Origin of the sequence: Vibrio sp. 03-59-1, from assembly GCF_013114135.1 — a bacterium.
Classification (GTDB): Bacteria; Pseudomonadota; Gammaproteobacteria; order Enterobacterales; family Vibrionaceae; genus Vibrio; species Vibrio cortegadensis.
Map to the genome: position 1 here is coordinate 1 of NZ_VTYA01000007.1, position 230686 is coordinate 230686.

The window sequence follows — 230686 nt, forward strand, 5'->3', positions numbered from 1 at the left end:
GCTAGTCTCCAAATTTAGCTGTTTGACACACTAATTATGGCTCTGGCTTTAAGCTAACCCACGAAATTGGAGGCTAGCACCTCGTGGGGGTCATTATGTCTATGCTGACGGTAACAATGTTGGCGCAGGTGAAATCCGAGACTTCTTTGGAGCACTTAATCTGAAGAAAGCACAAAAAGGTATTTTCATCACCACATCAGAGTTTACCTCATCAGCAACTCAGACAGCGAAAGACCTAGGTATGCGCATAGTGCTAATCAACGGTAAAGAGTTAGCAAAATTGATGCTTCGCTACAACATTGGTAGCCGGGACGAGCAAGTGTTTTATATCAAACGAATCGATGAAGAGTTTTTTGAAGGTTAAATAAGTACTGACTTGATGTCAGTTTCAAATTAGTATCTATCATTAACAGTTTTCTTTGTAGTTGTTTGATAGTTATCAATAAATGCACGTGGAGCAGTGATGTCTAAGTCTAAAGTTGGTGAGAATGGAATTCAAAGTAATTTTTATTTTTTAGAGTTACATGACCCCATCTTCCTGCAACTAGCACAAAGTGCTGAACGCGCTTTCTCTAGCGATCCCAATACCACATTGGTTAAGCTGCGCCAGTTTGCCGAAGCAATCGCACAAGACCTAGCGATGCGCTGTAGCATTGAATTTGACGAAAAAACTAATCAAGCAGATCTCCTCTTTCGAATTAACCGTGAACTACGTCTTGAGCCACAAATTATCAGCCTGTTCCATGGGCTGCGTAAAGCGGGTAACCAAGCAGTACATCAGTTTAAAACCGAGCATAAACCGGCATTGTCTGGTCTTCGTGTCGCTCGTGATATTGCTATCTGGTACCACCGAGCCTTTGGCAGGCAAGGCGTCAATTTCAAAGTGGGTGAGTTTGTTATCCCTCAAGACCCTAGTAAGCAATTAACTGAGCTACAAACTCAAATACAACAGCTTAAAAGCCAATTGCTCGAAAATAATGAACAACTAGAATCTAATCAGCAGCTCACTTCTCTGCTTGAACAAGAAAAAGAAGAATTCGCGGTACTTGCTGAACAGATGGATGTAGAGGCGAGAGAGCTGGCTGTTCAGGCAAAATCGCATGAGCAGGCACTAGCGAAACAAAAAGCTGAATTTGACAACAAGCTTACAAAGCTTCAAAAGCAGTTAGCCGAGCAAACAGAGGAAACACTCAAAGCGATTAAAGCGCAGCGTAAAGATGTAAATAAGCGCACTAATACTGCCAGTAGTCGCTTTACTCTTAATGAAGAGCTTACTCGCATCCTCATCGATCAACAGCTTATCGATGCTGGCTGGGAAGCTGATTCAGAAGTTTTAGATTATCGAAAAGGGGTAAGACCAGAAAAAGGTAAAAACCTCGCAATAGCTGAATGGCCAACTAAACATCAAGGAAAAAGTGGCCGTGCTGATTATGTACTGTTTTGTGGTTTAACTCCTATCGCCGTGGTTGAAGCTAAGCAAGAAAACATCAATGTTGCAGGCAAAGTCTCTCAAGCAGAGCGTTACTCCAAAGGTTATAAGCTCAACTCACCTCAAAAAGGTGCATGGGACTTAGAGAACCGAACCATAGCTTGGGCTGATGAGGAAGAGGGGCATTACCACATTCCTTTTGTCTACTCTTGCAATGGGCGATCTTTCAATAAACAGCTAGCTGAGCTTTCTGGAACTTGGTTCCGCGATACCCGTAAAGCAAGCAATGCTAAAAGACCGCTACAGCAATTTCACTCCCCTGACGGTCTTATCGATAAATTAAAGCGCAGTAGAGATGAAGCAGAAAAGTTGCTTCAGCAAGAGGGTTTCGATTACTTAGGCTTGCGTGATTATCAGCAAAAAGCGATTGTGGCGGTAGAATCTGCCCTCGAGGAAGATAAAACTCAATGCCTATTGGCGATGGCAACTGGTACCGGTAAAACCCGAACCATTATCGGCTTGATGTACCGCTTTCTTAAGGCCGAACGCTTTAAACGTATTTTGTTTTTAGTCGATAGAACCGCGTTAGGCAATCAAGCCTGCGACTCCTTCGATGAAGCAAAGCTAGAACAGAACAAAACGTTATCCTCTATCTACAATATTGCCGAATTAGGTGATATGAGCAGCGAAGCAGAAACCCGCATCCAAGTTGCCACTGTACAAGCGATGGTGAAGCGGATCTTTATGTCTGATACGCCACCAGCACTTGATCAGTTTGATTGCATTATTGTCGATGAGGCGCATAGGGGCTATGCACTCGATCAGCAGATGACAGAAGGAGAACTTGCTCACCGTGATGCGAACCAGTACCTCTCAAGCTATCGCCGTGTACTCGATTACTTTGATGCAGTTCGTATAGGCCTTACGGCTACTCCTGCCAAACACACCAGCGAGATTTTCGGTAAGCCGGTCTATACCTATACTTACCGTGAAGCGGTAGCGGAAGATTGGCTTATCGATCATGAACCGCCGATTCGCTATGAAACGCTACTGAGCAAAAATGGCATTAAGTTTGAGAAAGGCGCAACCGTCTCCGCGATTAATACTCAAACCGGAGAGGTTGAATCAGCCGACTTAGCCGATGAGCTTAAATTTGATGTTGAATCTTTTAATCGCCGCGTTATAACCAAAGGGTTTAATGACGTTATCTGCGACCAGCTTGTTAATGAACTTGACCCGTTTGGCGATGAAAAAACACTCATATTCTGCACCACAGATCTGCATGCGGATATGGTTAAAACCGCGCTAGATAGTGCTTTTAACAAGATATATGGTTGCGATTATAATCAGGCTGCCGTTGCAAAAATTACCGGAAAAAGCGATAAGGTCGATCAGCTGATTCGCCAATATAAAAATGAGCGCTACCCCAATATTGCCGTGACAGTCGATCTACTTACTACTGGTATCGATGTTCCTAAAATCTGCCACCTAGTGTTCTTACGTCGTGTAAAGTCGCGCATTCTGTACGAGCAGATGATGGGCCGTGCGACACGTCGCTGTGACGAAATAGGTAAGACGGTCTTCAAAATCTATGATCCGGTTGATCTCTACATTGCACTTGAAGCTGTTAACACCATGAAACCGATTGTCAAAGATCCGAATATCACCTTAGAGCAGCTGGTGGATGAGATCAGCGATGATGCCTACTTAGAGCAAGCTGGTACAAGCCACGCTAATGATGTGTTGAATCAGTTGACGCAAAAAGTCATGCGAGTAATGCGCAAAGCCGTTAAAAAAGCGGAGAACAAACCAGCGCTAAGAACCAAGTTAGATCAACTTGAGGGAATATGGGGCGTTGCACCTGACAAACTCCATCAGCATCTTCATCAAATAGGGCCAAAACAAGCTGCGCAATTTTTCAAGCAACATCAAGGCCTAATTAGTCAGCTGGCGGAAGTACGTTTTCTCGCAGGAAGCGACAAAATGCCGGTGATCTATGAAGGTAAAGATGAATTTCTCGGTCGTGAGCAAACCTATGGCGTCCACGAAAAACCAGCGGATTACTTAGATAGCTTCAATCAGTTTATCAGACAAAATATCAACCAATCGGCGGCATTATCGGTTGTCGTCAATCGCCCTAAGGATCTCACTCGCGAGCAACTCAAAGAAGTGAAGCTATTGCTCGATGAAGCCGGTTACAACGAAGCCCATCTGAAAAGCGCATGGCGCAAAAATACCAACCAAGGTATCGCCGCTAGTATTATCGGTTATATCAGGCAAGCCGCCATCAATGAGGCATTAGTGCCGTTTGAGCAACGCGTTACTAATGCTATGCAACGCATCTACAGTGAACATAATTGGAACCCTAATCAGCGCAAATGGTTAGAACGTCTGGCTAAACAGTTGGTCCATGAGGCGGTGATCGATAAGTCTTTCGTTAACCACCGCTTTGCCGATCAGGGTGGCGCGAAACGCTTTAACAGTGTGCTTGATGACCAGCTCGATACAATACTTGATGAGCTGAATGAGTACCTTTGGCAAGCGGGTTAGTGAGTAATTATAGGGCTTTTTATCGCAGTTCTACTGCTATGCAGAGTGGTTGATGGTTTTCTAAGCAAAAACACCGTAATACGTTTAGAAAACCAAATTACAATACATCGGCCAATGCGTATAATCGAGCATCTACCTGAGCTAGAACGACGTTGAGATTCGAGCTGTTTAGCGGCATCTTTAGTTACCTATACGGCAAACATTAATTTGGTTGTGCAAGATTTCGGCATCAGCCGCATTACGGTAATCAAGTAACTAAGTAACCAACCTAGAAGTTAGAACGATGGTTACATATGGCTTTCTCACGAAAGTAAAAGTAGACCGTAGAATGACGACATTAACCAGTCACGGTTTGCATTATTTGCAGTAAATGAACGTTTACCCGCTTCGTTGTGAATGAATTCAGATAAGAGTTAAAACGACGAGCGGCTATCGAAACATAGTTAAGTAATTGAGAATATAAAATGAGCACTTCAAGTAAATTAAACAATAGCTACATCGTCCAAAAGCTGTGGAATCTCTGTGATGTATTGCGCGACGATGGCATTAACTATTCCGATTACGTTACCGAGCTCGTCTTGCTGCTGTTCATTAAGATGGTGCATGAGAACACCGAGGCAGGGCTACTCAACAAGCATACCTTGCCAGAAGGCTGCCGCTGGAGTGACTTAAGCGACAAAGATGGCATCAATTTATTGAATGACTATAAAAATATCTTGATGGCACTATCTACAGGTAAGCGTCGTGAAATAGACCCTGAAGACCCAGAAAAGACCATCGAGAAAATAATTGTTACAGATCCACTTATTTTGGCTATCTATGCTGATGCTCAAACGCGCCTGCGTGAGCCTCGCCACTTAAAGCAGCTGATAAAGTCACTCGATTCTATTGACTGGTTCAGTGCGCAAAAAGATGGCTTGGGTGACTTGTATGAAGGCTTGCTAGAGAAGAACGCCAACGAGACTAAATCAGGCGCAGGTCAGTACTTCACTCCTCGTGCGCTGATCGACTCGATGGTGCGAGTGATTAACCCACAGGCTGGTGAAGTGATTCAAGATCCCGCAGCAGGAACCGCAGGTTTCTTGATAGCGGCCGACCGTTATATTAAAGGCCAAACAGATGAGCTGTTTGATTTAACCGGGAAACAACAAGCATTCCAAAAAAATCACGCCTTTGTTGGTGTTGAGTTGGTACCATCTACTCGTCGTTTAGCGTTAATGAACTGTTTACTACACGGTATGGAAGGGGACGACGAAGGTGTCGTGCACCTAGGTAACTCTCTCGGTGAAGTGGGGACCGCTCTACCCAAGTCCGATATTATCCTCGCTAATCCACCTTTTGGTACTAGCAAAGGCGGCGATGCGTCAATCACGCGCAAAGACCTAACTTATCCCACGACTAATAAGCAGTTGGCATTCTTACAGCATATCTACCGAAACTTAAAAGCGGGTGGCCGCGCGGCGGTAGTGTTGCCTGACAACGTCTTATTTGAAACAGGTCGTGGTACCGAGATCCGTACGGATCTGATGAATAAGTGCAACCTGCACACTATTTTGCGTTTACCTACCGGTATCTTTTATGCCGCGGGCGTGAAGACCAACGTGCTGTTCTTCACTAAAGGCTCAGCCAAAGATAAGAACCAAGAAGAAAACTGCACCATCAACACTTGGGTCTATGACCTACGTACTAATATGCCCAACTTTGGCAAGCGCACCCCGTTTGGTGAGCAACATCTAAAGCCATTTGAAGCTGTTTATAACCTGCCACTTACAGAGCGTAAGGAAGGGGAGTGGTCATTCAATGCAGAAGAGGTTGAAGCAGAAAAGTCAGCGGTAAACCAAGGTGTTGACGATAACCTAACTTGTAGTCGTTGGCGCTGTTTCTCTCGTGAATATATCCGTGACAGCAAAGGTGACTCGCTAGATATTAGCTGGCTGAAAGATGCCAACAGCGTCGATGCCACAACATTAGGCACCCCTGAGGAACTCGCAGGTGAAGCCATGACGGAACTGAAGGGCGCATTAGCGGATCTTGAAGCTCTGGCTGCGTCATTAGCGGGTGGGGTGAAAGGATGAGTCAAGTGATTCCTGATGGGTGGGTAAAAACTTCTTTATCTGAAGTTGTTACCGTCAATCCAAAACACAAAGATTTAGAGGATCAAGTGGCGGGTTTTGTGCCTATGGCACTTGCACCTACGGATTTCAATGGCACTTTGAATTACGAAGAACGACAGTGGGATAAAATTAAAAAAGGCTACACTCACTTCGCAACTGGTGATGTGATTTTTGCCAAGGTAACCCCTTGCTTTGAAAACGGAAAAGCAGCAATCGTTAAAGAGCTGCCTAATGATATCGGTGCAGGTAGTACCGAATTTTATGTTTTGCGCCCTGCAATCAAAGATATCTCCGTTAATTATATTTTTGCTGTAATCAAGAGTTATGATTTTTTGCAAACTGGTGCTGAAAACATGACTGGTGCAGTAGGTCTACGAAGGGTTCCTAAGAAGTTCGTCGAAGATTATAAAATTAACCTCCCGCCACTAGCTGAGCAAAAAATCATTGCAGACAAGTTGGATGAGCTATTGGCGCAAGTAGAAAGCACTAAAGCTCGCCTTGATGCCATTCCTGCTATCTTAAAATCTTTCCGCCAATCCGTCCTATCCGCCGCAGTTAGTGGCAAATTGACAGAAGAGTTAACTTCACAATCTAAAAAGTTATCAGATGTAGCAAGCTTTCAAAATGGCTTTGCTTTTAAAAGTGGCTGGTTTACAAAACTTGATAAATGGCAAGTAATTAAATTGGGTAATATTAGAGATGGTCACTTATTTATAGAAAACTCGCCTGCTTATGTTTCGGATGATATTGCGAATGACTTTTTGAAATTCTCTCCTAAAAAAGGAGATACACTGATTAGCATGACAGGTACTAGGTTTAAAAAAGACTATGGTTTTGGCTGTTTAGTTGGCGATGAAGAAGATATTTTAATTAATCAGCGTGTAGGAAGATTGGTCCCTACACGTACAGAGATTGATCCTGCGTTTCTAAATATATTTATTAGGTCTAATTTATTTCGTGACCAGTTTTTTGAAGGTGAAACAGGTGGTGTAAATCAAGGTAATGTTGGTTCCAAACATATAATGTCAGTACGCATTGAAGTACCAAAGCTTTCACAACAAACCGAGATTGTCCGTCGAGTCGAAGAACTGTTCACCTTTGCCGATAAAGTCGGAGTACAGGTAAACCTTGCGCAAGACCGTGTTAATAACCTCACCCAGTCGATACTTGCCAAAGTCTTCAGAGGAGAACTGACTGCTGACTGGCGCGCCGCTAATCCTGAATTGATAACCGGTGAAAACAGCGCCGAAGCTCTGCTTAAGCGCATTAAAGCCGAACGTGAAGCCCTTGCGTTAGCAAGCAAAGCCGCAAAGAAAAAGCCTTCCAATAAGATCAGAGCTAAGAAAGTAGTAACTAAAGAAAGTCATAGCGCCACCATTAATAGAAACCTGAGTCCTGTTCAATCTCTCATTGCTGATGGCGTTGCACATAACCCTCAGGATATTTTCAACAAGCTAACACCTGATTTATCGCTGACTGAAGTTTTTAATGAGATAAGTGAACTAATTCGTGATAATAAGATTGAAGAAAAAACAGTTGATGGAATAACAGGGTTTTTCATTAAATAATGAAACTACAATACTTAAAAATAAATTCAGAGTTTAAAAACCTTAAAGGTGTTGGGATACGGTTTTCAGATGATGAGAACCGTACAGTCATCATAGGTCAAAATGGCACTGGGAAGTCAAATATCATTGAGGCTATTGTACAAATATTTAAGTATTTAGATACAGGCAATCTCCCACCATTTTCCTACGAGATGAAGTATAAAATTGGTGAAGCTAGTTTAGAAACCTGGCTGGATATCAATGTAGATACATCGAGAGAATCGGTCTATGAGATAAAGGTTCAAGAACATTCACCTGGGAATATCTCTGAGTGGCAAGATGTCGATATTGCCATAGTAAAGCGCGATAAAGCTGGCCTATCGCATTTTCTACCTCGAAATATCTTTGCTTATTATTCGGGGCCAAGTGATCGGTTAGAGTCACTATTTTTTGACTCAAGAAGAGACTTTTATCTTCAAGTCATTAAAGTGGGGGCTAATATTCGAGACAACATTAGGCCTTTCTTTTATGCCAAACCCTTCCACAGTCAGTTTTCGTTATTATCATTTTTTGTCGCGCGTGGTGTACCACACGCAACGAAATTTTTGAAACAAGAGTTATCAATAGCCAGCTTTGAATCAGCCACATTCTACTTAACAAAGCCTGCTAGTTGGGGGAGTCATGATGCTAGTGATTTCTGGGGAGCGACAGGGGCTATACGGGATTTTTTGGAGCTAGTAAAAAAGTACTCTATTGGGCCTATTGAAACACAGGAACCTCAACCGGATTTACTGTCAAAAAGGGTAAAAAAGAAGCAAGTAGTGAGCTTTTTCCTACCTAGCAAATCCAAGCTAGATGAGCTTTCCAAAAATATGCGTCCCGAGGATCTGTTCAAAATCCTCGAAGCGACCTACCTATCTGGAGTTCTGGACAGAGTCGAAATACAAGTAAAGCAAACCAAATCTAATCAAAATGTAGTTTTTAGCGAGCTAAGTGAAGGTGAGCAACAACTACTCACTATCTTTGGGCTACTTCAGTTTACGGCAAAACGAGATGCATTATTTTTACTCGATGAACCTGATACTCACTTGAACCCCTATTGGGCAGCAAAATACCATAGATTTTTAGAGTTATTCGTTCCAGAGGGGTTTGGTAGTCATATTATTATGACCACTCACCAACCTCTCGCTATTGCAGAGTTAAATAGAGAACAGATTCAGGTTGTATCAAGAAATGATGCCAGCCAAAAAATTTCCGTCGACACCCCTAAAAAAAGCCCCAAAGGCATGAGTGTAAATGGTATTTTAACCAGCGATATGTTCGGCCTTTTAACAACATTGGATAACGGTACTCAAGACCTCATTCGAGAAAGAAGGAACTTAGTTGCAGAAGATAGCAACCCTGAACGATTAGAGGAGCTCAACACTCAACTTGAGCAACTTGGATATGGTTATATTCATCCTGATGAAGACTATCGCCAGTTTTTAATTGCTCGAAGTAAATACCTAGAATACGGTAAAGAAGTAGCATCAGTTGAAGCTCGAAAGCAGATGATTAAGAACATTCTCAAAGACATGAGGATCTCTTCGAATGAGGCACATTGATAAATCTAAATTTGCAAAATGTAAAACGAAGACCTGGGACAAAAAATCAAAACAGTGGTCCGATAGAGTCAAAGGTGCAGCTGAACCGAGTGCAGAAATAAAGGCTATAGGTAATAAATGGAGCTCCTTAAAAAGAACCTTTGTAGCAGAATTTGGAGCAAAGTGCTGGTATACAGAATCACCTCAGATAGGGACTGACTTCGATATTGATCACTATTGGCCAAAAGGTAGGGTCAAAGATGCTGCTGGCGTAATTGTAAAACAAGGTGAGCAGCAACACCCTGGATATTGGTGGAAAGCATACGATATAAATAATTATCGCTATGCATGTATTTTTGCAAACCGAGCAAGAGATGAAGGAGGCAAAGTTGATTACTTCCCTATCAATGATGAATCAATGCGTTGCTGGGATATCGATGCTCCTTGTGATTACATTCATCACTTAATTCTTGACCCATGCTGTTTAGATGATGTGAAGCTTTTATCGTTTGAGGTTGAAACGGGGCAAACTTCATCGGCTGTAACCTATGAAGAAAACCCTATCGGTTTTGAAAAGGTTAGACTCTCTAAGACCTTATTGAACCTGGATCATGAAACAATCACACCTCACCGATTGCAAGCAATTAAAGATGTTCAATCTAGTATTATGCTTCTTAAATTAACATTCGGTCTTAATGATGCCGATTTAAATGATGAATACCGCCATGGTATAGCTGAGGCAAAGGAAAGGTTAAAAAACCTTTGTAACCGTAAAAGCTCTTTTAGTGCAGCTGCAATTCAACATCTTTTACCAAATAAAAATGCCCCATATTTAGCAGATTTAATCGGTGAGTTAGACCTTACGCCATAGATATTTTGTCATCCGTAATTTTCTCGAAATTAAAAGGACTTTAATGATGAACAAAGAGACTACATCAGCTCAACTGCAGAAAGCCTATGACCTAGGTTGTTTGTTTGCTTTACAAAAGGTGTCGCTAAATGAAGCCTTAGAGCAGCTGGTTGGCTCATTGGATATGAATCAAACTTCTGCGACTAATTACATGCGCATCTTTGAAGCACTCCGTGAAGGAAGAGTATACAAGCGTGCGATGAGTGCCTTGTCCTATGAAATCTTTTTATCTCGCTTTTATGAAGACCTTTCTTTATCTGAATTTGAACAGATCATACAGTCCGTTGAACTGCACCTTGAATACCGACTAACTGAATCAAATGTTAAGAATCATAATGTTAGAGCGTTGGTGGACTCATATAGAGCCAAACTAGCACAACAAGCAGTGAGTCATGTTTACCCTGATGAAGTCTCTGGCCCATCTTTAGAATTCACGGAAGGTGCGGTAAAGCAAGTTACCATCAATGCTTATGAACGTAACCCTAAAGCCAGAGCAGCTTGCATAGCAAAGTATGGTGCCACCTGCCAAGTCTGTGACCTTAACTTTGAAAATAAATACGGTGTGATAGGCAAGGGCTTTATCCATGTCCATCATAAAGTCGAGCTAGCGACGATTGGCGAAAGCTACCAAGTCGACCCGATCAACGACTTAATCCCAGTTTGTCCTAATTGTCATGCGATGCTTCATACAGACAAGCCAGCGATGGACATTGAAAAGTTAAAGCAAATTTTATCCACAGTTAATGTCATTTGAAAAAAGGTAGGTTAGTAGCCGTAAAGCATGTAGATACGGGATTGGTTTTTTCCTATCTGCTACGCTTTTATGCCATGTGAGTGATGGTTGTTTAAAAATAATATCAGGGCTATCGACATTGCCTATATATGGTATTGTATAAAAGTTAGCCACTATCTGTAGTAGTGCCTGGTGACGGAGAATCTCATACATGGCCAAATCACTTTCAGAGTTACTAGATGTATCTTCCGAACAGTTAGAGTGCTTCGGAGCTTTTGACCCAATTATTGATCTGGATACCAGGTTATTTATCGACCCACACTTGCTAAAACACTGTGATATACCAGAGTTTGTAGCAAGTTATGAGAAATTTTCTGAACACTTTAAAAAGATAGTCAAAATATTGCATGCAAGCGATTCTGAAGGTGATGTCTTTTGGAAAAAGGCAGATGAAATGCTCGCTGGGAATGAAGTAAAAGGTCTGTGTATAGGATACTCATCGAAAGGAACATCTGGATCTGGTATCGGCCCTCAGTTACGTAAGCGCCTGCTAACTACTGCCAAGAAGATTATTGCTAAAGGTAAAGACGATCCTGAACTATTTGAGTTGGTGGGAATGTTTGAAGGGGACTTTGGACCCGACCGAATCAGTGATATGACCGCAAATATCATTCGAGATGAACTTGTTTCATTTACCAAGCGGATAATTGGTGATCTTCCTGTTGGGCCTAATTGCGAAATTGAATACTGCAAACAGACTGGATTGCCATCTAACCCATACACAAGTGATGTCATCTTGCTTGTTCCTAAATCCATACTGCGTGATTTACCAGTTGCGCTAGATTGGGACAATCTGGATGTTGTAGCGAAACATAACCAAGAGCTTAGAAATAAAGTAAACGGAATTATTGGTAACTCTTGGCGAGAAGCAATGAAGACCGTTAGTAAAGAGAAGCTTAAGAAGATGATCATAGATTATCCAGAGTTACTGGATGACTTGATAGCTCAGTACATTGCTAAGCCTGCTTTGAAGTATGATTTTTCTGAAGATCCAGCAGGAGAATACGTTTGGTATCGAGCAACACGTGAACTGGTGAAGAAAAACCCACTGGAGTTGGTGATAAGTGATAGCCCAACAATTCACGAAGTTGAAGAGCTGGTTGTTGTAATATGCAATAGATTTAAGGCTCTCATCGAAGATAACGGACTGAGCAGACTCCTGTATAACAGTGATAGATCCCTGAAGCATGAAAGTGCAGCACAGCTAATCTTCTATGGTATAGCTGAATCATACTGTGTTGCTAACAACATAATGATTGCTCGTGAGTGCGATTCAGGAAGAGGCCCGATTGACTTCAAGTTCGGAACGAATCGAGAAAATAGCGTTTTAGTTGAGCTGAAGAAATCCACTAATACTTCTGGGCTGAAAAAAGGTCTACTAAAACAGTTACCAGAATATATAAAAGCAGAAAAAAGCAAGCGAGCAATTTATTTGGTTCTTGATGTTGGTTACACCAAAGCTGCTATCAGCAATCTTAAAGATATAAATAGACGTATTGATGGTTCCAATGTACAAATTATCCATGTGGATGGTTCGATAAAACCTAGTGCGAGTAAAATGTAATTGATATGAAATATTATTCGTATTTGCATTGAATTTTTGTGTGATATATCTCGCAAAAATGAAATGTATGACAGAGTGTATACTCCCGAAAGTCGACTTGATATAACTCTTTATTTTTCAATTATATAGGTTGAATGTACGACTCCCTCACTCACCGCCACATTTTTGAAGAAAGACGTCTTAGGGCGTCTTTTTTTATGCCGGTAAGGAAATGCAAACCTGTCTCCAGTAACACCTCTTATACTCATCCGCTTGGTATTATCATAGCGAGCTGCTGATAGCATGCTGTGTGAGATCTGATGAAAGCATACCTAAGTCAGAGTATTAGGCTTAAATACTGGCTGAGCAAACTGATATCAGATATTGTTACTACTGATTGGCAAGAGTCTATCTTCATAAAAATAAACAAGAATCTGGATACCAGGGCAAGGAATCACGGTATGAAAAGTGTCTTTAGTGCGGCTATTAAACGTTTTAAGTTGGCTCACCGTTCAATTCGAATCGGTACTTATATTGTGGCGGCCTATGCTTCTTATGCACTGTTAATAGGTTTAGCTTTACCTGCTGCCATAGAGTCTCAATTACCAAAACAGCTTCACCAATTTATCGGGCGTGATGTTAGCGTTCAAGACATTAAAGTGAATCCTTTTCTACTGAGGATTGAAGTTAATGACTTCATGATCGTAGAGAGTGATGGAATCAATCGCTTTGTTCATTTTAAGCAGTTAAAAACACAGTTTAATTTTTGGCAAAGTATTATCACCTTAACGCCGACATTAGAGTATTTTTCTCTAATAGAGCCTCAAGTTCAACTGACGAGATTAAGCCAAAGTAGCGCGTCGACAAGGTTTAACTTTACAGACATTATTGAGCATATTGCGGCTTTACCTCAAAAGACCCCCTCTGAAATCCAGCAGGAAGAATCAAATCAGACTGTTGAAAACGTGTTTCCCTTTAAAGCGCTGAGAATCAACTTATCGAATGCTGCCATCGACATTCACGATAGACAAACAGGCGTAACGCTTGGCTATCACGACATTAACTTTGAGCTAAACGAACTTGATACTCAGGCCCAAGTCTTTGATGCTTCGCAGAAGAGTGCAGCTGCAACGCCTCTATCGACAAACCAATTTGTTCTAGAACTGTCTGGAAGCGATAAGAGTCGTATTGAATTTAACGGGCAGTTTCAACTTCAGCCGCTACTCGCAAAAGGCGACATCGGGGTATCTTCGATCCAGTTACCACCCTTATGGCCGCTAAGTGAAAATATCATCAGCGCTAATTTGAGTCGTGGTGCCATTAACTTCAACTCACATTTCTCTGTGAGTGAATTGCAAGAACAAATCAATATTCAGCTTAATCAAGGGCGATTTTCTATCGATGATTTAGCGTTTGAGTATGATGGTAAGCCCAAAGTGAAATTGGATGAACTGGCACTTGATGGTATTAAAATAAGTACTGCCGATAAACAGGTAGATCTTCAAAAATTATCGGTTACAGGTTTATGGGGGGATGCAGCATTAAATAGTAAGGGGGTAGACTTACCTCGTTATTTCACTCCAACTAACCGAGAGCAAAAACAGGTGGATGTCATTACGTCTGAACCTTCAGAAAGTGATACTTCTCAAGATGCGGCATGGCGAGTGCATCTGGAAAAATTTGCACTTATACAAGCAGATTTGAACCTCGAAGATCGTTTTGTGAGTGACAATATGCACTGGCGAATCTTTCCATTAGATTTTGAAACGGGTGCGTTAAATAGTGATTTAACCGATCCTATTCATTATAAACTTGACTTAGCAATAGGCTCAGAGTTTAACAAAGCGCCGACCAAAGCTCGTGGTCAATACAGCGTGGAAGGCTTGGCAGACTTAATGAATGAAGACTTTGTGGCGCAAATGAAACTTGTATCGCTGGATCTGACACAGTTTCAACGTTACATCGCTCCGCATCTCAACCTTATTGTGGATAACGGTACGCTCAGTACACAAGGCTCCTTGAGTGCCAACAGTAAAGGTAAAGCTATTTTTCAAGGGCAAAGCTCAATAGATAACTTAGTCATAAAAGATGTGCTTGAAAAAGAACCTCTGCTTAAGTGGGAGAGTATGTCGCTGGAAGCGTTGCATTTTGACCAGCAGAAAAAACGGTTGAAAATCGATACTATTTTATTCAACAAACCGTATGCTAAAGTTCTTGTAACGAAAGATCGATTGACTAATATTGGTCAAATAACGAAAAAACAAGAGAGCGTAGAAGCAGAAAGTAAGAAAACAGAAGCTCAAAAAACAGAAGGAAAAAAAGCGTCCTCAGTAACGTCCTCAGTAACGTCCTCTCAATCGGATGAACCACAGGTTGTAGCCTCTACTTCTAAGGAAAAACAAGGTAGTGATAAAAATACCTTGTCGCTTGATATTGATAAAATTGCGTTTATAAATGGCTCTGCCTTTTTTGCTGATTACTCATTGGTTCCGAACTTCGCTTCAGGAATTGAAATGCTAGAAGGCAGTATTCAGCATATTTCATCCAATCCTCAAACTCGTGCGAAAGTGGATATCAAAGGCAAAATTGATAAATACGCACCGGTCACCATCCTTGGAGAAGTAAACCCTCTAGCACAGCCTCCTTATCTAGATTTGGATTTCAAATTAGAGAGTGCTGAATTGACATCGGTGAGTCCATATTCTGGGCTTTATGCGGGGTATTACATTGATAAAGGTCAGTTATCTATAGATATCAATTACCGTCTAGAAAACAATATCTTGGAAGGCGAAAATAACGTTGTTGTGGATCAATTGACGCTAGGTAAACGTAGTGAATCTGATCTTGCGACGAGTCTACCTGTCACGCTTGCGATTGGGTTGTTGAAAGATACGGATGGCGTTATTGATCTTGGTTTTGGAGTCTCTGGTGATGTCAATAGCCCTGACTTTAGCTTCGGCGGTGCAATTTTAACCGTCTTGGAAAACCTGATCACGAAAGCGGTTACCGCTCCATTTTCATTATTAGCGGATATGGTTGGCAGTGATGAAGAGCTCGATTATGTCGAATTTGAACCGGGAACTTCAGAGCTGAATGAGGCTGGTGAACAGAAAATTGTTTTACTCGCAAAAGCACTCAATGCAAGGCCGAATCTAAACCTTAGCGTTGAAGGCTCCGTCTCTATTAAAGACGATTCGGCTAAAATAGCAGAAGACGAGTTACAGCAGAAACTATTAAAGAAAAGTGGTCTTGCTAGGCTTCCTGAAGATTTAAGTGCGAGCCGTATTCCAGAGACTGGGCCGCTGAAAGAAGCACTAGAAGTGTTAGCCGTTGAAGAGTTAAAAATAGATCTTGCTCAAGAGCGTCTAACTTTACAGGAAAAAGTCGCAGAGCCAGAACAAATATCTAAAGCGCTTTCCATTAGTTTATACAACCAACTGCTTTCGGCACAAGACGTCTCGTACCAAGAGTTAGGTGAATTGGCTCAGGAGCGAGCGAAAGCAATCAAAACGTCGCTATTGGTTAATAAAGTGCAAGCAAACCGCGTATTCATCATGGATAGCAAAACAAAACTTAAAACTGAAGAGCATAAAGCGCTGCTCACGATTGACTCAAACTAATTAGGGTCAACATTAATAGAATGCTCCTTATCCAAATAGGGAGCATTAAAGTGAGCATGGTTACTTGTCAATAGAGCTTGCGAGTTGTGGATACTTTCTTTGATAGCGCGGCAACATCGTTTCATTACCGAGTAGCCCACCTTGATGAATATACAGTAGGGTTTTCTCTGGGTTTTCTGCGCACCATCGGTCTAAGCATTGCCACATGAGAGGGTCATAGAGCAGGTCGAATTCAATGTCGGTTTGTTGCTCTAAATTTAGCCACGTTTGGTAATCTTGTTGATAGAGCTTGCCAAAGTGGTGCTTTTTATCCAGAGACAAAATTTCTGGATGATCGCTTTCACCTAATTCATCAAACTGGCTTGTCAGATAATCATTCCCACCCACACAGGCACAGGTAATCACAGGAATGTTATGTGTTTTTAAATGCTTATGAAGATAGAGTGCCGTCGTCCCCGTCCCTGAAGGTAGGGCAACCACGAAATTATGATTCGGTTCAAATCGAACCCAACCCAGTATCTCTCTTGCGAGTTGCTTCACGCCATATTCAGCGAGAGGAGATCGGCCACCTTCTTCAACATACAAACATTCTTCGGCTGGCTGTCGAATCTCTTCAATATAAGATTTTGGATGCAGATCTGGTGCGACTTCGGAAAGATCAATAATATTGGCGCCAAGTTCGAGCGCCCCACGATAATTACCTCTTGGATATGCTTTAACCGATGCTGGAATATGATCAACATAAAACTCGAAAGACCAACCCTTTATTCGAGCCAGAGCCGCTAATGAATAGAATGAATTGGCCTGCGCAGATCCATAAGATATCAGAGTGGTGACTTTAGGGTAGTCACTCTCTAGTATGTTCATGAATTTACGAGCTTTGTTTCCTGAAAAATGGGAATGGAGTTGGTCATCACGCTTAAGAAAGAAAGTGCTTTTCTGAAATTGATGTTGGGTTATAGGGCTATTGTCTAATTTCATACAACAAAATGTTTAACTAAGTTGGGCACAGTATCTAGTAGTATGGTTAAAGAGTAAACCAACAATAATTATAGAATACAATTTACCGCTATCCGCTAATGTAGATAAGCGGATAGCGATAATCAGTTATGAGTCGGCTAGGGGGATTGATTTTTGAAGTGATGGAAACGTAACGACAGCTTCGCAGCCTCCGCTCTTATGGTTGCTTAGTGAGAAAGACCAGCCATATCGTGAACATAAATCATCAACAATGAGCAAGCCTAAGCCATGTCCATCTGCGGAAGGCTTCTCAGTTAGCCCTTCACCTTGATCTTTAATGTTTAGATATTCTGACGTCATCCTTACTTCAACAACTCCTTGGTTTGTTGCTGCAATGGCATTTCGTACTAAATTGCCAATGATCATGTTCATGACCGCTGTAGTCGCTTGAATTTGAGGTGAGGATTCAATGGTGCATTCCACATTTATTTGCTTTAAAACGGCCTGTTCCGAATTTTGGTCAAGAATCGATTTGAGTTCAGATTCACTAAATTCTCGCATTGGCTCTGAATCATGGTCACGTTCATAACGCACTAGACCGAGTAAGGCGTCGACCATGGTTGACATCTGATACGCCGCATCATCGATTCTTTTGATCTGTCTTGTCTGAAATTCATTATTATCACCACGGCTCAATAGTTTATTTGAGCCTCTAACGACAGTCAGTGGTGTTCTGAGTTCATGGCTTGCGTAGCGTGCAAATGCCTGCTCCCGCTTCAAAAGAGAGTTGATTTCATGCCGATAATGGTTCATTTGATCGGCTAACAATTTAAACTCAACAGCAGCGCCATTATTGATTGAAAACGCTTGATCCACTTTGCCTTTATTGGTTTCTAGTTGTTTGGATAATGAATTAATTGGTTCGATCAGACGTTTCGAAAGTCGGTATAGTAGCGCGCCGAATAGTAACATCAAGGTTGTGACAAGCCCCATGACCACAGAGACAGAAAAAATAATTTCATCTAGTTGAAGTTCAACTTTGTCGATTTCACTCAAGAGAATTATTGGAAACTGAGTGCCATTTTTTGAAAACTCACCTACATAGACCATTCTTGAATGTGGATCGTCACCCACTTCGCCTAGAAAAAAAGTCTTATCTTGAAAGAAAGGTAAGTACTCCTTCGGAATGAGATCCCAGTCATTATAGGCATCTGTTAATATATCAATGGTGATGACCCCATCTTCACCAGCTTGATAACGAGAAATAGCTTCGTTACGATCAAGTATGATCCGTCGTTCGCCAACTCTATCTTCTGACCAATGTATTGCACTGTAAAAAATGGTGTAACTCACTCCTCCGACAACGGTCGATAGCAGTGCGAAAAATAGAGCTAACCTGCCCGTTAAACTTTTCGTGCTGGAGCGAAAGGTATTAATCACTGGCTACCTCCAAACGAAACCCTACTTTTGGCACTGTAATTAACATTGGGGAAGAAAAAGGCTTATCAAGCTGATTTCTTAATTGATAGATATGACTTCTCAGAACGTCATTGTTGGGTTCGTTTTCTTGCCAAAGTTTGTTTGCTATCTGTTCGCGAGTGACAATTTCAGGTGCTTGTTGGCACAATAACTCAAGAATTGTATAGGTTGTTGGATTTAGTGAGAGTCGTTTGGAGTCTCGGTAAGCTTGATGTGTTTTTTGATCGATAACCAGCGAACCGTAACTCATTTTGGTGCTTGCCACACTGCCACGATAGCGATTGATTAAAGCATTCATTCGAGCTTCAAGGATGTCTAAATCAAAAGGTTTTGTTAGGTAGTCATCAGCACCATGTTCAAAGCCTTTAAGCATATCTTCGCGGTTATCTAGCGCGGTTAACATCAATATTGGAGTGCAGTTGCCTTTATCTCTCAGTTGATTACAAACGGTTAACCCATCCATACGCGGTAGCATTAAATCAAGAATGATGATGTCAAAGCTTTGTTCGAGAGCCAGTTGTAAGCCTAGCTCGCCATTGTCTGCGTAATCCAGTTCCATTCCAATGCATTCGAAGTAATCAAATAAAACGCCAGCGACTTCTCGGTTATCTTCAACTAACAGTACTTTCTTCATTTTTAAAATCTACGTTTAAAGGTGCTTTCCTATGATCATGATTTGATGTGAAAAAGATGTCAACGACATATCTTCCACATTGACTAGTAGACAATGCAAACAAATCCAATTTTATAGATTGTTGCATGAATGAATACACTACATAAAAACTACTTTGACAAGCCAGTAGTACTTTCGGTTATTGTGCCTTATTTCAATGAGCAAGAGGTGTTACCTGAATGCCATTCTAGGTTGACTGCCGTTCTTGATGCTTTAGATGACCGTTGTGAAATAATTTATATCGATGATGGAAGTTCTGATAATAGTAAGGCGTTAGTGGAGAGCTTTCCTGTTTCGGGTTGCGACGTGATTAGTTTAGGGCTGAGTCGAAACTTTGGTAAAGAAGCGGCGATGTCTGCTGGATTGGAGCACTGTCGAGGGCTTGCTGTCATTCTCATTGATGCCGATCTGCAAGATCCACCAGAGCTCATCCCTTCAATGCTGGAAGAGTGGCGCAAAGGCTTTGATGTGGTCAATATGCAGCGCAGTCATCGACATGGGGAATCTTGGTTTAAACGTTTTACCGCTGCGTCATTCTACCGAGTCTTAAACTCAATGGCTCAGCTGAAAGTGCCCGAAAATGTTGGGGATTTTCGCTTACTAAGCCGTGAAGTGGTTGATCATATCAATCGTTTACCAGAGCGCAATCGCTATATGAAAGGCATTTTTTCATGGCCTGGTTTTAAACAATCTACGCTGCAATTTGAACGTGATGCTCGCTTTTGTGGTGAAACAAAATGGAATTATTTAAAGCTGTTTGGGTTAGCGATGGATGGTATTACTTCGTTCTCAATCCGCCCATTACGCATAGCGACCGTCCTTGGTGCGCTGATTGCGTGCACTGCTTTTGTATACGGTTCAATTATTGTAACGAAAACAGTCATGTATGGTGAAGCCGTAAGTGGTTACCCATCCATGATGGTTGTGATGCTTGGCCTTGGTGGGATTCAACTATTGAGTATTGGGTTACTCGGTGAGTACATAGGTCGAATATTTATTGAAACGAAAGCAAGGCCGTTGTATCTCGTTCAATCAATTTCAGAACAGCCAGCGAAACAACACACCACTTTTTTAAAGGCGATGGCATGAAACTGAACGTTGACATCAAGCGTAATCACCTCTGGATTTTACTTGGCTTTGCACTTTTACTCAGATTACTTTCATTAGCCGCTTACCCATTAATGGATACGACCGAAGCTCGTTACGGTGAAATGGCAAGGTTGATGGTCGAAACTGGCAATTGGTTGACGCCACAATTTGATTACGGGATTCCTTTTTGGGGTAAACCACCGCTGTTTACATGGATGAGTGCTTACGGCATTCAAATTTTCGGGCTGAATGAATTTGCAGTAAGAGCACCGCATTGGTTGGCAGGAGTGGCCACCATTCTTCTGATTGCTTACATGGCGAGAAGAGTGGGTGTGAGTGGGTTAGTTTCCGGTATTGTGCTTGCTACTTGTGGTATCTTCTCGATTGCGGCTGGTGCCGTTATGACGGATATGGCACTAACCTTAGCGATGACGATTGCCATGGTCGGTTTTTACTTTTGCTGGCTCGACAACAAAGCAACAAAAGCGGGATTTGCATGGGGAATAATCGGGTTTTTAGGGCTGGCCATGGGACTACTGGCGAAAGGACCCGTAGCGATCGTTATTATGGGTATTGCAGTTTTACCTTGGCTTATACTTCAACATGGTTTTCTGAATGGATTTCGTGAGCTTTGGCGTCGTTTCCCAATTGTCTTTGGTTCAGTTGCTATGCTGTGTGTGGCTTTACCTTGGTACATTTTAGCGGAACTGAAAACACCCGGTTTTATTGATTACTTCATTGTCGGGGAGCATTTTAAACGTTTCGTCGTCAGTGGATGGGAGGGCGATCTATACGGCTCTGCTCATGATGAAGTGAAAGGGATGATTTGGGTCTTCTGGCTACAAGCAGCAGCTCCTTGGTCTATTGTTCTACCGTTTTTAGCTTGGCGAAGACGAGCTATGATTAAAGAAGTCGGTAACACTCACCATGGGCTGTTTAGTTTTTTATTATGTTGGTTGATCTCTCCATTAGTACTCTTTACTGCGGCTGGAAATATTCTTCCTGCATACGTGTTACCAGGAATACCCGCTCTTGGTCTCATGATTGCTATGCTGATAAAAGAGAAAGATTTGAAGTGGTTTTCAGGGGTCGCATGTATTTTACCTGTAGTACTTATGATTGCACTATTGATGCTTAATCTCGGTAAAGCTGAGCGCAGAAGTGATCGCGTTATCTTTGAACAAATCCAAGACAGTGCGCCTGCTTTTTATGTAGGTAAACGACCATTCTCTGGCCAGTTTTATAGTCAAGGGCAGGCTAAACGGTTTACCTCGAATCAGCAGATCTTTAACTTAGATCGCTTTTACCTTATTGGAAAGATGGAGCCAGTTGAAACGCTTATTAAGGATTTATCGCTGAATTGTAGAATGGAATTTACCGCGGTATCTAAGCGTTCACTTTTTACCTGCATGAAGATTGAAAATGATACAACGACTGATTAAGTTTTCTGTAGTGGGAGGCATCGGCTTCATAGTCGATGCCTCCATCTTTGCGACGTTGAATATATTCCTTCATTGGGATCTGATGCTGATTCGAACTATAGCTTTCATTGGTGCCGCTACAACGACTTGGCTAGGAAATCGAATCTATACATTTAGTGACGTTGAAGACGCTCCTCGTTTGCAGCAATGGAAAAAATTTATTCTAGCAGCATCTATTTCTGCGGTGCCTAACTTTGTGGTGTTTAAATTGAGCCTGGAGTGGATTGGACCCGATGGATGGTATGTCTATATCGCCTTAGTGTTAGGTGTACTGGCGGGAATGATAAGTAACTTTTTATTGAGTTCTCGATGGGTGTTCAAGGCTTCAAGTTCGTGTTAGCAATTTAACTTTAAGTTATTTAATGTTACGGATACAAAAAAGCGCAGATCTCTCTGCGCTTTTTATTATTTATAGACCTGAAGTGAGCCCGCTTGCAGCATTAACGATGTTTAGGCTTACGATTTCCTTTCGGTTTTGCATTTCCACCTTGTGGGTTTCCATTCGTTTTCGCTTGGTTAGCACCTTGAGGACGTTGCTTGCTTCGGCTTGGGTTTTCACCTTGTTGATTATTTGCCGAGTTACGCTGACCTGTCGGTTTACCGTTACCATTCTTACTTGGTGAATGGTTGTTTTTCGAATGACCATTTGGCGATTTACGCTCTTTTTCACCACCCAATCCTGGTTGACCTTTTGAGTGTTTAGTCGCAAAGCGGTTTGCACCATGTCGCCCTGTTTTACGGCGTTGTGCTGGAGTCTGTGTTTCTAAGTCTTCAGCAGGCACTAAACAGTGAGGCTTGTCACCAATTAAGTGTTTTTGCCCCATCTCAATCAGAGCTTCACGAATGATCGGCCAGTTTGCTGGATCATGGTAGCGCAATAGAGCCTTGTGTAATCGACGATGACGTTCCCCTTTAGGTACAGGGACGTCTTCGCGTTTTTTATATTTCACTCGTTTCAGTGGGTTGGTTTCTGAGTAGTACATTGACGTTGCGTTACACATCGGTGATGGGTAAAAGTTTTGTACTTGGTCACACTCAAAATTATTTTTCTTCAACCACTGAGCTAGATGAAGCATGTCTTCATCTTCTGTTCCTGGGTGAGCCGAAATAAAGTATGGAATCAGGTACTGCTTCTTACCTGCTTCTTTACTGTACTTCTCAAACATCTCTTTGAAACGGTCATAGCTTCCCATGCCCGGTTTCATCATCAGATCCAATGGCCCTTTCTCTGTATGCTCAGGGGCAATTTTCAGATAGCCACCAACGTGATGAGTCACCAGTTCACGCACGTATTCCGGCGATTGAATCGCAAGGTCATAGCGAACGCCAGATGCAATCATGATTCGTTTTATGCCTTTCACTTTACGAGCTTCACGATAAAGATCGATAGTGTGCTTATGATCGGTATTGAGCTTATTACAAATCACAGGGAAGACACATGAAGGACGGCGACAAGTCGCTTCTGCTTTAGGTATTGAACAGCCTAAACGGTACATGTTTGCGGTAGGGCCACCTAAATCCGAGATTGTGCCTGTGAAACCTGGAACTTTATCTCTGATCTCTTCCATCTCATTGATGATTGACTCTTGCGAGCGGTTTTGAATAATGCGTCCTTCATGCTCAGTAATTGAACAGAATGAACAGCCACCAAAACATCCACGCATGATATTGATCGATGTTTTGATCATCTCATAAGCTGGAATTTTAGCTCCGCGATACATAGGGTGCGGAACTCGAGCGAAGAATAGCCCAAACACATAATCCATCTCTTCAGTGGTCAGAGGAATAGGTGCTTGGTTAACCCACAATTCGCGATTGGCGTGGCGTTGGATCAGTGCTCGGCCAGAATGCGGATTCGTTTCTAAGTGCATAATACGGCTAGCGTGAGCATATAGAATTCGGTCATTGTTCAGCTTTTCGAAAGGAGGTAAACGTATTGCTGTATTTTTAGAATCGTGGCGCGAAGGGCTTATATAAATCGGTTTTGCTTCAACTTCAACAGGCTTATCTTGTGACGATTGAGCGTCTTTATTTGTTTCACACTGGGTTTCAACTTCGTATGGGTTAACCGGAACATAAGCGGTTTTCCCCGGCTTTTCTATACGAGAAGAGTCAATGATTTTAAAACCTTCCGGCTCCGCTGGTAAATTAACAGCCGTACCACGAATATTGGTCATATCCGCGATGGATTCGCCATTTGCTAAGCGGTGAGCAATATCGACAAGGGCACGTTCTGCGTTACCAAAAAGAAGTATGTCTGCTTTTGCATCAAACAGCACTGAGCGACGGACTTTATCAGACCAGTAATCGTAGTGTGCGATACGACGCAAACTCGCTTCAATACCACCGAGTACGATAGGCGCTTCTTTATAAGCTTCGCGACAACGCTGTGAATAGACCAAAGTGGCACGATCTGGACGTTTACCGCCTTCATTATTTGGCGTGTAGGCATCATCATGGCGAAGTTTACGATCAGATGTATAGCGGTTGATCATCGAGTCCATGTTACCCGCAGTAATACCAAAAAATAGATTTGGCTTACCTAGCTTCATGAACGCGTCTTTATTGTCCCATTTAGGTTGAGCAATAATACCAACACGGAACCCTTGCGCTTCTAAAAGGCGTCCGATGATAGCCATTCCGAAGCTTGGGTGGTCGACATAAGCATCACCTGTGACAATGATAATGTCGCAGCTATCCCAACCTAGAGCATCCATCTCCTTTCTACTGGTAGGCAAAAAGGGTGCGGTTCCGTAGCACTCGGCCCAGTATTTTTTGTATTGATGAATAGGAGTGATATCGCTGTACATATTTTGACCTCTGATCTTTGAGGCGGGAATTATAGCGATATGTGATGTGAGTAGCTAGTGGAACATCCCCCTTGATTTTCTGGGTGTTTTTTATCTTTGACTAATGCTAATAAGGTAGTGAATCTCATTCTTATTTGGAGGGTGGAATTCGCACACTTTAAAACAGCTTGTGACTATTAAATAACGGTAAATGTGTTGATATGGGTGAGATATTAGCCAATTGCTGGGCTTTTCGCTGTTATTGAACATGGATGAAATAGAACCATTAGGAACTCACCCTTTTACTCTGATATGATCCGCCCCCTATAAAATCAAATTACGAAGCAATTGAGATGGTTGAGTCTATTCTAATGTCATTCGCGCCTATGTTGTTAGGTGCACAGCTAGTGTTAACCCTAGTTTTGGTCAAAGGCGATATATGCCCAGGTCAACGAGGAAGAGTGCATAAAATGCTGCCTGCGATCGGTGTACTTTGGCTCGCAGTAGCTTCGATTAAGATTGAAGCTTTCTTAGTCGTGTTTGCGATATTCTATTTTTTCTCTAAGGTTCAGACCAATAAAACCCGCGATAAAGGGCCGTTATGGTTGCTCTATCTAGCGAACGGACTTGCACTCGCTTACGTTGGCATTGTTATCAGTGAGCAGCCATCAGTCGCAGCATCGATTGTGAATTTTGCCTATATTGGAACATTAGGGGCGATCTTCGGTCAGTTGTTACTGTTGATTGCTCGCTCTCGATTGGACGCATTTCATCGTATTTTACCTGTCGCTGGCGTATTGAGCGGTATGCTGGTAGTGCTGGCGACCTTGTTGCACGCATACAGTCTCAATGAAGAGTCACTGGCTTTGGCGACACAAGGCTTATTAATAAGCTTTGCTCTACTTATCATCGGTATTGTTATTTGGTGCTGGCATCTATTTTTGTCTCAGTCTCCGAATAAGTTACAACTGACTCTTGCAAACCTTACGTTGTTGGCTGCAACCATTGGTTTACAGGCCTTTTTTATCGTTTGAGATAATTGCGAAATTTTTCATCATATTTCGCAAAAAGTCACATTATGACCTTAAAATTCGGTCTACGCTTAAAGTATCTAAATCCACTAGGAGCGTGATCATGGAATTGAGCAGTGTGGGAAGCCTAGACAGCAGTATTCTATTAGGCATTGTGAATGAAAAACTGCGTTTAGAGTGTGATAGCTTTGAAGAGCTAGTGAGTATGTATGAAATGGATGAACAGAATGTCGTCGGCAAACTTGATGGTTTGGGCTATCAATATGATCCATTGACCAATCAGTTTAAGTCCTACTAGTGAATAGAACGTGATTCATTCGCTTCATTAACTGCTTGCTTTCAAAGTGCTTGCTTTTCAAATTGAAGCCAGTGATACCGATAGAGTCCTTTCTCTATTGGCAGACTATTTATTGGCAAGCTATCTATTTGTAAACGTTCTATTAGCAAACTTTCTAATGGCAAACGTTATGTAGGTAGCCTTGTTATTGACTAGGTTTGTGTTATGCCATCTTGATCCCATCAAGATGGCTTTTGCATTGCTGGCGAGCGGTATTAAAAAAAGCTTGAAGGTAATGTTTATCTTTTTCTGCATTTCTTGTTGCCGCGAATAAACGTCTCCATAACCCTTCCCCTAAAGGTTTGCTGGTAATTAAACCTTGTCGAGAAAATTCACTGATAGCCCAGTTGGGTAATGCTGCGACGCCAAGCCCAGCAGATACCATCTGTACTAGCATCAACGTATTATCTGCTTGCTTCCATTTTGCGGGTTCAACGCCTGCGGGGCTCAGAAAATGTTTAACGACATCTAAGCGCTGTTTTTGAACGGGATAAGATAGCATCGTTTCGTTGATGAGATCTTTGGGCTCGATGATCTCTTTATGGGCGAGCGGGGAGTGGGTAGAAGTAATCAAACGCATTTCGAAATCAAATAGTGGCTCATAGTGCACTTCAGATCGTGGTTGAATATCTGATGTGATCACCAAATCAAGCTCTCCCGCGAGCAGTGCTGGTAAAGGTTCAAAACCAAAGCCAGAAGAGAAGTCTAACGTGACACTTGGCCACGTAACCTGATACTCCTTAAGTGCTGGCATCAACCATTGAAAGCAAGAGTGACACTCAATCGCCATATGCAATCTACCATTTACATCTTCTTTTAAGCTTGCTAGCTCATTTTCTGCTTTTGCCATCCTAGGCATTATGTCGTCAGCCAGTTTAAGCAAAATATCACCTTCAGACGTGAATTTTACCGGACGAGTCTTACGTAAAAAAAGCTGTCCACCAAGCCTCGCTTCCAAATCTTTGAGTTGATGAGACAGCGCAGACTGTGTCAGATGCAATGACGTCGCGGTTGCCGTTAACGAGCCCGTATCCCTTAGCGTTACTAATGTCCGTAAATGTTTTAGCTCTATCATGAGTGTCCCTCATATTCCTTAAGCTTTCTGAACGTTATCAATACTTTTACGTGATTGAATTACTTACATCAGAGTTCTTTCTCGCTGTTTATAAGACTTAAACTACGACTCTTTTTGTGAGTTGTAAACATCTAGATGGCTAAATGGATTAATTAAATTTAATGGGGAGCTGAGAAACATGAATTTAATTCATAAACAAAATGAATATTTGGAGGTTGTTCAATGAGTCGTTTGACGCGATAGTTTAGCCATCCAGACATCTTGAATGCGTTAGGGTAGTCAAGTGAACTGAGCGAAATGACCTATTTAAGCGAATAATAAGGAATATTAAGATGGCTAGATTTGAAGCAGTAGAAAATAAAACAACCACTCACATTCTTGGCTACCCACGTATTGGCGAGAAGCGAGAACTGAAGTTTGCTTTAGAAAAATATTGGCGTGGCGAAATTGATCAAAACGGTTTGAAAGAACTAGGAAGCGAACTTAGGCTTCGTAACTGGAATACTCAGGCTGAGGCAAAACTCTCTTTTGCCACCGCGGGTGATTTTGCATGGTACGATCACGTTCTCACAACCACATTACTGCTTGGTCATGCGCCAAAACGACATGCTGGTGGAGAAGAGGGCGAAAAGGCATTTCCAGATCTGGATACTCTTTTCCGCGTTGGTCGTGGTCAGTCTCAAGTTGAGTGTGGTTGCTCCAATCATTCTGGTGAAGGCAATGCAGCATCTGATATGACAAAGTGGTTTAATACTAATTACCACTATATCGTGCCAGAATTCAGTAAAGATGACACCTTTGAAGTGAGTTGGCCCCAGTTATTTGAAGAGGTAAGCCAAGCCATTAATGCTGGCCACAAAGTGAAGCCAGTGCTGTTAGGTCCGCTGACTTATTTGTATCTTGGTAAAGAGGTTGAAGAGGGATTTGATCGACTTACCTTATTGCCGAGATTGCTTACGGCTTATCAAACTATTTTAGCAAAACTCGCAAAACTAGGGGTGGAGTGGATACAAATTGATGAGCCAATTTTGTCACTAGAGCTAGAAAAAGAGTGGCTGAACTCATTCAAACTTGCTTATCAAGTCCTACAAAGTGATGTGAAACTACTCTTAACTACCTACTTTGATTCGGTGTCAGATACCCTCGATAAAATCGTTGAACTGCCTGTCAATGGTCTGCATATTGATTTGTCTGCCGCACCAGAGCAACTTGATTATGTGGTTGAAAAATTACCGCAAGAGTGGGTACTTTCTGCGGGTGTGATTAATGGGCGGAATGTGTGGCGAGCAGATTTAGGTGCTGAATTAGCTCGTCTACAGCCAGTGAAAGATAAGCTGGGTGATAAGTTGTGGGTTGCGAGTTCTTGTTCATTACTTCATAGCCCGGTAGATCTTGAGCTAGAACAGAAACTGTCAGATGAAGTGAAGAGTTGGTTTGCATTTGCGAAGCAAAAAGTGACCGAAGTGAGCCTGTTAGGGGCGGCGCTTGATGGCGACCAAAACGCAATTCTAGCTTGTGAAACTTACAGTCAACCTATTGTTGCTCGTCGTACTGATGTGCATGTCAATAAACCCAAGGTGCAAGCTCGGTTGAATTCAATTACTAAGACTTTGGCTGAACGAAGCGCAGCATACCCTGAACGTGCAGCGCATCAAGCAGAGGTTCTTGGCCTTCCATTATTGCCGACCACAACCATAGGGTCATTTCCTCAAACCGGGGAAATTCGAATTCAGCGCAATGCGTATCGCACAGGGAAATTGACAGAAGCGGAGTACAACAGTGCGCTAAAAGGTCATATTGCTGATGCGGTTAAGCGCCAAGAAGCTTTGGATCTGGATGTTCTTGTTCATGGTGAAGCGGAACGTAACGATATGGTTGAGTACTTTGCTGAGAACCTTGAAGGCTTTCAAACGACTCAGTTTGGCTGGGTGCAAAGTTATGGTTCACGTTGCGTTAAACCGGCGATTGTCGTAGCAGACATCGAACGAGAAAAACCAATGACTGTCGAGTGGTCTACCTATGCGCAATCCTTAACATCAAAACAGATGAAAGGAATGCTAACCGGCCCTGTGACGATTTTGTGTTGGACTTTCCCTCGTGAAGATATTAGCCGAAAAGAGATTGCCCAACAATTGGCATTTGCGCTTCGTGATGAGGTTTCAGATCTTCAAGATGCAGGTATTAACATTATTCAAATTGACGAACCTGCAATCCGTGAAGGCTTGCCGTTGAAAAAGAGTGATCACGCAGAATACCTTGAGTGGGCTGTGGATGCGTTTAAGATTTCGGCGGCAAGTGCAAAACCAGAAACACAAATACATACTCATATGTGTTACAGCGAATTTAATGAGATCATTCAGTCAGTGGCCGATTTAGATGCCGATGTGATCACCATTGAAACATCACGATCGAATATGGAGTTGCTCAAAGCGTTTGAGGAATTTAACTATCCGAATGAAATTGGCCCTGGCGTCTATGACATTCATTCGCCAAACATTCCAACGCAAGAGTGGATTGAAGATCTGCTTCGTAAAGCGGCGGATAAAATCCCAGCAGAACGCTTATGGGCAAACCCTGACTGTGGTCTAAAAACCCGTAATTGGAAAGAGACAGAAGCAGCTCTCGCGAACCTTGTGTCAGCGGCGAAGAAATTGCGCGTAGAACTGGCTTAAAAGGTTCTGGGTTTAGTCAAAGGGGCGGTGGTAATTCTGTTTGTTCGTTAATTCGTTAGTGTGAATGCTTAGCGCGATTACTTAATTTGATACAAAAATGGAATGACCTAAAATAAAAAAGGTTGATACACATTCGCTATTTAAATAGAGAACCGGTATCAACCTTTTCGTTTCATTGCATCAAACAGCCTACGCGAAATAGGTTCTATAAACTTTCACAGCGCTGCTGAGAGATAAGCTCATCGACCATCAACTGACCGCGAGAGTTTCTCAGCATAATTCGGTAACTCACACCTATCTCTAGGTTTTGAAGCACTTCAACATTATTGCAGTAATAATCCATGCTACTTTTTATGACGCTGTCGATTGGTTTCGCACCTTTCGCGTCGGTGTTATAGAGCATCATTAATTCAACCACACCATTTTTAGCCGACGCTCGCATGATTGAAAGCGGGCCTTGCTCAATCGGTAAACCAGCAGAAAGAACACTGGCTCGGCTTTGAGCGGTAAGCTCTATCATTCGTTGCTTTTCCTGCTCCTCGGTTGATGCGCAACCTGATAAAACAAGTAAAGAACTCATGAGAGCAATGGCTATACGAATTGTGGTCATCTAAAACACTTTTTTGAATGGTTTCACAATAACATTTTCATACACACCAGCACCGATGTAAGGATCGGCATCAGCCCATGTCTGAGCTTCGGCAAGGGAGTTGAATTGTGCGATAACAGTAGATCCAGTAAAACCCGCTTCACCCGGATTATCTGAATCGATGGCTGGCATAGGACCCGCAGTCAGTAGGCGGCCTTCATCTTGCAGTAGCTGTAAGCGTTCTAAATGCTGCGCGCGCACGCTCATACGTTTTTCTAAAGAGTTTTCTACGTCTTGTGAAAAGATGACATACCACATATTCAATATCCTTACTTTATGTCTGACTTCTATAAATGCTTATACAGCTAAGTTAGTCCGTTCAATGTACTGGAAGTTCACACCTTTAACCTCGAATTGAGCGCTATTTTGTGAATCTATCCTTGATTTACTGGGCGAGGGCGGCCTTCACTGTCGATTGCAACATAATTAAATGTCGCTTCACAGACTTGGTATCGATCCCCGATGCCATCAATCTTCACAGGTTTAATCCAAACTTCAAGATTGACAGACATAGAAGTGCGGCCAATTCGAGTACATTCACCGTAACAACACACCACATCACCAACGCTCACTGGCTGTTTAAAAGTGATACTTGAAACTGATACGGTAACAACACGGCCGCAAGAAATTTCTTTTGCCAGAATAGCACCTGCGAGATCGAGCTGTGACATGATCCAGCCACCGAAAATATCACCGTTAGCATTAGTGTCTGCAGGCATAGCAAGTGTACGAAGAAGAAGTTGGCCTTTTGGCGAGTTGATTTCTTGAGTCATGTTTAGAGGGTTCCGAAACGACAAACGAATCAGCGACCAATACGGTCGCTGAAAATTTAATGGCGGGATTATATCAAAAATAATCTATTGATCATCTAATGATAAAGCTTAACCATCATTTTTATCATTAGATGCCTGGTCTTCCGGTAGCTGTTGATCTTTTGGCAGATGCTTATAGATATAAACACCAGTTAATAAGGTAAACGCGAAGGTTGCAGCAAGTAGGCCGAATACTTTGAAATTGACCCATACATCGAGTGGTAAGCTAAATGCAACATAAACGTTCAATGCTGCACAGAAGCTAAAGAAAACAACCCATGCCCAGTTAATTTTGTTCCAGACTGAATCAGGAAGCGTAATCTCTTTGCCTAGCATCCCTTTGATTGCCGATTTGCCTATCATATGGCTGATCAAAAGCCCAAGCGCAAAAAGAGTGTAAACAATCGTCACTTTCCACTTGATGAAGTTTTCATCATGCAGGAAGATCGTCATGCCACCAAATATGGCCACCATTAAAAAGGTGATGACTTGCATCTTTTCAACTTTTTTGTAGATGAAGTAAGTAATAGCAATCTGAATTGCTGATGCCACAATTAATGCGCCAGTTGCGGTATAGATGTCATACATCTTGTAAAGGGCGAAAAATATTATTAGTGGAATAAAATCAATTATTTGCTTCATGTTGCAAGATATATCCTATTTAAGTAATTGGGCACAGTCTAACGAAAAGTGCCCCAATGCAAAACAGATAGTGACAATTGGATACAAAAAATAAGCAAAGATCGTTATTTCATCATACTTGTAGATTGGAATTGTGGGATTAACCCTTTTATATCTTCCAAGTAACCTTCGCTTCGTAAGTTCTCAACAGTCGAGTGAAGCTCTTCACAACTCATCGCAAAGCATGAAGATTTTCCTGTCATTAAGTCTAAGTATTGATGGTATTCACTTTCAGTAAAGTGACCAATTCTGTCTAGTAGCAGGGCTTTGATTCCGTGATGGATGAGCCCGTAGTATGTGTGTCTTTGAACAGTCATAACTTGTACTCCATGTCTGAGTAGTTTGTCAGCAATTTCGATACTGGTCACTACTGTGTATGAAGAATAACTAGCAAAACAAATGCCAAAGTTTTAACGCTATTTTATCGCTTTTATGCCAAAAATATTCAATTTGAAAATCAATTTGAATATTTGGTATCCCTCACCATTTACTGTTCCTCTCATTGTCTAAGACGTCTGTTTTTCATCTGCTTTAATGGTATGAAATCCAGACCAAATTCGGGTGAAGGTTGTGATCCAGCAAAGCGCTGAAAACACATAAGCGATATTTGCAAATTGAGAAGGAAATAAACAGAACAACACAAAACAGCCAATAGTTTCTGTTCCTTCAGTTAATCCGCTCATGTAATAGAGGGACTTATTACTATAGACCGGATTATTAATGTTTCTCTTTCCTGCCATAACAGCAAAAGCGAGAAAACTACTGCCGGTGCCAATGAACGAAAAGATAAGCAGAGCGCCAGCAATAGCGTTTTGATCGGGGTTTGCCAGTACAAAGCCGAACGGAACAAGCGAATAAAATAAAAAATCTAAACTGATATCTAAGAAGCCACCAGAGTCTGTGATCCCTTGAATTCTCGCAAGAGCCCCGTCTAAACCATCGAATATTCGATTGATAACAATGAACAACAAGGCCCACTGATACTGCTGAAAAAGTAGAGCAGGAAAGGCTAAACAACCGAAAGCGAAGCCCGCAACCGTGATTTGATTGGCGGTAAGCCCTGCGGTATTCGCGTACTTAGCCGCGAAGGTGAGGGGTTGGCGAATGATTTGGATACTAAAGCGATCAAGCATGACTATCTCCCCATGGCCACGTTAAGCACTGGCTATTTGGTGGTACATCGTCACTGTCATGCGTCACCATTATTGTTGGTATATTGGCGTGTTTAAGCTGCGTAAATACCCAATCACGAAACTGAACTCTTAGCTCTTTATCTAATTTACTGAATGGTTCATCTAATAATGCCAGTTTGGGTTGAGCCAATAACATGCGTACTAAACTGACCCTTGCTCGCTGCCCACCAGAAATTTGGTCGGGGAGTGCATGGGCAAGTTCTAATAGACCCACTTTGTCTAAAGCCGCCATGGCAGCATCTTTACGCTCGTTTCCTTTGATTCTATTTGGCAGTGCAAACGCAAGATTTTCCCAAATGATAAGGTGCGGGAAAAGGAGGTCTTCTTGAAATAGAATCCCCACTTGGCGCTTGTGTGGTGGTAGATCGCCAATAGTGTTACCACAAAGCGCTATCGTTCCTTGTGCCGTGAAATCGGGAGATAGATGACCTGCAATAGCGCTTAATAACGTTGATTTCCCACAACCACTTGGGCCCATCAAGGTTAATACTTCTCCAGCTTTAACTTGGGTCGAGATGACAGGAAATAGCAGATCGCCTTTATGTTTAGATATGGCGAGGTTTTTTATGCATAGAGTCATGTTTTAATGGCTTCCGAACAATTTGAGGTTGCTGATGGTGAGAACGAGTTTTTGCGAGATGAAGGCGACTCACAAGCACCGCAAAAGAGAAGAAAATAAACGGCAGAAGAGCTTGCCACATGGCATAAATAGCAGTGACACGTCGATCATAGCCGCTAGCTAAGGCAACCGCTTCCGTTGTTAAGGTTGAAATTCTGCCTGCTCCCAGCATGAGAGTAGGTAAATATTGCGCTAGGCTGACACTCATGCCGACTGCCCAAGCAAACATGATGGCAGGAAAAAGAATAGGCGCTTTGATTTTTAGCCACACATGCAGTGGCGTTTTTCCTAAACTTAGAGCCGCTTGTGAGATACGCGGATCGTAACTGCGCCATGGGCCGTCTAGTGCTAAAAAAACGAAAGGAAACGCAAAGAAGATATGTGACCATGTCACCCAGAAGAAATAGGCATCGCCAGAAAAATAGAGTGTGGTGATCTGAATGCCGAATAAAATGGATAGTTGAGGCACCAGCATAGGGATAGCAATCACAATGCCCGGCACATGCCAGCGATTTTTTTCTCGGTATTCATGACAAATAATGGCGAAAAATAGGGCGATGGTTGCGGCGAGTATGGCAATGAGAGTGCTATCAACGATGGTAGGCACCACGTTTTGCCACTCAGTCATCCAAAATCGAGTGCTTAGTTGCGTTGGGAATAGGTCAGGGAATCGCCAGCGTTGAGCAAAACTCCATAGCAGCATGAGAGGAAGCGTCATGATACTGATGCTAGCTAAACCTATGAATAGGCTAAGGCCCGGAAAGCTTACGCCAGAACGGCCTGATACTTGCCAATGTCTGCTGTAACTGGTCACGAGATGCTCGACTAATCGAGCAAACCCAATCAGCACTAGTGTAAGTGCGAATAGCAACATTGCCCCTGCCCCCGCTCTGGGTAGCAAACTTAAGTCTGGATCACTAAACCACTGCCACACTAATACCGCAAATGTTGGCGGGTTGGTTGGGCCCACAATCAAACCCACATCAACGACGGACGCACTGTAAGCAATAATCGCCATCATCGGGAAGCGAATTTTGGTGAGCCATTGTGGTAATACACACTTCCACCACATCTGGGCTGGTGTGTAACCTAAACTACTGGCCACTTTGTGTGTTTGGTCGATATGAAGTTGCTGAATGATGGGAATGCTCATAAGCAACAGAAAAGGAACCTCTTTGATGACCAGAACTAAGGTTAGTCCCAGAGCGTAAGCGTTTTTAATGAGCCAACTCTGAGAAGAAGGGTCACTGATGAAAGGTAGCCACTGAGCTAAAGGCTCAATCAAGCGAGCAAGCATTCCCGTAGGTGAGAACAGGAAAGCAAAACCGATGGCAAACGCAACATGTGGCATTGCCAGTAGTGGCGACAGGAGGTTCTCTATCTTTTTCCAGACAGTACTTTGCCAGCTATTTTGTAGAATGGCGAAAGTGATCAAGCAAGTGAGAAGACTGCTCGTAAGAGTGCTGAAAACGGTCAAACCTAAAGATTGCGCGCTGCCACTCCATTGAAAAACCGCTAGATAGCCGTTAAGCGAAACTTGGCTTAGACCTATCGCAGGAATATAGCCAAGTGACGATAAAATAACCCCGACAATACCTGGCGCGATAGGCACAATGCATACCGTCATAATCAGTAGGTAAAGCCCCCTTAACATTGAGGGCCTAACTGAATTTTTAGTGGTGCGTTAATCGTTTTAATTAAGATGATAGTGATGACCTATTTTATTTTCCGTAGCGTTTAAGCCACTCTTTTTCCAGTGCAACTTGCCAACTTGGATGCGGCTCAGCAACTGATTTGAATAGTTTGGTATTTTTCGCACTGCCTGTTAAATATTGCGACTGTAGGATAGATGGATCGCCCCAAATATTCAGGTCGCCTTTGCGTGATTGTGCTTCTGGGCTTAAAAGGAAGTTAATAGCAACTTGAGCCCCTTCTTTTGCTGAGGCATTCCATGGAATAGCCAAAAAGTGAATATTGCTCAGTGCGCCTGTCTCAAAAGCGTATGCTTGAGTTGTCTCTGCTAATTTGCCACTCGCTTGAGCAGAGAAAACACCATTTGGATTAAACGTGATCGCGAGATCGATCTGATCATCATCAAGTAGTTGAAGCATTTCTGATGATCCAGCAGGAAACTGCTTACCTTGACGCCAAGCGGTTTTGTGTAATTCGTCTAGGTATTTCCATAGCGAAGCGGTAACAAGCGAGAAGTCGGCGTCATTAACCGGTTTTTGAAGTGTCGCATCGTTACGAGTCAGTTCAATAAGCAGCGCTTTCAGAAAGCTTGTCCCATGAAACTCAGGTGGTTTTGGGTAGGCGATTCGGTTAGGAAAGGCTTTGCTGTAGCTGAGTAATTCACTAAAAGAAGAAGGAGGATTATTCAATGTCGCTTGGTCGTGAATAAATACCAGTTGACCGATTCCCCACGGCGCTTCTAGTCCATCGGTTGGTTCAGAAAAGTCAAAATCAACAGGGAAATCTTGGTTTACATATTCCCAACTCGGTAAAGTGTCAACGAAAGGACCAAAGAGTAGATTGCTGTTTTTCATCGACTTAAAGTTTTCGCCGTTGATCCATACCATGTCGACACTGCCGCCATCACTCTTTCCGGCTGTTTTTTCAGCTAATAAACGAGCCGTCGTTTCTGATATGTCTGCCACTTTCACATGTTTAAAAGTGATGCCATAGCGACTGTTTAGCTCTTGTCCAGCCCAACGTAAATACTGGTTGATTTCTTGGCTTCCACCCCAAGCATGAAAATAGACCACTTGGCCTTCCGCTTTTGCTTCAATTTCTTGCCATGATGCGGCATGGGACGACAGAGAGAGTAGGGATGTACAAAGGAGCAAAAAAAATCGTTTCATAATGTCAAAAATCCATTTTGGTTAAACGGCAACAGTGCGTTTAAGTATTGTTGTGATTTATTGTATGGCAAGTTAATGATTTTGTAATGTTATCTCTGTTTAAGACCTGTTACCAAGGAAAAAACTTTCATAGTTTGAATGTTTTTAATTAGTTAGCCTGTTTCGGTCGGATAAAAGGGGACAATTAGAGTGGGAGTGTTTTAATTCGTGACATTATTTTCGGTTAATTGCGAATAAAAAAAGCTGCTCAAAATAGAGCAGCTTTCTATGACAATTAAGCTTTTGAGCTTAGGTTTAAGCTTGTTGTTTCTCTAGTTCTGCTTTCACAACGTCATCTTCAATTAATGAATCAACGATAACAGCACAAGCAGCATCGCCCGTGATGTTTAGTGCAGTACGGATCATATCGAAAATACGGTCAAGAGCGAACAATAGCGGTAGACCTTCGATTGGGATGCCAGCAGCAAGTAGTACAGCTACAACTAGGAACGAAGGTCCAGGAACGCCCGCTTGACCAACAGCACCCAGTGTTGAAGTGATGATGATTGCGATGTATGCGCCCATCGAAAGGTCGATGTTGAATAGCTGTGCAAAGAAAATCGCAACAAGGCCGTAGTAGATTGCGTTGCCCGACATATTAATGGTGGCACCAAGAGGAAGAACAAAAGATGCTGTTGAGTTACGCACGCCTAGCTCTTTTTCGCAGGTTTCCATTGTTACTGGAAGTGTCGCCATTGAAGATGCAGTTGACAGAGCAACGGCTTGAGGTTTCTTCATTGCGGTTAAGAATTTCTTAGCAGACGTCTTAGTGAATATTTGGATCATTAGCGGGTAAGCAACAAAACCAAAGATTAAGATAGCAGCAACATAAACGACGAACAGTTTGAATACGACCATCAGTGCGCCGAAACCAAATGTGCCGACAGCTTCAGCCATAAGACCAAACACACCCAGTGGAGCGATGATCATCACTTTGTTGATCATCCATACCATTGCATCAACGATTGCGTTCACGCCATTGATAATTGGCTCACGTTTCTCTTTTGCTTGTTTCGAGATAGCGATACCAAAAAATAGGCAGAAAACAAGAATTTGAAGAATGTTAGCTTCGTTCAGTGATTGGAAAACGTTGGTTGGGATCATACCAGTGATGGTAGCCCAAAAAGTAGGTAGTTCACCTTTAGAAGCGTATTCAGCAGAGAACATGCCTTCGACGCCAGATACGTCGATACCACGTCCTGGTTCGAAAACCTCACCCATAATTAGAGCAAGTGTCACCGCAAGAGCTGATGTCAAAGCGAAGTAACCAAGAGTAGTCACACCAACTTTACCAGCAGAAGAGCTATTACCTAGACCAGCAGCACCAGAAATAAGTGCAACTGCGACTAAAGGTATAACCAGCATTTTGATTAAATTAATAAAGATTGCGCCTAGTGGAGCAAAGATTGTCGCGCTTTCACCCATCATGGCACCAACGGCAGTACCAATGATCATAGCGATGACAACTTGGACACCGATGTTGCTTAATAAATTGTTTTGTTTTAACACTTCCATAACCTCTGTGCTATTTAATTGTAATTTCCCAGTATTAGTCTCTACTGTACGGCATAGATGTGGACTAATATCTCGCAGTAGTTTTACACTTAATTTTCATATTTAGCAATGAGAGAACAATTGCGCATGGTCTCAAAGTGCTGTTTTATGTACCGTTGGGTTAAATTGCACACGCTGGCAACCGATTGCTGAGGTTTGTGCCACATTGTTTATGTGTTTTATTTATAAAGTGAATGCTAGCTATATGAATTGTGAATTATGAAAACAAGTGGATTGTTAACACTTGTGAGGGGGTGATGGGAGTTGATTTTTAGATCTTAAATTTAACAACATTTTGTGTTGAATGTTATTTTTTGAGTCGGTGATTGTTATTGTGTTATGGGCGAGGAGAGCAAAAAAAGAGCACAAAATCGTACTCTTTTTGTTCAAGTCGTGTGTAAGTCAGATCCAGAGTTCAGATCATTATTTCACCTACTGTTTATCTTTGAGTTGCCGCTTTCATTGAGGAGACAAAGCTCGAAAGCTGGCTAAGCATCTTCTCTGGCTGTTCAAGGTGACTCTCAATAATTTTAACGACAGCTGACCCAGAGATTGCGCCTGCTGCTCCAGCTTGAATGGCCTCTTGAACCTGTTCAGGCTGCGATATACCAAAGCCAAGTAGGGCTGGTGGTGCGTCAAATGTATTGAGGCGCTCTAATAAAGCCGTAACAGGCATATTCGCTTTGGTTTCTGCTCCTGTTACCCCTGAACGTGAAAGTAGGTAAGTGTAGCCACCCCCAAGGTCAGATACCGATTTCAGAGTTTCATTACTTGCTGTCGGTGGGGCGATAAAAATCGGATGCACACCATGTTTTTCAGCAGCGGCGACGAACTCGGCACTCTCATTGGTAGGAACATCTGCGATTAATACAGAATCAACTCCCGCCTCAGCGCATCGTTGATAGAAATTCTCGATTCCACCCGCAAATACAAGGTTAGCGTACATCAATAAGCCGATTGGAAGATCTGGATGTTGAGATCTGATTTTTGCGATCAGGTCAAAACAGATACTTGGAGTGGTTTTTGACTCTAAAGCTCGGATGTTCGCCCCTTGAATGGTTGGCCCGTCTGCAAGAGGATCTGAGAATGGAATGCCAAGCTCCAGCGCATCTGCACCCGATTCAACCAGTGTTTGCATGATCTGCAAAGAGAGCTCTGGGCTTGGATCGCCAATAGTGACGAAAGGAACAAAAGCGCCTTGTTGTTTGCCAGCTAAGCGCTGAAATAGTGTTTGATAGCGATCCATTATAGCGCTCCTTCTTTGTTGTCTGCTTTATTTGCAGCTTGTTGTTCAAGAATGTCATGTACAGTGAAAATGTCTTTATCTCCACGTCCTGAAAGGTTGACGACAAGCAATTGCTCTTTTTCTGGTTCGTCTTGAGCCATCTTGATTGCGTAAGCCAAAGCATGTGCTGATTCTAGTGCTGGAATAATTCCCTCTTTACGAGCTAATAGCTGAAACGTCTCTAGTGCTTCATCATCGGTAATGGATTCATACTGCGCTCGACCAATCGAGTTTAAGTAGGCGTGCTGTGGGCCAACAGATGGAAAATCAAGCCCGGCAGATACTGAGTATGACTCTTCTACTTGACCGTTAGGATCTTGCATCAAAGGCGATTTCATACCGAAGAAAATACCTGTTTTACCGTGTTTTAGAGGCGCGCCATGTTGGTCGGTATCGATACCTTTACCTGCGGGTTCAACCCCAATTAAGCGTACATTTTCTTCTTCAATGAAATCCGCAAACATGCCAATAGCGTTAGAACCGCCACCGACACAAGCAATAACCGCATCAGGCAGACGACCTTCGCGAGCTAGGATTTGGTTCTTCGTCTCTTCGCCAATCATGTGTTGGAATTCACGTACAATGGTTGGGAAAGGGTGAGGGCCCGCAGCTGTACCTAATAAGTAGTGAGCCTCTTCATAGCTTGCAGACCAATCACGCAGTGCTTCGTTACACGCGTCTTTTAAGGTTGCAGAGCCTGAATGAACAGGAATGACTTCCGCTCCCATTAATTTCATACGGAACACGTTAGGACTCTGACGTTCCACATCTTTTGCACCCATGTAAACTCGACATTTTAGATCAAGCAGCGCACACGCTAGAGCAGTGGCAACACCGTGCTGACCAGCACCAGTCTCTGCAATGATCTCTTTTTTACCCATACGTTTCGCAAGTAACGCTTGGCCTAATACTTGGTTGGTTTTATGAGCGCCACCATGAAGCAAATCTTCACGTTTTAGATAAAGTTTTGTTTTTGTGCCCTTAGTCAAATTACGAGTTAGGGTGAGTGCGGTTGGGCGACCTGCATACTCTTGCAATAGCGTCATGAATTCAGATTGAAATTCAGGATCTTTTTGAGCATCAATAAAAGCTTGCTCCAGTTGGTCCAGTGCAGGTACTAAGATTTGTGGTACGTATTGTCCACCGTATTCGCCAAAATAAGCATCAAGTTTCGCCATGATTACATCCCTTTTTTATCTTTTTGTTGCTGACATATCGGTTGGTATTGTTAATACATCAGCATTTAATTTGGTTGATTTGCTATTTATTCGTTCTTTAGCACTCGTTTTACTGCTCAGTATTGCTACGGATTCAGCTGTGGTTAATACGCTCGAACTTCAGCAAACGCATGTTGTAGTTTTTGACTGTCTTTTGTTCCCGGCTGTGATTCTACGCCAGAGTTGAAATCCAAACCTAAACAGCCCAATGCTGCTGCTTGTCTTGCGTTTTGTGGCGATAATCCGCCCGCCAACATAATGTTGTTTGTGTCATTGATGAGTTCCCAATCGAAACTCACTCCTGTTCCACCAGATTGATTGCCGACTTTGGCATCCAATAAATGACGGTCAATGTGAGAGGCGAGTAAGCTAGGCATCGTTTCAGCAACGCCATAGGCTTTCCAAATCTCAGTTGAGGACGGTAGTAAGGCTTTCAATGCGTCGACATAGTGTTGATCTTCCTCACCATGCAGTTGCACCGCGCTTAACCCAAGCTCAGTGGCATAAGATGAGACTTGCTCAATAGATTGGTTTTGGAAAACACCCACATATTTAAGTGGTGCACCGCTCATTACGATTCGGGCTGATTCCGGATTCACAAAGCGTTTGGATGTTTCGACAAAAATAAGACCACCAAAGACGGAACCTGCTTGATAAGCTTTGGCTGCGTCGTCGGGATGAGTTAATCCACACACTTTATTTTCGCCTAGAGTGACACTTCTGACGGCTAATTCAATGTCATCTTCAGCCATAATAGAGCTGCCGATAAGGAAGCCAGACGCAAACTCGGAGAGTTCTCGAACTTGCTGGTGGGTATAAATACCCGATTCCGAAATGATGGTGGTGCCTTTAGGAAGTAATGGCGCTAACTCTTTGGTGCGATTCAAGTCTGTTGATAGGTCGCGTAAGTTACGGTTATTAATTCCAATCACTTTCGCTTTCAGTGCCACTGCGCGTTCAAGTTCTTCTTCATTGCTGACTTCTGTTAAAATGCCTAGCCCTAGTGAATGAGCCACTTCTGCAAGTTCACGGTATTGCTGATCATTAAGTACGGACAGCATCAGTAAAATGGCATCGGCACTATAATGGCGAGCTAGATAGACTTGGTAGATATCCACCATGAAGTCTTTACACAAAATCGGCTGTGTGACCTGATTACGAACTTGGGGTAAAAAATCGAAATTACCCTGGAAGTATTTCTCATCGGTCAAAATTGATATTGCACTGGCGTGGTTGTTATAAACCGAGGCAATGTAATCAAGGTCAAAGTTATCGCGAATTAACCCTTTAGAAGGCGATGCTTTTTTACATTCCAGTATAAAGGCCGCTTTATCACCAGAGAGCGCCGCGTAGAAATCTCGGTCGGATGGAACCAACGATGCTTTAAAGCTTTCTAGAGGTTGAGACTGTTTTCTCGCCTCAATCCATTTGTGTTTGTCGTTGACAATTTTTACCAGCACTTCAGCCATCTCGGTATTTTCAATAGAGATGTGCTCTGAAAGTTGTTCTGCTTTGGCTTCTGATCTCGATGTCATCTATTTATCCTCGTTGCGCGAGTTGTTGTACTAGCTCAAAGGCTTTGCCTGAATTCATTACCTCAATCGCATGTTGGGTATTTGCTTTGAGATCTTCTCGTCCAAATAGGCGCAGTAATAAAGCGACATTGGCAGCAACGGCACCTAATTGAGCATCGGTTCCTTTGCCTGTCAGCATGTCGGTAATGATTGCGCGATTCTCTTCTGGCTCTCCACCTTTAATGGCGTCAAGCGGGTAAGTTTCTAATCCAAAATCTTCGGGCTGAAGTGTGTACTCTGTGATTTTTCCATCTTTGATTTCAGCTACTAAGGTTTCGCCATGAATCGCGACTTCATCTAGGCCACTACCATGTACTACTGCCGCTCGTTTCATTCCCATTTGTAACATGGTTTCCGCGATAGGACGAACCAGTGACGCATCATAGACGCCCATTAACTCGATGTTAGGACGAGCAGGGTTGATCAATGGCCCTAAAATATTAAAGAGAGTGCGCGTTTTCATGGTTTGACGAACAGGCATCGCGTGACGGATGCCACCGTGGTATTGCGGTGCGAACAAGAAAGCGACACCAAGATCATCGACGGCTTTACGAGTGTTTTCTGCGCTCATCGCAAGGTTGATACCAAATGAGTCAAGTAGATCCGATGATCCAGATTTACTTGATACGCCACGGTTGCCATGTTTTGCGATTTTTACGCCACATGCCGCCGCAACAAACGCAGCAGTGGTTGAAATATTAATGGTGTTTGAACCGTCGCCACCTGTGCCAACGATGTCGGCGAAGTCATAATCAGGGCGAGGGAAAGGGCTCGCATTGGCAAGTAGCGCTTTTGCGGCACCTGCGATTTCATCTGGTGTCTCGCCTTTTATTTTTAGAGCCGTAAGAGCTGCCGCCATCAAAATCGGATCTAATTCACCTTGAATAATGACATCAAAAAGCTGGTGACTCTCTTGCTGAGTCAAAGATTGTTGGTCGTACAATTTGTTGATGATGCTTTCCATTGTTGATTCCATAATTTTTTCCTCTAAATCCGTTTAGGCGTGTGTTTCGTCTAAAGCCCATTCAATTGCGTTGGAAAGCAGTGTTGCTCCGTAAGTCGTCATAATTGATTCTGGGTGAAACTGAAAGCCGCAAATTTTGTCTTGTTCATGAACTACTGACATTACTAAACCATCCACTTCGGCGGTAATGGTTAATGTTGGTGGCACATGAGTTGCCACGAGTGAGTGATAACGCGCAATCGCAAGTGGAGAGGGTAAACCTTGATAGGTCGAGTGATTGCTGTGTTCCATCATCGAAACCTTACCATGAATGATTTCACCTGCGCCCGCAACTGTGCCGCCATAAGCTTCAACAATGGCTTGGTGTCCAAGGCAGATACCAATCATCGGTACTTTGCCTTTTAGTGCTGTGATCAGTTCAGGCATACAACCCGCTTCTGATGGTGCGCCAGGGCCCGGTGACAATAAAACCAGTGGGTTATCGAGTTGATTAACGGCTTCTGCTATCACCGTAGCGGCAATGTTGTTTCGATAAATAGTCACTTGATGACCTAGTGAGCGGAATTGATCAACTAGGTTATAAGTAAAGGAGTCGAAGTTATCGACAAAGACGATATTAGCCATGCTTATGACTCCTGCTGTTGGGCGTTTTTAGATGCGACTTCTGGTTTGCGGTGTGCATCTTGAATGGCAGAAATAACAGCTTGAGCTTTGCCGCGAGTTTCGTCTGCTTCTGCTTGTGGGTCGGAATCAAACACCACGCCAGCTCCCGCTTGAACTTGTGCCATTCCGTTTTCAACATAAGCCGAACGAATCACAATGCAGGTATCTAAATCGCCTTCACCGGTTAAGTAACCTACAGCACCACCGTAACTGCCTCGACGAGCTTGTTCGACATCACGAATCAATTGCATTGCTCTGATCTTAGGTGCGCCAGTCAGGGTTCCCATGTTCATGCACGCTTGATACGCATGAAGAGCGTCAAGATCTTCTCTTAGTTGCCCAACCACGCGAGAAACGAGATGCATGACGTGGCTATAGCGGTCTACCTTGAGTAAGTCAGCAACATGACGAGTGCCAGCGGCGCTGATTCTTGCTACATCATTACGAGCTAAATCGACCAACATCATGTGTTCAGCGTTCTCTTTTTTGTCTGTGCGAAGTTCAAGTTCAATTCGGCTGTCTAAGTCAAAATTGATACTGCCGTTTGCATGTTTTCCGCGTCGACGAGTTCCGGCTATTGGGTAGATCTCAACTTGGTTTGTGTCTGTTTCGTATTTCAATGCGCTTTCTGGTGATGCCCCGAAAAGGGTAAATAGCTCATCTTGCATATAGAACATGTAAGGGCTTGGATTACTCTCTTTCAATGCTTTGTATGCGGCAAGGGGAGAAGGGCAAGGGAGAGTAAAACGGCGTGAAGGCACAACTTGGAACACATCACCTTTCACAACAAACTCTTTTAAATCACGAACGGTTTGGCAAAAATCTTCATCACTGACGCTTGGAACCGCATCTGTGCACTCAACGGTTTGAGCAGCAGGTAGATTTGCTAGAGATTGGCATTGGTGATTAATCTGCTCTAGGCGCTGCTCAAGTTGACATTTTTCTACCTGAGTAGATTCAAATAGACTAGCTTGAAGTGAGCAGGATTCTGTTTGATGATCGACGATCATCAAGGTTTCAGCCACGTAGAAGACATAGTCTGGACACTGGTTCGTTGCTTTCGCATTGCCAAGAGGTTCAAAGCTTGCGACTAAATCATAAGCGAATAGACCACCAATGAAGATCGCATGTTTGTCTTGGTTCTCTAAGTTGAAACTGTGTTGCACTAAGCGCAGAGCATCAAATGAAGACGCTTCTCTTAGGCGACTGTCCTCATCTAGGCAGAGGTTATTCGTTGAATCATCAGAAGCGTTATCATCTTGGTAGATAATAGTAAGCGTATTCTCTTCAAGTTGGGATGAGATGTGTTGATGGATGTTACGCGCTAAGTGTTTAATTAGGTTACGCCCATTGTCTGTTAGGGCATTAAATACAACCTTGTGCCCATGACAGACAATTCGAACTGCTGCGTCAATCAGTAATAGGCTTTTAAGATTCTGTTTTGAATCAATCTCAGCAGACTCAAGTAAAAGACTGTCGGTTTTGTTTTCACATAATGTATGGAATAGACGAGTTGGATCTTGAGCATACGGAATAGAGGTATGCAAGACGTCGACTTTTCCTAGCTTCTTAATTTCAATGGCCTTGTTCACAAGACCTCCTTGAGTAATATTTATTAATTCTTCCTGCCTACATAGTCGCATAAAGCGAGAACGCACCCAATCTGCAATCTTCCGATATCGATGTTTTATTGTTCAGTTGAGTGTGAGATGTACAGCAAAATAAAAAGCCCGCTCATTGAGCGGGCTAAATGTATAGATTTTATTAATTAAAAGTATACGTTAGCCCACCAAGAACTTGTCCAAGTGCGCCACCAACTAAGATCAGTTGCATTAACTGAAAGTTTGTCTTTATGGTTTTGGTTAAATTCTTGTAACATAGTGAACCCAAAAAATGATTTAGTGTATTTGCGTACTAGTTAACTAGTGCGGAGGTAAAAAGTCAAGCCGAAAAGTAATGAATAATGAGAATAGATCTACACAGTCACACAACCGCTTCTGATGGTCGGTTTTCACCTAGCGAATTAATCGATCGCGCTTTGGGTTTTAATATCGAAGTGTTGGCGATCACAGATCACGATACTTTGGATGGTTTGCCGGTTGCGCATCGTTACATTGAAGACAACCAACTACCGATTCAATTGATTAATGGCATTGAAATTTCGACGGTTTGGCAAAATAAAGATATTCATATTGTTGGATTGAATGTTGACCCTAATTCCGCGGAACTTGCGGCGCTTATTGAGCGCCAAAAAGCGCATCGAGTTTCACGTGCTGCGTTAATTGCAGAGCGATTGAGTAAGGCAACACGTGAAGGTGTGCTTGAAGAGGTGCAAGCTATTGCGGGAGACGCTCCTGTTACGCGTGCTCATTTTGCTAAATGGTTAGTCGATAACGGCTACGCCAAAACAATGCAGCAAGTGTTCAAGAAATTTTTAACGCGGAATAATCCAGGTTATGTGCCACCGACATGGTGTTCAATGACGGATGCGGTAGAAGCGATTCATGCTGCTGGTGGGCAAGCTGTATTGGCTCACCCTGGGCGATATGGGTTGACTGCTAAGTGGGTTAAGCGTTTACTAAGCGCCTATGTTGAAGCGGGTGGGGATGCAATGGAAGTTGCTCAACCACAACAAGCTCAGCAAGAAAGGCGCAACTTGGCGGATTATGCTATACAATACAAACTATTAGCCTCCCAAGGCAGCGACTTTCACTATCCATCACCTTGGATGGAGTTAGGAAGAAACCTCTGGCTCCCTTCTGGGGTTGAGCCAGTATGGCAAGATTGGGCTCTTATTGAGAAAGAAAAACCTTTAGAACAATAAGTACGCCACACAGATAGAGTCGAGAGACTCGATAATGAGGAATTACAATGAGCCAGTTTTTTTACGTACACCCTGAAAACCCTCAGGCTCGCTTGATCAGTCAAGCCGTAGCAATCATTCGTAATGGCGGGATTGTGGTCTATCCAACCGATTCCGGTTACGCATTGGGTTGTCAGTTAGAAAACAAGCAAGCGTTAGAGCGTATTTGCCAAATTCGTCGTTTAGATAGCAAGCATAACTTCACGCTGTTATGTCGTGATCTTTCTGAAATTTCACTGTATGCACGAGTCGATAATACTGCGTTCCGCTTATTGAAAAGCAATACCCCGGGGCCATACACCTTTATTTTTAAAGGGACTAAAGAAGTGCCGCGTCGTTTGATGAATGCAAAAAGAAAGACGATCGGTATTCGTATCCCTGACAATCAAATTGCCTTAGATCTTCTTGAAGCTCTTGGTGAACCTTTAATGTCTACGTCATTGATTCTTCCTGGTAATAGCCATACTGAATCCGATCCAGAAGAGATTCGTGACAGTCTAGAGCATGCCGTTGATGTGATCTTAAATGGTGGCTATTTAGGTGAGCAACCAACTACGGTTGTTGATTTTAGTGAAGACGATGTCACGATTTCACGTATTGGTGCTGGTGATACGGTACCGTTTGAATAAAACTGATTTGATAACGAGCATCTGCATTTGTCGAAATAACAGATGCTTTTTTTCATTGAATTTGCGATAATACGCGACCGCGATTCGATCGCAAAAATATTCATTCGACGTCTGTGAAGACGACAATTAGGTAGATAGTAGATAAATGAGCGAAAAAATACAGAAGGTTCTAGCACGCGCAGGTCACGGTTCTCGTCGTGAACTTGAAGCTTTGATTAAAGCGGGTCGTGTTAGTATTAATGGTCAAGTTGCTAAACTAGGTGAGCGCCTAGAAGACGAAAGTGCGGTTATCCGTATTGATGGTCATACTGTTTCTGGTAAAGCTTCGGAAGAAGTTGTATGTCGTGTACTTGCGTATTACAAACCGGAAGGGGAGTTGTGTACACGTAACGATCCTGAAGGTCGTCGTACCGTATTTGATCGCTTGCCAAAAATCCGTGGTTCTCGTTGGATTTCAGTGGGTCGTCTTGATGCGAACACTTCTGGTTTACTACTTTTTACAACGGATGGTGAACTTGCTAACCGTTTGATGCACCCTAGCCGTCAAGTTGAGCGTGAATACTTGGTTCGTGTTTTTGGTGAAATCAACGAAGACAAAGTTAAGAATGTAGTTCGCGGCGTTAAGCTTGAAGATGGTATGGCTCGTTTCGAAGATGTTGTTTATGCTGGCGGTGAAGGTATGAACCACACTTTCTATGTAGCAATCAACGAAGGTCGTAACCGTGAAGTTCGTCGTTTGTGGGAATCGCAAGATACCACGGTAAGCCGTCTTAAGCGTGTTCGTTATGGTGATATCTACTTAGATAAGAAATTACCTCGTGGCGGTTGGAAAGAGCTTGATCTAACAGAAGTTAACTACTTAAGAACATTAGTAGAACTTCCTGCTGAGAAAGAGACAATGCTTGATCTTGATGCGAACAATACTTCGCGTCAGCGTGAACGTTCTCGTAGTCAAAAAATTCGTCGCGCAGTTAAGCGTCACGAAGAGCGTGCAAATGCACCGAAAGGCCGCAGTAATCAGCAGAAACGTCAAAAACCGAATACTCGTGGTACGACAACAAATGAAGCTGGAGCACCACCGACAGGTTCTGCAAACAAGGCTAAGCCGAAACCGGGTTCAAGAAAACCGAATAACGGCCGTCCAAGTAAGCCGAGTAAACCAAGAACTCGTATCTAGAGTTTCATGAGTTAAATAAAAAAACCTGCTTAATATGGCAGGTTTTTTTGTACCTCAATAATGAGATTGATGCTTTTCAATTTATCGCTAACTTATGATCACTTATGGTTTGAAAAGTTATCACCTTTCGCCATTCGATCGTAGAGGATTACGTTTACCGCAGCCGCAAGGTTCATGCAACCATTGGTCGGTACGTAGATCGTTTCGCGACAAAAATCAGTGATCTCTTTTTTCAGTGTTCCATCTTCAGGGCCAAAAATATAAAAGGCACGAGGTGGATGCTTGTAGTCAGGAAGAGGTTTCGCCCCTTCGATTAAATCGACCGCAACAGGAACACAGCCCAAAGGAATAATATCTTTTAAGCTTTCAACTCCGATAAGAGGAATATCTAAATGCTGTTCTTTTGTATCAGTACAAAATTGTCTCGCGAGATCGTAACGTGTTCCCGTGTAGAATACTGAATTTACGTCATAACAGCCTGCAGCGCGCATGACTGAACCGACGTTTTCCGGTGTTTTAGGATTAAACAGGCCAATGCAAGAGTAGCCTTTAGCTAAGGTGCCATTTGTTGCTTTTGTCATAATTGAAATCGAATGCTAAAGATAAGTAAAAGAGAATAAAAAAGCCTGAGTGCCGTAGTTAAAAGTAGGCTCAGACTTAATCTTTACGCTAATGAAAACGAAGCGAAAATGGTAAGAACTAGTCGCGTTTCCATAGGGCGTGGCAAGAACGGTTGTCTGGGTCTCGGCTGATAAGTAAACGAGCAAACACATCGTCTAGGACATCGTCAGCTTCATTGACTAGGCCAATTCTAATTTCAGCGTAAACTTCTTTATCAACTTCAAATCCAACTTCTTGTACCCAGTCGTCTCCAGTCTCTACCAGTTCAGCAGCGCCTCGGTCTTCAAATTGTGCAGTGAATAGAATGACATCCGCAGGTTCTAGGTTGTCTGGTGCCATTTCTAGGAAGATGTCGTATGCCACATCGATAGCGTCATCATAAGAAATTAGTTCTGTCATTGTGTAACCTTCATTGGGTAGGCTTAAAGTGCTTGGGACATAGTATATCAAGCCACGCACTATAAAAGGAATAACTTGATCGATTGATTCAGCTAGTAGATCATAACCTTGTGTATTCTTTTTCATTTTTAAAGACAAATAATCAAGATGGTATTACCTGTTATCAATCCAAGCTCGCCGTTTCAGGCCGAATTCCAACCGGCAATCACTGATCTTTTGAAATTCCTCAAGGGTGGGCTTGGAACCAACCTACACAGTGTTTATCTCTACGGTAGTGTTGCAAGAAAGTCGGCAAAGGTTGGTCGCTCCAACTTGGATGTCGTTGTGATCACTCATCGCGAATTTAACGATAACCGAACGACACTGCTTAATACTATTAAATGGCGTTTTCAGAAAAGCTTTCCGCAACTTACTGAGGTTTCCATTAAGACAGCGTTGGTGAGTGATATTGTCGATCTAGATAATATTTTTACTTGGGGTTTTATGCTTAAGCACTGCTGCGTATGCATCTATGGAGAAGATCTGTCAGATTGTTATGGTGAATTCGAACCTAGCTGGGAAATTGCAAAACACTGGAATATGGATGTAGATGATTGGTTGGAGATCTATCGCCATAGGATCGCAAAAGCGGCCACGGCACACGAGCAGATACACGCGCAAGTTACGATTGCTAAGAAGCTGCTGAGGGCAAGTTACTCGCTGATCATGTATCGCGATAAACGCTGGTTTGATGACCCAACGGAATGTGGGAAAGAGTTCTTACGTTACCATCCAGATAAAGAGGTCGAAATTCAACGATTAAATATACTGCTCACAGGAAAGTTGATCCCGAAACGCTCCGTGATTGGGATCTTAGACGGGTTTGGTGTTTGGTTGACGAAACAGTATAAAAAAACAGAGTTTAGAATTGGGTAGTGCTTCTTTATTAAAATAGTCCTAGTTGAGCGGCATTGAGTCGCTCAAAGTCGATATCAATAAATGGAAGAATAGCTTCGGCAACGGGTTTAATCTGCTTGTCTACATAGTGTTGATAATCGATTAAGCTCTGCTGGTACTCTTTTGGTTCAGGGCCGTTGATGGTGATGACATACTCGATTCGCCCCTTATTCTGATATTGAAGAGGACGACCGCGCTTCGCATTTATCTCATCTGCCATACGCGCTGCTCTGACTTGAGGTGGCACGTTTTTCTGATATTCGTGCAGTTTTCTGCGTAATCGTTTTTGATAGCTTAGCTCATCATCGAATTGACCTGCCTTGGTCTGTTCAACAAATTGACGGACGTATTCACTTGGATCTTCACCATGAAAAACCATTTGGTAGAGTTGCTGTTGAAATCTTTGTGCAAGCGGTGTCCAATCCGTTCTGGCACTTTCTAATCCTTTAAAAATGATTTTCTCATTGTCACCTTCTCCAATCAGCCCTGCATAACGTTTCTTTGAGCCCGTCTCTGAACCCCGAATGGTGGGCATGAGGAACTTACGGTAATGGGTTTCGTATTCAATCTCTAAAATCGACGTGAGGTTGTACTCCTCCCTTAGATGAGCAGTCCACCACTCGTTAATTTCTTCAACTAATTGATGACCAATCTTGTCAGCTTCTTGCTGTGATAATTGACCGTTTAGCGAGACAAAGGTGGAGTCGGTATCACCATAGATCACTTGATAACCCCGTTGCTCAATCAGCACTTTGGTCTGTTTCATTATTTCATGACCGCGCATCGTGATTGAAGAGGCGAGTCGAGTATCAAAAAAGCGACAACCAGAAGATCCTAAAACGCCATAGAAAGAGTTCATGATGATTTTTATCGCTTGTGAAAATGCTTTTTCATTATTCTTCTTTGCGATGTCGCGAGCGGCCCATAGATCTTCGATCATCTTAGGCAAGAAATGTTGTTTCCGATGAAATTGACCACCTCTAAAGCCAGGTACTGATCCCTTTTCGTCATTACCTATCTCTTGTTTCAGCCCTTCAATTAAACCGATAGGGTCAATCAGAAATGAACGAATAATTGAGGGATAAAGACTTTTGAAATCGAGTACCAGAACAGAGTCGTAGAGCTGTGGAATCGAGTCCATAACATAGCCGCCAGGGCTAGCAATCCAGTTTTCAGGCGCTAAATTGGGGGCGACATAACCTGAGCGATGGATCTGTGGGAGATACAAATTGGTGAAAGCCGCGACAGAACCGCCAATCCGGTCAAGTTCTACGCCAGTCAATCGTGTTCTTTCTATAGCAAAATCGAGTAAATGCGTATGTTGAAATATTCGATTTACGAGTACACAATCTTGCAAGTTATAACGAGCGAGTGAAGGTTTATCTTCACGGAACATTCGATTGATTTCATCCATTCTGTCATGAACATTATGGATGTCTTTGCCTTCACCAAGTAACTCTCTTGAGACAGATTCTAACGACCAAGAGCGAAAGTGATAAGTCGCGGTTTTTAAGGTATCAATACCATCTAGGACGACTCTACCTGGAATGGTGATAAAACCTTGCTGACTTTGGTTAGAGGTTCGAAAGAAACTGGATTGCTTTGCTCGACCAATTTTTAAAGCTAAGTGATGCCATTCAGCGCGCTTATGCAAAAGCCGGAAATCAAAATCAATAACATTCCACCCAATAATAATGTCGGGATCAAATTGTTGAAACCAATCAACCATTGCGATTAGCAGGGATCTCTCATCGGAGACCCATTGGATCTGTGTCTCACTGGGTTGCGAAGGTCCGATCATAATGACTCGGCTGTCCATCGGGCTATCTAACCCTATAGAGTAAAGAATCCCTTTTTCGGAACATTCGATATCAATTGATACGACAGAAAGTGACGGTATGTAATCGGTCGCTCTGCATTTTGCTTGCTCGATATGTCGATACGATTGCTTCTGTTTTTGTCGCCCTGTGAATTCAACACCGCCTTTAATGAATCGCTCCATTAAATACCTGTCGGCGAGTTTAATATCGGCCTCATATGTGGTGATGTCATTTAATGCCAACGTCGCTGAAAATTTATTGGCGTCTTTACTCGTATTGAAATAACAGCCAGTAAGTGAATGCTGCTCAAAAGAAGCTAAAGGTAAAGGTTTAAACTGGACATTAACCGACTCTTGCTGCGCGATGGTTTGACACTGAGAAAGAGTGGATTGTTGAATAAAGAAAATGGGTTTTTCTTGAGGTATCGTTAATAGCGTAGGCCCGTTAGGCGTGCTGAGCCATAAGTCAATTTGAGTTGCACCAGATGTATCTCTGGCTTGGCGGGTAAGAATAAACCCCTGTTCAGTATTCAAAATAGACACTCAAAAAAATAGTGATGAGATAATAACAAACCTCAGTAAGAATAAAAGAAGATTGGGAGTTGTAATGAGAGTATTAAATAAATGCGGTGGATAAATATACACAAAAGTTAATATTCAACAGAGTGATTTAAGTTGTTAGTTGCACATGTAACAAGTTGATTACAATCGTTTTGGTTGCTTAGGTAATACTTTAACTTAGTGATCTATAAGAACTTTAATGATGATTTATTGCTCTTATAAAATAAGTTCTTGCTAAAGTTTGAGTTTGGGCACATATTCTTGATAAGCATTTTTATACGAAATGCGTTACTATAAGCAACCATGCTGCTTCCCATATTTTGGGGATGCAGAACCAATAGACAAGTGTGGAGATACAAGTTTGATAAATGTTTTCCTTGTAGATGATCACGAGCTGGTTCGCACAGGGATACGACGTATTATAGAAGACGTCCGTGGAATGAACGTAGCAGGGGAAGCTGAAAGCGGTGAAGATGCAGTAAAATGGTGTCGGAGTAATAATACCGACGTTATTTTGATGGATATGAATATGCCGGGTATTGGTGGGCTTGAAGCGACCAAAAAAATCTTGCGATACAATCCAGATGTTAGAATCATTGTTTTGACGGTTCATACGGAGAATCCGTTTCCAACTAAAGTGATGCAAGCAGGAGCTGCCGGTTATCTAACCAAAGGAGCAGGTCCTGACGAAATGGTGAATGCTATTCGTGTAGTCCATACCGGACAGCGATATATTTCCCCAGAGATTGCGCAGCAAATGGCATTAAGTCAATTTTCGCCTGCGTCTGAGAATCCATTTAAAGATCTTTCTGAACGTGAACTTCAAATCATGATGATGATCACCAAAGGACAGAAAGTCACGGATATTTCAGAACAATTAAATTTAAGTCCAAAAACAGTCAATAGCTACCGTTACCGCTTGTTTAGCAAGTTAGATATAGGTGGTGATGTCGAGTTGACGCATTTGGCTATTCGACATGGAATTTTAGACACCGAGACCTTGTAGTGACATCATCGTTTGACTCGGTAGCTTTTCTAAAAACAGTCACACATCAGCCCGGCGTTTATCGTATGTATAACGCCGATGCTGTTGTGATATATGTTGGAAAAGCCAAAGACCTCCAAAAACGCCTTTCTAGTTATTTCCGCAAAAGAGTAGATAGTGAAAAAACGCGCGCTCTAGTAAGTAATATCGATAAAGTTGATGTCACAGTGACACATACTGAGACAGAAGCTCTGATCTTAGAACATAACTACATTAAGCAGTATTTGCCTAAGTACAATGTTTTATTGAGAGATGATAAGTCTTACCCATACATCTTTATCAGCGGACATAAGCATCCACGGTTATCAATGCACCGAGGAACGAAAAAGCGCAAAGGCGAATACTTTGGCCCTTATCCTGACTCTGGTGCGGTTCGAGAAACACTTCATTTAATTCAAAAAATATTCCCAGTTAGACAATGTGAAGATACGGTTTATGGTAATCGTACCCGTCCGTGCTTGATGTACCAAATTGGACGTTGTGCCGCACCATGTGTGAAAAGCATCATATCCGATGAAGATTATGCCGAGCTGGTGGGGTATGTTCGTCTGTTCTTGAAAGGCAAAGATAAGCAAGTACTTGAAACCTTGATCGACAAGATGGATAAGGCGAGCCAGCAACTCAAATTCGAAGAGGCCGCAGGGTTCAGAGATCAGATTCAGGCAATTCGACGAGTTCAAGAGCAGCAATTTGTCTCTGAAGACAGTATGGACGACATGGATGTACTCGGTTTTGCTCAAGAGAATGGCATTGCATGCATCCATATTTTGATGATCCGACAGGGTAAGATCCTGGGTAGTCGTAGCCATTTTCCAAAAATACCCAGCAAGACAACCTCGGAAGAGGTCTTTTATAGTTTCCTCAGTCAATATTATTTGGCACATAACGAATCGCGAACTATACCGACCCGAATAATATTAAGTGCGGGCTTAGTTGAAGAGACGAACGCTCTCCAAGATGCCTTAAGCGATGTTGCTGGGCGGAAAATTACTTTTCAGACGAACCCAACGAAAAGTCGAAGCCAGTACCTTAAACTTGCTAACACCAATGCATTAACCGCGATCACGACCAAAATAAATCATAAGATGACGGTCAACCAGCGCTTCAAAGAGCTTCAAGATGTGTTGGCGGTTGAATCAATTCGCAGAATGGAATGTTTCGACATTAGTCATACTATGGGTGAAAGTACGATTGCGTCATGTGTTGTCTTCAATCATGAAGGCCCCGTGAAGCAGGAGTATCGCCGCTATAATATTACCGGAATTACAGGTGGTGATGATTACGCGGCAATGGGTCAAGTTCTAGAGCGCCGTTACTCCAAACAACTGGATGTAGATAAAATACCTGATGTGATTTTCATCGATGGTGGCAAAGGGCAACTGAATCGGTCACTAGAGATAATTTCCAAACATTGGGAAGATTGGCCAAAACGCCCAATCATGATTGGTATTGCTAAAGGCGTTACTCGTAAACCCGGGCTTGAAACCTTGATTACTACCGATGGTGAAGAGTTTAATTTACCAAGTGATGCGCCTGCACTTCACCTCATCCAGCATATTCGAGATGAAAGCCATAATCATGCGATTGCTGGGCATAGAGCTAAACGTGGCAAAACGCGTCGCACGAGCCCTTTAGAGGGGATCGAAGGTGTCGGTCCGAAACGCAGACAAGCCTTACTAAAGAACATGGGCGGATTGCAAGAATTAAAACGTGCTACTGTTGAAGAAATAGCCAAAGTGCCCGGTATTAGTATTTCTTTGGCAGAAATTATTTATCAAGCATTGAAACAATAGCAAAAATCCCGCAACATGAAGGCGCAATTGATAAGAGCCTAATAATATGCGTTTTAATATACCTAACATTTTGTCGTTATTGAGATTATTTCTCATCCCTGTCTTTGTCGTAGTTTTCTATCTACCGTATTCATGGGCTCCATTTGCTGCGGCAATGGTGTTTTGGGTTGCGGGTTTTACCGATTGGTTAGATGGTATGCTAGCGCGAAAATTAGGCCAAACTTCTCGTTTCGGGGCATTCATTGACCCTGTGGCAGATAAGGTCTTAGTCGCAACGGCATTGATATTAGTGACTGAGCACTACCATTCAATATGGGTGACAATTCCAGCGGTAACTATGATTGGCCGTGAAATTATCATCTCTGCTTTAAGAGAATGGATGGCGGAAATCGGTAAACGAGCAAGTGTTGCCGTTTCGTGGGTAGGTAAAGTTAAAACCGTTTCTCAAATGTTTGCGCTTTGGGTGCTTATCTGGCGCTATGATGATTGGATGATTTGGGTAGGATATGGTGCACTTTACATTGCGACCATCTTAACCTACTGGTCAATGGTTCAATATTTGGCCGCTGCAAAAGATGATTTGCTTGATGAGCAGCATCATTAAGAATTAAAACAAAAAAAGCGAACCAATGGGGTTCGCTTTTTTTGTTTTAGTCTATTGGTTTTAAGGTGATGACTTCTGTGATTGAGTAGGAGAATGCACTTTCTTACTCTCATTTTCTAAGTTGCTAGCAGTTGTCTTCTCCAATATGGAGGTTTAGTTGCTACTAAACTGACCAATTTGGCACGTTTTGAATGTTTAGTAGCCAAACAGTCTGAAAATAGAAAAAATAGTGTTGACTCAACTGCTCTAATCCGTAAAATGCATCCCGTACCCAAGAGGAGCTCAACGAAATAAGTGAGCAACTTAACGGTGATAAAGGCGCCTTGGCAGAGTGGCTATGCAGCGGATTGCAAATCCGTGGACCTCGGTTCGACTCCGGGAGGCGCCTCCATTCTCTCTTTTAAAGAAGAATGAAATGCGATACTAGCTCAGTTGGTAGAGCGCAACCTTGCCAAGGTTGAGGTCATCGGTTCGAACCCGATGTATCGCTCCAAATTTGAATGTAGCGTTATGGCGACGATACATAAGATGGTGTCTAACCACTCTTCATTGAGTTACTGGTTAGGAGCATCGCAATAAAGAATTGCGTGCCCTGGTGGTGGAATTGGTAGACACAAGGGATTTAAAATCCCTCGGCGTTCGCGCTGTGCCGGTTCAAGTCCGGCCCGGGGCACCATCTATAAAAGTCTGCATTCTATGAATGCAGCAATGCGATACTAGCTCAGTTGGTAGAGCGCAACCTTGCCAAGGTTGAGGTCATCGGTTCGAACCCGATGTATCGCTCCAAATTGAAGAAGCCCGATCAGAAATGATTGGGCTTTTTTTCGTCTGAAATAAATAGATTGGGTGCGCAACCTTACCCAGGGTGAGGTCACGCCTAATGTTTTGAAGAGAGGGGTCTTGTGTGTCGCTCTCATTAATTAGACAGAAAGTAAATTGCCCTGATAGAAATCCCCGTTTTTTTCCGCTGTCGTAACAGGTTAAGAATTTATTCTAAAGATGATCTGCTCTTTATTTGTCCAAAGAATGTTGGTTTTAACAACCTTGTCATTAAAAAATTGCAATCGCATTATTGTTTATGTTACTTTTCCGCCCAATCTCGGAATGAATCTGGGGGAGACGCGTAGTGAGCATTCTGCTGATTGTGAAACTGCGTAGGGTAGGTATTAGTTAAGCCTTTTAACTAATAGACGGGATACTAATGGTGCGATGCATCATGTTAATGGGAAACCCAACATTGAACTCAATTAAACTGCTTTTAAAAATCAGCTTTATACTTCCAACCTGTAGCATCATTACAGAACCTTGATCGCCTGAAGTTTAAATTCGTCATCGTTGAATGACCGTTTTCCCGAATCCGCAATATGCAGATCCGGCGCTTTAGCTACCCTAAAATTATTATTACACACTAATATAAACGTAATTTAGGGCTTATATATTTAGGTATTTGTATGAGTACAGTTTTTGATATCAACGCATCGAGTGTTGATGCCTTAGTTTCTATTCAAGTCCCGGTGACTGACGGACTATATGATCTTACGCTTGACCAAGCGTTGCTGGACCAGGCTGAGCATGAATCAGAAGTCCGTTCTTATCCTCGTCGTCTGCCTATTGCAATCAAGCGTGCATTTGGTGCATTGGTTGAAGATACGCGCGGTCAAATTTATTTAGATTGTCTTGCCGGAGCTGGAACCTTGGCTCTTGGTTATAATCACCCGGAGATCAATCAAGCACTGAAATCTCAGCTTGACTCCGGATTACCGTATCAAACTTTAGATATTACTACTGAGGTTAAAAATCATTTCATCAAACAGGTGAAAGCATTTCTACCTCAAGATTTTTCACATAATTCATCGATTCAGTTTTGTGGTCCCTCAGGGGCCGATGCTGTGGAAGCTGCCATTAAACTCGCTAAGCAAACAACAGGTCGTAATACCATGTTTGCATTCCGTGGTGCCTATCATGGGATGACTAACGGAACCATGGGACTGATGGGGAACTTAGGCACCAAAGCGCGTAGAACAGGTTTAATGTCTGACGTTCACTTTATGCCATTCCCATATAATTTGCGCTGTCCTTTTGGTATTGGCGGCGATGAAGGTGCCAAGCAGAGCATTCGATACATTGAACGATTATTGAATGATGATGAAGCGGGTATCATGAAACCGGCGGCGATCATTGTTGAGCCAGTTCAAGGTGAAGGCGGTGTTATTCCTGCCCCTGCATTCTGGCTTAAAGAGTTACGTCGAATTACTCTTGAGCATGGAATTTTACTTATCTTAGATGAGATCCAATGTGGTGTAGGTAAAACTGGTCATCGCTTTGCATTTGAAGAGGCGGGAATTACGCCAGATATACTCTGCTTATCGAAAGCCATTGGTGGCGGTTTACCAATGTCTCTCTTAGTGTTTAGCAAAGAGATCGATACCTGGAAAGCGGGTGAACATACTGGAACATTCCGTGGTAATCAATTAGCTATGGTGTCTGGTGCTAAAGCACTAGAGATCATTGAGCGAGATAACCTTGTCGAACACGCTAACATTGCAGGGCAGTACTTACGCTCAGGGCTTGAAAAAATTCAGAGCAAGGTTAATTGCATCGGTGAAGTTCGCGGAAAAGGTTTAATGCTCGGGCTCGAAATTGTTCAGCCATCAGGCGAGCGTAATAAATTTGGTGAGCCTGCTTCAGATGGCGACTTAACGCTTGCGATTCAACGTGCGGCATTAGAGCGTGGGTTGATGATCGAAAAAGGCGGACGTGATGGATCGGTAATTCGTTTCTTGCCGCCGTTGATTATTTCGTTTGAGCAGATCGACTTTGCATTAAAAGTAATAGAAGAGGCGATCATTGCATCAGGCGGTGGGGTGACAAATACGCCTGAAAACCTAGCATGGAAAAAGCACTTCATTCACACCGGTGAATTTGGTAGCCAAGAATTTGCAACGGTAATGAATCATACCACTCAAGCGATGAAATCCGTGTTTGAGCAAGTAGAAACACCCTATTCGGCAATGGACCCTCTTGCTCTTGAAACTGCAATCAATAACGTCAATTTGGACAGCAAGAATGCAGTACTCGCAGACGTGATTGATGACACAGCCGAGCTTGTGGCAAAAAACTCAATATTCGTTCAGCACCCAGATTGCATCGCTCATCTACATACGCCGCCTTTACTTTCATCTGTTGCCGCTGAGTCGATCATCGCCGCATTGAATCAATCAATGGACTCTTGGGATCAAGCTTCTTCAGCAACATATGTTGAGCAACGCGTTGTAGATTGGGTGTGTGATAAATTCGATTTAGGTGAGAAAGCCGATGGGGTTTTCACCAGTGGTGGCACTCAGAGCAACCTTATGGGGCTTCTATTAGCCCGAGATTGGATTGCCGATAAGTTCGATCAGCACTCGATTCAAAAGTTGGGACTACCTGAATATGCGTCTAAGTTACGTATTTTGTGTTCCAACAAGTCGCATTTTACTGTTCAGAAATCCGCATCGTTATTAGGTCTCGGAGAAAAGTCAGTGGCGTGTGTGGATACGCATCCTAACGGCACGATTAAAACAGAAGCACTCATCGACACGATAGAAGAGCTTAAATCTGAAGGGCTGATCCCGTTTGCTTTAGTGGGAACAGCGGGAACCACCGACCACGGTGCGATTGATGATCTCAGCACTCTTGCAGATATCGCGCAGCAGCACTCAATTTGGTTTCATGTTGATAGTGCTTACGGCGGCGCACTGATCCTTAGCGGTTCAAAAACTCGTTTATCTGGCATTGAACGTGCTGATTCAGTCAGTGTTGATTTCCATAAACTGTTCTTCCAAACCATCAGTTGTGGAGCAGTGTTAATTAAAGATAAAGCGAATTTTAAATATCTGCTTCATCACGCTGATTACCTAAATCGTGAGCATGATGAATTACCTAATTTAGTCGATAAATCCATTGCGACAACGAAAAGATTCGATGCGCTAAAAGTCTTCATGACGATGCAAAACGTTGGGCCACAAGTTTTAGGTCAAATGTACGATCATCTATTAGCGCAAACGCTAGACGTTGCAGATTTAGTGCGAGGCAGCAGTGATTTTGAATTGCTCGCGGAGCCTTCTCTCTCCACGGTACTTTTCCGTAGTACACCGAAGAACTGCATAGATCTGAATCAGCTAAATAAAAATCTAAGACTTGAGGCTCTAACTAAAGGGGTTGCAGTGTTGGGCGAAACGGTGGTTGATGGGCATTCAGCGCTCAAATTTACCATTTTGAATCCGTGCCTTGCGCTATCAGATTTTGATTCACTTCTTACAAAAATTAAAACACTAGCCATTGAGTTAGTAGAAAAAGGAAATAAATAATGTCTATTTTACAAATTGGCGCAGGTGGCGTTGGTTGGGTTGTTGCACACAAAGCGGCACAAAATAATGAAGTACTTGGTGATATCACGATTGCATCACGCACCATTTCGAAGTGTGAGAAAATCATTGAATCAATCAAGGGTAAAAACAATCTCAAAGATCCATCGAAAAAATTAGAAGCTCGAGCAGTCGATGCGGATGATGTTGAAGCGTTAGTGGCATTAATTAAAGAAGTACAACCAGATTTGGTTATCAACGCTGGCCCTCCGTGGGTTAATATCACCATCATGGAAGCGTGTTTGCAGGCTAAGGTGTCATATTTAGATACTTCAGTGGCGGTGGATCTTTGTTCTGAAGGGCAACAAGTTCCTCAAGCTTATGATTGGCAGTGGGGCTTCCGTGAGAAGTTCGAAAAAGCGGGTATTACTGGCATTTTAGGTGCAGGCTTTGATCCTGGTGTTGTGAGTGTTTTTGCTGCTTATGCGGTTAAGCATTTGTTCGATGAAATTGACACCATCGATGTCATGGATGTTAACAATGGCGATCACGGTAAGAAGTTTGCGACAAACTTTGATCCTGAAACCAACATGTTAGAGATCCAGGGCGACTCTTTCTACTGGGAAAACGAAGAGTGGAAGCAAGTCCCTTGCCACACTCGTATGTTGGAATTTGATTTCCCTAATTGTGGTAGCCATAAAGTGTACTCAATGGCACATGATGAAGTCCGCTCGATGCAAGAGTTTATCCCAGCTAAACGTATTGAGTTTTGGATGGGATTCGGCGACAAATACCTGAACTACTTCAATTGCATGCGTGACATTGGCTTATTGAGCCCAGATCCACTGACTTTGCATGATGGTACGGTTGTTCAACCTCTGCATGTACTTAAAGCGCTACTGCCAGACCCAACCTCACTTGCTCCGGGATACACTGGCTTAACGTGTATCGGTACGTGGGTTCAAGGTAAGAAAGATGGCAAAGAGCGTAGTGTGTTCATCTACAATAATGCAGACCACGAAGTGGCTTATGAAGATGTAGAGCACCAAGCGATTTCATACACGACTGGTGTACCAGCGATCACGGCAGCACTGCAATTCTTCCGTGGCGAATGGGCTGACAAAGGCGTGTTCAACATGGAACAGCTAAACCCAGACCCGTTCCTAGCAACAATGCCTGAAATCGGTCTAGATTGGCATGTTCAAGAGCTAGAGCCCGGTCAGCCGCATATCAATATTCTTAAATAATCACTGAGAGATTATTTGCTTCCAAGCCGATGTTGAACATCGGCTTTGTTCGATTTAAATAGTGATATAAAGATGCAGAAGAGTGAATTGAAAACCCCTTACTTTATGATTGATGAGAGTAAGCTAGTTGCAAATTTGGAAAAAGCGAAGTACTTGAAAGATATTTCAGGCGTTAAGTTAGTATTGGCTTTGAAATGCTTTTCTACGTGGGGCGTGTTTGATCTTATCAAACCCTATCTTGATGGGACAACCAGTAGCGGTCCATATGAAGTGAAGCTTGGACATGAGACCTTTGGTGGAGAAACTCATGCTTATAGTGTGGGCTACAGTGAAGATGACGTGCGTGAAGTCGCTGATATTTGCGATAAAATGATCTTTAATTCCCAGAGCCAATTGGCTGCGTACCGTCATATTGTAGAAGACAAAGCATCAATTGGGCTGCGTTTAAATCCGGGAGTGAGCTATGCAGGACAAGATCTAGCCAATCCTGCGCGTCAGTTTTCACGTTTAGGCGTCCAGGCAGATCAAATCAATCCTGCCGTTTTTGACTCACTGAATGGTGTCATGTTCCATATGAACTGTGAGAATAAAAGTGTTACTGCATTCAAAGGGTTACTTGACTCTATCTCGCTTCAATTCGGAAAATACCTTGATGAGCTAGAGTGGGTGAGTTTAGGTGGTGGTGTTTTCTTCACGTGGCCAGACTACGATATAGATACGTTAGGCTTAGCATTAAAAGAGTTTGCAGAGCGTCATGGTGTACAACTGTATCTTGAGCCAGGTGAAGCGATTATCACCAAAACAACGGATCTCGTGGTTACCGTTGTGGATATTGTTGAGAATGGTAAAAAAACGGCGATTGTGGATTCAGCTACTGAGGCACACCGTCTTGATACGCTTATCTATAACGAGCCAGCATCAGTATTAGAAGCGTCTGAAAGTGGTAGCCATGATTATGTGATTGGTTCATGTTCGTGCCTTGCAGGCGACCAGTTCTGTGAAGCAAGCTTTGACGAGCCACTGAACATTGGTCAAAAGCTGCATCTGTTGGACAGTGCGGGTTACACCATGGTGAAACTGAACTGGTTCAATGGCCTTAAAATGCCATCAATCTATTGCGAGCGCAGCAATGGTGAGGTTCAGATGCTGAATGAATTTGGTTATGAAGACTTTAAACGTTCATTGTCGCAATGGTCGGTTAAGTAACAGAATTTATTATTCATAGAAATAAAAAGAGCAGCTAATGAGCTGCTCTTTTTGATTATTAAGTACCGTAAAAACCTAATTAAATGTTTTCACTAATCGAACAAGAGGGTGTGGGACATCATCTGGGTCGGTAATAACTTCTAAAGCTTCTTCAAAATCAATAATTAAACCGTCATAGTCACTGTTGATTTTATGAGCGTCAGGTGTATTGGTCCAATATGGTTCGTTGGTCGTTGTTGGGAAGTGTGTCAGGTTAATCGCTGGTCTAGTACAGCTATAGTCAACGATTGAACTTAACTCTTTGATATTAGGTAACCTGAAGCCTGTTTGATCTGCGATAGTGGTCAAATTCGCATCTTCAGTTGCCACGAGCGCATCCTGCCATTTTTGATACTTGATCGCCGTACCATCACAGGTGTCATTGGTTGGATTGTAGGTCTCGCCTAGGTTGCATTTTGACCAAAGTAAGTTAGTCGTGACGTCGAGCAACGTACCGTCTTTGCGGTCAATGAACTGCCCGTCTTGGTGAGAGGGCGTTTGAGTTTGCACACAGGTCTGCGCGATAGTATTTGCACTTAGCAGAGTAGCAATTGCACATAAGCATAGTTTTAGTTTCATTACTCAATCCCCCCACTTACAGCAACAATTCCTGTAGAGTGCGTGATGTTTTTATTACAAAGCTCAAGCTCACCATTTTTAGAGTCGATACATCGAGCGCTACCATCTTGTTTAACAGAGCTAGAGTGTGTGAAGAGTCGATCTCCAAGATTAGGAAAGAAATCAATGGCTTCAGTTGGCGCAGTGCCGACATTGAAGTTGATAAATGAGCGAGCTTCAACAGGGGAGGGTAAGCGCCAATCCGTAATGCCGCAAATAGAGCGACTGTTTAGGCTATCAATATAACTACTTGTATTACAGTAGTTGCTACCGGATCCATCATTAATATACGCACATTCAGAAGATATCGGGCCATCGCTGTACAATAGATCATTGACTGCTCCGGCATAGCCACCATTGGTTGTATTGTCAGAGTCGTGCCACGTATATGTGTATGAAGCGCTTCGCCATGAGTTTGACTGATTTCCCCACGGATAAGGATTGGTGTCAGGGTCGTCTCTGTGGCTCTGAATCCATGCATCGACTTCGGGTTGACTCGGCAGTGCTATTGGGTCTTGCTTTGCTTCAATATACAATCCGGAATGCTCATCTTTAACACAGCGCCAATTCGTTGCGCTAGGTAGTAAAGGGTTTCCGTGAGCATCTAGCTTTGTGTAGCGGAAGCCATACACCCCATCCGAATGTTCATTTCCATTCGTTACATCAAGCCCAAAATCAGCATCTTGATTTGGATGTGAAGCTGGAGGAGTGGCACTGTCGTAGTCTGTACCATCAAAATAAGTTACATATCCAGTATCATTGAAACTTTTTTGCCCGGGAATATAGAACGCGAGAGTGTTTTTACTCGAATCGATAGTAGCGTTTCCAACGGAAGCTATCGTGTAGATCACTGATTCGCCACCTTCATTAAAGGCATCATCATTGGCAGAAAAAGTGATATCTGTTGAGAGGGTCTCTGCTGGCAATTTAAGAGTTAAGCCTGATATATCGACAATGAAGTCTTCAGGCGCGGCAATACCGGTTCTCGTGAGAGTGAGTGTTACATCTTGAGACGTGTAATGACTCAAAACTGCTTGTTGTTTAATACTGTCGCCTTCTACAACGGTACTTAAATCATTACTAAAACTAACCGTTGGTTGAGTATCGCTATCATTAAGGGTTACGACAGTTCGGTCGTTTGAAAGAGTGTAATTTGTATCGTTCTCAGCACTGATAGAGTAATGAAGTGTTTTATTACCCTCATACAGATTGTTGTGCATAAGGTCTAGTGGTAGAGGTGCGCTGGTTACACCTGCCGCAATGTTGAAGTCTTGGCTAGAGATAGTATTGTAGTTCTTGAACGCGCCACTGGAACGTGTTGTCACGTCACTGGTTAAGAGTGTCAAGGTTAGATCTTGGCTTAAAGCCTCGGAAAGAGAAACAACAATCGATTCTGTTTTTGAGCCAGAGGTTGGTTCAGTGAAAGTCACTGTTGATGGAATTGAAATAGTCACGACGTCTGGTGATGGAGTCGGGTCGGGTGTTGGATCTGGAGTGCCGTTATCACCACCGTTGCTCTCATGCCCACTGTTACAGCCTGAAATTAAAATCGCCAACAAAATTGCTGAGATTTTTTTTAAGGGCCAACTTTTTTTTATGACTTTCATGCAATGCCTAAGTTGATAATTGATTATTTTGTTGCATATTAGCAAAAAATGGACATTATAAACACTGGCAGTACAATTTTGAATGTGACTTATCCGTTTTTTCTGTAGCTTAACTATATGATTTATGAGTTGTTATGAGATAAGGATATTTCTCATCTCTCCTCCAAACCTATATATTAGTTCTCTCTATCATTTCAATGTGTTTGCTCGCTTTATTTTCCAATTCGCTGCTCTGTTAGCTGTTTTTATTTTTGTACATCTCATGATCAGCCGCGCTCAGTAACATATCCGCCGACGTTTCTGCTTTGGTGTGTACAACATGACCAATTGAGGCTGAATATGAGATATCTAGCCCATTAAAATCTACTGTGGTGGTCATCGCTTTTGTTATTCTTGAAGCTAACTGCTCTGTTTCGTCATCGTGTATTATATTCGGGATCATGATGACAAACTCGTCACCGCCTATTCTTGCAAGTGTATATTCCGTTTTAATCATATTTTTTAACGTTTGAGCGCAACGGGTTAATACTCGATCTCCAGCAGCGTGCCCCCATGTATCATTGATGTATTTAAATTTATTGAGATCGATAAATAACAGTCCGATATTGTTACTTGTTGAGTCCTTTAGAGCCAAGTCCATCATCTTCGTGAGTTGGTTTAGATTCGATATCTTCGTCAACGGGTCATGGCAAGCTTGGAATTCTAACTCGGACATGAGGCTTTGAGACTGTTTCAAAGATACTTTAAGTTGTTTCACTAAAGGTAAAACTAAAAAAACACCACTGATAGATACAAGTAGGGCAACGATTACGCTTAAACAGGTGTAGTCACTCTCGAATATATTTTCGGTTGAAACTGGGAAGCTGATTTCTCGAACACCACGAAAGTCGCCATCTTTCCAAGTTATACCAGTGTAATCTGACTTGGCGTTATGGCAGTTAAGGCATGGTTTTGACATATAAATAGGTGTGATCAAGGTGATCATGTTTTTTTCGCCGCTATCCATTTTTTCATACTTGAAAATATCTTCGGTATTTCCTTGTTCGAAATAAGTAAGAGCAGATTTCTGAGAATCATAAAGTTGTCTGTCTTTTCTATTTTCGAATGGATATTGGCTATAAATTTCAACGGATACATCAGAAAGTTGCTTGTTTAATCGTTGACCAAAAGCATTGCTGAATGTGATAGGGAAAGGCAAATCATGATCATTATCTAAGTAATTTAAACTTGTTTTTGCTCCTGATGCTTTAGCTCTCGGAAGAATTTCATCAGAGTAATATTGATGTAAAAGTGAAAGTGTATTGCTGTATATGATAGCCGTATCTTGTGCGACACGGTTATAAGTGGAATCTTTATAATATTGGCTACCAATGAGGAATAGGCAAGATACAGAGAGAATATAAATAAATATTACAGACGTAATATTCTTAACCAATAAACACTTTAACGATTTCATTATAATTGGATACCTTTTTTACCGTTCGACATTCTATCGAATGGCGAACGGTATATCAAATAGTATCCATAATGGGGCGTAATTATTCAGACCCTGTATGGTTATGCTTCTAAAATTACACGTGTATCTTCGCTTAATGCTTCCAGTTCACTTGCCACATCTTCTATTTGTACATCCACAGGTAAGCGAATCGATAGAGTCGATGTGAATAAGCTCGAACTCACACCACCACCACCAGCGATGAATACCCGTTGGCAATCCATATCTAAAATACTGATTCCCTGTCCATCCAAAACGTGTGTAATTTCATTCACGATGCCAGCTCGATCATTTGAATCAAGTCGTAGTTGATAGATGGTATCAACTTCATGTGCGGTGCTTGCTGAATCAACGATATCGACCATTAAATTTTTTTGTGCTTTAAATGCGGCTTTGACGGTTTCGGCATTGGCTTCGGGAAGTTCAATTTTAATCACCGCGGCTACTTGGCTTTCTATGAAATTAACCTTGCTTATCAACCATTTACCACCATTTTCGTGAGTTGTGGCTGCAAGTTCTTTTATGGTTGCTGGTGAGGCTTTACCGACGAAATTTACAATAAATGTACTATTCATATTTTATTCCCTCTTCTAAATACCAGTCATACATCTAACCTACTGGTTGATAACTATTTTATTTATATCCTTGGTTTTAGTGTAGAAGGTCTGTGGTAGGAATAGTTGATGAATATCAATTTTTTGGCCTAAGCGAAGGTCGGAATCTCAAATATCAAAACTCAGACACAAAAAAGCGGCAACAGAGTGCCGCTTAAATTGAAGATGTTTATATTAAAAAGTGATTTTTAAATCAACGCCGTAATACTGATTGTCGTACGCGGCACCAGCATCAAGGGCAAACTTGGCGGCATCTTGATTATTACCCCAAGGCTTATTGTTAAAGCTGAATTCGGCTTCACCGCCCCATGCATCACTTACCCAGTAATGGATATGACCGACTGGGTTTAGGAAAAAGAGTGATACGTCACCAACGGTTTCAGACCCCACTACTTCACCACCATTCGCCACAATCTCTTGTTCTGTTTCGAACATGATTTCACCAGCAACAGCACCAAAGAAAGGAGTAATGAAAATATCTTGCCATGAAGGTACTTCTGCAAAGGCTTCTACACCATATTCCCAGAAAAATGTGGACATAGTGAACGAGTACATGAATGACTCAAACTCATTAAACCCAGCATGGCGAGCAGCAGTGTAATAAACGCCACCAAAATATGGGTGAGCAATGTAGTTAAGGAAGTGTTCATCGCGGTCCCATGTAGGGCCTGAAGTCACGTTATCTTTCCATTTGCTGCCAATATTGCTTAAGTCACGATCTTCAGCATCCCATTTGGTGATACTTTCAGGAAGTAAAGTCATCAAACCTACAGTCGCAACGCTAAGACCTAAAATTGTGTAAGTTTGACCTTTCAAGTAGTCCCAATCTTTCTCACTGCGAGGATTCATATACAAAGGCAGTTCAGGTTCTGAAAAATCTAAGCTTTGATCTGACGTTAGGGCATAAGAATTGCTTGTGTTGTAACGATAAGAGTTATTATCTAGGCAAAACTCTTGTTTGCAATCAACGGTATAGGAAAACTCAATATCTTGGCTAATATTGCTGTTTGCGTGGACTGTTACAGAAGATGACAGTGCTAGTCCTGCAATAGTTTTCATTAATACGGTTTGCTTTGACACGGATTGCTCCAAAGAGTGGGTTATTACGATCAAGATCGCAATTATCCATGAATAGAGCATGCTTGAAAACACTAAATAGGTAATTTTTCTGAAACTTATTGTGTAAAAGCGTTGTCTGATACTAGATCAGCGACATTTAAATACCCCCAGAGTATCAATGCCCGATTAAGTCATCGTGCACCAAAGGAATATATTATGTTGAAAATTGCAATGTTGAGTACTGGTGAGGAAGTTCTTCATGGTGACATTGTTGATACAAATGCTGCATGGTTATCGAGTGAATTCTATCAACACGGTTTTGGGCTATCTAAGCGATCAACCGTTGGTGATCAGCTTAGTGCTCTCACAGAAGAGTTTTTAATGCTGAGCTTTAATTACGATGTGATTATCGTAAATGGCGGTTTGGGGCCAACAACTGACGATATGAGTGCTGCCGCTGCTGCTAATGCTTCTGGCGAAAAATTGGTATTGTTTAGTGATTGGCTGAAAAAACTTGAAGCGATGTTTAGTGCTAGAGGTGTGGTAATGCCAGACAGCAACTTAAAACAAGCGATGTTGCCAAGCAATTCCGAGATTATTGATAATCCGATAGGCACTGCTTGTGGCTTCAAAATGAAAATTAACGATGCGATTTTCTATTTTACTCCTGGTGTACCTAGTGAATTCAAGCGCATGGTACAAGATCAAATATTGCCCGATTTGAAGATGTCTCAACCAGACGTTGAGCAGTCTGAATGCAGCCGTTTATTTACTTTTGGTTTGTCAGAGTCAGGGATTTCTGATTCATTAGATCAACTTAAGTTACCTGCTGGCTACGAACTTGGCTATCGTTCATATTTACCTTTTATTGAGGTCAAGTTATTTGGCCCTAAAGATGGGTTAGAAGTTCGGATAAAACTACTGCAGATGATCTATAAGCTGCTAGAAGCTCATGTTGTCAGTGTAGATGAACCTATGTTGACGCACTTAGGGCATTTATTGGTTGATCAAAAGAAGACATTGTCGATTTCAGAGCAATCCACAAGAGGCTCCTTATCTTCTTGGTTACAGAGTGATGAGCTTATTGAAAGCTGTTGTGGGCATTCATGGATAATGAGCTCGTTAAATGAATCCCCAGGTGATGGGGGAGACCCTTTAGCCGCGGCGTTTGCTTTAGCAGCGGCTACACGAGAAAAGTGTGCGACTGATATTGCGTTAGTTACTGGAAAAATAGAGGAAAATAAATTTTCAGTTGCACTAGCAACGCAAGCAGGTGAATGGGGGCAGGTTCTTGAGTTTAAAAGAGACTACAACCGCAATGATGCTCGAAAAGTCATCAGTACAGTGGCGTCAGATATGTTGAGGCGTCACCTTGAAGGTAAGCCGATGTTTGTTCAGTATGGTTCACTGAATAGGATAAAAGAGCTGTTTATACCCGTGAGTGTTATTCAAGCTTAACCGCATAGTCAGCTCGCTGTAATTTTGTGCGCCGAAAAAGGTAAGCCGATGATAAATCAGCTTATCTTTTTTTTATCTTTATCTTAATTATCTATAAGTAATCGATCTATCGCTTAACTCAATGATTTTATTAGGATGATTTTTATGTCTCACTTTTGATACGCGCGAATAAAAAATAAACGGTTAAACTGACTCTAGTACTCATCAATGGATAGTGAGATTGGAGGCAAGGATGCAGCAACAATCAAAAATAAAAGTTTTGTATCAAATCGCAAGTCAGGAAGTGGTATTAGGGGAGATTTTCAATAGCGCCAAGGGAGACATTGTCTCATTATGGCGTGGTTTTCCGAGTTCATTTCATCAACTTCCTAAGCAAGGTTATCGGTTGTCACTGTTTGATGATGATGGAAAACACATTGGGGATAAATCAGTTTCAGTCGATACGGCGGATATGATCTTGCTCGAAACTAAAGTGGGATAACGTTAAACGAGTAATATTTGGAATAAAAAAGAAGAGCCAGCGCGGTGAGGCGTTGGCTCTTTCGTTTTTGGAAGTTTTGAAGGGGAGAATACTTGGCCGAGGTGTAAAATATAGCAAATCAGATGGAATCTAAGCTCGCTGTTTTTTGACCGAATAGTTCACACTACTTAACGCAACATCCGTTTTTGCTCGACAGACACAAGGTAAGATCTCGTCATCGTTCGTATATGCCATTGCAAAACCAACATACTCGACCTCACCAGACTCTAGCTTGCAGCGACATGCGCCACAATGACCATCTCGGCAATTATACTCAGGGGTGAGCCCTGATTGCTCCATGGCCTCAAGTAGAGTGCTAGATGAGTTAGACTGGATAGAGGTCAAGCCGTTAATTTTGAGTGCTGGCATTACAGTTCAAAACCTTCGAAGTCATCCGCACTTACTTCGTTATCAATTTGACCTACGAGGTAAGAGCTAATTTCTGCTTCTTGAGGCGCAACTTGTACGTTGTCTGATGATAACCAAGCGTTGATCCATGGAATTGGATTCGAAGTTGCATGTGGGTAAGCGATGCCTAAACCGACAGCCTGCATACGAATATTGGTAATGTATTCAACATACTGACATAGAATGTCTTTGTTCAAACCAATCATTGAACCGTCTTTAAATAGATACTCTGCCCACTCTTTCTCTTGTTCGGCAGCGGCTTTAAACAAGTCAAAACAGTCCTGCTTACACTCTTCTGCAATCTGCATGAAAGAGAAATCATCTTGACCATTACGCAGAATATTAATCATATGCTGAGTACCTGTTAGATGAAGCGCTTCATCACGAGCAATCAGCTTGATGATTTTTGCGTTACCCTCCATCAACTCACGTTCTGCAAAGGCAAATGAGCAGGCAAAACTTACGTAGAAGCGGATTGCTTCAAGTGCATTCACGGACATTAGGCACAAGTAAAGTTTCTTCTTCAAGTTATGAAGGTTTACATCGACTGTTTCGCCATTAATATCGTGCTTGCCTACGCCATAACGGTGGTAGTCATTTGATGTCGCAATCAAATCGTCATAATAGTGAGCGATGTCTTTCGCGCGCTTTAAGATCTCTTCATTTTCTACGATATCGTCAAATACAACACTTGGATCATTGACGATGTTACGAATGATATGAGTGTAAGAGCGAGAGTGAATCGTTTCAGAGAAAGACCAAGTCTCGATCCAAGTTTCGACTTCAGGTAGTGACACTAAAGGAAGCAAAGCCACGTTTGGACTACGTCCTTGAATTGAATCCAATAAAGTTTGGTATTTCAAGTTAGAGATGAAAATATGCTTTTCATGATCTGGTAGTTTGTTGTAGTCAATACGGTCGCTTGATACATCAACTTCTTCTGGACGCCAGAAGAAAGAGAGTTGCTTCTCAATCAGTTTTTCGAAAATTTCAAACTTCTGTTGGTCGTAGCGTGCAACGTTTACTGATTGACCAAGGAACATTGGTTCTTTTAGTTGATCGTTTTTATTTTGAGAAAATGTACTGTAGGCCATGTGAACCTCTAAATCTTGTGAACTTATCAACCTAGTCGTTAGATTGAAGCAATAAAGCCTACCGTGGTTGGGTAGGCTACATTGGTGTTAAATTTTACAACCGCCGCCTTCGCAATCATCATCTTCCGGCTGAGCAGTGTCACCTTGGTCATCTTTAGCACCATCACGAGTGTTATGATAATAAAGCGTCTTCACACCGAACTTATAGGCTGTTAGTAAGTCTTGTAACAGCTTCTTCATTGGTACTTTACCGCTGTCATAAGCACTTGGATCATAGTTGGTGTTAGCAGAGATAGCTTGGTCAACAAACTTCTGCATGATGCCAACTAAGTGAAGGTAACCATTGTTTGAACCAATATTCCAAAGCAACTCATAGTTGTCTTTCAAATTCGCGAAATCAGGAACAACTTGCTTCAAAATACCATCTTTCGATGCTTTCACTGATACAAAACCGCGAGGTGGTTCGATACCATTGGTTGCATTCGATATTTGAGATGATGTTTCTGACGGCATTAAAGCTGTTAATGTTGAATTTCGTAGGCCGTGCGTCATGATCTCTTGGCGTAAAGTATCCCAATCATAATGAAGCTCTTCATCACAAATTAGATCGATATCTTTTTTGTACGTATCGATTGGCAGTAAACCTTTCGCATAATTTGTTTCGTCAAAAAGAGGGCATTTACCTTGCTCTTTCGCGAGTTCAACCGATGCTTTAAGCAAGTGATATTGAATAGCTTCGAATGTACGGTGAGTCAGAGCGTTTGCGCTGCCATCAGAGTACTTAACACCATTTTTCGCAAGGTAGTAAGCGTAGTTGATTACACCCACACCTAATGTTCGGCGATTCATTGTTGACTTGTAAGCCGCTGGCAAAGGGTAGTCTTGGTAGTCAAGTAGAGCATCAAGAGCACGAACCACAAGTTCAGACAGTTCAGCAAGATCATCTAAAGAATCGATGGCCCCAAGGTTAAATGCTGAAAGCGTACAAAGTGCAATTTCACCGCTGTCATCATCAACATTCGTTAATGGTTTAGTTGGCAGAGCGATCTCCAAACATAAGTTTGATTGACGAACGGGCGCAACTTTTGAGTCAAATGGACTATGAGTATTACAGTGATCGACGTTCTGAATATAAATACGACCCGTTGATGCTCGCTCTTGCATAAGGAGAGAGAATAGTTCTACTGCACGAACGGTTTCACGTTTTACAGAAGCATCGTTTTCGTATTTAACATACAGACGTTCAAATTCATCTTGATCTTCGAAAAACGCATCGTAAAGGCCGGGTACATCAGATGGTGAGAATAGGCTGATATTTCCGCCTTCAACCAAACGTGAGTACATCAGTTTGTTCAACTGAACACCGTAATCCATATGACGAACACGGTTCTCTTCAACACCACGGTTGTTTTTAAGCACTAATAGAGATTGAACTTCACCATGCCACAGTGGATAAAATACGGTTGCCGCACCACCACGAACGCCACCTTGAGAGCAACATTTTACCGCAGTTTGGAAATATTTATAGAAAGGTATACAACCAGTATGGAAAGCTTCACCATTACGGATTTCAGAGCCTAAAGCGCGGATGCGACCTGCATTAATACCGATACCAGCACGCTGAGATACGTAACGTACAATTGAGCTCGCCGTTGCATTGATTGAATCTAGGCTATCACCACATTCGATAAGTACACATGAGCTAAACTGGCGCGTAGGAGTACGAACACCAGACATAATTGGTGTTGGTAACGAGATCTTGAATGTTGAAGCCGCATCATAGAAGCGCTTAATGTAATCAAGGCGTGTCTCTTTTGGGTATTTCGCAAATAAACACGCAGCAACCAAGATATACAAGAATTGAGCACTCTCGTAAATTTCTTTAGTTACACGGTTTTGAACGAAGTATTTACCTTCAAGCTGCTTAACGGCGGCATAAGAGAAATCCAAATCACGGCGGTGATCAATGATGCCATCAAGTTGGTTAAGCTCTTCGCGAGTATAGTCTTGCATGATGTGTTGATCATACTTACCCATATCAATTAAACGCGAGACATGATCGTATAAAGTTGGTGGCTCGTATTGGCCATATGCTTTTTTACGAAGGTGAAATACTGCTAGACGCGCGGCTAAGTATTGATAATCAGGTGTCTCTTCAGAGATTAAATCTGCGGCTGACTTAATGATGGTCTCATGGATATCCGAAGTAGTAATACCGTCATAAAACTGAATGTGAGCTTTCAGTTCTACTTGAGATACGGATACGTTGTGAAGGCCTTCTGCTGCCCATGTGATAACACGGTGTAGCTTTTCAAGATCAATGCTTTCTTTACGTCCATCACGCTTGGTGACAGTGAGTTGTTGGTTCATTCTGCTTTAGTTCCCTAACAAAACTGATAAAAGCCGTATTTTGAGTGTTTTTGTTTGCAATTATTGTAAATCGCGCTGCGGCTTTGTGATCTGAATCTACCCATATATTGTAGACTAAACACAAGATATAGGGGTAAGTTGTTTCGTGGCTACAAGATAGTGCTATCTATGATTATTTTCAAGGAGCAGTTTTGGACAGGGCTGTGGATAAGTAGGGGAAAGAAAAAAAACAGTTAGTAACCACTAACTGATGGTAACAGGGTGCACTTGATTGAATGAAATTGATGGTTTGCCGATGCTTTTAATTTGACCATTAACAAAAATAAATTCCTTGATCTTTGAACCAAACTGAGCAACAGATTTGTGGTGGTTAAAATAAAAACGGGTTGGTCAAAATGGAATCTAGAGCACGAAAAATAGGCTGAACTGAGCATCAAAAATATGATAAATGCAACTCAGTTCAGAGATATTTTTGAGAAAAATAAATCACACTAATCGAGTATGGACAATGTAGTTCACATCGACATTTGGGCCTAAGCGATATGTGTCCATTAACGGATTGTAATGTAGACCTGTGATCCCTAATTCTTGCAATGGCGTTTGGTCTACCATTTTGATGAGCTCGGCTGGACGGATAAATTTGTCATGGTTGTGAGTTCCGTCCGGAACGATTTTTAATAGTTTCTCAGCACCGACAATGGCAAACAGATAAGATTTGATATTACGGTTGAGGGTAGAGAAGAAGACATGGCCACCAGGTTTCACTAATTTTGCGCATGACTGGATAATAGAGAGTGGGTCGGGCACATGTTCGAGCATTTCCATGCAAGTGACGACATCGTAATGATTGGGATGGCTTTGAGCGTGATCCTCAATGGTGCTTTGAATATACGAGAGCTTTGTTCCCGTTTCTAATGCATGTAATCGTGCGACTTCTAATGGTTCTTTGCCCATATCTAACCCAGTAACAATCGCGCCCTCTTTAGCCATACTTTCAGCAAGAATGCCACCTCCACAGCCAACATCAAGAATCGTCTTGCCAAAAACACCGTCGGCTTTTTCTAAAACATAATTTAGACGCAGCGGGTTGATTTGATGTAGAGGTTTGAACTCACCTTCGAGATCCCACCAACGAGAAGCCATATCTTCAAATTTCTTAATTTCTAACGGGTCGACATTTTGAGGTTTGCCAGAACTGATGTTTGATGCTTGATCTTTGATCATATTTTTCGTCATAGGTTGTTTCACAATAAGTGCTGAATGGGTGTAATAGTCTAACGTCAGATTGAAGAATGCAACCATGATGCTAGATTGCGTTATTGTCGTTTTTGCATGTGGTGGCTTAATGTCCAAAAATATGTATTTATATTGACTGCAAAACAACCTACTTTCAGTAAGATATGAATCGTCAGTGCAATTTTTCACCAATTGATTCGCCACCAAGCTCACAACATGATAAAAGGACGATGAAAGTGATGCCGAATCAGGTAAATTTGTGTTATATTTTTTGGTCTTGTACGTATTAAAAATACGATCAGACTATAGAGGGAAAATGGCTCTATGAGCGATCTAGCTAAAGAGATCACGCCCGTAAACATTGAAGATGAGCTTCGAGGTTCATACCTAGACTATGCGATGTCAGTTATCGTTGGTCGTGCTCTTCCAGATGTGCGTGATGGCCTAAAACCAGTACACCGCCGCGTATTGTTCGCGATGAATGTACTTGGTAATGATTGGAACAAAGCATATAAAAAATCTGCCCGTGTAGTGGGTGACGTAATCGGTAAGTATCACCCACATGGTGATAGTGCGGTATACGATACTATTGTACGTATGGCACAACCATTCTCACTTCGTTACATGTTGGTCGACGGTCAAGGTAACTTTGGCTCGATCGATGGTGATTCAGCGGCGGCGATGCGTTATACCGAAGTTCGAATGTCGAAAATTGCTCATGAGCTTTTGGCTGACTTAGAAAAAGAAACGGTAGATTACGTACCTAACTACGATGGTACTGAGCAAATCCCTGCGGTTTTACCAACAAAAATTCCGAACCTATTGGTTAACGGTGCTTCTGGTATCGCAGTAGGTATGGCAACGAATATTCCACCGCATAACTTAGGTGAAGTGGTAGATGGTTGCCTAGCGTTTATTGATGATGAAGACATTACTATCGATGAGCTAATGGGATTCATCCCAGGCCCAGATTTCCCGACGGCTGCTATGATCAGCGGACGTAAAGGCATCATTGATGCTTATAAAACGGGTCGTGGTAAAGTTTACATGCGTTCAAAAGCGGATATTGAAGTTGAGAAGAATGGTAAAGAGACCATTATTGTCACTGAAATCCCGTATCAAGTGAACAAGGCTCGCTTGATTGAAAAGATCGCAGAATTGGTAAAAGACAAAAAAGTTGAAGGCATTAGTGCACTACGTGACGAGTCTGATAAAGACGGTATGCGTATTGTTATCGAATGTAAGCGTGACGCTGTGGGCGAAGTTGTTCTAAACAATCTTTACTCTCAAACTCAGCTTCAAACGACTTTTGGTATCAATATGGTTGCGCTTGATAATGGCCAGCCGAAATTGTTTAACCTAAAAGAGATGATCAAGTGTTTCGTTGATCACCGTCGTGAAGTTGTAACTCGTCGTACTATCTTCGAACTTAAAAAAGCTCGTGATCGTGCTCATATCCTTGAAGCACTAGCACTAGCATTAGCCAATATCGATGAAATCATCGAACTTATTCGTAACGCAGCAACACCAGCTGAAGCAAAAGTTGGTCTGGTTTCTCGCGGATGGGATTTGGGTAATGTTGCTTCTATGCTTGAACGTGCAGGTACTGACGCGGCTCGTCCAGATTGGTTAGAAGATCAATTTGGTATTCGTGACGGTCAATACTTCTTAACTGAGCAACAAGCTCAGGCGATTCTAGAACTGCGTTTACACAGACTAACAGGCCTAGAACACGAGAAAATCTTAGATGAATATAAAGATTTGCTCGAAGTTATTGCTGAACTTATGCATATTCTTGCTAGCACTGAACGCTTGATGGAAGTTATTCGTGAAGAGCTAGAAGCAGTTCGCGACGGTTTTGGCGACCCTCGTCGTACAGAAATCACAGCGGCAATGCACGATATTGATATGGAAGATCTTATCACTCAAGAAGATGTGGTAGTGACGCTTTCTCACGAAGGTTACGTGAAATATCAAATCCTTAGCGACTACGAAGCTCAGCGCCGTGGTGGTAAAGGTAAGAGTGCAACTAAGATGAAAGATGAGGATTACATTGAGCGTTTGCTTGTTGCTAATACTCACGACAATATCTTATGTTTCTCTACTCGTGGTAAAACGTACCGCTTGAAAGTATATCAATTGCCTCAAGCGAGCCGAACCGCTCGTGGTAAGCCAATCGTCAACATTCTTCCACTTGAAGAAAATGAACGTATCACGGCTATCCTACCAGTTACTGAGTTTACTGAAGATAAGTTTATCTTTATGGCAACTGGTGACGGTACCGTTAAGAAGACATCATTAGCAAGCTTCTCTAACGTTCGTTCAAACGGCTTAATTGCGGTTAACTTACGCGACGAAGATTCACTGATTGGTGTTGACATTACTGACGGCGAAAGTGACATCATGCTGTTCTCTAAAGCGGGTAAAGTGGTACGCTTCAGTGAAGATAAGGTTCGTAGCATGGGACGTACTGCGTCTGGTGTACGTGGCATGAAGCTAGCGGAAGATGACCAAGTTGTGTCTCTGATTGTTCCTTCAAATGAAGGCGACATTCTAACTGTAACGCAAAATGGTTACGGTAAGCGAACGACGCTTGCTGAGTACCCAACGAAGGGTCGTGCAACACAAGGTGTAGTTTCTATCAAAGTATCAGATAGAAATGGCCCAGTTGTTGGCGCGGTACAAGTTGAGGAAGGTGATGAGATGATGATGATCACCGACGCTGGTACTCTAGTTCGTACACGTGTTTCTGAAGTTAGCCAAGTTGGTCGTAACACTCAAGGTGTGACGCTAATCCGCACGACTGAAGACGAAAATGTAGTTGGTTTACAACGCATTGATGAAGTCGAAGAGTCTGAAGTTTTGGACGGCGAAGATGTAGAAGGTCATATTGCTGAAGGTGAACAACCTGCTAGTGATATCGCTGAATCTTCTGACCAACCGGAAGCTCCGACTGAAGGTAGCGATAGCGAAGAGTAGTCTCAAGACTCACTGAGCATTCTCCCCAAAAACCGAGCCTTTGTGCTCGGTTTTTTTATCCATAAAATACATGACTTTTATTGATCAATCTTACAATTTACAAGCAAAAACAGATTGTAAGTGCCTAATTGATATACCATAAACTGATAATTAGAGTGAGAGGAAAGATGATGCAACAGTGGACATTCGTTTTTATCACTGTGACATGTGTATTTATCGTTGGTTTTATCTATGCAATGACGCCAAAAGGGGAGCAGAAGAAGTACTCCCTAGCGTTAGGCGTCGGGGTCGTAGGGTTAAGTGTACTCGCGTGGTTTGTCTTACGTCAGCCAGTAAAAACTGTCGCAGTGGATACCCCAGTTAAGCACTCTAGTCAGAAAATGATGACATTGAAGGAGGAGTTGCAAGCTCAACTCACACAAGATCCTAATCAAGGCGAGCTGTGGTTTCAACTTGGTCATGGTTACGTTCTTGAAAATGATTTTCAATCGGCGCTGACGTGTTTTGATTACGCAATTCGACTCAGTGAGAGCCCAACTGCAAGTCAATATGCGGCAAAAGCAACAGCACTTTATTACGTTAGCTCGCAACAAATGAGTTCGGATGTTGTTGCACTGTTAGATGCTGCTTTTGAATTAGATCCACAAAACCAAACGGGTTTAATGTTAGTCGCAAATGATCATTTTATCAGTTTCCGCTATCAACTCGCGATAGAGACTTGGACAAAAATTCTGGATTCGGAAAGACAAGAAGTGGATAGGGTAAGCTTGATTCAGTCGATTAATCGAGCCAAGGAGTTGGTAAATAATTGAAACCTTGATACAACTTCCAATCTAGAATCTGCTCCTAGATTGGAAGTTGAGTGCAATTTATCCACCTAAGCTATTCATTCACTTAAGATGTTCATTCTTCTATTCTGGTAACACCAACTTATCCACGATAAATGAGTTGATGTTTGTCGTGGAGTTCAGTCTAATTTGCTTCACTTTTGCGTATTCAGGGTCGTCGTGCCAAGCGAGTGCGGCTTCTTTATTTGGAAATTGAACCACAACCTTCATCTGAGCCATTTCCCCATCAACTACATGCCCTTCATTCGTGGCGACAAGAATTTCTCCGCCGTGTTTAGCAATCGTCGCTGCTGTTATGCCAATCGAACCTGGGTTGTAAAGCGAATACTGTTCTGGATCTGAAACATCATAATTTAAAATGAAAAATACCGTCATATGGATTCTCTTAATTTGGATTTTGGTTTAATTATAGAGTAGATAATTATCTATATTGCAGGAAATACTCGCTGTCCAAAAGGTGAATAAAGTCCAAGGATTATGGGTTGAAATTGCCATAATCGAATGCCTCATGATTCTGATGTGGATATTAATAGTGATGCGAATGGTTCTCAAACTAATTGCTGTTAGCTTTATGTTTGGTTAGATTTAATAGTATTAAGGATGGAAATGATTTTAAGCTTTATCAGCGAATTGAGTTCACTCTCTTCTAAATAGTAATAAAAAACCAGCCACGAGAGCTGGTTTTTGGAACAACATTGCTTATTGCTTATTGCTTATTGCTTATTGCTTATTGCTTATTGCTTAAAGGTTGTGAGTGGTTTATTTGTAGTCGTAACCCGCTTCACGTTTTTCTGCTTGCTCTTCCCACTGTGGAACGATGGTTTCTAAGAATTTCTTCTTATCAGCATTCATCTTATCCATATTCATACCAAGCGCTTTTTGAGCTTTTGCTTTGGTAGAGATATCAGGGATTTGAACAGGTTCAGTAATACCTTTCTTCGCAAGTAAGCGAATTAGCTTAGTACGCGCATCAGCGGCACGGTCAACTGCTGTACCTAGTACTTCAAGTGCAACTTCAGGAGCGTGCATATGAACACCGTGAGAAGCGATAGCGTAGTCCCAGCGCCATTGTGCATGACGAATATCTTGTAGGATAGGCTTCATTTCTGCTTCTGTTGCACCAGCATCCCATGCTGCGCCCGCTTCAAAGTGTGCTGCCACAATTTGTTTTTCAGCGGTTAGCTTCATGTTTGTCACTTGAGTTTTACGAGTCGCAACAATACTTTGCATTTGTTCTTTGCTTTGAGTATGACATTGTGCACACGTGTCATCAAAACGATCGAATGGGTTACCCACTTTATGATCAGTAAAGACTGTGCCATCTTCTTTGGTTACTTTCGGCATATGACAGTCAACACAAGCAACTTTATTTTTGCCGTGTATGCCTTCGCGCCATGTTTCAAAGCCTGGGTGTTGTGCTTTTAGCATTGGAGCTTTAGATACTTTGTGCGTCCAGTCTTTGAAGCCAATACCGTCGTAGTACTCTTCCATTTGCTCAACTTTAGTACCTTTGTCCCAAGGGAATTTCACACCTTTCGTTGGGCCAGTAAAGTAGTATTCAACGTGACATTGAGAACAAACTGAAGATTGTTGATCTAAGCGAGACTGGTGATCAAAGTTTTTTCCGATAGTGTCAAAAGCACGTTCAACATAGGGACGAGTGATTTTTAATGCTGGCTCGCCATTCTTGAACTCTTCACTTTTCGTATCGTGGCAATCTGAACAACCGATAGGATTAACGATTTCGTTACCTAGACGAGCCCATTTACCTTCAAAATAGCCATCTTCACCACGATCTTCAATTGAACGAGCTACATCAGGGCTTTTACAGCTCCAGCAGGCCATCGGCATAGGACCAGTCTTTTCATCTGTTGGTCCACCCGTTCTTAGGGTTTGACGTACATCATCAATCGCGTAAAAGTGACCACGAGCTTTGTTGTAATCTTTTGCAAAACCATATCCAGCCCACATGATAACCATATTTGGATCGCTTTTTAGTGCATCTTCCAGTTCTTCGCTTTCAGATGTCTGTTTCCAAGTTTGGTATTGGTCTGGGTGGTTTTGTTCAAATTGGGTATTTCGTGGGTCACCAATTTCTTTTTCTTCTGACGCTGCAAAACTGGCGAAACCAACTAAAGAGGTGGTTACCATCAGTAAGGTTGCAGCCGAATTACGTATCCAGTGCTTTTTCAAAATAATATCTCCGTATTCTAGATTTTTATAACAAGCGTTGTGAACTGGCTATATTCCAAATAAGAACTGGAGAGTTGTTGAAATAATAGTACATATCTTGAAACATTTATTAGCAACTATATCTAGAATTGTCTTAGATCAAATATCAATAGTGATCCATGTCTCATCTGGTTCCGTATAACCCTAAAGGGGTAGTTATTAAGCTTGTTTCTTCAAATAGTTCATATAGTTAGAGATATGACCATTATATTAATAAGGTGAAATAGGTCACTAATTTGAGAGGTGTATATATATATTCTACTACTATAGAGTTATTATATTTACTTATAGCGTTGTGGCTTATCCAGAATAAGAATTGATATCATTTAGATTTGGCAATATACCATTCTAAAGGTACATTTTATTTGACCGGAATAATTAAGTAGAGAGCTTAATTTCGCTGGTATAAGGAAAGGATATAATGGGCAATATAAAATTGACCATAGCCATAATGTTGAAGTCTCTTCTAGCATTCTGTCTCTATGGTTATTCCATCCATGCCGTTGCCGACTCTTCATCTGTTCAGGTTGAAAATGCCTCGACACGACATGAAGTCAGCCTCATTCGTGATAAAGATTATAAATGTGTGCAATGTCATAAAGATTCAAAAGAAACTCTTTTTGGTTCTCATGGCGAAGATGCGCATAAAATTCTTGGACGCGAAGTAAATTGTACGGAATGTCATAGCAATATTAGTCCTGATCACCGTGAAGGTGCTCCGAAGGTTATTAAGTACTCCAACGCTCAATCGCAACCTGGCTCTGAAAAGGTATTCCTTGAACCTGACGCTATTTTAAAAGCGAACAGTCAATGTACCGATTGTCATAAGCCAGAATATTTACGTGAGTCCAGTTGGACACACGATGTTCACGCGAAAAACTTAACTTGTTCTAATTGCCACGATGTTCACGCTAAGAAAGCGAAAGTATTGGCATTCGACAAGAAAGAAAAAATTAAGCTATGCGTGGATTGCCACTCAGACTTCAACCAGTTAAAAGAAGAGGAGTGATGTTATGAGTTGTTCTAGACGTAATTTCTTAGCAGGCGCTGGTGCCGTTATTGTTACTACTGGTGTTGCGGGTACCGCTGTTGTTACTAGCCGTAAAACATTGGCAAGCGTTCAAGAAGATGGCAATAAACGCTATGGTATGATCCACGATGAAACTGCTTGTATCGGTTGTACGGCATGTTCAGATGCTTGTCGTGAAGTAAATAATGTTCCTGAAGGTGTATCACGATTAGAGATCATTCGCAGTGAACCTCAAGGCGAATTCCCTGATGTTGAATACCGTTTCACTCGCCAATCTTGTCAACATTGTGAAAATGCTCCTTGTGTTATGGTTTGCCCTACAGGCGCAGCCTATAAAGATGAGAAAACAGGCATCGTCGATGTGCACCACGATAAGTGTGTCGGCTGTGGCTACTGTTTAGCGGCTTGTCCTTACCAAGTTCGTTTCTTCCATCCTGAAAACAAATCAGCAGATAAATGTAACTTCTGTCGTGACACAAATCTTGCTCAAGGTAAATTACCGGCATGTGTCGAGTCTTGCCCGACGAAGGCGCTGACATTTGGTGACTTGAACGATCCTGAAAGTGAGATCAATCAAGTATTGAAGAATGAAGTGGTTTATCGAGATAAGGTTCATTTGGGTACTAAGCCTAAGTTGTTCAAAGTACCGCATCAGAAAGGGGAGATTTCATCATGAGTGCATGGGACACCGCATTTCAATCTAGCACAGTCGTGTGGGATTGGATTATTGCTATCTACTTGTTCTTAGCTGGTATGTCAGCAGGTGCTGTAATGATCTCAATTTACCTTAAACGCAAGGTAATTGAAGGAAACCCAGCTGAAAATGGTATTTTGAAAGCGACGGCTTTCCTTGCACCATTCGGTATCATATCTGGCCTAACGATTCTTATTTTCCATCTAACAAAACCACTTTCGTTTTGGAAAATAATGATCTTCTTTAATCCAACATCTGTGATGTCTATGGGGGTTATTCTCTTCCAAGTCTACATGGCGGTATTGTTTGTTTGGATTGGTATCATCTTTAAAAAACAAATTGTCGATTTCCTACAAGGTCGCTTTGCATTTGTTGATGGTTTACTGGAGAAATTCACTAAGTTTGAGAATTCAATTGAGCTATTCCTTGGGTTCCTTGCGCTACTACTAGCGGCTTATACTGGTTTCCTATTGTCAGCACTTCAAACGTACCCAATGCTGAATAATCCAGTACTTCCAATACTGTTCTTGTTTTCAAGCCTATCCTCTGGTGCTGCGGCATGTATCTTATTCGGCGTTCTTGTATTTAAAGAGTCTCCGCATGGGCCAAGTGTTTCATGGATCCACGGGTTTGAACGTCCAGTCGTTATGTTTGAGTTGTTCGTTTTGGTCACCTTCTTCACTGGACTAATTTTCTCTGGTGGACAGGCTGAGATTTCGGCAATGAATGCGATTGGCGAAGGCTTTTGGGCATCTTGGTTCTGGTGGGGCGTAATTGGCGCAGGTATGTTGCTACCGCTTCTACTTAATGCAGTCACGCCTAAGTCAATTCGTCATAGTGGCGGTTTTATTTTAGTCGTAACAACGCTGAGTTTAGTGGGCGTATTGATGTTACGTACTTTCATTCTATACGCAGGTCAAATGACAGTTGTTTAAATCAGTTTTGATTGATAACACTAGTGTTTGAAAGTGTCATTGCTTGTAAACTATAAGCTCCACTGATTTTGGTGGGGCTTTTTTTTGAGGTTTTATGATTGGTGAGTTAGGTCTATTTTCTCTTGTTCTAGTCGCTTGTTTGAGTTCAATAATCTGTGTGGCTATTGGCTGGAAAAGACAGCAAAACTCGCCGATTGAACTCTCTACTGTGCGCTCTTGTACTCAGCTATCTGCGCTGTTTTCTATCGTGAGTATAGTCCTGCTTGGCTTCGCCTTCTATATTGATGATTTTTCAATATCATATGTTGCAGCGCACTCTAATACTGAATTACCGATATTTTTCAAATTGGCGGCCGTATGGGGTGGTCATGAAGGCTCCCTGCTTTTCTGGGTTTTAACTCTTGGGTGCTGGAGTGGTTTAATTACGTTGAACCGACGTTATCCGCGAGCATATTTGATCAATGTTCTCTGGGTGATGAATGGCTTAATTGCTGTGTTTGCGTGGTTTACGCTTATCGCATCCAATCCATTTGTGATGAGTTCTGTGATTCCTGTAGAGGGGCGAGATTTAAATCCTATGCTCCAAGATGTGGGGTTAATATTCCATCCGCCATTGCTCTACTTGGGCTATGTTGGCCTTTCGACGGTACTGGCATTTGCCGTTGCCGCCTTATTAACACCGGAAATAGAGTACAACTGGGTTAAGTATTGTCAGCCTTGGTGCCAGAGCGCTTGGGTGTTTCTAACTGGTGGCATTATTCTGGGCTCTTGGTGGGCTTATTACGAACTAGGCTGGGGTGGTTGGTGGTTTTGGGATCCGGTAGAAAATGCATCTTTATTGCCGTGGTTAACTTCAACAGCACTATTGCACTGTTTGCCTGTTGCTCGTTATAAGCGTCAGCTAATGAAATGGGCGTTTTCGCTGTCTTTTATCACTTTCAGTTTGAGCATTCTAGGCACGTTCATCGTTCGATCTGGAGTACTGACATCCGTTCATGCTTTTGCCGTTGATCCGGGAAAAGGATTGACACTCTTATTGATACTTTCACTTGTTTTATTCGGATCATTTTGTCTACTGCTGACTAGAGGTGACGAGATTAAATCCGAGCCTATCACTCACTTTCTGAGTAAGAGTTTTGTGTTACTGCTGGCCAATAGCCTGCTTATTGTTGCGATGATAGTTGTCCTCGTTGGGACCTTCTATCCCATGCTATTTAGCTTATTAGGATTAGGAAATATTTCGGTAGGAGCTCCTTACTTCAATACCGTTTTTTCTCCGCTAGCGCTCATTGCTCTATTTATGATGGGAGCCAGCCCTTTTATTTCTTACTACAAACAGCGTAAGAGCGTAAAACAAGTCGTTATCATTACCGCTATTACTTCTATCGTTGTTGGTGTATTGCTCTACCAGGTTCAAGTTGAATACAGTGATTGGCTAGTACAACTAACCTGGATAATTGCAGTTTGGGTGGTGTTATCTCATCTGTATTTGCTGAAATTTTCGCTGGCAACATCGGGCCGACTACGGAGCATTGCGGTTAATATGGCGCATATTGGTGTTGCTGTTGTTTGTATAGGTTCTGCGATGAATAGCGAACACTCTTATGAACTTAACCGCAGAATGGCACCAGGAACAGAAGTGGTATTCGCTGACTGGACGATCAAACATTTAGAGACTGAGTTATATATTGGGCCAAACTATACATCAGAGAAGATATGGTTAGAGATTAGCGGCAATAACCGGACAGATATCATTATACCTGAGAGACGCCATTATCAAGTCCGCGTAATGAATATGAGTGAACCGGCTATGAAATGGTTCTGGCATGGTGATATTTATGTCACGGTTGGAGAGAAGGTCGATCTCAAATCCTATGCTGTAAGGATTCAATACAAGGCGTATGTTCGCTGGATATGGCTAGGAGCGCTGCTTTCGATTTTAGGCGTGGTGTTGCTTTTAGTTCAACCAAAACGCAGTCGCGAAAATCAACAAAAAACCAATACAGGGGCTGGCTTTGCAAAATAAAACCAAACTAAAAATTGGCGTACTGTTCCTCGTGATGTGTGCTTTTATTGGCACTCTGACCATTGGGTTATCTGAGAGTCAGAGTAGTAAATCAGTTTCGGTTAATAAACCTTTACCTGAGTTCATGCAAGCGGACTTAAGAGATTCACAGCAAGTTCTCACCAAGGTTGATGTTCTTACAGAGAATGTTCAATTGCTCAATGTATGGGCCTCTTGGTGTGGCGTTTGTAAATCAGAGCATGAATTTCTCAAAGAATTGAAAGATGAGAATATTAATATCATTGGTTTGAATTATAGGGATGATCTTAAACTGGCAAATAATATGCTTTTGGAGGAGGGTGATCCTTACAGAAGGATCATATTTGATCCTCGTGGAGAGTTTGCGTTGGATCTTGGCGTTATTGGTACTCCTGAATCTTATTTAATTAACAGGGATGGAATTATAATTAAGAAATACAGTGGAGCATTAACCCGTGATATTTGGAATCAAGAATTTAAACGCTACTTTAATAATTACTGAATCGTTGAAGAAAAACTATGCGAATACTATATTTTTTTATGATGGTTGTATTAGCCTCTTGTCATGCTCAAGCCTCAACTGACGAGGTGTTTGTCGGAGCAAGTAAAGAAGTCAGCCAACAGGTTGAATTGTTTGAGTTTGATACGCCTTTACAGCAGAAACATGCCATTTTACTCGCAAAGTCATTGCGTTGCCCACAGTGTCAGAACCAAAATCTTGTCGAATCTAACTCTCCAATAGCTAAAGATTTGCGCTTAAAAGTCTTTACCATGGTAAAAGAGGGTAAGTCAGAAGAAGAAATAATAGAATTTATGACGGATCGTTTTGGTGATTTGGTTATGTATAAGCCCGCATTTAATGCGAAAAATCTATTACTTTGGATCTTTCCACTGCTGTTGTTGATCTTATTTCTACTCTTTGCGATCAAAAGTGTTAAAAAAAATAGTTTGTGACTATTATTCCATTTTCAATTAATGATTGTGTAATATATAAACGAAGTGATATTATTTAATCAAATAATATCACTTCGCACTATACCAAACGTTAATTGAATATAAGGCTTTGCACATGGACTCGATAACCTCGCAATTAAAAAATGACTTTTATGCGCATCTTCGTTCTATGCAAGCCAATAATTCCGGAATCTCGACCTCAAGTGTTTCTCTACTCACTCAAGAGGAGCTTTCTGAACTGGAAAGTGTTTGGATTCAATTAGCGGTGTGGAAAAAATCGCAGAAACAGCAACTGAATTGCTAATGTGTTCGTTATGTGTGGATAATATAACACATTGAAAATAAGAAACTTTAGTATAATGCCTCAATTTTATCATTATAAAATTGGGGCTTTTTATTGCCTGTGGATTGAAATGTTATAATATAACAATTATGATTTGGTCATTGAAAAATGAGGCGTGAGTCCCCATAGTTGAAGAATCGTAGTGCGAATACACTGCATTCCTTTTCTAAAATGCAGACAACAAATAGTCAAGTGAGTGAGAATATGGCGGAAGTACGTGCCAGAATAGAGTTGAAAGTCGGAGCAAAGAGTAACATCGATGCAGAGATGCTCTCTTTTAAAGGATTAGAAACGGATAAAGAACATGTAGCGGTTGTCTTCAAGTCTGTTGATCAGCTACCCACAATTCCGTTAGTTAGAATGCATTCAGAGTGCTTGACTGGCGATGTTTTTCATTCATCCCGTTGTGACTGTGGTGAGCAGTTAGAAGAAACGATCCAAAAGATGGGTGAGCAAGGCGGCATCATTCTTTATTTACGGCAAGAAGGTCGTGGTATTGGTCTATATAACAAGATTGATGCATACAAACTTCAAACTGAAGGGATGAATACCTATGAGGCGAACAATCATCTTGGATTTGGTGATGACCTTAGAGACTTCACTGAAGCCGCACAAATGTTAACAGCATTGGGTATTAATAAAATTCATTTAGTTACCAATAATCCTAAAAAAATCAATGATCTTAAGAACTTTGGTATTGAAATAGAATCAGTCGTTAACACGCTCGCTCATATTAAATCGGGCAACGAAAGCTATTTACAAGCGAAAGTCTCTCATGGGAAACACAACTTGAAGTTGTAGCCCTTCCTTAAAGTCTCTTCCCTAGATTTTCTGTTGAGTTTGAATAAAGCCTCACTATTGTGAGGTTTTTTTGTTTTTGTCTTGCAAAAAAATTGTAAATTTGTATTATCTCAAACCTAAGTGCAAATGATAATAAGTTGCACTATCAATATAATTAAAATTTAGAATACGATTAAGCTCAACAAGGACGCTTTCATGACTATTAAACATTTAGTGGCAACAACCATTGCATCGTCACTACTTCTAGCTTCAGGCTCTACATTTGCCGCAGTAACTAAAGATCAAGTAGTAGAGCATTACGCAGATATTGCTCACGCGGTATTTGAAGACTCTGTTATTACAGCGAAAACTCTGGAGACAGCAATTGATGGGTTTTTAGCCCAACCTTCAGCATCAAGTTTTGAGAAAGTAAAACAAACTTGGTTAGATTCACGCGTACCGTACCAACAATCTGAAGTATTCCGTTTTGGTAACGCCGTGGTCGATGACTGGGAAGGGCAACTGAATGCTTGGCCTCTTGATGAAGGTTTAATTGATTATGTTGGTAGTGATTATCAGTATGAGCTTGGTAATGAAGGTGCGAGTGCAAATATCGTAGCTAACAAAACTCTTAAAGTTGGTTCAAGTGTTATTGATGCAACAACCATCACTCCTGAGTTGATCGCAGATTTAAATGAAATTGGTGGCTCTGAAGCGAATGTAGCCTCTGGATACCATGCGATTGAATTCTTACTTTGGGGTCAAGATCTTAACGGTACAAATGCTGGTGCAGGCGCTCGTGCATACACTGATTTCGTTGTAGGCAGCGAATGTACTAATGGCAACTGTGATCGACGTGGTCAATATCTTAAAGCGGCTGCTGAACTTTTGATCCAAGATCTTGAGTGGATGGAAAAACAGTGGGAAGCCGGTGAAAAAGGTAACTATCGCCAAGAGCTATTAGCAGGTTCTGCTGATAACGGTTTGCGTAAAATGCTGTTCGGCATGGGGTCACTTTCATTAGGTGAGTTAGCCGGCGAGCGTATGAAAGTGGCATTAGAGGCAAACTCAACGGAAGATGAGCATGACTGTTTCTCTGATAACACTCATAACTCTCACTACTACAATGAGCAAGGGATCTATAACGTTTATACAGGTTTGTACAAACGTGAAAGTGGCAAGTTACTTTCAGGACCTAGCCTTTACGATTTAGTGGCTCAGAAAGACAAAAAAGCGGCTAAAGAGATCCAGAAACAGTTCGATCTAGCTCGCGCACAAGTTGGTCAATTGGTGACTTCAGCAGAGAAAAACAATCAGCATTTCGATCAACTGATTGCCGCTAACAACCCGGCAGGTAATGCTTTGGTTAATAAGACAATCATGGCGTTGGTTGCACAAACTGGTTCTATTGAAAGAGCGGCATCTGTCATTGGTATCAGCAGCTTAAACCCAGATACTGCCGATCACGAATTCTAAGCATAAAATAATAATATAGAAGGGCTCTCTTGAGCCCTTTCTGCTATCTCTAAAATAATAATCATATTTATGTCAATTACAGCGGAAACCGCCTGCAATATGACCACTCTTTGATGGCATTTTTGAAAGCTAAATTACACAATAAGAATACAGTTATGAAATCATATATTTTCTCAGCAGCTATTGCCTTGATCACATCGTTTTCAATACAGGCAAGTGATGTTAAATCTGGTGGGCAAACCAGTGTGAAAAAAGAAGGGAGCAATGCCTTTTCTTTACCTGCTGCAAATTTACCAATGAGCAAACGCCTTGATTTTAGCGTTGGTAACAGTTTTTTCCGTAATCCGTGGGTGCAAGCACCAGCTTCAACCGATGCTCGTGATGGGTTAGGTCCTCTATTCAATACGAATGGTTGTCAGAACTGCCACATTAAAGATGGGCGAGGGCACGCTCCTGAAAAAGGGGATACTCATGCCGTCTCTATGCTAGTTAGACTAAGCATTCCAGCCATGACGGCAGAGCAAAAAAAAGCGTATATCAAAGATGGTGTCATTCCAGAACCAACGTACGGTGGTCAACTACAAGACTTTGCCTTACCAAATATAAAACCTGAAGGTTCAATTCAAATTGATTACACCGATGTCCCTGTCACGTTTAAAGATGGTTACGTTGTCACCTTACGTAAACCCACATTAACCATTAATGATCTCGGCTTTGGTGAGATGCACCCAGACACTCAATTTTCTGCTCGCGTCGCCCCAGCTATGATTGGTCTTGGTCTGCTTGAAAGTATTCCTGAAAGTACTATTTTGGCGTTTGCTGAACAACAGAAGCTAGCGGGACAAGGCGTTTCAGGTAAAGCTAACCGTGTATGGGACGTTCAAGCGGAAGAATTTGCGCTTGGTCGTTTTGGTTGGAAAGCTGGACAGCCGAATTTGATGCAGCAAAACGCGGCCGCCTTTAATGGTGATGTTGGATTAACGAGTTCACTTTTCCCAAATGAAAACTGTACATCGAAACAGAGCTTATGCGATGAATTGCCAAATGGTGGCGATATTGAAGTAAGTGATAATATTCTAGACTTTGTAGAGTTCTACTCTCAGCACCTTGCTGTCCCTATTCGCCGTAACGTGAAAGACGAAACCGTAATGAAAGGGCAAGCTCTTTTTGCTCAATCTGGTTGCCAAAGCTGTCACCAAACCAATATCAAGACGGCAAATCGTGAGGGTCTACCCGCGATTTCAAACCAAGTAATTAACCCTTATACCGATATGTTACTGCATGATATGGGTGAAGGGCTTGCAGATAATCGTCCTGAGTATTTAGCAAATGGCCAAGAGTGGAGAACAGCGCCGCTATGGGGCATTGGCTATACAAAAGAAGTCAACGGGCACACGATGTTTTTGCATGATGGTCGAGCAAGAAACCTTCTGGAAGCTGTGCTTTGGCATGGTGGAGAAGCGGAATCAGCAAAACAGCAAGTCCTCGGTTTTGACAAAGCAGAGCGTGATGCGCTGATTGTTTTCTTAAACTCATTGTAAGGATAAGTATATGTGGTTAAAAACATCTCGGATAATGAGTTTAATTGTTCCGACTGTATTGGTTTTAGGATGTCAGAGTACTGACTCGAAACACTCATCAAACCAAGCAGTGGTGAGCAAAATGGACACGACTGAACATATCAGTTCCAGCTTGTACCAAGTACAGTTTCAATCGGCTGTGAAACTGAACGAACAAGCAATATCGTTAAATAAGTCGATGAAGTCATTCTGCTCTAATGGAGCCGACCTTTCTGATTTAAAAAGATATTGGCAAGCATCGATGGCGGCTTGGATGCATTTACAAGGACAGGAGAGAGGCCCGGTAAAAGCATTGGAGCAGAGTTGGAATGTTCAATTCTGGCCAGACAAAAAGAACACGACAGGTCGAAAAATGTCTCAGTTGGTGTCATATGATAAATCATGGACAGCTGAAGAGATCTCGAACCAGAGCGTGACGGTGCAAGGTCTTGGTGCTATTGAGTGGATGTTGTATGACGCTCAGTCACCTCTGCTTACCAATAAAGGTGAGACATGCTCATCAGCGACTGCAATTAGCCAGAATTTACAGAATCGTACTTCACAGATTCGACAGGCATGGCTCATTAACCCTTGGACCTCGATGAATGAAGCACAGTGGAATTCGGAATACGTGAGCCTACTTTCGAATCAGCTTGAATACAGTATGAAGAAGTTGAGTCGACCACTGGCAAAAATGGGCCATCCACGAGCCTACTTTTCTGAGTCGTGGCGTTCTGCTTCATCGTTATCCAATCTGAAGGAGAATCTGAAAGCGATGCAGGCTATTTATTTTGCCAATGGTTCTGGATTGGATGCGATCTTGCGTGCAAGAGATAAAGGCGAACTTGCTGATCGAATCACTTTACAGTTTGATATGGCCATCGACACTTGGCCAGAGCAAGACAGCTTATTCAATATGCTACAAACTAAGAGTGGGTACCAAAACGTACTTGCACAATACAATAAATTAGAACAGCTTAAGTATTTGATCCATGAAGAAGTGGCAATTGAACTTGGCGTAGTGATAGGATTTAACGCGACCGATGGTGACTGATTTAAATCGAAGAACGCTATTGAAAGCGGCTATGTATGGGGCGATGGTTCCTGTATTGCCCTATGGATGTGCAGCGCAATCAGCCAACGTCAATGCTTCTCCGGCATTGATAGGTTGCTCCTTGAGTGCAAAAAAGCAGTATCGTGCTGTTGTCGCTGATGAATCTGGCGCTGAAATTCACTCATTACCAATACCTGAGCGTGGTCATGGCGTTGCTATCAATAGCCAACATGGTGAGCATCAGTATAAATATCACGCTGCTGTTTTTGCTAGGCGTCCGGGCTCATATTTAATGGTGTTCGATTATTTATCTGGTGAGCAGATCTTGCTGCGGCCAGCGGATAAAAATCGCCATTATTATGGTCATGGTGTTTTCAGTAATGATGGTATGTACTTGTATGCAACCGAAGGTGAACGTGGTACTAGCCGTGGGAGCATTGGTGTATACCGTGTTCAAGATGGCTATAAGAAAGTGGAAGAGTTTTCCGGTTTTGGATTGGGGCCCCATGAAGTGATCGCAATGCCAGATGATACACTCGCGATTGGGGTAGGTGGCGTTCATACCGATGGACGAAAAGCATTGAATCTCGACGCTATGTCGCCTAGTTTGAGTTATGTATCCGCAGAAGGAAAGTTACTCGATCAAGTTTCTCTTGATGACCGCCACTTAAGCATTCGACACTTAGCACATGACGGAAGTGATACCGTGCTTTGCGGTCAGCAGTACCGTGGTGAACCTGATGAGTATCCCTCTTTACTGGCGATGCACCGTCGCGGTGGCGATATGGTTCAGCTACAAGCAGAACCAGAACAGTGGGCACGATTCAATCACTATATTGCAAGCATTGCAGCAAGTGATGAATTGATTCTGGCGACATCGCCTCGTGGCAACTGTTATGGGATATGGTCGAAAGAGAGTGGCGCATTGATCGAATTAGCGGCACTTCCTGATGCATCCGGTGTGATTGAAGCTAATGGCATATTTAAGGTGAGCTCTGGCTCGGGCTCGGTTGTTACTCGCAATAAGCAGCAATCCACTTCCAAATACTCTGGCGTGCAATGGGATAACCATTGGTCTGCCATTTGATCTATTGAATCACATTTTGACTTGAGCTTTTACGATGACGGCCCTTTGATTGTTAAGGGCTGTACACAAAAATGTTCGGAGTTGGATTTATATTTGAACTGAATGCCGGTATAACATCGTAGAGTCAAACACACTGCTTTATCTGAATTCGGGCACTTTTTTACTCTGATAATATCGCATTTACTCCCCGCTAAAATTTCGCGAGATTCTTACATCTTAAGTAAAGTGATGAGACGATATAAATACAATTTTCAATAATTTCAATATTTTAGTGTGACCGCAGTGAACTCATCTGCTTTTTAACTATCCACAATTCAAATATCGGAGTGTTTAACTTCTAATTGTCAACTTGTTGGTGTTTAGTGTTGTTTATGTCTATTTTATGGGATTATTGATGGCGATGCCTTGTGTTTGCCATATTTGTGCGTATTCTTTGTGTGAACTAAATGTTAAATTTATTGATTGTTAATGTTTCTTTATCAAGGAGTCGATGATGTTACATAACCACGAGAGTACCCTACATATCACTAGTTTATCCCGTCATGCTTTAGAACAGTTATCCCCTTCATTTAACCAACTACCATCAACAGAACATGCGGATGGTAAATATCGATTACGTCGTTATTCAGTTATATGTCTGCAAGATGGAACCGTGACAGAGTTGGATAACCCAGGGTTTGTACAAACTGATGATATTAACCATTTTCAAGGTGATATTGTCCGTCAATTTGAATCCATTGAGCAGGGCATTCTCGATAGTGATGGCATGAAGGAGATGTGCCAACTGTTTGTTGATAGCAACAAGTTACCTAACGGGCAAGAAATTGAAATTCATCAAATTCGAATCGCAGCAATATACGATGAGACACAAGTTGCGCCGGAAGGGGTTCACCAAGATGGTTTTGATCACCTTGCATTAATCGGTATTGATCGTAGTAACATCATTGGTGGTGAGATTATGCTGTACAACAATAGCAATGAAGCACCATTTTTCAGAAAAATTCTTGAGAATGGTGAAGTAGCAATGCTAGCCGATAGCAAGCTGTGGCATAACGCTCAACCGATATGTCCCGTCGAGAATGAAGAAAAAGGGCATATGGATGTTTTTGTTCTGACAGCAAAGGATGCGCGTAATGAGCTTCAATCTTAATTCTGTTCGTGAACAGTTTAGTGCGTTATCTCAGCAATATAATGGAAAGCCCGTAATATTCTTGGATGGCCCTGGAGGTTCTCAAGTGCCGCAATCTGTCTTGGATTCGATGACAAGCTATCTCGGTTTCTATAACTCCAATCTAGGCGGGCATTTTTTTTCGAGTCAACACACGACAAATCTGATGACACAGGTAAGAGAGTCAGTTCAAGCTCTAGTGAATGCAGAAACTCCCGATAATATGGTGTTTGGGGCGAACATGACGTCGTTGACCTTTCAATTGAGTCGAGCAATAAGCCGAGATTGGAAGGCTGGAGAGGAAATCATCGTCACAGCATTAGATCACTATTCAAATGTTTCAAGTTGGCAGCAAGCGGCTGAAGATAAAGGCGTTGTAGTACATCAGGTTAAAGTCGATGAAAGTAATTGCTCGTTGGATATGGATCACTTTGCCTCTCTGCTTAGTGAGAAAACTAAGCTGGTGGCGGTAACATTCGCATCGAATACCACAGGTTCAATTGTCGATGTAAAAACAGTGATCGAACAGGCTCACTCTGTTGGCGCGAAAGTGTATGTTGATGCTGTTCATTACGCGCCGCATCATCTGATTGATGTTCAAGATTTAGGCTGTGACTTTCTAGCCTGTTCGGCTTATAAGTTCTTCGGCCCACATGTTGGTATTGCATATATTGCACCTCAATGGCTGCAAACCATTCAACCTTACAAAGTTGAACCTGCAACGAATTTAGGCGCTGGTCGGTTCGAAACTGGCACTCAAAGCTTTGAAGGCTTAGCTGGCGTGATCCAAGCGGTGGAGTATTTGTCACAATGGGGCGAGAAAGGTAGCTCATTGAGGAAGAAGCTTGAACAGAGTTTCAGTCAATATAATCAGCATGAACAAGCGCTCAGTGAATACTTCTTAAAACGTTTGAGTACACTTGGTGATAAGGTCGCTCTACATGGGCGTGATGAAGCTGATTCGAACCTTCGTACTCCAACCTTTGCTCTTACATTCAAACATCATCATCCCGAATTTGTCGCTAAAAGTTTAGGTGAACACAACATCTGCGTCTGGAATGGCCACTTTTATGCGCTGGGGCTGATTAGGCAACTTGGCTTAGAGGAGAGTGGTGGTGTCGTAAGAATCGGCTTCATGCATTACAACACAATAGAAGAGGTCGAACAGCTGTTTGAGGCGCTTAACGGGCTGTAAATTTACTCGACTTATTGATGTATACTTGAAAGATATCAATACCAATCAGAGATACGCTGGTTGGTATTTTTTATGCTCTTATCAAAATATAATGATCCTGTTTATGACGCTATTTCCGTCTTTTTCATATTTTTGGGAACAAAAGTGGCCGGTAGTGCTCCAACCACTTACATTTTAAGGGTCTTTTTGAAGAAATTAGATGCCATTTGAGAGCGAAACTTTTATCCTACCAAGGATTTTTTAAGGAAGTTGAATATGATCATCAAACCTAGAATTCGTGGATTTATCTGTACTACAACGCACCCAGTGGGTTGTGAAGCGAACGTAAAAGAACAAATTGCTTATACTAAGGCGCAAGGCCCAATCAAAAATGCACCTAAGCGTGTACTTGTTGTGGGTTCATCAAGTGGCTACGGTCTATCTTCTCGTATTGCAGCGGCATTCGGTGGCGGGGCATCAACGATTGGTGTTTTCTTTGAAAAAGCGGGTACTGAGAAAAAACCTGGTACGGCGGGTTACTACAACTCAGCTGCTTTTGAAAAGTGTGCACATGAAGAAGGCTTGTACGCTAAAAGCTTAAATGGCGATGCATTCTCAAATGAAGCTAAACAAAAAACAATCGATTTAATCAAAGAAGACTTAGGTCAAATCGATATGGTGGTTTACTCATTAGCGTCTCCTGTTCGTAAGCTCCCTGATTCTGGTGAGTTGATTCGTTCATCTCTGAAGCCTATCGGTGAGACATATACGGCTACAGCGGTTGATACCAATAAAGATCAAATCATTGAAGCGAGCGTTGAGCCTGCAACTGAAGAAGAGATCAAAGACACTGTGACGGTAATGGGCGGTGAAGATTGGGAACTTTGGATGAATGCGCTTTCTGATGCAGGCGTGCTTGCTGAAGGCTGCAAAACGGTTGCTTACAGCTACATCGGAACAGAGCTAACATGGCCTATCTACTGGGATGGCGCGTTAGGTAAAGCGAAGATGGATTTAGATCGCGCTGCAACGGCATTAAATGAGAAGCTTAGCTCAACAGGTGGTACCGCGAATGTTGCAGTACTTAAATCTGTTGTGACTCAGGCAAGCTCTGCGATTCCTGTTATGCCGTTATACATTGCGATGGTATTCAAGAAGATGCGCGAAGAAGGCGTACATGAAGGCTGTATGGAACAGATCTTCCGTATGTTTAGCCAACGTCTGTATAAAGAAGATGGCAGCGTTGCAGAAGTGGACGATAAAAACCGTTTACGCCTAGATGACTGGGAACTGCGTGAAGACATCCAACAGCATTGTCGTAACCTTTGGCCACAAGTAACGTCTGAAAACCTAAAAGAACTAACGGATTACGTTGAGTATAAAGAAGAGTTCTTGAAACTGTTTGGTTTCGGTGTAGACGGTGTTGATTACGACGCTGACGTAGCTACAGCCATCGATTTTGATGTGATTGATATTTAAGTCGATTAATCAGAAATTACTGGTAATAGAAAAGGCGCTCATTGAGCGCCTTTTTGTTATCTTACCGTTTTGACTTTTAGCTAAGAATAATTAAGAACGTTCCTGCTAAAGTCATCAATATATTGGCGATAGCATAAGTGCCTGCGTAGCCCAATGCCGGAATGGTCGATTTTGCGTACTCATTAACGACATCCATTGCTGGCGCACACGTTCTTGCTCCAATAATGGCACCGAACAACATGGCTCTGTTCATTTTTAAAACATACGCCCCGACTAAATACGCGAGCATCACGGGAACCACACTCACGATGAGTGATAAGCCAATAACTTGAGGTCCAACTTGGGTTAAATGCTCGAACATATTCCCACCAGCACTTAAACCGATCCCCACCATAAAGAACATTAAGCCAAGGTCTTTAACCATGTTCAATGCACCTTGCGGGACATAACCAAAAGTAGGGTGATTGGCTCTTAAGAATCCAAGGGTAATACCGGCAAGTAATAACCCTACTGCGTTACCTAAGCTGAACGAGACCTGCCCAAAGGTCATTGTGACTAACCCGAAGAGTAGGCCTAAAATAAAGAAGCTACAGAATGCAAGTAAATCAGCCATTTGGCTATGTATAGAAATGAAACCAATTTTTTCCGCTAGACCGTGAACTCGGCTCTTTTCACCACTAATTTGCAGGACATCACCTTTAGCGAGAACGATGTCCAAATCCATCGGCATTTCGATTTGAGCTCGCGTTACAAGGTTTAGAAAACACCCATATTCTGACAGGTTGAGATCCGAAAGGCGCTTACCTGCGATACTGTCACTTTTAACTACGATCTCTTCTTCAACCACGCGCAAATCGAGTAAATTTCGATCGAAAACTTCCTTGCCGTTTCTGAAACTAGGATCTAGGCGAGCATGACTATCTGGAAAACCCACTAATGCTATTTCATCACCTTCTTGTAAAATAGCATCCCCATCAGGATGGGCAAGAATGCCATTACGACGAATTCGTTCAATGTAACAACCTGTTTGTCGGTAGATACCAAGCTCACGTAGGTTTTTGCCATCAGTCCAGTCAATCAGCTCTTGCCCAACGCGATAGGCTCGAATAATAGGTAAGTAGACCTTACGCTGACTTCCGCCTCCAAGACCGCGCTCTTTTGCGATCTGTTGAGCTGAATCGTGCAAATTCTCTTTTTGAAGCTTAGGCAGCAACTTAGCAAACATTATCATGCTGATTAAGCCAACCAAATACGCCATAGCGTAACCGACTGAAATACTCTCAAGTATCAGTCCGATATCCATATTTCGCGGAATATTCGCCAGTCCGGAATTTAATGCATCCTGAGCACCTACTAAAACGGGTGTTGCGGTCAGTGCACCTGCCATCATCCCGGCAGCTAAACCGAAATCAAGCCCCAAATAATGGCTACAGAAGTAGGTCAAAGAGACAGCGGAGACTAACACCACGAGGCTGAGAATAAGGTAATGCTTGCCATCGCGAAAAAAAATGCCGAAGAAGTTGGGGCCAGCTTCAATACCAACGCAATAGATGAAGAGCATGAAGCCGATAGTGAGAGCTTCCGAGTTAAATGAGAAACCGAGGTGGCCCATAACAAGTGAAGTGATTAGCACGCCAATCGAGTTTCCTAATTGCAAACTTCCAAAGCGGATTTTTCCAAAGGCAAGGCCAATAGCAAGGACAACAAAAATTAAAAGGATGGGGTTTTGCTCTAGTAGTAGTACTACGTCTATATTCACAGCGTTAGCTCAGTTTAACTTTATTTATAAAAGGTATTTAAGAGTGGGGGATTGTAGCGAATAATAAAAAAATGATAAGTGATATTTTTTATCTTTTGCTATTAGCTGACATAACATAACGAAAACAGTGGATATAAAAAACCCGCCTATCAATAGCGGGTTATTTTAGATACTGTGGTTGAGCGATTACTCGTCAAATAGACCAAGGTGCTCTTTAGCGTATGCTTCAAATTCTGTACAACCACCGATATGGTCTTGATCTACAAAGATTTGAGGAACAGTTTCAACTGGCTTACCAACTGTTTTTTCAAGATCAGCTTTGCTGATGCCTTCGGCATGGATATCAACATAGCGATAGTTGAAATCATCACGTTTCGCTTTTAACGTTTCAGCATGCTCTTTTGCACGAACACAGAATGGACAAGCAGGGCGACCAAAGATAACAACAAACATAACTCTCTCCTTTATTTTCTTGAAAGCAACTATGCCTCAATAGTCAAAGGAAATAAAGACAGATTTACCTGTTGTTTCAATAGGTAAAACCTATCAGGTGATTTCGTGAGCAAAACGGTGGTTACAGAAATCGTGAGCTTGACTTGAAACGTCTCATCTCAATTGTGATACGGTGCAAAAAACAGGCAATGCATCGGGATTCTTATCTGCAAATTGCACCAAATCAAATATTTATGCGTATTTAAAGCGCAATCTGTACTGAGTCCATCGAATCGAATTTGAGCCTAAATTGTCTATCAACGACGTAATTAGGTAAGCATAAGGATATCGCATGTTTCAATTTATGACGTCAACTCGGATAATTTTTGGTGAGGGGGCGTTACAGTCCTCGCTATCGATACTGAATCAATTTGGCTACAGTGTTTTACTCGTCACGGGTCAAGATCCTGAGCGGTCCTCCCCCATAATCCAATACCTTAAAAATCAATCAATGCGTTATCAACATGTCGCCATCAATGGTGAACCCAATATTACAATGGTTGAGGAAACGGCGGTATCGGGGCGAAAATTTCACCCCGATATGGTGGTCGCTATCGGAGGCGGTAGTGTGATTGATATGGGTAAGGCGTTGGCGGCTGTTATTCCAAATCAAGGGGATGTTTATGATTACGTAGAAGTCGTTGGGCGAAATGTACCATTAAAAACGAAGCCAATTCCGCTTATTGCCATCCCCACCACAGCAAGCTCAGGGTCTGAAGTGACAAAAAATGCAGTATTGAAGTCAGGTCAAGATCGAGTGAAAGTGAGTCTGCGCAGCCCTGATATGTTGGCTGATGTCGCTATTGTTGATCCTACGCTTACATATGGAACTGATGCGTACACCTCAGGAAGAGGCGCAATGGATGCATTTACTCATCTGATGGAGGCGTATGTATGCGGGGACCCAAACCCGCTCACCGACATGGTGTGTGAAGAGGGACTTCGTCGATTAAGCCCGTCGATTATTGCGGCCTGCAAACAAGATGATCATAAAGCTCGAGCTGACCTCTCTTTTGCAGCAATGCTAGGAGGTATGGCAATTACCAATGCAAAACTTGGCGCTGCTCATGGGTTAGCCTCCGCTCTTGGTGGAAAGCTTAATGCACCACATAGCGTGATCAGTGGGCGTTTGGCTCCATTTGTCATGAGTGAAAATATCAATGAGGCAAAAGCGGCAGGGCGTAGTGATATCTTAAATCGATATAAAAGGATCGCACAGATAGTCACTGGGCGAACCAACGCTCATATTGAGGACAGTGTGCTTTGGGTGCAAATGGTACTGGATAAATTAGCACTGCCTCACCTTTCCGAATTCGGTGTCTGCAGTACCTCTTTTGAACAAGTCGCGCAAGACGCATTACAGTCGGTTGCGATTAAAGGAAACCCATTACCTTTAAATGAAGAGAGGCTAATACACATTTTAAATCAAGTTTGTGGATCGGTGTGTGTTTGTGAAACGCAAGACTCAGCCACGCAAGCAAATGTGAAAGTGATTGATTCTATATTGCAGGCTGAGAAATAGTGCTATCAGGGAGGTGGAGGCTAACGGCTTGGAGATAGATAAATTGTAGGCGTACAGTGCAAAGATAAAAAAGTGAGTCTCGACATATTATTGAACATGCTAATATGTTGAGACTCGCTTGTGTTAGTCATTGGAATCTTAAAATTGCGACATCTTATCGTAGCGAGAATCTTTAAGAGAATCTTTAACTCGCTTTAAGTTGTCACGAAAACCAGAACCACGACGAAGAGTAAAACCTGTCGCTAGCACATCAATGACCGTCATCTGTACTACACGGCTTGCCATTGGCATATAAACGTCAGTATCTTCAGGTACATCAAGTGAAATAGACAGTGAGCTCGCTTTATCAAGAGGTGAATCTTTTGCTGTGATAGCAATGACAGTTGCACCGTTTTCACGAGCGAGATTCGCAACTTCAACTTGGCTTTTCGTACGACCAGTATGAGAGATAAGGACAATCACATCGTTATCACTGCAATTTATGCAGCTCATACGTTGCATGACAATATCTTCAAAACAAGTGATTGGGATATTGAAGCGAATGAACTTATTCTGTGCATCTTTTGCAACAGCAGAAGAAGCTCCAAGACCAAAGAATGAAATTCGTTTAGCTTGAGTGAGCAAATCCACAGCACGATTTATCTGCATAGAGTCGATGCTATTTTTCGCTACATCTAAACACGCCATTGTCGATTCAAAGATCTTATGCGTGTAAGCATCAGGACCGTCATCTTCTTCAACGTTACGGTTTACATAAGGCGTTCCATTCGCAAGGCTTTGTGCAAGGTGCAATTTAAAGTCTGGGAAACCTTTAGTATCAAGACGACGACAGAAGCGGTTAACTGTAGGTTCACTGACATCAGCCATTTTGGCTAGTGTCGCAATACTAGAGTGGATTGCTGTTTGGGGCGACGCCATGATAACTTCAGCTACTTTTCGCTCAGATTTGCTAAAATTTTCTAGATTTTTTTGTATTTTTTCTAATGTATTCATAGTGTTCACGAGGGCGTAGAGAACAACTTGCTGGTTTTTGCCATTACTTCTGAATCAGAAGTTATCACCACTAGCAGAGCTAGGTGAATATTTAATGACAAGAGCAAACCAGCACCATAAAAATAGTATAAACGTAACTGTGCTTAGCCTATAACAAAAGTCGAAACCAATTGGCTAGAATATGACAAGCCTCAAACAATATTTTGGGAAAACTACAGAATTGGAGGCTAAGTGGAAAAAAAACAGGCTTTTCTAGCACGAGGCTGATGTATTTGTTACACCAAAACGAAATAAATTTTCATTTTGGTGTAATTTCAAATTACTATTAAGCGAGGATTTCTTGCGTTAATTGCTGAATTTTAGCCATTAATTTAGGTGCTAAAGAGGCGATTTGTCTCTGTTCAACAAGAACCGATTGAAGAATGTCGTGGGTGGTTAATGGGTTTGCCAATACCACTCTAAATACGATGGTATTAAGCTCATCCCATTGCTCAGGATTGAGTTGAGTTCTGGACACAAATGATTTTCCAGTCTCACGCTGCTTCTTCTGAACGAACTTGGTTAGCTCATTGATCAAGTTGTTGAGCTTTTTCTTACTTCCTTTATCCGCAATGAACAAGGCTTGTTTTACGTCTTGAGGAAGATAGCGGTAGGTCAGTAAGCACAGCTCAGGCTGAGAAACTAACTCAAAATCTTGTTGCTGTTGAATTAGCTCTGCGAAATATTGAGCTTTTTCAATACTTTCATTAATTAAAAGTTCGTAACCCGGTCGCCCGATAATATGCATGCTGGCATAAACAAGCATTGCCATACCTGAACGTGAGCCTTCAAGAGTATGGCTGCCTAAATCTTTAGAGCCTTTTCTAAGAATATACTGAGCGTGATGTTCGATTGCCATCATTGCGTCAGGATCTTTAAACAGCACCATTCCTGCACCCATTGGAATATAAAGCTGTTTGTGAGCGTCAATGGTGACTGAGTCCGCCTCTTCGATGCCATCAAGCAGCGAACGATGAGAATTCGACATTAACGTTGCGCCACCCCAAGCGGCATCAACATGGAAATGGCAGTCATGTTTTCTACATATAGCAGCCATTTCTTTCAACGGATCAATATTCCCGGTTTCTGTTGTGCCTGCAACACCAATGGCAGCAAATGGCAATATCTTATTAGCCTTTAGCTCGCTCATTTTTTCATCCAGTGCTCGTGGACAAATTCGGTTGTGGTGGTCGGTCTTGATCGCAATAAGACTATCTTGGCCAATCCCAAGAACATCGGCCGCTTTTTTAAGCGAGTAGTGACCACGTTCTGAAACTAAGATGGCTAAACCTTCATAGCCATAGTGTTTCATTGCACGGAATAAGCCCTCTTTTTCGACACCTTTGAATGAACCTTCCGCTCGTAAAGCATTGTTACGTGCAACCCAAAGAGCGGTGATGTTCGCAATGGTGCCACCAGAGCAAAACGCACCTAATGAGTGATTCGAACTGTGCATCCATCGAGAATAAAACTTATCATCTTGCTGATAGATAAGACGATGAAGCATACCTAGAACTTGGCGTTCAAGAGGAGTGAAAGCTTTAGATGTCTCGATTTTTACCAAATTTTGGTTTAGCGCAATCATGATCTTAGATAGCGGCATTAAGAAATAGGGCAGAGCAGAGGTCATGTGCCCAATAAAACTTGGTGATGCAGTATGTACAGAATGCGCGACGAGAGAATCTAGCAAGTGTTCAGTATGTTCAGAGACAAACTCAGGTTGCTCTGGGATATGAGCATTAGAAAAATCTTTCTCGATTTCGAGTAATGGCTTCTCTTCCGCGACGATATGTTCACGTAAGAATTGATTAAGATTTTGGGAAAGTTTTTCTTCGATTTGAGTTAACGTTGAATCAGGTCCTTCTGGGACAGTGAAAATTCGAAGTAAGCTTTCGAAATTTACGTCAACAGTTTTTTGTTCCGATACCATAGCAGCTAGTTATTTTTCTATTATTTAAAAGCGCGAGCGAGATAATTTAAACGAAAACGGGAACAATGTCCCGTCTTAATTATGAAAACGAATTTTCCAGCAAATGATGTGGCAAAGAGGATGATAGCCTATTTACATACTGTATTTTCGACGGTTTTGATCGCTTGATTGTACTTGTTTAACGCACTATCAATGTTTTTTGGGTGGCTAAGAAGGTCAGCAAAAGCCGATCTTAACTCATAGTTTTTATCGTGCGGAGTTGATTGACGGTCATTGAAAGTTGAAGTCGCAATCTTGCCTAGCGCATTGTCTTTAGAAGCTAACTCTTTGATATCTTTCTGCTCTAATTGCAACCAAGCTTCAATTGGTTGTTCAGTCGCGACTTTACTCGAATCATTTTTAAGGTAGTAATGAACGGCTGCTCGATTAAGTTCAAAGTGATGTTTACGCCCCTCTAAAAACCATTCCCCAACTTCATTTAGGTCCGGATATTGAGCTGATGTTAAATCGACAAGGTCTTGATACCAAGTTAGTGAAGCATCAATATAAGCGTCATATTTTCCAGTTAAGCATTGAGTATCAGACGCTAGACTCATGGTTGAAGAGGTGGCGAGAAGCATTCCGATAATAAAGCGTTTCATAGTGATTCCTTTTGAATTATTTTGATTATTATTTTTTGCGTATTGTAATAGAGCTGAATACAAATTCATGCGATCTAGCTAGCAAGTGAAACAAAGAACAACATCATTATTGGGACTAAAATACTTAAAATAAAACCACTTACGATGGCTATCGGAACACACCTGACGCCGCCAGTTGTTTGGATCACGGGTAAGGTAAAGTCCATCGCTGTCGCCCCAGCATAGCCGATAGAGGTACATGGTGCGCTACGAATAAATAGAGGTATAAGTACTAAAGAGACAAGTTCTCTAAGTAGTTCAATCATAAAGGAGGCCCCACCATAAACCGGGCCAAAAGCATCACCCATTAAAATACCTGCGAGTGAATACCAACCAAAACCGGATGCCATTGCTAAACCACGAGCCATTGGAATGTCCAGAATGAATGAGGCGATGATACCTCCAATCATCGAAGTTCCGACAACCACAAGAGCAATGACCATTCCGTGTTTGTTGAGCAGAATTTGTCGTAAAGTTAAGCCACTGTTTCTTAATTGAATGCCAATAAAAAACAGTAAAATAAACAAGATCCACTCACTCGCGGTGTCTACCCAAGATAGATCGATTGGAAGCAATAACCCTATGATGAGACCGCTGCCGACAACAAGAATAAGTTTAAGTGATTCTAGTGCCATACTTGATAGTGGCAACTTAGTATTGGATTGGTCTGTTTGGATAGGCATTAATTTATCGATCAGAGGAAGCCCTGCCAAGTTACATACGCTTAAGCAGATAAAGAAAGTTCCTGTGAACTGTAAAATGACTTGTAAATTTTCACTGAGATTATCAAGTGCAGCAAGGCTTAATCCCATCAAAGCTAGAATGACATATATTAAATATGAAGTAGCTTTATTGATGACATTTAACACTGACTGTTTTGATATGGAAAATAGATACCCCACCACCAGTGGGGCAAAAATGAAAATCATCCCTGTAAACATTGTTGATTAACCATCCTTGTTGTTTATTTAGAAGCCGCTTGTGTTGATTACATCCTGAATCTTAGATCTGAAAACTTCTTCGCTTAAATTGCTTAATTCATAAAGTATTTCAGCCCCAACGAGATCGAATTCAACTTCATGTTCATCAATATTTTCATCTTCACTTCTAAACATCAATAAATGATTAGATATTCGAGCGATATCGAGGTAAGAGACATTGGAGTGCTCGGCAGAAGAAGGTTCATTTGATGCGACTTCAATAAAATCAACGTCGAAGCCCCAACGTTTTAGCACCTGTTTGCTAGTAATAGCACATCGACTTTGGAAGATCTGCATCGCAAGGTCTTGATCCAAATAATTGCCATTTTCTAAATAGTGATGGTACTCATTAACCAAGCAAAATAGGCCAATATCCGCAAGAAGCCCAACCAGTAGTGCTTTCTCGTGTTCTAAATTCGAATGTTGATCAGGAGCTCGGCGTTTGAATTCGTTGGTTACTAGTACCATCGTTGCCCCGAGTTCGCGAGAAACATGAGCACTTTGAGATAGAATCGCGCTGCATTCGTTGATGAGATTGACGCTATGTTTGAGCTGTTCAATCGCTTGGGCGGTAACGATATCTCTTACTCGTAAGATGCCTAGTCGAGATACCGCAGTCATCAAGTCATGGCAAGTGATATTACGACGGTTAAAAACAACAGAATTAGCGATACGAATTACAACCGCAGTTAACCCTGGATCTTCCAGCAAGCACTCTGCAATGTCTGAAATACCTGTCGCTTCAAAAGTACATAATTGTTGGATCTTTAAGACCACATCTGGGATTGGAGGAAGAGAAATCTTTCCTGAACTGATAGATTGCTCGACAAGCTGAGCAAATTCAGTTTCTAGTCCTTTAAGAAGCTGTGATTCATTGTGCGGTAACCAGTAAAAAGAGAGGTGTTCCATAGAGAAAAGTACCGAAGGCTTTATATGAATACAGTGTACCTTTAACGTTTGGTTTAACGCAATAGAATGAGAAGCAAATTAAGTATTGTGTCAATAAATGGGATGTTGTTTTTTTTGTATTATGTTAGAGAAATGCTGCATTGATTTGATTTGTAATGTGCATTTTGTCACATTTTTAGGCCGTTGAGATTTGTTTGATGTGAGCTGTGACCAGACTTAATTTGTTTTGTTAAGTATCATTGGTACCCATAATAGCATCTATGCTAAATAATAATTATTATACAACTAATTGATTTATAAAATTTTTCGCGAAAATTACAAGCTGCTATCTGGTGATCATAACTAATCGGGGTAATTCAGATTAAGGATCAATAGATATGACAGGGCACAATTTTTATAATTATGTAGAGCAGTTTGGTACTTCCCAAAAACGTTCTATGTTTGGTGGTATCGGCCTCTTTATGGATGAGGCGATGTATGCACTCATCAGTAATGACTCTATCTTTATCCGTGGTGGCCATGAACTAGACGAAAAACTGAAAGTGCTAGGTTGCGAGAAGTATCGCCATGTTAAAAAACAGACGACCGCAACAGTAAACTATTATGACATTACTGACTTATTTACAGCGGATCATCGTGAGCTACATTCAATCGTTGAAGAGTCTATTAATTACTCCGTTAGGCAAAGAAATTACCAAAAATCATCCGCGAGCCGTCGTCTTCGAGATCTCCCTAACATGCAATTAACCCTTGAAAGAATGGTGAAAAAGGCCGGTGTCGATGATGTTTCTACATTTATGGAATTGGGTGCTTCTGACGTCTTTCGTAAAGTTAAAAAAGCGTATGGGAATGATGTTGATATCAAATTGCTATGGAAATTTGCAGGGGCCATTGACGGAATTCATTGGAAGTTGATTCAAGAGCCAAGAAAACGCCAGTTATTAGAGTTTTGCGAATAAGATCAGTAGACAAAAAATCGACGAAAAAAAACCGAGGACACTGCCTCGGTTTTTTTATAACAATTGTATATAGCAAACACGCTGTTTAAATCAATAACGATGTAAAGCTTGTCGTTATTTAAAACCTTGTCGTTATTTAAAACTTAAAGCGTGTTGTGAACATCGCTTGGTCGCCGTAGAAATCATTAATTCGAGCTTCTGCGCCAACAGAGAACAATTCTGTTGAATGGAATCTAACGTAAGCTGAAGCAATCCAATCATCGTTATCATCAATAGATACGTAACCGCCACCGCCACCAACTTCAAGTTGTGGACCAAGCCATTGACGCACTCCTAGGTTTAACTCCATGCCAACATCTGCACTGCTTTTATCACTTGGCTGTGCAACGCGCATTAACATAGAGCCGGTCATATCAGCCCAATTGTTGATTGGAGCATGAAAGCCGAAGCCAACAGCGGAATCAAAGTCACCGTCAAATTCAGAGTCGATACGGCCAATAACGTGAGCATTTGGGTGCACAGATTTACTCATAGCGGCACCGAATGTAACAGGGCTTGCGCCAATACGAGCTTCTAAGTAATCATAGCTAAAGTTGCTCATTGATTGGTTTGGATCTTCTTGTGCAAGAGCGTGGTTTGATGCCAGCAACAATGCTGCTGCAAGTAATGTTTTGCGCATAATAACGGTAAACCTTTATCGAGTTAAATCTTTGATTTAAAGCTAATCTCTAAATCGTCAAATTATTACCTGACATTTTAATGCATAAAAAGAAAAGGTCATCATAAAAAATGTCATTGTTTTGTCGTTTACTCAAAAAACTAGCAAATAAAGTGCCACTTACCCTGATAATGTCACTATTCTCCAAAGTTAATGCGATTTTCAGCAATGGCATTAAATATCTTTTCAGTGTTTAAAGCCGATGCCCAAGACATTAAATTATCATCATGCTTGATCATGTAATCAGTTAACTGTTCGGTTAATGTTTCTCGAAGTTTATCTCCGTACCATGGTTTGGCGATATAGAAGTCTAAGCATGAGTGGTTAACCGCTTCAATCGTATCTTCGAGACCAGCTTGCCCAGTGAGTAAAATTTTACGTGCATTTTTGGTCTGCTTATTTTGGTTCAGCTCGATCAAGAAGCTGATGCCTGTCTGCTCTGGCATGATGTGGTCACACAAAATAAGGGCAAGCTTAATACCTTCATCGGACATTTCTTGGATAACATTACGAGCTTCAGAAACAGATTCAGCACCTTCCACAACAAAGCTATCTTCGAATGGAGCAAGATCTTGTAACACACTGTCTAGAACTTCTCTTTCATCATCGACACATAAAATAAGATATTTATTCATGGCTTACTCCTTGCTCTGATTTCGATGGATTATTACTGGCGATGAGCCGTTGATCGACTGGTAACCAAACTTTCATATGAGTGTACTGATTAGGAACGGAATCGACTTCGATCCACCCTTTGTGCGCCGTGAGAATTTGTTGGCAGACGGATAAACCAATACCGAGCCCAAAGTTTCCTTCTTTTTTTGTCGTGTAGTTTAATTCAAAAATTTTTCTCTTCTGCTCTTCAGGGATCCCACTGCCGTTATCTTTAAAGTTGACAGTAACGTAGTGGTTCCCATTTCTGACGCACTGCTCAGTTGATATCTCAAGTATGCCATTCTCGGGGAATGCATCGATCGCATTCGAGATTAAATTCGTCCATACCTGCTGTAAAGCGATGGGTTGGCAAAAAACCGGAGCGATATCTTGATACTCTTTTATAAGGGTATGCATTTTGAGGCGGTTTTCGAATATCACTAAAGTGTCTTCTATACCTTCATGGATATCAACGGTATGGTTGGTTTCATCATCAGGTCGTGCGTAGCCCTTCAAACTCTTGACCATATCCGCAATACGTTGAGCACAGACATGAACAGAGCGTAACGTTGAACCCGTAAGGTGGTACTTTTCTAGTTGGTTAAGGGAACTAATACTCTGGGCATTTTTGTTGCTCAAAGATTGCACGAAGTCTTCGTCTTGATCTAATTTCAGCTGGACTAATTTTTTGGCAATAAGACGATCGCCCACTCGTTCCTGTATCTGCTTAGCTTGTTCTCTGACTTGGGAAGTGGACATGGGGTGTGACAGCATCGCTTGATTGAGCACTTCGGCGCCTTTGATGTGTATATCTTGGCTTGATTCTAATTTAACTAACTCATCAATATTCTTCGCTAACGTCTCCGCTCCTCGCAAAATCGCTGCGACAGGGTTATTTAATTCGTGGGCAACCCCAGCAACAAGCTGACCAAGCATGGCCATTTTTTCACGTTCTATTAATTGTTGATGAGCGGACTCCAACGATTCCAGTGTTTTTTGCAACTCTAATTTGGTGTTGATGCTGCGTTGAAGCCTACGGTTGAAATGCCTAAGTAGTAGATTAGTAAATAATGGTAACAAACTACTGTCGGAGTGCATCACTTGAGCGAATACATCACGTTCGAGTTTAATCACTTGAGTTTTTGTCAGCGTAATAGCTGTAGAAAATGAGTTTTCGCCAGTAACAAAAGACATACCACCGACAAGGTTGCCTTTTGAGTGTCGAACTACCTCGCGCTGCACGCCTAAGTCATCTTTCTTATATAGTGCCACTTCGCCTTCAGTGATAAACCACAGGAATCGGTTCTCTTCACCTTCTTTTGTCAGCAGGTGATCGGGAGAATAAGTTCGGCATGCATGGTGTTCATCTTGTTGTTCGAAAAATAGACCTAATGCACCAATAACCTGTTCGGCTAACTCACTATCGGATAAATTATGAAAATCATGAATGAACCCCGCACGATAAGATTGCATTTTGTTTTCAATGTGAGCCCTTAATATCTTCTGCTGGTCTAAGACTTGGCTATAGTGAAGTAAATCCTCTTTTTCGTGTGACAAAATAAACGTTGTTAGCTCTTTTTGGGCGGTTTTGTAAAGCACCTTATCTTGTAGTGGTTTAGTGAGGCAGTGATCCAATCGTCCTTCATTGACCGCAGATAGAATCGCTTGAATGTCACTACTGCAACTGACTAGAACCTTACGAGCTTGCTGTGTATGAGTTGATCTATCCAGTTGAATGAGAAAATCAACGCCATTGAACTGAGTATGGTGGCTTGCAATGACCAGTGCGACCGATTGCTGTTGTTCTTTAAGGTAGGTGAGGGTCTGCTCTGCTTCTTCGATGGTATCTGCGGTGTGGATATCGAAGCGATGAGCAAATGAGGCCAGCTCCGAACGAATCTGTTCGATGCTGATAGGGTTATTGTCTAAACATAAAACAGCATAACGGTTCACTCTATACCCCACATAATTAACACAGCAATAATTTTACAAATATATACTGGCAATGTAGCAATAAACGAAATTATTGATTGAGAGCTAAGTATTAAAAATAGTCTCTGAAAACAGCAATAAAACAATACAGTGACGTAACTCAATGTTTTCTCATTTGAAAACATAGGATAGACTGGATTCATAAACTCAGAAGGTTAGAAGACAATCCATGAAAGAATTAAGAAAAATAGCCGCAGTTGGCGGTGCAATTTCGTTAGCGTTATGTTGGCCTTTAGCGGTTGGTCAAATTGGTAAAAATGTTATCACTGATGGGGTCAAGCACCTCAATTCAGCGTCGATTCAAGCGGAAGTGGTTGAGTATGATAGAAGTTACTTCTCTTCACGTGTATTAACTCGTTACCAAGTAACCGACCCTGTGCTTATTGAGCAATTGGAAGCTGATGGGTTACCGTCTGAATTTTTAGTTAAGAGTGAAGTTGAACATGGATTGGTGAGCTTAAATGCAGTATCAACAATCGATGGACTTGAAGAACTGCCTCTTACACTTTCCACCACTACACAGCTTAATGGTAATACAGAATTTTCATTGGATTTAGAATCATGGAATCACCAAACCGCTGGTGAAGGTGCCGTTTCTATCGCTGTTGCAAAGTCAGAAATTACAGGAAGTGCGAGTGTTCTGGGGCAGTTGACATATAAGTTGGATATCCCCTCTATACAGCTGAACTTTGCTAATGGCGAGCAAGTGGCACTCTCTGGCATATCAGGCGACGGAGATGGTAAGCAAGCTCAAGGATATTGGTTAGGGACTCAGCAGTATAATATTGATACTTTTGTTGTGAATGCTAACAACGCTCAGCCAATGTTCAGCATGGATGACTCGACGTATCAGTTTGAGTCATCTATTGATGATAAAACGCAACGCCTCAGCAGCAAAGTGCTTTTAGATATCTCGAAAATGATGACAGTTGATGGTGTGGTGAATGATTTAAGTGTTGATTTCGAATTGGCGAAATTGGACATTCATTCATTTGAGAAAATTTTTGAGCTAATTCAGACTAACCCCGAGTTGACTGAAGAAGACGTTCAAGCGTTGCTCCCTGCTGTTGATACGCTTTTTGCTAAAGGCTTTGATATTTCGATGAATAAAGTGTCACTGAAGCTTGGAGAAGGTGAATTTCAGTCTCAGTGGTTAATGACGGTACCTGAAGGTACTGAAAATGTATCACAAAATCCTGGCGCTTTAGTTCCTGCTTTAACTGGTAATCTAAATACGTATTTTTCGAATGAACTCGTGACTGAGTATCCATTTATACAAGAGGGTATTGATGAATTGATCGTGATGGAAATGATCACTCAAACGGATACTGGGTATGAAATTAAAGCGGAATTGAATGATGGTAATTTAGTTTTCGAAAATGGCCAGCAAGTGCCAGTTTTCGCTCTGCTAATGCCTGCATTAATGGGCCAAGCAGCGAAGTAAACTGATAAATCATGCAGTTAGTGAAGAAAAGAGGTCTGAAGACCTCTTTTCTTGCTTTTTAAGTGAAGCAAAACATGGTATTTGTTAACTAACCACTACAAAACAAGAATGAGCAGGAGCAATAAAATCATGGAGCCGATTACGGACAATATTTTTAACTTTAGTGCAGGCCCAGCGGCGTTACCTAAAGCAGTGATGCAGAAAGCGCAAGCAGAATTCATCAATTGGGGCGGCTTAGGTACGTCTGTGATGGAAATAAGCCACCGCAGCAAGCCCTTTATTAAAGTTGCTGAAGAGGCAGAACAAGATCTGCGTGACTTGTTGAATGTTCCAGACAATTACAAAGTTTTGTTTTGCCAAGGTGGTGCTCGAGCACAATTTGCTGCGGTTCCAATGAATCTACTAGGGCAATCGAAAACGGCGACTTATGTCGATGCAGGCTATTGGGCTGAAAGTGCGATAGCAGAAGCGAACAAGTATTGTGAGCCAGATGTCTTTGTTGCCAAAACAGAGAAAGAGGGCAAAGTAGCCGTTCTACCTGCAAGTGAATGGCCAGTCGCAACTGATGCGGCTTATGTGCATTTCTGCCCAAACGAAACCATCGATGGCATTGAAATTAATGATTTGCCTGTCACTGATAAACCGATCGTGGCTGATATGTCATCGACGATTTTATCGCGCGAAATCGATGTTTCAAAATATGGTGTTATTTACGCAGGCGCGCAGAAAAATATCGGCCCTGCTGGTCTGTGTATTGTGATTGTTCGTGATGATCTGTTAGATCTTGCTGCTCAAGCTCTGCCAAGTATTTTGAACTACAAAGTGTTGGCTGAAAAAGATTCCATGTACAACACGCCGCCGACCTTTGCTTGGTATTTATCAGGTCTGGTTTTCAAATGGCTGAAAGAGCAGGGCGGTGTGAAAGCGATTGAACAAGTAAACCGTGAGAAAGCGGCACTTCTTTATGCTTATATTGATCAATCACCGTTCTATAAGAATGATGTTCATGCAGACAATCGTTCATTGATGAATGTGCCCTTCCAACTGCTTAAACCTGAACTTGATAGCAAGTTTCTTGAGTTAGCAGAAGCTTCAGGGCTACAAGCTCTGAAAGGTCACCGAGCGGTTGGTGGTATGCGAGCTTCGATTTATAACGCAATGCCGCTTGAAGGCGTTAAAGCCTTAGTTGATTTCATGGCATCGTTTGAAAGTGAATATGCTGATTAAGTGATTAAGTGATTAAGTGATTAAGTGATTAAGTGATTAAGTGATTAAGTGATTAGGGAAAAGCTGTCTTCGTCAGTTGTTTTGTATGTCGCTTTCGAAATAACAGCTCTGCTTATACAAGAAACCCACTAAAAAGTTAACTTCTTAGTGGGTTTCTTTGTTTGTAACCAAGCTTTTTATGGAACCGATTTATTTATAAATCCAAGCCTATAGCGTCTGGCAAAGTTGGTAATAACGACCTTTTTGCTCAATTAATGACTGGTGATGTCCGTGTTCCACGATCTGACCATGCTCAATTAAACATATCGAATCCATGCTATCGAGTTCGACTAGGCGGTGGGTAATAAACAGTACGGTTTTGTTGGCAAAATGCTGCTTAAACAGCTGCATAATATTTTTCTCAGTTTGTTTATCTAGCCCTTCTGTTGGCTCATCCAAAAGAATGATCGGCGCATCATGTAACAGTGCTCGTGCAATACCAATACGGCGTTTTTCACCACCAGAAAGTTGTCTACCACCGTCACCTAACCAAGCCTCTAAACCTAGACCTTCATTAAGTGATTCTAGCCCCACGCTGTTAAGTACAGTTGCTAATTGCTCATCTGTTGCATCCGGTGATGCCATGATGAGGTTGTCTCTCAAGCTGCCGTTGAGTATGTCAACTCGCTGGCTTACAACGCTTATTGCTTCTCGCAGTTGACCTTCACTCCATTGAGTCAGCGCTTGGTCAGCAATACTGATTGCACCTTGCTGCGGGTCCCAGTAACGGGTAAGCAGTTGAAGCAGAGTCGATTTACCAGAACCTGTTTGTCCTACAATCGCGACCTTGTGACCTGCAGGTATGGAGAGCTCGACACTGTTTAGGACATTTTTGTCGCTGTCTGGGTACGCAAAAGTGACATGATTGAAATGAATACCGTAGTGTCCTGAGTGCTTAATTTCTTGTTCTGAAAATTGAACATCTGGCTTTGCAAGAATAACGTCATTTAAACGACGAGCAGAAGTGAGAGTTTGACCTAAATGCTGAAATGCACCTGCGATTGGCATTAACAGCTCGAAACTTGCCATAGTCGCAAATGCCATCAGTGCGATAAGAGGATCGGGTTGATTACCACCGACACCATCCGCTGCAAGCCAAAGCATAAGAACCAGAGCCCAACCATTAACTAGCATTAATAAAGCGGTCGCAAGGCCACTTAAATTCGCATTTACAAACTGATTTTTAATCAACTTCGTTTGAGCCAAAGTGATCGCCTGTCTGTAGCGCTCTTCGGCTCCAAATAGAGTCAACTCACTGTAGCCTTGTAACCAATCTAAGGCGGTAATACGTAAGTCAGCTTTATTTTGTGTCAGTTCCGCCCCATTCTGTTTGCCTAGTTTATAGAACAATATCGGCCATAAGATAAGAGCAATAGCTAAGATTGCACCTAAAGTAAGACCAAGAGTCATATCAAACCAGCACAAAAATGCTGTCAAACAAGCGATGCCCACAACACCAATAGTAACAGGGCTGATTAAGCGCAGATAAACATGATCCATCGCATCAACATCTGCAACCAATCGGTTTAGAAGGTCAGCGTCTCGTAGGTTGGAAACTCGGCCTGGAATTAATGGTGCGAGTTTTTGGAAAAAGAAAATGCGCAGATCAGTCAGTAGTTTGAAGGTCGCGTTATGACTAACGACACGCTCACCCCAACGTCCAGCAGTTCGACCCATGGCAAAACCACGAACGCCACCGCCGGGCAGCATATAGTTAAATGTTTCTCTGGCGATGGTTAACCCTGCAATAGCCGAGGCGGAGATATACCAACCAGAAAGGGTCAGCAGGCCAATAGAGGCGAACAGAGTTGCAAATCCAAGCAACATACCTAGCGAGAGACCAAACCAATGCTTTTTATACAGCTTTAGATATGGGAGTAAATCACGCATCTAAATTCCCCTTATCATTATGTTGAGCGAGGTTTGCACTTAGCATCTCGGCAAACAGTCCGTCTTGTTGTTGTAGTTCTTGATAGCTGCCAGATTGAACAACTTGACCTTTTTGCATCACTAGAATTTGATTAACGCTGCGCAAAGGTTCTAATTGGTGAGTAACCATGAGAGATGTGGTCGATTCCGTGTATTTCTCTATACCCTGCATCACTAACTGCTCACTACGAGCATCTAAACTCGCAGTAGGTTCATCTAGTAGCCAGAATGATCCATTTTGTAGCATTGCTCTTGCTAAGGCGATCCGCTGGGCTTGTCCTACCGATAACCCACCTGAACGATCGGATATTGGGTAATCTAAACCATGTTGATTGACAAATTCGGCAGCGAAGGCATTTTCAATCACGGCATGAACGTCTGAGTCAGAGATATTATGCTTACCTAGAGTTACGTTGTCACGAATTATCCCGTGGAGTAACAATGGGTTCTGTCCAATCCAACTAATCTGTTTGCGCCAATGGGTCAGGTCGAGTTCTTTCATTTCAACGCCATTCACTTTCAGGCTACCTTCATAAGGCATGAAACCGAGAATCGCATTGATCAAACTCGTTTTACCCGCACCACTTGGGCCGACCAGCGCGGTGGATTGGTTAGATGCAAGAGTGAAGGATATCGGGCCGACCAGTTGAATGCCTTCCGGGCTCACTACTTTTAGATCGTGAGCAACAATATCTATTTTTTTTGGTTGAGCGAGTAGGGTATTACCTGATTGGATCTTCGTAATATCTGTTTCTAGGAACTCAACAATACTTTCAGCCGCACCAACTGCTTGTGCTTTGGCGTGATAAAACGTGCCTAGGTCGCGTAGTGGTTGGTAAAATTCAGGCGCAAGGATCAGGATAAATAAGCCAGCGAATAGGGTAACGCCTGCACCATAATGGCCGAAATTCAATTCACCAATGTAGCTAAAGCCAAAGTAGACGGCAGTAATAGCAATCGAGATAGAAGTGAAAAACTCTAGAACGGCAGAAGATAAGAATGCAATCTTCAAAACGTCCATTGTACGAGTACGGAATACTTCAGATGCCCCTTTAAGAACTTCAGTTTCTGCATGAGTCCGGTTGAACAGACGAATCGTCGTCATCGATTGTAATCGGTCATAGAAATGACCAGACAGACGTTGCAAGGCTTTAAAATTCTTACGGTTTGCATCGGCTGCTTTCATTCCAACTAATGCCATGAAAAGAGGCACCAATGGGGCAGTAATCAGAAAAATTAATCCTGCAGCCCAGTTAACAGGGAACACGACAATTAAGATCACGAACGGGATGAGCACCGAGAGCGACATTTGCGGCAAATAACGGGCGAAGAAATCTTGCATATCTTCAACTTGTTCCAGCAGCAGTGTTGCCCACGTTCCCGCTGGCTTTCCTTTAATATAGGCTGGTCCAAGTTCCCTGAGTTTATCGAGTATGAGCTGCCTGATATAAACGCGGATCTCTTCTCCACATTTAAACCCGGCAATTTCTCGTCCCCAAGAACAAGCAGCACGCAGCGCAATCATCAGCGCTAACCCTGCAAAGTGAGGCAGTAACTCATATTTATCTGTGTGGTCGATAATCAGTTGTTGAAGTATGGAGGCGAGTAGAGCGGCTTGAGCCAATAAAAACACGCTTGATACTACGCCAAGGCCCACGGCAATCATAAGCCAGCGTTTGGCTAACTTACTCTGTTGCTTGAGCCACTTATTCAAGTCGCGTTGCTTTTTCTTATCCATTTAGAAGGCTTAATGATAATTATTATGAAGTTATAGCGAGGTAGTATACAAAGAAAAGCCCAGTGGATATACCACTGGGCTTTAGGGTTTTACGACAAAAATGAAAAATAAGTTATTTATCATTTAATCCGTCAAGGAATCGCTCTGCATCTAGTGCCGCCATGCAACCCGTTCCGGCTGAAGTGATCGCTTGGCGGTAGTTATGATCCATAACATCACCGGCAGCAAAAACACCTTCAATACTGGTTTGGGTCGCATTTCCATTCAGACCTGAGTTCACGATGATGTAGTCATCTTTCATCTCTAATTGGCCTTTGAAAATAGCGGTGTTTGGCTGGTGGCCTATGGCAATAAACGCGCCCATTACATCAATATCTTGAGTCGCGTCAGATTGAGTATCTTTCACGCGTACGCCAGTCACACCCATATCATCACCGAGAACTTCTTCAAGCACACGGTCGGTATGAAGAATGATGTTACCGCTTTCTACTTTATCCATTAAGCGCTTAATCAGGATTTTTTCAGCGCGGAAAGTATCGCGGCGGTGAATAAGGTGAACTTCAGACGCAATATTAGATAGGTAAAGTGCCTCTTCAACGGCCGTGTTACCACCACCGACAACCGCGACTTTTTGGTTGCGGTAGAAGAAACCATCACAAGTTGCACAAGCGGAAACGCCACGACCTTTGAATGCTTCTTCAGATTCTAAACCTAAATATTTAGCAGAAGCCCCAGTCGAAATAATTAGCGCATCACAGGTATATTCTGCTGAATCGCCTTTAAGACGGTAAGGGCGAGAACTCAGATCGACTTCGTTGATGTGATCAAACACAATTTCAGTTTCGAAACGCTCAGCGTGCTCTTTCATGCGCTCCATTAGTGCTGGGCCTGTGAGTCCTTCAGGATCACCTGGCCAGTTTTCAACTTCTGTTGTGGTTGTTAGTTGGCCACCTTGCTGCATGCCCGTGATCATCACTGGTTGCAGGTTTGCACGTGCCGCATAAACCGCTGCCGTATAGCCAGCAGGGCCTGAACCAAGAATTAATAAATTACAATGCTTTACGTCGCTCATTAGGACTCCGAAATCAGCAGATAGCTTGAATAAATATAGTGATAAGGATTGTATGGAAAATATGGGGGTAATAAAAGTGTAAACAAGGTGTAAAACGGAATTATTGGTTATAGGTTAGATTGTTATTTCACATCTCTTCGTCTTTTGGATGTTAAAGGTAAAATACTACGCTATTTTTGACTATTATTTTCTAAGGTAATCCTTCGAATACGATACAATTTATTTCATCAAAATAGCCTGATAGATAACCGATATCAAAACATTAAAAATAGAGAGTTTAAAAAGTGATTTGAGCTCTAATAGTACCTGACACAGCGCTGACAAAGTGGTGATTGCTGACTCTGAGGTTTAGTGATTTACTTGCACTTCCTAAGTAACAGAGGTACAAAAATTAATGGACGACCCCTTTAGTCGACTGAAAATTTCGCAATGCTTCCACTCCTCGGAGGCATCACTATGATTGAACTATTTCTACAGCCAGAGACATGGGCAATATTCGCAACCTTATTCGCACTTGAAGTCATTCTTGGTGTCGATAATGTCGTATTTATTTCGATACTCTGCGAACGATTACCCCAGCAGCAGCGCAAGTTAGCACGAAATTTGGGTATTGGTTTAGCCGTAATGGCTCGAATTGTACTCGTGTTTTCGATTTCTTGGTTAATGTCTCTCACCCAACCATTATTAAGTGTTTTAAGTATGTCGTTTACAGGCCGAGATCTAATTATGATTTTTGGTGGCGTATTCTTACTAGGTAAAAGCTTAAAAGAGTTATGGGGGTGGCTAATGCATACCGACGTCGGGCATTCGACCCGTGTCAGAACTGGGCTTGCTGTCGTTCTACTTCAAATCGTTGCGGTCGATGCTGTGTTTTCGATGGATTCAGTGATCACTGCGGTCGGTTTAACTAATGATATTCCCATCATGGTTGCCGCTATTATTTCATCGGCGATCGTAATGGTGTTAACGGCAGAGAAGATCAACAATATGGTGACAAGATACCCAGGCTTTAAAACCTTGGCACTATTGTTCTTAATCTTGCTGGGTGGATTGTTAATGGCAGAAGGCTTCGCAATTCATGTGAATAAAGGTTACATCTACTTTGCGATGGCATTTGGATTGGCTTTAGAACTTTGTCATATACAGCTGAAGAAAAAGCAGCGAATCAACATCGTTAGGATTCGTCCACTAGAATGTAATTCGTACTAAGAAAACAAAGAAGGAGACGCGTTCTCCTTCTTTGTTTGTTGTCTGGCATCCTATAGTTTGCCGCATAATTACTTTTTGAGTAAAAAGTAGTCAGTTGTATGCAATACTATTGTTAGTTGACTTAATTGCTGGCTGTTTTGTGATCGTCGGCGATAGTTGTATCAGCTATATTAGGTAAGGTGTCGGTAAGGAAGTACGCCGTTAGTCATGGTGTTTTTTTCATGTATATGGAGATATAAATGCATATTAAGAATTTGAGCGTCGTAAAAAAGATTTGGTTAAGCTATTTAGCGGTATTTTTAGTGTTCTCTGCGGTTGCGATTGTTATGATGTCGAGCCTTTCGTCACTTAATCGTAATACAGCAACGTTAACAGATAAGAGTTTGCCATCGGTTGCGATCCTTAAAGGGATTCAAGTCGATATAACGAAAGTACGTAAAGATGAATTCTCGCTGTTACCAAATGCTAACCACCCTAAGATTGCTGAGTGGCTAGAAGGACTTGAACAGTGGAGAAAAGATGTTCAGCAAGGGATAATATCCTATCAAGCATTGCCTCTTAGTGAACAAGAGAAACGCTCTTTCAATGTTTTCAAAGATACATGGAATAGTTATATCTTTGAGACTAAGCAATACAACGCCTTGTTGGCTCAAGGTGATGCTGAAAAAGCCAATGAGGTAGTTTTATCGAGTTTTGCTACTTATGCAAAAGCGCTTGCCAGCTTAGATGATACATTGAGTTTAAATGATGAGCTTATCAATCGAATAAAAGCAGACGTTCTGAGTGAATCGCAGGCGACTCAATTTAGTGCTGGTGTGGGTTCGTTGGTTATTATTGCGATGATCATTGTCTCATCTATGTTGTTATCTCGAGCGATCTGTAAACCTGTGAATCGAGCGCTATGGTTTGCTTCTCAGATAGCAAAAGGTCAGTTGAACAATACCATCAATGAGAATGAACTAACCAAAGATGAGCTCGGTACTTTACTCAAAGAATTGGTGTTAATGCAGAACAATTTGCACTCTCTAGTTTCGGAGGTCAGCGATTCAACCATCCAACTGACTGCGGCCGTTGAAGAGGTGAGTGCTATTTCATCTCAAACCGCATCCGGGATGCAAAATCAGCAACTAGAATTAAGTTCTGTTGCCTCCGCGATGACAGAAATGCAAGCGGCGGTGAACGAAGTCGCTCAAAATACTGAAAGTGGCGCAACATCAGCAAACTCTGCAACAGAAGTGGCAAAACACGGTACTGAGATTCTCAACAAGACTATTCAAGAGATTGAGAAAGTCTCGCTAACCATTCAGAACACAGACGAACTCGCGAGTGACTTAGAAAACAGTTCAAGCAGTATTAATGTCGTGGTTGATGTTATTCGTGCTATTGCTGAACAAACCAATCTATTGGCGCTGAATGCTGCAATTGAAGCGGCAAGAGCGGGTGAACAGGGACGAGGCTTTGCTGTGGTGGCTGATGAAGTGCGTTCTTTGGCGCAGCGCACGCAAGAGTCTACAACCCAGATCGTCGATATAGTTGAAGATTTGCAGGAAAAAACAATCAAAATGGGAGAGGCCAGTCGTGAGTGCCAAACTGGAATCGCGACATGTGTCAATCAGGTCAACGATGCGGGAGAGCAAATAGATATAATTGAGCACTCGGTGGATAATATTGCGCAGATGAGCACACAGATTGCGACGGCATGCAGTGAGCAAAACTCGGTGTCTGAAGAGCTAAATCGAAGTGTGGAGCACATCAATTCCGCATCGTCAGAAATGGCGGAAGGCACTTCTCAAACCGCGATAGCTTGTCAAGAAATAAGTAGTTTGGCTCATAACCTTCAAGCCAGAATGGGAGCGTTTAAGCTCTAGCCATCACCCTTAGCACTTAACTGTTATTTTGGTTTTATAAATACGCTAGTATTACCGATGATTTTTATGGGAGCAGTGAAATGAAGCAAGTATTTGTTAACGATAAAATGCAATCGAACTATTCCTATTTCTTGTCTGAAGGTATTGGTGAAAATTTTCAGTTTGATTTCTCTCCGGAACTCACCCCCAAAGAGATGCTCGAACTCGGAGTCTTTGGTGGCAAGTATATGACAGATTGCCAAGATGAGTTCCCCGAGGATTGGTTTACCAATGCCAAAATCAGTCCTGAATTTAAAGATATTTCATTGAACTATTTCTCTGTGGGTGCCTCTCAACCTTTAGCTGAGTGGAATCGAAAGGGGTGGATCTATTCTGAAGATCCAAGAGGTTGGTTTCAGTGGTATTGTCGCTACTTCATGGGACGTCGCATAGAGAATGAAGATGAGCGCCAAATTAAAAGGTGGCGTGCATTTAGACGACATATGGGGGCGATTAAGAAAAATTGCGAACCTTTTGATCATGGTTGCCGTCGTAAACAGAGGCAAGCTCTGCTGCACTGGGCATATGATTCAAGACGGTTTTAGCTTTAATGGTTTGTCGTAAAGTTTAAACATTGACGGATAAGAAGTGAAATGAGCGAATTAGAGAAGATGGTAGCGGGTGAAATGTATGACCCAAGTGATGAAACACTGTCACAGATGCGCGCTCATGCAAGAAAAGTGATTGGTGAATATAATGCGACCAATCAAGACCAAAAAGTAGAAAGAGAGGCACTGCTCAAAACGCTATTTGGAAATACGGGTAGTGAGATTAATATTGAACCACATTTCAATTGTGACTATGGAAAAAACATCCATGTCGGCGAAAACTTTTATGTGAACTTTGGCTGCGTGATCCTTGATTGTGCGGAAGTTAACATTGGTGACAACTGCATGATTGGTCCTCAGGTTGGTATTTATACGGCTTGCCATCCAATTGATCCGCTAGAGCGAATAAGCGGTAAAGAGTTTGCAAAGCCAATCACCATTGGACATAACTGCTGGATCGGTGGCCATGCGACGATTAACCCCGGTGTCACATTAGGGGATAATGTTGTCGTTGCTTCAGGTGCTGTAGTGACAAAAAGCTTTGAAAGTAATGTCGTTATTGGTGGGAACCCTGCGCGAGTATTGAAAGATATCAAATTGAAGAAATGATCCCACGTTGTTCACTTGTCATGTATCCATAAATAGAGGTTCGCAATGATAGTCGTTGCACGTTTTTCATTTCCCCATGAGGCTCAAATCGCAAGAGCCAGCCTCGAAGCTTCAGGTATTGAGAGCTACATAGCCGATGAGCACACTGTCAATACGCAGTGGTTGTATTCAAATGCTATTGGTGGTGTTCGATTGTTGGTGGATGAAAAGAGTGTTGATGAAGCGAGGAGCATTTTAAATACCGATTTCTCTGACGCCGTCGATAACTCATCTGAAGTCGAAAGAAGTGCGGACGCTTGTACACAGTGTGGCAGCCATGACTTAGTTCCATATACCAAAGGCAAAAGACCCGCTTTTTTGGTCTTTATTTTGTTAGGTTTCCCACTGTTCTTCTATAAGCATGGCTATCGATGCCAAAACTGTGGTGAGTTCATAGAAAAGTTATAACTAAAGGTTAAAATATGTGTTTGAGCCGTCTCAATAAAAAGGAATAGATATGACTCCAGCACCAATCAAAGAACTGATTACATTTGATGATTTCGCGAAATTGGATATTAGAGTAGGAACCATTACTCAAGTATCTGAGGTGGAAAAATCAGACAAACTAATGAAGCTTACCGTTGATTTCGGCGATCATACGCGTTCTATACTTTCTGGTATTAAACAGGAAAGAGAAAACCCTCAAGAGATTGAAGGTAAACAGGCTCTGTTCGTTGTTAACCTTCCTGAACGGAAAATGGCGGGAGAGCTATCACAGGGCATGCTATTTGATATCGGTTATGAAGATAAAATTAACCCTTGTTTGGCCATGCCTGAGCGTGAAGTGCCCAATGGTAGCCGTGCTGGTTAGGCATCGTTCGTTTAACGCTATAATTTAAAGCTTCTCAGTGTGAATTATTCACGTATCCAAACCGTGATTGACACTTATCTTAGCTCAAAAAGACATGACAGTTAATTACGTAAAATCAAGGATAAACTTATGAAACAAGCCATTGTACATATTGCTCTGGTGGTTAACGATTACGATGAAGCGATCGACTTTTACGTGAACAAACTCAAGTTCGAGCTGATTGAAGATACCTATCAACCTGAACAAGATAAGCGTTGGGTTGTTGTTTCTCCTCCTGGTTCAAATGGCGTTACATTATTGTTAGCAAAAGCGTCAAAGCCTGAACAGCACGATTTTATTGGTAATCAATCTGGCGGGCGAGTTTTCCTCTTTCTAAGCACAGATGATTTTTGGCGTGATTATAAAAGAATGGTGGAAGATGGCATTGAATTTGTTCGTCCGCCAGTTGAGCAAGATTACGGCACCGTTGCAGTTTTTAAAGATCTTTATGGAAACCAATGGGATCTACTGCAACTCAGTGATTCTCATCCAATGTCAAAAAGAATGGGTTAATGAATTCAATTGAAGTAACCATTTTTCCTGTATTTGTCCCTATCCAGTTTAGCTAACATTGGATAGGGATCTTATCTCCGTTTTAAAGCATGTTTATAGAGATTTAGATTGCCACAAAACGACTTTACCGCTGCTTAATTTTGCTCTAATTGAGAACGGTCGGACTCGCGTATCCTTATCTCCAAAAATGTCGCTTGAGAAGTTAGCGATTATTGTACTTCCATCATCGAACGTGGTTTGTTGGACTGTACCGCTCTTATTAAGCCAAGTGAAACCGATGAGTTTGTTATCCCAAAGGTGTTCATGAATCGGTTTAAACCCATCTTGATAATGCTTTAGCGCGACGATTCTAGGGCTTAAGCTTGAAACGGCTTCATCTCTAGTAAGATGCACCATAGCTGGCGTGTTATAAAGCATTGCAGTTAAGTCCCGGTACGCTTTTACATCCGTAAATTTTAAGCTATCTGAGTGCCAATGGTGGCTATTCACAACTTCATCATGAAAAACCGTTTGATACAGAGGAATCCTGAATTGAGGTGTAAACAGAAGCGACTTATATGGCTCTTTCACCTTGGCTGGTTTAAAGAAAAATTCGGGTTTATGATCCGGATACCAGCGTCCTAAAAAGTAGGGGGATTGGCGGTTTTTCTTCATATCATTATCCATCCACCCAAAACCGACAGATTCAAGTCCATGCGCAAAGGCAATGCCACTGGTTGTTAGGCTGTTGCCATCTTCGGAGCCGAGGACTATTTGCTCTTGATTTGATATCCAATCCATTCTTTTGTTGAACGCAGTAAGCATGTCCGATTCACTGCTATTATTGCTGTAATCTTCCCTTGCCATTGCGGTGGCATCTACATCAATAAATAGACTGTTAAAATGTCCGTATTTTACGATGTCGAGCACACGCTGCTTAACGTAGTTCAAGTGACAGTTTGGATTCAGGTAATAGCCATTGCCTCTAAATCCCTTTTTCTTTCTGCCGTCTGCTAATTCAATCGCGCATGCTTTTCTCATCGGCTCTGGTAATCTGGCCGTTAACCAACCGTCATTAACGCCGCTTGGTATTGCTGTGTTGTATGAATCATAAGTCGCGACCAAATAGCCGAGGCGTTTTGCAGCATCAATAACATTAGGCTGGTAAAAAGCGGGCATCCAATTATCAAACCCTAACCAGAGTTTTTCTAAACCGGCTTTCTTTAAGTTATTAAGCATAGTAGCCGAGAGAGCTTGTCCCCAAGTATTGGGTGGCGTTAGAAATTCAGAGGCGTTGTTCTTAATCCAATTCACTCTTTGCTGCGCAGCGTTGTATTGAGCTGCAATGGTGTTATCTGCAAGTGTTGGGTTCGGCACATTAAATTTATTGCGTAACGATGTGCTAATTGAATCAATCAGTAATTGTTTGTGGTATTGGCTAAACCAGTCCTTATTTTTGGATAGCGTGCTAAGTTCAGATTGAGCTTCACTGGTGACGTTAAGAGTAGAACGCTGAAAATACCAATCTTTTAACCCCCACCAGTCTGTGACATCCAAAGTGCTCAGCGGATGTATTCCAAACAGGTAAACCTGACTTGTTCCAATGAGTTTTTCGACATTAGCATTACGCTGGATTTTTTGAACCAGAGGATCCGCAAGATCATGACCAATTCGCCACTGACGATAACTTTTCGCACCATCAAGCCAGTTATCTCCAAGGGTAATACGCAAAGTAAAAGAACGCGATTGATTCAACGCAGTGAAACTGTGGGTCGCAGTCATATCAATGCGGTTTTTTGTACTTGAGAAATCGAGTTGATTATTGGTGGCTTCAACCAGTTGATAGCTTATGTAGGTATCTTTTTGCTGAACTGTCCAAAATGGCATTTTAAGTTCTTGGGTCGTATTAGAACCGGAGTAATTATTCTGTAAATAGGTTGCCCAAACTTTGCTGTTAATAGGAATGCGCATGCCTTCACTGAATGGTAGGAATAAAGTGTTGCTTTGTGATTCGGCAAGATCAAACCACTTAAGTATCAGAGGTGAATTCCGTTCAATTGTTGGATGAGAAGGGGCGATGAAATTAACGATGAGTGCATCATTCTTGAGTTGAGCTTTTACATGAATACGGCTTGGTTGCAGTGTCCAACTCGCGCTATTGGCGGACTTAGACTGGTTTTTGGTCACTTTTTGAGGCAGACCGTTAACTTTCAGTGCCGATGTATTAACGATGGAATCATTCCATTTAATCGAAAAACTTTGTGGGTCAATACTGATTTGATTGCTTTGAGACTGCAGTGTCACACCCGCTGCATTTGCCCCTACGGAAAATAAGAGCAAGGCTAAAGTGAGGATATGGTTTCTATTTTTGAATAACATATTTAGGCTCTGTTAAAAAAGGTAGAGCCTATTACAGCGAACTTCGATCAATGCTTTGTCACCTATTTGTCTCTATCAAGCAGTTGAATCTAGTTTGATGTCGGTTTCGCCAGATTACTCTTAAACGGAAGTGCAACTCTCTGGATATATGAGATTTGTAATCGACCTTGATATTCGGTGAGCTCCACTGCGGCACTTAAATGATGAGCTTGAGATGGAAAGGGGCTTATTGTTGGTAGTTCTGCATTATTACTGCCGATCGGGATTTTGTTTCCAAGCATGTTGTACTGCCCGTCAAACCATTGCCAATTTACGTTTGTTCTCGGGCAACCCGTTATATTCTCAGGAGAGGATACAGAGAGCGTCTGCTTTCCGAGTGCATTTTCGACTTTAAGCCAACGAATATTGCGACCAAGGGAAGCAACGATAGGATAAGTGTCTTGGTCTACCTTTAGGATATAGACACCAGAGGACGGTGTTACAAGCATCTCCTTTGTTTCGAACTCTTGATACTCTGCTAGCTCTGAAAAATGCCTGCTAATTAAGGTTTTTCCTGTCGGAGATAGTAAGGAGACGTCTTGTTTTACAATGTTTTTTTCTGTCGATATCTTGATCTGATAGCCTTGTGAAGCCAAACCAAAACGTCGAATGAAACTAATCTGGATATCAGACTCCGGGCTGGAGGAATCATCCAAACCTTTACCACACTCAGTTTGAGCGACAATCTCATTTTTCACTGGTAACCAATATTGGCTGCTGAGTGAATGTTGGCTAACGGCTATTTTTAACTCTTCCCATGCCAGTTTAGGCTGTCCATCAATCATCGCTTGGTAAGTATGCTGTAATGGGGTGTCACTGAACCACGCCGCTTGAGGCGAGAGGGGAAGTGTTAACCCGAAAATAAAACAGCTCAATGTTTTGATTCTCATTTTTCTACCTCAAGTAAGCGGTAACCCACACCACGATGAGTCTCAATGTTTAATGTCGGTAGTTTTTGGCGCAGTCGAAGAATATGGTTATCAACCGTTCGAGTACTTGGGAACGCTTGGTAGCCCCAAATTTTATTTAACAGTTCATCGCGGTGAAAAACACGTCCTTGATTTTGAATGAAGAGAACAAGTAATTGAAACTCTTTCGGTTTCAGTGTCACTGGTGTTTCATTATAGAGCGCAATACGCTCAGCGAGTTGCAGTTCGATATTCGAGTAATAAAGCTGACAAGTGCCAAGTGGGCGGAGTTGAGAAATGACTCTTGCCATTAACTCTTCGTTTGAGAAAGGTTTCGTCATGTAATCTTTCGCGCCTGCCATTAGCCCTTCTACTCGTTGTTCGACATCCACTTTTGCGGTCAAAATAATCACCGGTAACGCTTTAAGTAATAGCCAATTTGAGAGATGTTGCAGGCTATCACCATCACTTAATTGTCGATCAAGAATGATGAGATCGGCGCGAAACCATAAAGCCTCTACGCCACTCGATTGTTTAGCCCAGAGACAACCATACCCATTGGATTTGAATAAGTTGACCAGACCTTGCCCTAGGAGTTCATCATCTTCAATCAGTAGAATGGTATTCATACGGTATCTCCAATATACAGCGGGTAGGGTGACGTAGAATCGTGAGCTTACCGTCTACTTTTTTGATCAAGTGCTCCACAATATTGAGCCCAATTTTCATGTTTTTGTCATTGTGTTTTGGCTTCAAGCGAGACAAAAATAAGTGAATAGGTGAGGGGAACTCACCTTGGTCTTGTACTTCGATGATTAACGTATCGGCTATCTCTACTGAGACCAAAACTTTTCCTTTGCCGTGTTGTTTGGCATTTTTAATCAAGTTTTCTAGACAGATGGATAGCCAATAGTAGGGAAGAACTAATTCAATATCTTGGTTAAGCTCAAATGAAATATCATGTTTGTCGCATACATGGTGAAGCCATTCTTCAACGGATGCATTTTGCTTTAATAGCTGTTGTGACTTATCTCCACCTAGATAAACATTACTGTTCTCGGTGAGTTGAGATAGCCTCTGGTAGTCGGACATTAGCCGCCATACCGCACCTTGGCTCGATTCAGTAAGGTTATCGAAATCGTTACGAAACATCTCAACGGTTAACCCCAAGCTAGTAATGGGCGTTCGTAATTCATGAGTCAGCAGTTGTAAAATGAAACGTTTTTCTTTGCGCTGCCTGTGCTTTAAATAGCTGCTGCGGATAACGATGAGCACGATGAATATGATCAGTACTGATGATAAAATAACTAGCGATGATTGAGAGTACGAGCGTTCATTTATACATAAATTGCTATAGCGGATCGTACAGCTATCGCCTTTTAGGGTGATCTTCATTTTATCAGCGATAGACTGCCAATGATGGTATGTCACTTGCTTCCATCCTTGCTCCCCATTTAGCCATAAAGTGTCGCCTTCAAGCCATGCTCGATAACCGTTGAGTAGAGCTTCTCGTCCTTGTGGCGATAGCGCTTGTAAGGTTTCATGGCGAGGGTGTTGCGGATTGACAATACTGAGGTAATTTCTGATCGTTTTGTCTACGATCGGTTTGTGTTGATTCGTCGCTTTATTTTTATTTGTCGCTTTATTATTGCCGATATGCTGAAGATAACGATCGGCAAAGCTTTGTCCCGCAGGGTGTAAAATAGTGTGGGTGGAGAACCAATCAGAGTGTAGTGTTCGCCCTTCACACAGTGCTAATTCAAATTCAACCGCATCCGCTAAGCGTTTATTGGCATATTCCTTGGTTGAACAATCGGTTTTGATAGATGCCAGTAGCTCGATATCTTGCCAGCTGAAGGATTCAAAGTTGGGATAGCGTGATTGATCCACCAGCAGATCGGGAGAGTATTGGCTTAACTGCTGTTGAGATATGGCCAAAGGAGAAGATTGCCAGTTCTGCTGATAAAATTTTTGCCACTTTTCCTGCACAGTTTGAGCGTAAACCGTCATAGGGAATAAAAGTGTAAAACCAAGGGCGAAAATGCTCCAGCGCATGAGTCTCTCTTATTGACGGTTATCTAGAGGATTGATTACTTACTAAAAGTCATAACAGGCTTAAGGCAATTAGGGATTCAAGAATTACGAATTTTAAACGCTTTTTGACTAGGTTTGTAACCTCTTTGTCAACAAATCATAGATTCACGACTTGTGATGATCTACTGACTAGTCGATGAATTGAATTCGAAGATAACGTGTTACTTAAATGATTTATTCCAACCATACTTATTTGCTAATCGGTTAAGTCTGTTTAGCTCTTCTTCAGTTTCCGCTTTAATCCATTCCACCAGATCATCAACAATCGAAGATTGAGATCGGGAATAACAAAAGTATTGCCAAGCACTGTGTTGTACTTGAACGTGCTCAGGGCAAATTAAATATTCGCGCTCTAATTCAGGCAGGACGAGTAGCAAATCTGTAACGGTAACACCTTGCCCTGATAAACATGCACTCAACGCAAGATCAAGCGTAAAGAAAGTGGTATTTCGAACTTTACGAGTATCGTTATGCCCTGACTTTTTTAGCCATGATTTCCAATCTTGATGGTCCAGAGTCGGGTGCAGTCTAGGCATTGTTGTGATGGCATTAATGTCATTTTGCGTTGTGGTGAGGTTCTGAGCGCAAACGGGAGCCATATACTCTTCTCGCAGGTATTGAATATCGACACGGTTCTTATATCGATTTCCTACGCGAGTATTGAATATGAGGAGATCATAGTCGGTGGACTCAAGGCTCTCATCTTCTTCCATTGAAGGAATAATGACGATTTCATGGTCTGGGTACTTTTCATTGAGTCGCTGAATTTTAGGGATCAGTGAGCGAGTGGCATAACTTAAAGCCGCTTTAATGACGATTTTCTTCTGCTTGTTATGTTGCCATGAAGCAATCAAGGACTCTAAAGATTGGTAGTGCTTTTCAAGTAAAACCTGTAACTCACGCCCTTGTAGCGTCAACTCAATCGATCGATGACGACGAACAATCAGAGATGCTTTTGCTTCATCTTCTAACAATTTTATCTGCCGACTCACAGCACTTTGCGTGACATGAAGCTCTTTTGCCGCCAACGTGAAGCTGGTCAGCCTTGCAACCGCTTCAAAGACTTTGAGGCTTTTATGTGAATAGGGCAGGTTAGGATATGGCGTCATAATATCTCGCATGAGTTTAATGAATGCCAGAGTCGCATAAATGTAAATTGAACACCAGATGCTAACTCGATATTTTGGCAACAATTATCAGAGGCATTTATGAAAAAAATCTTATCTTTAGCTCTTCCTTTAATTTTCTCTCAGCTCATCGGTATGGCGTTAGTGTTAACCGACGTATGGATGATGTCTAGATTGAGTGTTGCAGACCTTGCTGCTGGTGGCTTGGGTGCTTCGGTGTACTCGTTTGTGTTTATCATTGCTGGCTGTATTGTTGGTTGTGTCGCAAACCTGATAGCTATCGCTTACGGTCAAAGTGTCGCTCGACCTGAATTTGGGTTTCAGCAGATACGCTACGCGATCAAAGGTGCGGTCATGTTATCGGTGCTGCTGACATTCGTTCTCAATGCCAGTTTCGCATTTGTACCAGATTTATTACGCCAAGCAAGCCAAACCCAAGATGTGATTAGTATTGCGATGGTCTATTTAGGAACGCTGAAGTGGGCAATGCTACCAACCCTATTACTTCTTGTGCTGAGGGGGTTAACCAGCACGTTTGGTGACGCTCGCTCAGTTCTGGTGATGTCCATTGTCACCGTATTGCTGAATGTGCCATTGAGCTATTTATTAGCTTTCGAATTGGATTGGGGGATTTCAGGGCTTGGCGCAGGCACTTCGTTATCGGCTCTGTTTGTGTTAATCGGTTACTCTTTCTGGGTATTTAGACGCTCAACTTACTATCGTTTTGCGCCTTGGCTCAATTTAGATGAGTACTCGCTTAAGCTGATGAATCCACTTTTGGTGATGGGGATGCCTATCGCTATTGCGGGCTTGCTAGAACACGGATTAATTTATGGTGGCACCTTAATGGCGGGCGTCATTAGTGTTGCATCGTTGGCATTACATCAAATCCTTTTACAATGCTTAAGTTTTACATGGAGCATTAACTTTGGTTTCTCGCAAGCGGCCTCCATTCTTGTTGGAAAGGACTTTGGTGCGGGGAATCATCAAGGTATAAAAGAAACGGTTAAAAAAAGTTTCGTGATTGTGTCGGTACTGAGCGCAATTATAGCGGCAGTGTTTATGGCATGGCCTGGCGTGATTGCTGGGTTCTTCCAATTGAATGATCCAGCGGCTAGTGGCGACTCTGATTTAACCTTGATGTTGTCGTCGCTTCTCTGGGTTGTCGCGTTATGTTTTGTTGCGGATGCATGGCAGTTATTAGCGATTAATTTATTGCGTGGGATGAAGATCGTATTGATGCCGACGGCGTTAACCGCTGTGGGTTATTGGGTGTTTGGTCTTCCTGCTGCATGGTTACTCATGCGCGATTATGGCTTGGCAGGCATTTGGGGTGGCATTGGAATTGGTCTTGCGGCAACAGGCGTGCTTTTACTGTTCCAGTTAATGATGATCTTAAAATCAAAAGGGGATGAGTCTGATCTAGGTATGGCCACAAGTTAAATGCACTTATTCATATAAATGTATATCTGAGGCGGTTGAGCGAAGGTTGAGAACTAGTTCTAAAGGATGAATTTGATCATTCAAATCTATTGATGAAATAAATCTCCTATCAGCTTGTCATTTCTTTGCCATACTAAAGAAATGGCGAGCAAGGTAGGGGCAAACATGAAATTCAAAATAGTACTGCTGATGTTTTGCGCCTTATTTTCAAATGTTAGTTCTGGTGTAAGTGTGACGCTTGAACGATTTGAAAATATGAGATGGATAGAGCCGAGTTCGAATATCTCTTCAGTATTGGAGTTTCCTGAACTCGTAGATGATATCTACCGACAAAATAATGATATGTTGGTTTGGTATAATGAAGAGACAGTCAGCCAATTTGAATTTCAATTGGACTTGATTGATCGCGCCAAAATCAGTTCTCTTTTTTCTCATCAATTGCGTTATTTACGATATTACAAAAGCCAAGGCCGTTGGTTTGAATATGATTTATTAGCCACAGATACCTTGATTCTCTATCTTAGCTATAGTCAAAATGCGCGAGAAAACGGAAAGCTATGGTTTTTTGATTCGAAAGTCTCCTCTTCTTTACTACCGCCCTCCACAGGTAGTATGTCTTCGCTGATTCATGCGGTAAATTCGGCGCAATTGCCTGAATTTATAGCGAATTTAGCGCCGCCTATTGAAGAATATTCGCTTTTTTTATCCTCTTATCAGCATTTAGAAAGCCAATTGGGCAATGATGTGCCGAGTTATTACCAAATAGGCTTGAAGCGAGAAGGTGATATTCTGGTTGATCGCAGCATTTTACTCGACCGCTTAGCCATTGTTGGACTCGACTTGACGATGGTGGATGAATCGACAAATCAATTTGATCGGTCCTTAGTTAAGGTGGTTAAGCTTTTCCAACACATGCATGGTTTAAAGGCGGATGGGATTATTGGCTCTAAAACTCTGAAATGGCTGAATTTAAGCCCCAAAGAGCGAATTCAGTTATTGGCCATTAATGCTGAGAGATCTCGGATGTGGCCTAAAAACCGAGAGTCGATCATTATGGTGAATGTCCCAGATTTTAATATGAGCTACTGGTATCAAGGGCAAGAAGTTTTTGAATCCAAAGTTGTGGTTGGAAGAAAGTCGCGTAAAACACCATTAATGGAAGCAAAGCTTGATTCCGTCATAATGAACCCCACTTGGAATGTGCCATGGAAAATCATGGTGAAAGACATTATTCCTAAAGTGAAAAGAGATCCAGAATATTTAGTGCGAAACAATTTTCAGATCATCGAAGGCTGGAATTCACACGTCGAGATTGACCCTGCTGAGATAGATTGGGCGACGGTTAACCCAAATGCATTTCCATACAGAATGAGGCAGCTATCGGGTGATCGTAATGCCTTAGGCTTATACAAGTTTAATACGCCAAATAAGCGAGCGATTTATCTTCACGATACCCCCAGTAAAAATCTGTTTAACAGTGAAGTAAGAGCATTCAGTTCAGGTTGTATCAGGGTGGAGCATGCCGATAAGTTTGCCTCCCTCTTATTAGAAACCCAAGGTGTGCCGAGTCAAGAATTATTGGTGAGCACTGAAGAACCTGCCAATACCTCCATTCGGTTAAAACGTCGCATTCCAGTGCATATCATCTATCAAACGGTGTGGTTCGAGGGCGGCCAGACTCATTACCGTGATGACATCTATCACTATGATGAGGTTGCAGCGACAAAAGGGTGATGATTGACTAAAAAATGACAATTGCAGTAAGCAATGAATTTTTCCATTCTGTTCAATAATTAAGCGTTAAAAACCGTTGAAACTTGGCTGAATCGGTCATTTTTTACGTTTGACGCTAAAAATTCCTTTCTGTAATGTCCGTGTTTCCATTAATACGCGGTACAAATTTCAGTATGTCTCAATCTTTATTTTCTCGTCGAGAGTTTATTCGCTTAGCGGGTAGCGGGCTCGTTGTTGCCTCTTTAGCACCACGATTAGCTCAGGCTTCTTATCCTGATAAACCACGAACTATAGCTATGAATAACCTACATACTGGTGAGTCATTAGAATCATGTTACTTCAATGGTCAAGATTATGTGGCGTCGGAGCTCGGTCGCTTGAATCATATTTGTCGTGATTTCCGTAGGAATGAAGTTTTCGCGATGGATAAGAATCTTTTCGAACAGATCAATCAAATTCAAACGTTACTGGGTACACAAGCTGAGGTGCAGATCATCTCTGGCTACCGTTCGCCAGCCACAAATGAAGCATTGCGTTCAAAATCAAGCGGAGTGGCTAAGAAAAGTTTCCATATGTTAGGTCAGGCGTTAGATTTCCGTTTGGATGGTGTGAAACTGAGCCACGTTAGAGAAGCGGCAATGACACTGAAAGCGGGTGGCGTTGGCTATTACCCAAAGAGTAATTTTGTTCATATTGATACAGGGCCTTCACGGGCGTGGTAACCCTTGTCAAAGTAAAATTCTAATGTCATAGTTCCCGCAGTATCGTGTATTGGAAAGGTTTTATATGTCGTTAAAGTACCAAGTTGTTCCTGTAACTTCGTTTTCTCAAAATTGCTCTATTGTTTGGTGTGATGAAACAATGGAAGGTATTGTTGTCGATCCCGGTGGTGATGTTAAGCAGCTCGCGGTTTTGATTGAAGAGTTAGGCGTTAAAGTCGTCAATATTGTACTTACGCACGGTCATCTAGATCATGTCGGCGGAACTGAGCCACTTGCGGATATTTTAAAAGTGGAGATCATCGGCCCACATAAAGCGGATAATTTTTGGCTGCAAGGCTTAGAAAATCAGAGTCAAATGTTTGGTTTCCCGTTAACAGAAGCGTTTGAACCACATCACTGGCTAAATGATGGTGATGTAGTGAAGTTTGGTAATGAAAGCATTGATATTTTGCACACACCGGGTCATACCCCAGGTCATGTCGTGCTATTCAGTGATTCTGCAAAAACGGCTTTTGTTGGAGACGTTCTATTTAATGGCAGTATTGGTCGTACCGATTTCCCACAAGGCGATCACGCAACCTTGATTAATTCGATCAAGACAAAATTGTGGCCGCTAGGTAATGAGGTGAAATTTGTTCCGGGACATGGACCGGAATCCACATTTGGTCGTGAACGAGTGTCAAATCCATATGTGGCAGATGAGATGCCTATTTATTAATCAGGGTAAATATTTAGAAAGGAGGCCATTGAGTCTCCTTTTTTATTCGGTTTCTAAATGGCTATTAAAAACGGTGGGATCTTCTTCAGCGCTTGCTGCAGCCAAATATCGACGAGCCAAGCCTACAAACTCATCTGCATCTCTATCTAAATCCGCAACCGCAATGAAAACATCGTAATCATAGTAGTTACGTTGGTATTTCATCCTATTCGCCAACATTCCGAGTAACCCCGAATAAACCTCACCGTGGCTATTTTTGTAGGGGCTGGAATCTAACACGATATCTTCAAATTCAATGAACTTACGTTTCGCCTCCTTTCTAGAGTTTGACTTTAATTGACTATTTTGACGTGCCATGCGGTTTTGTTGATCCCTTAGGTTTTGGCGAGCGCCCAAGTAGAGAAGCGCACGTTGAGTGAGCAGAATGTCACTTGCCACTCGAGGGCAGATACTATTGAGGTAGGGGGAGTAGTGTTTCAGTTTTATCCCAACCCAAGGAAGAGGTTGGTGCCAGCCATCAACATGATGAGTACATACACCGATTTTTTCGATATTAGTCCATTTTACCACCCAGCCCCCTTTGTAAAGGTGTTGCTGGAAGTGAGTGGAGGTAAGGGTATAGGCGACTCTGCTTTTCGCGATCACTAGGTAACTGAAGCCTAAAATACCCAACATAACGGCGAGGGTTAACAGTGTTTGTTGCCAGCCTGTCGATAATCCGATTAAAAAGAAAACGATGACAAAGATAATCCCTCCAATAAGTTTAGCCATGGAAGATTCAAGATTAAAATTATGATTACTTAATTGTAGAGTTTGCATCATTCACCCTATGTCATATTTATACGGCTTACAAATAAGGCATGTTTTTACATCCAGTATGCATTGCTGATAACGGTGGCCTTGTAGTATAAATAATAGACGCTTCTGCGCAAAGTACGCATTTTTCGTCGTCTTTCGTTGCTTGACCCTACAAATCGTTTCCAAATTTTGGTATAAATCGCGCTTCAAATTTTCACCACTGCGTTATGGCAGTGAACTGGAGAAACATTCAATGAGACTTGCTCATAAGCGTAAAGTGCAGGCTAAACTGCAAAAACGCATTAAAGCGTCAGTGGCAAACTTAGCAACTGCGCCTAAAACAGCAAAGCCTGTAGCGGTAAAGCCAGCAGTAGAGAAAAAAGTAGCAGCAGTAGTAACTAAAAAAGTTGACGTTGCACTAACTCCTAAGCAGCAACAAGTTCTAGATATTGTTGTAAGCAATGCTGATGGTATCAACCCTAAAAGTATCGGCCTAGCGGCTGGCCAAGAAGAAGCAAAAGCGGGTTCTTGGGCAACAGGTGCATTGAAAAAACTTCTAGAAGAAAACTTAGTCGCTAAAGAGCAACTTGCAGGTAACAAAGTTATCTACAAAGCAGTTTAATTTTACTCTCTGCTCTGCATAAGTTTTAAACCCCGTCTATCGGGGTTTTTTTATGCAACATATTTACCTCCCTTCCAAATTACGGCTATAAAATTACCTCTGTCACAACTTAGTAAAATAACCTCAACAATTGAATGTAAGTAAATACTTAAGTGCTATTTACATCGAGCTGTATATTTGGATTTTCTAACTCAATGATATTTTAGACTTATATTTCAGATTTTGATTTTGTCCTACGTATTTATACTTAATACTATTGTCTAATACCTAGATGTAAGCTGGTTTTACTGCGTGGTCTCGCTGATTTTTTATTTTGATTTTCTATTCCATTGTAAAGGTGCACGAAGACACTCTGAGGTATGAGTGTAAGAAACCTAACCAAGGACGTAAGAATGAGTTTGATAAAGAAATCTATTAAGCGAGCCATTACCAGTGGTGTTGTTATTGCTGCTACATGTGCTGCGTTAGTCTCAACGACAGCCTCTGCTGCTGATAAAGTTTATCGTTTGAAACTTGCAGAAACATGGGGACCGAACTTTCCAATTTTTGGCGATGCCACAAAAAACATGGCTAAAATGGCTGAAGAGATGTCGAATGGTCGTTTACAGATCCGCATCGATTCATCAAACAAACATAAAGCACCTCTTGGTGTGTTCGATATGGTGAAATCTGGTCAATACGACATGGGGCATTCAGCGTCTTACTACTGGAAAGGGAAGGTGCCTAATACGCTGTACTTTACTTCGATGCCTTTTGGTATGTTACCGACAGAGCAGTACGCATGGTTCTACTACGGTGGTGGCATGGAGTTGATGGAGAAAGTGTATTCAAAACATAAACTGCTTTCATTCCCAGGTGGTAATACAGATACCCAAATGGGCGGCTGGTTTCAAAAAGAGATCAACAGTGTTGATGATTTGAAAGGTCTTAAAATGCGCATCCCTGGGTTTGCTGGTGAAATCCTTGCCGAGTTAGGGGCTAAGCCTACGAATATTGCCCCTGGAGAGTTATATACCTCTCTAGAGCGTCGTACGATTGATGCATTAGAGTGGGTGGGGCCATCTCTGGATTTACGAATGGGCTTTCACAAAATTGCTCCTTACTACTACACAGGTTGGCATGAGCCGGGAACTGAGTTGCAGTTCTTAGTAAATGAACGCACATGGAAAAAGCTTCCGGATGATTTGAAAGCTATATTGAAAATAGCAATGAAGACCGCCGCTTACGATATGTACACTCAGTCTAAACACGAAAGTGGTAAAAACTGGGCGTCGATTCAATCTGAATATCCAAACGTTCAGGTTAAAAACTTCCCAGATGAGGTAATGGCAGCTTTACGTGAGGCGAATGGACGCTTATTGGCAGAGCACGCAGCAAAAGATGCTTTAGCGAAAGAGATTCAAGCGTCTCAGGCTGATTACATCAACCAAGTTCGACCATGGTCAAACATATCTCATCGCGCATATTTAAACAGCCAAGCTCAACAATAAGAGCCCGCTGAATCATTTCTAAATCGTCGGTGTAGGGGTTTCCTACACCGCAAAAGCCCAAGAACCCTTTTACATTGGCGAATGCCGCTTGAACCGTGATCGCTTTTATATTGGTTTATATAGTCTCACTGGCGCGATGAATTTTGGCCAGTTTGCTCTGAGTATCAGTACTTGAATATAAGCACATAAATATAAGTTAGAGCCTAGTCATGCAGTTCCATGGAGTCGGATATGAGAAACCTGATTTATATTGAGAGATTGTTTAACCGGATCGGAGATTTCCTCGGATGGTTATCCAGCATTCTATTCATTTTACTACTTGCGAATGTCGTGTACGACGTCGTAATGCGCTACGTATTCAATGACGTGTCGATTGGATTTCAAGAGATGGAGTGGCATCTGTTTTCGGCTGTCTTCTTACTTGGGGTGCCATACGCGATTAAATCTGGCGGCCATGTTCGCGTAGATGTCTTTTATGAGCGTTTGTCATTTAAAGCACAAGCGATCATCGATGTTTTAGGTACCATCGTCTTTCTATTTCCTTTTTGCTTGCTGGTGGCTTGGTACGGTGTTGATTTTGCAAAAGAAAGTTATTCACTTGGAGAAACATCAGGTGACCCCGGTGGGTTGCCATACCGCTGGATAATAAAAGCCATGATCCCATTGTCATTCTTCTTGATGGCGCTAAGTGGAATTGGACTGCTTCTGCATTCAATTAATAAGATCGTGAATCCGCACCTCATTCATGCTCAATCTGTTGACTCAAAGTAAAGGAATTACAAGATGATCGGTATCGTGATGTTTTTTGTAGCACTGTTCGCCTTGTTGTTGGGTTTTCCAGTAGCATTTACGTTTGGCGGCATTGCGCTTATTTTCGGTGTGTGGGCAGAAGGCATAGAAATGTTCGCTTTCATGCCATATCGAATTCAATCCATTATGGAAAACACCGTTCTAATGGCGGTTCCTCTGTTTGTTTTTATGGGCTTAGTCCTGCAAAAAACACGTTTAGCAGAGCAGTTGCTCGAATCAATGGGACGTTTATTTGGTGGCGTTCGCGGTGGTATTGCGATCTCCACAGTATTGGTTGGCGCGTTACTTGCCGCGTCTACAGGTGTCGTTGGGGCATCAGTGGTTGCGATGGGCTTGATATCATTACCTGTGATGCTTAAATATAATTACGACAAAGGCCTCGCTTGCGGCACCATCTGTGCGTCGGGCACGTTAGGACAAATCATTCCACCGTCGATTGTATTGATTCTGCTCGGTGATGTATTGGGCGTACCTGTTGGGGATCTTTTCCAAGCGGCAATTTGGCCGGGCGTGATGCTGGTTGGGGCGTACATCGTTTATATTCTTATCTATGCAAAGATGAACCCAGAAGCAGCACAGTGCATTGAGCGTGATGAGTCAATTAGTCGAAAAGAAGAGGTGTTCAAAGCGTTAAAAGCAGTGATTCCACCACTCGCGTTGATTATTGTCGTGTTGGGTTCGATCTTCGCTGGTGTGGCGACGCCAACAGAATCTGCGGCTCTAGGTGGCGCCGGGGCAATCGTACTTTCGTTACTGTATCGACAGTTCAGCCTTCAAATGGTGTATGACGCGGCAAAAGAGACCGTAAAAGTGACGGCAATGGTATTTGCTATTTTGCTCGGTGCAACGGCCTTTTCCATGGCGTTTACATACACTGGAGGGGATTACCTTGTAGAAGAGTGGATGCTTGCCATCCCTGGTGACAAATGGGGCTTCCTGATAATCACCATGATCGTTATTTTGATTCTGGGATTCTTTATCGATTTCGTTGAAATTTGTTTCATTATTGTTCCAATCTTAGCTCCGGTGGCAGAATTGATGGGCATTAACATGGTGTGGTTTGCGATTTTGGTGGCGATGAATTTACAGACCTCATTCTTAACCCCTCCATTTGGTTTCAGTCTGTTCTACCTTAAAGGTGTTGCTCCAAAAGGGATCACAACGCGAGATATCTACCGTGGCGTAATGCCCTTCATTGGTATTCAAATACTCGTATTAGCTTCATTACTTATTTTTCCTGGTTTCTATGGAATGTGATCGCAATAGAGGTTACATGAGTTTATTTTCATAGATTGAAAATAAATTGTTACATTAGAACTGCTTACTACTATCAAGGTAGTAAGCAGTTTTCTTTTATCTGACAAAGAAAATCACCAGTGAGGAAAGGAATGCCTCTAAAAGCTAAATTGATTTTACTAACATTACTTCCGTTGATATTGGTCACCGCCAGTATTAGTTGGATCACCCTGCATCAAGCTAAAACACTCGGTGAGAATGAGATCAAAATCTTCCGCGAGAGTTTGATCCAATCGCGAGAAACCGCACTGAAAGATAGTGTCGATATTGCCTCTGACGCCATTTCACACATCTACCATAATTCAGCACCTGATGATGCCGAAGCTAAGCAACGGGTTCGGGATATATTATCGCGCTTGCGTTATGGTTCGGATGGTTACTTTTTTGCCTACGATGAGTTTGGTACTAATTTAGTGCACCCAATTCAGCCAGAATTGGTGGGGCAAAACTTACTGCATATTCAAGATCTCAATGGTGACTTTCTGATTGCAGAATTGTTGCATCAAGCTAAGAATGGCGGCGGGTTTCATCAATATTTATGGCAGAAACCGTCAACGGGTGAAACCGTCCCCAAACTCAGTTATGCAGCATGGTTAAGTAAGTGGGATTGGATGATTGGTACGGGGCTCTATATTGAAGATATCAGCCTCGAAGTTGCGAATATGCAGGCTGCGATCAATAAAAATATCGAAACGACCTTCTTCTCTATTGTGTCGATTCTTGGGGTGACCGTCGCGGTGATCATTGTTTTAACCTTAGCGATCAATTTACATGAACATCGCTTAGCGGATAAGAATTTAAAAGAGTTGGCACATAAAACGGTCATGTTCCAAGAGGATGAAAAGAAGCACTTAGCCAGAGAGTTGCATGACGGCATAAACCAACTGCTTGTCTCCAGTAAATGTCATTTAGAGCTGTTAGCGCATAAATTGAATGATAAAAAGTTGGCACTGCATATTGAGAAGTCACAACACTCATTGATGACGGCAATTTCCGAAGTTCGACGTATTTCGCATAACTTAAGGCCAAGTGCACTAGACGATATTGGCTTAGAAGCGGCGTTGAATACTCTATTACAAGACTACAAAGCTCACTCAAATATTGAAACGGAAATTCACTTTGAAACTCAGACAGGAAAGCTCAAATCAGAAGTCGCGACTACACTTTATCGAGTGGTTCAGGAATCACTGAATAATATCGAGAAGCATGCTCATGCAAAGAAGGTGACGGTAATACTGCAGCAATTTGGAAACCAGTTGCAGTTGATTGTTAGAGATGATGGGCAAGGGTTTAACCTAAATGTAGCCACTCACCGAAAAGGAATCGGTCTTAGAAATATGCGTGAGCGGGTAGAGTTCATGGGCGGGGAATTTGAGCTTATGAGCGAACAAGGGTTTGGAACAGAAATAACGGTGCTATTTAACTTAGATGGATTGGTGTAATCAATGGATGATAAAAAAATATCAGTAGTGATCGTTGATGATCATCAGGTTGTACTTGATGGTTTTATGGCTCGGCTAGAGTTAGAAACGGGTATTGAAGTGATTGGAACGGCAAGTAATGGCTTAGAGGCCGTTGATGTTGTCCGACAGTGCAAGCCTGATGTGGTATTGATGGATATCAGCATGCCAATTATGAATGGAATTGACGCCACGAGATTAATTCACGAAGAATCGCCAGACGCAAAAATATTGATGCTAACGATGCATGATAATCGGGAATACATCATGAAAGTGATGCAGACTGGAGCGGTTGGCTACATGCTCAAAGAGATTTCAGCCGAAAAAATGGTTCAAGCGATCAAAACTGTGAATCAAGGTTCTACCTATTTTTGCGAGTCGGTCACTCAAACACTGTTTACTCAACAGATCGAAACCAGTGCTCAGAAACCCAACCCTTTGAGTCGGCGTGAAGAGGCCGTGCTGAAATTGGTCGCTCAAGGTGCGAGTAGTAAGAAAATTGCAACGCTTTTAGGTATCAGTTATCGAACCGTTGAGACTCACAGGCAAAACATCAAACACAAACTTGATATTCACTCCACCGCGGAACTAGCTAAGTATGCTTTGGAAAAAGGGTTATCCAATTAAATAAAAAGGTCAGTGAATACACTGACCTTGAAGATGTTTTTTTGAAATGGTTTATTCTGGCTTAGTAATGCTGCCAATTTCAAGAATAGGGGCGACGTTATAGCCTTCGGCATTCATCATTGATGAGATACGCTGAACAGAAGAAAGTAGCAAACTCTGTTCCCACTCTTCAAGCTGTTGAAAACGATTAATGAAATGTTCCTGTAATGGAAGAGGCGCACTTTGTAGTAAAGATGTACCTGATTCAGTTAATTTGGCATGAACTTTACGTTTATCTTCGAGGCTACGTACACGCTCGATATAACCATTTCTCTCTAGGCGATCTAAAATAGTAGTAGCTGTCGCTTGACTCATATTGGTGTGATTAGATAACTGCTTAATTGTCACATTACCTAGCTCTTTGATAGCTCGAAGTAAAACTAACTGCGGCCCTGTTAAACCTGATTCTTTGCTTAGTTTTTTGGAGTGGAGATCAATTGCTCGAATGATTTGGCGGATTGATACCAAGACTTCTTCATGCTTATCCAATGTCTGAATTCCAATGTATGAGTGAGTGACATCAGGGAAATTACATCAATTCGATTTACATGAAAAGAGGTGAAATGATCAGTTTTCATTAATGAGGTGTACGACATAAGTGTATTGAGTGAATAAAGTTTAGAGTTCGAATAATTAAAGTAACGAAATATCGATCAATACCGTAATTAAATTTCCGATTATTGGTCGATAATTGAGCGGAAAATGGCGATATCTGACTGTTTTGTGTTGTTTATTAGGTTTTTAATGGCAGTAATGGTAACCTAATGGACGTTTTTGAAATGTAAATATATTAGTGATCTAAGTAAATTTCAGTGTGTGCGAGTTATTTTATTAAATGCCTCGTTGTACTAAAAATTATTTGATTGCTGAAGTGAGGAAGAATGCAAAAAGGGATAGATAAGTACAGTATTGACAGTACTGACTATACAGTAGGTCAAGATAATGTGCAGAAATGGGGTTTTGATGTTCATAACCCTGTATTCGGTGTGAGTGCGGGTTTCATTGCGCTATTTTTGATTGCTGCACTAGTTTTAGATGCAGAAACAGCAAAAGCGGCACTTGATGGAATTAAGTGGCAAATCATTGGTTCTTTCGACTGGCTATTCATCTGGTCAGGTAATATCTTTGTTATTTTCTGCTTGGCTCTCATTGTTTCACCATTTGGTAAAATTCGTTTAGGTGGTACGGACGCGGTCGCTGATTATTCATGGCTTTCATGGCTAGCGATGTTATTCGCAGCAGGTATGGGTATCGGCCTGATGTTCTGGAGTGTTGCAGAGCCTGCAGCGTACTATACCGGTTGGTATGAAACGCCACTCGGGGTAGAAGCAAATACTCCGGAAGCAGCTAAACTGGCACTAGGTGCGACTATGTACCACTGGGGTCTTCACCCTTGGGCTATTTACGGTGTCGTTGCGCTTTCACTTGCTTTCTTTACTTATAATAAAGGCTTACCGCTCTCAATTCGCTCAATCTTCTATCCTATTTTAGGTGACCGAGCTTGGGGTTGGGCTGGACATATTGTTGATATTCTTGCGGTGCTAGCAACTCTATTTGGTTTAGCGACTTCGCTTGGCCTTGGTGCACAGCAAGCGGCAAGTGGTATTCACCATGTTTTCGGTATTGAAGCCGGCATGGGATTACAAATTGCAGTCATTACCGTTGTGACGCTTCTTGCGGTTGTCTCTGTTATCCGTGGTATTGATGGTGGTGTAAAAGTTATCAGTAATATCAACATGATTATCGCATTTGTATTACTGGCTCTTGTTGCTCTCATTGGCTACGCAGTGACACTCGGTTCAATCCCAACAACAGTGATGGCTTACGTGGAAAATATCATTCCATTAAGTAACCCACATGGTCGTAGTGATGAAGCTTGGTTCCAAGGTTGGACTGTATTCTACTGGGCTTGGTGGATTTCATGGTCCCCATTCGTAGGTATGTTCATTGCTCGTGTCTCTAAAGGTCGTACGGTTCGTGAATTCATCACGGCAGTGCTGATTGTTCCAACAACTGTAACCATTCTTTGGATGTCAGTGTTCGGTGGCATGGCGATTGATCAAATACAAAATGGTGTTGGTGATCTAGGTACGAAAGGTCTTACAGATGTTCCACTAGCTATGTTCCAAATGTTTGATGTTCTACCGTACGGTACTTTGTTATCTGTGGTTGCTGTTGTACTGGTATTGGTGTTCTTCATTACATCATCAGATTCTGGTTCATTAGTTATCGATAGTATTACTGCTGGTGGTAAAGTTGATGCACCAGTTCTTCAACGTGTGTTCTGGGCATTCATGGAAGGTGCAATTGCGGTTGCTCTACTGTGGGTTGGCGGAACAAAAGCAATTGAAGCTCTTCAAGCGGGTGCAATTTCAACAGCCTTGCCATTCACATTTATATTGTTATTAATGTGCGTGAGCTTGTTGATGGGTATGCGTACCGAAAAGCGATAAAAAGCACATAATTGTGTAATAAATAGATGAAGGGATGAACGATATGTTCATCCCTTTTTTTATTTTGATGGCTTTTTTGTAACGCTTTTTTTTGACAGTCGACGCAGAATTGACGTTATTTGATGGTTTTATCAAAGGATAAATAAAAGCTTAAAATTAAATGAGAATTCACTCGCAGAGCGTGAAAAAAATAGCTACTATCGCCAACTATTTTTGGCTACATGAGCTGATCTCGAATTATGAAAATTACTCTTAAACAGAAGTTGATAGGCGCAAGCTTATCGGCAGTTGTGTTGATGGCAACTGCATTGACTTGGATGTCCGCTGATAAATTATTTGAACAAACTCGAACTGGCATCTATTCAAGAGCACAAAGCCTTTCGTTTGCAGCTTCTGAAGGTATAGAAAGCTGGATTACTATTCGTAAAGATATCGCTTCAGCATTTAACGACTTTAGTGAAGAATCTGACGTTGTCCCATTTCTTCAACAAGCCCGTAAAGCGGGTAACTTTGACGATATTTTCCTAGGTACTCCAGAAGGTGGCATGTTCCGTTCACACCCTGAACGTAACCGTGCTGGTTATGATCCTCGTCAACGTCCGTGGTACAAAGATGCAAACTCTGCAGGTCAACAAATCATAACGACGGCTTACCAAGATGCGATCACCAATGCGTTACTTGTGACCATTGCTGAACCGGTAAATCAAAATGGCAAATTTGTTGGTGTTGTTGGGGCAGATGTACTGATTGACCAATTGATTAATGACGTCATCAGTTTAGAAGTTGGTGAAAATGCTTACGCAATGCTGATCGATACAAACGACGGCACCTTCCTAGCACACCCAGATAAAAGCTTACTGCTTAAACCGGTAAGCCAGCTTTCGAATGAGCTTAGCATGAACAGCATTGAGCAAGCCGTTCAAAGTAAGAGCATCGAAATCATCGAGAACAAGGGTAAGCAGAAGCTTCTATATTTTGTGAACGTTCCGAATACTAAGTGGATTTTTGGTATTGAGATGGACCGTGCAACAGAAGAAGCTGGGCACTCATCTCTACTGATGCAGCTGATTACAACGGCTGTAGTGATCACCATACTCGTTATTCTGTTAGTTTCTTGGTTAGTGAGCTTCTTATTCCGAGATCTTGGCCGTGTGTCTAAAGCACTTGAAGAAATCGCATCAGGCGAAGGTGATTTAACTCAGCGTTTAACACCACGTAGTGATGATGAAGTAGGCCAGCTTGCTACGAACTTCAATAAGTTTGTGGGTAACATGCACTTAATGGTTACCAAGTTAAGTGAAGTATCAGCATCTCTTTCAGAGCAAGCGAAGTTAACCGCTTCTCAAGCTGAAGAACGTAGTGCTCGTATTCAACTACAACAAGACGAGATCAATATGGTCGCGACTGCTGTAAATGAAATGGCAGCGGCGACTCAAGAAATTGCAGGAAATGCTGATAATACGGCTCAAAACTCTTCTGAAGCGGTAGGTGCGTGTGAACATGGTTCTAACCAAGTGACACAAACACAAGGCTCAATTCAAAACTTAGCTCAAGAAGTGCAAGTGGCGACGAATGTTATTCAAGAGCTTGAAGCGCACGGAAACAGCATCAATACGATTCTGTCTACCATTCAAGGTATTGCAGAGCAAACGAACTTGCTAGCACTGAATGCTGCGATTGAAGCAGCTCGTGCAGGCGAACAAGGTCGTGGTTTTGCTGTTGTTGCGGATGAGGTTCGTGTTTTAAGCCAGCGTACTCATGCGTCAACGCAAGAGATTCAGCAGACGATTGAGATGCTTCAAAGCACTACAACGAAAGCGGTTTCAATTATGGATGACAGCCGTATGCTTGCTGATACAAGTGTTGATGATGCAAACTCTGCCGCAGTTAGTTTGACTCAAATTCACACAGCAGTTGAGCGTATTAGTGATATGGCTACGCAGATCGCTTCTGCCGCTGAAGAGCAAGCCTCAGTGACATCTGAGATCACTCGTAATACTCAAGGTATTCGTGATGTATCAAATGAGCTAGCGACTGAAGCACAAGATGCAGCAACGCAAGCTGCTAAACTCTCTGATTTGTCATTTGAACTAGAGACAGAGATCAGCCAGTTTAAGCTATAAAGCTATAAAGCTATAAAGCTATAAAGTGAAAGTAAGAGTAAAAAGGAGCTTAAAATTAAGCTCCTTTTTTTGATCTTGATGTTAGCGAAAATGTTGTCTCAACTATTGGCAATCAAGCTAAACCGCAGCTGACCATTAAATTAAGGAAAGGGAGTTAAAGCCAAAAGTCTCGTATTGGTTGGTTAGGATCAAAATGATGGGCAATTTGAGCCTGTAGCAGCTCAGCGGTAGCGATAGCATCCGTCAGAGCATGGTGCGGCGTATAAACAGGTAGCCCATAGCGAGTTCGGCTTTTCCCCAGACGCACAGAGCCAGGTTTCTTACCTTTTAACTTATTCCATAAGCCGCCAGAAATTTTATTCTGTAGATCGGATTCTATTTGCAGAGTATCGAGCACAGGGAAAATGATACCTTCATTGATACGAGCCTTTAAAGCCTGATCTAAAAACTCACGCTCAATGCGTCGATAATGCACGACCATTATTTTTCCTGAAAGTGCATCAAGCACTTCGTCAATCACTTCAGAAAAATCAGGTGCACCCAAAATATCATTATGCGTGATGCCATGGATCACAACTGACTCTTCTTCTAGCTTCTGCTTAGGTCGAACCGTCCAATGCTTCGCTCGGCTTAAACAGATACGATTGAGAGTAAATGGCACGACTCCGATCGTTATAATGCCATCTTTTTTAGGATCTAATCCGGTTGTTTCAAAATCCACAGCCAAGAATTCAATTTCAGAGATTGGCGTATCCGGGCTTGGTAGTATCTTGCTATAAAAAGATTGAAGTCGGTGATCTCTGGCTTGTATCAGTTTCTTTGAAAACTTCATTTGCCAGTCGATGCTTGGTTGTTGTAGTGCTTTAATAATCATAACGACCTACTTGAAACTGTTGCTTGCTTGGTAGCGGAATTTCAAGAAATTCTGTGCATTACTCAAAATTTGGAAAGCATCCTTTAGATTACGGCGCTCAAAGTCAGATAGGTTTTCAGGTTCGATATTGTTATCTGGCTCAATTTTGTTCTCAACGTCCAACGCTTGGTGTCGAATCCTTACCATGTAGATGAACTCCATTGCATCTTTCAAATCTTGAGCTCGTCCTTTCGGAAGGATGCCAGCATCAATAATGTCATCCAATCGCTCGAATGAGTTTTGGGAACGGGAGCCAACCGCAAGAGCATGAACACGAACAAGATCGGCAAGTGGTGCAGTACCACGGCGCTTTAAGTTGATCGAGTTATTATGTCTGCCATCTTTTTCCATTACGAAGTCTTTGAAAAAGCCCAAAGGAGGCGTGCGGTTTAGAGCATTACGCGCAAGACATGCTAAGAAACGGTTGTTTTTTCTTGCTCTACGAACAATAAAACTATTGAGTTGTTCCGCCCACTTTAAGCGCCCATAGATACCATCTAGATCGAAAAAGATAGAGGCATTGAGCAGAGCTTTAGGGTTTGGATCATCAATCCAATCGGCAAAACATGCTTCCCACTCAGAACGAGTCATGCGCCACATTTTGTTGGTCGCCATGATATCGCCCGTGCAATAGCTATACCCACATTTATCTAGACCATCACAGATGAATTTAGAGAACGCCTCAAAGTAGGCATTATGTTTTTCATCGTCATAGCTTTCATCAAGGATAATCGCGTTATCTTGATCGGTAACGATAAGCTGTTCATCTCGGCCCATAGAGCCAAGAGCAAGAAAGCAATAGGGGATTGGGGCGCTGCCAAGTGTTTCTTCTGCCAGTTCGATAATGCGCTGTTTGAAGCTGCGGCCAATGACTGACATCGCCGTCCCAACCATGTGAGAGTTCGCATCCTCATTCACTAAACGGACAAAGCTGTCTTTCACTTGCTCTGAGAGTGATACTAACTCTTCAACACTTTGTTGCTGGAAAATACTGCTTACGAGTAACAGAGAGTTTTGGGATTCATAACGGACAATATCAGTCGCTTCTATGATACCAATAGGCTTCTTGTCTTTTAAAACCGGTAAGTGGTGCACGTTATAACGAAGCATGGTGAGCATTGCCTCGTATACATAGGCATTATGATCCAGAGATATAACTTCGGTGGTCATCACTGTGGACACATCATCACTTGGATCTAAACCTTCAGCAAGCACTCGAGTGCAGAGATCTCGGTCGGTGATAATACCAATAACCGGTGAGTTATCATCTTCGTCATCTTGAATGATGTCGGGGTCGATAATCAGTAGCGACGATATGTTCTCTTCTGCCATCATTATTGCGGCTTGTTGTATGGTTTGATGCTTTTGAATTGTTGGGGCTTCACGGCTTAACAAGGTTCGCACTTTAGACGTTGTCAGATCATTGGCATCGTTACTTTCTGAGTTAGCCTGTCTCAGACGCGCGTTATCTTCCACTTCGACAAAGTCTGCAAAGGAATCGTGGTTATCATACAGTTCTTGGAATATCTCTTCAGAGAGGCAGTATACTAGGGTGTCTTCAATCGCTTTTACTGGGAAACGGACTTTATTGTTGGTAAGTAGACCCATTTGCCCAAACAAGTCGCCTTGATCTAAGCGGTTATAAAGCTCTCCTTTACGTCGATATACTTCCACGACCCCGCTGCGAACGATATAGAGGTCATTAATATGATCGCCTAAATGTATGATAGGCGTATCTTGGCGATAATAGGATATTTCAACGTTTTGGGTAACTTTAGTGAGGACGTCTTCTGGGAGTTCGTTGAATGGGGGATATTGTGCCAGAAAATTTTGTATTTCGAGTAATTCAGCTTCCATATTTAAACACGTCCAAATAGATATACATAAGAAGAATAGACCATGTTACAGCATTTAAACTATTTGTCAGACAGTTTTCCAAATCGTGATTTGCTTCTTCTCATAATTTGATTTAATAGACTAGTATTCAATGAGATATCGAGTCAAACAATGTCAATTGGTGTTTAAAAGAGGGGTTTTATATGTTTAGAAGAGTGCTATTAATCGGCCTTGTCGTTTCCTCATTCTTTAGCCATGCACAAGAGCGTGATTCAATTTATGATACGCCGACAAGATACGATTACCTCTACGCAACAGTGAGTTCAGGTAGCTTTGATAGCGACATTGGGGGGAACTCTAATGTAACAACATGGAACTTAGGTGGGAACGGACTTGTGACAGAGCATTGGCTTGTCGCGATCGATTATTCGGCTCGATTTGTTAATCTTAAAAGTACGGATTTAAGAATTGATACTTTGCTTGCGGGCGGTGGTTATCGATTCAAATTGAGAGAAGATTTAGACCTTGTCACCGTGGCTCAGGTTGGGGCAATAAAAGCAAAAGAGACCTTGGAATCGATAGATAAGACGCTCTATTCTGAATCTGAATTTGTATATGCCGGCTCACTCTATTTGAACTATGCGTTTACTGAAAAAACAGAAGGTAGACTGGCTGCCGAATTCAACCGTAGCGATTGGATTGACGAAAATATCACTCGGTTAGAAGTGAATCACTATATAACATCAGCCGTTGCGCTTGGGGGATTTTATACATACCGCAAAGCGAATAGTCACTACAGCAATGAAGCGGGTGTTTCATTTAGAGTGCTGTATTAAACGCCACAAATTAAACGTCCAATTTTTATCTTAATCGCAATAAAAAAGACCAGATCGAGACCTGGTCTTTTAAAGATGTTAATCAAAACAATTAAAGTACGGCAGCAATACCTTTACATAGTGGACCCATGTTTGATTTTGTCATGCCTGCAACACTGATACGGCCAGAGCCAACAATGTAAATAGCGAACTCATCTTTTAAACGCGTTACTTGTGCTTTTGTCAGCCCTGAAAAAGAGAACATGCCGTTTTGACGTTCAATAAAACTGAAATCGGCATCGACACCTTCAGCTTTAAGTGTCGAAACAAAGAGCTCTCGCATCTCTTGAATACGATCACGCATCTCTGTTACTTCTGATTCCCATTCTGCGCGAAGATCTTGGTCACCAAGAATATGAGTCACGACAGCGCTACCGTGAGCGGGTGGGTTTGAGTAAATCGAGCGGATGATGCTTTTTACTTGAGAGAATGCAGTCGTAGCAACATCCGATGATTTTGCGACTAAAGTAAATGCACCAACGCGTTCATTGTATAAACCGAAGTTCTTTGAAAATGAGCTTGCTACCAGGATTTCGTCATTGTATTTTGCGAATGTACGTAAACCTGCAGCATCCTCTTCGACGCCTTTTGAAAAGCCTTGGTATGCGAAATCAAATAGTGGAAGTAGCTCTTTTTCAGCAACCAGTTTTGCAAGGACCTCCCACTCATCAGCGGTAGGGTCAATACCTGTAGGGTTATGACAGCAACCGTGAAGTAATACAATGTCGCCTTTTGATGCTTGCTCAAGGTCAGCAACCATCGCAGAAAAATCTTTGTTTTTGGATTCTGCATCATAGTACGAGTACTGCGCAGTTTGAATGCCTGCAGCGCTAAATACACCATTGTGGTTCGCCCATGTTGGGTTACTAATCCAGATTTTAACGTCGCTACCCAATTGGCGCTTAATGAACTCACCAGCAACGCGTAGAGCACCAGTACCACCAGGGGCTTGTGCAGTTTTTGCGCGTTTCTCGCTCACAATAGATGCATCATCGCCAAAAAGAAGTTTTTGTACAGCAAGTCCGTATTCTGCTGTCCCTTCAATGGTGAGGTATGACTTAGTCTTCTCTTTTTCTAGCAGTGCTGCTTCTGCTTTTTTTACCGTTTTTAAAACAGGCGTCTCACCACTTTCATTTTTGTAAATCCCAACGCCTAGGTTAATTTTTTCAGGGCGAGTATCCTTTTTAAACTCTTCAGTAAGCCCAAGAATAGGGTCTGCGGGAGCTGCTGCAACTTTTTCAAACATAATCGTCATCCATGTAATTGAAGGGAGAATATTAATCACTCCAGTATTTATACCTGTAAGGATTTTACCTGACAATAACAATAGAAAAGAAAAAGTAAAAAAAATCAGTTTTGACGTGAAAAATGGCAGGAGAGGGTGTTTTCATAAAAAAACACTCTAGTTTTTGTTCACTAGAGTGCTGATTAATTGTTGTTGTGTGTAACATTTAACCCGTGATGGTTAGCGAAGCTGCTAAGTTGTTATCAGGCTTGGCTTCTCTAGTTTAGTATCCGGCATTGGTTGTTCGTCGGTTGGGGTATCCGCTGAATCTGTGTACTGAGCAGCAATGCTGATAAACCGAGCCTCAATCGCTAGAAATGCTTCAACAACATCAGGATCAAAATGAGTATTAGAGCCCTCTAGAATAATGGCTTTGGCTTTATCGTGGCTAAATGCGGGCTTGTAGACTCGCTTGGAGATTAAAGCGTCATAAACATCAGCAAGCGCCATTAGACGGCCTGAAAGTGGGATATCTTCGCCACCTAACTGGTTTGGATAACCGCTTCCGTCCCATTTTTCGTGGTGAGTGAGCGAAATCTCTTTTGCCACTCGCAAAAATGAGCTGGTACCAAGTTGCTTCTCTGCAATAGAGAGTGCATCCGCCCCGATTTGTGGGTGTCCTTTCATTATCTCGAACTCGTCGAATGTTAATTTGCCCGGTTTGAGTAGAACATTATCTGGGATCCCCACTTTACCTACGTCATGCAGTGGCGCTGACTTGTACAGTAGCTCGATATAATTCGGCGTAAGTAGTGTCGCGTGCTGAGGAGAAAGACTCAGTTGTTCAGCCAGAGCTTTAACATACTCTTGTGTGCGGAGTATGTGCGCCCCTGTTTCATTATCTCGTGACTCTGCAAGTGCGGAAAGGCTGACGATTGCGACGTCTCTGGTTGTTTTTACTTCATTTTGGCTAAGTTGAAGTGTGTCTAACATGGTATTAGTTAGTGACGCCATTGAGCCTAGTTCATCATGAGCAAATACGGGTAAGCGCGTGTTTATTTTACCTTGGGTGACTTGCAGTAAAGAGCACTCTTGGCTTAAAAGTACTTTTTTCATCAACTTGGTCCACAGCATCATGATGGCAACGGCGTAACCACCAAGTATTGCCGAAATATAGATAAACTCTTTGATCACGCTGATCTGACCTGAACCATCCAAAACCCGTGCAGGGTTGTGTTCAAGCCAGAAAATATCCTTAACCGCAACCATAGTGAGCATAGCCGTTAGGGTGACTAACAGTAATACGACTAAAGTAATCATTTGGCGAATGATGGACTGACGCTCTCCCTGTAATTGGAACTGGTTCGGTTGGTGTTCATCAGTTATATCTAGCTGATCTATTTTTGCGACCAGTTGCAGTATTGTTCCGGTGAAGAATCCAAACAGTGTCATGCCAAATAGCACTTTTAAATTGCTGTCTAATGGGAAGTCATTATTGAGATTATAAAACGCAGCAAAGGGTAGGCTTGCGAAGAAAAATAGTGTGGTATCCAGTTGGCCAAACTTCATCTCTTTTACTAATGAATGATTGTTCAGTAGAAAGTGACGAATTAAAAAAGTAATCGTGAAAACGGTGCTTGTATGAATCATTACTTCTGTGGCGCTTAATGTTTCCAGCATAGGACAAACGCGTCCGCCATAGATCCCAAACAAAAAAGCGGCAACAACATATAGTTTTAATGTTAAAGACGCATTGTAGACAGATTGTTTCATGATAAGCCCTTTGAACATAACTGCTAAAATTTATTGTTCATTGCGTAATGTAATCAATGAGAAAAAAGTGATTACTATTGCGAAATGTCAACCGACAAATAATAAAGACCGTCTATTTTATCTATAGATTTCAATTAATGATACAAATTATAAATACACAATTTTAACATGTGTACTCGGGACATTATTTTTTAATGGTGTCTGATGGTGTTATGGACGACGTAATCAGTGTGTCGCTTGTTGGGGGAGTGTTCTCTGAGGAAATGCACATAAAATTAACCCCAACATCTGTGCTGTTGGGGCTTTATGGCTATTTTTTAAGGTTTAGCTGAGATTCAATCGCTTGAGCCTCTACATCAGGGTTCTTAGACAGTTTGTCTGCCGCCCATGTGTTCATATGTTTTAGAATCGCTGAAATAGCGTGCTTCTTAGTTGGTGTCTCTTCTTTCTCGCATTCAATTGGCTGTTTAGGGTGAGAGCCTGTTGCATCTTCAGCAATGTTTAACCAATCTGGGTGCCAGTAATATGGTTGACCTGTCGATGATAACCAGCTATGAACACCGTTTGTCTCACCTTTATATTCCAAATTTTCTGTGTCTAATTTTTTCATGTTCTTCTCGAATTATTGTTATGGATAGATCGGTATTCCCGATGATCAAAGAGTTACATTAGTAATGTAGCAAAGAGTTGAAGAATAAAAGTGAGATCGATCTCAGTATCTGCCTATTTCGTGCAAACGTCACTGATGATTTTAAAATAAATGTGAAGTCTAACGTTTCAGGTATGAAAGTGACTTTGGCTAACTTTATGCAAAGATAGATTTTAAATTAAATCAGTTGAATAAAGGTGAAGCTAAATTCAGGACAAAAATGGAAGGGGGGATATTATTTATGATCGTTAAATATATTAAAAAAAGGTAATAAAAAGCCCACTCCCTAAGTGAGAGTAGGCTTAAATTTTTATGCACCGATGTGTTGGTTACATACTTATACTTTGCTAAAAGCTAAAAGCTAAAAGCTAAAAGCTAAAAGCTTAGAAGTTCGCAGAACGTGGAGTACGTGGGAACGGAATAACGTCACGTACGTTACCCATACCTGTTACGTAAGACACTAGACGCTCAAAGCCAAGACCGAAGCCAGCATGAGGAACTGTGCCGTAACGACGTAAATCGCGGTACCAGCTCATGTGTTCAGGGTCGATACCCATTTCAATCATACGTGCATCAAGAACGTCTAAACGCTCTTCACGTTGAGAACCACCGATGATCTCACCAATACCTGGTGCAAGAACATCCATCGCAGCAACTGTTTTGCCATCGTCATTTTGACGCATGTAGAATGCTTTAATATCTTTCGGGTAGTTCTTAACGATAACTGGCGCTTTGAAGTGCTCTTCAGCTAGGTAACGTTCATGTTCAGAAGACATATCAATGCCCCACTCAACATCAAACTCAAACTTACGACCAGAATCTTTTAGGATTTGGATTGCGTCAGTGTAGTCTACTTGTGCGAAATCAGAACTTACAAACTGTTCTAGACGAGTGATCGCTTGCTTGTCGATGCGAGAAGCAAAGAACTCAAGATCATCACGACGCTCAGCAAGAACCGCTTCAAATACATACTTAAGCATGTCTTCTGCAAGTTTTGCTACATCATCAAGATCAGCAAAAGCAACTTCAGGTTCAACCATCCAGAATTCAGCTAGGTGGCGGCTTGTGTGAGAATTTTCAGCACGGAAAGTAGGCCCGAATGTGTAAACTTTGCTTAGTGCACAAGCGTAAGTTTCAGCATTTAGTTGGCCAGATACTGTCAGGAATGTCTCTTTACCAAAGAAATCTTTGTCGTAATCAACATTGCCTTTGTCATCAAGTGGCAGGTTCGCGTGGTCTAGAGTAGAAACGCGGAACATCTCACCAGCACCTTCTGCGTCAGAAGATGTAATTAGTGGAGCAGACATCCAGAAGTAGCCTTGCTCGTGGTAAAAGCGGTGAATTGCTTGAGATAGACAGTTACGAACACGTGCAACAGCACCGATCACGTTAGTACGTGGACGAAGGTGTGCAACTTCACGTAGGTACTCAATAGAATGGCGAGTTTTAGCCATTGGGTAAGTGTCAGCATCTTCAACCCAGCCTACAACTTTTACTTCAGTTGCTGCGAGTTCAAAATCTTGACCTTTTGCCGGAGACTCAACAATCTTACCTGTTACTTCAACAGAGCAGCCAGTAGTTAGCTTTAATACTTCGTCTTCGTAATTATTAAGATTATTTGGGACCACGGCCTGAATCGGGTCGAAACAAGAGCCGTCATAAATGGCGAGGAAAGAGATTCCAGCTTTGGAATCACGACGTGAGCGGATCCAGCCCTGAACAGTTACTTCACTGTCTACTGCTAGTTTTCCACCAAGTACGTCTGCTACAGGCGCGTTAGTCATGTTAGTTACATTCTCCATTGAGGTAAAAACTCAACCTAATGTTAAACTTATCTGTTTAAATACATTGATTTGTATAAAAAACAGACGAAACATTAGGTTGTAGATTACTTTTTTAATTCAATGGAACATATTACCTGTCAAATCTGTCTCTTCAACCTTTATTGTTATTTGAGCGACGAATTATTTGAAGAAAGCGTGAATTGGTTGAGCAATAGCTCAAGTCTATCCGATAGTTGCTCCAAACTAACGCTAATATCCCGAGTCTGAGTTGCTGATTGAGACGTTTCATCAGCGTGTCTGGTAATTATTTCTACTTTCGACTGAACATCATGATTCAGTTGAGTCGTTGTTTGAGTTTGTTGCTGAATATTTGTCGCATGCTGGAGAACTTGTTGCATTTCACCGACCACGTTAGTCATCGCAAGTGACAGTTCTTCAATATCAGAAGAGCGTTTGTGTGCATGATCACACACATCATCAACCGATTGTAGAGACTCTTCGCTCCCTTTTTTGAACTCAGCAATAATCGTTTTAATATTCCCCGTCGCTTCAGAGGTTCTTGAGGCAAGTTGTCTTACTTCATCGGCCACTACCGCAAACCCGCGTCCTTGCTCTCCTGCTCGGGCGGCTTCAATGGCAGCATTTAAAGCCAATAGGTTGGTCTGTTCGGCAATGCCATTAATCACTTCGAGAATGGATGATACTTGAGTCGTCCGCTGGTTTAATTCCGAAATCTTGTTCTTCACATTTTCAATATCACCGACTAGGTGTTTAATCTCTTCGCTGGCCGAGTGAGCTTGATCTGCACTCGCTTGAGCGACAGATGTGGTATGAGTAATAAGAGTGGATGCATCAATCGTCGCTTGCTCAACATTGACCTGTTGATCTTGCATTGTGTGGATATTACTTTGAACTTCTGCGGTTTCATCTTGCTGATTATTTGCCGCTCTATCTGTGACTTGAGCCACTCCAGTCAGTTTGGTCGCAGAATCGGAAAGGGTATGAGAAGTCTCTTGGACCTTCATTAAACTTTCAGAAACCGTATCCATGAATGAATTGATAGACTGAGCCAGAGAACCAACCTCATCAGTTTGTTTGCTAGGAATACGTTGAGATAGATCTTTATTCTGACTCACGATTGTCATGAAACGGGATGTTTTCTGGATAGGACTCACGACTATTTTTCGGATTAATCCCATAGTGATTATGAATCCGATAAAAGCGATACCTGCCATAATAGCGATAGCGATCATGGTTCGTTTGCTTATTAACGTATTGACGCTGCTGAGATTGTACTCAAGTCTAATCGCCCCTAACACTTCACCTTCTGGGGCCATATGACAGGCGACACAATTGGTGCCTCTGTAGTTTTCACTTGATTTCATTGGTAAGGCAACGACTAAACCTTTTCCCCAGCTGGCGTTAAAAGGTTCAATAACCATTTCACCTTCGAGCGCTCTACGGTCAATATCATCGATAGGTTGCTGGTTACTTTGCCCCGGCCCATAAAGCTTGCTGACATGCTCGGCTCTCAGTACTCGAACTACTTCAATACCATCTTGAGCGAGTGCCTTTTGGCGTAATGTCTCTTTTTGAGCCATTGTTCCTGTCAGCATCATCATATTAAGGCTATCGAAATAGTTACTCGCCTTATCGTGTAGCTGCTGACTTAATACCGAATTGATCAATTCTCTTTGTTGGAAGTACTGATAAGAGGTTGAAACCGCAAGGACACAAGTGAAGACGGTCACTAAAGTAACCAGTATTTTAGAGGTTATGGTCGAGAATATTGGATTAGAGAGCATTAGGTTCTTTAATTATTGGTATGAATAGACGATGTGAATATAAGGTTAAACATAAGTAACACCAAAGAGGTATCGCTAGTAATGTGACCACACACAAACTACGGTTAATGTAAATGTGATGTAGCTAACTTGTGATGTTAATTTGACGTGCAGATGTCATTTGTCTGGCGCATTATTGTGTAAAGAATCGCATTTAGAGCCCCGTTAAGATCTGCGTTCATAGCGATATGGAGAGCTTCGCAACATTCGATGGAAATTCAAAAGCTTGTCTATAGGCGTTGTTTTAAGTAGCATTGCGCGTCTTTTAAAATCCTGAGAATCGAAATGAAAACTGAACTGTACAAAGACTTTATGTTTGAAGCTGCACATCACTTACCACATGTTCCAGAAGGTCATAAATGTGGACGCTTACATGGACACTCTTTCATGGTTCGCTTATATGTTGAAGGTGAAGTCGATCCTCATACTGGCTGGATCATCGACTTCTCAGAAATTAAAGCTGCATTCAAACCGATTTATGATCGCTTAGACCATTACTACTTAAATGATATCGAAGGATTAGAGAATCCAACGAGCGAAGTTCTGTCTAAGTGGATTTGGCAGCAGTTAAAACCAGCACTTCCATTATTAAGCAAGGTTGAGATAAAAGAGACTTGCACGGCGGGTTGTACTTATATCGGTTAACTTGATTGAATAGAAGCTGTGAGTAAAAGTTGCAGCTTCTTAATGACTTAGTAACACCTATCCTCTTTAGTTTTAACTTCACACTTCCCTCTCTTCATTTAGCCCCTGAATGCCATTAATTTATTGATATAATTAGTGATACTTATTCATTTTCACTATTTTTTGATCCTTTATTTTTTAATTATGGGTTAGTATTCTGTTTGCGAAATTGTGTGCTGTGTAACCTGACGGTATATACTAATAGTATTATCAGTATTGATTTATGGAATGTTACCGATATGTTTAATAAAAATAAGAAAAAAGTTTTAGAGTTAACTGAGCAATTAAAAGCGATGCAAAGCCAACTGGATGCTATTCACCATTCCGTACCGACCATTGAATTTACACCGAGTGGAGACATATTGGCGGCTAATGAACTGTTTTTAGATATTGTTGGATATTCAATGGAAGAGGTTAAAGGCAAGAATCACTCTAATGTCTGTTTTCCGGAATATACCCGTACTCCAGAATATGCTCAGTTTTGGAGAGATCTTGCGAATGGTGTTATGCAAACAGGGCGTTTCCAACGAGTTCATAAATCTGGTCATGAAATTTGGCTTGAAGCGACATATTTTCCAATTATGCAGGATAATAAAGTTGTTAAAGTGATGAAAATTGCCAGTGATGTGACTGAGAAGCATCAAGAAAGTATTGCTCGTTCAAGTGTTTTACAGGCACTGAATCGCTCTTTGGCGACAATTGAGTTTACTCCTAGTGGGGAGATTATTACTGCAAATGAGAACTTCTTAAATGCTGTAGGCTATCGACTTAATGACGTTGTTGGTAAACACCACCGTATATTTTGCAGCGATAAATTTTACCTTGAAAATCCGAGCTTTTGGGATGAATTAGCAAAAGGGCAAATTAAAGCAGGTCAATTCCAACGTAGAGGCTATTCTGGTCAAAATATATGGTTAGAAGCAACCTACAACCCAATTTTCGACTCCAACGGCGTTGTGACGAAAGTTATTAAGTTTGCAACAGATATTACAGCACAGATTGAACGTAACGAAGCGGTGGCTCATGCCTCTGATGTGGCGCATAGTACGTCAGTAGAAACCGCTCAAATTGCCAAGCAGGGTTCTGAACTATTGGCTGATTGTGTGAACGTGTCACTTTCAATTGATTCTAAAGTTGAGGAAGCAGTAGAACAAACGAGAGAGTTAAATTCTCGCTCTCGCGATATTGGTGAAATTGTAAGTACCATTAAAGGGATTGCCGAGCAGACGAATCTTTTAGCATTGAACGCAGCTATAGAAGCCGCTCGTGCTGGTGAAACTGGTCGAGGTTTTGCGGTTGTGGCTGATGAAGTGAGGCAACTCGCGGCGAGAACCGCACAGTCAACCAACGAAATTGAAGCGGTGGTGTCAAACAACCAGACGCTTACTGCGGGAGTGATGCAATCTATGTCTGAAGTTTCTGAAATATCCAATGAAGGAACACAGAAGATTACCGAAGTTTCATCGGTGATGGATGAAATATACAACGGCGCAGAAAATGTGACACAAACAGTAGGGCAGTTGAATAACGATTTGTAGCCTAGCTCGCTGTTGTTCATAAATTTAAGATAATAAAAAAGGCGACATAGTCGCCTTTTTTGTTTTTAAATACTTTAGTTCTTAAATAATTTAGTTTTTAAACACTTTTACTTTTAAAAACTAATGAATATTAGCTATTAGTATTTGAGTATTAGCAGATAACTTTGATTGCCAAGCCACCTTGAGAAGTCTCACGGTATTTAGCATTCATGTCTTTACCTGTTTCCAGCATCGTTTCGATAACTTTATCAAGGGAAACACGTGGTGCAGAAGCACGACGTAGAGCCATACGAGAAGAGTTAATCGCTTTTACTGCTGCAATACCGTTACGTTCGATACAAGGAACTTGTACTTGGCCTGCTACTGGGTCACAGGTTAAACCAAGGTTATGTTCCATACCGATCTCTGCTGCCATACAAACTTGTTCAGCACTGCCACCCATTAGCTCAGCAAGACCTGCCGCAGCCATTGAACATGCAACGCCAACTTCACCCTGACAACCTACTTCAGCGCCAGAGATAGAAGCGTTTTGCTTGTAAAGACCGCCGATAGCGCCAGAAGCCGCGAAGTAACGAATGTAATCTTTTTCAGTTACGGTTTGGATAAATTTATCGTAGTAAGCAAGAACGGCAGGAATAATGCCACAAGCACCATTTGTAGGAGCCGTAACAACACGACCACCTGCTGCATTTTCTTCATTTACCGCAAACGCATACATGTTTACCCAATCGATAACTGTCATCGGATCGGTATTGGTTTTTTCTGAAGTTAATAGCTGTTGGCGTAATGCTGCTGCACGACGAGGTACACGTAGAGGCCCTGGAAGTAGACCTTCAGTATTCATACCACGCTCCATACATTCACGCATGGTTTTCCAGATGTTAGCGAAGTAGGTACGTACTTCTTCATCTGCGTAAAGGGCATGTTCGTTAGCCATTACCAACGTACTAATAGATAAACTGTGCTCTTGGCATAGGTTTACCAACTCTTCAGCTGTGTTGTATGCGTAAGGTACTTTAATAGCAGACTTTTGATCTTTACCAAAGTTCTCTTCGTCAACGATGAAACCGCCGCCAATAGAGTAATAAGTTTTAGAGTATGCTTTTTCGTCGTCGATCCATGCGTGAATCTGCATGCCGTTTTCATGTAAATCGAGATTGGTAGTGTGGAAGTTCATCCCACTATCTTTAGGGAACGAAACCGTATGGCAGTGCATGCCTACAGGTAAACGTTCAGTTTCTTCAACGCGAGCAATAAATCCTGGAATGGAGTCGATATCTACTTTTTCTGGGCTATTACCAGCAAGACCCATGATGATAGCGACATCTGTGTGGTGACCTTTCCCTGTCAGTGATAATGATCCATAAACGTCCACGGTAATTTTAGTGATGTCGCGCAATTTTCCCATTGAACGAAGGTCATCAATAAATTCTTTACCCGCTTTCATTGGTCCAACAGTATGTGAGCTCGAAGGACCAACACCAATTTTATAGATATCAAAAACACTAATCATAGTGATTACCTCTAAAGAAGCCTCCGGGGAAGGAGGCTTTTTATTATCATTATTATTTAATTCACCTGAAACGACTTATGTGCAATAAGCCGTTGCAGATTATAGAGCGCCGTAGATTACAGAAGTAATAGCTGCGATACCACAAACTGCTGTAAATAGTTGTACAGGAGCTGAAGTTTTAAGCTTAGCCATTGCTGGCACTTTGCGCATTGCATATACAGGCATTAGGAACAGGATTGCAGCGATCATCGGTGCACCCATTGTTTCAATCATACCTAGAATGCTTGGGTTGATGATAGCAACAGCCCAAGTAGTAACAACGATAAAGATTAGAGATACTTTCTCGATTGATTTAACTGGAGCTTTAGAGCGAGACTTACCAAGACCTACTAGACCTTCGTGAGCACCAAGGAAGTGACCGAAGTAGCTAGAAGTAATAGCAGCGAAAGCAACGAATGGACCAAGAACCGAGATTAGTGGAGATTCGTGAACGTTAGCTAGGTAAGAAAGAACACTGATGTTTTGCTCTTTTGCTGTTGCTAGTTGCTCTGGAGATAGAGAAAGCACTACAGAGAAAACGAAGAACATAACGAAGCCCATAAGCATCATTGCTGCACCGCCAGTGATCATGTCTGTTTTCTTAGACGCGTCTTCACCGTAAGTTTGGCGTTGTTCTTTAGCGAACTGGCTGATAATTGGGCTGTGGTTGAAAGAGAAAACAATGATTGGAATTGCAAGCCATACAACAGAAGGCATAGTTGACCATTCTGGAGTAACAGACAGCATTGAAGTGTTCCAATCAGGGATTAGGTAGAAAGATAGTGCTAATAGAACCGCTACTAATGGGTAAACCATAACAGAAGTCGCTTTAAGCATTAATTCTTTACCAAATACTACACCAGCAGTCATTGCAGCGATAAGGCAACCAGAAAGTAACCAGCGAGGAATAGATTCCATGCCAACTTGGTTAACTAGGAAAGAATCTACAGTGTTAGTGATACCAACGCCGTAAATTAGAACGATAGGGTAAATCGCGAAAAAGTAGGCAAAAGTAATAAGGTTCGCGCCAGTTTTACCAAAATGTTCTTCAACAGTATCTGTGATATCAGCGTTAGGATTTTTAGCTGATAAAACAAAACGTGCCAAACCTTTGTGTGCAAACCAAGTCATTGGTGCTGCGATTAGAGCTAGGATAACTAATGGCCAAAAACCACCAGCGCCCGCTTTAATTGGAAGGAAAAGAACACCAGCACCAACAGCAGTACCGAATAATGATAGAGCCCAAGTGAAATCTTTGTAAGTCCACTTAGTACTTGTTTTAGCGGCCGTAGCCGAAGAAGTTGTTGTATTCATGTTAAATTTGCTCATTTTTTGGGAACAGGAAATAAGTCGAGGCGTATTTTGCAGAATTTTCGTCTGCAAAAAATAGATCTAAATCATGTATTGAATGAGCTTATTGAATGTTTTATCAAAAATGCATTTTGGATCACGAAAATGCCGTGCTACAGGTGAGGTTTAGTAATGCTTGGTATTAGTTTTTATAATGCTTGAGTGCTAATTGCTCGTCCGTATTTGTCGCAACCGTTTGCTATATTTAAAGGCAAATCAGACATGGCTTTTGAACAACACGTTAAATTAACAATTAATAAACTAGTGTGTAATTTGTTGCTGTAAAGATTGGATGATTTGAGCCGTCATTCCCCATATAAAATGCTGCTCATATGGAATGGCGAAAACTCGGTGAGGCTCATTTCGAATTGTAAATAAATGGCTAAATAGTTTAGACGTATCGAGTAAATGAGATGCCGGAACCTCAAATAGTGACTCGACTTCGTTAGGATCAATGTTAGCGGTATAACCTGAGTGAATGAAAGCGAGTACTGGAGTCACAGAAAATTGGCTTACGGTCGTAATTTCGGGCAATTGACCTAAAATCTCAATATGCTCTGCTGGAATACCAATCTCTTCACTGGTTTCTCTAACGGCAGTATCGAGCAGGGAGTTGTCATATTGTTCGTGTTTTCCGCCTGGAAAGCTGATTTGTCCGGGGTGATGTTTTAAATGCTGAGCGCGCTTCGTTAACACTATATTCAGTTGATTCTCTCGTTCAACAAAGCCTATTAGTACAGCGGCTTTTCTCAGTGTACGGGTATTAAGGTGTTCGACACGCTTGGTTGAGTCAGCATCATAGTCGACCAGTTGATGAAACTGAAAGTACTGAATCAAGGTCTTTTTATTCATTGGTTCACCACTTGAAGATTTGTTTTTGAATTGGATTGAAAAAAATGGTTCTATGAATCATGCTTTTAATTGATATTAACAAGAGTAGTTCAAATTATGAAAGGAATCATATTTACCGAATTTCTTGAATTAGTAGAGGATAAGTTCGGTCTTGATACATTGGATCAAGTACTGCAACTCTCTGCCGATGAAGGCGTGTATACCTCTGTTGGAAGTTATAACCACAAAGATTTAGTGACGCTTATTATCAACCTAAGTAAAATTACAGGCGTATCGGCTGAGGAGTTACAACGCGTTTTTGGCCAATCGGTATTCACAGATCTGTTGAACACACTCCCGCCAGAGGCCAGTTTGCTTCAATGCAATACCACTTTTCAGTTCATCCATCATGTTGAAGACTATATACACGTTGAAGTAAAAAAACTGTATCCGGATGCTCAACCCCCTCAATTCAATTTTATCAGTGAGACAAGTTCTGAGATGGTTATGGATTACCGCAGCGCTCGTTGTATGTCCCATGTCTGCCTCGGTTTAATCGAAGGTTGTGCTGCTCATTTTTCTGAGACGATTATCAGCCAAATGGAACCGTTAGACCCGTCGCAAAGCGTTGTTCGGTTTCACTTACGTATTGATGAGTAGAGAACATGCCAGAAAATTCTCCAATAGAGCGTAAGCTTAAGCGTGAAATAGCATCACGAAAAGAGGCGGAAAAGCTTTTAGAAAATAAAAGCTTAGAACTTTATGAGTTGAATGAAAAATTAGAGATAGCATTAAAAAGATTAGAAGCCACATCTGAATCCAATATCAAAAAGTTAGAGTTTGAAGAGCAGATAGATGCCTTGTTGATCAGTTTTAGTCGGGTTTTTATCTCTAGTGATTTGGATGCCGTAGTTTTAGCTAACTTTTTACAGCGATTAACTAACAACGCGGTGATTGAATCAAGCTACCTGTCTTTGACCAATAACGCTATGAGCGGCTTAAGCGCTTTGGAGTACGGCGATAAATCGATTCGAGAAGTGACTCAAGAAGTCATCGCCCAAGATGTTCCTCGTCCTCAGTGGATCGATAGGCAGTTATGTATTCCACTGGTCATTGAACACAACATCGTTGGCGTGATTGGTTTTGCGGTGAATGCAGAAATCAGCGATCGTGATTTCGTCGAAAAACAACTCGTGCTTGCTGGGGATTTGCTCTGTAGTGCGATTAGTCGCTCGATGATCATGAATCGTCATATTGAATCTAGACAACGCGCAGAAGAATCGGAACGTTCTACGCGTGATTTTGTAGCAATGATCAATCATGAACTGAGAACGCCACTCAATGGTTTACTCGGTAGTGCTGAATTACTGAGAGACACTCAACTCGATCAAATACAAACCGACTATATTGATAACCTTAGTCAATCTGGTGAGTTGCTTCGGGCGATTATCAATGACTTGCTTGATTTCAGTAAAATTGACGCAGGCATGATGGAGTTAATTCCTAAGAAGTTTCACTGGCAGCAATTGGAATCGACATTACAAGGTATTTTTAAACCCAAAGCAGCCGAGAAAAGAATTGTACTCAATATTGGCAGTGAAGGAAGAATGCCAACATGCTTCATCGGTGACTTAGAAAGGATCACGCAAGTTCTTGTGAATTTAGTCGGTAACGCTATTAAGTTTACTCATCAAGGTGAAGTCAAACTCCTCGCGGTATGGAGTGACGACCGCATTAATATTGAAGTAAAAGACTCAGGCATTGGTATTGCTCTTCAGCAACAAGAGAAGTTATTTGAACCCTTTACTCAAGCTGATCGATCAAGCAGCCGTCACTATGAAGGAACGGGCCTTGGGTTGGCTATTTGTAAACGGCTGGTTGATTTGATGGGAGGAGACATCTCCTTTACCAGTGAAATAAAGCAGGGCACTCGCTTTCAACTATCACTTCCTTTAACGGTCGCTCAGGAAGAGGTAATTGATACGCGAAACCCAGTTAAAGAATTGTGTGAGAAAGAGTTAAGTCAGCTAAACGTTTTGGTTGTGGACGATATTCGTATCAATCAGGTCATCATCAATCAAATGTTGAAGAAAATGGGCATTAAACCAACCGCCTGTATGAATGGAGTTGAAGCATTAAAAACGGTCGCTTGCCAGTCGTTCGATGTCATTTTTATGGATTGTCGAATGCCAGAAATGGACGGCTTTGAAGCAACAAAAAGGCTGCGTGAATTGGGTTACAATCTACCAATCTTAGCCTTGACCGCAGGCACTACACTGGAAGAGCGTGAAGAGTGTATTCAGTGTGGGATGGATGACATCCTGACCAAGCCTTATACCGCTGACGATCTTAAAGCCATGTTAGAGAAGTGGGGCTAACTTAAATTGCCCCACCTTCGGAATTTGCTCTTTGAGCTTTACTGGTCGGCATTGAGCTCAGTTAAAATCGGCAGAATTCGACATAGTTTGTCTAACGTTTCTTGATATTCGGAATCGCATTGGCTGTCTGCAACCACGCCACCTCCCGCCCATGCGTAAATCATATTATCTTCAGCGACCAAAGTTCGAATAGTAATACTGGTGTCCATTCTTCCATGGCGGCTGATATAACCAATGCTGCCGCAATACACAGAGCGTCTATGAGGTTCGAGTTCTTCAATGATTTGCATGGCTCGAATTTTCGGTGCGCCAGTAATCGAACCACCAGGGAAGCAGGCTCGTAATAGGTCAGCCGCTTGGTATTGAGCATCCAAATCTGCGCGAATGGTGCTCACTAAATGGTGGACCGCCGGAAAGCTTTCAATATCAAATAAATTAGGTACGTGCACCGTGCCGGGTTTGGCTACGCGACCAATGTCATTACGCAACAAGTCCACAATCATAAGGTTTTCTGCTTGGTCTTTTTCCGCATGGGCAAGATCATTCGCGTATTCACGATCAAGCTTTTCATCCTTAGAGCGAGGGCGAGTTCCCTTAATTGGTTTCGTTTCTATTTTCGTTTGGTTTAATTCTAAAAATCGCTCTGGAGATACGCTGATAATCGCTGCTTCATCGGTGCGAATAAAGGCAGAAAACGGTGCTAAGTTAAACGCTTCTAAACTCTGATAAGCATTCCATTCAGAGCCTAGATAAGGGGCACAGAAACGTTGGGCTAAATTGATTTGGTAGCAATCACCCGCGAGCAAGTAATTTTGAACGTGATGGAATTTTTCACTGTAAGTCGCTTTGGTCATATTTGACTGCCACGGTGCAGTTAATTTGAACGGAGATCGGTCAGAGGAGTCAGGTACCTGTTGGTTCAACCACTGCCAATGTTGCTCGACATTCAGTCCAATAACGTAAGCTTTACTCTCTTTGTGATCGACGATAACCGCCCATTCATATAGACCTACAGCCATATCCGCACAATCAATATCTTGTACTGCTATGCTATCGACACTTTCGACTCGTCTGCCCAAGTCGTAACTAAAGTAACCCAGCGCACCACCCACAAATGGCACATCAAGCTCACAGCTTTGTGAAGGCAACAAAAGGTTTTGATAGTGGCTAAGGAGTGAAAATGGGTCATCCGTCGATTGAATGGTTTCGTTTGAAGAATAGCCTTGGTCTAATCGCTGAACCTCAGTGATCTCACCTTTGGTTTTCAGTGTCGCAATCGGCTGGGCGACTAAGATGTCAAACCGACTATCAATATGCTCAGTTGAGGCAGAACGTAGCAGCATTGCCCAAGGTTGAGCCTCAATGAGAGAAAACAACTGCTTAGCAAGATCGGGCTGATAGGTAATCGTCTTTATTTGGATTTGGTGCGTTTCGTTATTCATTTGTTTAATTTGTGACAAAGAGTTCAATCACTGCATGGCTTGTGAAGGAAAGCAAGAGTATCATAAAATCATATCAAAGGTGCTACTTCGTTGATTCCTCATACATAAGTCAACTGTATCTATCTGTTCAGATGTATTGACAATAAATAGCTCAACATAATGAGAATTTAACAAGTGGTATTATTAGGAAGCAGAACTATTAAAAGAGGCATGCAATGACGGTTATTCGCAAGCAAGATGTGATCAGCAGTGTCGCTGACGCACTTCAATATATTTCTTATTACCACCCTCTAGACTTTGTCCAAGCACTAGAAAAAGCCTATGAGAAAGAAGAGAGCCAAGCAGCAAAGGATGCGATTGCTCAAATCTTGATTAATTCCCGTATGTCAGCAGAAGGGCACCGCCCAATTTGCCAAGATACAGGTATTGTGACTTGTTTCGTCAATATCGGCATGGACGTAACATGGGAAACCACCGATCTTACTGTCCAACAAATGGTTGATGAAGGTGTTCGTCAAGCATACCTCAATCCAGATAACCCATTGAGAGCCTCTGTCTTAATGGATCCTGCGGGCAAGCGTATCAACACCAAAGACAATACTCCGGCGGTTGTTCATATCAATATGGTGCCGGGTGACAAAGTAGAAATTCAAATCGCGGCAAAAGGCGGCGGTAGCGAAAACAAAACCAAAATGGTGATGCTAAACCCATCGGATGACATTGCTGAGTGGGTGGAAAAAACCTTACCTACAATGGGAGCGGGTTGGTGTCCACCGGGCATGTTAGGCATAGGTATTGGCGGTACGGCTGAAAAAGCAGCAGTATTGGCAAAAGAATCTCTGATGGAACATATCGATATTCATGAACTCATTGAACGTGGACCTCAAAATGCAGAAGAAGAGCTGCGTTTAGATATCTTTGATCGCGTGAATAAACTGGGAATTGGTGCTCAAGGCTTGGGCGGTTTAACCACCGTAGTCGATGTTAAGATCAAAACTGCCCCGACTCACGCTGCTTCAAAACCTGTGTGTTTGATTCCGAACTGTGCTGCTACTCGTCACGTTCATTTCACTCTCGATGGTTCCGGCCCTGCCGAGTTAACGCCACCAAAACTTGAAGAGTGGCCAGACATCACTTGGGAAGCAGGCGCAAATACTCGACGTGTAAATCTTGATGAAGTAACAAAAGAGGACGTACAAGAGTGGAAAACGGGTGAAACCGTGCTCTTGTCAGGCAAAATCTTAACGGGTCGAGATGCTGCTCATAAGCGCATTCAAGGCATGCTAGAAAGTGGAGAAGGTTTACCTGAAGGTGTCGACTTCAAAGGTAAGTTTATCTACTACGTAGGTCCTGTAGATGCAGTCGGTGATGAAGCTGTGGGTCCTGCTGGTCCTACAACGTCAACACGAATGGATAAATTTACCGATATGATGCTTAATGAAACGGGTATCATGGGTATGATAGGCAAAGCAGAACGCGGGCCTGCAACCGTTGAGTCGATTAAAGATCATAAAGCGGTCTATTTAATGGCAGTCGGCGGTGCGGCTTATCTGGTTGCTAAAGCGATTAAGAAAGCGCGTGTGGTTGCTTTTGAAGATTTGGGTATGGAAGCGATTTACGAATTTGAAGTTGAAGATATGCCTGTGACCGTAGCCGTTGATTCAACGGGCGCGAATGCACACCAAATTGGCCCAGATACATGGAAAGTTAAAATCGCTGAAGCCAACGCATAACGTTTTAATTAGGAGTCGGTTTGATGTCTGAGTCTGGCTCCTAATTCGTTTTCCTCAAGGGCTATTGCTTTTTCAGCCTTTATTCACAACAAAAGTCAGGAGCTTTTATGACTCGTTTTATTCAATTCGTTCAGCTAGCGGTACTGATCATTATCAGTGCGTTTGTTGGATATGATTTGATTCTTCATGGTATTTCAATATTCAACGATAAATACATTACTATTGCTCTGGTATTGGCTGGGCTGCTTGAGATTGCACTTTTTGTGATTTATAAATTGATCGAAGAAGACTAGCGGATTTTTGCTGTAAACTGGTAGAAACGACTATAAAGCCTCTGATTTTTTCGGAGGCTTTTTCGTTCATCTAGCATTAATGTTTGATATTGCATACTCTTAGCGAATAATTACTGGAGTATGTTGAATGAAAAGATTAACCCAAGAGATGAATGATTTGATCCATCGCGGAATGGACTCCCATTTACGCATAGCGGTAACTGGCTTGTCTAGAGCGGGTAAAACGGCATTTATCACTTCAATGGTTAATCAGCTATTGCATACTTCTACGCATCAAAACTTACCATTACTGTCAGCTGCTCGTGACGGGCGTTTAATTGGTGCTAAGCGTGTACCACAAACCAATATGATGATCCCCCGTTTTGCTTATGATGACGCGATGGAATCACTACATGCAACGCCTCCTGCATGGCCATCACCAACCCGAGATGTCAGTGAAATCCGCTTAGCGTTGAAATATGCACCGGAGAAACGCAGTAAGAAATTACTGGGTAAATCCGCGACGTTACATTTAGATATTGTCGATTATCCGGGTGAATGGCTACTGGATTTACCTTTGCTCGATATGAACTTTGAAGAGTGGAGCCAAACGCAATATGAGGCTTTGAAAGGTCGTCGTAAAGATTTAGCCCAGAATTGGCTCACACAGCTTGAAGCATTTTCAGCACAAGATGAAGCCAACGAAAAACAGCTTGCTGAAATTTCAGAGAGTTACACCTCTTATTTGCATGCTTGTAAAGGTATCGGTTTGCATTGGGTACAACCTGGGCGGTTTGTCCTTCCAGGAGAATTAGAAGGTGCGCCAGTGCTGCAATTTTTTCCGTTGCAACTTAGCGAAGAAGAGCAGGGCAAGGTTAGCAAAACAAGTCAATATGCGATGCTTAAAGCGCGTTATGAAGAGTATCAACAGAAAGTCGTGAAAGCATTTTATAAACATCACTTTTCAACATTTGATCGTCAAATCGTTTTGGTGGATTGCTTACAACCACTAAATGCAGGGGCCGATTCATTTCATGATATGCGCCATGCGTTAGAGCAGTTAATGAAAAGCTTCCGATACGGGCGCAGTAACATGCTCAAGCGTCTCTTTTCGCCAAGGATTGATAAAATATTGTTTGCCGCTACCAAGGCCGATCACGTAACACCAGAACAGCACCCTAACTTAGTGTCGTTGTTACAACAGATGGTACACCCAGCGTGGCAAAATGCAGCGTTTGAACATATTGATATGAGCTGTATGAGCATTGCATCGGTGCAAGCGACCTCGACAGGTTTTATCTCATCAGGCCAAACCAACGTTCCAGCTTTACAAGGAACCACGGTAGACGGCGTTCCAATGACCATGTTCCCGGGTGATGTACCTAAAAAATTACCTAATAGCGCATTTTGGGACACGAATGGTTTTGAATTTACCAGCTTTAGACCAATGGAATCGAGCTCTGATGAACCCTGTAAGCATCTAAGACTGGATAAAGCTTTAGAGTATTTGATTGGAGATAAATTGAAATGATTGAGTTAAAAACGAAGCAAGTCTTTGATCAACCTTTGGGTTCAGTAGAAAAAGAGCAAGAGTCAGCGGACTCATCCTCTTCCCCAGAACTGAACGCTCAGTTGCAATTTGAATCAGCGGAAACCTTCATCCCAACAACGGTTGAGGATAATGAAAACGAGTCGCTAATAGAAAGCGAAGATCAATTAGAGCGTGTTATAAGACCAAGTAAAACACGCAGTTGGATTGCAACAACATTAGTTTCGGCATTTTCAGGGCTTGTCGCTTGGCAGGCCATTGATACGGTCATCGTCGCGATTCAAACCGCCGATTGGTTGGCATTAGGTTGGGCGTCATTCATTGCGGGTATTGCCTCTTTGGGTTTAGGAGCCATCGGCAAAGAGCTATGGAAGCTACGTAAACTTAAAGCTCATTTCAGTATTCAAGAACAGAGCGAAACTTTACTGGCCAGTGATAGCGTCGGCAAAGGAAAAAGTTTTTGTCAGTCGTTAGCGAAAGAGGGAGGCATTGCAACGGAGAGCCCAGCTTACGATAAATGGATAAACAGTATTAACCCCGCGCACAGTGATGCAGAAGTTCTCGACATGTACGATGCCATGGTAGTGGCTCAACAAGATAAGCAGGCGACCAAATTAGTGTCTCAGCTCTCAGGTGAGGCGGCGTTATTGGTGGCGATCAGCCCACTGGCGGTTGCTGATATGCTACTTGTAGCTTGGCGAAACTTTAAGATGATCGACAAATTAGCGGATATCTATGGTGTTGAGCTAGGTTATTGGTCGCGAGTGAAACTGTTCAAATTGGTTCTGATCAATATGGCGGCAGCGGGCGCGAGTGAGTTGGCTGTTGATGCAAGTATGGATCTGCTGTCTATGGATTTAGCGGGAAAAGTTTCGGCACGCGCGGGTCAAGGTATCGGTGTCGGAATCCTAACAGCAAGGCTAGGGATCAAAGCAATGTCACTGCTTCGACCAATCCCATGGAAAAAAGATCGAGCTGTACGTTTATCAACCATCCGCAAGCAAATCGTGAATAAGGTGCAAACTGTTGGTATAAAATAAGAGAAAAAGCCGCCTCTGTTATGAAAACAGGGGCTTGATGGCTTGACGACACACAGAGCTTAATTCACACTACTGTCAACATTTCCTGACACCTCTACTTAGGATTACTCTGTGCGTTTAGAAGTTTCTTGTGAAGATCGACTTGGTTTAACCCGTGAGCTACTTGATATTTTAGCGACGAAAAGCATTGATTTACGAGGAATCGAAATCGATGTGACGGGAATCATCTACCTAAATTGCCCAGACATTGATTTTGATACTTTTAGTGAATTGATGACAGAAATACGCAGAATTACAGGCGTAAAAGATGTCAAAAAGATTCAATTCATGCCAAGTGAACGACATAACACTGAGCTGATCGCCTTATTGGCAAACTTACCTGATCCTGTTTTAGCGATTGATCTGAAAGGGTCCGTTGATATGGCAAACCATGCGGCATTGAAGCTGTTTGCAAAAACAGAAACGGAAATGCTTGGCGAATTTATCTCAACTCTCATCCCAAGCTTCAACTTCTCTCGTTGGATTGAAGGTAATATTGCAAGACAGCGCCAAACAATCGTTCTAGGTGGCCTGGATTACAATCTCGAAATCATGCCTGTTTATCTCAGCAGCGATTCAAATGAGTCAATGCTAGCCAGTGCGGTAATGACGATTCGCTCTGGGTTGCAGAGTCAAACGATCAATGAAACCTTACCTGAACAGAATAACTTAGGCTTCGAGCATTTCGTTGGAATTTCAAACCGTCACAAAGCCTTGATGAGTCAATCGAAAAAACTGGCGATGCTTGATCAACCTCTGCTGATCGAAGGCGAAACCGGTACCGGAAAAGAGATGCTTGCCAAAGCGTGCCATAACCGCTCCAACCGTTCTTCATGCCCATTCTTGGTATTGAGCTGCGCTTCTATGCCTGATGATGTTGCTGAAACGGAACTGTTTGGGCATGCGCCGGGCTCGTTTAACCATGAACAAGGCCATAAAGGCATCTTTGAACAGGCGAATGGCGGCACCGTATTCCTCGATGAAATTGGGGAAATGAGCCCACATTTGCAAATCAAGTTACTGCGTTTCTTGCAAGATGGTACATTCCGCCGTGTCGGTGAAGAGCTTGAGGTGCATGTTGATGTCCGCATCATCGCTTCTACAAGGCATAAATTGGCCGATTTAGCCGAAGCGGGCACTTTCCGTGAAGATCTATTCTATCGCCTGAATGTGCTTACATTATCGATACCAGCGCTGCGTGAACGTTCGAATGATATTGCGCCTTTGCTGGAACTTTTTGCAGCAAAATACGCCCAGCAGTTAGGAATGGTTAAACCCGATATTGCCCATGAGCTGATTGAGCAGCTTGCTAATTATCAATGGCCTGGAAACATGCGCCAACTCGATAACATGGCACTTCGAGCGCTCACAGAGATGTCTGGGGATACATTAAGCATTGAGCACTTTAACCTTCCTCAAATGGATCCTGTAAGTTCCAATGTAGCGTCACTGAATATTGATGGTTCGCTTGATGACATTATGAAAGATTACGAATCACAAATTTTAGAGCGCCTGTATCAATCTTTTCCATCAAGTCGTAAGTTAGCGAAGCGTTTGAATGTATCGCATACGTCAATTGCCAATAAACTACGTGATTATGGCATTAGGAAGAGCTAATGGATGATCTCAGCTCTACGTTTCAGTTGCATAAAAATGATGGTGAGATTCTTTTAAGAACCGCTCTGCCGACCGATGCGACTTTAATCAGCAATTATTTTATCAAAAATCGAGAGCATCTTCGTGGCTGGGAACCCAAGCGAGAAGCGGCATTTTTTACTGTTCAAGGTTGGGCTCAAAAGCTCATTAAGTTGCATGAACTGCACAAAATGGGCTTAGGTTATTACTGCTTAATTACCGACGCCAAAACGGAAGAGATGTTAGGGACGATCTCCTTCAGTAACCTGTCTCGATTTCCGTTTCACGCATGCAATGTCGGTTACTCTCTCGATGCGAATAATCAAGGTCGTGGGATCATGAGAAAGTCCCTAAAAATGGCTTGTGACTATATGTTCGATGTTCAGAATATGCATCGAATAATGGCAGGTTACATGCCACGCAATCAACGCAGTGAAGCGGTTTTACAACAACTGGGATTCACACGCGAAGGGTTTGCAAAAGATTATTTGTTAATTAATGACAAGTGGGAAGACCATAACCTGATGTCATTAATTAACCCTAATTGGCGCGCTGAATAATTGCTATCGCACGCCAGTATTGAACCAATTTAAAGGCCTATCTATTGGATATGGCACATAGCACATTACTTAAAGATGCTATGAATATGGCACTATAAAGCCGAATAAATGAGGAATTTTGATGTCTTACACAACTTTGGATGAATACCAAAGAAAATGGATTTTTACTCATCAATCAATGCCCGTTCCTGAAGAGGATTTAGCGTTGATCAAGCCTATGACTCAATCTAGAGCAGCGCAGTTCTGGAAAGAGAATATTAGCCCACAGAGTCCCGATGCGGAAAGGTTCAGCTCACAAGACTGGCCAAGTAAAGACTCAAACTGGTCTGATAAAGTAGATTGGATGTTTGCATGGGAATCCGATGAGGCAGATTTACCAGAAGGCGTTGAAGCTCATATTGATTGGCAAGATGATGTGACCGTGTACTTCTGCTATGAAAAATACAATATCTTGGAAACCAAGTGGTCAATATTCAAGAAGCATTGGAAAAACTTTTTATTCTATGATGATGGCCCAATTCTCCTCGGTCGCCGAAGAAATGAAGCCTTGTGGTTCGATTCTAAAGGTAAAGTAAGATTAGGTGAACGTACGTAACTTTATGACTCAAATGACCAACAGTTGAATGATATTAATATGCCGAGCCCATTGTGGTTCGGTTTTTTTTGGATTCATTTTTAAGCGTTAACCCTCCCTTAACTCTCCCTTACCCCCCCCCAATTGGTAATCTTATCCCCATCAGATCTGGAACAAACAACAAATTGGAATACTGCTCAACACTCTAACCAAGAGATCGTCGGCGGTCGTGAGGTTTTCTTAAATTTCAATGTCAAAGACAAGAGTGATCAAAACTGCGATCAAAGTTGAAGATTTTCTCGTTTGACTGTAAATAGAACTATCATAGGTTGCCAATATGTTTCTCGTGAGTTGCTTTTGTGTAACTTGCTGTTTTTACTCAGAACATCGACGAGTTGCAACGTCACATACTGAATAAATAATGTTACCGAAACTTATATTATTTGATCTCACGCTAAACATCTTTCATATGGACTGCAACATAATAGAGATATTGGATGTCATGAGCCTCCCGTAATTGTGAGTGAGCTTGGCATCTGAATCTATTAATCTCAGGAAGAGCAGCCGTATTATGCGCCAATACACCAAGTATATAATCCCACTTTTAATTCCTTTTATTATTCTAGTGTTACCGCTTTCCGCTTTCCCTTTTGAGGGAATGACGATCATACAGCAACGAGTCATTGCAATATTTTTGCTTGCGGCTTTATGTTGGGTATTCGAACCAATCCCTATTTACGCCACGTCGGTGGTGATTATTGTGCTTGAGCTTTTGATGCTATCGAACAAAGGCATTTTCTTTTTCAGATTAGAAGAAGGGCAACCCCATTTCGGTGAATTGCTAAAGTACAACGAAATAATGGCAACCTTTGCCAGCCCCATCATCATGCTTTTCTTAGGTGGTTTCTTCTTGGCGATGGCGGCAACCAAATATCGTTTAGATGTGAATTTAGCAAGAGTACTATTGCGTCCGTTTGGTCACGACCCTAAATTTGTCATGCTTGGATTGATGCTGATCACAGGCATTTTCTCAATGTTTATGTCGAATACTGCTACGACGGCAATGATGCTCTCAATTTTAACACCAGTCATCGCGCTGTTCGGGCCAAAAGATCCAGGAAGAATTGCGTTTGCTCTCTGTATTCCTGTTGCTGCTAATATTGGTGGTATCGGAACGCCGATCGGAACGCCTCCAAATGCGATTGCCTTGAAATATCTAGTCGGCGATAACCTAATCACGTTCGGAGAGTGGATGGTGTTTGGGGTTCCATTCGTGGTGATTATGATGACTCTTGCATGGTTTCTGATTTGCCACTTGTTTAAAGCAGAGCAACAAAGCATTGAACTAAACATTAAGGGCAAGTTCCTTAAAACACCGAAAGCAATTTTGGTTTATATCACTTTCGCGACCACCATCATTCTCTGGTTAATGGGCTCGGCTCACGGAATGAACTCTTACACCGTAGCGCTTATCCCCGTCGCGATATTCTCGCTTACTGGCATTATCAATAAAGAAGATCTGAAGAAGATATCTTGGGATGTGTTGTGGCTCGTTTCTGGTGGTATTGCTCTTGGGTTAGCATTAGATCAAACAGGGCTCGCGAGGTTGATTGTGAATAGCATACCTTTCGATGAATATTCACCTTATGTTGTGCTATTTGGTGCGGCATTCCTCTGCTTAGCGATGGCGAATTTCATGTCGCACACCGCAACGGCCAACTTGTTGATGCCGATAATGGCTGCTTTAGGATCTTCTATGGCCTCTTTAACGCCACTTGGTGGTGAGATTACATTGATTCTTGTTGTGACCTTTGCTGCTTCACTTGGAATGTCGTTGCCAATTAGTACGCCACCGAATGCGTTGGCACATGCTACGGGTCATGTACAAAGCAATCACATGGCAAAAATAGGTGTAATTCTTGGTGTAACAGGGGTTCTACTAAGCTTCATTATGGTTTGGATCCTCCATGCTGTTGGTCATATTGGTTAATGTATCTCCTTACGTCTAAGTGCGTTTATACCAAAGCGCGTTTATGCCAAAGTGGGCTTATGCCTAAGAGTGTCTGACCAAGTAGTTGAGATAGGTTATGTACGAAATTAAATTAGATCGGTTAATCGATGCCTATTTTTGTAATTCTGAGCGTCGACTTATCGTCAATAGTGGAGACGTTATCATCCATCAAGATGGGCATAACGAGCGCCTCTATTATGTTTGCAAAGGTGAGTTAGAAGGTTTTTTCCAAGAAGAAGGTTCCAACAAACAAACCCATATTTTTACGGCCACAGAGAAAGCATTTATTGGTGTACATAGTTTCTTTTCTGGTAGTTGGGTGGCTTCATCCACAGTCCGAGCCAAAACCGATGTGGAATTGGCTTGGATAGACAGAGATACCGAAGAAGTTGAGCCTGAGACTTTTGGATCGCTTAGTGCTCAGTTTGCTCCTGTTATTGTGGACGAACTTTCTCGGCGACAGCGCAGAGCGACACAAGAAGCGGTAGAAAAAGAGAAGGCACTGCAGAAGCTAAATACTGCGGAGCAAATGACCACATTAGGTCAGTTAGCCGCAGGTATCGCTCATGAACTGAATAATGCGATTGGTGTGGTGAGCAGTAAATCAGAAAGGCTGGAAGATGTGGTGATCCAGTTACTCGAAGAGGTTCACCCAGAGGCGAGTGGCTTTTTTGATTATGGATTGGTGCATGGACAAAATAGTGCTTCGTCCGATGTAAGAAAACGAGGCAAACACTTTGAGCAACAATATGGTTTGAGCAAAAGCCTCGCAAAAGATCTCGCTCGCGCAGTGCCAGAAGATGTGTTGTCGTCACATTGGTTAAGTAACCCTGAGCAGGCGGTTAAATATTGGCAAATTGGACGAGATTTGCATGATATGCGGTTAGCTACGCGTCATACCGTTGGAATCGTTAAATCGGTGAAGCAACTTGGCCGTGCCGATGTGCAAACCGAAGAGCTGTTTGATGTGAACGATAGCATCAACAAAGCGGTGTCATTGCTACAAAGTGACCTACGGCGTGTCTCAGTACGAATGAGCCCAGCGGCTTTACCTCGTTTTAAAGGTTCATCGACGGAGTTAGTTCAAGTCTGGGCAAACTTAATGAAGAACGCCTGTGATGCAATGAACCATACTGATGAGCCTGAAATTGATATACAAACGCGAGTCAGTAACCAAAAAATATTAATCACGATTTCAAACAATGGGCCTGAAATCGATGAAGTTACACGTAGAAAAATTTTCCAACCAAATTTCACTACTAAAAAGGGTGGCTTGTCATTTGGTTTGGGGTTAGGGCTATCGATTGTTAAACGAATAGTCAGCGGATACGGTGGCACAATTGCAGTAAAAAGCGATTCGAGCCGAACAATTTTTAGAATTAAATTACCAATTGAGGGCGATTATGGAGAAGCTTAACCTAATTTGTGTGGACGACCAGCGTGAAGTCCTGAGTGCAGTTCTGCAAGATTTAGATTCCCTTTCAAATTGGATAAATATTGAAGATTGTGAATCGGCAGCAGAAGTACTTGAGTTGATGGATGATCTCGATGCATCTGGTGAGTTTATCGCATTGATCATTTCAGATCATGTTATGCCGGGTCAAACGGGCGTCGAATTACTGAGCGAAATTTCACAAGATAGTCGTTTCAAAGAGACGAAGAAGATACTGCTCACCGGGCAGGCGACGCATTCAGACACCATAACTGCCATTAATTCGGCAGGTATCAATCAATATTTTGAAAAACCTTGGAGCGGTAAAACGCTGGTGGATACCGCAAGAACCTTAATCACCGAATACATATTTGATAAAGGTTTTGATTACACTGATTACCAAGAAAATTTAGATCAGAATGTCGTGTTAGCTCGACTGCGTTAATACCATCAAAGCCAACCTTCCGATGAAGCGTTGGCTTTGCTTTATGGTGAATCCAAATTGTGCGCGGAGAACAAATCAATTGTGGACTGGCTAGCTCAGATCTGCCCCTTTGCGAGTTTCGAGTGTTGTCCATCAGTTGGTTTTGTTATGGCTCTTACTCATGACTACATAGTGCAATGATAGTATATGAGCGTGCAGATCGACATTTTCCGAAATAGTTCAAACTGATTTGCGCAACAAAGTCAATTGCATGCATGGTTTTATGATGCTATCCATATCAAATAAATTAAGTATCAAATAAAATGATTTTTTTGAATTCAACTTTTTAGACAGTGATGCAAGAAACTAACCTCAACGATAATGATTTTGTAGTACCTGAGCTTATCTGCGTACTTAATTCTTGGCTAAACCGCTGTAGAGAAGCTCGTGATGGCCACTACAAAAGAGCTGAAACCCTCTTTGATAGAGCGCAGTTTCTTGGTTATTTGCTCATATACTCAACTGTTTTTGTTACAGTGTTCTCGTTTTTTTCTCTCAATACACAAGAAGTGCTTTTTTGGGGAATCACTAAACAGCATATAGTGGTGCTAGTTGGTTGTATCGCGGCAGTTATTTCTGGACTAGTTACGCAAGCAAGATATGGAGAAAGAGCTGAGATTCATAGATCATCTGGTGCCCGTTACGCAAATCTAGCACGTACAATCGAAGCTCTTCAGATAAAAATTAATACAGGGCTTATCAATAAGTGTGATATCGAAATCCAGTTTAATTCGATCATTTTAGAGTGGAATAATTTGTCAGAGGACTCATTGTTAACTCCACACAATGAAAGTAAACCGAAGCTAATATTTCATGGTTTGTTTGCATTATTTTTTGCTGTAATATTTTTTATTATTGCTGTTTAATAAAATACATAAACTATTGACTTCGTATTAAAGGAAAATGATTTATGCACAGTAGAGCTTTAGATTTGTACGATGAAAGCCAAAAAACGCATGATAATAGATTGTCATCAAAACTACTTCCCCAGTCTTTATTGTACGATCCATTATCTATGAATACATTGATTGAAATGGCATCATTTTTCAAGAATATAGGGCTTCTTCACCCACATAAAGTGTATATGGAGCGTGCAGGTTTAATCACGGAAGGTAAAAAAAAGGCAATCTAGCAGAACTTCATGAGTTAGCTAATCATTATGTAAAGACAAATGAATTAATTTTTGCTGCTAGGACTTATTCGGATATATTACTTATAGATTCAAAATGTAGCTTTACATGGCACAATTTAGCATCAATATTTTATATGTTTGATATATATGAAGCAGCGTTATTTTATGCAAATAAATCTATTTTATTAGAACCAGAAAACCCTGATATATGGTCAGTTTATTGGAAAGCTGTAAATAAATCATGGGATTTTATTAAAGCATAACGAATATTTTATGAATGATTTTATCAATGATAGATTTGAAATTTTCCCTATCATTGATACAGATTTCCTTATTGGAGCTATGCCACAGTTGAAGTACATAAAAAGATTACAAAAACATGGGGGAATATATTTCCGACCAACAAAATATTTTAGAGATTTGGATGACAACGATTCAAGGAAAGATATTGATGAAAATAAACCTAACAAGTTTGACTTTATACCTGGGAATGAAAGTCTAACATTAGAAAATGAGTTAAAAGAATTCAAGTTAGGAAGTGAATCAATCGTTATTGATGCAACTAATGGTAGCCTTACACTTTCAAGTGTGGGTTGTGAAATGGGTGGAAATGATAGTATTTATTGTTTTTCATTTGTTTCAGAAAATAATTATTTAACTTTCATCAAAGATTATGATTATGGAGAGTTTGGTAATTATGCTCTAGTTATAACTGATGTTCTTGAATTAAAAAGAAGGGTGTTTAAGGTACTTATTGAAAAAGGTAAATCTGATGTTCATGGTGGAAAGATAACCTGCATGACGAAAAAATTTATGTTGGATCACTTGAAGATATTTCAGAAATTGTCGAAGTAAAAAAATTAAAAAACTGGATTGTTGAAAATTTCTCGAAATCAAAATATATTTATTTTAATGAACGTTTCTCTATTAAATAATGAAAGGTATATCAATTGGATATTAAAGAAAATAAAAAAATCACTTATCTATTTGGAGCTGGTGCGAGTGCTAATCGTGTTCCTTTAGTTTCTGGTATTCAAGGAGCCTTTGAAAACTTTTATGTACATCAAACAATTTCGTTTTTAATGTATGGATGCGCTACAGGAACAAGTGAACGATTCGAACGATTAATCCACGAAGTCTACCAAAATAGAAGTAGTGAGTTGCTTGGGCTAATCGAATGGTATTGTTTAAAAGCTGCTCCAGATCATCAACGAAATTCATTTGGTGGAGATAAGTTTCTTGCGGAACGACTTGAAAAAAAATTCGAAATCAAGATTAAAAATGGCTTTCAGAGTGTATTTCGAACTATAAGACAATCAAAAAAAGAAGGCAATACTATTAATGATTGGGATGTTATCCACGCTATTTTGTTTGAAAACTGGGTTACCCCAACAGTTGGTCGTGGCTATTTTTTGCATAAAATATTAACATTAGTCTTGAAATCGGCACATTTACCTTTTCATTCATTGGTTGTATTTATCAATCAAGAACTTGCTGATGAGCAACTGCACAAAAACACCCAATACATTGAGTATTTTAAGCAAGTTTTTCCTGATGTAAATTTTGTGGTTCAAACTCTTGATTCATCAAAAGATAAAACATTTGACGAAACTTGTAAGTATTTCTATCAAAAAAATGAAAAAGAAAATCTTGATCGCATGAAACGCAGTTTAGAACTGATGTTTTTGCATCTACAGAATATTACTTATTACAGAGACATTAATGACATTGGTAATCGTTTTAGTTTTGCAGACCCAAGATATGATGTTTTCTTTAAAAAAGTAGGTTTTGATCTATTAGATTCTGGTCAGTTATGTCTTTTGAGTTGGAATTATGACCATCAAATAGAGCTATCAGACATTAATGATATAAGATATAAATCCATTATTCCATCTAGTATCGAAGATGGTGATGGAGATATTACTTTTTTCAAATTGAATGGTTCATTGGCTTTAACTAAAGAAGATATATCTTCAATCGAGCATGACGGTATTGATACAATTGAGTTTATACTTGAACAAAAGCTATCTCAAATAAAAAAAGATCAACCCCATATCTCTTTTTCATTTGAACGACCTAAACAATTGGAAAATGTACTACCAAAATTACGAGATACTCAAACCTTAGTTGCAATCGGATACAGTTTTCCAAAAGATAATTTTGAAACAGATAAGACCATATTGGAAAGCATGAAAAATTTAACTGATATCTACATTCAATTGCCTAAAAATGATTGCGATAGAGTGATTGAAAAGTTAAAAAACGAATACCTTATCGACACGGATGTAAATTTTGAACCTGTCACAGATTTGAGTGAGTTTTATATAGTTAATAGAACTGAGTCAGCCAAAAGCTAGTTCTTCACGCGCGGTAATCATCAACATCAAATGAAGCGAATATTTGATGTTGAAAAGTTCTTTTGAGAAACGATTTATGGCTAAAAATTCACCTTATCTGCACCGCTTGGTGTCTTTTCTCGGTTGTGTGTATTGAAAAATTCAGCTTTATGATCATGATTATCGAAGGCGTTTGATAAAATGAGGATAATGCTAATTTGCTCTGCCCCCCCAAAGCCGAAAGCTGGATATCAAGTGAATCGCTGCCCCATACCTGTCCAGAGACGTTTCAGCGAGTGCCATAACTCGCCTTTGCCCCTTTTCGGGCTAGGGAGTGTGATTGTTTGGGCTGCATCGGTATATGTTCAAACTAATAAATCGTAATCCGAAGGTGGTAGCAGTTTGATGGAACTGCGCTTATTGTCATTAGTCTGAGTAGCTTTTAAATTCTCTTTTTGTTTACTATTGCATTTTTGATAAGATCTGGACTTTTCAAGTAAAATATTGCATTTAAACAATGTGTCACGAACATAAGGAAAACACATTCAAATGAAAACGGATTTATTTATTTCATACGCTTGGACGTCAAATGAGCATAAAGAGTGGGTTCACTTACTCGCAAGCCAACTTCATTTAATGGGTTACACGGTGAAAATTGACGAATCCGTCGACTATGGTTCAAGTTTAAGTGGCTTCATGCAAGAAGTAACCGATGCTTCTCATGTACTTTTAGTTGTTGATGAAAATTATGTCGAACGTGCAGACAATGCCCCAACATCAGGAGTAGGTATTGAGACTGAATGGATAAGCAGTGTTTTTGAAAGTAAACCAAACACATGGCTGTCCGTTCTTTTTGTTAAAAACCCTAACTGCAGATTGCCTAATTGGCTAGAAGCTAAAAGTCCTAAAGGTTTTGATTTTAATTCAAACCCCGATGCAAGGAGATATCCAGGATCAACCCAGATAGACGCAGTATGGCGGTGGATTGAAGGACTTCCCGCAGACAAACAACATGCGATGCCTCTCTCGGTCGTTCACAAACGAGCAGCACGACTTGAGCGGATTGATGTTATGAAAGACTCTGGTAATTATGCAAACCCAGCTCTAAATGGGCGTGTAACTTTTCGCTATCGAGAGCATTCAGGTTATACCGTTGGAAATGGTGAGTACCAGTTCAAGATTCATTTCAGTGGATGTTCCGAAAATAAAGTCTATGTATACACTGACGGTGGCCTTAAAGCTGTGGGGCTAATAACAACTTCAAACTTTACCCCATCAACAGTTGATTCTTTTCTAACGCCCGGTCGAACAATCACCCCTACTGTCGGACAAAAAGCCGTGATCTTGAATAGTGAGGGTGCTCTCTGTATTTTGACTATCGAAGAAGTCCAACATGAAATAAATACTGAACAGTATGTACCCGAGCATGTAACTTTCACTTATGACATTTTAGTTGATCAATAGCGGGATCATTTAGCTCATTTGTTCCTAGCTTGTGTAGTGGGTAAGTGAAATTGGCCACTACACTAGAGGTTTTGTTATACACCAAGTAATTCATTAAACGCTAATTTAGTAGTTTCTATAACTCAGTTATGTCCAAAATATTGCTAGAAAAAGAGCAAACCATATTGCCCTCGACAACAAAAACACCTTTAGTTCATTTAGTGGAACAAAAAATTGTGTGCTAAGTGCGCTTCATCTTCTCCGGTCATCTAACTCTGTTGCTCTACAGGCTTACTACCAGTAAGGTGTCAGCATCAATGACAAAAGGAACCTTGCCATGCCAACGGATAAAACAGATCTTGCCTCAAGTGGGGGTAACTCAAATACCGATTCTTCTGTACAGATCCACTTTGATAATAGCTACTTCAATGAGCTGTGTGGTTTTTATCAATCTCAAGATGCTGAACTTGCGCCATCTCCGTCACTGATTAAATTTAATTATGCGCTTGCCCGCTCGTTAAATATTGATGCTCAATCAGCGAATGATGAGCAATTAGCCAATATCTTTTCTGGTAATCAAAAGCTTGAGGGATCAAAGCCATTAGCTCAAGCCTATGCTGGCCACCAATTTGGTCATTATAACCCTCAGCTAGGTGATGGCCGTGCTTTGCTGCTTGGTGAGGTGATTGATCGTGAAGGTAAAAGACGCGATATACAGTTAAAAGGTTCAGGACGAACACCATTCTCGCGTTCTGGGGATGGCAAAGCGGCGCTTGGTCCTGTCTTACGCGAGTATCTTGTGTCTGAAGCGATGCATGCGTTGAATATTCCGACAACACGCGCTCTCGCTGCGGTGATCACTGGGGAACAGATATGGCGGAATCAGGCCGCAATTGGGGCGATTGTCACTCGTACGGCATCCAGTCATATTCGGGTTGGTACGTTTCAATATTTTGCTGCTAACGGAGAGCAAGACAAAGTTAAGCAGCTAGCCGATTACGTTATTGAACGCCACTACCCACAGGCAAAGCAGACGGATTCCCCGTATTTAACTTTACTCACGCTCATCTGTGAACAACAAGCAAAACTTGTTTCTAAATGGCAGTTGGTTGGCTTTATTCATGGCGTCATGAATACCGATAATACGACAATTTCGGGCGAAACTATTGATTATGGGCCGTGTGCATTTATGGACAGTTATGACCCCAATACGGTATTTAGCTCTATAGATTCGCAAGGTCGATATGCTTACGCTAATCAACCTCATATTGCGCAGTGGAATCTTGCTCGTCTCGCTGAAACTCTGCTTCCACTTATCTCTGACGATGAAGAAGAGTCGGTCGAACTCGCCACTAACGCATTGCAGCACTATATGGCCTGTTATCAGGAATTATGGCTGGTGGGAATGCGCGCTAAACTGGGGTTGAAAGATCAAGAAGAGGGCGATCTTGAGCTTGTTCAAGAGTTACTAAGTTTACTCAATGAGCAAGATGTCGATTTCACACAGTTTTTCCGTTCTTTGTCGCAAGTGGTAAGCGGTGAGAAAAACGAAACCGAGAAACTAATTAAGCAAACTGAAGAATGGACTGCTTGGAACAATAAATGGCACCAGCGGCTCGATAGAAATCCGATCTCACCTGCCGAGAGAGCTGAGCTGATGGACCGTCATAATCCTGTTTATATTCCAAGAAACCATAAGGTCGAAGAGGTGATTCTTGCGGCAGAACAAAATAATGATTTTCGGCCTTTTGAACGTCTACTCAAGGTACTAGAGAATCCATTTAAGGTTCAGCCAGGTTGTGAAGAGTTCGCACAACCCGCACCAAGTGATTTTGGGCCTTATAGAACCTTCTGCGGAACATAGAAGTTTCAGTCAGGGGTTTGTTTTCGTTTGAAATGAATTAGACATAAACAAAAAGCGCAAAGTGGTGGTTTACTTTGCGCTTTTATTTTGAAGAACAGTAAGTTTTAGCTTTAATCTTTAATCAAAGATAACCCACTTGGAAGCGCATCGCCAAAGACGCGTTTCGATTCACTTTCCGACAACTCTTTTACGGTATCAACCAGTTCAATCCAAGAATCAGGTACTTTACTCGATTTGAGTTTGGTTAAAACCTGCTCTCGATAGTCGTCCGAAATATCGAATAAGCGATCGCCTGTTTTGCGACAAATCATTACCGTTGCAAAAGCCACCATAGGCTCTTTGTTCCAGTTTTGATCGAGTAATTTCGGTAGCCATTGCTCAGCCTGTTCACGAGGAATAACGTTATGCTGACTGCCATAAAGTGGCGTTCGAGAAGCAAGACGACCTAATGCCCACCAATGCGCTTGAGGGTATTGTGGCTGATTGATCGCTTTACTTAAAAACCATGTCGAAAGTAGTACTTTATCTTCAACTTCCAGATGCTCAAGCGAGGCGGCTAAGCGCACCATCGCTTCATATCCTTTATCTTGAGCGGCTTTGGCTGATGCTGGGTTTTTCATTGCTCCGGGGTGAAGATATTTTGCAATATCAGCAAGGATAGTCTCTTGCTGCTCTTGGTTTAATCCACCCGCAATACGACGCCAAAATACCCACCAATCGCTCCAGCCTTGGTGATTTTCAAATTGAATGTTTTGCTGATAAAGCATCCAAACTTGCTCAATACGCCATGCATCGGTTGGATCACCAAAACCCGGACGCAGAGAGTAACCTGCGAGTCTTAACCAGTTTTTTTCATGCTGCTCTGAACGACGACGGCGCTTACGACCTTGCGAGAAAGTATCGAACAATTGACGTAAAGTGACAAAATCCCACTCTTCACGTTTACCTAAGCGTTTTTCTAACTCTTTAGCGAGCGTTTTGATCTCTTTCGAATCGGCACTTTTTTTGTTGCCACTGTATAAACGTGAGATTAGCTCTTTGCACTCTGGGAGGCGAGGGTGTAAATCTTGTTTCTGCTGTTCATCACTCTGTTTATTTCGAACTTCAAATTCAAGGTTCCAGCGTTTGCTCTCATCTTCGCAGCTTACGCATTCCATTTTCAAAGTGCCGACTTCGGTGAGTTGACACGCAAGTTGCACTTCCACTCGATCTTTTTGGTTGGCGTGAAGATCGACAGCATCGCCTTCAAGGGTCGAGATATAAGGTGGCAGCGGCGTAAACAGGTCAGCGTCGACTTTAACCACTGCTCCATTTTTCACTATACCTTGCTCCGCTGAAAGAACATCGTGCGTGGATGTGAGCAAATTAAATTTAACGGGTTCTCCAAGAGTCAGAGAGAAACGACGGCCTGAAAGTCGAATTTCATGTCCCTCTTCGGTTCCTTTTGCAAGAAGGCAAAGTGCATTGCCCATCTTGTTTTTCTCTTGAAGATGCAGGAAGTAAGAGCGCGCAGCGCCACCACCAATTTTAAGTTGAGCACCACGTCGAGCTTTACCAAACGCAACCGCGCCCAGTGCCACAGACCAGTCTGGATGTGGATTATCCAAAACCGTTACGGGTTCGCCTCGCCAATTTTCTAGTAACTGAGTAATCCGAGAGGTAACCAGTTCACTGTTGAACACACCACCATTAAGTAATAGGCCAACAGGTATCGCAGCCTTGTCTTGATTCTCAGAGATTGAATCGAGTGAGGCTAGTGCTGCTTGAGAGACTTGCTGGTGCTGAGTTAAGAATTCAGCCACATGTTTACTCACCGCAGGATCGGCCACATAAGGGAGGCCGAACTCTACAACGGCGCTGCGGCGTTTATCCGGCACTTGGTCAAAATCAGTGAGAGGGAAGAATCCATCTAGTGCTATTTGGTGCACTTCCTGCTTCGTTAGACTGACACTTTTTGTGCCACCTAATAGTTTCGAACCACTGCCGAGCATGGTGATTTTAACTTCGTCAGGTGCACCTGTAGAGAGTAAACCTTCTTTGGCTTTACGTGTCTGCTGAATCAGTTTTGTTAAGCTCGATGCATTGAGTTTCTTGCTTTGATTGAAACGCTGTTCAGCAAGGTGAGCCAAGGCTAAATCAAGGTTGTCACCACCAAGCATTAAGTGTTCGCCAACACCAATTCGGTCAAGCCCTAGTTCATCGTCTGAGAATTTGGCTTCGATTAAACTCAAGTCGGTCGTACCGCCACCTACATCACAGACAAGAATCAATGGCAGTTGAGCGAGCTCTTGTGTCGCACTTGTTTGGTGTCTTGCATACCAGTCATAACAAACGGCTTGAGGCTCTTCAAGAAGCACGATTTTGCTTAAACCTGCGATGTTTGCCGCTTCTAACGTTAATTTACGAGCGGTTTCATCAAATGAAGCCGGAACAGTAACGACAACGTCTTGATCCTCAAGTTTGTTACTCGGATTGCGATAGTTCCACGCTTGGCGAATGTGGTTAAGGTAACTGGCACTCGCAATAACAGGGGAGACTTTATCGACGTCTGCCGCGCCTGCCCAGGGTAAAATTTCAGAACGACGATCAACCGCTTGATGAGAAAGCCAACTCTTGGCACTTGATACTTGGCGGCCTTCGACTTTTGCGCCCAGTTCTCTTGCCCATTCGCCAACAATAGCGTTACTGATATCACCTGAAACTGGACTATGTTCCCAAGGTAGAGTTAAGTCCGATGCTGAAATTTGACCTTGTGCGGGATGATAGCGAAACGAAGGTAATAATGGTTTTCTTACGACTTCTCCCGGGCCGACAAGTTGGTCGATGTCGAAAAGAGAAACAGGGGAGTGCTGTAGATCATCGGTGATTTCACAAAATGCGACAACGGTGTTGGTTGTACCTAAATCGATTCCGACAAGAAAACGAGGAGATGCCATGAAGAACCTCTCTGATAATGAGCGAGATATACGCTCATGAAACTTAGATGAATGTAAAGTATATCAATTTAAGAGCGAATTAAATGAGATACTTAGAAAAACGGCACCCATAAGGATGCCGAATTTTTATGAATAGTCGATGTTATTCGCTTTGGTTTTGGCTTTCGCTATTTTGCGTAAGCGCTTCGCCTGACGCTTCATCGCGTACATCAAATTCAACGTGCCATTTCTGGCCATTATCCGCTGCAATCGCTTCTAAGTACAAAGTGCCTAGCTCGGTTACACGAGACGCTAAGGTAACAGGAACCACTTCGCCAATGTTACGCCCTTCAGATACAGGTAGCGTCACTTGAATTTCAGGTAACTCTTCCAGCTCTTCTGGCTGCCAGAAATCAAGATGAGTGCCAGCTTCGTCTTCACGGCGAGTTGTTGAACCGAAGAATTGGAAGTGAACAGGCTCGCCAATAACGAGACCGAACTGCTGGCTAGGAACTTGAACGCTTGAGCCCTCTTCCATACCAAATGGAGCAACACAAAGTGCTTCCATTGGCGGTGCCATTCCCGGAATTGCAGGCATCGCGCTTTCAATACCAACATAGTAACTAGACGCGATACCGCCACGGATACGAACACCTTGGCCTCGGCGAACAGAACCATAGTAAGAGGCACCACTTGCAACGGCAAGATCCAGATCTAGACCAGAAAGCTGTTTAGCCATTTCTGTATCTGCATCAATTAACCATTCATTAATGGTGTCTGATAGGCGAGTTGCTAGCAGTTTTGATTTCAGAACACCGCCATTGAATAGCATAGCAGTTGGCTTGATGAAATCGACACTTGCAGGTTCTGCTTCCGGCATGCCTGGCATATTCGCAAATGGGTTGAACTCTTGAGCAGGAGCAGAGCCTGAACCTTGAGCATTCGCTTGCTTAGATAAGAACGCAGCGATGTGGCGTGTAATACCTGCATCTTGAGCGTAAGGTAGACCCATTTGAGTCAGTGCGCCGCGCGCTTTTTGTACTGGATGATCTGCAATACCGACTTGTGGGAAGAAACCATCGACGAGCGTTTGCTGTACTTCTTCTTGTGTCAGTTCTGTCTTCAGTGTTGCTCCTAATAATTTAGAGCCACGGCTTGGGACTACAATCGGCACCGCTTGAAGTTCTGAGTCATTTAACAGTGCTTCTTTTGCATCTCGGCATGCGTGCGTCATCGCTTGAACTTGCCAAGGTTGCAACTGCTTGCCATCTTGAGCCAGTTTCATTTTTAAGCGGTAAGCGAGAGCTAAATCCATATTATCGCCGCCAAGTAGGATGTGTTCACCTACAGCGATTCGATTCAGGTTTAAATTACCATCTTCTTCTGTCACAGCAACCAATGAAAGGTCAGTCGTACCACCACCTACATCGACGACTAATACGATGTCACCAACGTTGACTTCATCGCGCCATGTGTCATTGCTGTTGTCGATCCAGCTATAAAGAGCAGCTTGAGGCTCTTCTAATAGTGTTAAATGTTCAAAGCCTACGTTACGAGCCGCTTCAGCCGTTAAATCACGAGCGGCTGGATCAAATGATGCTGGAACCGTAATCGTTACATCTTGTTCAGAAAGCGGGGCATTTGGATTCGCGTGATCCCAAGCTTGCTTAAGATGATCGAGATATAATTCTGTTGTTTTTAGTGGTGATACTTTGCTGACTTCTTCAGGGCTACCTTGTGGTAGGAAGCTGTCGCGGCGATTGACACCGCTATGGCATAACCAAGATTTCGCACTTGCAACCAGACGAATTGGCGTTTTGCTGCCAAGATTACGCGCAATAGCACCGACTAATGCTTTCGGCTCATGAGTCCATGGTAGGGTACGAGAACCTTCGCCCATCTCATGCTCATGAGGTTGATACAAAAATGAACCAAGTTGGCTGCGATTTTCAACGGTGCCTGGTGCGGTCAGTTGTGGAATCTCCATCACTTGAACGCGAGCATCTTCATCGTTGATGTCAAGGTAAGACAGTACGCAGTGTGTCGTACCTAAATCGATACCAACACTAAACTTAGCTTGAGCCTCAGGTTGAGAGTGTTCCATTACAGTTCAACCTCCGCAGGAGCAATGATAGAAGCGTCGTAGTTTGCTGATAGTTTAGGTAAGTTAATTGCCTCAGCTTTCCAGCCTTTATGTACAAGAGTACCGTTGAATGGCGCATTACCTGTAACATTGCCTGTTAAACGAACTTCTTGAGGGTTAAAGCCTTCAGCGACAGTGATGCGAGTCTCTTCATCTTCAGTGCGAATGTGAGATAGCTCAACATACTCTTTCAATACTTTTTGACCGCCGGAGTGGATAACGCGCGCCGCTGCGCCAACTTCTTCATCTGCAAATGAAGTCAGGTCTTCGTTTAGGAAATCGATCAGACGCGCTTCTTGCTGCATAATTGACAGAAGTTGCAAAGCTGAGTCAGTTGAAGCCGTTGCCAGCTTTGATTCAACTTCGATCACTTTCTCTACTACTTTTTCAACTTCGATGATTTTTTCAATCTCGACAATTTTCTCAACAGGTTTTTCCACTTCGATAATTTTTTCGACTGGTTTCTCAACTATTTTTTCTATCTCTTTTGATTTGCGAGATACAGCAATGAGAAGCAGTAGTACGCTTGAAGCCAACAGGCCCGCATGTAGCATGTCAAACGTAGTTGGAATTAGGTTTAAATCGACAATCATGGTGAATTCTCTTTGGATTGATTCAATATCACGTTGGGTGTTGGTTATACTCAACGTTTGGCATAAAGGCATTTAAATCGACGGTAATATACCGAAGGCTCACTCAAAAATGGCTTATTTTTTGCCATGCATAGCCAAAAAATAGGGGCTGAGTCTAGCATATTCAAGGGCTAAGGTTAGAAGAAATGGCCATTTACACTTATTGATTAAGCTTGTTGGGTTAAAAAGACAACAAATGTGGGTCTTTGAAGCATTCCCATATATAATGACAGTTATATAAATAGAATAATTTTAAGAATAACAACTCAGTTTTTTACTATAAATAGTTTGTAGTTAATTTTTTGCCTATTTTGGGTGGTGAAATGAGCAGTCGGAACAACATATTTTCTTTATCTAAACTTTCATCTAGCACGATTGTTTTTATTCTCGCGATGAGTGTAACTTTGGTGTGTGTATTTGTAAGTTATAAAGCGCAGACATTTTACCGTCTAGCGTCGTTCAATGATGCAGCAGAAAGGCATGTGCAGTCTCTACAGTTCGTTGTAAAAAATGATATTCAACACATTGCCTCAAGTGCAATATTTTTCAGTGCTAATGATAGAAGTGATTGGGATAAATTTTCGATCTTTGCCAAACATACCATTGCAAACTCTGAAAGCCTTATTGGTTTGCAATGGATGGAAAAAGTGGAAGTTGACGATATTGAAAAGCATGTTGATCGTGTTGGGAAGACATTTCCTGGGTTTGGTATCTACACAATACCTAAGGATGGCGATGTCACTCATGGTTATATTTTGGAGGACAACGCTCCAATCTATGTTGCAACGGATATCTACCCAAGAACAAGAGAAAACGCACGTTTACTTGGTTTCTATCCTTCTCGTAAACGCTTTGAGCTGATTTTAGATGGAATCAGTCAAGCGGGTGAGCCAAACATCTCAGATAAAGTAAGATTAATACAAGATAGTTTTGATAAGTCAGCGCCTAAAAATGGCATGTTGGTCTATTTTCCTGTTTTCGAAATTGGGACATTTGATTTATTGGGCGTCGTGATTGGAGTCATTAGAACGACACCGTATTTTGAACACCTTGTCCATCGTATTGATTCTGACCACTGGTTGAAAATACGTGTCACTGATGTCGGTTTTGAGTCTGATGATGCGCCAATTATGTACGAAAGTAAGAGTTGGGACCCGGCTGAAGACAATGTGATCCGCAAATCAATTCCTCTTTATAACCGTGAATGGGTTGTTGAGTTCCAACTTCCAAGCAAAATTACCATTAGCGATGCCATTGTCCTAGTGGGTATATTTTTTGGTGGCTTAACGATTTCGTTGCTTTTAGCTCATATTGGTAGCCTACAATCGAGAGAAAGAGAGCGTCTCTCAATGATGTTAAAAGAGCGAACGAAAGAGCTTCAGTTCCTTGTTGAGCATGACAGTTTAACCGGCTTGCTCAATCGTCGTGCGTTCAATCGATACATTAAGAAAATGCTGAAACGTAAAGAGTCTTTCAGTTTGGTCAGTTTTGATATCGATCATTTCAAATCTATTAATGATCAACATGGGCATGTGTGTGGCGATGAGATGTTGATACATGTTTCAGATACGGTGACATCAGAACTGCATTCTGGGGATTGTTTCTATCGTGTTGGAGGTGATGAATTTAGCATTATTTGCCAGTTGACGGATGAGAAAGAACTCAAGAATTATCTAGATAGCATAAGGCGAGCGGTGGAGTCGAGTGTGTTGTATTTTCCTGGTATTGAGATTTCATGCACGATCAGCATTGGCGCTGCGCGATATGCCGGTGAAGGTTTAGAAGATATTTTACACAAAGCCGATCGTCAGCTTTACCATAGCAAAGAAAATGGCCGAAATTGTATCTCAGTTGCAGCCTAATTGAGCACTTAACTCGCATGAGGTCGAAGTTTACATTTGGCTCAGGTACAATCCGTCTTCGATGAAAGTAACGTAATTCCGAGACGCAGTAGAAAGGCCAATTATGAATCATAACCGACTTGTTTGTTTTGACTTAGAGATGTGTTGCTGGAGCAACGATGGTGTCGGAACGACGGGCGAAATTATCGAAATTGGCTTAGCTGAAATCGACATTGCGACAGGTAAAATAGTAAAACGCGCGCAGTATTACGTGAAACCTGAAAAGGATGAAATCTCACTGTTTTGTGCGGAGTTAACTGGAATTACACCACGTAAGATTGAGAAACAAGGACGCCCACTGGTTGACGTTTTAAAATCTATGTTGAAGAATTTCGGTGGCCCAAATAAAATTTACGCATCATGGGGAAGAGATGATCAAATCCTTTTCAATGAGTGCAAAGACAAAGGGTTAGATGCTCCATTTAGTGAGTTTATTAACCTTGCGACCTTGTATCGAATGCAAAATCGCTTGAAAGAGAAGCGAATTGGACATAGAGCCGCGCAAGAAGCGAAAGATATTGAATGGGAAGGTCGCCAACATTCAGGTTATGTTGATGCGTATAACTTGGCAAAATTAGCGTTAACGATGTTTTAGCCAAAATCCCTCTTTGACTATGTGAATGACGTTATCCAACCTACAATATGAACCTTTTCCGCTGTAGGTTGGTATGATTTTCTCTTGTGTTTAGTACCTATTAGTTATTACCAATCACGTCTAATTTCGCACGAATAAACTCGCTATGATCAACGTAAAGTAATTCTGCTGCTTTGCGAATAACCGAGTCTTCTATCGGGTCAATTTCCCCATCGGCATGCGCTACTTCCCACATTCCTTTGATTAATTCGAAACGTCTTTCTTGAGATAGCTCTCTTAAGTGTGATGTGAAATCGTATAAAGAGACCGATTCCTTCACTTTTTCGTTCGCTTCTACGAGCAGATCTGCGGCTTGCTGAGCATCAATGTTAACGAGACGCTGTAATAGTCCGAGTTTTGCTTGTTGTTCTGCTTCATTGATCTGATGATCCGCGCCTGCAACTTCACAAAGTAGTGATGCAATGGCTAAATTTGGTGAGACATTGGCATTCTTCCCAAGGTCTTGTCCTTCCAAAAGTTGTTTGAAAAGCGAGGTGAGAGAATTAAACATGGTAAATGCTCCAAAAAAATATAAATGTGAGCCGTTCATTCACGACTTCTGTTGTTTTAAGTCTTAATAAGGCTTCTGTTAATAAGGGCACTATTAATAAATAATGCCAATCTTGCTTAATCACAAGGGACTTTGCGAAACTTTACCTTTTTCTGACTTTAGAGTATCAGTCATATTCGGCGCGGTTAGCCATTATCTGTCGGAGGAAAAGAGATCCGATTCCCTTCACCAGTTAGTATGGATATGTCGCTCGGCTTTCCTTCGGCATCCAGCTTTAATTCACCGATAGCGCTCTGATTCACTAAACGATAATAACGTTGTGAGTCAGGTGAACGTTTGGTGATTTTTAAGCGCTTTCGCTTTGTAAACCAGTTGAGCACAGAGCGCGGGCTGTAGAGAAATCTATCCATGCCATCGCAAAATTTAAGCAGGGCTGATGGGAATTGGTTTTTAATTCCACTACAGGTTATCTGGTAAATATTCGGGCTCGATTTCCTAAAACGAAGCTTAATGTCATAGGCAAAAGAGTAGTGAACATCACCAGAGAGAATGACGAAATTGGTTGGTGTTTTTGTATGAGTAAATATACTCAGAAGGGTATTGGCGCTGCCGGGGTGTGCCATCCAGTTTTCAGCATCAATCACAAGTGGTTGCCCAATATTGGTCATGCCTTTTTGTAGCGCTTCGATGAATTTGACGCCAAACATAGGCGCAGCAGAGACTAATATCACGGCTGGCTGGTGCATGAGTTCATGTTGCATTTCAATGAGCGCTTCCCAATCCATTAAACCTGATGGCTTATTCATTCGAGATTCTGATCGCCAACGACGAGTTCTGGTATCTAACACGACCATCTTAGGCTGAGTGTCGATGGTATAATGCCATTGCTCAAAACGATCTAAATAGTAAATGAAGTCATCTTGAGATTGGTCATTTGGTTGATTGAAAAAATGGTGAGCGTGGGCCATAAAATCCGTCGAAAACTTTTCAGGAGCATTTCCCCAGCCTTGGCATAACCAATAACTGATAAGCCCATTTCCGATAATCCGTTTTGATAGAGGATTTGATTGAGCGGCATGTTCCCAACCGACGGTTAAATTCCAATCGTCAGTAATATCATGATCGTCAAAAATCATATAAGTGGGAATGTGTGCCAATAAACGCTGTACTTGGCCCAGTCCTAAAACGAAATTATCAATATGCTTTGTTTCGTCTCGCCACACTTGCTGCCACTTAGGGGATAATTGCTGACCACCTTGAGTGAAATTAACATTGAGAAAACGTTCTCTATCAATGTGTTGCCATAAGGTTGGAGACCAAACCAATAGATACATGGCGAAAAATTCAGAGAAAGTGATGAGATGGTTTTCACATTCAGTCGAGCTGAAAATTGGGATCCCTTGGTGAGGAAAAAACTTCGCAAGTAAGCCATCTTCTTTCGTGTAATGAGGAAGTATAGCGTCACGATGATAAAAATTTTCAGAACAGGAATAGAGTGATTGGCTGTCTGGCACTATGTCGCTTGCTAGGTTTTCGTCAGGCAATCCAAGTAAACTAATTACTTGCTGAATGGCATCTAGCATCGGCCCTGCAACATGATCCGCGTAGATCTGGTCACCGCTCATCATCAGTAGTGAAGGGCGATCTTCAATGCTTTGAGTGGCTACTTTTGAATCCGCTGCGACTAAACTGTCTCGACTAAAATGGTGAGGGTTACGGCAAGATCCATGTAATACATAATCGGCTTTGCTATTTATGCTGAAAGATACCCGAGATTCATATGGGTACAACAGTGTTGGACAGGTATGACTTAAAGATCCATTTTGAGTGATTAGGTCATACTCTAAAGCGGTATCCGTTGGGAAATGACCTTTGACGTGCGCGAGGACAACCCATGCTTTCGAACCAATTTGGATCTGGCTTTCAGTACTGACATCAGCAGAGTAAAAAGGAGTAGAGTTCTCTGGGTAATATAGATTGAATTTGCCAATCAGTGGCTGAGTGGTAACAAGCCATAAAGTGATCTCAGAGGATGTCGTTTTGCGTAAAATTGGCCCTGCAATAATGAAAGGTAGTGTCGATGTCTTGCTTGGCAAACAGAACTCCTAAATGAAAATGGTGGTGTCGAATACTCAAACCTAGGTACTAGCGATTGTCGTACTAACTACTGTCATACTAACCAGTGACGTTCTAGCTATTGACGTTCTAGCTATTAGCGTACTAGCCATTGTCATGCGTTAAGTTGTTATCGGGATCTTCAAGGATTTCGATTACATCGGAACTAGAAAGTTCATGTCCCATTAAAAATAAAGCGAGCATGGCGTCTGCTTTTGTTTTGGTGTCGCTTGATTCATCCAGTAATTGTTCGAATCGACTGCGTAGCATATTGATTTCATGTTCAACAAACCCACGACCTTCTTCATCTCCCTGCGTCTCTTCTGGAGCATTATCAAACTCTAAAAATAACAAACTCTCATTTAAGTGAGTATTAATGAGCCTTTCTGGTAGCCACTCTTCCCCCATAACGATATCAGGGTCGTGACCTTCAGGAAGTGATTCGATGATTTTTTTTAATTCAGAAGCTTTCACATTTCTTACATCTGATGGACAATATTCTTTATTGTAACGGTGAAACGTACTGAATCATAAGCAAACATTGTATAAATCGGTAATAATTGAAGGATCATTACGAATTCTGCTGTTTGTTCGAGGGTTTAAAAGAATAATGCATAAACAATATCAATGTAGAGCCCTAACCGCGCTCTTAGCGATGGTGGTTTCTTGCCCATCTTTGGGTACAGAAGAACAAGAGTGGGGAATTGCGGCGATGTATCGCACGACCAGTATCCCATTCGATACAGCGGGAGGCGACCAGACCGTCAGCACCTTTGTTCCTATGATGTTTTTCGAGAATGAGTACGTCTTTGTCGATGGTATTGAGGGCGGGGTATTTCTATATAATAGTGAAGAATCCGATTGGCGAGTAAGTGCGTTAACTCGTATGCGCTTTATCGATATCCCACAATCGGCACAAAATGCCAATGAGGGCGACACCGCTGACTTCGGTATGCAACTCCAATATAAAATTGATGACACTTGGTCTTTTGATAGCGAGTTGATGACCGATGATGACTTACATTTTCACAGCAATTTTCGCTTAAACGGACAGTACGAATTTGGCGATTGGGAGCTATCTCCTAGAGCGACAATTCGTTATAAAGATGCTGATTTCAACAGTCAGTACTATGCATTTAAGGATGTGACTGGTGAAAGTATCGGCGCTGGAATTGATGTTAATTTAGGCATTGATATCCGATACCATGTGATCTCAAATTTATATCTACTTGGTTCGACTAGTGTCACTCGCTTTGATGACAACGCTTTCAATTCATCGATTGTTGAAGACCGCTATCAAGGTGAGTTCTATCTAGGGTTTGGGTTATTTAACGACAAAACCGCACCGAAAAACCCGGAATTGAGCAATAAGCCTTATTTACGAGTCGCGCATGGTTGGGCAACGCCATCGAATATCGGCGACATAATGAAGCTGAATAGCGAGAAAGATAAATATAATAACCAACTGACTTCAGTCTTTTATGGTCACCCGTTGACCGATGAAGTGTTTGGCGTGCCAATTGATATCTATTTTACACCTGGTATCGCGCATCACTGGTCGTCGAAGGTTCAGTCTGGTAGTACGGAATACATCGCCGCAATAAAAGCGTTCTACACGTTTGATTGGCCTATTAAGTGGCGTTTTGGTGTTGCTGAGGGCTTATCTTACATCGACAGCATAACCTATATCGAACAGACCGAGATGGATGAGAAAGGGTATACCGCGAGTCATCTATTGAACTATTTAGACTTCTCATTTGATATTAATGTTGGAGACGCAGTGAACCAGTCCGATCTAGAAAATGTATGGTTTGGGTATTCTCTGCACCATCGTTCCGCCATCTTTGAAAATGCCTCTCAATTTGGGCGAATTAAAGGCGGAAGCAACTACAATACCATTTACATTCAATATGAATTCTAGCTATTTTTTTGACGTTTAATCTTATAAAAAAGCGTGAATGCTCAATACATTCGCGCTTTTTTGGGTTTGTAACGGGATTAATTTGGAGCTGAAGGGCTATCGTATGATTGTTTATAGTTTGGCTGTGATATAATTTTGCCAGTTTTTAGTTAGTAGATATAGGACACGCTTTGACCTCGTCACAGCCCAAAGCAGAAAAAAATCCTTCTGCATCAAATAGCCCGTCAGCATCCACCAATAACGCAACATCATTACGCAAAGCATTGAGCGAATGTATGATGCGCGATCGCTTCCGATTAGGTAAGCGAATCTCTGGCGCGAGTAGAATCAAGAACGAAAAATCCAAACATGCGGTATTTGATGAGATTGCATTAGATATCGCCAAATCAATGGTGGTGGCGCAAAGCCGTATTTCTCATCAGCCAACCATTGAATACCCAGAAATTCTTCCTGTTAGTCAAAAGCGTGATGATATTGCCAAAGCGATAGCTGAGAACCAAGTGGTGATCATTGCGGGTGAAACAGGTTCTGGTAAAACAACCCAAATTCCAAAGATATGTAGTGAGCTTGGTCGTGGTAAATATGGCTTGATTGGTCATACACAGCCGCGCCGTTTAGCGGCACGCTCGGTTGCCAACCGCATTGCTGAAGAGATGGAATGCCAACTGGGTGAGTTTGTTGGTTATAAAGTCCGATTTAACGACCAGATTTCAGATAATACTCAAATCAAATTGATGACTGACGGTATCTTACTGGCAGAGATCCAACATGACCGTTATTTAAATCAATACGACACCATTATTATTGATGAAGCGCACGAACGCAGCTTGAACATCGATTTCATCATGGGTTACTTGAAAGAGTTATTGCCTCGTCGTCCTGATCTAAAAATTATCATTACATCAGCGACCATTGATCCTGAACGCTTTTCCAATCATTTCAATAAAGCGCCGATCATTGAAGTATCAGGTCGAACTTACCCTGTAGACACGCGTTATCGTCCATTGGGTGGTGAAGAGAGCAGCGATCAAGATCGTGACCAAATGGAAGGTATCTTTGAAGCGGTTGATGAACTTTGTGATGAAGGTTTAGGTGATATCCTAATTTTCATGAACGGCGAACGTGAAATTCGTGATACGGCAGACGCATTAAACAAACGTAACTTACGTGATACGGAAATTGTGCCGTTGTATGCTCGTTTGTCTGCTGGTGAGCAGAATAAGATTTTCCAATCTCATGTTGGTCGTCGAATCGTACTCGCAACCAACGTGGCAGAAACGTCACTCACCGTTCCGGGCATTCGCTATGTAATTGACCCTGGTACTGCACGTATTAGTCGTTACAGTTATCGAACCAAAGTTCAGCGCCTACCAATCGAAGCGATTTCTCAAGCGAGTGCTAACCAGCGTAAAGGTCGTTGTGGTCGTGTGGCGGAAGGTATTTGTATTCGTCTCTATTCAGAAGATGATTTCTTATCACGCCCTGAGTTTACCGATCCCGAAATATTAAGAACGAACTTAGCGTCAGTTATCTTACAAATGACCGCGCTGGGTCTAGGTGATATTCAAGCCTTCCCATTTGTTGAAGCGCCCGATCAGCGAAATATTCAAGATGGTGTCAAACTTCTTGAAGAGCTAGGCGCTATCAAAGCAGCAGTCAAGAAAGGGACTTCAGATCCTAAGAAACAGTTAACACCAATAGGTCGTCAACTGGCTAAATTGCCAATCGATCCGCGTTTAGCACGAATGGTGATTGAAGCACCAAAGTATGGCTGCCTGAAAGAAGTGATGATTATTGTATCGGCATTATCGATTCAAGATCCTCGCGAACGTCCATCAGAGAAAAAACAAGCGTCAGATGAAAAACATAAACGCTTCTTTGATGAAGACTCGGATTTCATTACTTTTGTGAATCTTTGGGAACATATTAAAACCCAGCAAAAAGAGCTTTCAAGTAATCAATTCCGCAACCAATGTAAAAAAGATTACCTGAACTATTTACGTATTCGTGAGTGGCAAGATGTCTATTTTCAAATTCATCAAGCGATGCGTGAAATGGACACTAAGCTAAATAGTGAGCCGGGTAGTTATCAAAATATCCATACCGCTTTGTTGGTGGGTCTGCTTTCTCATATTGGCATGAAAGACCAAGAGAAAAACGAATACCAAGGTGCGCGCAATGCTCGCTTTCACATCTTCCCTGCGTCTGGTTTGTTTAAGAAACAGCCTAAATGGATTGTGTCTGCTGAATTAGTGGAAACGTCCAAGTTGTGGGGACGGATTATTGCCAAGATCCAACCTGAATGGCTGGAGTCGATTGCTCAACACTTGATAAAACGCAGTTACAGCGAACCGCATTGGTCTAAAAAGCAAGCTGCGGTTATGGCTCATGAAAAAGTGATGCTTTATGGGATCCCAATCGTTCCGAAGCGTCAGGTTAATTATGGCCCTATCGATCCGGTAGTCAGCCGCGAGATCTTTGTTCGAAGTGCGCTGGTGGAAGGAGAGTGGGAAACGAAACACGCTTTCTTTAAACAGAACCGTAAACTGCTGCTTGAAGTTGAAGAGTTAGAACATAAATCTCGTCGTCGCGATATTTTGATTGATGACGATGAGCTGTTTGATTTCTACGATCAGCGAGTCAGTACTGAAGTGGTGTCTGGACGTCATTTTGATAGTTGGTGGAAAAAAGCGAGTAAAGATAACCGCGAACTGCTTAATTTCGAAAAAGAGATGCTGTTCCGTGGCGATGCCAGTCATGTTACTGATTTGGATTATCCTAATTTTTGGCATCAAGATGGATTAAAGCTGAAATTAAGCTACCAATTTGAACCAGGCGACGATACCGATGGGGTAACCGTTCACGTACCACTGCCGATTTTGAACCAAGTGAGTCAAGCTGGGTTTGATTGGCAGATACCGGGTTTACGTCATGAATTGGTGGTGAGCTTAATTAAGTCACTACCTAAAACGCTACGCCGTAACTTTGTGCCTGCACCTAACTATGCGGATGCATTTCTTTCACGCGTGACGCCAATGGAAGCACCACTTCTTGATTCTATGGAAAAAGAACTTCGTCGCATGACGGGAGTAGAAGTACTACGGGAAGATTGGAAGTTAGAGCAGATCCCTGAACACTTGAAGGTGACATTCCGTGCAGTCGACCATCGCAAGCGTAAGCTAAAAGAGAATAAAGACCTGCATGAACTCAAAGAGAGCCTGAAAGATAAAGTTCAACAGACTCTTTCACAAGTTGCAGATGATGATATCGAGCAGCAAGGTTTACATACTTGGAGTTTTGGTGAACTGCCAAAAGTATACAAACAAAAACGTGGCGGCTTTGATGTTAAAGCTTTCCCGGCGTTGGTTGATACTAAAGACAGTGTTGAAATAAAACTGTTTGAGACAGAAGAAGAGCAGATCAGTGCAATGAGAGCGGGGCAACGTCGCCTTATTTTGCTGAATGTTCCATCGCCGATTAAGTATCTGCATTCGAATCTGCCTAACAAATCGAAACTTGGCTTGTACTTCAACCCGTATGGAAAAGTACTTGATCTGATTGATGACTGTATTGCTTGTGGTATTGATAAGTTAATTGAAGAGAAAGGTGGCATCGTTTGGGAGCCAACTCAGTTTGAACAACTAAAAGAACATGTTCGAGCGGAACTTGGCGATACCGTTGTTGCAGTCGCTGAACAGGTTGAGACGATTTTAACGACCGCGTTTAGTATTAATAAAAAGCTGAAAGGACGTGTTGATTTCACGATGGCATTTGCGCTTTCTGATGTAAAAGCTCAAGTAGAAAGCCTCATCTTTAAAGGTTTTGCTACCGAATGTGGTTGGAAGCGTCTCCCGGATATTCTTCGTTATATGAGAGCGATAGAGCGACGAATGGAAAAATTGCCAATCGATCCGAATAAAGATCGTTTGCATATGCTCAAAATTGAATCGATCACTAATGACTACAAAGAGTTGTTGAATAAGATTCCGAAAGGGATTGCTGTGCCAGATAATGTAAAAGAAGTGCGTTGGATGATCGAAGAACTTCGTGTAAGTTATTTTGCACAACAGTTGGGAACCCCATATCCGGTTTCAGATAAACGAATTAAAAATGCGATTGATGCCTGTTAGGTATAAATATTGCATACTATAAGTTAATAACAATTTATTGGCAGTTAGGTGGCAAAATGTCGCCATTTAAATTAACTGCCATGTTAAATGAGAAGGTTAAACATGAAAAAGACACTATTAGCTCTAGCTTTGATCGGTGCATCTACGTCAGTAATGGCTGATTCTTGGTTGTACGGTGGCGTTTCTGGTGGTCAATCTGACTTTGATGGTGAAAGCGATACTGCTTACGGTGTCCATGTTGGCACTGGTTTTCTTCCAATCATTGGTATTGAAGCTGGTTTGTGGAACTTAGGCTCTTTCGATAGCGTGTCATACGATGGAGCAGACCGTAAAAATGTCGATGCGACAACGGCTTACATTGCTGTTAAACCAAGTATTGATCTTGGTCCTTTGCATATCTACGCGAAAGGTGGTCTACATTCATACGAACTTAAAGGTGATTCAAGCTTTAGTGAAGATGATGTTGATATCATGTATGGAGTTGGTGCTGAGTACTTTGTATTTGGTCCTCTTTCAGTTGGCGCTAGCTACCAAAACTTTAAAATGAAGCATGACAATATTGGTTCATTCACTGTTAATGCAACACTGCACTTTTTATAAGTCCTGATTTGCTTCAAATTGAATTAAAACGCCAGCAAGTATGCTGGCGTTTTTTATAAGCATAACCAATGAACTAATGAACTAATGAACTAATGAACTAATGAACTAATGAACTAATTAGCTGACTAGTTAATGTATTGTTTTGCTCGTTGTTCGAGCTTTTGAAACTCTTTGCATTTTGAAACGGAACGGTGCTGATCGCAGATTGACAGTAAGTCTTCAATAAAGAAACCTAATGCTCTTAATTCAATGTTAAAAATACCCTGTTGCAGAGGTAGCGGTAAGTACCCATAAACAGATGCTGCGCCGAAATCCCCAAATATCATATCTGCTGAGTCATTGACCAAAACGTTATGGGCGTACAAATCACCATGACAAACTTTGTTGCGGTGTAGGTGGTGAAAAACATCCGTCATTTGAGTGACGATTTTAGAAATTTCCTCAATCGAAAGAGAAAACCCATCTTCAAACGTATCGCGAGTGCAAGATTGTAAGCTAGGCGGTAGACCTAAATTGAAGAAACTATTCGGAATCAACTCCATAACTAAAGCCAAGCCTGCTGGTTCAGATATTTGAGCCAGTGATTTGATGAGATTATCGTGTGTTCCTGCCTGTAGACACGCTTGCAATTCATCTTCTGGGTAGCCATCGCTGGTTATTTCCCCTTTAAATACTTTCACTGCAACTTCTTCGGGCAGATCAAGGGAGGTATTTTTCCAATCAGCATGAGAAATAACGCCAGACGCACCTTGCCCTAAGACTTGATTGAGTTGCAGATCCTCAAAGGAGACATGAGGAACGGTTTCGAACTCTTTTTCTCGTTGGCAAAAAGGGTTTCCAGAAAATGCAATCCAAGCGAGACGCGGAAGTTCGAGTAGTTGTTTAGGAAACTCGGCTAGTGCATTTGCGGATAAACGGATCAATTCTAATGCGTTCAATTGATTCACAGTTTTTGGCAACGAGGTCAGTTGATTTCCAGCCAAAGCGAGTTTTTGAAGTCTTGGTTTATTACCTAGGCTATCAGGCAATTCAGCGATCTTGTTATCCGTTAATATTAACCAACGAAGTGTTTCTGGTAGGGAGTTTGAAGGAACATGGCTGATTTGATTCGCTTTAAATCCGACCATTTCAAGTTTTGGGCATTGGCCTAATACTTCTGGAAGCTCAGTAAACAGGTTATTAGAAGCGAAGATAATTCGTAGATTTTTGAGTTGAGATAGCTCATTTGGCAACTGTCTCAGTTGATTATTGGAGAGATCTAATATTTCCAATGTTTCAGCTAATTCAAGGATCTCTATTGGGAACTCTTTTAACTCTTCCGATAATTGGAGGCGGGTAATCCCTTGTAGTTGTCCCTTTCTAAGCTGTTCTAACGTTTGCAAACCGTTTTCCTATATGACCTGTATAATGAAATCGTATTCTACTTGGTATGTAGGGTATTGGCTCTTTTTTTTCTTTATGCTAATTTAATTAATAGCAGTACCGCTGGATGGGTACTGTGTAAAGATACAGTGTTTATTATTGACTAACTAACCGTTACTTCTATACTGTTTATATAAACAGTTAGCTTGGAGGTGCAGTATGTTGTGGGATACATTAGACCGTGTAAATCGTTTACGCCAAGAAGCATTGGCTAATCCAGAGTTTGTTGATTCAGCTAAAGAGCATGAACTTGCACTTGAGGAAGAACAACAAAGTGTCGAAACTAAACCTAAGCGTCGGTATAGAGTGAGAAAACCTAAAGCTCTATCTGATATTTATGATCATGTTGAATTTGCCTCTAACCCAACAGGCATTCAACACTAAGTATGCTCAATACATACCATCGACATTGTTACTTCTAGAGCCACATCGTGTGGCTCTTATCATTTATCGAGTCAAATCCGCTTCACGATTTTTGGAAGCCGCTCTCTTATGAATTCTCACCAATCTCATTTTCCAAAAAAAAGCCCCAGTGATTCACCAGGGCTTGTTATTGTCATTTAAATTAAAGTGTTAGAAGGTAGTTAACTAACTGGTTGTACTCTTCGAAACTCTTAATATTGTCAGGCTTTACGATATATTTGTTGTTAACTAGTACCCCTGGAACTCCTGTTAGCGTACTTGCCTCAAATTGTTTGTCGAAACGCTTCTGCATTGAATTTACGGCAAAGCTATTGTAAGCAGCATCATATTTTTCAGCATCAATACCGTAGTCAATGAAGATCTGACGCAGAGCAACTTCATCTTTTGGTGCTTGGCGGAGTTCATGAATCTGTTTAAACATAGCCGCAACCATCTTGTCTTCGACACCCAGAGCAATCATTGTTGCGTAGGATTTCGCCATTGGAACCGCCATTTTGCTACCCATGAAAGCGACATGCACTTTTTCAAATTTGGCTTCGGTAGGCATTGAAGATTTTAGCTGTTCAATAACGCCTTCGAATTTGTAGCAATGCGGACAGTAAAATGAGAAAAACTCCGTTACTTTTGGATTCGTGGCTTTTTCGACATCAAGAACTTGGTAGTGCGTGCCTTCAGAAAATTGTGCAGCTTGGATAGAGATGCTCATAAATAGAGCGGCAACAAGAGTGAATATTTTATTCATGTGTATTATTTCCATACAAAATTAAATAGTTCTCAACCTGTAGTGTTGAGAGATGTTGTTTGTTTGACGTCAGAAATTACACAATTGGAGGGCGATAAACAGAGTTCGCTATGAGTACGGCTTTCTTACTTAACTCGTTGGGAATTAACGCCAAAGAGTGACTACGAGGCGATAAATCTGAATTGGTTCGATAACTTGGTATTTTAATAAGACATATTGAACCACAGCAGTGATGATCTAAGGTTGAATCACTGATTTTATCGTGTTCAGGACAGTTCGATGCTGAAATGAAACTTGAATATGATTTGTCTAATGAGTTTGAAAAATGGATGGTTTCAGAGTTCGCAAGTGCAGTGCTAAACATGCTTGAGGTCAACATTGCCACTAAGGCTAATGTTGTAATCCAAATTGTATGTATTAGCTTTGGCATGAGAGTTCTTTATATCCAGTGAAAGGTAATTATACATAATAAAACCACGACTCCATATCCTATATGAAAAACTGTTAACTTGAATGCTGACAGGGATAAGAGAGTACGCTAAATTCTATGTTATAAGTGTGGTCGCAATGAAATGAGGTGAATTTGAGGATGAATTCGAAACTCCAAATAAAACCTGAGGTAAATGCCATTAATAATTCGCTTGAGTATAAATACCCAATGTTTGATTGGTCACTCAACCTTGATACTCGAGAGTTTAGCTACGATTATAACGCATTGGCCTCGTTACTTGATTTAGAAGTGCCCATCGTAACCATCACTGACTTCATGCAGTATATAACTCAAGAGCAGAGAAAAGAGTTAGAACTCGTATTTCTTCAAGCAATCAAGTCTGGTGAAAGACAACATTTCAGCTGTTGTTTCGTTCCTAACCAATCGATATTGGCTTATGTTGAATTTTATTTTGAATTAACTCAGCCAAGGCAAATCGAGGGAACGGTTCGCCCGGTAATGCTTGTCTCCTCAAAACATCAGATCGCGAACGTATTTCGCAGCTTATTTGAAAATAGCCACCATGGGGTTTTGATCACCGACAGCGAAACTCGAATTATTGCGTGCAATCAACATTATGAAAACCAGATGGGGTTTGAGCATGGAACGCTAATTGGAGTTAAAACTAATATATTCAACGTTGGGAAGTATTCGGATCAGTTCTATGACGACATGTGGCATCAAATCCATACCAATGGTTTTTGGAGTGGGACCTTGCTCACTCGTGATGCTCATAATCAAGTATTCCCCCAAGAGTTAACAATACAGAAGATAGAAGCAACACCAGGAGAGATCTATTATTTAGGGCTCACAGCCGCTCTACCTAAACAGACAACTCAAATTGCGACAAATGAGCTAGGGGGACTCGCACTGTCGAGTAAGCTTCCTACTAAAGATAAATTTCTTAACCAGTTACGTCAATTGTGTGGAAAAGATCATCAAGCGAACAGTAAAATTGTACTGACTATTAAGCCGAAATTTGCCTGTGATTGTTACAATGATCATGTTGAATTTTCTGAAGTCATCTCTTTAGGTAATGTTAGCCAAGCGATTGGGTATTTAGGCGATCAAATATTTGTGGTTTGCATTGATTGTCAGGCAAGGTATGAAAGTATTGAATCAAGGTGTGTTCGTTCTGCGTTACGTGATTTTTTTCAAGAAATTAGGCTAAATAGTCGAAAAGAAATATATGATGGAGTGATGAATGGGCGTATTGGTGTCTCCATCTTAGGGTTAGATAGCCAGAGTGCCTCACAATTACTGTCTCATGCAACTCAAGCTATGTTGGAACGGCACTCTGGAGAAGATCGCAATATTAGCTTCTACCACAGTACCATCCATAATGAGATTAAAAGGAAGAAAAGATTAGAGGATGGAGTATTACAAGCCATTCAAGAGCGGCGTCTGGAAGTTCATTATCAGCCTATCGTGGATGCGAGGAGCGGTGAAATAACCAAGTTTGAAGCACTGTGTCGTTTTCCTAGTATTGACGAGGAATCAAATGTTCAAGAGCTGATTAATATCGCTGAAGATTTAGATTTAATTAATGAGCTAGATTCTCAAGTTAGTATGATCGCATTAGATCGTCTAGAGGATATTCATCAACAGTTTGGTGAACATGTGGGCCTTACCTTAAATTGCTCATTAAACACCCAAAGAGAGCCGGTTTCGGTTTTAAATAATTTAGCAGAGCTAATATGCACTCATGCCAAAAAACCTGAATGTGTCACTATCGAATTGACAGAGAGTGCTTATTTTGACAATGAGGCGAATCAGTCTGATGCGCTTAAAGAGCTGCGAAATTTAGGTGTTAGCATTGCTATTGATGATTTTGGTACAGGGTATTCCTCTTTTAGTTACTTGAGCAATAGCCAGTTTGATATTTTGAAAATAGACAAAGCATTTGTATCTGATATTCATCTGCATTCGAACAAATTCAATATTGTAAAAATGATAACTGAGTTGTCACATACTTTAGGCGTTGAAGTTGTGGCGGAAGGTGTCGAGAACTATCACGAGTTTAGAGTACTGCAAAACTTAAAGGTTGATAATGTACAAGGCTTTTTATTCTCAAAGCCTAAGCCATTTTTTGAGTTTAATTCTGGAAAGCCCTATGTGGATCAATTGAAAGAAGTAGGGTTGATTATGAGTGAACAGTCACACGGTACTATCTTAGGTCTATCACGAAACGGTCCACCAAGAATTCATCCATCAGAACCATTATCTTTGGCATTTCAGTACATTAATGAACAATCTATTCCTTATATTCCTGTCGTGATCGACAATCGATGCGTAGGCATTGTTGGCAAAGATTCCCTCAATCTACATTTAACCTTGACGATGGGAACCGATCTTGAAACTACGAAGGAGTCTCAAATTTGGAGAAAAACAATTAATCAAGTGATGCAAGTGAAGTTCACCCAGTTGCAAGATAGTCTGAATATAAATGAGTTGGCGGCATTACTTGATAGCGAAGTGGCTTTTCCATGGGTATTTGTAGACTCAGAAGGAGAGTATAGAGGTATTTTGTATGAATCTGACATCATAAGATATTTTACTTCTTGCTAATTATTATCGGTCGAATAAATAAAAAATGACTCATAGCTGGTTAGACGCCTCATATTAAATGAAAATAATTAACTTTCTTGTTAGTAAGGGGGTTTAGTGTGCAAAAGGAGACTATTATTGATGAACAGCATTATAAAGCTGTTCAAGTATGGTGAGGAGAGTTGTATGAGTTTGAGTGCTCATTGTTTTCAGTCTGCAAATGAAGAGAGGCAACATGTTAATTTGCCATTGGAATTTCTAAATGATTTAGCTCAGTCTCAATCTGTACAAGAGATACTAAATTGCACTTCTTACTGGGTCCGGAAAATCTTTAATGCTGATCGTGCAAGTATTGCATTAGCAAAAAATGAGACAACATTAGAAGTTTTTTCACTGACCGGAAATACTGTCATCCCATTAGGCCGAGTGATTCCAATCCAATCCACTTTGGTTGGTCGTGTGTACCTAAGCCGGGCCCTCGCTATTTGTGAGAATAACCATTCTGCAGAGTATATTGATTGCCAGTGGTTAGCCGAAGGTGGATTGCTATCGTGTATGGATGCGCCACTTCTCAGCCATGACGCCTGCTATGGGACACTCAATGTTGCACATAGCGAGCAGTGCCGTTATCAAGAGAGTGACGCACAGATCCTGACCAGCATTGCGCAATGGGTAGCCGCTCAAATTCGAGTACAAAAACAGATAGAAGACGCAAAAACTTTAGCGGGGATCGATTGGTTAACGGGCGCCTTGAATAGACGGGCGTTTATGGAGATCACCGACGAATTAAGCTTCAAGCCGAGTCTGAAATCTCACTGCCACGCACTGTTGATGATTGACATTGATAATTTCAAAAAAATAAATGATCAGTATGGCCATCTTGCGGGGGATGAAGTGTTGATTATGGTGTCACGAGCTATACGTAGTGCCAAACGAGAAGACGACATTTTTGCTCGTATTGGAGGTGAAGAATTTGCGCTGCTACTGAAAGATGTTCCTCATGAAGTTATTTTAAAGAGAGCAGAACTTCATCGGACTGAAATTGAAAAGCTATTCATCAACCTGGATGATAACAAAATAAGTTGCACAATCAGCGTAGGTGTCGCGACTCCGATAGAGAGCGACGTTTCATTCAGGTGCATATTAGCTCGGGCAGATTGTGCTCTTTATAAAGCGAAAGGTGATGGAAAGAATAGAGTAATAGTTGCTGATTAAGTGGATTAGCCGTAGCTTAAAGCTAGCCTTCGATGTCCAACAAGCACTATAATAAGCAGCTAGATAATAAATAGGTATTTACATGAAAATTTGTGGTGTTGAGATTAAAGGTAACGATGCGGTTATCTGTCTTCTTTCGTTGTCTGACGGTGTGTTCAATATACCTGATTGCCGCGCGTCTAAAGTGTCAATTGGTGACGCGAATGACACTCAACAGATGAAAGATTTCCAGTTTTCTTTTGCAAAGCTGATGGAAGATTACCAAGTTGATAAGATCGTAATCCGTCAACGTCAAACTAAGGGTAAATTTGCAGGTGGTGGCTTTGGTTTTAAATTAGAAGCAGCAATTCAACTTGTAGATGGCTTGGATGTGACCGTTGTCTCTCCTAATGAGATCAAAGAAAACCTAAAACGAAATCCATTAGCATTTAAGTTTAAAGAGACAGGGCTTAAACAGTTCCAAGAACAAGCCTTTACTACTGCTTATGCTTGCCTAATGAGCTAAATCAATCAAAAAGCCTGACTAATATCGATTCGTCAGGCTTTTTATTTTTAACAGGTATCGATAAAGTAAAATACTTTACACTTGAATCTATCTCTATCTCTATCTCTATCTCTATCTCAATGGCATAAATATTTTATAATTATTCCGATGTTCATTCTTGACTTGATACATCGCTTTATCCGCATTTTCAATTAAGGTAAGTTCATCATCCCCATGTTCAGGGAAGATTGAAATTCCAATGCTTACGGATATATCAATATATTCCTGCCCAACTAAAACTGGTTCTAGAAAACAATCCATAACTTTTTTAGCAAATAAAGTGGCATCGTGATCATTGGTAATGAGAGGGAGCATGATCACAAATTCATCGCCTCCCAAGCGAGCAACGGTGTCTGTCTCTCTTTGAATTAAGCATTGGAGCCGTTGAGAGACACTAATGAGTAGTTCATCTCCAGATTTGTGTCCAAGTGAATCATTCACAGGTTTAAAATTATCGATATCAAGTAAAAGTAGCGCTAACTTTTTTTGCTCTCGCTTGCAATGTGCCAAAGACTGGTGAAGATTGTTAAATAACAGGCGGCGATTGGGGAGGTTGGTTAGCGGATCATATAAAGCGTCATGTTCTAATTTTCTCTCATGGGCTTTTCGTTCACTGATATCTTCGATAATGCCGAGAACGATTTCTTTGCCGTCAATATCCGTTAATGCAACACCACTGATGGTGATTGGATACCTGGTGCCATCTTTACGAATATACTCTTTTTGGTTGGGACCAAAACGTCCAGTTCGTTTAAGATCTTCAATCTGTTGAAGCTCTTGTTTCTCATATTCTTTAGGCGTGATGTCCCAATAACTGAGCTGGATAAACTCATCTTTGGTATAACCTGCTGAGTTCAACACTGAGTCGTTTACTTCAAGAAAATCACCCGTTGTGGCATCAACAATTGCCATTCCAACAGGTGAAAGTTGGAACATAGTCAAAAACTTATTATTTGCTCGTAATAATTTATCTTTTAGTAACCTATCGGAGCATTCTTGTGTGTTTATCATATTTAACGATACTCCCATCGATTATATTAATTATGAATGTTTACATATGCACCCACATTAAATAAGTGTATTGGTAAAGACAAGATGAAGTATTGTAAATAGAGACCTAGGTAACGAGATTTCGTGCATGTTAAAGAGACTAAAGGTTTAAACAGTAAATGTATTTGTCACTTGCACTCAGCAGATCAATCGATTTAAATAGCTGGGAATATTTTTAAACCGAAGGCTTTCTATGTATTTAGTTCTGTATTGCCATAATATTGGGATGACCGACTTTTCTTTTTTCGAGACGGCGGATTTCGATGAAGAAGAAGGGTACATCGTTCGTGGCAAATGGCCAAACGAACAGGCATTTATGCTCTATTTAGCAAAAGAGTTTGGCGATCTATCTTACTATACGATCATTAATTTGATTAAAGAGGGAAAGAGCGCTGAAGATTACTCACAGCAAGACCTAATTCGTATTGCAAGGGATCTACATTAGATCAGTCAGCTAGAGATCTACTAGCATTGACGAAAGAAAACAGACAGAAAAGGCGTGGGTTAAAAATGCACTACATGAGTTTAAAGTTAGATAACGCAGCACTAGAATTAGTCGGAGACTTAGTTAAAGAGTTAGATAATGATGATGGATGGATAAAGATGACTGCGCGAATTGCTGCTCAAATAGATTCAACGTTATCGTCCAGTGATTATGTTGGTGTTGTTCTATGGTTTAGTGAATCAGATTATATTGAGCAAGAGATAGTGTATCGCTAAACAGCAATCTACAATTTAATCCAGCGACAGGCTGAACGAGTATATGTTCAGCCTGTGGTTTCATAATATTAAAGGTAGCGACTTCTCAAATGATTTTGGAAGTGTGTTGCATTCAAAACATCACCCGTTGCCTGTCTAACCAATTCATCGGTTGAAAATAGACTAGCTTTGCTCCAAATGTTTGCTTCCAGCCAGCTGAAGATTGGAGATAAATCACCTGAAGCGATCACGGTTTCCACATCTACTGTCTTCTTCATCGCTGCCATGAACTGAGCCGCATACATCGCACCGAGTGTGTAGCTTGGGAAATACCCAAAACTGCCGTCTGTCCAGTGGATATCTTGCATACAACCATTTTTGAAGTTGTTCTGAGTAGATAAGCCAAGGTAATCCTGCATTTTTTGGTTCCACAATTCCGGTACATCTGTATGTAAAATGTTGCCATTCATTAGATCACGTTCAATTTCATATCGTAAAATAACATGCGCAGGGTAGGTCAGTTCATCGGCATCAACGCGAATGAAATCTTTCTTCACACGTGTGTATATTTTCTGGAAGTTTTGTTGTTCGAATTCAGCCCCTGAAAATTGTTCTCTCGCAAGACGAGAAAGGTGGCCGATGAATGCATCATTACGACCAACTTGCATCTCAAAAAATAGCGATTGAGATTCATGAATGCCCATTGAACGAGCTTCACCAGAAGGCAGGCCTGCTAACGAAGTTGGTAGCCCTTGTTCATAACGAGCGTGTCCAGTTTCATGCACAATGCCCATTAATGATTGAACAAATTCATTCTCATCATAGCGAGTGGTAATACGAACGTCAGACTGAACACCACCGCAAAATGGGTGAACACTTTCATCGAGACGGCCGTGATTGAAATCGAACTGAAGCAACTTCATAACTTGAAGGCCAAGAGCTTTTTGTTTGTCTGTCGAGTAAGTGCCATTTGGAACAATAACACTTTCACTGGCTTGCTTATCGATCACTTGATCGATCATCGATGGTAGCCAAGTTTTTACATCGTTAAAAATCAAATCTAGAGAGGCAGAGTTTGTATCTGGTTCATACAGGTCAAGCATGGCATCGTAAGGCGTTAAACCAGTAGCATCAGATCGAAGTTGGGCTTCTTCTTTTGATAGCGCGACGACTTCTTTCCAATTTTTTTCAAAGCCAACCCAATCATTATTGCCACGTTGGGTTCGCCAAGCATGTTCGCATTTTGAACCCGCCAGTGATTGTGCTTGGACCAAAGAATCAGGAAGAATAGTGGTACGCTGCCATTGACGTTTAAGTTCACTAAGGCTGGCTTTCTCTTGAGTAGATAACACTTCATTCTCTGCATCATTGAACCAATCGCCTAACTGAGGTTGAGTCATTAAGCCGTGAATGTGTACAGATAATTCAGCCATCGCTTCGCTTCGAGCATCGTTACCACCAGAAGGCATCATGGAAGCTTGGTCCCAACTACAGATAGAGGAAAGATGTTGGAAGTGTGAAATTTTCTTTGAATGGTCGACCAGTTTTTTGAAGGCGCTCATTGGTTCTACTCAATTAGGGAAAAAGTTAGTTTACCAATCGTTAACAATCACTCCAAGTAGCAAGTCATGGTTTTGACTATCTATTTAATCGATTTCATAATTATTTTCTCGCTTTTTGCCTGTCTGAAAGATAAGTTGGCTTAACTATCTAGGGATAGAGGCTGAGCCTTCGAAGAGCAAGGCGTGAATAAGAGTGAAAGGAACAGGGATAGGCAATGTATATTTTGAATTTTGAAGCTTTTTTGATTGCGATTACAATTCTGACATTAACTCCAGGCTTAGATACGGCACTGGTGATTCGTAACACTTCCAGAGGGGGCTTAACCGATGGGTGTGCCACTAGCTTGGGTATTTGTAGCGGCTTGTTTATTCATGCGCTCTTTTCTGCTATCGGTATTTCAGCCATCCTGGCCCAGTCTGCGGATTTATTTAATGTGATTAAAATGGTCGGTGCTGCTTATTTGATTTGGCTTGGTATTAACAGTTTACGCGCAACATTTTCTCAGCCCAATGGTATGAATATTCAAAATGGAACAGAACATACTCTGGTGGTAAGTCGTTCATTAAGAGAAGGTTTTTTATCGAATGTGCTTAACCCAAAAACCGCAGTATTTTATTTGGCTTTTTTGCCTCAGTTTATTGATCCGCAAGGTTCCCCTTTACTTCAATCGATGCTTATGGCGGGTATTCATTTCATGATAGCAATGATATGGCAGTGCGGTTTAGCTGGGGCATTAACAAGAGCCAAAACATTATTGAAAGATGCCAAGTTCATGAAATGGATGGAAGGTACAACCGGAGTTGTGCTTGTCGCGCTTGGGCTTAAATTATTAATAGAAGAAAGAGTGTAATGTCTTTATCAACCCATCATATGCTTAAGTTACTGATTGCGGGAGTGGTCATATTGCTTTTGATTATTGGGCTAGTAGGGATAAACACTGTGCCTCAGTTAAATTATTTAAGTCGAAAAATGGACTGGGATTGGCACTGGGCTTATTTTGAACCATTGTCCAATGGTATACAGCAAACGAGAACTCAAGATACACGGCAACTGTTACTGCGACGGGTTTACATTGAAAAGTCGATCTCCGTTTTTGTTATGACAACATTAGATAATAAATTAGAGCTTGATATCGTTTATCAAAATGACTGCAAAGTTGGTGAATATAAGAATCTAAACTTGCTCATTAATGGTGAACATAAAGAAAATACCGTTATGGTTTGCGAAACGAATGGGCAAAGTTTTATATACCGATATGTTGATACGAAGCTTGAAACATTGTCGTTGGCTCTAGACTCGATTCACCTTGAAGAAGACTTTGCATTTTGGCCTGTTGATGAGTTGAAGCTAGATCAATTTAAACAACAGCACTCAAGTTTTTTTAGAAAGAGTGGTGAAAGCGTGGAACATGATTGGTTACGCGATTAAATCAGTAACCTTACCATCAATTAAATAGTAAAAAGCCCGCGAAGTTGTCGCGGGCTTTTTGTTGGTTTAACCGTTTTATATTTTTACTGTATCCAAACTCTCTGATTGGTTCGAAGAGGTAAAAAATTGCTTAGTTTCTTCAATCACAACTTGGCGCAATGCGATTAAGCCAATAAGGTTAGGAATCGCCATGAGTCCATTCACAATATCAGCAATTATCCATATCATGTCGAGCTTCATGAATGCACCAGAAGCAACAAGTACGACAAAAATGAATTTATATGGAAGTATGGCCTTAGTTCCGAAGAGGAAAACCACGCAACGCTCACCGTAATAGTTCCAACCGAGAATGGTCGTAAACGCGAAGAAGATTAAGCCAATAGAGACGAGCATTGGACCTAAAGCGTCAGCGTTTAGACCGACCGCAAAAGCGTGAGTTGTCATCGCGGCACCCGCTAAATCTGTTTGCCACGCGCCTGTTAGAATTAACGCTAACCCTGTCATGGTACAGATGATGATCGTATCGAAGAAGGTGCCAGTCATCGAGATCAGACCTTGTTTCACACATGAATCTGTCTTCGCCGCCGCCGCCGCCATAGGGGCGCTACCTAAACCAGATTCATTGGAGAATACGCCGCGTGCAATACCTGATTGAATTGCGAGCATGATACTTGCACCTAAGAAACCGCCTGTTGCCGCAGTAGAGCTGAAAGCAGAGGTGATCACCAACTCAATGGCGCTTCCTAACTGTTGGTAATTGGTAATGATTACGCTTAAACAGGCAACGATATAAAATAGCGCCATGGTTGGAACGACTTTACCCGCAACATTCGCGATAGACTTAATGCCACCTAGAGTGACGCAGGCAACCAATACAGTCAGTGTGACAGCTGAAATTTCGCGTGAAAGCCCAAACGATATCTCAGTGGCATCTAAAATCGCGTTCACTTGTGGGAAAGTACCTATACCAAAACAAGCAACCCCAAGCGCAAATACAGCAAACATAATCGCCAACGCTTTAGAGCCAACCCCGTATTGAAGGTAATACATTGGGCCGCCGACCATTTGGCCTTTGTCATCGATTTTGCGGTATTTCACAGCCAGTAAGCATTCGGCGTATTTTGTCGCCATTCCGAATACAGCAGCAAGCCACATCCAAAATAGCGCACCCGGCCCACCAACTTTAATCGCGGTAGCAACACCAACAATGTTACCCGTACCAATAGTGGCAGAAAGAGCAGTACAAAGTGCAGCGAAACTCGTTACATCACCTTGGCCTGATTTGTCTTTGCTAAAAACCATTTTTAGCGCGGTTGGGAGATGGCGAAACTGTAGTAAACCTAAACGAAAGGTAAAGTAGACACCTGTACCAACAAGTAAAATAAGAAGTGGTGGACCCCAAACGAAGTTATCGATGGTTTGCAGTAAAGATTGTAAGTTATTCATGGTTCCCCTTAATAAAACAAAAGTGCGTGGTGCACGATTTAAGGAGAAGAGGGAAAGGGCAGTGATCTGACAGATAGAACCATCAGCCACTACTTAATAGTGATACTTATACATAAAGCAAAGTTAATATTAAGGTTGTAGCTTTCCACTCCTCTGTCCTTTTGCCTGAGAGTTTCACTAAATCATCGAATAAGATGATAAAGCTTGCTCCTTCGGCGACCGATCTAACGGTTCTCTCCAGAGGTTCCTCCAACGACAGTCCTCACTTTTCTGGATTTCTCCAGCATAAAGCGCCTGAAAGATTTACTTCTTCGGCGGGTTTATCTAACCAAATGTTAATATTTAGTTAAAAACCACTCTCCTGCAGTCTTCATCGGAACAATTACCTATAATTTATAGATAATCTGTATGCGAATCCTAACTGAATAAAAGTGTGATGTCAGCAGCAAAAAAACTGTTTGCGCAAAAGTTAAACAAGTAATCGTTGAAACTACTTTTCTCTGACGTTTTCTTCTTACAAAATGAGTTAGAATAGAGAGACTAAGGAGGGGTTATGACTCGATTAATTGCTATCGTATTTCTGATTGCTTTGGCGTTTTTACTTTTTCGTTATCGCACCAATGAAAAGCTTCAGAAAGGAGTGGTATTGAGTGTTATTGTTGGATTTTTAGTTTATACCGCATCGCTTGTGGTTTCAGAATTGGCTCGATAGAACGAGCGCGTTACTTACGGAGTATATGCGAGTGAATCAGAATACTGATTTAGATGAACAAGATGAAGTTGTTGTTATAGAAGAGCGTGATAAACGCAGTCATATCTATATTGCCATCGCTGCCGTCATTGGTATTGCTCTAGGTGGCCTTGTTGGCTCAGCGGTTACGACCAGTAAGTGGGAAGCGAGTTATCAAACGTTAGAGAATCAATACCAAGCATTACAAGCCGATAAATCACAACTTGTAACTCAAGTTGAGCAACGATCTGCGAATGTCGACTCTGAAGTTGATGAAAAAATAGCGGCTGCGTTAAAAGAGCAAGATGTTGTTCACCAACAAGAACTCGTTGAGGCTCAGCAGATATCGACAGAACTAGAGAAGGCCAACCTAGCGCTAGAGTCGCAACTCGCTGTACAGAAAGCTAAGATTGAAGAGTCTCAAAAGATAAACTCGAAACTGAATCGTCAAGCGGACATGCAAGCCACAATGTTTGAAGGCTCGCGTGATCTTTTTCGTCGTGAACTGAAGGTTTCGCAAGAACTGGAAGCACTGCAAACGGAGAAGAGCCAGTTAGAGCCGAAGCTTAAAGTATTGAAGAAAGAGTGCGATATTTATTTGGATGGAACATCTTGGGATGCGAAATCGGACTCATGCGATAAGCAAGATGAAGTTAACTCGCGTTTAAGCCAGATAAATCAAATGATCGAAGTTCACAAAATGGACTTAAGGCAGATAGAAGCACTAACGGACGAAATGGGTTTGTAATTCCGAAATTTACTCATTATACGGTTGGGTCGAAGTGAAACGCGACAATAACAAAATTAAAGGCTCATTGAGCCTTTTTTTATACCTATCATTCAGAGTGTAAGGAACTGAAGTCGAATAAAATGCATAACTAAGCGGTTTGTCACGGTATGTAGGCGTAGCTTATCAATATATTTATCAACTTAAATTTATAGAATGGATAGATATTATGAGCATGGAGCTAAATCGACAGCAGGCACAACTGGCCTTTGTTGAGAGTGGAGAAAACATTGTAATTGGAACTTTGGATGGAGTTGGAGTCTCATTAGAAGCACTTAAAAAGATAGATGACGACTCCTCTTATGTTGTAGAGTCTTTTTCTTCTGGACTGACAGCCAAGGTTTATCACTTGCGGATAAGAGGACGAGATTGGACTCTAAAACGTAAACGGCCAGAGAGTTTAGTTAAAAATGTTGATGGACAAACGTCATTTCTAAATGAAGTTCAAAGGCGACGCGACCTAACCGCTTTAAAGCAAAAGAATCCTGAGAAGTATTCGCACATTGTCGAGACTCAATATGCATCGTTGAATGATGGGATTTTACTCTCACCTTGGATTGAAGGATCGCTCATTACCCATTTTGATGCTGATATTTTTAAGCAGATCTTTTCAACAATATCAGAACTAGAACTGGCAGGTCTGTTTGAGTGGGATTTCTGTCCCGGCAACATACTGATAGATAAGATGAATCAAATAAAGTTGTTCGACTTTGGCTATATGTATCAATTTAAACCCATGACACAATTCAATAGTAATGGGCAAGATACGCCGCTTTTCAATGGTGTGGAACGTTTCGAAACACGCTTTCTGTTTGATTACTTATTAAGAAATCCGCTTGATTTGACCCTTGAACAGATCCTTGATTTGTATCGAGTGGAAAAAAGCGCTGCACTTGCGGCTTATCAATTCAAAAGGGATAAGCTGATTGCTGGTGGAGCCGATAGCCCAGTCGTCGAGTGGGTCACTAACTCTATCGATCAGTGGCAACATGCTTTGGAAAGTCCTTCCGGATTAGAAGCCTTGTATCGTATCGAAAGTTTCCGCTCAAACTCTTTAGATCTAATGGATGATTTGCACGGAAAATCGTGTAGCCCGATCACTTTGAAAAAAGCAGATCAGGTACTGCAATACATTGAAAATGATTTTGATGTGCTAAAGCGAGCGAATGGGTTTTTCTTTGGGGATGAAAACATGAGCCAAGCTGAATTGCTTAGTAAATATCGCGGTCTTAAAACTGACGCTAAGAAATATCAGCTCTGAGAGTAATGATTCTCAAGGTAAAAGATAACCATCACCACAACTAAAACCGTTAGCGAGCTTGAGTTGTATGTGCTCGCTAACGGTATTTGATTATAAACTCAGCCGATTAAGGGTGAACACGTTGTTCAAATTGTAGGCTTCGCTTAAATGACCAAAAAGCTAATGCACCCCAGCCTAATGTTTGCAACCAAAGTTGTGTCCACTGACTCGCGATTTGGCTCCATTGGGCACCTAATTGGTTAACCGATACAAATGCTTGAATACCTGAAGTACTTGGGAATAGTGACGAAACCCAAACCATAGGGGCAGGAATCATTTCAATTGGCCAAATAAACCCGGCGGAAAAAATGAGAGGCATTGAGCTAATTAAAATAATAATGGTGACTAATTCACGGCGTGGAAGGATTGAGCCAAGCCAGATTCCGATAAAGCAAGATGACAACAAAAATGGCACTAAAATAGCCAAAAGTGTCGGAATTTCAGCGAGTCGGGTTATGCCATGCATATCAAAACTTGCGCCGAAGTAATACATACTCAGTAAGAAATAGACACCAACCAGCACTAGCGCTCTGATACTAAATACTGCACGTGGCGAGTACTGGTTCCAATACCCAGTCCCAAATTTTTGGCTACCAACCATTAGCCCAGACGCCATGGCTAAGGTTTGCTGTAAAATCAGAACAAAAACAGCAGGAACAACATAATCCACATAACCCATTCTTGGATTAAACGTTGGCTTCAAATTGAGCTTAATTGGTGAAAAGTGCTCTGAAGCTAAAGCGAGTGGTTCACCTTCCATCACAAGTCGAGAGACTTTGGCTTTTGCTGCTAAAGTGCCTCCTGCTTGGGCTAACCCCTCGACAACGGTTCCGTAAACTAAGAAAAACGAAGCATCACCTGCATATGCAAGCGTCGGGCTTTTACCAAGAAGAATGTCTTTATAGAAATGTTCAGGAATCACCAGTATTCCGCTAACAGAGCTGTCAAGAAATGCCGTTTTGGCCGATTCAATCGTGTGATCACGTTGCACTATTTGGACTTGCGGGGTGGCATCAACCATTCTTTCAAGTTGGTAGCTTGATTGACTTTTATCCAAATTAACGACAGTGATCGATTGCTCTCTTGGCGTTTGTTGTGCATATGGAAGAGGGTATAGGAAAGAGTAAAAAACCACTCCGCCAAATACCGTTAATACGACAACGGGATTGGTCATTAAAGCTTTGAATTCTTGCTTGAGTAGAGACAATAAACTCATCATACTTTCTCACTCTGCTTTAAGTGTTTATTGATCAGTAAAGCGGTCAATAACAGTGGGAATAAATATCCAATCATCGGAATCAAATGTACGAGCGATTCAATTTGCGTGACGCCGTAACTCGACTGGCTCACTTGTGTCTCAATATAATGGCTAATTGGCAATAAACTACGCCATGCTTGAGCAAAAGGGTTCATGTCCGTAACGGGAAATGTAATCCCCATGAAGGCAAAACTAGGCGCGGTGAATGCACCAGCAAAACTCATTGCTCTTGCTGGATCTAGGGTCAAAAAGAAGAATAGTGAGCCCATAATCATACAAGCGATAACCGTGGCTAATTGAGCAAAAATTAACACACTAAAACCGCCATTCATTGGCCATTCAAACCCTTTATAGAACCAAAGTAAAAAGCCAATGCCTTGAATCAAGAAAACCGGTATGTAAGCAGCTAATGTTTTGACTACCGTTGTCATCGGTGATGATTTGAGCCACTTTTGAGTGCCGTAAGTACGGTGGTTAGCGGCTAAGATCATAATCGTTCCGACCACAATGACAATCTGCCATAGCGCAGGGACAACGGCAGACACAAGAAACTGTGCGTAGTTGGTATTTTTATTAAACAGAGGCGTTATCTGAGTTCGAACCGCTACCGCTTTGCCTAATGCACTTTTGGCGGTTGTATTGCCTGATGTTAACGATTTAACCACATCAAGTTGGGCGTTGAATGTACCTTGGGCTTGAAGTATTGCTGAGTTCACTAACTTACCAATCAAGATGTATTGGCTGTTATAAAAAACAGAAACTTGTGGCGGTGTACCACGGTATATGTCTTTAGTGAAGTTGCTAGGGATAATCACATAGCCGTAAATATCCCCAGAAATTAAGGCAGTTTTAGCTTGGTTTATATCGGCGTAATTGTCGTGAATTGCAAGGCTTGAAGTCGCATCAAATTCACGAGACAAAGTTCGAGAAAGTTGACTGTGTTCCAGATCGACAATACCAATAGGTAGGTCGCGAGCGATACCCTGCGAGAAAATCCACCAGATAGAAAGTGCTAAGAGCAATGGCACCCATGTTAGGCAAGAAAGTAGCCACTTATCATGTCTAACTATCTGCCATTGGGTACTAACACGCGTCGTTGATGTCATATTTTTCACAAAACATTTTTTCCACAAAACATACTTTCCACAAACAGGTAGCATACAAAGATTACAGCTCAACAACTAAACTCATGCCCATGCGAAGCGACTGAGTTTGATCAATTGGGCGGGCTTCTACTTCGAACGTTCGTAGGTCGAAGCCTTGTGCTGAATCTGTCGAGCGCCAAGTGGCAAAATCACCCATAACAGCAACATGAGAAACTTCAAACTCTAACGTATCATCAAGGGCAGGGAGGTAAGCTTGAAAGTGAGTCCCTTTTTGGAATGATTTAAGTTGATCTTCACGTACATTTAAAACGGCCCAAGAGTCTTTGGTATCAATAACGGTCACAACAGGGAAGCCTTGTGGAGCAAGTTCACCACTGTTAAGCAGCACTTGTGACACTTCACCGTTGAACCAACTCTCGATTTTTGTATCCGCAGCATACGCTTCCACTTCCGCAACAGCGCCCGCTGCCATTACCGCTTTTTGTTCAGCAGCCAGTTTACTCTCATCACGCAAACCTTCTTTGGTCAGTTGGTACATCTGGAACGCTGCACTTTCGGTGTATTTAGCCGCTTGCCACTGGGTTTTGGCTTCATCACGTTTCTGTTCAGCAACCACGCCATCGTTATATAGGTTGTTCACACGTTGGTAGGTTTTTTCCATCAAGTTTGCCGCAGCTTTGGCTTTTTGCCATTGGTCTTTAGCGGCTTGAATTTGCTGTGTTCGAGCGCCTTTCTCCGCTTCTTTTGCCATTGCGCCAGCCGCTTTTTGTCCAGCAATAGCTTGCTCTAATTTAGCCGCAATTTCTGGGCTATGAAGAGTGAAGATAAGCTGACCTTTTTCAACCATGTCACCTTTTCGAACGAGAACCTGATCAATTCGCCCCGGTACTTTCGAGGATATACTGTATTGTTGCGCCTCGATTTGGCCTTGCAAGCGAATCGGTTGAGGTTGATAAGCGTGATAGAAACTACTTCCTACCCAACCAACGACACCAATTGCAAAAATAGAGATAAGTGCTGGCTTTAGTCGTTTCATGATGGATCCTTTTGTGTTGCATTGTCAGTCGTTGATGCAGAATATTGGTATTGAGGGAAAGCGTTCATTTCACTGCTTAAAGCCAACAGTTTATTGAGTGAGATTAAATATTGAAAACGTGCAACGGATTGTTGAGTTTTGATGCTGGCTAAGTAGAGTTGTGCGTCAACTACTTCTAATGAGTTAGCCAAACCTTGCGTAAAGGCTTTGCTGCGAAGGCGAAGGTTTTCATCGGCAAGTTTTAAACTTGAATTCAACCCACTGACTTCTTCAACGGATTGTTCTGCTTCTAAATAGGTTTTCTCTACTAGCACGCTTAAGTCTTGTTTGGCTTGTGCCTTTAAATACTTCACCTGAGATACAGCACTATGGGCCGCTTTAATATTTTCCGAACGCCCAGAAGTTTCAATAAGCGGGATATTAACCCCAACGCCAACTAACCAATCAGGTTTCATCTGGCTTGCGAGTGAATCGTCTTCATGCAGACTGTAATCACCAAATAGGAAAACTTCAGGGTAATATTTGCCTTTTTCAGCAGCGATAAGGCTACTGGCTTGCTTTTGTTTAGCGTCTAAAATAGCGAGGCCAGGGTAGGTATTCAGTGTTTGATCAATGAAAGCGCTGAGCGGCGGTAGATTGTCATTGGTAAACAGAACATCACTTGGTTCTACTTGTACATCTTGGCTAAGAATTTGAGTGAGAGCCGACTGAGCAATATCAAGGTTACGCTGGGCTTTCTTTCTATCTACGATCGCTTTATCAAGAGAAGCTTCTGCTTGAAGTCGTTCAACATGCGCGATTTGCCCTTGTTGCTCCATTTTTATTGCAAAATCTCGGTGCTGCGTTAGCCCCGTTTCTACATTTTTACGTGTCTCTAATACGTCTTGGGCCAGCAATACGGAGAAGTAATATTTGCTTAAGTCTTCGTAACGAGCTTGAATTTCCATCGCCAATTGACTTTTCGCTTCATCAGATTGACCTTCCGCTGCGTTTTGAGCCGCAGTAATTCGACCACCTGTAAAGATAGGCCAGATAGCTCGAATTGATGAACTGAAAATGTCACGTTCGGTAATGGTCGACGTTGTACTGAGTAGAGCATTTGCAATAGCATTTTCAAAGGGAGGAAGTGGTGGTAAAACCGCACCTGTACTATCGAGCAGTTGCTGTCCAGAAACGGTCACATCGGTATCAAGGCGAATGTATTTCGCACCAAGAGTTACTGAAGGTAAGTTCAGGTCATCCTTCGCGCTTTGTAAATGTTGGTAGCGTTCGACGTTAGCTCGTTGTGCAGCTAAAGAGTTGTTGCTTCGCTGCAAAATTTGCCAAGCATCTTGGAATGAGATTGGTGCCGCATAGGGTTGGAAAGAGAGGGCGCTAGAGAGCAAACCTAATAGCGCAGATGCGTATTTAACCTTCATGACAGCCTTGAAATTAAAATTAGAGTAATAGCTCTAATTGTATCATAAAACGATTGATTTGTCTCGAAGTGATGATCAAGTTGAATATATTAGAACTAATTGAAAGCAGAACTGTGAGCCAGAATTTATTGTTATGCAATAAAAAAGAGTACGAACAATATCGTACTCTTCCTTAAGGTTGAGTATAGATGAATCAGCCCGGCGTGCTGTTAAAACAAAGCTTAGTCAAATGCAGGGCAATGGTGATCGGCTCGCCATTCAAGTTGTCGTGAACCTTGCATGGTGTTTAGCAGATCTCGACCAGACATTTGAGGAAAAGCAAGTAGTACATGTAAATCACTTGGTGAGCTTGCGTTTTTTTCATACGCACGAACGTGTGTGAAAGTAGCTTGTACATTATTTAACAGCATCGCCTTAGTTAGGCAGATTCCAAAACAGTCTCGTTGCATTGTTTTATTCCTTTTAACAATGTTAGAACGTTATGATTATTGTACTATTTTGAATAGACATCCTGATTACGTAGGTAAGTATTCATGGTGGAGGCTTGGTTCCTCTCTGCTATATGCCTTACCACAGGGCAATTCCATTGCGTATTATTTATCCACTGAAATAAGTATATGCGTATTGATCTAAAAATAGATAAAAAAGAGCTAAAATCTACATGATCTAGATCAATTAAATGGCTTATTGATATGCATCTGATAGCGCCAGCTTACAGAAGGTTCGGAAAGAATAGTTAGGCATTATATAAAGCAGACTAAGTTTGAATTTATGTGCTACTGAAGAGGTAAAGATAAAAGCCCTCTGTTCACAGTTATTTATACCATCACAAGCCTTGTTGTTGCTTAAATGTTAAATTAGATCCGTTGTAGTGTTTGAATTTTTAATGGGGTGCATTCATGAAGTGGAAGCAAATCAGTTTTCGAAAACGAATGCTGATCATCATGACGTTATCGGGCTTAATTGAACTGCTGATTTTATCGGCGGCGGGCTTTGCTTATATTAAGCACTCTCAAGAGAAAGAGATAGGTTTAAAAGCGTTGGGTGTGGCCTCGTTTTTAGCAAAGTCGGATGCGGTCGTGAATCTGATCGAAACGCGAGATTTTCGTGCAATGAATAGTGCCGATGTACAAGACCGATACCGAAAACTAACGGAAATGATCGGGGCCGCGTTTATTGTGATTGGCGACGACGAAGGCGTTCGTCTGGTTCACCCTGTTGATCATCGACTAGGTAAGCCAATGAAAGGCGGGGATAACGCTCGGGCTTTAATTCACGGCGAAGCTTATGTTTCTATTGCTCAGGGATCTCTTGGGCGCTCGGTTCGTGGGAAAGCAGCGATATTCAATCGCGATGGTGATGTGATAGGGGTGGTTTCCGTTGGTTATCTACTCGACACATTACAAGATAAAATCGAACCTTACCTCGCTTTTCTGATCTTAATGGCACTTCTAGTCGTTGCCGCAAACGCACTGCTTTCAAGTTATGCTTCACGCCGGTTTCAAAAAGCCATTTTAGGTTTTGAGCCCGAAGAGATTGGCCGTTTATATGTGGAGCTGGACGTTACCATGAGTACAATCAAAGAGGGGATCATCAGTATTGATTCAAACGGCATACTTCGATCAATCAACAAAAGTGCCTGCCAGATTTTAGATATCGACAGGAAATCCTCGCTTAATCAGCCATTAACGAAAGTGTTGCCTGACAGTGACTTGAATAAACTACTCAAATCTGGTGAACACGATCATGATATTGAACTGTATCTAAAGCAGAAACGCTTAATTGCAAACCGTAGCCCGATAGTTGTGGAAGGGAAAGTGGTTGGTGCTGTGTCGAGTTTTCGTTTACGAGATGAGATAAATGAACTGACAGAGCAACTCTCCCAAACCAAAGAGTATGCGGATTTATTGCGTTCTCAGACCCATGAGCATCAAAATAAACTGAATACTATCAGTGGATTAGTTCAGATGGGGGAATTAGATGCCGTACAAAATTTAATTGGACAAGAAACAGAGCATTATCAAGCATTGATTGAGTTCTTGCGTGAAACAATTAAAGACCCATTGATTGCTGGGATGTTGCTGGGAAAAACAGAACGGGCACGAGAATTAGGCTTAGTGCTAAAAGTTGAAGAAGGCTCCAGGCTTGAAGTCATGCCAACTTGGCTAAACTCGGATGATGTCGTTACGGTATTAGGAAACCTCATTGATAATGCGTTCGATGCGACCATGAGTGTGATTAACAGTGATCAACATGTATCCCCTGATAGGAGGGTCATCGAGGTTTCTTTAAGTGATTTTGGAAATGAAATTATTCTAGAAGTGGATGACCAAGGCTGTGGTTTGCCCCACGATTTAGATACCACAACACTGACGAATAAAGGGGTTTCAAGCAAAGCTAAACACAACCGAGGTGTGGGCTTGTATTTAGTGAAGACGCTGGCAGACCGATATCACGGACAGCTAGAAATGACGAGTGACAAGGAGTACGGAACGAGAATGACGGTCTATCTACCGAAGGAGTCTCAGCTATGATCTCAGCCACTAAAGTGATGATTATTGAAGATGATGTTGCGATTGCTGAGCTTCATCACCGCTATTTACTTCAAATGGGCGGCTTTGATGTTGTAGGCATTGCGACGACTCAATCTGAAGCTGAAATGCAACTTGAAGTATTGAAGCCTGATTTAGTGATTTTGGATGTTTATCTTCCTGATGGAAATGGCCTCGATATTCTACAAAAAGTGCGCGGTAATAATCAGCACTGTGATGTTATTTTGATTACTGCTGCTCGTGATGTCGACACACTACAACAGGCGATGCGTGGTGGTGTGGTCGATTATTTGCTTAAGCCTGTGATCTTTTCTCGGTTGGAGGTGGCGCTTAAAAAGTACCAATCTCAACAAACAGAGCTGGATAATGTGGCCGATTTTAACCAAGGTTTGGTTGATAAAATGCTTCAAGCGAATGCCAATGTAGAATCGAGCCATCAACGCTTACCTAAGGGTATTGATAGTGTGACACTCGATAAAATTCGCAACTTATTTCAAGAACCTGTTAGCTTAACGGCGGATGAAGCTGGTGATCAAATAGGGGCAAGTCGAACCACCGCAAGACGCTATCTTGAGTACTTGATCAGTTCCGGAGAATTAGAAGCGGATTTGAATTACGGCAGCGTTGGCAGGCCTGAGCGGTGTTACTGTCGATTAGTACGTTAGCGGTATTTAAAACATGGGAATATACACATAAAGAAAAGGAGCAGTGAATGCTCCTTTTAGTGATTTGACCATATTGAGATGCAATATCAGTTTTTACTGCGCATTAAACGGCAATAAGAATAAGCCTGTTGGATTTATGGTTAAGTAAGCATGATCTGATAATGAGGCATCAAATTGCGATGAATTAAGCTGCAATAAAATCTCGTGATCGTGCCAAGTCACACCAACTTCATACATTGTGCCCATGTAAGCGACTTTATTCACTGTGCAACGTTGGCTCTCTTCACCTTGATTGGTAAGCAGTATCGCTTCAGGGCGAACCCCAATTTGATATTCGTTGATGGGAAACCCTTCAATCATCGTAGGATCTGCCGGTATTTTATATTCGTTAATGTTAATGCTTTCGCCATCAAAATAGCCAGGAAAAATGTTGGCTTCACCCATGAAGTTCGCCATAAACATTGATGCTGGTTTTTTGTAGAGGTCGGTTGGTGAACCTTTCTGCATGATGTCACCGTCTTTCATTACAATCACGGTATCAGATACGGCAAAGGCTTCAGTTTGATCATGAGTCACGTAAAGCGATGTAATATTAAAGCGCTGCTGTAACTCACGAATGGTTTCACGCATATTACGGCGCAAGTTAGCGTCTAAATTACTTAATGGCTCATCAAAAAGCAGCACTTTTGGTTTCAATACTAAGGCGCGAGCTAAGGCGACACGTTGTTGTTGACCACCTGATATTTGGTCGACAAAACGGTTCCCAAATCCCTCAAGATCAACTAACTTAAGCGCTTCATCCACTCGTTGTTTGATTTCGCTAGTGGGTAGTCTTAACATTTTTAAACCATAGCCGACATTTTCATGCAGAGACATATGAGGGAAAAGTGCGTAAGACTGAAACACCATACAAATGTCACGCTGTTGAATCGACGTATTGGTGACATCTTCCCCATCAATAAATATTTGACCGCTTGTTGGCTTTTCTAGCCCCGCAACTAAACGTAACACCGTGGTTTTTCCGCAACCAGAAGGGCCAAGTAGTGTCACTAAACTGCCTTTTTTGATCTCTAGGTCCAAGTCGCCAATAACTGTGTTATCACCAAACTTCTTGCAGACATTTTTTAGAACCACAAAGTTTTCATTTTCCATTATCAATATCTCCAATCGTTATTCTTGGTTGTTAGCTTTAGAGCGAGACACACGTGCTTCGCCTACAAGAGAGTCAAAAATTAAAATAATCGACAACATCACTACAATGAGGATTGAGCCGTATGCGATAGCGATACCATATTCGCCATCTTCAACGCGGTTCAAAATGTAGGAAGTTGCGACACGGGTTTCTGGCGTAACCAAGAAAATGATCGCGCTTACCGTCGTCATTGCACGGACGAAGCTGTAAATCAACGTTGAAAGAATTGCCGGCCTTAACAGGGGAAGTAGAATATGGGTAATCGTTTTGAGTGAATTAGCGCGCAGGCTTAGTGACGCTTCATCTAACGATTTATCTAATTGTCCTAAACCAGCAACCCCGGCACGAATGCCAACGGGTACATTTCGCATTACCATGGAAATAATCACGATTGCGGCAGTTCCCGTAAGATAAACTGGTGCGTCATTAAACGCGAGAATATAAGAGACACCTGCAACCGTTCCAGGTACCGCAAAGCAGAGCATAGTGGCAAATTCGATGACTTTCTTGCCATGGAATTGTTGCCTTACTACGATGTACGCAATCAATAAGCCGAAGAAAGCCGTAATTGGAGCAGCAATACCAGCGTAAGTCATGGTTGTGATTAACGATGGCCATGCACCTTCACTCATTCCCATGCCAAATAGATTGATGTAGTTGTCGAACGTTAAGCTGTAATCCACACCCCAGTTGACCGTAAAGCTACCGAAAATAATGCTGCCATAAAGCAGAACATTGAAGGCCATCCAGAAGTAGAGTAGGCCTGTGACGCCATGTTTCAGTGTCGGCGGTAGTGGTTGAACATCACCACGGTAAGATTTACCCGAAATCGTGACGTACGAACGTTTACCAATCCATAAATACTGGACCACGAAAATAGCCAGTGAGAACAATAGTAGAACAGCGCCTAATGTACTGGCTGAAGCATAATCGAGCTGCGCACCTGCAATATAGAAGTAGATTTGAGTTGCTAGAACATCAAAGCTGCCGCCCAGTACTAATGGGTTACTGAAATCAGCCAGAGATTGAACAAAGATGATTAAGAATGAGTTAGCCAGTGCAGGTTTAAGCAGCGGCATCACAATCTTGAAGAAAGTTTGGTAGCGATTCGCCCGCAAGGTGTAAGACGCTTCTTCCAGTGAAGGGTGTAGCGACTTCATTGCTCCATCCAAAATCATGAAAGACATTGGCGCGAAGGCAAGTACTTGAGCCATCCAAATACCAGTAAAACCATACAACCAGTTTGTCTGTTGTAAACCAAACCAATCGACCATGAGCTCAGTAATGTAACCTGAACGACCTAGCATTAATGTTACCCCAAGGCCGACAACGAATGGTGGTGTGACAATCGGAAGGATGGAGAAAATACGTGCGATAAAAGCTGAACGCTTGGCGATTCGAGTGGTGTAGATTGCAAAGATAAGACCAAAGAAGGTTGCGCCAATACCAACAGAGGTGCCAAGCATGATGGAATTAAGAATGATTTGAACAATTTGTGCTTTAGTGATGATTTCGACAAATTGCCACATCACGAAGTTGCCCATATCATCTTTAAACATAGGCACGAAAATCGCGACGCTTGGATAGATGATGAAAATAGAGATCAGCAATACTATTGAAATCAATGAACCGATAACAAACGTATCTCCACCTAAATATTCAAGTCGAGAGAAGGCAAGGGTGATGACCGCGCCCAGACCAACGAATAAAAAGATACTGGCGTAGCCTAGGCCTTGCTCCGTGTACCAAGAAGTGAGTAACGCCAAGAGCATACATGCACTTGAAAATCCAATAT

General features: G+C 41.9%; 191 protein-coding genes, 4 tRNA genes, 1 pseudogene, 1 riboswitch and 1 other annotated feature (1 of these 198 cut by a window edge). Of the genes and pseudogenes, 110 read left to right on the forward strand and 86 right to left on the reverse strand.

Annotated elements, in window-relative coordinates:
- Positions 1–100: 100 nt before the first annotated feature.
- The 9 genes and pseudogenes from F0249_RS08560 to F0249_RS08600 form a co-directional block, all read left to right on the forward strand.
- Positions 101–364 (forward strand): annotated as a pseudogene (locus tag F0249_RS08560) (restriction endonuclease); the annotation flags it as partial.
- Between the two features lie 99 nt (positions 365–463).
- The gene (gene hsdR, locus F0249_RS08565; RefSeq protein WP_171756403.1) at positions 464–3979 is read left to right on the forward strand and encodes a type I restriction-modification system endonuclease; all 3516 of its coding nucleotides are present in this window, start codon (positions 464–466) and stop codon (positions 3977–3979) included.
- 464 nt (positions 3980–4443) lie between these two features.
- A complete protein-coding gene (locus tag F0249_RS08570) occupies positions 4444–6054 on the forward strand; it encodes an N-6 DNA methylase (RefSeq protein WP_171756404.1) in 1611 nt (536 codons plus the stop codon).
- On the forward strand, positions 6051–7661 hold the full coding sequence (locus F0249_RS08575) for a restriction endonuclease subunit S (protein WP_171756405.1): 1611 nt from the start codon (positions 6051–6053) through the stop codon (positions 7659–7661). Before F0249_RS08570 ends, F0249_RS08575 begins: the two co-directional genes overlap by 4 nt.
- Positions 7661–9244 (forward strand): ATP-binding protein, encoded by a 1584-nt coding sequence (locus tag F0249_RS08580; RefSeq protein WP_171756406.1) that lies wholly within the window; start codon positions 7661–7663, stop codon positions 9242–9244. Before F0249_RS08575 ends, F0249_RS08580 begins: the two co-directional genes overlap by 1 nt.
- On the forward strand, positions 9231–10094 hold the full coding sequence (locus tag F0249_RS08585; protein ID WP_171756407.1) for a hypothetical protein: 864 nt from the start codon (positions 9231–9233) through the stop codon (positions 10092–10094). Before F0249_RS08580 ends, F0249_RS08585 begins: the two co-directional genes overlap by 14 nt.
- Before the next feature lie 43 nt (positions 10095–10137).
- Entirely contained in the window at positions 10138–10887 is a 750-nt protein-coding gene (locus F0249_RS08590) for an HNH endonuclease (protein WP_171756408.1), read from the forward strand.
- A 190-nt stretch (positions 10888–11077) separates the two neighbouring features.
- The gene (locus F0249_RS08595; protein WP_171756409.1) at positions 11078–12490 is read left to right on the forward strand and encodes a hypothetical protein; all 1413 of its coding nucleotides are present in this window, start codon (positions 11078–11080) and stop codon (positions 12488–12490) included.
- Between the two features lie 440 nt (positions 12491–12930).
- The gene (locus F0249_RS08600) at positions 12931–16089 is read left to right on the forward strand and encodes a DUF748 domain-containing protein (RefSeq protein WP_171756410.1); all 3159 of its coding nucleotides are present in this window, start codon (positions 12931–12933) and stop codon (positions 16087–16089) included.
- A 60-nt stretch (positions 16090–16149) separates the two neighbouring features.
- Here F0249_RS08600 and F0249_RS08605 read toward each other — a convergent pair whose 3' ends face one another.
- The 3 genes from F0249_RS08605 to F0249_RS08615 all read right to left on the reverse strand — a co-directional run bounded on the left by F0249_RS08605 (position 16150) and on the right by F0249_RS08615 (position 19162).
- On the reverse strand, positions 16150–17070 hold the full coding sequence (locus F0249_RS08605; protein WP_171756411.1) for a 1-aminocyclopropane-1-carboxylate deaminase/D-cysteine desulfhydrase: 921 nt from the start codon (positions 17068–17070) through the stop codon (positions 16150–16152).
- 126 nt (positions 17071–17196) lie between these two features.
- Positions 17197–18489 carry a histidine kinase dimerization/phospho-acceptor domain-containing protein gene (locus tag F0249_RS08610; RefSeq protein ID WP_171756412.1) on the reverse strand — a complete coding sequence of 431 codons (1293 nt, stop codon included), beginning with the start codon at positions 18487–18489 and terminating at the stop codon, positions 17197–17199.
- Entirely contained in the window at positions 18482–19162 is a 681-nt protein-coding gene (locus F0249_RS08615) for a response regulator transcription factor (RefSeq protein WP_171756413.1), read from the reverse strand. Before F0249_RS08615 ends, F0249_RS08610 begins: the two co-directional genes overlap by 8 nt.
- A gap of 129 nt (positions 19163–19291) precedes the next feature.
- Between F0249_RS08615 and F0249_RS08620 the strand changes: the two genes are divergently transcribed.
- Genes F0249_RS08620 through F0249_RS08630 form a run of 3 tightly spaced genes read left to right on the forward strand, consistent with a single transcriptional unit; the run spans position 19292 to position 22111 of the window.
- A complete protein-coding gene (locus F0249_RS08620) occupies positions 19292–20290 on the forward strand; it encodes a glycosyltransferase family 2 protein (RefSeq protein ID WP_171756414.1) in 999 nt (332 codons plus the stop codon).
- Positions 20287–21732 carry a glycosyltransferase family 39 protein gene (locus F0249_RS08625; protein ID WP_171756415.1) on the forward strand — a complete coding sequence of 482 codons (1446 nt, stop codon included), beginning with the start codon at positions 20287–20289 and terminating at the stop codon, positions 21730–21732. Before F0249_RS08620 ends, F0249_RS08625 begins: the two co-directional genes overlap by 4 nt.
- The gene (locus F0249_RS08630; protein ID WP_171756416.1) at positions 21713–22111 is read left to right on the forward strand and encodes a GtrA family protein; all 399 of its coding nucleotides are present in this window, start codon (positions 21713–21715) and stop codon (positions 22109–22111) included. The genes F0249_RS08625 and F0249_RS08630 overlap by 20 nt, the downstream gene beginning before the upstream one ends.
- 100 nt (positions 22112–22211) lie before the next feature.
- Here the strand turns inward: F0249_RS08630 and F0249_RS08635 are convergent, their stop codons facing one another.
- Positions 22212–24581 (reverse strand): YgiQ family radical SAM protein, encoded by a 2370-nt coding sequence (locus tag F0249_RS08635; protein ID WP_171756417.1) that lies wholly within the window; start codon positions 24579–24581, stop codon positions 22212–22214.
- Between the two features lie 332 nt (positions 24582–24913).
- Here F0249_RS08635 and F0249_RS08640 point away from each other — a divergent pair, with 332 nt between their 5' ends.
- Both F0249_RS08640 and F0249_RS08645 read left to right on the forward strand, forming a co-directional pair.
- Positions 24914–25594 carry a hypothetical protein gene (locus F0249_RS08640; protein WP_171756418.1) on the forward strand — a complete coding sequence of 227 codons (681 nt, stop codon included), beginning with the start codon at positions 24914–24916 and terminating at the stop codon, positions 25592–25594.
- Between the two features lie 100 nt (positions 25595–25694).
- Positions 25695–25889, forward strand: a complete 195-nt coding sequence (locus tag F0249_RS08645; RefSeq protein ID WP_017051996.1) for a DUF4250 domain-containing protein — start codon at positions 25695–25697, stop codon at positions 25887–25889.
- Positions 25890–26091: 202 nt separating this feature from the next.
- Here the strand turns inward: F0249_RS08645 and F0249_RS08650 are convergent, their stop codons facing one another.
- Positions 26092–27003: a LysR substrate-binding domain-containing protein gene (locus F0249_RS08650; RefSeq protein WP_017051997.1), complete on the reverse strand. Its 912-nt coding sequence runs from the start codon at positions 27001–27003 to the stop codon at positions 26092–26094.
- Between the two features lie 332 nt (positions 27004–27335).
- Here F0249_RS08650 and metE point away from each other — a divergent pair, with 332 nt between their 5' ends.
- Positions 27336–29675, forward strand: a complete 2340-nt coding sequence (metE, locus tag F0249_RS08655; protein ID WP_171756419.1) for a 5-methyltetrahydropteroyltriglutamate--homocysteine S-methyltransferase — start codon at positions 27336–27338, stop codon at positions 29673–29675.
- 205 nt (positions 29676–29880) lie between these two features.
- On the opposite strand, the gene gspS2 is transcribed toward metE, so the two are convergent.
- The 17 genes from gspS2 to F0249_RS08740 all read right to left on the reverse strand — a co-directional run bounded on the left by gspS2 (position 29881) and on the right by F0249_RS08740 (position 45665).
- The gene (gene gspS2 / locus F0249_RS08660) at positions 29881–30285 is read right to left on the reverse strand and encodes a GspS/AspS pilotin family protein (protein ID WP_113797391.1); all 405 of its coding nucleotides are present in this window, start codon (positions 30283–30285) and stop codon (positions 29881–29883) included.
- The gene (locus F0249_RS08665) at positions 30286–30582 is read right to left on the reverse strand and encodes a YciI family protein (RefSeq protein ID WP_017052000.1); all 297 of its coding nucleotides are present in this window, start codon (positions 30580–30582) and stop codon (positions 30286–30288) included.
- 116 nt (positions 30583–30698) lie between these two features.
- A complete protein-coding gene (yciA, locus tag F0249_RS08670) occupies positions 30699–31097 on the reverse strand; it encodes an acyl-CoA thioester hydrolase YciA (RefSeq protein ID WP_017052001.1) in 399 nt (132 codons plus the stop codon).
- Between the two features lie 108 nt (positions 31098–31205).
- A complete protein-coding gene (locus F0249_RS08675) occupies positions 31206–31778 on the reverse strand; it encodes a septation protein A (protein ID WP_017052002.1) in 573 nt (190 codons plus the stop codon).
- A 104-nt stretch (positions 31779–31882) separates the two neighbouring features.
- Positions 31883–32134, reverse strand: a complete 252-nt coding sequence (locus tag F0249_RS08680) for a hypothetical protein (protein WP_017052003.1) — start codon at positions 32132–32134, stop codon at positions 31883–31885.
- Positions 32135–32323: 189 nt separating this feature from the next.
- Positions 32324–32950 carry a CDP-alcohol phosphatidyltransferase family protein gene (locus F0249_RS08685; protein WP_136993773.1) on the reverse strand — a complete coding sequence of 209 codons (627 nt, stop codon included), beginning with the start codon at positions 32948–32950 and terminating at the stop codon, positions 32324–32326.
- Positions 32943–33590 (reverse strand): ATP-binding cassette domain-containing protein, encoded by a 648-nt coding sequence (locus F0249_RS08690; protein ID WP_171756420.1) that lies wholly within the window; start codon positions 33588–33590, stop codon positions 32943–32945. Before F0249_RS08690 ends, F0249_RS08685 begins: the two co-directional genes overlap by 8 nt.
- Entirely contained in the window at positions 33556–35283 is a 1728-nt protein-coding gene (locus F0249_RS08695) for an ABC transporter permease (RefSeq protein WP_171756421.1), read from the reverse strand. The genes F0249_RS08690 and F0249_RS08695 overlap by 35 nt, the downstream gene beginning before the upstream one ends.
- Before the next feature lie 67 nt (positions 35284–35350).
- Positions 35351–36490: an ABC transporter substrate-binding protein gene (locus F0249_RS08700; RefSeq protein ID WP_171756422.1), complete on the reverse strand. Its 1140-nt coding sequence runs from the start codon at positions 36488–36490 to the stop codon at positions 35351–35353.
- Positions 36491–36784: 294 nt separating this feature from the next.
- Entirely contained in the window at positions 36785–38044 is a 1260-nt protein-coding gene (locus F0249_RS08705) for a dicarboxylate/amino acid:cation symporter (protein ID WP_113797387.1), read from the reverse strand.
- A gap of 478 nt (positions 38045–38522) precedes the next feature.
- Positions 38523–39329 carry a tryptophan synthase subunit alpha gene (trpA, locus tag F0249_RS08710; RefSeq protein ID WP_171756423.1) on the reverse strand — a complete coding sequence of 269 codons (807 nt, stop codon included), beginning with the start codon at positions 39327–39329 and terminating at the stop codon, positions 38523–38525.
- The gene (gene trpB, locus F0249_RS08715) at positions 39329–40546 is read right to left on the reverse strand and encodes a tryptophan synthase subunit beta (protein ID WP_017052010.1); all 1218 of its coding nucleotides are present in this window, start codon (positions 40544–40546) and stop codon (positions 39329–39331) included. The genes trpA and trpB overlap by 1 nt, the downstream gene beginning before the upstream one ends.
- Positions 40547–40689: 143 nt before the next feature.
- Positions 40690–42120, reverse strand: a complete 1431-nt coding sequence (gene trpCF / locus F0249_RS08720; RefSeq protein WP_171756424.1) for a bifunctional indole-3-glycerol-phosphate synthase TrpC/phosphoribosylanthranilate isomerase TrpF — start codon at positions 42118–42120, stop codon at positions 40690–40692.
- 4 nt (positions 42121–42124) lie between these two features.
- Positions 42125–43135 (reverse strand): anthranilate phosphoribosyltransferase, encoded by a 1011-nt coding sequence (gene trpD, locus F0249_RS08725; RefSeq protein ID WP_171756425.1) that lies wholly within the window; start codon positions 43133–43135, stop codon positions 42125–42127.
- A 21-nt stretch (positions 43136–43156) separates the two neighbouring features.
- Positions 43157–43747 (reverse strand): aminodeoxychorismate/anthranilate synthase component II, encoded by a 591-nt coding sequence (locus F0249_RS08730; RefSeq protein WP_113797381.1) that lies wholly within the window; start codon positions 43745–43747, stop codon positions 43157–43159.
- Between the two features lie 2 nt (positions 43748–43749).
- On the reverse strand, positions 43750–45378 hold the full coding sequence (locus tag F0249_RS08735) for an anthranilate synthase component 1 (protein WP_171756426.1): 1629 nt from the start codon (positions 45376–45378) through the stop codon (positions 43750–43752).
- 128 nt (positions 45379–45506) lie between these two features.
- Positions 45507–45608, reverse strand: a sequence feature (Trp leader region).
- On the reverse strand, positions 45555–45665 hold the full coding sequence (locus F0249_RS08740; protein ID WP_084654809.1) for a Trp operon leader peptide: 111 nt from the start codon (positions 45663–45665) through the stop codon (positions 45555–45557). Its footprint overlaps the feature before it by 54 nt.
- Before the next feature lie 84 nt (positions 45666–45749).
- Here F0249_RS08740 and F0249_RS08745 point away from each other — a divergent pair, with 84 nt between their 5' ends.
- From F0249_RS08745 to rluB, 3 genes are all read left to right on the forward strand, one after another.
- On the forward strand, positions 45750–46610 hold the full coding sequence (locus F0249_RS08745; RefSeq protein WP_113797377.1) for a PHP domain-containing protein: 861 nt from the start codon (positions 45750–45752) through the stop codon (positions 46608–46610).
- 47 nt (positions 46611–46657) lie between these two features.
- The gene (locus tag F0249_RS08750) at positions 46658–47278 is read left to right on the forward strand and encodes an L-threonylcarbamoyladenylate synthase (protein ID WP_017052016.1); all 621 of its coding nucleotides are present in this window, start codon (positions 46658–46660) and stop codon (positions 47276–47278) included.
- Between the two features lie 145 nt (positions 47279–47423).
- Complete coding sequence (gene rluB / locus F0249_RS08755) at positions 47424–48455, forward strand: 23S rRNA pseudouridine(2605) synthase RluB (protein ID WP_113797375.1); 1032 nt, start codon at positions 47424–47426, stop codon at positions 48453–48455.
- A 98-nt stretch (positions 48456–48553) separates the two neighbouring features.
- On the opposite strand, the gene F0249_RS08760 is transcribed toward rluB, so the two are convergent.
- Both F0249_RS08760 and F0249_RS08765 read right to left on the reverse strand, forming a co-directional pair.
- Entirely contained in the window at positions 48554–49036 is a 483-nt protein-coding gene (locus F0249_RS08760; protein WP_017052018.1) for an RNA methyltransferase, read from the reverse strand.
- 118 nt (positions 49037–49154) lie between these two features.
- A complete protein-coding gene (locus F0249_RS08765; protein ID WP_029203296.1) occupies positions 49155–49475 on the reverse strand; it encodes an HI1450 family dsDNA-mimic protein in 321 nt (106 codons plus the stop codon).
- Positions 49476–49622: 147 nt separating this feature from the next.
- On the opposite strand from F0249_RS08765, the gene F0249_RS08770 reads away from it, so the two are divergent.
- Positions 49623–50390 carry a nucleotidyltransferase domain-containing protein gene (locus F0249_RS08770; protein ID WP_171756427.1) on the forward strand — a complete coding sequence of 256 codons (768 nt, stop codon included), beginning with the start codon at positions 49623–49625 and terminating at the stop codon, positions 50388–50390.
- A 10-nt stretch (positions 50391–50400) separates the two neighbouring features.
- Here the strand turns inward: F0249_RS08770 and F0249_RS08775 are convergent, their stop codons facing one another.
- Positions 50401–52764 (reverse strand): DNA polymerase II, encoded by a 2364-nt coding sequence (locus F0249_RS08775; RefSeq protein WP_171756428.1) that lies wholly within the window; start codon positions 52762–52764, stop codon positions 50401–50403.
- A gap of 388 nt (positions 52765–53152) precedes the next feature.
- Between F0249_RS08775 and uvrY the strand changes: the two genes are divergently transcribed.
- The 10 genes from uvrY (at position 53153) to nspC (ending at position 63032) form a co-directional block, all read left to right on the forward strand.
- Positions 53153–53797, forward strand: coding sequence for a UvrY/SirA/GacA family response regulator transcription factor (gene uvrY, locus F0249_RS08780; RefSeq protein ID WP_029203297.1), 645 nt, complete (start codon positions 53153–53155; stop codon positions 53795–53797).
- Positions 53797–55629: an excinuclease ABC subunit UvrC gene (uvrC, locus tag F0249_RS08785; RefSeq protein WP_171756429.1), complete on the forward strand. Its 1833-nt coding sequence runs from the start codon at positions 53797–53799 to the stop codon at positions 55627–55629. Before uvrY ends, uvrC begins: the two co-directional genes overlap by 1 nt.
- 46 nt (positions 55630–55675) lie before the next feature.
- On the forward strand, positions 55676–56233 hold the full coding sequence (pgsA, locus tag F0249_RS08790) for a CDP-diacylglycerol--glycerol-3-phosphate 3-phosphatidyltransferase (protein ID WP_017052024.1): 558 nt from the start codon (positions 55676–55678) through the stop codon (positions 56231–56233).
- A gap of 317 nt (positions 56234–56550) precedes the next feature.
- Positions 56551–56624: transfer RNA gene (locus tag F0249_RS08795), tRNA-Cys, on the forward strand.
- 26 nt (positions 56625–56650) lie between these two features.
- Positions 56651–56726 (forward strand) — tRNA-Gly (locus F0249_RS08800).
- Positions 56727–56822: 96 nt separating this feature from the next.
- A tRNA-Leu gene (locus F0249_RS08805) sits at positions 56823–56909 on the forward strand.
- 34 nt (positions 56910–56943) lie between these two features.
- A tRNA-Gly gene (locus F0249_RS08810) sits at positions 56944–57019 on the forward strand.
- A gap of 665 nt (positions 57020–57684) precedes the next feature.
- The gene (locus F0249_RS08815; protein WP_171756430.1) at positions 57685–60582 is read left to right on the forward strand and encodes a pyridoxal phosphate-dependent class III aminotransferase; all 2898 of its coding nucleotides are present in this window, start codon (positions 57685–57687) and stop codon (positions 60580–60582) included.
- Positions 60582–61826 (forward strand): carboxynorspermidine synthase, encoded by a 1245-nt coding sequence (locus tag F0249_RS08820; RefSeq protein WP_017054570.1) that lies wholly within the window; start codon positions 60582–60584, stop codon positions 61824–61826. Before F0249_RS08815 ends, F0249_RS08820 begins: the two co-directional genes overlap by 1 nt.
- 72 nt (positions 61827–61898) lie before the next feature.
- The gene (gene nspC, locus F0249_RS08825; RefSeq protein WP_171756431.1) at positions 61899–63032 is read left to right on the forward strand and encodes a carboxynorspermidine decarboxylase; all 1134 of its coding nucleotides are present in this window, start codon (positions 61899–61901) and stop codon (positions 63030–63032) included.
- 75 nt (positions 63033–63107) lie between these two features.
- Here the strand turns inward: nspC and F0249_RS08830 are convergent, their stop codons facing one another.
- The 5 genes from F0249_RS08830 to F0249_RS08850 form a co-directional block, all read right to left on the reverse strand.
- Positions 63108–63650 carry a DUF1566 domain-containing protein gene (locus tag F0249_RS08830; protein ID WP_171756432.1) on the reverse strand — a complete coding sequence of 181 codons (543 nt, stop codon included), beginning with the start codon at positions 63648–63650 and terminating at the stop codon, positions 63108–63110.
- Positions 63650–65296: a DUF1566 domain-containing protein gene (locus F0249_RS08835; RefSeq protein WP_171756433.1), complete on the reverse strand. Its 1647-nt coding sequence runs from the start codon at positions 65294–65296 to the stop codon at positions 63650–63652. Before F0249_RS08835 ends, F0249_RS08830 begins: the two co-directional genes overlap by 1 nt.
- 235 nt (positions 65297–65531) lie before the next feature.
- The gene (locus F0249_RS08840; RefSeq protein WP_171756434.1) at positions 65532–66752 is read right to left on the reverse strand and encodes a diguanylate cyclase; all 1221 of its coding nucleotides are present in this window, start codon (positions 66750–66752) and stop codon (positions 65532–65534) included.
- 101 nt (positions 66753–66853) lie between these two features.
- Positions 66854–67366 (reverse strand): glycine cleavage system protein R, encoded by a 513-nt coding sequence (locus F0249_RS08845; RefSeq protein WP_017054567.1) that lies wholly within the window; start codon positions 67364–67366, stop codon positions 66854–66856.
- Between the two features lie 213 nt (positions 67367–67579).
- A complete protein-coding gene (locus F0249_RS08850; protein ID WP_171756532.1) occupies positions 67580–68464 on the reverse strand; it encodes a DUF3943 domain-containing protein in 885 nt (294 codons plus the stop codon).
- Between the two features lie 216 nt (positions 68465–68680).
- Here F0249_RS08850 and F0249_RS08855 point away from each other — a divergent pair, with 216 nt between their 5' ends.
- A complete protein-coding gene (locus F0249_RS08855; RefSeq protein ID WP_171756435.1) occupies positions 68681–69922 on the forward strand; it encodes a CinA family nicotinamide mononucleotide deamidase-related protein in 1242 nt (413 codons plus the stop codon).
- Positions 69923–70154: 232 nt separating this feature from the next.
- Positions 70155–70403, forward strand: a complete 249-nt coding sequence (locus F0249_RS08860) for a hypothetical protein (RefSeq protein WP_017054564.1) — start codon at positions 70155–70157, stop codon at positions 70401–70403.
- Positions 70404–70532: 129 nt separating this feature from the next.
- Here the strand turns inward: F0249_RS08860 and yfaE are convergent, their stop codons facing one another.
- The 4 genes from yfaE to ubiG all read right to left on the reverse strand — a co-directional run bounded on the left by yfaE (position 70533) and on the right by ubiG (position 75538).
- A complete protein-coding gene (yfaE, locus tag F0249_RS08865; protein ID WP_171756436.1) occupies positions 70533–70811 on the reverse strand; it encodes a class I ribonucleotide reductase maintenance protein YfaE in 279 nt (92 codons plus the stop codon).
- Entirely contained in the window at positions 70811–71944 is a 1134-nt protein-coding gene (gene nrdB, locus F0249_RS08870; protein ID WP_017054562.1) for a class Ia ribonucleoside-diphosphate reductase subunit beta, read from the reverse strand. The genes yfaE and nrdB overlap by 1 nt, the downstream gene beginning before the upstream one ends.
- Positions 71945–72031: 87 nt before the next feature.
- The gene (gene nrdA / locus F0249_RS08875) at positions 72032–74314 is read right to left on the reverse strand and encodes a class 1a ribonucleoside-diphosphate reductase subunit alpha (RefSeq protein ID WP_171756437.1); all 2283 of its coding nucleotides are present in this window, start codon (positions 74312–74314) and stop codon (positions 72032–72034) included.
- Positions 74315–74800: 486 nt separating this feature from the next.
- Positions 74801–75538: a bifunctional 2-polyprenyl-6-hydroxyphenol methylase/3-demethylubiquinol 3-O-methyltransferase UbiG gene (gene ubiG, locus F0249_RS08880; RefSeq protein WP_171756533.1), complete on the reverse strand. Its 738-nt coding sequence runs from the start codon at positions 75536–75538 to the stop codon at positions 74801–74803.
- Between the two features lie 336 nt (positions 75539–75874).
- On the opposite strand from ubiG, the gene gyrA reads away from it, so the two are divergent.
- A complete protein-coding gene (gyrA, locus tag F0249_RS08885) occupies positions 75875–78529 on the forward strand; it encodes a DNA topoisomerase (ATP-hydrolyzing) subunit A (RefSeq protein ID WP_017054559.1) in 2655 nt (884 codons plus the stop codon).
- 170 nt (positions 78530–78699) lie between these two features.
- Complete coding sequence (locus tag F0249_RS08890; RefSeq protein ID WP_171756534.1) at positions 78700–79341, forward strand: cytochrome C heme lyase; 642 nt, start codon at positions 78700–78702, stop codon at positions 79339–79341.
- Between the two features lie 99 nt (positions 79342–79440).
- Here F0249_RS08890 and F0249_RS08895 read toward each other — a convergent pair whose 3' ends face one another.
- Together F0249_RS08895 and nrfA are read right to left on the reverse strand one after the other, a co-directional pair.
- Positions 79441–79752 (reverse strand): DUF1330 domain-containing protein, encoded by a 312-nt coding sequence (locus F0249_RS08895; protein ID WP_113797342.1) that lies wholly within the window; start codon positions 79750–79752, stop codon positions 79441–79443.
- Positions 79753–80136: 384 nt separating this feature from the next.
- Positions 80137–81570, reverse strand: coding sequence for an ammonia-forming nitrite reductase cytochrome c552 subunit (gene nrfA / locus F0249_RS08900; RefSeq protein WP_171756438.1), 1434 nt, complete (start codon positions 81568–81570; stop codon positions 80137–80139).
- Positions 81571–82030: 460 nt separating this feature from the next.
- Here nrfA and nrfB point away from each other — a divergent pair, with 460 nt between their 5' ends.
- The 15 genes from nrfB to fabV all read left to right on the forward strand — a co-directional run bounded on the left by nrfB (position 82031) and on the right by fabV (position 97386).
- Entirely contained in the window at positions 82031–82618 is a 588-nt protein-coding gene (gene nrfB / locus F0249_RS08905; protein ID WP_113797340.1) for a cytochrome c nitrite reductase pentaheme subunit, read from the forward strand.
- A gap of 4 nt (positions 82619–82622) precedes the next feature.
- Positions 82623–83315 carry a cytochrome c nitrite reductase Fe-S protein gene (nrfC, locus tag F0249_RS08910; protein WP_017054553.1) on the forward strand — a complete coding sequence of 231 codons (693 nt, stop codon included), beginning with the start codon at positions 82623–82625 and terminating at the stop codon, positions 83313–83315.
- Positions 83312–84268 (forward strand): cytochrome c nitrite reductase subunit NrfD, encoded by a 957-nt coding sequence (nrfD, locus tag F0249_RS08915; RefSeq protein ID WP_017054552.1) that lies wholly within the window; start codon positions 83312–83314, stop codon positions 84266–84268. The genes nrfC and nrfD overlap by 4 nt, the downstream gene beginning before the upstream one ends.
- Positions 84269–84362: 94 nt before the next feature.
- Positions 84363–86294 (forward strand): heme lyase CcmF/NrfE family subunit, encoded by a 1932-nt coding sequence (locus F0249_RS08920; protein ID WP_171756439.1) that lies wholly within the window; start codon positions 84363–84365, stop codon positions 86292–86294.
- Entirely contained in the window at positions 86284–86814 is a 531-nt protein-coding gene (locus tag F0249_RS08925; RefSeq protein ID WP_171756440.1) for a DsbE family thiol:disulfide interchange protein, read from the forward strand. Before F0249_RS08920 ends, F0249_RS08925 begins: the two co-directional genes overlap by 11 nt.
- A 41-nt stretch (positions 86815–86855) precedes the next feature.
- Positions 86856–87266: a heme lyase NrfEFG subunit NrfF gene (nrfF, locus tag F0249_RS08930; protein ID WP_253825296.1), complete on the forward strand. Its 411-nt coding sequence runs from the start codon at positions 86856–86858 to the stop codon at positions 87264–87266.
- 115 nt (positions 87267–87381) lie between these two features.
- Entirely contained in the window at positions 87382–87570 is a 189-nt protein-coding gene (locus tag F0249_RS08935) for a hypothetical protein (protein ID WP_017054548.1), read from the forward strand.
- Positions 87571–87780: 210 nt separating this feature from the next.
- Positions 87781–88410, forward strand: coding sequence for a GTP cyclohydrolase II (gene ribA, locus F0249_RS08940; RefSeq protein WP_113797334.1), 630 nt, complete (start codon positions 87781–87783; stop codon positions 88408–88410).
- 195 nt (positions 88411–88605) lie between these two features.
- Positions 88606–89865: an imelysin family protein gene (locus F0249_RS08945; RefSeq protein WP_171756442.1), complete on the forward strand. Its 1260-nt coding sequence runs from the start codon at positions 88606–88608 to the stop codon at positions 89863–89865.
- Between the two features lie 155 nt (positions 89866–90020).
- Positions 90021–91406, forward strand: coding sequence for a di-heme oxidoredictase family protein (locus F0249_RS08950; RefSeq protein WP_171756443.1), 1386 nt, complete (start codon positions 90021–90023; stop codon positions 91404–91406).
- Positions 91407–91416: 10 nt separating this feature from the next.
- Positions 91417–92478 (forward strand): imelysin family protein, encoded by a 1062-nt coding sequence (locus F0249_RS08955; RefSeq protein ID WP_171756444.1) that lies wholly within the window; start codon positions 91417–91419, stop codon positions 92476–92478.
- Positions 92468–93565: a DUF1513 domain-containing protein gene (locus F0249_RS08960; RefSeq protein WP_171756445.1), complete on the forward strand. Its 1098-nt coding sequence runs from the start codon at positions 92468–92470 to the stop codon at positions 93563–93565. The genes F0249_RS08955 and F0249_RS08960 overlap by 11 nt, the downstream gene beginning before the upstream one ends.
- A gap of 493 nt (positions 93566–94058) precedes the next feature.
- Positions 94059–94715, forward strand: a complete 657-nt coding sequence (locus F0249_RS08965) for a 2OG-Fe dioxygenase family protein (protein ID WP_017054542.1) — start codon at positions 94059–94061, stop codon at positions 94713–94715.
- Entirely contained in the window at positions 94699–95928 is a 1230-nt protein-coding gene (locus F0249_RS08970) for a cysteine desulfurase-like protein (RefSeq protein ID WP_171756446.1), read from the forward strand. The genes F0249_RS08965 and F0249_RS08970 overlap by 17 nt, the downstream gene beginning before the upstream one ends.
- 255 nt (positions 95929–96183) lie before the next feature.
- Positions 96184–97386, forward strand: a complete 1203-nt coding sequence (gene fabV / locus F0249_RS08975; protein ID WP_017054540.1) for an enoyl-ACP reductase FabV — start codon at positions 96184–96186, stop codon at positions 97384–97386.
- 76 nt (positions 97387–97462) lie between these two features.
- Here the strand turns inward: fabV and F0249_RS08980 are convergent, their stop codons facing one another.
- Together F0249_RS08980 and F0249_RS08985 are read right to left on the reverse strand one after the other, a co-directional pair.
- Positions 97463–99145 (reverse strand): aspartate:alanine antiporter, encoded by a 1683-nt coding sequence (locus tag F0249_RS08980; RefSeq protein WP_017054539.1) that lies wholly within the window; start codon positions 99143–99145, stop codon positions 97463–97465.
- A 186-nt stretch (positions 99146–99331) separates the two neighbouring features.
- On the reverse strand, positions 99332–99598 hold the full coding sequence (locus tag F0249_RS08985; RefSeq protein WP_017054538.1) for a GrxA family glutaredoxin: 267 nt from the start codon (positions 99596–99598) through the stop codon (positions 99332–99334).
- Between the two features lie 331 nt (positions 99599–99929).
- On the opposite strand from F0249_RS08985, the gene F0249_RS08990 reads away from it, so the two are divergent.
- Positions 99930–101159, forward strand: a complete 1230-nt coding sequence (locus F0249_RS08990; RefSeq protein ID WP_171756447.1) for an iron-containing alcohol dehydrogenase — start codon at positions 99930–99932, stop codon at positions 101157–101159.
- Between the two features lie 138 nt (positions 101160–101297).
- Here the strand turns inward: F0249_RS08990 and F0249_RS08995 are convergent, their stop codons facing one another.
- From F0249_RS08995 to F0249_RS09015, 5 genes are all read right to left on the reverse strand, one after another.
- Entirely contained in the window at positions 101298–102152 is an 855-nt protein-coding gene (locus F0249_RS08995; RefSeq protein ID WP_017054536.1) for a MurR/RpiR family transcriptional regulator, read from the reverse strand.
- Positions 102153–102477: 325 nt separating this feature from the next.
- A complete protein-coding gene (gene panP, locus F0249_RS09000; protein ID WP_017054535.1) occupies positions 102478–104121 on the reverse strand; it encodes a pyridoxal-dependent aspartate 1-decarboxylase PanP in 1644 nt (547 codons plus the stop codon).
- 128 nt (positions 104122–104249) lie between these two features.
- The gene (locus F0249_RS09005; RefSeq protein ID WP_113797318.1) at positions 104250–104762 is read right to left on the reverse strand and encodes a hypothetical protein; all 513 of its coding nucleotides are present in this window, start codon (positions 104760–104762) and stop codon (positions 104250–104252) included.
- 74 nt (positions 104763–104836) lie between these two features.
- Complete coding sequence (locus tag F0249_RS09010) at positions 104837–105742, reverse strand: lysine exporter LysO family protein (protein ID WP_017054533.1); 906 nt, start codon at positions 105740–105742, stop codon at positions 104837–104839.
- Between the two features lie 27 nt (positions 105743–105769).
- The gene (locus F0249_RS09015; RefSeq protein ID WP_171756448.1) at positions 105770–106690 is read right to left on the reverse strand and encodes an HDOD domain-containing protein; all 921 of its coding nucleotides are present in this window, start codon (positions 106688–106690) and stop codon (positions 105770–105772) included.
- A 377-nt stretch (positions 106691–107067) separates the two neighbouring features.
- On the opposite strand from F0249_RS09015, the gene F0249_RS09020 reads away from it, so the two are divergent.
- The gene (locus F0249_RS09020; protein WP_171756449.1) at positions 107068–107649 is read left to right on the forward strand and encodes a TfoX/Sxy family DNA transformation protein; all 582 of its coding nucleotides are present in this window, start codon (positions 107068–107070) and stop codon (positions 107647–107649) included.
- Between the two features lie 136 nt (positions 107650–107785).
- On the opposite strand, the gene F0249_RS09025 is transcribed toward F0249_RS09020, so the two are convergent.
- The 3 genes from F0249_RS09025 to F0249_RS09035 all read right to left on the reverse strand — a co-directional run bounded on the left by F0249_RS09025 (position 107786) and on the right by F0249_RS09035 (position 110974).
- The gene (locus F0249_RS09025) at positions 107786–108328 is read right to left on the reverse strand and encodes a hypothetical protein (RefSeq protein WP_017054530.1); all 543 of its coding nucleotides are present in this window, start codon (positions 108326–108328) and stop codon (positions 107786–107788) included.
- Positions 108329–108504: 176 nt separating this feature from the next.
- Complete coding sequence (locus F0249_RS09030) at positions 108505–109002, reverse strand: response regulator (protein ID WP_017054529.1); 498 nt, start codon at positions 109000–109002, stop codon at positions 108505–108507.
- A complete protein-coding gene (locus tag F0249_RS09035; RefSeq protein ID WP_171756450.1) occupies positions 108995–110974 on the reverse strand; it encodes an ATP-binding protein in 1980 nt (659 codons plus the stop codon). The genes F0249_RS09030 and F0249_RS09035 overlap by 8 nt, the downstream gene beginning before the upstream one ends.
- A gap of 208 nt (positions 110975–111182) precedes the next feature.
- Between F0249_RS09035 and F0249_RS09040 the strand changes: the two genes are divergently transcribed.
- Complete coding sequence (locus F0249_RS09040; protein ID WP_171756451.1) at positions 111183–112457, forward strand: DUF945 family protein; 1275 nt, start codon at positions 111183–111185, stop codon at positions 112455–112457.
- 129 nt (positions 112458–112586) lie between these two features.
- Positions 112587–113684, forward strand: a complete 1098-nt coding sequence (gene serC / locus F0249_RS09045; RefSeq protein ID WP_017054526.1) for a 3-phosphoserine/phosphohydroxythreonine transaminase — start codon at positions 112587–112589, stop codon at positions 113682–113684.
- Between the two features lie 207 nt (positions 113685–113891).
- Here the strand turns inward: serC and cydC are convergent, their stop codons facing one another.
- The 3 genes from cydC to trxB form a co-directional block, all read right to left on the reverse strand.
- The gene (gene cydC / locus F0249_RS09050) at positions 113892–115613 is read right to left on the reverse strand and encodes a cysteine/glutathione ABC transporter ATP-binding protein/permease CydC (RefSeq protein ID WP_171756452.1); all 1722 of its coding nucleotides are present in this window, start codon (positions 115611–115613) and stop codon (positions 113892–113894) included.
- Complete coding sequence (gene cydD, locus F0249_RS09055; RefSeq protein ID WP_171756453.1) at positions 115606–117390, reverse strand: cysteine/glutathione ABC transporter permease/ATP-binding protein CydD; 1785 nt, start codon at positions 117388–117390, stop codon at positions 115606–115608. Before cydD ends, cydC begins: the two co-directional genes overlap by 8 nt.
- 112 nt (positions 117391–117502) lie before the next feature.
- Positions 117503–118462, reverse strand: coding sequence for a thioredoxin-disulfide reductase (gene trxB / locus F0249_RS09060; protein ID WP_171756454.1), 960 nt, complete (start codon positions 118460–118462; stop codon positions 117503–117505).
- A gap of 456 nt (positions 118463–118918) precedes the next feature.
- Between trxB and F0249_RS09065 the strand changes: the two genes are divergently transcribed.
- From F0249_RS09065 to F0249_RS09095, 7 genes are all read left to right on the forward strand, one after another.
- The gene (locus tag F0249_RS09065; RefSeq protein WP_171756455.1) at positions 118919–119671 is read left to right on the forward strand and encodes a TerC family protein; all 753 of its coding nucleotides are present in this window, start codon (positions 118919–118921) and stop codon (positions 119669–119671) included.
- 239 nt (positions 119672–119910) lie between these two features.
- Entirely contained in the window at positions 119911–121539 is a 1629-nt protein-coding gene (locus tag F0249_RS09070; RefSeq protein ID WP_017051409.1) for a methyl-accepting chemotaxis protein, read from the forward strand.
- An 80-nt stretch (positions 121540–121619) separates the two neighbouring features.
- Positions 121620–122123, forward strand: a complete 504-nt coding sequence (locus F0249_RS09075; protein WP_171756456.1) for a hypothetical protein — start codon at positions 121620–121622, stop codon at positions 122121–122123.
- A 48-nt stretch (positions 122124–122171) separates the two neighbouring features.
- Positions 122172–122735, forward strand: coding sequence for a sugar O-acetyltransferase (locus tag F0249_RS09080; protein ID WP_171756457.1), 564 nt, complete (start codon positions 122172–122174; stop codon positions 122733–122735).
- 45 nt (positions 122736–122780) lie between these two features.
- Positions 122781–123182, forward strand: coding sequence for a DUF2007 domain-containing protein (locus F0249_RS09085; protein WP_113797294.1), 402 nt, complete (start codon positions 122781–122783; stop codon positions 123180–123182).
- A 49-nt stretch (positions 123183–123231) separates the two neighbouring features.
- Positions 123232–123585, forward strand: coding sequence for a tRNA-binding protein (locus tag F0249_RS09090; protein WP_017051413.1), 354 nt, complete (start codon positions 123232–123234; stop codon positions 123583–123585).
- 129 nt (positions 123586–123714) lie between these two features.
- Positions 123715–124137, forward strand: coding sequence for a VOC family protein (locus F0249_RS09095; protein ID WP_017051414.1), 423 nt, complete (start codon positions 123715–123717; stop codon positions 124135–124137).
- Positions 124138–124230: 93 nt separating this feature from the next.
- On the opposite strand, the gene F0249_RS09100 is transcribed toward F0249_RS09095, so the two are convergent.
- The 5 genes from F0249_RS09100 to F0249_RS09120 form a co-directional block, all read right to left on the reverse strand.
- Positions 124231–126495, reverse strand: a complete 2265-nt coding sequence (locus tag F0249_RS09100) for a glycoside hydrolase (protein ID WP_171756458.1) — start codon at positions 126493–126495, stop codon at positions 124231–124233.
- 89 nt (positions 126496–126584) lie between these two features.
- The gene (locus F0249_RS09105) at positions 126585–127424 is read right to left on the reverse strand and encodes a DUF2861 family protein (RefSeq protein ID WP_171756459.1); all 840 of its coding nucleotides are present in this window, start codon (positions 127422–127424) and stop codon (positions 126585–126587) included.
- Entirely contained in the window at positions 127421–128071 is a 651-nt protein-coding gene (locus F0249_RS09110; RefSeq protein ID WP_171756460.1) for a response regulator transcription factor, read from the reverse strand. The genes F0249_RS09105 and F0249_RS09110 overlap by 4 nt, the downstream gene beginning before the upstream one ends.
- A complete protein-coding gene (locus F0249_RS09115) occupies positions 128049–129497 on the reverse strand; it encodes a DUF3404 domain-containing protein (RefSeq protein WP_171756461.1) in 1449 nt (482 codons plus the stop codon). The genes F0249_RS09110 and F0249_RS09115 overlap by 23 nt, the downstream gene beginning before the upstream one ends.
- Before the next feature lie 200 nt (positions 129498–129697).
- A complete protein-coding gene (locus F0249_RS09120; protein WP_171756462.1) occupies positions 129698–130645 on the reverse strand; it encodes a LysR family transcriptional regulator in 948 nt (315 codons plus the stop codon).
- Positions 130646–130744: 99 nt separating this feature from the next.
- Between F0249_RS09120 and F0249_RS09125 the strand changes: the two genes are divergently transcribed.
- The 4 genes from F0249_RS09125 (at position 130745) to F0249_RS09140 (ending at position 135280) form a co-directional block, all read left to right on the forward strand.
- Entirely contained in the window at positions 130745–132106 is a 1362-nt protein-coding gene (locus tag F0249_RS09125; RefSeq protein ID WP_171756463.1) for an MATE family efflux transporter, read from the forward strand.
- A gap of 165 nt (positions 132107–132271) precedes the next feature.
- Positions 132272–133840, forward strand: coding sequence for a murein L,D-transpeptidase (locus F0249_RS09130; protein WP_171756464.1), 1569 nt, complete (start codon positions 132272–132274; stop codon positions 133838–133840).
- A 173-nt stretch (positions 133841–134013) separates the two neighbouring features.
- On the forward strand, positions 134014–134562 hold the full coding sequence (locus F0249_RS09135; protein ID WP_017053957.1) for a DUF882 domain-containing protein: 549 nt from the start codon (positions 134014–134016) through the stop codon (positions 134560–134562).
- A 64-nt stretch (positions 134563–134626) separates the two neighbouring features.
- Entirely contained in the window at positions 134627–135280 is a 654-nt protein-coding gene (locus F0249_RS09140) for an MBL fold metallo-hydrolase (protein ID WP_017053956.1), read from the forward strand.
- A 42-nt stretch (positions 135281–135322) separates the two neighbouring features.
- Here the strand turns inward: F0249_RS09140 and F0249_RS09145 are convergent, their stop codons facing one another.
- Positions 135323–136099 (reverse strand): DUF2982 domain-containing protein, encoded by a 777-nt coding sequence (locus F0249_RS09145; RefSeq protein ID WP_017053955.1) that lies wholly within the window; start codon positions 136097–136099, stop codon positions 135323–135325.
- 232 nt (positions 136100–136331) lie between these two features.
- Here F0249_RS09145 and F0249_RS09150 point away from each other — a divergent pair, with 232 nt between their 5' ends.
- The 6 genes from F0249_RS09150 (at position 136332) to F0249_RS09175 (ending at position 142383) form a co-directional block, all read left to right on the forward strand.
- The gene (locus tag F0249_RS09150; protein WP_171756465.1) at positions 136332–136700 is read left to right on the forward strand and encodes a MarR family transcriptional regulator; all 369 of its coding nucleotides are present in this window, start codon (positions 136332–136334) and stop codon (positions 136698–136700) included.
- A 392-nt stretch (positions 136701–137092) separates the two neighbouring features.
- On the forward strand, positions 137093–138190 hold the full coding sequence (locus F0249_RS09155) for a TRAP transporter substrate-binding protein (protein WP_017053953.1): 1098 nt from the start codon (positions 137093–137095) through the stop codon (positions 138188–138190).
- Positions 138191–138409: 219 nt separating this feature from the next.
- On the forward strand, positions 138410–138961 hold the full coding sequence (locus F0249_RS09160; RefSeq protein ID WP_171756466.1) for a TRAP transporter small permease subunit: 552 nt from the start codon (positions 138410–138412) through the stop codon (positions 138959–138961).
- A 12-nt stretch (positions 138962–138973) separates the two neighbouring features.
- Positions 138974–140257 carry a TRAP transporter large permease subunit gene (locus F0249_RS09165; RefSeq protein WP_113797275.1) on the forward strand — a complete coding sequence of 428 codons (1284 nt, stop codon included), beginning with the start codon at positions 138974–138976 and terminating at the stop codon, positions 140255–140257.
- A gap of 131 nt (positions 140258–140388) precedes the next feature.
- On the forward strand, positions 140389–141738 hold the full coding sequence (locus F0249_RS09170; protein WP_171756467.1) for a cache domain-containing protein: 1350 nt from the start codon (positions 140389–140391) through the stop codon (positions 141736–141738).
- A 3-nt stretch (positions 141739–141741) separates the two neighbouring features.
- A complete protein-coding gene (locus F0249_RS09175) occupies positions 141742–142383 on the forward strand; it encodes a response regulator transcription factor (RefSeq protein WP_136993825.1) in 642 nt (213 codons plus the stop codon).
- A 51-nt stretch (positions 142384–142434) separates the two neighbouring features.
- On the opposite strand, the gene F0249_RS09180 is transcribed toward F0249_RS09175, so the two are convergent.
- Positions 142435–142911, reverse strand: coding sequence for a MarR family winged helix-turn-helix transcriptional regulator (locus tag F0249_RS09180; RefSeq protein WP_017053948.1), 477 nt, complete (start codon positions 142909–142911; stop codon positions 142435–142437).
- A gap of 392 nt (positions 142912–143303) precedes the next feature.
- Here F0249_RS09180 and F0249_RS09185 point away from each other — a divergent pair, with 392 nt between their 5' ends.
- Entirely contained in the window at positions 143304–144875 is a 1572-nt protein-coding gene (locus F0249_RS09185; protein ID WP_017053947.1) for a BCCT family transporter, read from the forward strand.
- 239 nt (positions 144876–145114) lie between these two features.
- Positions 145115–146998 (forward strand): methyl-accepting chemotaxis protein, encoded by a 1884-nt coding sequence (locus F0249_RS09190; protein WP_171756468.1) that lies wholly within the window; start codon positions 145115–145117, stop codon positions 146996–146998.
- Between the two features lie 154 nt (positions 146999–147152).
- Here F0249_RS09190 and F0249_RS09195 read toward each other — a convergent pair whose 3' ends face one another.
- The gene (locus tag F0249_RS09195) at positions 147153–147869 is read right to left on the reverse strand and encodes a 3'-5' exonuclease (RefSeq protein WP_029203507.1); all 717 of its coding nucleotides are present in this window, start codon (positions 147867–147869) and stop codon (positions 147153–147155) included.
- 9 nt (positions 147870–147878) lie between these two features.
- Positions 147879–149768 carry a putative nucleotidyltransferase substrate binding domain-containing protein gene (locus tag F0249_RS09200; protein ID WP_171756469.1) on the reverse strand — a complete coding sequence of 630 codons (1890 nt, stop codon included), beginning with the start codon at positions 149766–149768 and terminating at the stop codon, positions 147879–147881.
- Between the two features lie 182 nt (positions 149769–149950).
- On the opposite strand from F0249_RS09200, the gene F0249_RS09205 reads away from it, so the two are divergent.
- The gene (locus F0249_RS09205) at positions 149951–150583 is read left to right on the forward strand and encodes a porin family protein (RefSeq protein ID WP_171756470.1); all 633 of its coding nucleotides are present in this window, start codon (positions 149951–149953) and stop codon (positions 150581–150583) included.
- Positions 150584–150674: 91 nt separating this feature from the next.
- On the opposite strand, the gene F0249_RS09210 is transcribed toward F0249_RS09205, so the two are convergent.
- The 5 genes from F0249_RS09210 to F0249_RS09230 form a co-directional block, all read right to left on the reverse strand.
- Positions 150675–151868, reverse strand: coding sequence for an amino acid aminotransferase (locus tag F0249_RS09210; protein ID WP_113797266.1), 1194 nt, complete (start codon positions 151866–151868; stop codon positions 150675–150677).
- Positions 151869–152099: 231 nt separating this feature from the next.
- The gene (locus F0249_RS09215; protein WP_171756471.1) at positions 152100–153620 is read right to left on the reverse strand and encodes an HD domain-containing phosphohydrolase; all 1521 of its coding nucleotides are present in this window, start codon (positions 153618–153620) and stop codon (positions 152100–152102) included.
- A gap of 310 nt (positions 153621–153930) precedes the next feature.
- A complete protein-coding gene (locus tag F0249_RS09220) occupies positions 153931–154230 on the reverse strand; it encodes a hypothetical protein (RefSeq protein ID WP_017053940.1) in 300 nt (99 codons plus the stop codon).
- A gap of 422 nt (positions 154231–154652) precedes the next feature.
- Positions 154653–156053: an asparagine--tRNA ligase gene (gene asnS / locus F0249_RS09225; RefSeq protein WP_171756472.1), complete on the reverse strand. Its 1401-nt coding sequence runs from the start codon at positions 156051–156053 to the stop codon at positions 154653–154655.
- A 164-nt stretch (positions 156054–156217) separates the two neighbouring features.
- Positions 156218–157843 (reverse strand): methyl-accepting chemotaxis protein, encoded by a 1626-nt coding sequence (locus tag F0249_RS09230; RefSeq protein WP_171756535.1) that lies wholly within the window; start codon positions 157841–157843, stop codon positions 156218–156220.
- A 339-nt stretch (positions 157844–158182) separates the two neighbouring features.
- Here F0249_RS09230 and queD point away from each other — a divergent pair, with 339 nt between their 5' ends.
- A complete protein-coding gene (queD, locus tag F0249_RS09235; RefSeq protein ID WP_170961582.1) occupies positions 158183–158542 on the forward strand; it encodes a 6-carboxytetrahydropterin synthase QueD in 360 nt (119 codons plus the stop codon).
- A 278-nt stretch (positions 158543–158820) separates the two neighbouring features.
- The gene (locus tag F0249_RS09240; protein ID WP_171756473.1) at positions 158821–160119 is read left to right on the forward strand and encodes a PAS domain-containing methyl-accepting chemotaxis protein; all 1299 of its coding nucleotides are present in this window, start codon (positions 158821–158823) and stop codon (positions 160117–160119) included.
- Between the two features lie 151 nt (positions 160120–160270).
- On the opposite strand, the gene F0249_RS09245 is transcribed toward F0249_RS09240, so the two are convergent.
- The 3 genes from F0249_RS09245 to F0249_RS09255 form a co-directional block, all read right to left on the reverse strand.
- On the reverse strand, positions 160271–161632 hold the full coding sequence (locus F0249_RS09245) for an L-serine ammonia-lyase (protein ID WP_017053936.1): 1362 nt from the start codon (positions 161630–161632) through the stop codon (positions 160271–160273).
- 99 nt (positions 161633–161731) lie between these two features.
- Positions 161732–162985, reverse strand: coding sequence for an aromatic amino acid transport family protein (locus tag F0249_RS09250; RefSeq protein WP_113797257.1), 1254 nt, complete (start codon positions 162983–162985; stop codon positions 161732–161734).
- Positions 162986–163282: 297 nt separating this feature from the next.
- Complete coding sequence (locus F0249_RS09255) at positions 163283–163873, reverse strand: CoA pyrophosphatase (protein ID WP_171756474.1); 591 nt, start codon at positions 163871–163873, stop codon at positions 163283–163285.
- A gap of 96 nt (positions 163874–163969) precedes the next feature.
- Here F0249_RS09255 and F0249_RS09260 point away from each other — a divergent pair, with 96 nt between their 5' ends.
- The gene (locus F0249_RS09260; protein ID WP_113797253.1) at positions 163970–164512 is read left to right on the forward strand and encodes a heme NO-binding domain-containing protein; all 543 of its coding nucleotides are present in this window, start codon (positions 163970–163972) and stop codon (positions 164510–164512) included.
- Positions 164513–164517: 5 nt separating this feature from the next.
- Positions 164518–166230, forward strand: a complete 1713-nt coding sequence (locus tag F0249_RS09265) for an ATP-binding protein (RefSeq protein ID WP_171756475.1) — start codon at positions 164518–164520, stop codon at positions 166228–166230.
- Between the two features lie 38 nt (positions 166231–166268).
- Here the strand turns inward: F0249_RS09265 and pabB are convergent, their stop codons facing one another.
- Positions 166269–167672 carry an aminodeoxychorismate synthase component I gene (gene pabB / locus F0249_RS09270; protein ID WP_171756476.1) on the reverse strand — a complete coding sequence of 468 codons (1404 nt, stop codon included), beginning with the start codon at positions 167670–167672 and terminating at the stop codon, positions 166269–166271.
- A gap of 215 nt (positions 167673–167887) precedes the next feature.
- Between pabB and F0249_RS09275 the strand changes: the two genes are divergently transcribed.
- The 16 genes from F0249_RS09275 (at position 167888) to F0249_RS09350 (ending at position 185776) form a co-directional block, all read left to right on the forward strand.
- A complete protein-coding gene (locus tag F0249_RS09275) occupies positions 167888–169405 on the forward strand; it encodes a fumarate hydratase (RefSeq protein ID WP_113797249.1) in 1518 nt (505 codons plus the stop codon).
- A gap of 107 nt (positions 169406–169512) precedes the next feature.
- Complete coding sequence (locus F0249_RS09280) at positions 169513–169698, forward strand: hypothetical protein (RefSeq protein ID WP_017053929.1); 186 nt, start codon at positions 169513–169515, stop codon at positions 169696–169698.
- A 127-nt stretch (positions 169699–169825) separates the two neighbouring features.
- On the forward strand, positions 169826–171208 hold the full coding sequence (locus F0249_RS09285; protein WP_171756477.1) for a YcjX family protein: 1383 nt from the start codon (positions 169826–169828) through the stop codon (positions 171206–171208).
- On the forward strand, positions 171205–172266 hold the full coding sequence (locus F0249_RS09290; protein ID WP_171756478.1) for a YcjF family protein: 1062 nt from the start codon (positions 171205–171207) through the stop codon (positions 172264–172266). The genes F0249_RS09285 and F0249_RS09290 overlap by 4 nt, the downstream gene beginning before the upstream one ends.
- Before the next feature lie 111 nt (positions 172267–172377).
- Positions 172378–173922, forward strand: coding sequence for a transcriptional regulator TyrR (tyrR, locus tag F0249_RS09295; protein WP_171756479.1), 1545 nt, complete (start codon positions 172378–172380; stop codon positions 173920–173922).
- Positions 173922–174500 (forward strand): GNAT family N-acetyltransferase, encoded by a 579-nt coding sequence (locus F0249_RS09300; RefSeq protein WP_171756480.1) that lies wholly within the window; start codon positions 173922–173924, stop codon positions 174498–174500. The genes tyrR and F0249_RS09300 overlap by 1 nt, the downstream gene beginning before the upstream one ends.
- A gap of 121 nt (positions 174501–174621) precedes the next feature.
- Positions 174622–175095, forward strand: coding sequence for a DUF2947 domain-containing protein (locus tag F0249_RS09305; protein ID WP_171756481.1), 474 nt, complete (start codon positions 174622–174624; stop codon positions 175093–175095).
- 550 nt (positions 175096–175645) lie between these two features.
- Positions 175646–177064, forward strand: a complete 1419-nt coding sequence (locus F0249_RS09310) for a DASS family sodium-coupled anion symporter (RefSeq protein WP_017054266.1) — start codon at positions 175646–175648, stop codon at positions 177062–177064.
- A 97-nt stretch (positions 177065–177161) separates the two neighbouring features.
- A complete protein-coding gene (locus F0249_RS09315; protein ID WP_017054265.1) occupies positions 177162–178502 on the forward strand; it encodes a sensor histidine kinase in 1341 nt (446 codons plus the stop codon).
- Positions 178489–178962, forward strand: coding sequence for a response regulator (locus F0249_RS09320; protein WP_113797234.1), 474 nt, complete (start codon positions 178489–178491; stop codon positions 178960–178962). The genes F0249_RS09315 and F0249_RS09320 overlap by 14 nt, the downstream gene beginning before the upstream one ends.
- A 335-nt stretch (positions 178963–179297) precedes the next feature.
- Entirely contained in the window at positions 179298–179867 is a 570-nt protein-coding gene (locus F0249_RS09325) for an SLATT domain-containing protein (protein WP_171756482.1), read from the forward strand.
- Between the two features lie 44 nt (positions 179868–179911).
- On the forward strand, positions 179912–180133 hold the full coding sequence (locus F0249_RS09330; protein ID WP_171756483.1) for a hypothetical protein: 222 nt from the start codon (positions 179912–179914) through the stop codon (positions 180131–180133).
- 273 nt (positions 180134–180406) lie between these two features.
- Complete coding sequence (locus F0249_RS09335; RefSeq protein ID WP_171756484.1) at positions 180407–180988, forward strand: hypothetical protein; 582 nt, start codon at positions 180407–180409, stop codon at positions 180986–180988.
- Positions 180989–181083: 95 nt separating this feature from the next.
- Positions 181084–182490, forward strand: coding sequence for a hypothetical protein (locus F0249_RS09340; protein WP_171756485.1), 1407 nt, complete (start codon positions 181084–181086; stop codon positions 182488–182490).
- A 528-nt stretch (positions 182491–183018) separates the two neighbouring features.
- Positions 183019–183933, forward strand: coding sequence for a toll/interleukin-1 receptor domain-containing protein (locus tag F0249_RS09345; protein ID WP_171756486.1), 915 nt, complete (start codon positions 183019–183021; stop codon positions 183931–183933).
- Positions 183934–184249: 316 nt separating this feature from the next.
- Positions 184250–185776, forward strand: a complete 1527-nt coding sequence (locus F0249_RS09350) for a YdiU family protein (protein ID WP_171756487.1) — start codon at positions 184250–184252, stop codon at positions 185774–185776.
- Between the two features lie 110 nt (positions 185777–185886).
- Here the strand turns inward: F0249_RS09350 and F0249_RS09355 are convergent, their stop codons facing one another.
- The 3 genes from F0249_RS09355 to F0249_RS09365 form a co-directional block, all read right to left on the reverse strand.
- Positions 185887–188712, reverse strand: coding sequence for an Hsp70 family protein (locus tag F0249_RS09355; RefSeq protein ID WP_171756488.1), 2826 nt, complete (start codon positions 188710–188712; stop codon positions 185887–185889).
- A 142-nt stretch (positions 188713–188854) separates the two neighbouring features.
- Positions 188855–190795, reverse strand: a complete 1941-nt coding sequence (locus F0249_RS09360; RefSeq protein ID WP_171756489.1) for an Hsp70 family protein — start codon at positions 190793–190795, stop codon at positions 188855–188857.
- Positions 190795–191427 (reverse strand): DUF2760 domain-containing protein, encoded by a 633-nt coding sequence (locus tag F0249_RS09365; protein ID WP_171756490.1) that lies wholly within the window; start codon positions 191425–191427, stop codon positions 190795–190797. The genes F0249_RS09360 and F0249_RS09365 overlap by 1 nt, the downstream gene beginning before the upstream one ends.
- Before the next feature lie 362 nt (positions 191428–191789).
- On the opposite strand from F0249_RS09365, the gene F0249_RS09370 reads away from it, so the two are divergent.
- Together F0249_RS09370 and F0249_RS09375 are read left to right on the forward strand one after the other, a co-directional pair.
- Positions 191790–193328 carry a sensor domain-containing diguanylate cyclase gene (locus tag F0249_RS09370; protein WP_171756491.1) on the forward strand — a complete coding sequence of 513 codons (1539 nt, stop codon included), beginning with the start codon at positions 191790–191792 and terminating at the stop codon, positions 193326–193328.
- Between the two features lie 103 nt (positions 193329–193431).
- A complete protein-coding gene (locus F0249_RS09375; protein WP_017052752.1) occupies positions 193432–193962 on the forward strand; it encodes a 3'-5' exonuclease in 531 nt (176 codons plus the stop codon).
- A gap of 100 nt (positions 193963–194062) precedes the next feature.
- On the opposite strand, the gene F0249_RS09380 is transcribed toward F0249_RS09375, so the two are convergent.
- The 3 genes from F0249_RS09380 to F0249_RS09390 form a co-directional block, all read right to left on the reverse strand.
- On the reverse strand, positions 194063–194512 hold the full coding sequence (locus tag F0249_RS09380) for a TerB family tellurite resistance protein (protein ID WP_017052751.1): 450 nt from the start codon (positions 194510–194512) through the stop codon (positions 194063–194065).
- Positions 194513–194697: 185 nt separating this feature from the next.
- Positions 194698–196608 (reverse strand): alkaline phosphatase D family protein, encoded by a 1911-nt coding sequence (locus F0249_RS09385; RefSeq protein ID WP_171756492.1) that lies wholly within the window; start codon positions 196606–196608, stop codon positions 194698–194700.
- 124 nt (positions 196609–196732) lie between these two features.
- The gene (locus tag F0249_RS09390) at positions 196733–197101 is read right to left on the reverse strand and encodes a hypothetical protein (RefSeq protein WP_171756493.1); all 369 of its coding nucleotides are present in this window, start codon (positions 197099–197101) and stop codon (positions 196733–196735) included.
- Positions 197102–197282: 181 nt separating this feature from the next.
- Here F0249_RS09390 and F0249_RS09395 point away from each other — a divergent pair, with 181 nt between their 5' ends.
- The 3 genes from F0249_RS09395 to F0249_RS09405 all read left to right on the forward strand — a co-directional run bounded on the left by F0249_RS09395 (position 197283) and on the right by F0249_RS09405 (position 203278).
- Positions 197283–198548 (forward strand): MipA/OmpV family protein, encoded by a 1266-nt coding sequence (locus F0249_RS09395; protein ID WP_253825297.1) that lies wholly within the window; start codon positions 197283–197285, stop codon positions 198546–198548.
- Positions 198549–198718: 170 nt separating this feature from the next.
- The gene (gene hrpA, locus F0249_RS09400; protein WP_171756495.1) at positions 198719–202678 is read left to right on the forward strand and encodes an ATP-dependent RNA helicase HrpA; all 3960 of its coding nucleotides are present in this window, start codon (positions 198719–198721) and stop codon (positions 202676–202678) included.
- A gap of 102 nt (positions 202679–202780) precedes the next feature.
- Entirely contained in the window at positions 202781–203278 is a 498-nt protein-coding gene (locus F0249_RS09405; protein ID WP_017052746.1) for a porin family protein, read from the forward strand.
- A 125-nt stretch (positions 203279–203403) separates the two neighbouring features.
- On the opposite strand, the gene F0249_RS09410 is transcribed toward F0249_RS09405, so the two are convergent.
- Positions 203404–204660, reverse strand: coding sequence for a leucine-rich repeat-containing protein kinase family protein (locus F0249_RS09410; RefSeq protein WP_171756496.1), 1257 nt, complete (start codon positions 204658–204660; stop codon positions 203404–203406).
- Between the two features lie 199 nt (positions 204661–204859).
- On the opposite strand from F0249_RS09410, the gene F0249_RS09415 reads away from it, so the two are divergent.
- The gene (locus tag F0249_RS09415) at positions 204860–205084 is read left to right on the forward strand and encodes a hypothetical protein (protein ID WP_017052744.1); all 225 of its coding nucleotides are present in this window, start codon (positions 204860–204862) and stop codon (positions 205082–205084) included.
- Positions 205085–205265: 181 nt separating this feature from the next.
- Here F0249_RS09415 and F0249_RS09420 read toward each other — a convergent pair whose 3' ends face one another.
- A complete protein-coding gene (locus F0249_RS09420; RefSeq protein ID WP_017052743.1) occupies positions 205266–205865 on the reverse strand; it encodes a thiol:disulfide interchange protein DsbA/DsbL in 600 nt (199 codons plus the stop codon).
- 76 nt (positions 205866–205941) lie between these two features.
- The gene (locus tag F0249_RS09425) at positions 205942–206295 is read right to left on the reverse strand and encodes a hypothetical protein (protein ID WP_171756497.1); all 354 of its coding nucleotides are present in this window, start codon (positions 206293–206295) and stop codon (positions 205942–205944) included.
- Positions 206296–206454: 159 nt separating this feature from the next.
- Between F0249_RS09425 and F0249_RS09430 the strand changes: the two genes are divergently transcribed.
- The 3 genes from F0249_RS09430 to F0249_RS09440 all read left to right on the forward strand — a co-directional run bounded on the left by F0249_RS09430 (position 206455) and on the right by F0249_RS09440 (position 210622).
- The gene (locus F0249_RS09430; protein ID WP_171756498.1) at positions 206455–208923 is read left to right on the forward strand and encodes an EAL domain-containing protein; all 2469 of its coding nucleotides are present in this window, start codon (positions 206455–206457) and stop codon (positions 208921–208923) included.
- A 165-nt stretch (positions 208924–209088) separates the two neighbouring features.
- Positions 209089–210117 (forward strand): sensor domain-containing diguanylate cyclase, encoded by a 1029-nt coding sequence (locus F0249_RS09435; RefSeq protein ID WP_171756499.1) that lies wholly within the window; start codon positions 209089–209091, stop codon positions 210115–210117.
- 82 nt (positions 210118–210199) lie between these two features.
- A complete protein-coding gene (locus F0249_RS09440; RefSeq protein ID WP_017052739.1) occupies positions 210200–210622 on the forward strand; it encodes a DUF3010 family protein in 423 nt (140 codons plus the stop codon).
- Between the two features lie 111 nt (positions 210623–210733).
- Here F0249_RS09440 and F0249_RS09445 read toward each other — a convergent pair whose 3' ends face one another.
- On the reverse strand, positions 210734–211690 hold the full coding sequence (locus tag F0249_RS09445; RefSeq protein WP_171756500.1) for a sensor domain-containing diguanylate cyclase: 957 nt from the start codon (positions 211688–211690) through the stop codon (positions 210734–210736).
- A 214-nt stretch (positions 211691–211904) separates the two neighbouring features.
- On the opposite strand from F0249_RS09445, the gene F0249_RS09450 reads away from it, so the two are divergent.
- Together F0249_RS09450 and F0249_RS09455 are read left to right on the forward strand one after the other, a co-directional pair.
- Positions 211905–212156 carry a hypothetical protein gene (locus F0249_RS09450; RefSeq protein ID WP_171756501.1) on the forward strand — a complete coding sequence of 84 codons (252 nt, stop codon included), beginning with the start codon at positions 211905–211907 and terminating at the stop codon, positions 212154–212156.
- 65 nt (positions 212157–212221) lie between these two features.
- Positions 212222–212431, forward strand: a complete 210-nt coding sequence (locus tag F0249_RS09455; RefSeq protein ID WP_113796917.1) for a hypothetical protein — start codon at positions 212222–212224, stop codon at positions 212429–212431.
- Positions 212432–212499: 68 nt separating this feature from the next.
- Here the strand turns inward: F0249_RS09455 and F0249_RS09460 are convergent, their stop codons facing one another.
- A complete protein-coding gene (locus F0249_RS09460) occupies positions 212500–213972 on the reverse strand; it encodes a carboxypeptidase M32 (RefSeq protein WP_171756502.1) in 1473 nt (490 codons plus the stop codon).
- A 215-nt stretch (positions 213973–214187) separates the two neighbouring features.
- Between F0249_RS09460 and F0249_RS09465 the strand changes: the two genes are divergently transcribed.
- Positions 214188–214823 (forward strand): LysE family translocator, encoded by a 636-nt coding sequence (locus F0249_RS09465; RefSeq protein ID WP_171756503.1) that lies wholly within the window; start codon positions 214188–214190, stop codon positions 214821–214823.
- On the forward strand, positions 214823–215401 hold the full coding sequence (locus F0249_RS09470; RefSeq protein ID WP_171756504.1) for a threonine transporter RhtB: 579 nt from the start codon (positions 214823–214825) through the stop codon (positions 215399–215401). The genes F0249_RS09465 and F0249_RS09470 overlap by 1 nt, the downstream gene beginning before the upstream one ends.
- A 75-nt stretch (positions 215402–215476) precedes the next feature.
- On the opposite strand, the gene F0249_RS09475 is transcribed toward F0249_RS09470, so the two are convergent.
- Positions 215477–216847 carry a sodium:alanine symporter family protein gene (locus F0249_RS09475; protein WP_171756505.1) on the reverse strand — a complete coding sequence of 457 codons (1371 nt, stop codon included), beginning with the start codon at positions 216845–216847 and terminating at the stop codon, positions 215477–215479.
- Between the two features lie 143 nt (positions 216848–216990).
- Positions 216991–217098: riboswitch (glycine riboswitch) on the reverse strand.
- A gap of 302 nt (positions 217099–217400) precedes the next feature.
- Here F0249_RS09475 and F0249_RS09480 point away from each other — a divergent pair.
- The 3 genes from F0249_RS09480 (at position 217401) to F0249_RS09490 (ending at position 219625) form a co-directional block, all read left to right on the forward strand.
- The gene (locus tag F0249_RS09480) at positions 217401–217559 is read left to right on the forward strand and encodes a hypothetical protein (RefSeq protein ID WP_017052717.1); all 159 of its coding nucleotides are present in this window, start codon (positions 217401–217403) and stop codon (positions 217557–217559) included.
- Between the two features lie 31 nt (positions 217560–217590).
- Positions 217591–218325 carry a hypothetical protein gene (locus tag F0249_RS09485; RefSeq protein ID WP_029203387.1) on the forward strand — a complete coding sequence of 245 codons (735 nt, stop codon included), beginning with the start codon at positions 217591–217593 and terminating at the stop codon, positions 218323–218325.
- Positions 218326–218533: 208 nt separating this feature from the next.
- A complete protein-coding gene (locus tag F0249_RS09490; protein ID WP_171756506.1) occupies positions 218534–219625 on the forward strand; it encodes a hypothetical protein in 1092 nt (363 codons plus the stop codon).
- 106 nt (positions 219626–219731) lie between these two features.
- Here the strand turns inward: F0249_RS09490 and F0249_RS09495 are convergent, their stop codons facing one another.
- From F0249_RS09495 to F0249_RS09515, 5 genes are all read right to left on the reverse strand, one after another.
- Entirely contained in the window at positions 219732–220880 is a 1149-nt protein-coding gene (locus F0249_RS09495) for an ABC transporter permease (RefSeq protein WP_171756536.1), read from the reverse strand.
- On the reverse strand, positions 220880–222028 hold the full coding sequence (locus F0249_RS09500) for an ABC transporter permease (RefSeq protein WP_171756507.1): 1149 nt from the start codon (positions 222026–222028) through the stop codon (positions 220880–220882). Before F0249_RS09500 ends, F0249_RS09495 begins: the two co-directional genes overlap by 1 nt.
- 61 nt (positions 222029–222089) lie before the next feature.
- The gene (locus tag F0249_RS09505; RefSeq protein WP_171756508.1) at positions 222090–223064 is read right to left on the reverse strand and encodes an HlyD family secretion protein; all 975 of its coding nucleotides are present in this window, start codon (positions 223062–223064) and stop codon (positions 222090–222092) included.
- A complete protein-coding gene (locus tag F0249_RS09510; protein WP_171756509.1) occupies positions 223061–224482 on the reverse strand; it encodes a TolC family protein in 1422 nt (473 codons plus the stop codon). The genes F0249_RS09505 and F0249_RS09510 overlap by 4 nt, the downstream gene beginning before the upstream one ends.
- A gap of 221 nt (positions 224483–224703) precedes the next feature.
- Positions 224704–224931 (reverse strand): hypothetical protein, encoded by a 228-nt coding sequence (locus F0249_RS09515; RefSeq protein ID WP_113796931.1) that lies wholly within the window; start codon positions 224929–224931, stop codon positions 224704–224706.
- A gap of 450 nt (positions 224932–225381) precedes the next feature.
- Between F0249_RS09515 and F0249_RS09520 the strand changes: the two genes are divergently transcribed.
- Both F0249_RS09520 and F0249_RS09525 read left to right on the forward strand, forming a co-directional pair.
- Positions 225382–227016 carry a sensor histidine kinase gene (locus F0249_RS09520; protein ID WP_171756510.1) on the forward strand — a complete coding sequence of 545 codons (1635 nt, stop codon included), beginning with the start codon at positions 225382–225384 and terminating at the stop codon, positions 227014–227016.
- Positions 227013–227699: a response regulator gene (locus F0249_RS09525; RefSeq protein WP_113796935.1), complete on the forward strand. Its 687-nt coding sequence runs from the start codon at positions 227013–227015 to the stop codon at positions 227697–227699. The genes F0249_RS09520 and F0249_RS09525 overlap by 4 nt, the downstream gene beginning before the upstream one ends.
- 93 nt (positions 227700–227792) lie before the next feature.
- On the opposite strand, the gene fbpC is transcribed toward F0249_RS09525, so the two are convergent.
- The gene (gene fbpC, locus F0249_RS09530) at positions 227793–228851 is read right to left on the reverse strand and encodes a ferric ABC transporter ATP-binding protein (protein ID WP_171756511.1); all 1059 of its coding nucleotides are present in this window, start codon (positions 228849–228851) and stop codon (positions 227793–227795) included.
- 18 nt (positions 228852–228869) lie between these two features.
- A protein-coding gene (locus F0249_RS09535; RefSeq protein ID WP_253825299.1) for an iron ABC transporter permease crosses the window boundary here: on the reverse strand, positions 228870–230686 show its 3' portion. The gene runs 199 nt beyond the window's last position; only the last 1817 of its 2016 coding nucleotides appear in the window; its start codon lies beyond the right edge, outside the window; the stop codon is at positions 228870–228872.

Excerpts from the sequence above, each read along its gene's own strand:
- hsdR (WP_171756403.1), top strand. The coding sequence starts at position 464 with ATGTCTAAGTCTAAAGTTGGTGAGAATGGAATTCAAAGTAATTTTTAT.
- F0249_RS08570 (WP_171756404.1), top strand. The coding sequence starts at position 4,444 with ATGAGCACTTCAAGTAAATTAAACAATAGCTACATCGTCCAAAAGCTG.
- F0249_RS08575 (WP_171756405.1), top strand. The coding sequence starts at position 6,051 with ATGAGTCAAGTGATTCCTGATGGGTGGGTAAAAACTTCTTTATCTGAA.
- F0249_RS08580 (WP_171756406.1), top strand. The coding sequence starts at position 7,661 with ATGAAACTACAATACTTAAAAATAAATTCAGAGTTTAAAAACCTTAAA.
- F0249_RS08585 (WP_171756407.1), top strand. The coding sequence starts at position 9,231 with ATGAGGCACATTGATAAATCTAAATTTGCAAAATGTAAAACGAAGACC.
- F0249_RS08590 (WP_171756408.1), top strand. The coding sequence starts at position 10,138 with ATGATGAACAAAGAGACTACATCAGCTCAACTGCAGAAAGCCTATGAC.
- F0249_RS08595 (WP_171756409.1), top strand. The coding sequence starts at position 11,078 with ATGGCCAAATCACTTTCAGAGTTACTAGATGTATCTTCCGAACAGTTA.
- F0249_RS08600 (WP_171756410.1), top strand. The coding sequence starts at position 12,931 with ATGAAAAGTGTCTTTAGTGCGGCTATTAAACGTTTTAAGTTGGCTCAC.
- F0249_RS08605 (WP_171756411.1), bottom strand. The coding sequence starts at position 17,070 with ATGAAATTAGACAATAGCCCTATAACCCAACATCAATTTCAGAAAAGC.
- F0249_RS08615 (WP_171756413.1), bottom strand. The coding sequence starts at position 19,162 with ATGAAGAAAGTACTGTTAGTTGAAGATAACCGAGAAGTCGCTGGCGTT.
- F0249_RS08620 (WP_171756414.1), top strand. The coding sequence starts at position 19,292 with ATGAATACACTACATAAAAACTACTTTGACAAGCCAGTAGTACTTTCG.
- F0249_RS08625 (WP_171756415.1), top strand. The coding sequence starts at position 20,287 with ATGAAACTGAACGTTGACATCAAGCGTAATCACCTCTGGATTTTACTT.
- F0249_RS08630 (WP_171756416.1), top strand. The coding sequence starts at position 21,713 with ATGATACAACGACTGATTAAGTTTTCTGTAGTGGGAGGCATCGGCTTC.
- F0249_RS08635 (WP_171756417.1), bottom strand. The coding sequence starts at position 24,581 with ATGTACAGCGATATCACTCCTATTCATCAATACAAAAAATACTGGGCC.
- F0249_RS08640 (WP_171756418.1), top strand. The coding sequence starts at position 24,914 with ATGGTTGAGTCTATTCTAATGTCATTCGCGCCTATGTTGTTAGGTGCA.
- F0249_RS08645 (WP_017051996.1), top strand. The coding sequence starts at position 25,695 with ATGGAATTGAGCAGTGTGGGAAGCCTAGACAGCAGTATTCTATTAGGC.
- F0249_RS08650 (WP_017051997.1), bottom strand. The coding sequence starts at position 27,003 with ATGATAGAGCTAAAACATTTACGGACATTAGTAACGCTAAGGGATACG.
- metE (WP_171756419.1), top strand. The coding sequence starts at position 27,336 with ATGGCTAGATTTGAAGCAGTAGAAAATAAAACAACCACTCACATTCTT.
- gspS2 (WP_113797391.1), bottom strand. The coding sequence starts at position 30,285 with ATGACCACAATTCGTATAGCCATTGCTCTCATGAGTTCTTTACTTGTT.
- F0249_RS08665 (WP_017052000.1), bottom strand. The coding sequence starts at position 30,582 with ATGTGGTATGTCATCTTTTCACAAGACGTAGAAAACTCTTTAGAAAAA.
- yciA (WP_017052001.1), bottom strand. The coding sequence starts at position 31,097 with ATGACTCAAGAAATCAACTCGCCAAAAGGCCAACTTCTTCTTCGTACA.
- F0249_RS08675 (WP_017052002.1), bottom strand. The coding sequence starts at position 31,778 with ATGAAGCAAATAATTGATTTTATTCCACTAATAATATTTTTCGCCCTT.
- F0249_RS08680 (WP_017052003.1), bottom strand. The coding sequence starts at position 32,134 with ATGACTGTTCAAAGACACACATACTACGGGCTCATCCATCACGGAATC.
- F0249_RS08685 (WP_136993773.1), bottom strand. The coding sequence starts at position 32,950 with ATGCTTGATCGCTTTAGTATCCAAATCATTCGCCAACCCCTCACCTTC.
- F0249_RS08690 (WP_171756420.1), bottom strand. The coding sequence starts at position 33,590 with ATGACTCTATGCATAAAAAACCTCGCCATATCTAAACATAAAGGCGAT.
- F0249_RS08695 (WP_171756421.1), bottom strand. The coding sequence starts at position 35,283 with ATGTTAAGGGGGCTTTACCTACTGATTATGACGGTATGCATTGTGCCT.
- F0249_RS08700 (WP_171756422.1), bottom strand. The coding sequence starts at position 36,490 with ATGAAACGATTTTTTTTGCTCCTTTGTACATCCCTACTCTCTCTGTCG.
- F0249_RS08705 (WP_113797387.1), bottom strand. The coding sequence starts at position 38,044 with ATGGAAGTGTTAAAACAAAACAATTTATTAAGCAACATCGGTGTCCAA.
- trpA (WP_171756423.1), bottom strand. The coding sequence starts at position 39,329 with ATGGATCGCTATCAAACACTATTTCAGCGCTTAGCTGGCAAACAACAA.
- trpB (WP_017052010.1), bottom strand. The coding sequence starts at position 40,546 with ATGGCGAAACTTGATGCTTATTTTGGCGAATACGGTGGACAATACGTA.
- trpCF (WP_171756424.1), bottom strand. The coding sequence starts at position 42,120 with ATGACATCGAGATCAGAAGCCAAAGCAGAACAACTTTCAGAGCACATC.
- trpD (WP_171756425.1), bottom strand. The coding sequence starts at position 43,135 with ATGGAATCAACAATGGAAAGCATCATCAACAAATTGTACGACCAACAA.
- F0249_RS08730 (WP_113797381.1), bottom strand. The coding sequence starts at position 43,747 with ATGGCTAATATCGTCTTTGTCGATAACTTCGACTCCTTTACTTATAAC.
- F0249_RS08740 (WP_084654809.1), bottom strand. The coding sequence starts at position 45,665 with ATGTTACAAGAATTTAACCAAAACCATAAAGACAAACTTTCAGTTAAT.
- F0249_RS08745 (WP_113797377.1), top strand. The coding sequence starts at position 45,750 with ATGAGAATAGATCTACACAGTCACACAACCGCTTCTGATGGTCGGTTT.
- F0249_RS08750 (WP_017052016.1), top strand. The coding sequence starts at position 46,658 with ATGAGCCAGTTTTTTTACGTACACCCTGAAAACCCTCAGGCTCGCTTG.
- rluB (WP_113797375.1), top strand. The coding sequence starts at position 47,424 with ATGAGCGAAAAAATACAGAAGGTTCTAGCACGCGCAGGTCACGGTTCT.
- F0249_RS08760 (WP_017052018.1), bottom strand. The coding sequence starts at position 49,036 with ATGACAAAAGCAACAAATGGCACCTTAGCTAAAGGCTACTCTTGCATT.
- F0249_RS08765 (WP_029203296.1), bottom strand. The coding sequence starts at position 49,475 with ATGACAGAACTAATTTCTTATGATGACGCTATCGATGTGGCATACGAC.
- F0249_RS08770 (WP_171756427.1), top strand. The coding sequence starts at position 49,623 with ATGGTATTACCTGTTATCAATCCAAGCTCGCCGTTTCAGGCCGAATTC.
- pgsA (WP_017052024.1), top strand. The coding sequence starts at position 55,676 with ATGCGTTTTAATATACCTAACATTTTGTCGTTATTGAGATTATTTCTC.
- F0249_RS08815 (WP_171756430.1), top strand. The coding sequence starts at position 57,685 with ATGAGTACAGTTTTTGATATCAACGCATCGAGTGTTGATGCCTTAGTT.
- F0249_RS08820 (WP_017054570.1), top strand. The coding sequence starts at position 60,582 with ATGTCTATTTTACAAATTGGCGCAGGTGGCGTTGGTTGGGTTGTTGCA.
- nspC (WP_171756431.1), top strand. The coding sequence starts at position 61,899 with ATGCAGAAGAGTGAATTGAAAACCCCTTACTTTATGATTGATGAGAGT.
- F0249_RS08830 (WP_171756432.1), bottom strand. The coding sequence starts at position 63,650 with ATGAAACTAAAACTATGCTTATGTGCAATTGCTACTCTGCTAAGTGCA.
- F0249_RS08835 (WP_171756433.1), bottom strand. The coding sequence starts at position 65,296 with ATGAAAGTCATAAAAAAAAGTTGGCCCTTAAAAAAAATCTCAGCAATT.
- F0249_RS08840 (WP_171756434.1), bottom strand. The coding sequence starts at position 66,752 with ATGAAATCGTTAAAGTGTTTATTGGTTAAGAATATTACGTCTGTAATA.
- F0249_RS08845 (WP_017054567.1), bottom strand. The coding sequence starts at position 67,366 with ATGAATAGTACATTTATTGTAAATTTCGTCGGTAAAGCCTCACCAGCA.
- F0249_RS08850 (WP_171756532.1), bottom strand. The coding sequence starts at position 68,464 with ATGAAAACTATTGCAGGACTAGCACTGTCATCTTCTGTAACAGTCCAC.
- F0249_RS08855 (WP_171756435.1), top strand. The coding sequence starts at position 68,681 with ATGTTGAAAATTGCAATGTTGAGTACTGGTGAGGAAGTTCTTCATGGT.
- F0249_RS08860 (WP_017054564.1), top strand. The coding sequence starts at position 70,155 with ATGCAGCAACAATCAAAAATAAAAGTTTTGTATCAAATCGCAAGTCAG.
- yfaE (WP_171756436.1), bottom strand. The coding sequence starts at position 70,811 with ATGCCAGCACTCAAAATTAACGGCTTGACCTCTATCCAGTCTAACTCA.
- nrdB (WP_017054562.1), bottom strand. The coding sequence starts at position 71,944 with ATGGCCTACAGTACATTTTCTCAAAATAAAAACGATCAACTAAAAGAA.
- nrdA (WP_171756437.1), bottom strand. The coding sequence starts at position 74,314 with ATGAACCAACAACTCACTGTCACCAAGCGTGATGGACGTAAAGAAAGC.
- ubiG (WP_171756533.1), bottom strand. The coding sequence starts at position 75,538 with ATGATCAAAGATCAAGCATCAAACATCAGTTCTGGCAAACCTCAAAAT.
- gyrA (WP_017054559.1), top strand. The coding sequence starts at position 75,875 with ATGAGCGATCTAGCTAAAGAGATCACGCCCGTAAACATTGAAGATGAG.
- F0249_RS08890 (WP_171756534.1), top strand. The coding sequence starts at position 78,700 with ATGCAACAGTGGACATTCGTTTTTATCACTGTGACATGTGTATTTATC.
- F0249_RS08895 (WP_113797342.1), bottom strand. The coding sequence starts at position 79,752 with ATGACGGTATTTTTCATTTTAAATTATGATGTTTCAGATCCAGAACAG.
- nrfB (WP_113797340.1), top strand. The coding sequence starts at position 82,031 with ATGGGCAATATAAAATTGACCATAGCCATAATGTTGAAGTCTCTTCTA.
- nrfC (WP_017054553.1), top strand. The coding sequence starts at position 82,623 with ATGAGTTGTTCTAGACGTAATTTCTTAGCAGGCGCTGGTGCCGTTATT.
- nrfD (WP_017054552.1), top strand. The coding sequence starts at position 83,312 with ATGAGTGCATGGGACACCGCATTTCAATCTAGCACAGTCGTGTGGGAT.
- F0249_RS08920 (WP_171756439.1), top strand. The coding sequence starts at position 84,363 with ATGATTGGTGAGTTAGGTCTATTTTCTCTTGTTCTAGTCGCTTGTTTG.
- nrfF (WP_253825296.1), top strand. The coding sequence starts at position 86,856 with ATGGTTGTATTAGCCTCTTGTCATGCTCAAGCCTCAACTGACGAGGTG.
- F0249_RS08935 (WP_017054548.1), top strand. The coding sequence starts at position 87,382 with ATGGACTCGATAACCTCGCAATTAAAAAATGACTTTTATGCGCATCTT.
- ribA (WP_113797334.1), top strand. The coding sequence starts at position 87,781 with ATGCAGACAACAAATAGTCAAGTGAGTGAGAATATGGCGGAAGTACGT.
- F0249_RS08945 (WP_171756442.1), top strand. The coding sequence starts at position 88,606 with ATGACTATTAAACATTTAGTGGCAACAACCATTGCATCGTCACTACTT.
- F0249_RS08950 (WP_171756443.1), top strand. The coding sequence starts at position 90,021 with ATGAAATCATATATTTTCTCAGCAGCTATTGCCTTGATCACATCGTTT.
- F0249_RS08955 (WP_171756444.1), top strand. The coding sequence starts at position 91,417 with ATGTGGTTAAAAACATCTCGGATAATGAGTTTAATTGTTCCGACTGTA.
- F0249_RS08960 (WP_171756445.1), top strand. The coding sequence starts at position 92,468 with ATGGTGACTGATTTAAATCGAAGAACGCTATTGAAAGCGGCTATGTAT.
- F0249_RS08965 (WP_017054542.1), top strand. The coding sequence starts at position 94,059 with ATGTTACATAACCACGAGAGTACCCTACATATCACTAGTTTATCCCGT.
- F0249_RS08970 (WP_171756446.1), top strand. The coding sequence starts at position 94,699 with ATGAGCTTCAATCTTAATTCTGTTCGTGAACAGTTTAGTGCGTTATCT.
- fabV (WP_017054540.1), top strand. The coding sequence starts at position 96,184 with ATGATCATCAAACCTAGAATTCGTGGATTTATCTGTACTACAACGCAC.
- F0249_RS08985 (WP_017054538.1), bottom strand. The coding sequence starts at position 99,598 with ATGTTTGTTGTTATCTTTGGTCGCCCTGCTTGTCCATTCTGTGTTCGT.
- F0249_RS08990 (WP_171756447.1), top strand. The coding sequence starts at position 99,930 with ATGTTTCAATTTATGACGTCAACTCGGATAATTTTTGGTGAGGGGGCG.
- F0249_RS08995 (WP_017054536.1), bottom strand. The coding sequence starts at position 102,152 with ATGAATACATTAGAAAAAATACAAAAAAATCTAGAAAATTTTAGCAAA.
- panP (WP_017054535.1), bottom strand. The coding sequence starts at position 104,121 with ATGGTATCGGAACAAAAAACTGTTGACGTAAATTTCGAAAGCTTACTT.
- F0249_RS09005 (WP_113797318.1), bottom strand. The coding sequence starts at position 104,762 with ATGAAACGCTTTATTATCGGAATGCTTCTCGCCACCTCTTCAACCATG.
- F0249_RS09010 (WP_017054533.1), bottom strand. The coding sequence starts at position 105,742 with ATGTTTACAGGGATGATTTTCATTTTTGCCCCACTGGTGGTGGGGTAT.
- F0249_RS09015 (WP_171756448.1), bottom strand. The coding sequence starts at position 106,690 with ATGGAACACCTCTCTTTTTACTGGTTACCGCACAATGAATCACAGCTT.
- F0249_RS09020 (WP_171756449.1), top strand. The coding sequence starts at position 107,068 with ATGACAGGGCACAATTTTTATAATTATGTAGAGCAGTTTGGTACTTCC.
- F0249_RS09025 (WP_017054530.1), bottom strand. The coding sequence starts at position 108,328 with ATGCGCAAAACATTACTTGCAGCAGCATTGTTGCTGGCATCAAACCAC.
- F0249_RS09030 (WP_017054529.1), bottom strand. The coding sequence starts at position 109,002 with ATGAATAAATATCTTATTTTATGTGTCGATGATGAAAGAGAAGTTCTA.
- F0249_RS09040 (WP_171756451.1), top strand. The coding sequence starts at position 111,183 with ATGAAAGAATTAAGAAAAATAGCCGCAGTTGGCGGTGCAATTTCGTTA.
- serC (WP_017054526.1), top strand. The coding sequence starts at position 112,587 with ATGGAGCCGATTACGGACAATATTTTTAACTTTAGTGCAGGCCCAGCG.
- cydC (WP_171756452.1), bottom strand. The coding sequence starts at position 115,613 with ATGCGTGATTTACTCCCATATCTAAAGCTGTATAAAAAGCATTGGTTT.
- cydD (WP_171756453.1), bottom strand. The coding sequence starts at position 117,390 with ATGGATAAGAAAAAGCAACGCGACTTGAATAAGTGGCTCAAGCAACAG.
- trxB (WP_171756454.1), bottom strand. The coding sequence starts at position 118,462 with ATGAGCGACGTAAAGCATTGTAATTTATTAATTCTTGGTTCAGGCCCT.
- F0249_RS09065 (WP_171756455.1), top strand. The coding sequence starts at position 118,919 with ATGATTGAACTATTTCTACAGCCAGAGACATGGGCAATATTCGCAACC.
- F0249_RS09070 (WP_017051409.1), top strand. The coding sequence starts at position 119,911 with ATGCATATTAAGAATTTGAGCGTCGTAAAAAAGATTTGGTTAAGCTAT.
- F0249_RS09075 (WP_171756456.1), top strand. The coding sequence starts at position 121,620 with ATGAAGCAAGTATTTGTTAACGATAAAATGCAATCGAACTATTCCTAT.
- F0249_RS09080 (WP_171756457.1), top strand. The coding sequence starts at position 122,172 with ATGAGCGAATTAGAGAAGATGGTAGCGGGTGAAATGTATGACCCAAGT.
- F0249_RS09085 (WP_113797294.1), top strand. The coding sequence starts at position 122,781 with ATGATAGTCGTTGCACGTTTTTCATTTCCCCATGAGGCTCAAATCGCA.
- F0249_RS09090 (WP_017051413.1), top strand. The coding sequence starts at position 123,232 with ATGACTCCAGCACCAATCAAAGAACTGATTACATTTGATGATTTCGCG.
- F0249_RS09095 (WP_017051414.1), top strand. The coding sequence starts at position 123,715 with ATGAAACAAGCCATTGTACATATTGCTCTGGTGGTTAACGATTACGAT.
- F0249_RS09100 (WP_171756458.1), bottom strand. The coding sequence starts at position 126,495 with ATGTTATTCAAAAATAGAAACCATATCCTCACTTTAGCCTTGCTCTTA.
- F0249_RS09105 (WP_171756459.1), bottom strand. The coding sequence starts at position 127,424 with ATGAGAATCAAAACATTGAGCTGTTTTATTTTCGGGTTAACACTTCCC.
- F0249_RS09110 (WP_171756460.1), bottom strand. The coding sequence starts at position 128,071 with ATGAATACCATTCTACTGATTGAAGATGATGAACTCCTAGGGCAAGGT.
- F0249_RS09115 (WP_171756461.1), bottom strand. The coding sequence starts at position 129,497 with ATGCGCTGGAGCATTTTCGCCCTTGGTTTTACACTTTTATTCCCTATG.
- F0249_RS09120 (WP_171756462.1), bottom strand. The coding sequence starts at position 130,645 with ATGACGCCATATCCTAACCTGCCCTATTCACATAAAAGCCTCAAAGTC.
- F0249_RS09125 (WP_171756463.1), top strand. The coding sequence starts at position 130,745 with ATGAAAAAAATCTTATCTTTAGCTCTTCCTTTAATTTTCTCTCAGCTC.
- F0249_RS09130 (WP_171756464.1), top strand. The coding sequence starts at position 132,272 with ATGAAATTCAAAATAGTACTGCTGATGTTTTGCGCCTTATTTTCAAAT.
- F0249_RS09135 (WP_017053957.1), top strand. The coding sequence starts at position 134,014 with ATGTCTCAATCTTTATTTTCTCGTCGAGAGTTTATTCGCTTAGCGGGT.
- F0249_RS09140 (WP_017053956.1), top strand. The coding sequence starts at position 134,627 with ATGTCGTTAAAGTACCAAGTTGTTCCTGTAACTTCGTTTTCTCAAAAT.
- F0249_RS09145 (WP_017053955.1), bottom strand. The coding sequence starts at position 136,099 with ATGCAAACTCTACAATTAAGTAATCATAATTTTAATCTTGAATCTTCC.
- F0249_RS09150 (WP_171756465.1), top strand. The coding sequence starts at position 136,332 with ATGAGACTTGCTCATAAGCGTAAAGTGCAGGCTAAACTGCAAAAACGC.
- F0249_RS09155 (WP_017053953.1), top strand. The coding sequence starts at position 137,093 with ATGAGTTTGATAAAGAAATCTATTAAGCGAGCCATTACCAGTGGTGTT.
- F0249_RS09160 (WP_171756466.1), top strand. The coding sequence starts at position 138,410 with ATGGAGTCGGATATGAGAAACCTGATTTATATTGAGAGATTGTTTAAC.
- F0249_RS09165 (WP_113797275.1), top strand. The coding sequence starts at position 138,974 with ATGATCGGTATCGTGATGTTTTTTGTAGCACTGTTCGCCTTGTTGTTG.
- F0249_RS09170 (WP_171756467.1), top strand. The coding sequence starts at position 140,389 with ATGCCTCTAAAAGCTAAATTGATTTTACTAACATTACTTCCGTTGATA.
- F0249_RS09175 (WP_136993825.1), top strand. The coding sequence starts at position 141,742 with ATGGATGATAAAAAAATATCAGTAGTGATCGTTGATGATCATCAGGTT.
- F0249_RS09185 (WP_017053947.1), top strand. The coding sequence starts at position 143,304 with ATGCAAAAAGGGATAGATAAGTACAGTATTGACAGTACTGACTATACA.
- F0249_RS09190 (WP_171756468.1), top strand. The coding sequence starts at position 145,115 with ATGAAAATTACTCTTAAACAGAAGTTGATAGGCGCAAGCTTATCGGCA.
- F0249_RS09200 (WP_171756469.1), bottom strand. The coding sequence starts at position 149,768 with ATGGAAGCTGAATTACTCGAAATACAAAATTTTCTGGCACAATATCCC.
- F0249_RS09205 (WP_171756470.1), top strand. The coding sequence starts at position 149,951 with ATGTTTAGAAGAGTGCTATTAATCGGCCTTGTCGTTTCCTCATTCTTT.
- F0249_RS09210 (WP_113797266.1), bottom strand. The coding sequence starts at position 151,868 with ATGTTTGAAAAAGTTGCAGCAGCTCCCGCAGACCCTATTCTTGGGCTT.
- F0249_RS09215 (WP_171756471.1), bottom strand. The coding sequence starts at position 153,620 with ATGAAACAATCTGTCTACAATGCGTCTTTAACATTAAAACTATATGTT.
- F0249_RS09220 (WP_017053940.1), bottom strand. The coding sequence starts at position 154,230 with ATGAAAAAATTAGACACAGAAAATTTGGAATATAAAGGTGAGACAAAC.
- asnS (WP_171756472.1), bottom strand. The coding sequence starts at position 156,053 with ATGACTAACGCGCCTGTAGCAGACGTACTTGGTGGAAAACTAGCAGTA.
- queD (WP_170961582.1), top strand. The coding sequence starts at position 158,183 with ATGAAAACTGAACTGTACAAAGACTTTATGTTTGAAGCTGCACATCAC.
- F0249_RS09240 (WP_171756473.1), top strand. The coding sequence starts at position 158,821 with ATGTTTAATAAAAATAAGAAAAAAGTTTTAGAGTTAACTGAGCAATTA.
- F0249_RS09245 (WP_017053936.1), bottom strand. The coding sequence starts at position 161,632 with ATGATTAGTGTTTTTGATATCTATAAAATTGGTGTTGGTCCTTCGAGC.
- F0249_RS09250 (WP_113797257.1), bottom strand. The coding sequence starts at position 162,985 with ATGAATACAACAACTTCTTCGGCTACGGCCGCTAAAACAAGTACTAAG.
- F0249_RS09255 (WP_171756474.1), bottom strand. The coding sequence starts at position 163,873 with ATGAATAAAAAGACCTTGATTCAGTACTTTCAGTTTCATCAACTGGTC.
- F0249_RS09260 (WP_113797253.1), top strand. The coding sequence starts at position 163,970 with ATGAAAGGAATCATATTTACCGAATTTCTTGAATTAGTAGAGGATAAG.
- F0249_RS09265 (WP_171756475.1), top strand. The coding sequence starts at position 164,518 with ATGCCAGAAAATTCTCCAATAGAGCGTAAGCTTAAGCGTGAAATAGCA.
- pabB (WP_171756476.1), bottom strand. The coding sequence starts at position 167,672 with ATGAATAACGAAACGCACCAAATCCAAATAAAGACGATTACCTATCAG.
- F0249_RS09275 (WP_113797249.1), top strand. The coding sequence starts at position 167,888 with ATGACGGTTATTCGCAAGCAAGATGTGATCAGCAGTGTCGCTGACGCA.
- F0249_RS09280 (WP_017053929.1), top strand. The coding sequence starts at position 169,513 with ATGACTCGTTTTATTCAATTCGTTCAGCTAGCGGTACTGATCATTATC.
- F0249_RS09285 (WP_171756477.1), top strand. The coding sequence starts at position 169,826 with ATGAAAAGATTAACCCAAGAGATGAATGATTTGATCCATCGCGGAATG.
- F0249_RS09290 (WP_171756478.1), top strand. The coding sequence starts at position 171,205 with ATGATTGAGTTAAAAACGAAGCAAGTCTTTGATCAACCTTTGGGTTCA.
- F0249_RS09300 (WP_171756480.1), top strand. The coding sequence starts at position 173,922 with ATGGATGATCTCAGCTCTACGTTTCAGTTGCATAAAAATGATGGTGAG.
- F0249_RS09305 (WP_171756481.1), top strand. The coding sequence starts at position 174,622 with ATGTCTTACACAACTTTGGATGAATACCAAAGAAAATGGATTTTTACT.
- F0249_RS09310 (WP_017054266.1), top strand. The coding sequence starts at position 175,646 with ATGCGCCAATACACCAAGTATATAATCCCACTTTTAATTCCTTTTATT.
- F0249_RS09315 (WP_017054265.1), top strand. The coding sequence starts at position 177,162 with ATGTACGAAATTAAATTAGATCGGTTAATCGATGCCTATTTTTGTAAT.
- F0249_RS09320 (WP_113797234.1), top strand. The coding sequence starts at position 178,489 with ATGGAGAAGCTTAACCTAATTTGTGTGGACGACCAGCGTGAAGTCCTG.
- F0249_RS09325 (WP_171756482.1), top strand. The coding sequence starts at position 179,298 with ATGCAAGAAACTAACCTCAACGATAATGATTTTGTAGTACCTGAGCTT.
- F0249_RS09330 (WP_171756483.1), top strand. The coding sequence starts at position 179,912 with ATGCACAGTAGAGCTTTAGATTTGTACGATGAAAGCCAAAAAACGCAT.
- F0249_RS09335 (WP_171756484.1), top strand. The coding sequence starts at position 180,407 with ATGAATGATTTTATCAATGATAGATTTGAAATTTTCCCTATCATTGAT.
- F0249_RS09345 (WP_171756486.1), top strand. The coding sequence starts at position 183,019 with ATGAAAACGGATTTATTTATTTCATACGCTTGGACGTCAAATGAGCAT.
- F0249_RS09350 (WP_171756487.1), top strand. The coding sequence starts at position 184,250 with ATGCCAACGGATAAAACAGATCTTGCCTCAAGTGGGGGTAACTCAAAT.
- F0249_RS09355 (WP_171756488.1), bottom strand. The coding sequence starts at position 188,712 with ATGGCATCTCCTCGTTTTCTTGTCGGAATCGATTTAGGTACAACCAAC.
- F0249_RS09360 (WP_171756489.1), bottom strand. The coding sequence starts at position 190,795 with ATGGAACACTCTCAACCTGAGGCTCAAGCTAAGTTTAGTGTTGGTATC.
- F0249_RS09365 (WP_171756490.1), bottom strand. The coding sequence starts at position 191,427 with ATGATTGTCGATTTAAACCTAATTCCAACTACGTTTGACATGCTACAT.
- F0249_RS09370 (WP_171756491.1), top strand. The coding sequence starts at position 191,790 with ATGAGCAGTCGGAACAACATATTTTCTTTATCTAAACTTTCATCTAGC.
- F0249_RS09375 (WP_017052752.1), top strand. The coding sequence starts at position 193,432 with ATGAATCATAACCGACTTGTTTGTTTTGACTTAGAGATGTGTTGCTGG.
- F0249_RS09380 (WP_017052751.1), bottom strand. The coding sequence starts at position 194,512 with ATGTTTAATTCTCTCACCTCGCTTTTCAAACAACTTTTGGAAGGACAA.
- F0249_RS09395 (WP_253825297.1), top strand. The coding sequence starts at position 197,283 with ATGGTGGTTTCTTGCCCATCTTTGGGTACAGAAGAACAAGAGTGGGGA.
- F0249_RS09405 (WP_017052746.1), top strand. The coding sequence starts at position 202,781 with ATGAAAAAGACACTATTAGCTCTAGCTTTGATCGGTGCATCTACGTCA.
- F0249_RS09415 (WP_017052744.1), top strand. The coding sequence starts at position 204,860 with ATGTTGTGGGATACATTAGACCGTGTAAATCGTTTACGCCAAGAAGCA.
- F0249_RS09420 (WP_017052743.1), bottom strand. The coding sequence starts at position 205,865 with ATGAATAAAATATTCACTCTTGTTGCCGCTCTATTTATGAGCATCTCT.
- F0249_RS09425 (WP_171756497.1), bottom strand. The coding sequence starts at position 206,295 with ATGCCAAAGCTAATACATACAATTTGGATTACAACATTAGCCTTAGTG.
- F0249_RS09430 (WP_171756498.1), top strand. The coding sequence starts at position 206,455 with ATGAATTCGAAACTCCAAATAAAACCTGAGGTAAATGCCATTAATAAT.
- F0249_RS09435 (WP_171756499.1), top strand. The coding sequence starts at position 209,089 with ATGAGTTTGAGTGCTCATTGTTTTCAGTCTGCAAATGAAGAGAGGCAA.
- F0249_RS09440 (WP_017052739.1), top strand. The coding sequence starts at position 210,200 with ATGAAAATTTGTGGTGTTGAGATTAAAGGTAACGATGCGGTTATCTGT.
- F0249_RS09445 (WP_171756500.1), bottom strand. The coding sequence starts at position 211,690 with ATGGGAGTATCGTTAAATATGATAAACACACAAGAATGCTCCGATAGG.
- F0249_RS09450 (WP_171756501.1), top strand. The coding sequence starts at position 211,905 with ATGTATTTAGTTCTGTATTGCCATAATATTGGGATGACCGACTTTTCT.
- F0249_RS09455 (WP_113796917.1), top strand. The coding sequence starts at position 212,222 with ATGCACTACATGAGTTTAAAGTTAGATAACGCAGCACTAGAATTAGTC.
- F0249_RS09460 (WP_171756502.1), bottom strand. The coding sequence starts at position 213,972 with ATGAGCGCCTTCAAAAAACTGGTCGACCATTCAAAGAAAATTTCACAC.
- F0249_RS09465 (WP_171756503.1), top strand. The coding sequence starts at position 214,188 with ATGTATATTTTGAATTTTGAAGCTTTTTTGATTGCGATTACAATTCTG.
- F0249_RS09470 (WP_171756504.1), top strand. The coding sequence starts at position 214,823 with ATGTCTTTATCAACCCATCATATGCTTAAGTTACTGATTGCGGGAGTG.
- F0249_RS09475 (WP_171756505.1), bottom strand. The coding sequence starts at position 216,847 with ATGAATAACTTACAATCTTTACTGCAAACCATCGATAACTTCGTTTGG.
- F0249_RS09480 (WP_017052717.1), top strand. The coding sequence starts at position 217,401 with ATGACTCGATTAATTGCTATCGTATTTCTGATTGCTTTGGCGTTTTTA.
- F0249_RS09490 (WP_171756506.1), top strand. The coding sequence starts at position 218,534 with ATGAGCATGGAGCTAAATCGACAGCAGGCACAACTGGCCTTTGTTGAG.
- F0249_RS09495 (WP_171756536.1), bottom strand. The coding sequence starts at position 220,880 with ATGAGTTTATTGTCTCTACTCAAGCAAGAATTCAAAGCTTTAATGACC.
- F0249_RS09500 (WP_171756507.1), bottom strand. The coding sequence starts at position 222,028 with ATGACATCAACGACGCGTGTTAGTACCCAATGGCAGATAGTTAGACAT.
- F0249_RS09505 (WP_171756508.1), bottom strand. The coding sequence starts at position 223,064 with ATGAAACGACTAAAGCCAGCACTTATCTCTATTTTTGCAATTGGTGTC.
- F0249_RS09510 (WP_171756509.1), bottom strand. The coding sequence starts at position 224,482 with ATGAAGGTTAAATACGCATCTGCGCTATTAGGTTTGCTCTCTAGCGCC.
- F0249_RS09515 (WP_113796931.1), bottom strand. The coding sequence starts at position 224,931 with ATGCAACGAGACTGTTTTGGAATCTGCCTAACTAAGGCGATGCTGTTA.
- F0249_RS09520 (WP_171756510.1), top strand. The coding sequence starts at position 225,382 with ATGAAGTGGAAGCAAATCAGTTTTCGAAAACGAATGCTGATCATCATG.
- F0249_RS09525 (WP_113796935.1), top strand. The coding sequence starts at position 227,013 with ATGATCTCAGCCACTAAAGTGATGATTATTGAAGATGATGTTGCGATT.
- fbpC (WP_171756511.1), bottom strand. The coding sequence starts at position 228,851 with ATGGAAAATGAAAACTTTGTGGTTCTAAAAAATGTCTGCAAGAAGTTT.